Raw genomic sequence first — 227,340 nt, 5'->3', positions numbered from 1 at the left:
GGCAATTCCGCGCCATCGATACCAAGGCGCATATCTACCGCCGCCTGCCGGGCCGGTCGCAGAATATTCCCGAATCCATGCGCGAAAGGCGGGACAGCTCGGTCGTGGTGCCGCTCAACGGGCGGGGCCATGCGTTCGATCGCCGGCACGACCTGTCGGAACGCGTGCGGCGGTCGCTGCTCGAACGCTATGCCCCGGCGACGGTTGCGCTCCACGCCGATGGGCAGATCGCCTATTTCCAAGGCCCGGTGCGCCGCTTCATCGACCAGCCCGAAGGCGAGCCGCGCAACAATATCTACGACATGATACCCGGCGCGCTGCGCAGCCGCGTTCGCGAGGCGGTCGGCGCCGTCGCAAAGGGCGGCGAACCGTCCCATCGTCCGGTGCGGGTCCGCCTGCCCGACCGCGATGCCGAAGTCTGTGTCGAATGCGAGATGATGGAGGATGGTCAGGAGAAGCTCTTCCTCGTCAGCTTTATCGAAAGCGATCCGGTCGGCGCCCATGCGGACGAGGAGACGGAGGTTCAGCGCGAAACTTCGGACCGGTTCGAATATGAACTCGCCATCGTGCGCGAGGATCTCCAGACCACGGTGGAGGAGCTGGAAACCTCGAACGAGGAGCTGAAAGCCAGCAATGAGGAGGCGGTCGCCGCCAATGAGGAGCTGCAATCCACGAACGAGGAGCTGGAAACCAGCCGCGAGGAGCTTCAATCGCTCAACGAAGAGCTGATCACCGTCAACAATCAGCTCGAAGAGAAGATCGGCGAGGTCGAGAAGACCTCCGACGACATGCGCAATCTGCTCACCAGCACGCGCCTGCCCGTCTTGTTCCTCGACCCGGAATTCAGGATCAGCGGATTTACGCCCGCGATCCACGAAATCGTGGAATTGCGCGACAGCGACATCGGCCGCCCGGTCACCGAAATGGCCTTTCGCGTCTCGGACGAATGCCTCATCCCCGACATTCGCCGCACGCTGCGCGATCTCGCCCCGGTGCACGCCGAAATCGAAAGCCAGGACAACCGCACGTTCCAACGCCGGATACAGCCCTATCGCACGTCGAACGAACGCATTCACGGCGTGGTCGTCACCTTCAACGACATCACCGAACAGGCCGAGACGCAGGCCCAGTTGCAGCAGCGCGAACGCCAGCAGCGGATCATCGCCGAGCTGGGTCAGACCGCGCTCGCGGCGCGCGACCTTTCGGGCTTTTTCAACGAGATGTGCGCATCGCTGCGGTTTGCGATGGATTGCGACTATGCCAAGGTTCTGCGCCTCAACCGCGATACGGACCGGCTCGATCTCGTCGCGGGGGCGGGGTGGAAGGAAGGGCTGGTCGGCAATGCGTCGGTGGATACCGGCGTGGCGAGCCAGGGCGGCTATACGCTCAAGACCGAGAGCGCCGTGCTGGTCGCCGATTTCGCGCGCGAACGCCGGTTCGATCCGCCGCCGCTGCTCGTATCGCATGGCGTGACCTCGGGGATCAGCTGCCTCATCCAGGTGGGCGGCACGCCGTGGGGCGTGATCGGCCTGCACGACCGCGACGCGGACGTCTTCGACAATGTCGACCTGTCTATCCTGCAGGCCGCGGCCAATGTCGCGGGCGCCACCATCATGCAGATCGAGCGCGAAATGAACATGATGCGCGAACGGCTGATGCTGTCGCTCGCGATTCGCAGCGCCGACATGGGCGTGTGGAGCTACGATCCCCAGGATGGCGAGGCGGTGTGGGACGAAAGCCTGCGCGACATGATCGGCCGCGCCGATCAGAAGGAGCGCCCCACGGCGGATCAGTTCATCGCGATGATCGTGGAGGAGGACCGCGAGCGGGTGTCCGAAGCGCTGAACCGGACGATCGCGGAGGGTGCCCCCTTTGACGAGGAATTCAAGTTCAGGCGGCCGGACGGGCGCGTCATCTGGTTGTCGGGTCGGGGCGAACGGCTGATCGAGAACGGGCGCACGACCGTGCTGGGCGTGAATGCCGATATCACTGCGCGCAAGCAGAACGAGGAACAGAGCCGCTTCATCATGCGGGAGCTCGATCACCGGGTGAAGAATGTCCTCGCGATCATCCTGTCCATTGCGAAGATCACCGGGCGCGGCGCCGCGGATTTCGACAGCTTCCTGTCCGGCTTTGAAAAGCGGCTTCAGGCGATGGCCCGCACGCATAGCCTCCTGGCCGAGGCGCGCTGGCAGGGGGCCAATCTCAAATCGCTGATCGAGGATGAGCTTGCCCATTCGGCAAACCGGGAAAACGTGCGCATCGCCGGACCCCGCGTGGCGATTTCCGCGGTGGCGGCGCAGGCGTTTTCGATGGCACTGCACGAATTGTGTACCAATGCGCTCAAATACGGGTCGCTGTCCGTGCCCGACGGGGCGTTGAGCGTGGAATGGCATATCGAGGAGAAAGGCGACGATGGCGCGCGCCTGTTCTTCCGCTGGCAGGAAAGCAACGGGCCGCCGGTCAAGGCGCCCGACCATCGCGGTTTCGGCTCGACCGTGATCGAGCGCATCCTGCGGGCGCAGCTCAGCGCGGAACCGCAGATCCGTTACGAGGTCGAGGGATTGCGGCTGGAATGCACCATGCCGATGGACCGGCTCGTCGGGTCCGTTCCGGCGACGGCGGAGGCACGACGGCCAGCGCTGCCGCAGGCCGATCTGAGCCCGCTTCGCGGCAAGCATGTCATGGTGGTCGACGACGAATGGCTCGTCGCCGAGCAGCATGGGCAGACGCTCGTCAGCGCCGGTGCCAAGGTGGTCGGCCCGGTCCACAGCATCGCCGAGGCGCGCAAGATCCTCGCGAGCGGCGCGGAGCTCGATTTCGCGCTGCTCGATTACAATATCGGCGGGACGTCGATCGAACCGGTGCTGCGCGAATTGAAGGAGCGGGGCGTGCCGACCATGATCGTTTCGGGCTATGGCTCCGATCTCGAAATCGACCGGCACGATGACGCCATCACCTTTCTGGCAAAGCCTGTTTCGCCGGCGATCATGCTGAACCGGATTGCCGGCATGATGCGCGGCGAAGGGGCGGCAACACCCGGCGGGGGCGGGGAACGGGCATGACGACACGGCGCAATATCATCGGGATCGGGGGCAGCGCGGGCGGTTTGCCGGCGGTCATCGACCTGTTGAAACATTTCGAACCGGTCCGACCGGCGATCGTGCTGCTGGTCCTGCACCGGGTGAACGAAACCGGGCATCTGGTGGAGATATTGCGCCGTTCCACCAGCCTGCGCGTGTGCGAACCGCACGATGGCGAACCGCTGCGCGACAATTGCCTGTATATCGCGCCGCCCGATGAACATCTGCTGCTGGGCGAGGGGCATCTCCATTTGCGCCGCGGTCCGCGCGAAAACAATTTCCGCCCTGCGATCGACCCGATGTTCCGGTCGCTCGCCGTGCTCGCGGGCGCGCGGGCGACGGGGGTCATCCTGTCGGGCTATCTCGACGACGGGGCGGCGGGCGCGCGCGCGATCGTGGCGGCGGGCGGCCATGTCATGGTGCAGGACCCGGCGAGTGCGGCCTCCCCCGACATGCCCCACGCCGCGATCAGCGCCGTGGGCGAGCCGGAAAACATCGCGCCGCCAGCGGCGCTCGGCCGGGCGCTGTCGCGGGCGGTGGGCGCCGCGGCGGGGCCGGACGGCACGGTCAGCGAAGCGGTGAAACTGGAGCTTATGGTCGCAGGATTGGAGCGTGCGAGCATGACCACCGAGGATCGTTTGGGCGAATTGTCGCCCTATAACTGCCCGGACTGCAATGGCGTCCTGTGGCAGATCGAGGACGGGCCGCTGGTCCGGTTCCGCTGTCACACGGGGCACGCCTATTCGAGCGCGTCCCTCGATGCGCGGCAGGAGGAAATGCTGGAGCGCAGCCTCTACGATTCGCTGCGGTCGCTGCGCGAGAAGGCGCGGCTTTTGCGCGACATGGCGGGGCGCGATCCGGCCTCGGCCGACCGATTGTGCCGGCGCGCGGACGATTACGACCGCGATGGCGACCATGTCGAGGCGATGATCCTCGCGCGGCAGAAACGCGCGGCCTGACCCGGCTTTCGCCCGATCCCGACCCTGCCGCGGATCGGCCTCAGGCCAGGTTGATCTCGCGCAGACGCTGCATCAGGAAATCATGCGCGGTGATCGGCTCGTATTTTTCGGGGTGCTGGGCATCCACGCAGTTTTCGAGCGTGCGGATCGTGAAATCGGGCCTGAAATGCAGGAAGAACGGCATGGAATAGCGCGAGCGCCGCGCCGCGTCACCGACCGGGTTGCGCACCTGGTGAATGGTGGAGCGCAGGCGGTCGTTGGTGAGGCGCGAAAGCATGTCCCCGATATTCACGGCCAGCGCGCCCGGCGGCGGCGACACGGGAATCCATTCCTCGTCGCGCGACAAAAGCTCCAGCCCGGCCTCTTCCGCGCCCAGCAGCAGCGTGATCGTGTTGATGTCGCCATGCGGCGCGGCGCGCACCGCCCCCTCCGAATCGTCGATGGGCGGATAATGCAGCAGGCGCATGACCGAATTGCCATGCTCCACCGTCGCATCGAACCAGTCGGCAGGCAGGTCCAGATGCAGCGCGATCGCGCTCAATATCCGGCGCCCGGCGATTTCGAATGCGTCGTAAAGCGTTTCGAAAATGTCGCGAAACTCTTCGATTTCCGCCGGCCAGACATTGGCGGGCATGAATTCCTCGAGCGGATCGCCATCGGGCAACGTGCGCCCCACGTGCCAGAATTCCTTGAGATCGGTAATCGACGCGCCTTTCGCGCGCTCCGTCCGGAACGGGGTGTAGCCGCGCGCCCCGCCGCCGCCTTCGATGAAATAGGCGCGCTTCGTATCCTCCGGCAGGGCGAAGAAGGCGCGGCTCGCCTCCTCGGCGCGGGTGATGAGCGCCTGATCGATGCCGTGGTCGGTGACGATGGCGAACCCGTATTGGGCGAAACTCTGCCCCAGCTTCTGCGCAAGCTGCTCCGCCGGTTCGTTGAGCGAGGCGGTGGCGATGGTCGAAAGATCGTTCATGACAAAACCCGTCAGTATGGAAGGAGCAGCCCGGCCAGTGCCGCGCTCATCAGATTGGCCAGCGAGCCCGCCGCCAGCGCCCGCAGGCCGAGCCGCGCGATCACCGGACGCTGGTTCGGGGCGAGCCCGCCCGTCACCGCCATCTGGATCGCGATGGAGGAGAAATTGGCAAAGCCGCACAGCGAGAAGGTGACGATGGCGCGGCTGCGTTCCGACAGCGCCGCCGGTCCCAGATTGCCGAGGTCGATGAAGGCGACGAATTCGTTCAATACGATCTTCGTCCCGAACAGACCGCCGGCGATGCGCGCCTCGTCCCACGGAATGCCGAGGAGATACATGAACGGGGCAAAGACATAGCCGATGATGCGCTGAAAACTAAGCCCCTCAAGCCCGACGAGATCGCCAAGGCTGCTCAATATCCCGTTGGCCAGCGCGACGAGCGCCACGAAGGCGAGGACCATCGCACCGACCGCCACGGCAAGCTTCACGCCCGTCTGCGCACCCTGTGCCGCGGCCATGATGACATTGGCGGGCTTTTCCTCGTCATGGGCGGCCTCGGCGATTTCGGCATCGCGCAGGCTGCGATCCTCGGGCAGGAGCGCGGCGGGGCCTTCGCCGCTGACCCTGTTGGCGGGAAGGTCGGGATAGCCCTCCGCCGCGGCCGATGCGACGCGTTCGTCGGGCATGATGATCTTGGCCATGAGGATACCGCCCGGCGCCGACATGAACGCCGCGGCGAGCAGGAAGGGGAGATACTCCTCCCCCAGCAAACCGGCATAGGCGGCGAGGATCGTGCCCGCCACGCCCGCCATGCCCACGCACATCAGCGTGAAGATCCGGCTCGGCGCGAGCGCGGCGAGATAGGGCCGCACCACCAGCGGACTTTCCGATTGCCCGACGAAGATATTGGCCGCAGCGCCGAGCGCCTCGACCCGGCTGACGCCCGTGATCCACGCGATGGCGCCCCCGACCCAGCGGATCACGACCTGCATGATCCCGAGATAATAGAGGATCGAGACCAGCGAGGCGAAGAAGATGATGACCGTCAGCGCCGCGATGGCAAAGCTGTTGCCGCCGATCGCGGGGTCGGCGAGCGGGCCGAAGATGAATGCCGTACCCTCGCCTGCATAGGCGAGCAGTTGCGACACGCCGCGCGACATGCCCGCGATGACCGCCGCGCCCCATGTCGTGCGCAGGACGAGCACCGCCATCAACGCCTGCAACGCAAAGGCGGCGGCGGTGATGCGAAGGCTGATGCCGCGCCGGTCGGTCGACAGCGCAAAGGCCAGGAGCAGGATGGCGGCAATGCCGGCAAGATTGATGAGCACGGAGCCTGTCGTTTCCATTCAACGCGGGGTGAGGACAACCGGCCTTAGCCGCGTTTCCCCCCGCCGAAAAGGCCAAGTGCGCGGGCGGCGGCGCATCTTGCATGCGGCGGGCGGAGGGATAGGGCATATCCGCCGGCGCGGCCCGGTGATAAGGCACGGCGATGACGGACCATCATGACAATTTCGAAAACGCGGCGCGGGACGGGGATCTGGGCGCGATCGCGCGTGCGGACCTTGCGATTGCCGACGCGGCGGAACCTTTGGCCGATCTCTGGCCGATCCGCGCGCTGGCCAAGGCGAGCGAGCTGGCCGATCAACCGCCGCTCGTCGCCGCGTCGCTGGCCGTGACGGTGGCGGGAATCGCCGCGCGCGACACGCGGCTCGCCCGGGCGGGGCTGCGGATGGTGGCGTCCCATGCGCTCGCCACGGGGCTGAAGACCGTGGCGAAGAACAATGTCGACCGCACCCGCCCGCGCAAGGTCGACGAGGATGGCGAACATGACGCGAAGCCGGGGCATAGCAAGGACGGCGATTACCGCTCGTTCCCATCCGGCCATACGGCGGGGGCGATTGCGGTGGCGCGTGCCGTGACCCGCGAATATCCGAACGGGGCAGGCGCCGCCTATACCGCGCCATCGCCCCCGCCATCGAGGCCGAAGGGCGCCACCGTGCGCCGCGACCCGACCAGCGTGGCGGCCATCGCCTCGCGCGCGCGGATGGCGCGGATCGCACCGTGCCCGCCGCGCCATTGGCCGGTGCCGCCCGATTCGGGGCGCATGGCAAACCGTTCGAGGATGACGGGGTAGCGCACCTCCAGGATTTCGGGATCGGTGATGCGCGTGTTGGTCATGTGGGTGTGGACGCAATCGGCGCCGTTAAAGCCCGGCCCCGCACCCGCCCCGCCGCAGATCGTTTCGTAATATTGGACCCTGTCATTGCCGAACAGGAAATTGTTCATCGTCCCTTGCGAACAGGCCGCCTTGCCCAGCGCGCCGAGCAGCGCATTGCACGCCGCCTGGCTGACCTCGGTATTGCCGGCCACGACGGCGGCCCCCGGTTCGGGCGACAGGAAGGAGCCGTGCGGGATCACGATGTCGAGCGGGCGCAGGCATCCTTCATTCAGCGGAAGATCGCCGCCGGCAAGACAGCGGAATGCATAGAGCACGACCGCCTGCGTCACCGCGCGCGGGGCGTTCATATTGCCCGCATGCTGCGCGCCGGTGCCGGTGAAATCCACGCGGGCGCCCCGCGTTTCGGCATCGATCTCGACCGAGACGCACAGCTTCGCGCCATCGTCCATCACATATTCGAAACGTCCGCCGTCGAGCCCGGCGATCACGCGGCGGATATGCTCCTCCCCATTGGCGATCGCAAAGCCCATATAGGCGGAGAGCACGTCCCAGCCATAGCGTTCGGCAAGGGCCGCAATCTCGCCGACGCCTGCATTATTGGCGGCGAGCTGCGCGCGGATGTCGGCGATATTGGTATCGGGATCGCGTGCCGGCCACTCCGCCCCGCAGAGCAGGTCGCGGAACGCATCCTCGCGAAATTCATCGCCCCGCACGATCAGGAAATTGTCGATCAGCACGCCTTCCTCGGCGATGCGGGCGGAATCGGGCGGGGTGGATCCGGGCGTCGTTCCGCCAATATCGGCATGGTGCCCGCGATTGGCGACAAAGCCCCGCAGCGTCGTCCCGTCACCATCGAACACCGGCGTCACCACGGTCACGTCGGGAAGATGGGTGCCGCCGTTGAACGGATCGTTGAGCACGATGCTGTCGCCGGGGCAAAGATCGTCGCCCCGCGCGCGCAGCACGCTCCGCACGCTTTCGCCCATGGCGCCCAGATGCACCGGCACATGCGGCGCATTGGCGATGAGCGCGCCCGTCGCATCGAACAGGGCGCAGGAGAAATCGAGCCGCTCCTTGATATTCACGCTGGTCGAGGTGTTGCGCAGGACCGCGCCCATCTGCTCCGGCACGCTGGTAAACAGGTTGTTGAACAGTTCCAGCATGACCGGATCGGCCCGGTCGGTCCGGGGCCGCGCGCGCTCCACCGGCACGGCGCGTGTCATCAAGATCTCGCCGCCGGGCAGCACGTCGGCTTGCCAGCCGGGTTCGACCATGGTGGTGGACGTGTTTTCGCGGATCAGCGCCGGCCCCGTCATGCGGTGGCCGGGGGTGAGGTGATCGCGGTCGTGCACCGATGCGCGGTGCATGGCGCCATCGGTGAAGATCTCGACCGCGCCCACCGGTTCGGGCCGGTGCGATCCCGTGCCCGTTTCACTCGGCGCCCGTGCCGGGCGGGGCAGGTCGGGGCCGGGCACCTTGCCCTCCACCATGAGGTCGGCGGCGACGATCGTGCGTTCGGGCGTGCAGAAACCGAAGCGCGCACGGTGCAGCCTTTCGAACTGCGCCTGCATCGCCTCGCGGCCCGCCATCGCCACGGGCAGGCCGGTATCGCTGCCCTCGTATCGGAGGCGCAGCGTGCGCGTGACCGTCACCGCATCGTCATGGCCCAGCTCGCCGTGGATCTCATGCTCCAGCCGGTCGGCGGCGGCGTCGATCTCGCCGCGCCTGTCGTCCGAGAACGGGATTTCGAGCGTGGTTTCGCGCGCCGCCGTCCGATCGGCCAGCCCGATGCCATAGGCCGACAGGACGCCCGCGAACGGGTGGATCAGGATACGCTCCATGCCCAGTGCGTCCGCCACCATGCAGGCGTGCTGCCCGCCCGCGCCGCCAAAGCAGTTCATGGTGAATTCGGTGGCGTCGTGCCCGCGTTCGAGCGCGACCCGCTTGATCGTGGCCGCCATATTGGCCGCCGCGATGCGCAGGAACCCTTCGGCGACCTCGTGCGCGGTGCGGCCATCGGCGATGTCCTCGCGCAAAGCCTCGAACTTTGCGGCCGCGGCAGCAATGTCGAGCGGTTCGTCGCCGTCGGGGCCGAAGATCGCCGGGAAATATTCGGGCCGCAACTTGCCGCACATTGCATTGGCGTCGGTGATGGTGAGCGGACCGCCCCGGCGATAGCAGGCCGGGCCGGGGTTCGCGCCCGCGCTGTCCGGACCCACGGTAAAGCGCGCCCCGTCATAGGCGAGGATGGAGCCGCCGCCCGCCGCGATGGTTTCGATGTCCATCATCGGCACGCGCATCGCGACGCCCGCGATCTCGGTATCGTAGGCGCGCTCGAATTCGCCGGCGTAAAGCGCCACGTCGGTCGATGTGCCGCCCATGTCGAAGCCGATGATGCGGTCCTCGCCAATGGCGGCGGCGGTGCGGACCGCGCCCACGACCCCGCCCGCCGGGCCGGACAGGATCGCATCCTTGCCATGAAAATCCGCCGCGGCCGCCGTGCCCCCGTCCGACCGCATGAAGGCGAGCGGCGTATCGCCAAGCTCGCTCTCCACCCGGCCGACGTAATCGCGCAGCACGGGCGACAGATACGCATCGACGACGCTGGTCTGTCCCCGCGCGACAAGCCCGATCAGGGCGGATACAGCATGGCTCGCCGACACCTGCGCAAAGCCTGCCTCCGCGGCGAGCGCGGCGATGCGGCGTTCGGTTTCGGGATATTTCCACGCATGGGCGAGCACGATGGCCACCGCCTCCAGCCCTTCTTCCCGGTGATGGGCGAGCCTTTGCCGCAAGGCGTCCTCGTCAAGCCGGGAGAGCGGTGCGCCGTCGGCATCGACGCGGCCCGCCACCTCCTCCACCGCTTCGTAAAGCGCGGCCGGTTTTTCGATGGCCAGCGCGAAGAGGTCGGGCCGGGCCTGATGCCCGATGCGCAGGAGATCGCCGAACCCTTCGTCGAGGATAAGCAGCGTGCGCGCGCCCTTGCGTTCGAGCAGGGCATTGGTCGCCACCGTCGTGCCCATGCGCACCGCATCGATCCGCTCGACCGGCAATGCCGCATCGAAGGGGAGGCCGAGAATCTTGCGAATGCCGGCGGTGGCGGCGTCGCGATAATGCTCCGGATTTTCGCTCAGCACCTTTGTCGTGTGCAGCGCGCCATCGGGATCGCGCGCGGCGATATCCGTGAACGTGCCGCCCCGGTCGATCCAGAATTGCCATTGGGCCATGGTGAAAACCTCGTGAGTTGAACGGCGTCGTTTTGTTGAAGGGGGCGCGGAGAGGCGGGATGCGGTCCTATCCCGCGCGGATGGCGAGCGCCTCCCGGTCGAGGATCGCGATTTCGCGCCGGGACGGAATGGCGATCAAACCCTCGTTCTTCATGCGGGTGAACTGGCGGCTGACCGTCTCGATGGTGAGGCCGAGCACGTCGGCGATCTGTTGCCGGGAGAGGGGAAGCGCGATCGTGACCGGCCCGGCGCCCGGGCCATCGTCGCCGGGTTCGGGCGCAATCCGCTCTGCCGTCTCGATCAAAAAGCTCGCCAGCTTCTGCTCCGCGTTCATGCGGCCCAGCAGCGTCATCCAGCGGCGCGTGCGGTCAAGCTCGGTCAGCGTGCGTTCGAGCAGCCTGTGCTCCAGCCGGGGATGGTCCCGCGCGAAACGGTCGAAATCCGCGCGCTGAAACACGCAGACCTGCACGGGGGTGAGCGCCTCCACGTCATAGGGCGTGCTCTGCCCGAAAGGCCGGCCCAGGAAATCGGACGCATAGGCAAGGCCGAGGATCTGCTCCTTGCCCTCCGCCGTCTGCGTCGACAGTTTCAGCACGCCGTCGATCACGTTCGCGACGAGGACCGCATCGTCGCCTTCCCACAACAGCGCCTCTCCCACAGCGAGCGTGCGCTGCCGCCCGATGGTGTTGAGCAGGCGGATCTCCTCATCGTCGAGATCGGCGCAGATCGCCCGGTTGCGCACCGAGCATGCCGCGCAGAAATTGTTCGGGCGACCGGAAATTATCGTGTCCATGCACGGCGAATAGGGATCGCGGACGCCGAGGCCAAGGAAAGATCGCCGCGACGGCGGATCACGATGGTCCCGCGATGTCGAGCCGCAGCGCGCGATCCCCCGTTTCCACGACCGCGGCGTCGATGAGGAAAACCTCGCGCAGGCGGCTGGCCGAAACCGTGGCTTGCGGGCTGCCATCGGCGACGAGGCATCCCTCGCTCATCCACAGCAGCCGGTCGGCATAGCGCAGTGCAAGGTCGAGATCGTGCACCACGGTGAGCACTGCCCGCCCCGCGCGCGCCATGTCGCGGAACAGCTGCATCGTCTGATGCTGATGCCGCGGGTCGAGCGCGGCGACAGGTTCGTCCGCGACGATGAGCGGGGTTTCCGCCGCGAGCGCACGGGCGAGGTGGGCCCGCGCCAGCTCCCCGCCCGAAAGCGTGTCGGCGGCGCGCTCCTCGAACCCTTGGAGATGGCAGGCGGCGAGCGCCCGCGCCACCGCGGCCCGGTCCTCCTGCGACAAGCGCCCCGGCGCCGCGCCAAAGGCGAACCGGCCCAGTGCCACGATATCGCCCACAGGCTGCGGCCAGACCAGCGGGCGGGCCTGCGGGAGATAGGCGATGCGGCGCGCGCGCGCCATTGGCGACAGCTTTGCGACCGGTGTGCCGTCGATGGTCGCCTCCCCGCCATCTGGCTTGAGCAGGCCGAGCGCGAGGCGCAGCAGCGTCGATTTTCCCGAACCGTTCGGCCCGATCAGCACGCTGAGCGTTCCGGGCTCCAGTGCGAAGCTCGCATCCTTCACCAGCGGCCTGTCGCCTGCGAGATAGCGCAGCCCATCTGCCCGAAGGAGCGTCATGCCAGCCGCCTGCGCGCCGCGATCCACACGAACACCGGCGCGCCAAAAAGCGATGCGACCACGCCCAGCTTCAGCTCCGCATCGGTGGGAAGCACGCGCACGCCAATATCCGCAATCACCAGCATCACCGCGCCGAGCAGCGCCGACGGCACGAGCAATCGCGCCGGATCATAGCGCAGGAACGGCCGCACGAGATGCGGCGCAACGATCCCGACGAACCCGATCGCGCCTGCCAGCGCCACCGCCGCCCCGGTGGCCAGCCCCGCGCCCAGAATCACGCACAGGCGTTGCCGCCCGAGGTCGAGACCGAGCCCCTCTGCCGCCTCGTCCCCCAATGCGAGCGCGGCCAGGCCCCGGCGCGACACCATCAATATGGCCGCACCGAGAGCCATGAACGGCGCGGCAAAGGCAAGGTCGGCAAGGCTGCGGTTGTCGACCGTGCCCAGCATCCAGTTCACCATGTCGGCAAGGCTGAACGGATTGGGCGCGAGATTCATCAACAATGCCATGACCGCCGCCGAAAAGCTGGACAATCCGACCCCGATGAGGATGAGCGTCACGACCGAACGCGTGACGATTGCCGCCGCCGCCACGACCATCGTCGCGAGCAGCGCGCCCCCCACCGCCGCGAGCGGCAGGACGAGCGGCCCCGCCGTCGCTAGCCCGAAATACAGCACGAAGGTCGCGAAAAGCGCCGCCGTCGCCGACACGCCGAGAATGCCCGGCTCGGCCAGCGGATTGCGCAGCAGCCCCTGCAGCGCGGCGCCGCTCATGCCGAGCGCCGCACCGACCATCGCGGCGGCCAGCGCGCGCGGCAACCGGATCTGCCACACCACCAGCCTGTCGCCCGCCGGACCTTGCCCGGCAAGCGCTGCGAGCACGCGCGAAAGTGGTAGGTCCACCGATCCCAGCAGCAGCGAAAGCAGCAACGCGCCCGCCAGCATGATCGCGAGAACGCCCGAAACGCGGCTCATCGCGGTGCCCTTTCGGCGCGGGCCAGCGCCTCGACCGCGTCGATCAGGAACCAGCCGCCACACGACGTCCATGCCCCGTCGAGCGGGACCACCGGCAATTCGCGCAATTGCGCCTGCGCGACCGGGTGGCGCGCCGCGCTCCAGCTGTCGACATGGTTCGTCGCGCTTTCGAAAAACGCCGCCGCGATGAGATCGGGGCGGTCATAGGCGAGCCGTTCGAGCGGGATCGGGTTCCAGCCGGGCCGATCCTGAAAATTCGAAAGCCCCGCGGCCCGCATCATTTCGTGGACCAGCGTGCCTTCGCCCGCGGTCACGCCCGCCGGGGTCATGTAAAGCGTGGCTTGGTCCGGTCCGCCCTGCTCCGCCACAGCCGCGAACCGCCGGTCCATCGCGGCGGCCACGGCGCGCGCGTCCTGTCCGTTGCCGAGGGCGCCGCCAATCCGCACGACCTCCTCCCGCACATCGGCGAGCGTTTCGGGAAAGCCGATCTGCACCACCGGCACGCCGGCCGTTTCCATGAAGGCCCCGACCGCCGGCCCGCCGCCATAGGACCGCACGACGAGATCGGGCCGCAACGCCAGCACGTCCGCCGTGCGCGGCCGCACCGTGGGAATGCCCGCGGCTTCGTGTCGCATATAGGAAAACCGTTCCCCGGCATCGGGCGAAAGCGCGAGTATGTCGTCCCGCTCCGCAAAGCGCAGGACATATTGATCGGCGCAATAATCGAGGCTGACGATCCGCCGGGGCGCCTCCGCATGCGCCACCGGGGCTTGCGCGTGCCGCTCCGCCGGGGCGCAGGCGAACAGCGGCAGGGCGAGCAATGACGCGCAAATGGCGCGAAACGCGATCATCGGCGACACCGCATGTTGGCGCAGGCCGCGTTCACGGTCAGGCGATCGCCGCGGCGTGCCGCAAAGGCGCCCGCGGGCAAGCGGGCGGCGACATGGCGGTACGCGGTACGGATGGGACGGGTGCGGTGCATGGCGAGCGTTCAAATCCCCGCCATGCGACGGTTCCGGCACCCGCATGGCCTGACATCGACATATGGCCATGCCGGCGATCCATGGGCGAATCACCGGCACCGAAAAACCGGCCTGGCTGTCGCTTCTGCGGAAAAGACGCTTTTCCTGTCCCGATGGCTGAACCCGGCCCCGGACGAACGACGCGACGGCAGGTTTCCTGGCTTGCCGATCATCGCCTGTGGGAACCGCCTTCCCGGCGTTCTGCCCCGAAAGGCAGGCGGCCAGTGACATGTGGTTCCAGGCTCCCGGCATACAGTTGCGGGCACAGCGCCGGCATCGAACCGGCTTCCCTCTTAGCTCCGGACGCTTTCACGTCCGCAGCACCGTCTTGCCGCGGCCATGCGGCGCGCGGGCGGCCATGTCAACGCGATTTGCGGGAATTGAAGATGGTAAGGAGACACCGGGAAAATGGTGCCCGAGGGCGGGATCGAACCACCGACACTACGATTTTCAGTCGTATGCTCTACCAACTGAGCTACTCGGGCATCGCCGTCGTGACAGCGTCACCGCGTTCGCGACCGGTCCGAAGAACCATCCGCGACGGGAGCGCCGCCTATGGCCAAAGCTGGCCTGCGTGTCCAGCCCCAATCGCATGGTTTTTTATGCGCGCTCTAACCATCCTCGTCGGGATCGTGCACCGGCACGTCGGCCGGCGGGCCGGGAATGGCGTAACCATCGCCGAGCCAGTTCGCGAGGTCGCGGTCCCGGCAGCGCGATGAACAGAACGGCGCATGGTCCGCATGGCGCGGCTTGGCGCAGATCGGGCATTTGCGGAGAGTCGTCATGCTTCCACCGCTTGGGCGAAACCGGCCTCGGGCGCAAGGGCAGGATCGGTCGTGATCCGCGTCGTGCGGCCCGTCCGGCGTGAAAGCTCGGCGATTCGCTCCTCCGACAGATGCGGGGCAAGGGCAGGATGGGCAGCGATCAAGATGGGGCCCGCGCCCGCGACCCGCTCCGCGCGGCGGAGCAACTGGCGCGCGGCGGCGGCCATGCGGCGATGGGCCACGCGGTGCAGGATCGACGGGCCGACGCTGCGCGAAACGATCTGTACGAAGCCGAAGCCGTTCATCGCCGTGCGTTCGTGCGCGAACCCGGCAAGGGCATGGGCCAGCGCGTCATCGACCGCGCGGCGGTCCGCCTTGTCCGGCAGGGTAGGAAAGTCGATACCGACCGATCCGCCCATGTCGAATCGGCGCAGCGCCGCCGCGATGGCCGGCACGGCGGCGAGCGATAAAGCGCGCGGCGGCAGGGTGCCGTCGATGTCGATCAAGGTCATGGCAGGCGTCGGGGACAGGACGATCGCTCCGCCGGTGAAATCGAGGCGCCGCTCGAACGCCTCGGCCATCAACGCGTCCCATTCGCCGCCGGGAAAGCTTCGCACGCGCACCGGATCGTGCCCTTCTTCGCGCAGCATGTCGAACAATGTCGGTGCGCTGCGCAAAGCGGCGTCGGTCGGGCGGGCCTGCGCGCGTTTCACGCGGCCCGGCTCGCCAATCGCGGCGCGCGTGATGTCAGCGTGATCTCGGCTCCCTCGCTCGCGTCGCGTGGCAGGCGCGATACCAGCACCTCGGTCCCGTCGGCGAGCCGCGCCGTCCCCCGCGCAGCGCCTGCGTGCCGCGCCACCAGCCGGGCCGCGACGACCGCGCCCGCCGCCAGCTCGCCCGGCCAGCGGATGCGCGCAGCGACAATGGCGTCATTCTCGATACAGGCCGCGCGTTCCTCCGCGATGCCGTCCTCGACGAGCCAGTCAGCCAATGGCGAAGCCTGCGGATTTCAGCAATGCGCGCGTTTCATAAAGGGGGAGGCCGACCACGCCCGAATGGCTGCCCCGGATCCACTGGACCAGCGCCTCGGCCATGCCCTGCAGCGCGTAGCCGCCGGCCTTTCCGTCCCATTCGCCGCTGGCGATATAGGCGGCGATTTCCTCGTGGGAGAGCACCTTGAAACGCACGATCGTCTCACTCAACCGTTCGCGGATCGTGCCGTCGGGCGCGCGCAGGGCAATGGCGGAAAGGACGCTGTGCCGGCGTCCGGACATGAGCGTGAGACAGGCGCGCGCGGTATCCGCATCCTCCGACTTGGGCAGGATGCGGCGACCCAGCGCAACGACCGTGTCGCCGGCCAGCACATGACCGGTATCGTCGCGGACGGCTTCGGCCTTTTCGCGGGCCATGCGGCGGGCATAGGCGCGTGGAAGCTCGCCATCGCAGGGCGTTTCGTCGATGTCGGCGGGCGCGATGCGGGCCGGCGCGAGGCCCAGGCGCGACAGCAGTTCGGCCCGGCGCGGGCTGGCCGAGGCGAGGATCAGTTCGGGCGCGGACATCGGTTCAGGCGCGGATACGGAACAGGTGCGCGCGGAGCGGCTCAGCTCGGCCCCGGACCGCCACGACCCGGCATGAAGCGATAGGTGATGCGGCCCTTCGTCAGGTCATAGGGCGTCAGTTCGACGAGAACCTCGTCACCGACGAGAACGCGAATCCGGTTCTTGCGCATCTTGCCCGCGGTGTGGCCGAGAATCTCGTGATCGTTCTCAAGCTTCACCCGGAACATTGCATTGGGCAGCAGTTCGACGACCGTGCCACGCATTTCGAGGAGTTCTTCTTTGGCCATGTGCGGGCTTCGTGCGCCCTTCCTTTCCGCTGCTGTTCGATGAATTCGTTCGTCCGGCCGAAACCGGAACGATGCGCGCCCATAGCGTCGCCGCGCCGAAATGGGAAGCGCCATGGGCAAATTCAAGCGATTACGCCCGTTTGGTCGTGCCGTGCCGCACTGCGACAAATTAATACCACCCGTGACTATCTCACGCAGGGGCGGTCTTCTATCGCAGGCCCATGATCATTCGTCCGACCTTCGGCGCGAGCGCGGCCATCGCCGTCATCGCATGCAGCAGCCCCGCCTTGGCACAGAACGGCAGCGATGCGCAGCCGGGCGGAGACGGCGTTGAGGGCGAGCCCGTCACGCTGGACGAAATCGTCGTCATCGCCCCGCGCCTTCGCGGTTCGGTCGATGCGCCGCAAGCGCCGGTGGCCGTGCTCGACGAGGAGGAGATCGCCGGTTTCGGCGCCGGCTCCATCGCCGAGCTGGTCGAGCAGCTCGCCACGCAGGTCGGATCGGGAAGCGGACGCGGCGGCGGCAGGCCGGTCTTTCTCCTCAACGGACAGCGCGTGTCGAGCTATCGCGAATTGTTCAACTATCCGCCCGAGGCGATCGCGCGGGTCGAGGTGTTGCCGGAGGAAGTCGCGCTGCGCTTCGGCTATCCCGCGACGCAGCGGGTCGTGAACTTCATCCTGAAGGACAATTTTTCGGCCCTGACCGCAGAGGTCGAATATGGCCAGCCGACAGATGGCGGCTATGCGACCAACGAACAGGAGGTCAGCCTCGCGCAGATCAACGGACGGAACAGGCTCAATATCGCGCTCGAACTCGAAGACAGCAGCGGGCTCACCGAGGCGGAGCGGGGCGTATCCTCCGCGCCTGCGCCCGTGTTCGGCGATGATGCGAACCCGGCCCGGTTCCGCAGCCTCGTTGCCGATACGCGCGATTTCGCGCTCAACGGCAACTGGTCCACCGGTCTGGGCGAGGATGGCGGCGGCGGTTCGCTTTCGTTCAACGGGGCGATCACGCGGTCGGACAGCGTGGCGCTCGCCGGGCTGGACACGGTGACGCTCACCGCGCCGGACGGGGCGAGCGCCTATCGCGCGCTTTATTCCGCGGCGCTGGGCTATGGCGCGCGGGTCCGCGACGTGCAGAGCAATGGTTTCGAACTCGGCACTGCGTTCAGCACGCGCCTTGGCGACTGGGACCTGACCGCGACGGGCAAGTGGACCCATTCGGAAAACCGCACGCGCAGCGATGTCGGCGCCGATACGGGCGCGCTCGCCGCCGCGGCCCTGGCCGGGGACGTGGCGATCGGTGCGCCGGTCGGCGATCTTTTGGCCACCGGGCTGATCCGCCCCGGCGGCAGCGAGCTGTCCCGCACCAATGGCGAGAATGCGACCAGTCTCGTGACCCTCGTCGGCCGCCCCGCCGAACTGCCGGGCGGGGAAATGACCATGACGCTGACCGCCGGTTACGACTGGCAGAATGTCGTGGGGCGCAACACGCGCAACCCGGCCAGCGCATCCGACCTGACGCGGGGCGATGCCAATGCGGGCGTGACGCTCGGCATTCCGATCACCAGCCGGCGGACAGGCTTCCTCGACGCGGTGGGCGACATCACGCTCGACCTGTCGGGCGGGGCGCGCCATCTCTCCGACTTCGGCATGCTCTATTCGGGGAGCGCCGGCGTCAACTGGGGCGTGACGGAGCGGCTGGGCCTCAATGCGAGCTTCAACTATCGGGAGGCGGCGCCCTCGCTGTCGCAGCTCGGCGCGCCGCGGATCGTGACCGTGGGGGCGACGGTGTTCGATTTCGCGAGCGGGCAGACGGTGCTGGCCAACCTGATTTCGGGCGGCAATCCCGACCTCGTCGCCGAGCGGCAGGGCGACTGGAAATTCGGGGCGAATTACGACCTCCCTTTCCTCGACCGGTCGCGCGTCATCGCCGAATATTTCGACGAGACGAGCAAAAACGTGTCCAGCGCCTTTCCCATACTCACCCCCGCGACCGAGGCGGCATTTCCCGGCCGCGTCATTCGCGATGGCGCGGGCAATCTCGTCGCCATAGACCAGCGCCCCGTGACCTTTGCCGAGCAGAACGGGCGCCGCCTCCGCCTGGGCTTCGACCTGTCCGACCGGATCGCCGCGCGCGATCAGGACGGCGCGCAAAAGGGCGGGCGCGGCGGCGGGCCGGGGTTCGGCCGGAACGAAGGTGGCGGACGCTGGCAGCTGGGGTTCTACCACACGATCCGGTTTCAGCAGGACGTGCTGGTCTCCGACAACGGGCCAAGGCTGGACCTGCTCGACGGGGCGGCGCTTTCGGGCAATCCGACCGCGCGGCACCAGTTCGAGATGAACGGCGGCCTTTTCTACGAAGGGATCGGCCTGCGGCTTTCGGGCGATTACGTGGGCAAAAGCGCGATCGACGGCACGCTCACGGGGCGGGACACCACGCTGACCTTCGATCCGATCATCCGGTTCGATGCGCGGATCTTCGTCGATCTGGGGCAGCAGGACAGCCTTGTCGAAAAATGGGGCTTCCTCGACAACAGCCGGGTTTCGCTGCGCATCGACAATATCTTCGATGCACAGCAACGCGTGACCGATGCGACCGGCGCGGTGCCGGTCAATTACCTGCCCGATTTCCTCGATCCCGCCGGCACGTTTTTCGAGATCGATTTCCGCAAGCAATTCTGAACGCGCAATGGGAGGCGCGAGGGCGGTTCCATTCCGGCTCTTGCGCCCCTATCTCCTCCGCCATGGCCAAGACCCCCGCCGCCCCGCCTGCAAACGCATCGTCGGACCGCTTTCTCGAGGAGAAGGCGACCCATACCGTGCGCGGGTCGGGTGGCGGCACCGACATCGCCGCCGGCGTCGCCGCCATCCGCGAGGTGCAGCGCACGTTGAAGCCCAAGCCCGGCGTGTATCGCATGCTCGATGCGAAGGGCGAGGTGCTCTATGTCGGCAAGGCCCGCGCGCTGAAAAACCGGGTCGCCAATTATACGCAGGTCGAACGATTGTCGAACCGCCTGCGCCGCATGGTCAGCCAGACCCGCGGCATGGAGATCGTCACCACCAATTCGGAGGCCGAGGCGCTCCTGCTCGAGGCGCAACTGATCAAGCGGTTTCGCCCGCCCTACAATGTGTTGCTGCGCGACGACAAAAGCTTTCCGTTCATCCTGCTGCGCAGCGATCACGATTTTCCGCGCATCATGAAACATCGCGGCGCACGCCGGGCGAAGGGCAGCTATTACGGCCCGTTTGCCAGCGCCGGATCGGTCAACACCACGATCAACGCGCTGCAGAAACTGTTCCTGCTGCGGTCCTGCACCGACAGCTTTTTTTCCCGGCGCGACCGGCCCTGCCTGCTCTATCAGATCAAGCGATGTTCCGCGCCCTGCGTCGGGCGCATCGATGCGGAGGGTTACGACGCGCTCATCCGGCAGGCGAAGGATTTCCTCGGCGGGAAATCGGGCGCGGTGCAAAAGGAGATCGAGGCCGACATGGCGCGCGCCGCCGCCGATCTCGATTTCGAACGGGCCGCCATGCTGCGCGACCGTCTGCGCGCCGCGACCTTTATCCAGGGCAGCCAGGCCATCAATGCGAATGGGGTCGGCGATGCGGACGTGTTCGCCATGGCGGTGAAGGGCGGGCAGACCGGGATACAGGCGTTCTTCATCCGCGGGGGGCAGAACTGGGGCCATCGCGCGTTCTTTCCCCGGCACGACGGCGACATGGATGCCGAAGCGGTGATGGCCGCCTTCCTCGCGCAGTTTTACGAGGAGGTGCCGCCCGCGCCCATCGTGCTGATCGATCGGGAGCTGGAGGAGCGCGAATTGCTGGAGGATGCGCTGTCCGAACTCGCCGAACGGCGGGTCAGCATATCCGTGCCGCAGCGCGGGGACCGTCGCCGCCTGCTCGAACAGGCGTCGCGCAATGCGACCGAGGCGCTGGACCGGCGCCTCGCCGAAACCAGCACGCAGGCCCGGATCATGCGCGAAACGGCCGAGTTCCTCGAACTGGCCGAGGTGCCCTCGCGCATCGAGATCTACGACAACAGCCATATTCAGGGCGCGAACGCAGTCGGCGCGATGGTCGTCGCCGGGCCGGAAGGGTTCCTCAAAAACCAGTATCGCAAGTTCAACATCAAGAGCGCGCAGACCAACGACGATTTCGGCATGATGCGCGAGGTGATGAACCGCCGCTTCGCCCGCGCGCTCAAGGACGATCCCGACCGCGAAACGCTGGGCAAGCAGGATGCGGCATGGCCCGATCTCGTGCTGGTCGATGGCGGCAAGGGCCAGTTGTCGAGCGTGATGGACACGCTGGAGGAGCTGGGCATCGAGGACGTCGCCGTCGTCGGCATCGCCAAGGGACCGCATCACGGGCGCGAGGGGCGCGAGGTGTTTCATTTCCCCGACGGGCGGGAAAAGATGCTGCCGACCAATTCGCCGGTGCTGTTCTATCTTCAGCGTCTGCGCGACGAGGTGCACCGTTTCGCGATCGGCGCCCACCGCGCCAAACGCAGCCGCGCGATCAGCGCCAGCCCGCTCGACGAAATTCCAGGCATCGGCCCGGCGCGCAAACGGGCGCTGCTGCTCCATTTCGGGACGGCGGGAAAGGTGCGGGCCGCATCGCTCGACGATCTCGCGCGGGTGCCCGGCGTTTCGGAGCAGGTCGCGCGCACCATCTATGATTTCTATCACCCCGGCGGGTGAGCGGGCGCTGGATTTGTCCCGGCCCATACCCTAGACCCCGGATCGGCAAACAGGAGAACGACCCATGAGCAGCCTCGTCGGACCGGATGAAGACAATCCGCTCGGCAAGCCCGATGTCCCGGACGAGGTGCAGGACGCGATCCGCACGCTGATCCGCTGGACCGGCGACGATCCGGAGCGCGAGGGTTTGCTCGACACGCCGAAACGGGTCGCGCGCGCCTGGCTCGAATATTGCCAGGGATACAGGGAGGATCCGTCGATCCACCTGTCCCGCATATTCGAGGAGGTGGGCGGCTATGACGAGGTCGTCCTGCTCCGCGACATCCCGTTTCAGTCGCATTGCGAACACCACATGGCGCCGATCATCGGCAAGGCGCATATCGCCTATCTCCCGCGCGATCATGTCGTCGGCATTTCCAAGCTCGCCCGCGTGCTGCACGGGTTTGCCCGCCGGTTGCAGATCCAGGAACGGCTCACCGCCGAGGTCGCCGAATGCATTTGGGACCATCTGAAACCGCATGGCGTCGCCGTGGTGATCGAGGCGAGCCATGCCTGCATGACCGCGCGGGGGGTGCGCACGCCGGGCGTCGGCATGACCACGAGCCGCATGATGGGCGTGTTCCGCGACGACGATCGCAGCCGCAAGGAAGTCTTGTCACTGATGGGGTATTGATGAGCGAGCATCCCGAAAATTCCGATTTCTTCCGCAAGGTGCTGAGCCACTGCAGCACCGCGGTCACTGTTATCACCGCGCCCGGCGCCGCCGATGGCGACGGCCCCGTCGGCATGACCGTGGGCTCGTTCCTGTCGGTGTCGCTCGATCCGCCGCTGGTCGCGTTCCTCCCTGCTACGAGCAGCAGCACGTGGCCGCGGATCCGCGACGCGGGCAAGTTCTGCGCCAACGTGCTCACGCAGGATCAGATGGATCTGTGCACCCGGTTCACCCGGCCCGTGGCCGACCGTTTCGCCGGGGTCGGCTATCGCATGTCGGACAATGGCTCGCCCATTCTCGACGATTGCCTGGCCTTCGTCGATTGCGACATCGAGGCGGTGCACCCCGCCGGCGACCACGTGTTCGTGGTGGGGCGGGTGCGCGAACTCGCGCTGGAAAAGGAAAGCGAGCCGTTGCTCTTCTTTCAGGGGCGCTACCGCGCGCTTCTCCCGCTGGGCGAGGGGTAGGCGCGTTGACCGGCTTGCCATAATCTGTCGCCTCACATAGCGAAAGCTGCGCGATGCCGACGGGGCGAGAGGCGGAAGGGGGATCAGTGAAGAAGGCGGATGACACCGACTATCCGGTAACCGGGCGATTTCTGCAGGGCAGGCTGCGTCACGCCATGTCACGGCACGAGGCGGACGCGACCGAGGCGATGTTCGATACTGTCGAGCGTTTCGACGATGGCCATGTGCTGTCCCGGCGCGGAGAGCTGGTGAACAGGTCGACGATCCTCGTAGACGGCTATGTCATTCGGGCCGTCGTCGAACGGGACCGCCGCCATATCGTCGGGATCCAGGTGCCCGGCGACTTCATCGACCTGCATGGTTATGCGCTCAAGCGGCTGGACCACGATCTCGTCGCGGTGGGGCCGGTGCGCGTGTCCTTCGTCGACCATGAACGGCTCAACCACACGTTGCGCGGCGATCTGCATCTGACGCGGCTGATGTGGTTTTCGACGCTGCTCGATGCCTCGATCCACCGGGCGTGGATCATGAAGATGGAGCAATTGCCCGCCGATGGCCGGCTCGCCCATCTCCTGTCCGAGATATGGGAGCGGCTGCGGCTGGTCGGGCTGGGCGATGCGCAGGGTTTCGACTTTCCCATGACGCAGATCGACCTTGCCGATGCGTGCGGCACGACCGCGATCCACATGAACCGCATGGTGCAGAAATTGCGTGCCGGCGGTGTCGTCGATATTCGCCGGGGGCGCGTGAACGTGCTCGATCATGCGCAGCTGCGCAGCATTGCGCGATACGATCCCGATTATCTCTATGGTCCGGGCGATCTCGCGGTTGGCGCCCATTTCGAGATAGCGGATTGATGCCGGGCGGATTTCCCACAAAGCGAAAGGCCACGCCATGAAACCCATTCCCGCGCTCCTGCTCACCGCGATGCTGTGTGCATGCGGCGCCGCCGACGACGACACGCCCCCGGTCGACAGCGAGGTCGTGGCGGACGGTGCGGACGATGGTGCGACCCTCCAGCCAAGCGACCAATCGCTGGCCGATCCGGCACCCGGTTCGGTCACCGCGCCTGCGGACGGCGTGCGTGGGTCGGGGGACGGCGCCCCCATGGCGATACCGGCATCGATGCGGGGCCGGTGGGGCATGACGCGCAACGATTGCGACGGACCCGCTTCGGTGGCCAAGGGTTTGCTGACTATCGAAACGAACAGGCTGACCTTTTACGAATCGGTGGGCACGTTGGCCGATGTGAGGGAACGGTCGGACGATTATCTGCGCGCCGAATTTGCGTTCGAGGGCGAAGGCATGGAATGGCGCCGGGACATGACGCTCCTGCGCGAGGGGGACACGTTGCTGCGCCGCGAATCCGGGCCCGATGCCATGCGCGGGCAGCAAAGATATATGCGTTGCGCGTGAACCGCGCGGCCCGCGATGCGTAGGTAAGGAAACACCCGTCCCGCCGCGCGGCGAAGGCGGCGGCCACAAGAATGATCGACCGCGCCTTCGCGGCTGAAGAGGAAACGAGACACGATGGAAGACCAGTTTTCACTGACCGGCGACCAGATCGCCATTCAGGAGATGGCGCAGCGCTTCACCGCCGACAATATCACGCCCCATGCCGGCGAATGGGACGAGAACGCGATCTTCCCCCGCGATACGATCAAGGCGGCGGCAGAGCTGGGCTTCGGGTCGATCTACGTGTCGGAGGAATCGGGCGGGATCGGGCTCGGCCGGCTTGAGGCTGCGCTCATCATGGAGGCGATGGCCCATGGCTGCCCCTCGACCAGCGCGTTCATCTCGATCCACAACATGGCCGCCTGGATGATCGACCGTTTCGGCGGCGAGGCGGTGAAATCGAAATATCTGCCCGACCTCATCGGCATGGACCGGCTGGCGAGCTATTGCCTGACCGAACCGTCTTCGGGTTCCGACGCGGCGGCGTTGAAGACGAAGGCCGTGGACAAGGGCGACCATTACGAGGTCACCGGATCCAAGCAGTTCATTTCGGGCGGCGGCGAGAATGAAATCTACGTCGTGATGGTCCGCACCGGCGCCGACGGACCGAAGGGCATTTCGTGCCTCGTCATCGAAAAGGACATGGACGGCGTGTCCTTCGGCGCGAACGAGAAGAAGCTGGGGTGGAAGAACCAGCCCACCGCGCAGGTCATCTTCGACAATGTAAAGGTGCCCAAGGAAAACCGCGTCGGCGACGAGGGGCAGGGTTTCTCCATCGCGATGACCGGGCTTGACGGCGGGCGGCTCAATATCGGGGCGTGCTCGCTCGGCGGGGCGCAGCGCGCACTGGACGAGGCGATCGCCTATACCAAGGACCGGACGCAGTTCGGCAAGGCCATCGCCGATTTCCAGAACACGCAATTCACCATCGCGGAAATGGCCGCAGAGCTGGAGGCGGCGCGCGCGCTGCTTTACCTCGCCGCGGTGAAGGTCACGAACGAGGCGCCGGACAAGACGCGCTTTGCCGCGATGGCGAAGATGATCGCGACCGAAACCGGATCGCGCGTCGTCGACCATGCACTGCAACTGCATGGCGGCTACGGCTATCTCAAGGATTACCCGATCGAGAAACTGTGGCGCGACCTTCGCGTTCATTCCATTCTCGAAGGCACGAACCAGATCATGCGCATGATCGTGGGCCGCGATCTCCTGCGCGATTGATAGACAAGCGAAGGCTGCACATGACCGACGACGTACATATTCACGCGCACGGGGCGGCGGGGCATATCTCGCTCAACCGGCCCAAGGCGATCCATGCGCTCACCCTCGACATGTGCGAGGCGATGACGGAGGCGCTGCGCGGCTGGGCCGGGGACGATGCGATCCGGGCCGTGCTGCTCGACCATGCCGAAGGGCGGGGTTTCTGCGCGGGCGGCGACGTGACCCTGCTGCGCCGATCGGCGATGGAGGATGCGGGCGTGCGCGGGCGCGAATTCTTCGCCCTCGAATACAGGCTCAACCATCTGATGTTCACCTATGACAAGCCGATCGCGGCATTCATGGACGGCATCACCATGGGCGGCGGCGTCGGCATCGCGCAGCCGTGCCGGTACCGCGTGGCGACCGAGAACACGAAATTCGCCATGCCGGAAACGGGCATCGGCCTTATCTGCGACGTGGGCGGCGGGTGGTATCTGCCGCGCCTGCCGGGGCGCGTGGGGCAGTTCATCGGGTTGACCGGGGCGCGGCTCGACGGGGCGGAATGCGTGTGGGCGGGCATTGCCACCCATTACATCCCGTCCGAAAAGCTCGCCGAGGTGAAGGCCCGCATCATTGCCGAGCCGGGCGACATCGCCGCCATCCTGGATGAGGCAAGCGAAACCCCGCCCGAGGCCCGCATCGCGGCCAATCGGGAGGCGATCGACCGGCTCTTCGCCTCCGACGATCTGGAAACGATCCTCGCCGCGCTGGAGGCCGACGATAGCGACTGGGCGGCAAAGGAGCTGAAGACCCTTCGCACGAAAAGCCCGACAAGCTGCAAGGCGGTGCTGCGCCAGTTGCAGCTCGGCGCCGAGGCGGAGGATTTCGCCGCGAACATGGCGATGGAATATCGCGCCGCCGGGCGCATCATCACCCGTCCCGATTTTGCAGAGGGCGTGCGGGCCCTGCTCGTGGACAAGGACAACGATCCCCAATGGCAACCGGCCACGGCCGACGCAGTGCGCGAGGATGACATCGACGCGCTGTTCGCAGCCCTGGACGGGGAAGAGGAATGGAGACCGCTATGAGCTACGAAACGATTACCGTCGAACAGAAGGGCGCGGTCACGCTGATGACGCTGAACCGGCCCAAGGCATTGAATGCCCTCAATTCCCAGGTTCTGGAGGATCTGATCGCCGCGTTTGCGGAGTATGAGGAGGACGATAGCCAGCGCTGCGCCGTTCTCACCGGCAGCGGGGAGAAGGCGTTTGCCGCCGGCGCCGACATCAAGGAGATGGTCGACAAGTCGAGCGCGCAATTCTTTACCGAGGATTTCTTCGCCGGCTGGACCAGCCGCCTTGTCAAAGCGGTGCGCAAGCCGTGGATCGCCGCGGTCAACGGGTTCGCGCTCGGCGGCGGGTGCGAGCTTGCCATGATGGCCGATTTCATCATCGCCAGCGACACCGCGATGTTCGGACAGCCGGAGATCAAGCTCGGCGTGGCGCCGGGCATGGGCGGGTCGCAGCGGCTCACCCGCGCGGTCGGCAAGGCGAAGGCGATGGACATGTGCCTGACCGGGCGCAACATGAATGCCGAGGAAGCGGAGCGCAGCGGGCTGGTATCCCGTGTGGTGCCCGCCGCCGAGCTCATGGACGAGGCGATGAAGGCGGCCGAGGCGATCGCCGGCATGGCGCCGCTCGCCGCGATGGTGAACAAGGAAATGGTCGACGCGGCGTTTGAAACCACGCTCGATCAGGGATTGCTGTTCGAGCGGCGCGCGTTTCAGATTCTGACCGCGACCGAGGACAAGAAAGAGGGCATGCAGGCGTTTGTCGAAAAGCGCGCAGCCCAGTGGAAGGGACGCTGACATGAAGATCGCATTTATCGGCCTTGGCAACATGGGCAGCGGCATGGCCGCAAATCTGGTGAAGAACGGCCATGAGGTCGCCGCATTCGACCTGTCGGCGGAGGCGCTGGAGACCGCGCAGGCCAAAGGCATCGCCACCTATGGCACCGTGCGCGAAGCGGTGGAGGGCGTCGATGCGGTCGTGTCCATGCTGCCCAACGGCGACATCGTCAAAAGCGTCTATACAGGGTCGGTCATCGGCCATGCGCCGCGCAGCGCCGTGCTCATCGATTGTTCGACCATCGACGTCGAAACCTGCCGCACCGTCATCGCCAAGGCGACCGAGGCGGGGCACGACATGGTCGACGCGCCGGTGTCCGGCGGGATCGCCGCGGCCAATGGCGGCACGCTGACCTTCATGGTGGGCGGCACGCAGGAGGCCTGCGAACGCGCACGCCCCGTGCTCGAGGCGATGGGCAAGGCGGTCATCCGCGCGGGCGATGCTGGCGCCGGACAGGCCGCGAAAATCTGCAACAACATGCTGCTCGGCATTCAGATGATCGGCACGTGCGAAGCGTTCAAGCTGGCCGAAAGGCTGGGCCTCGATGCGCAGAATTTCTACGACATCGCGTCGGTGTCATCGGGGCAATGCTGGTCCATGACGAGCTATTGCCCGGTGCCCGGCGTCGGCCCGCAAAGCCCGTCGGACAATGATTACGATGGCGGCTTTGCCACCAATCTCATGCTGAAGGACCTGCGCCTTGCCATGGCGGCGGCGAAATCGGCCGAAAGCGCGACCCCGATGGGCGAGCGGGCCAAGGAACTGTTCGAGGATCACGACGCCGACGGAAACGGCGGCAAGGATTTCTCCTCGATCATCCGCCGCCTCTGATCCGCGGCAGGGCGGGGCGGCGGGGCGTATCGCGCGCGTTCTGCGCCGCGCGCTCCGCCCGCCGTTCCCGCTTTTTCGCGGCGAGTTCCTGCTTGTGTCCAAAGCTCACATGGCTGTCGGCGAGCACGGCGCCGCGATGGCCGATGGGGCGGTCCGGCCCCTCGGTCGAATCCTGGATCGTCTGCCGCTCCGCTTCTGCATTGAGCAGCGCGCCGATCAATATGCCGTAGGCCGACAGGAACAGCCACATCAGGAACACGACGATCGCCGATAGCGAGCCATAGGTGGCGTTATAATCCGACACATAGGCGACATAGGCGGAAAAGGCGAAGGACACGCCGATCCACAATATCGTCGCCAATACCGCCCCGGGCGCGAGCCAGCGCCATTTCGCCGGGCGCCGGTCGGGCCCGAACCGCATGATCATGGCAAACCCGATACTGCCGAGCGCGACCGCCGCACCATAGGTCAGCAGCTTGATGAAAAACCCCGTCCACGGCCCGAAGAACACCGTGGTCTGCCGCGCGAGCCAGGTCAGCGCCGCCCCGCTCACCACCCCGATCAGCGCGATGCCGATCGCCGCCAGCGTCAGCACCGCCGCCCGCAGCGTCAGCCGCAATATATTGCGCGTTTCCGGTTCCTCGTTAATGACGTTCAATGCGCGGATGAGCCCGCTTGCCGCCCGCATTCCGCCATAGATCGCGAAGAACAGCGCGATGACGAGCGCGAATCCCGCGACTTCGCTGCTGGTATTGACCACGCCAAGGAGCTGATCCTCGATCAGGCGCGCGGCATCGGACGGCACCACCTCGACCACGGTGCGCATCTGTTTCTCGACGAGATCGACATTGCCGACGAGGCCATAGATCATGACCGTGGCGGCGATGAGCGGCGTGATGGCGAGAAAGGTAAAGAACGCGACCCCGCCCGCCAGCAGGCCGAGGTTGTGAAAACCGACCATCACATAGACGCGTTTCAACACCGCCAGCCATCCCGAAAACGGGATGTGATGCGGCCAGGTCGCGACCGCGCCGGGGTCCCCGTTTTCGATCGTTTCGCCCGCATCGGGCGCGTCTGTGTCCTTTTCGCTATTGTTTTCCATGGCATCGACGGGCAGACGGTTGGGATACGAGGTTTCGGCGTTCGGGGTTTCGGCGAATGGTGGTTCGGTCGGCGTGCGATCGATCATCCGTTGCGGACCTCTTTATTTTGACGCTGCGGGAATTGCGGTTGCACATGACAGGAACGCATATCGGTCGATTTGGCAAGCATGTCCTTGCCAGCGCGTCTTTTCTGGCGATGGCGCAGGTCGGTGCCGCCGCGGCACAGGATGCCGAGGTGCCTTACGATCGTGCCGGGCCGCAGGCGGCGGATAACACCGAGGCCGACCCTCTCCCCGTGCCCGCGCCGCCCGCCGATGTAACCCTGCCCGAGGTCGAAACGATCATCTCGGACGAGGAATTTGCAGAATCCATTCCCGACCTCGATGCCGAAAGCGACCCCGCGCTCGACATGCCGCTGGAATCCATTGCGGAGTTCGAACGCCGCCTTGCCGAGGAGCAGGCCGATGCGGAACCCGAAATGGGCGCGGACGCTCCGCTTGGCGATCCGGCGCTGGCCGATGGCGACGCGGTGGAGGAGATCGGCGATGCGCCCGTGCGCGATGCGGAGCTGACCGCGCCGCTCCCGCCCATTTCCGCGTTCGAGGTGGAGCCGGTGGAATTTGCCGAGGGCGAGGAAGATACCGAGGTGACCGAGGTTTCGTATGAAATCGCGCTCAACGGGATCGACGAAATCGACGCGGAAACGGATGTGAACATCCGCGACATGTTCAACGATCTGTCCGCCCTGCGGTCGGACGATCGCACCGCGAACAATGTCGCGCAGGTGTCCGCCCGGCTGACCGAGGACAGCGTCCTGATCGAGCGTATCCTCGCCTCCGAAGGGTGGTTCGGCGCCAGTGTCGAGACGCGCATCGACCGCGCCGACGTCGCCGATGGTCAGCCGCTGACCGCCGTGATCGACGTCACGCCCGGACAGCGTTACGAATTTGCCGACATCGTCATCGATGCCGAGCCCACGACGCCGCCCGATCTCATCCGCGAAAACCTGCCCCTTTCCATCGGCGAGCCTATCGTCGCCACGCGGGTGCAGGGGGCGGAGGCGAACGTGGCCGTGGCACTTCCGCACAATGGCTATCCGTTCGCCGCCGTCGGCCAGCGCGACATATTGCTCGACGCCGAAACGGGGGGCGGGGTCTATACCCTGCCGGTCGATACCGGGCCGCGCGCGGTGTTCGGCGGGATCGAGACGACGGGCGATCTTGCCTTCGATGCGGAGCACGTCGCCGTGCTCGCCCGCTTCGAGCGGGGCGAGCTTTACGATAGCGACATGGTCGACGACCTGCGTCAGGCGCTCGTCGCGACGGGCTTGTTCAACACCGTCACGGTCGAGCCGCAGCGCACCGGCGAGGATGCCGGCACGGTCGAGGGCGGCCCCGCGGAATACGCCACCGTGCTGGTCGAGCAGGACGCCGGACCGCCGCGCACCATCGCCGGCAGCGCCGGTTACGGCACCGGGCAGGGCGCGCGGGTCGAGGCGACATGGACGCATCGCAATCTGTTCCCGCCCGAAGGCGCATTGATCGCCCGCGCCATCGCCGGCACGCAGGAGCAGGGCGCGGGCGTGACGTTCCGCCGGTCCAATGCCGGCCGCCGCGACCGCACCTTCGAAATCGCCGCCGAGGCCTTGCGCAGCGATTTCGACGCGTTCGAGGCGCTCACCGGCCGGCTCGCCGCGCGGGTGAATTACGATTCCACCTCCATCTGGCAGAAACCGCTGACCTATGCCTATGGCGTGCAGCTGCTCGGCACGATCGAGGAGGATTACGATTTCGACCTCGGCGAGGTGCGGCGCCGCACCTTCGGCATCGCCGGGCTGACCGGGCAGGTCGGGCTGGACAGCACGAAGAGCCTGCTCGACCCGACGAGCGGGTTTCGCGTCACCGCGCTCATCGAACCCGAAGCCTCGGTGCAGGATTCCTTCGACACCTACGTACGCGCCCGTCTCGCGGCGAGCGCCTATTACCCGGCGACCGATTCCATCGTGCTTGCGGCGCGGGTGGCGGCCGGCACAATTCAGGGGATCGACCGCTTCGACCTCGCGCCGTCGCGCCGGTTCTACGCCGGGGGCGGCGGTTCGGTGCGCGGGTTCGGGTTCCATGAACTCGGGCCCAAGGTCGAGGTGCCCAACCCGAATTTCGACCCCGAGGATCCGGACGAAACCGCCAATCCGTTCCGCTTCCGGCCGCTCGGCGGGCTCAGTTTCAACGAGCTCGCGGTCGAGGCGCGCTACCGGTTCGGCAATTTCGGCGTCGTCGGCTTCGTCGATGCGGGGCAGGTCTACCTCGACAGCGTGCCCGATTTTTCGGGCCTTCGTTACGGCGTCGGTCTCGGCGGGCGGTTCTATACCAATTTCGGGCCGCTCCGGCTCGACGTGGCGATGCCCATCGACAAGCAGCCGGGTGAAAGCTCGGTCGCGGTCTATGTTTCAATCGGGCAGGCGTTCTGATGGCGGATATGCGGGACGGGGAAGAGCAGCCGGTGACGGACGAAACCGCCGAAGAAGTGCGCGGCGACGACACCATGGTGGAGAGCGGCGAGGACACCCGCACGCATCGCCGCTGGCCCGTCCGCGTCGCGAAGGGCGTTGCGATCGTCCTCGTCGGTATTGCCGTGCTGGTCGCGCTGGTGATCTTCGGCCTCAATACGCAGCCGGGCCGGCGGTTCGTCGCCGAGCAGATCGCCGGGCTCGAATTCGAAAACGGCATGGAAATCGACATCGGCCGCATCGACGGTTCGCTCTATGGCGCGATGGTGCTGCACGATTTCACCGTGTCGGACCCGCGCGGGGTGTTCCTGTCCTCGCCCGAATTGCGCGTCGACTGGCGCCCGTTCGCCTTCGTGAACAACCATGTCGACGTGCGCAGCGCCACGGCGGAGCGGATCACGCTCGCGCGTCTGCCCCAGTTCAACGAGACGGAAAGCGAGGGCCCGCTGCTTCCCGATCTCGACATCGATATTGGCGTCCTGCGCGTGGATCGGTTCGTCGTCGGCGAGGCCGTCACGGGGGAGCGGCGCGTGCTGTCCCTCGGCGGCGAGGCGCATATCGCCGACGGGCGCGCGCTGGTCGCTCTCGACGCGCGGACGATCGGCGGGGCGGATGCGACGGGCGGCGACCGGCTTGCGCTCACACTCGACGCGGTGCCGGAGGAAAACCGGCTCGACATCGATGTGAAGCTGCTCGCGCCGCAGGGCGGGGTGGTCACCACGCTCGCCGGGCTGGATCAGCCGGTTGCGCTCGACCTATCGGGCCGGGGCGACTGGGCGCGGTGGAACGGCCGGCTTGCCGCCAATCTGGGCGGCTCGGAATTTGCACGGCTCGCTATCCTGGCGCGTGACGGCACCTTTACCGTGCGCGGGCCGACGCGCGTGGCGCGCCTGTTCGAAGGGCAGACGGCGGCCTTGCTCGGCCCCGTGACCACCATCGACATGACCGGCGCGCTGAACGAACGCAGCGCGAATCTTATCGGCACGATCGAAAGCGACGCGCTGCGCGTGGGTGCGGACGGCATCATCGATCTTTCCGACAACAGTTTCGACGACATGAAGATCACGCTGGCGCTCACCCGCCCGTCGGTGCTCGCCGAAAATCTGAGCGGGTCGGGCGTGCGCGGCAACCTCACGCTCGACGGCGCGTTCGCGGCGCCGACGGTCCAATATGCGCTCGCAGCCGACCGGATCGCGATGGCGGACATGGCGCTCGTCAATTTCGCGGCCGAGGGCGCGGCGCGGGTCGATCCCGACCGGATCCTCATCCCGGTGCAGGCGCGCGCATCGCGCATTACCGGGCTCGACACGGTGGCGGGCGGCACGCTCGCGGATGTGCGGCTCGCGGGTGATATTGCGATTCAGGGTCCGCGCATCCTGTCCGACAACATGCGGATACAGTCGGACCGGATCGATGCGAATGTCATCCTGCTCGCCGACATGTCGACCGGGCTTTATACCGGCGCGATCGACGGGCGGATCGACAATTACCGTGTGGAAAGCGTCGGTATCTTCGACATCACGACCGATGTCGATCTGCGGACCGAGGCGGGCGGCTACGCACTCGCCGGGCGGGTCAGCGTGCGTTCGCGCAGGCTTGAAAACGAAAGCGTGCGCGACTTCCTCGGCGGCAATGCGCTGGCGTCCGCCAATGTGCGCTATGCCCCCGATGGCACCATCAATTTCACCAATCTGAGGCTCGAGGCCCCGCTCGTCCGCATTACCGGCGGCAGCGGGCGTTACAGCACCGACGGGCGCATTGCGTTCAATGCCGACGCGATCACCGATGCCTATGGCCGCGTCGGCGTGCGCGTCGCGGGCACCATCACCGATCCGCAGGCGACGATCACCGCCGAAAACCCCAATTTCGGGATCGGCCTTGCCAATCTGAATGCCGAGATTCGCGGGACCGGCAATGGCACGGGCTACCGGCTCGACCTCACCGGCGACACCGATTACGGCGCGCTGACCGCGGATGTCACGCTGGGGCTAGGCGATGCGACGACGGTGCAGATCAACAGCGCCAATCTCGGCGGGATCGATTTTACAGGCTCGCTGCGTCAGACTTCGGCGGGGCCGTTTGCCGGGCGGCTGCTCGCCAACGGGCGCGGGCTGACGGGCGTGGTCCGCCTCGATGCCGAGGGGCGGTATCAGGAAGCGTTGTTCAACCTGCGCGCGAACGATACCACGCTCGAGGGGCCGGCCAATCTCGCCATCGGTTCGGCGAAGATCGACGGTCGCGTCGTGCTCTACGATCAGCCTTACGTGGTCGCCGCGGCGCAGCTGGCGCGCGTGCGGTACGGTTCGTTCGACATCAATGCCGCGCGCGCCACCGTCGATTATCGCGGCGGCACGGGCAAGGCGAAGCTGCTGGCCGAAGGGACCAGCGGCGTGCCGTTCCGCGTCGCGCTCAACGCCGACATGACGCCGCAATTGTGGCGCGCGGCGGTCAAGGGCCGGGTGCGCGGTATCGATTTCGCCACGGTCAATCCCGCCCGCATCGTGCCCGGAAACGGCAGCTATGAACTCATGCCCACGCGCATCGATTTCGGGAGCGGCAATCTCCGCCTCGCCGGCACTTACGGTGACGGGATCAAGGTGCAGAGCCGGCTCGATTCGCTCGACATGGCTATCGTCAACGCCTTCGTTCCGGGCCTTGGCCTCGGCGGCAACGCGACCGGCAGCCTCGATTTCGCGCAGGCCGGGCCGAATGCCTTCCCCCGCGCCGATGCCCGCCTGTCGATCGACGATTTCACCCGCACCACTGCCGCCTCGGTGAGCCAGCCGGTCGACATCAATTTCGTCGGCAAGCTGCTCACCAACGGGGGCGAGGCGCGCGCCGTCATGCGGCGCCGCGGCACCGTCATCGGGCGCATGGTCGCCTCGCTCAACCCACTCCCGCCCGGCGCGGGGCCGTGGACGCAGCGCCTGCTCATGGCGCCGCTGTCGGGCGGCATTCGGTATAACGGGCCGGCCGATACGCTGTTCTCCTTCGCCGGACAGCCGGATCAGCGGCTTTCCGGCCCCATCGGCGTCGCGGCGGATTTTTCGGGCCGGGTGTCGGACCCCGATCTTGCCGGGATCATCCGGGCCAAATCGCTGACCTATGAAAACCTGACCTATGGGACGCGGCTCACCAACATGGCGTTGCAGGGGCGTTTCGACGGGAGCGAACTCAGGATCGAGCGCATGACCGCCACGGCGGGCGACGGTTCGGTGGAGGCGAGCGGCTATGTCAGTCTCGCCGCCGACAGCGGCTATCCCATGGACGTGTCGGTCACGCTCGACGATGCGCGGCTCGCGCGCAGCGACATGATCCGCGCATCGGCAACCGGGCAATTGCGACTCTCGAAGAGTGCGGGACAGACCGCGCTTTTGTCGGGGCAATTGCTGCTCCCCGAAACGCGCTATCAGATCATCCGCCAGGGCGCCGCCGAGGTGCCCGAACTGACCGGCGTGCGGTTCAAGCCGCCGCGCGGACCGGTGCGCATCACCGGCGACGAGGAGCCGGAGACGCAGCCGGGCATCTTCGATCAGCTGCGGCTCGACATCGATCTCAACGCGCCGGAGCGGCTCTATGTCTCGGGCATGGGGCTGGAATCCGAATGGGACGCCGATCTCACCATCGGCGGGACCAGCACCGCGCCGCGGCTTTCGGGCGAAGTGTCGCTCATCCGGGGCACGCTGGGCTTTGCCGGGCGTTCGTTCGAGCTGGTCGAGGGGCGGATCGGGTTTACCGGCGGGTCCACCATCGATCCGGTGCTCAATCTCGTGGCGAGCGAGGAGATCGAGGATGTGACCGTGCGCGTGAATGTCGCGGGCCGGGCCATGGATCCGCAGATTTCCTTCGCCTCGACGCCGGGCCTGCCGCAGGACGAAATCGTGTCGCGCATCCTGTTCGGAAGCTCGATCGGCAATCTCTCCACGATCCAGGCGGTGCAGCTTGCTGCATCGCTCAATTCGCTGCGCGGGTCGGGGGGCGGGCTGAACCCGCTCGGCACGCTGCGTTCGGCGACGGGGGTCGACCGGCTGCGGATTCTCGGCGCGGATGAGGCGAGCGGGCGCGGCACCGCGCTCGCGGCGGGGCAGTATATTACCGACGATATCTATGTCGAGCTGATCACCGATGCGCGCGGGTTCACCGCGACGCAGCTCGAAATCAGCCTGACCCCGGCGCTCTCGATCCTGAGCCAGGCGGGCGGGTCGGGCCGCACCGATGCCAGCATCCGCTATCGCAAGAATTACTGATGCGGGCGGTGCGGGTCTGTGCCTTCGTCGCGCTGCTCCTGCTGGCCGGGTGCCAGCAGGAGCCGGATTTCGACACCCGCTACGAGGAGGCGGAGGCGCATATTCGCAAGCAGGCGCGGGAGATCGATGCCGAGCTGGCCGCGAACCGCAAATTGCGCAGCGAAACCGACGCCGCCGCGCAGGAGGAGCCGCCCGCGGGCGAGCCGTGACGCGGCCGCGCGATTGTCGAAACGGACCGCTTCAAGCGCCGCCGTTCACGCGCCGCATCACCGCGTCGAGCCGGGCGAGCACCGCCGGGTCGCGGCAAGCCGGATCGGTGATGAGCGCCCTGTCCAGCACCGTGTCGATGGGCGATGGCGCCCGCGTCGGGGGAAGCGCGCGGACGAATGCGTCGACCGCCCCGCGCGCAATCTCGGCATTTTCGGCCATGCGCGCGATGACGGCGTCCACCTCGACCGCCTCTGTCTCCTCACGCCAGCAATCGTAATCCGTGACCATCCCGATGAGCGCATAGGGCAGCTCCGCCTCGCGTGCGAGCCGGGCCTCCGGCAGGGCGGTCATGCCGATGACATCGGCGCCCCATGCGCGATACATGTGGCTTTCCGCGCGGGTGGAAAATTGCGGCCCCTCCATCGCCAGATAGGTGCCGCCCTCGGTCACCGCGGCGCCCGCGTCGCGCACCGCGGCCCCGGCCATGGCGGAAAGGCGCGGGCAGACCGGATCGGCCATCGACACATGCGCGACCATCCCCGTCCCGAAAAAGCTGGACGGGCGGCCCGCGGTGCGGTCGATGAACTGATCCACCACCACGAACCGGCCGGGGGCCAGTTCCTCGCGCAGCGAACCGATCGCGCTGATCGCCAGAATGTCGGTGCAGCCTGCGCGTTTGAGCGCGTCGATATTGGCGCGGGCGTTGAGCGCGCCGGGCGCCACCACATGGCCCCGCCCGTGGCGCGGCAGGAAGACAAGCTCGACCCCGTGCGATGATCCGGTCAGCACCGCATCGGAAGGGCGCCCCCACGGCGTTGCGATCTCGATCCATTCAGCATTCCTCAATCCGGGCATCGCGTATAGACCCGAACCGCCGATGATGCCGATGCGCCATTGTGTCGTGTTGCGTATCGTCACGCCCTGTCCCGTTTGTTAAGGAGCGCCCATGCGACGACTCTCGATGAAAACCGCGCTGTTGTTCGCCACGCTGGCGACGCTGTCCACCCCTGCATGGGCCGCCGCGCCGATCGAGGGGCGCTACGTCACCGAAAACGGGCGTGCGGTCGTGGCCGTGAAAACGTGCGGCAAGGCCATGTGCGGCAAGGTGGACAAGATCCTGCGCCCGAAGAAGGGCGTGCCCGCGCGCGACATCAACAATGACGATCCCGCGCTTCGGAGCCGGCCTATTCTGGGCCTGCCGATCCTCATGGGTCTGACCGCGGATGACGACGTGTGGCGCGGCGACATCTACAATCCCGAGGACGGCAACGAATATCGCGCGGTCGTGAGCCGCATGGCGAATGGCTCGCTCAAGGTGCAGGGCTGCCTCGCCTTCATCTGCAAGACGCAGGTGTGGAAACCCGCGTCCTGAGCCTCAGGTGACCGCGCCGCGCTTGCGGAAACGGGCCTCGCGCCATGTGCCGGTCGCGATGACCTCGGCAATGGTGTCGGCGGCGCGGACAATGTCCTCGAACCCGGTATAGAGCGGGGTCAGGCCGAAACGCGCGATGTCCGGCGTGCGGAAATCGCCGATGACGCCGCGCGCAATCGCCGCCTGCACGATGGGGAAGGCATCCTCGTGCAGAAATGAGATGTGGCTCCCGCGCCGCTCCGCCTCGCGCGAGGAGGCGAGGGTAAGGGCGGGGCATTTCTCCGCCATGCGCGCCGCAAACGCATCGAACAGGGCCGCCGATTTCGCGAAAAGCGCGTCCATGTCCGCCTCCAGCATGAGATCGACCCCGCTTTCGAGCGCCGCCATGCTGAGCATCGGGGGCGTGCCGGCCTGCCACCGTCCCATGCCCGGCGCGGGTTCGTAGGCGTCGGCAAAGTCGAAGGGCGCCTTGTGGCCGAGCCACCCCTGCAACGGATTGTGGAGCCGGTCCTGCCATTCGCGCGCGACATGGACGAAGGCCGGTGCCCCTGGCCCCCCGTTCAGGAACTTGTACCCGCATCCCACCGCGAGCATCGTCCCGCACCCCGACGAATCGACCGGAACCGCCCCCGCGCTATGGCTCAGATCCCAGACGATGTGCGTGCCCGCCGTCTGCGCGCGGGCGTTCATCGCGGCCATGTCGTATCGCGCGGCGCTCCGGTAATGCACATGGGGAAGGATGACCGCGGCGGTATGTGCCCCCATCGCATCGGCGAGATCGTCGGGTGACGCGGTCACGAGCGTCAGCCCGAGGAGGTCCGCCACCCCGGCTGCGATATGCAGGTCGGTCGGGAAATTGGCCGCCTCGGCAAGGATTTCCCTGCGGCCCGGATTTGCCCGTGCCGCCGCGGTCAGCAGCTTGAAAATATTGACCGAGGTGGAATCGGCCACCATCACCTCGTCCTCCGCCGAGCCGATCAGCGCCGCGATCTTTGCGCCGATGCGGCGGGGCGCGTCGATCCAGCCATGATCGTTCCACGCGGCGATGAGGTCGCGGCCCCATTGCCGGTCGACCATGTCCGCGACCCGGTCCCGCGTCGCACGCGGCAGCGGCCCGAGCGAATTGCCGTCGAGATAGACGATGCCCGGCGGAAGATCGAAGCGTGCGCGAAACGCACGCAGCGGATCGGCGGCGTCGCGTTGCCGCGCTTCGTCGATGGTCATGGTCATGGCGCGATGTCCCCGGGTTTCAGCGCATCAAATATCGCCTCGCACGCCGCCCCCCACGCCGCCGTGCCCGGCGTGATCAGTTCGACATGCCCCTCGTCCGGGACGGTGACGCAGGTCACCTCTGCGCCTGCCGCATCGGCCTTCGCGGCATAGGCCGCGGCGAAGGACGGCGGTGCGATATGATCCTTGCCCGTGTTGATGAGCACCTGATGCGTAGCGAAGGGCATCATGTCGGCGGGCGAGCAATCGGCGAACATGTCCGCCGCATCGCGAACGTCCGCGCCAAGCAGCGCATCGACCGCCTCCGTCCCGCAGGTATTGCCGGGCGCAACCCGCGCCGCGCGCAAATCGGGCGGCCCGCCTGCGCAAATGGCGGTGTCGAACCGCAGCGGATCGGGATGAAACAGCGGACCGCCGCGCGCGATCACGTGCCGCGCCGCCAGCCACAGCGCCAGATGCCCGCCCGCCGAATGGCCGAACACCGTGCGCGCCGCCGTATCGATGCCCAGCGCAGCACCCCGTTCGCGCAGCATGTTGGCCCCGCGCGCGACATCGCGAAACGTGCCGGGATAACCGCCACCGGAGCGGTCCACGCCCCGATATTCGAGGTTCCACACCGCGATCCCGCGCCCGCGCAGGTCGTCGGCGATGTAATTCATGATGCCCGCCCGCGCGACATCTGTCTGCCAGCATCCGCCATGCACCATCACCACGACCGGATGGCCCGCCGCGCTTCGGGGTCGTGCGCGCGGAAGCCAGACATCGACATGCTGCAACCTGTCGCGGCCATAGGCGATGCGCCGGTCGGGGAGCGGGCGGGGGCGGTGAAGCAGGTCGGGCCATTCCATGCCCGGCATGTGCGCGATGGCGGGCCGCATGCACAAGCGCAAAACCCGTACGACTGTCGTTTTGCGCAACCGCGATTGTCGTTTTGGGGTTTGAAACTTGCCCGCGAATGCGCGATGGGAGGGGCGGTTGCACGATGTCTGCAGCCGGGAATGCGCGGCCCTGATCGTGCGAAGGCACCGGCCTGATGGCCATGCGCGCCCCGATGCGCCCCGAATTTGCCCACGCGAATCGCCGGTGTCAGGAAAGAGCGAACCCATGTTCGACAATTTCGATGCGCTGGTGCTGGCCCGGATCCAATTCGCCTTCACCGTGAGCTTCCATTTCATTTTCCCCGCCTTTTCCATCGGGCTGGCGAGCTTTCTGGCAGTGCTCGAAGGGTTGTGGCTTAAAACCGGGAAATCGCTTTATCTCGACCTGTTCAAATACTGGCTGAAGATCTTTGCCATCGCGTTTGCCATGGGCGTCGTGTCCGGCATCGTGATGTCGTATCAGTTCGGGACCAACTGGTCGGTCTATTCCGACAGGGCGGGGCCCGTGATCGGGCCGTTGATGGCGTATGAGGTGCTGACCGCCTTTTTCCTGGAGGCGGGCTTTCTCGGCGTGATGCTCTTCGGGATGGAGCGGGTGGGGCGCAAGCTGCATTTCGCGGCCACATGCATGGTGGCGTTCGGCACGTTCATCTCCGCGTTCTGGATCCTGTCGGTCAACAGCTGGATGCAGACGCCGACCGGGTTCGAAATGGGCGCCAACGGGCAATTCCTGCCGGGCGCAAGCTGGTGGGACATCGTGTTCAATCCCTCCTTCCCCTACCGCCTCGTGCACACGGTGATCGCGGCCTATCTCACCACCGCCTTCGTCGTGGGCGGGGTGGGGGCGTGGCACCTGCTCAAGGACCGCGCCAACGCCCATGCGCGCAAGATGTTTTCAATGGCGATGTGGATGGCCGCGCTCGTCGCGCCGGTGCAGATCTTTGCCGGCGACATGCACGGGCTCAACACCATGGAGCATCAGCCGCAGAAGGTGATGGCGATGGAGGGGCATTACGAAAGCCATCCGGACGGCGCGCCGCTCTACATCTTCGGCATCCCCGATGACGAGACGCAGACGCTCGATTATGCGATCGGCATTCCCAAACTGTCCTCGCTCATCCTCAAGCACAGCCTCGATGCGCCGCTGGCCGGGCTGGACACCATTCCCGACGATGAACAACCGCCGGTCGCAATCGTGTTCTGGTCGTTTCGCATCATGGTGGGCATCGGTTTCGCGATGCTGGGCCTCGGGCTGTGGAGCCTTTTCGCGCGCTATCGCAAGCGACTTTACGACTGGAAACCGTTGCACCGGGCGGCGCTCGTCATGGCGCCGTCGGGGTTCGTGGCGGTCATCGCCGGCTGGGTCACGACGGAGGTGGGGCGGCAGCCCTATGTCATCTACAATCTGATGCGCACGTCGGAGGCGGCGAGCCCGCTCGACGCGCCGGCGGTGGCGACTTCGCTGCTGGCCTTCGTCATCGTCTATCTCACCGTGTTTTCCGCAGGGGCGTGGTATATCCTGCACCTGATGAAGGACGCGCCGCATGCCCACGAAGAGGGGGTCAAGCGCGGCGACGACGGCCCGATCCGAAGTGCCGGGTTCACCCCCGGCCCGACGCAGGACCCCACCGGCGAAGGCCATGGCGAGGCGATCGCCGACCAGCCCCGCCACCCGCAGGGAGACGGCGAATGAGCGTGAATTTCGACCTGACCGTCATCTGGGCGTTCATCATCGCTTTTGCCGTGTTCGCCTATGTCGTGATGGACGGTTTCGATCTCGGCATCGGGGTGCTCTTTCCAAGCTTTTCTCCCGGTGTGGAGCGCGATCAGGCGATGAATTCCATCGCGCCGGTGTGGGACGGGAACGAAACCTGGCTCGTGCTCGGCGGGGGCGGCTTGTTCGCGGCCTTTCCGCTCGCCTATGCCGTGGTGTTGCCCGCGACCTATCCATTGGTCATTGCGATGCTGCTGGGGCTGGTGTTCCGGGGGGTGGCGTTCGAATATCGCTGGCGCGATCCGAAACATCGGCCGTTCTGGGACTGGGCCTTTTGTGCAGGCTCGCTCATCGCCGCCTTTGCACAGGGGATGACGCTCGGCGCGCTGCTTCAGGGGATCGAGGTGTCGGGCCGCGAATATGCCGGAAGCTGGTTCGACTGGTTCACGCCCTATACGCTGCTCTGCGGGATCGGCGTGGTGGCGGGCTATGCCATGCTCGGCGCGTGCTGGCTCGTGTGGAAGACGGAGGGCAAGTGCCAGGACCACGCCTATCGGCTGGCGCGGTGGGGCACGATCCTGACGCTCGGCCTGATGGCGGTGATCAGCCTCTATAACCTCATCCTGCGGCCCGAATATCGCGAACGCTGGCTCGACACGCCGGCGCTGTTCTTCACGAGCCAGGTGCCGCTGCTCACGCTCATCATCGCAGGCTTCCTGTTCCGCGCGCTGTTCAAGCGCAAGGAGGCGACGCCGTTCTGGCTCGGCATCGCGCTGTTCCTGCTGGGCATGGCGGGGCTGGGCGTGACGATGTGGCCGGATATCGTGCCGGGCAGCATCGACATATGGGAGGCCGCGGCCCCCGAACGCAGCCAGGTCTTCATGCTGATCGGCGTGGCGATCACGATGCCGCTGATCCTGATCTACACCGGCTGGGCATACTGGGTGTTTCGCGGGAAGGTCGGGCACGAGGGCTATCACTGATGCGGCCGGGAGAGGCGTCCGAACGCCGGCCCTTGTGGCAGAGGCTGGCCTGGATGGCGGCGATCTGGGCGGGGAGCGTGGCGGTGCTCGGCGTGGTGGCGATGATCCTGCGCGCGTGGATCGGGGCGTGACGCAGTGATCTCGACGGGCCGCTTTCGTCGGTGCGGCATCAAGAAAAAGGGCCGGCGGATCGCTCCGCCGGCCCTTTCGCCGTTTCAGTCGATCCGTGGATCAGGCGAAGATCACCTGCTCCGCGGTCAGTTCGACATTGTTGGCAAAGGTCACGGTCGCATCGGTGACGCTGTCGCCGTCGATGTCGATTTCCACGAGCCCTTCGCTGAAGGTCAGTGCGCCCGCATCGAGGCCGAGAGCCGAGAGGTCGAGCATGTCTTCCTCGAGGCTGAAATCGAGGATCGTGTCATTGCCGTCGCCGACCACGAAAATATCGGCCCCGAGACCGCCTTCGAGCACGTCGTCGCCGCCAAGACCGGTCAGCACGTTGTCGACATCGTTGCCGCGCAGGAAGTCACGCTCGCTCGACCCGATGGCGTTCTCGATGATGGTGCCATAGGCGATCGAGAGATTGTCATAGGCCGTCGCGAACACGCCATCGACGCCGGTGTCGGATTCGATCAGGCTTTCGTAATACGGCTTGTAGACCGCCTTGTACGCCGCGACATTGGCATCGGTGATGTCGCGCAGCGTGCTGCCATTGATGTCCTCGATCACGTCGCGGCGGGCATTGATGACATCCGCATCGGGAATGTCGGCCGCACCGGCGCTGAACGAACCGGGGGTGAGGTCGATGAAGACGCCCGCGCCCGCGCCCGACATGTCGATCGTATCGTTGCCGCCGGCATCGTAGATCGACAGATAGGGGAACAGGTTCTGCGAGAAGTCATAGACCGCATTGCGCGCCGTCGAATTCCAGCCATAGACCGTATCGTCGGCCCGCGTAGTCATGTCCGCGCCATACTTGTCCTGAATGGTCAGGATGTCGTGGACGAGCGGCGTCTGCGGATTGTTGTAATACAGCGTGCTCCAGTCGACGTTGTACTGGTTGATCGAGGTCGCCTCCATGCCCCAGTAGGACATGAGCGTGTACTGCTCGGAATCCTGGGCATATTCGGCCTGCGCGGCATAGGTGGTCGCGCCCGCGCCATTATACGCGCCGGGGTGGCTCAGCCCGATGGCATGGCCGAGTTCGTGGATCAGCGTCGTCGCGCCATAGCCGCCGAAACCGAGCCAGGCATTGGTCCAGTTCACTTCGGGATCGGCCACGAACACGTCGCCCAGATATTTCTGGCCGCCCTGCTCGCTCGGGTAATAGGCGTAGGCCTGTGCCGGATCGGTGGAATTGGCGAACTGAATATCGGCGCCGCGGCCGTTCGATTCCACGAAGCTGGGTGCGATGAGGTCGTCCCAGAGCTCAATCGATTCGCGTGCCTCGTCCCGCTGCTCGGGCGAGAAGGCGGCGAGGCCTTCGCCGGCGGTGAAGCCGTATTTCTTGTTGTTGTAGATGCCGATCAGGTCCTGCCCTTCCTTGAGGAAGGTGTAGGTGATCGTGTTGTTGGCAGTCACTTTCTGTGCCCGGCCGCTGTCGATCTGGTCGATCACCTGATCGAGATCGGCGACCGTCTTGCCGCGCCAGCCGGCCCCGACATAGGGATCGAGGCTGAAATCGACGGGATCGATGTCGTGATCCTCATGATCGAGCGGCGTGATTTCGGACGTGTAATATTTGCTCATGAACCCTCCAAACATGGAAGGCCGGAATAACGATAATCGCGCGACCCGTGCGCCCTTATCTTCCCAGCCCGGATTCGTAGCCTATGCAACTACTTAGCCAAGCGCAAGCGCGTGTTAACGTTTTGACGGACCATACGCGGCCTCGATTGGCGTTTGGTTCCCGGAAAAGCGCATTTTTTTTTCGCGCGGCTCGTCGCGGGGCCGGCATGCACCCAACGTCTCGCCCGGCCCGCCGGGAGGGGCCGCGGGAACGAACCGCGCTTTCGAGGCCTCTAATCCCGATGCCCTCTTCATCTCTCCGCCGCCGCCGGCCCGACAGGCGCCGCGTCGCGACCGTCGTCGTCGTTGCGTTGCTCCATATCGCGGCGATCTTCGCGCTTCTGCGTGCGTTCGACATCGACGTCGTACCCGACACGCTGCGTTCGGTGGCGTCCTTTGCCGTGCCGCTCGACACGCCGGAACCGGCGCCCGAACCCGAACCCGAACCGACCATGGCCGCGCCAGAACCCGACGGTGCCGCCGCGCCCGAGGCGGCGGAGGCGACGCCCCGTGAAGTCGCCGCGCCAAAGCCGCGCGTGGAAAGGCCAGCGCCGCCCGCGCCCCCCGCGGCGGCAAAGGGCAATGAGAACCGCTCCGGCGCAGGAGAGGCGGGTCCGGGCAGCGGCGGAGGCGGCATCGGCACGGGGAGCGGCGGTTCCGGCACGGGACCCGGCGGGGGCGGCGCCGCGATCCGCGGGGCGGAAAAGATCGCCGGCGAAATCACCGCGCGTGATTTCCCCCGCAACAGCGCGCCCGACCGCAATGGCGCCTTCGTCATCGTGTATTTCACCGTAGGCACCGACGGCCGCGCCCGCGATTGCTCCGTGCGCAGCAGCAGCGGCAATGCCGAGGTCGATCGCATCACCTGCAGGCTGGTGGTGGAACGGTTCCGCTATCGTCCCGCGATCGGGGCGAATGGCGACCCGGTGGCGGAGCGCACGGGCTGGAAACAATGGTGGTGGCAGTAAGCGCGGCGGCGCGTGGCGACGGCGGGTTATCTCGCAACCGCACAAAATCTTCGCGCTTTGCGAAAAAAGGGCGTAGGATGTTGGTGGTGGACGCTTTTTCGACTCGTCTCGACCGGTGCGAGGGGGCAAACTGGCCCGTATTCGGACCGATGTTCGCAATCGCGGGAACCACTCGCAAGGCACTGGATTAACGAGGTTAACGCTTTATTTAAAGGTTCGCGCCGATGACCGAAAATCCCGTTGTATCCGACGTGGTTTCCCTGTTCCAGAAGGAGCGCAAGAGCGCCGATCCCGCGAACGAGGGTAGCGATCCGGTGTACAGGCGGGTCGCACTCATCGGAACCTACACCCCGCGCCAATGCGGGATCGCGACCTTTACCGGCGACATCGTCGAACAGCTCGCCCGGTTCCACCCGGAAATTGCACTCGACATCTATGCCATGGACGATCCGGCGCAGGGTCTTTCCTATGACGACGTGGCCGGCACGATCGCGGCGCACGATGCCGCGTCCTACGCCCGGGCGGCGCGGCGTATCAACGAAAGCGGCGTCGATGCCGTCTGGCTGCAACACGAATATGGCATTTTCGGCGGCACGTCGGGCGAGATGGTCCTCGACCTCGTCGACCGGCTGGCCGCGCCGCTGGTGCTTACCCTGCATACGGTGCTGGCCGACCCGTCGGAACGGCAGCGCGAAATTCTCGATCACCTGCTGAACCGGGCGAGCCGGGTGATGGTGATGTCGCGCCATTCGGCCAATCTTCTCGCCGAACGCTATGGCGTGGGGGCCGACCGTGTCGCGGTGATCGAACATGGCGCACCCGACCGCCCGTTTGGCCGGCAGGCCGAGTTCAAGGCGCGCATGGGCCTCGAAGGCCGCCGTGTGCTGACCAGCTTCGGCCTGCTCGGGCCGGGCAAGGGGCTGGAGAACGTGATCGAGGCGTTGCCGGCCATCGTCGCGCGCCATCCCGAAACGATCTATCGCATCGTCGGCGCGACGCATCCCAATCTCGTCGCGCAGGAGGGCGAGAGCTATCGCGACGGGCTGAAGGCGCTGGCCGAGAGGCTGGGCGTGACGGATCACGTGGTGTGGGACAATCGCTTCGTCGATACCGATGAGCTGCTCGATCAGCTGGAAAGCTGCGACATCTACATCACCGCCTATCCCAATATGCAGCAATCGACCTCCGGCACGCTCAGCTATGCCGTCGCGCTGGGCAAGGCGGTGGTGTCGACGCCCTATCTCCACGCCCGCGAATTGCTGAGCGATGGCGTGGGCGAGTTCGTGGCGCCGGGCGACAGCGAGGGTATCGCCCGCGCCGTCAACGGCCTGCTCGACGAGCCCGAACGGCTGGAGGCGATGCAACGGCGCGCCTATGCCCGCGGGCGCAAGACGATCTGGCCGCGCTTTGCCGATGCGACGGCCAGCCTGCTCAACCGCGTGGTCGCGCGGCAGGCGGCGACGCCCGTGCCGCTGCTCGCGATGCCGGGCATGTCGGGCTTTACCGCGATGTGCGACGACACCGGCATGTATCAGCACGCGATCGGAAGGGTGCCCGACCGGCGCCACGGATATTGCGTGGACGACAATGCCCGCGCGCTGATGCTCGTCAACGTGGCCGAGGCGATGGGCGACGACGAAGCGGCGCGCATGGCGTCGGGCTTTGCCTCCTTCATTCAGCAGGCGTGGAACCCCGATCGCCGCCGTTTCCGCAATTTCATGGGTTTCGACCGCCGCTGGTGCGAGGAGGAGGGGTCGGACGACAGCAATGGCCGCTCGCTCTGGGCGCTTGGTCAGACGTGCGCGCGGGGCCGGGACGAGGATTTGCGCTGGTGGGCGAAAACCCTTTTTGACGAGGCCTTGCCCGCCGTGGCCGAACTCGATTCGCCGCGCACGGTGGCGTTCACCATGCTGGGCGCGGCCGGGCGGCTTGCGCAGGAGCCGGACCGTGAACAGGCGCGCGCCGTGCTTGAAAACGGCGGGGCGTTCCTGTGCCGCTTGATCGCGGCGGCGCGGCGGCCCGACTGGGCCTGGTTCGAGGCGGTGGTGGGCTACGACAATCCGCGCCTGTCGCAGGCATTGATCGAGGCGGGACGCATTTGCGGGCGCGACGAATGGCTGGAGGCCGGGCTGTCCAGCCTCGCCTGGATCAATGAGCAGCAACGCTCCGCGACCGGCAATTTCCGCCCCGTCGGTTCGGACAGTTTCAACCTTGCCCACGAAATCCTGCCCTTCGATCAACAACCGCTCGAGGCGCTTGCCGCGATCGAGGCGGCGGCGGCGGCCTTTGCCGTCACGGGCGAGGCGCGCTGGTTCGAGCATGCGCGGATCGCCTATTGCTGGTTTTTCGGCGGCAATGATCGCGGGGTTCATCTGGCTGACATCAGGACCGGGCATTGCCGCGATGGAATCACGCCGCGCGGCGCGAATCGCAATTGCGGAGCGGAGTCGATACTGGCATTCCAGTTGTCCTATTATGCGATGACGGCTCTTGCGCGTTCGCAGCCGGGCAATTCGACGGGAGATCTTTTTGAGAACCAGCGACTATCCGGAAAGTCCACTAAACATATCCGATAAGCGGCTTCATGCCGATCCGTCGCGCGTTGTTCTAAGGCCGTTTCACCTGGGCTGGCAGGCCCGCACCGCCGATGGCAATCGCGCCATGCGGCTGGTGGAAGATATCGCGAACCTGTCCGACGCGGCGGTCGCGACCGAATACAAGCGCGTGCTGACCGATTTTAGCGAACGCCACTGGCAGACGGAGGCGGTGTTCGAGGAGCGTTATCGCGAGGTGGAGGACGTGCTCGGCCTCGACGCCGCGCGTTTCGGCGACATGCGGCGCAAGCTCATCGGCAGCTATTTCTGCCACGAATATACCTATGCGGCGGCGGCGTTGATGAACCCGTCGATCGTGCCCCATCCCGATCAGTCCGGGCTGGACGAGGACAGCTGCCGTTTCGTCCTGTCGCTCCGCGCGGTGGGGGAGGGGCACATCAGCTCCATCGCCTTTCGCGAAGGGATCATGGACCGCGACGGCGAATTCACGCTCTGGCCGCAGGGCGCCTTTGCCACCGCGGTCGACAGCGGCGAGGCCGAGGTTGCCGGCGATGGCGCGGTCACCGTGTTCCGCAACCCGGACAGCAATCTGTCGCATACCGTCATCTTCCCCATTACCGAACAGCAATCGGGCGGGCTCGAGGATCTGCGCCTGGTGCGTTTCGACCATGGCGGCGGGGATTACGAATGGATCGGCACCTATACCGCCTATAGCGGGCATGCGATCCGTTCCGAATTGCTGCGCACCCGCGATTTCCGCAGCTTCACGCTCGAACCGATCGAAGGGGCCGCGGGGCGTAACAAGGGCATGGCGCTCTTCCCGCAGAAGATCGACGGACGCTATGCGATGGTCGGGCGGCAGGACGGCAAGAACCTGTTCCTGCTCCGCTCCGACAGGATCGACCGGTGGGACGACGAAGGCGTGCTGCTCATGGGGCCGAAATATCCGTGGGAGTTCATTCAGATCGGCAATTGCGGCAGCCCGGTGCTGACCGAACATGGCTGGTTGCTCTTTACCCACGGGGTCGGCGCGATGCGCAAATATTCGCTGGGCTGTGCCTTGCTCGACCTGGACGACCCGTCGAAGGTCCTCGCACGCAGCAAGGCGCCCGTATTGACGGCGGAAGACGACGACCGGTCGGGTTACGTGCCGAATGTCGTCTATACCTGCGGCGTGATGAAAATGGGGGAGCAAATCCTGATCCCCTATGGCATTTCGGACAGCGCGGTCGGTTTCGCGACGAGCACGGTCGATGGGTTGCTGCAGATGATGGAATGACCGAAGGCCGCGGGGGGCGGCTTTCGTGGTGATGGGGTAATGTGAAGGGTTTTGTGATGGCGTCGATAATTCCGGTAATCTTGTGCGGCGGGAGCGGGACGAGGCTGTGGCCCCGTTCGCGCGCGGTTCGGCCCAAGCCGTTCCTGCCACTGATCGGCGGGACGCCGCTGTTTCGTGAAACGCTCGACCGTTGCGGCGACGAAACCTGTTTCGGTGCGCCGGTCGTGGTTGCGGGCGCGGCGCATGTCGCGCTGGTGGAGGAGCAGCTGGACGGGCGGGGCACGCTCATCGTGGAGCCGGCGGCGAAGAACACCGCTGCGGCCATCGCGCTCGTCGCGTGCCGCCTCGATGAGGACGCGATCATGCTCGTCTGTCCGAGCGATCATCACATCGGCGATCCCGCGGCCTTTGCGCAAGCCGCGACGAAGGCCGGCGAGCTCGCGCGCGAAGGCTGGCTCGTGGCGTTCGGCATCGCCGCCACCGCGCCCGAAACCGGCTTCGGCTATATCAAGCAGGGCGCGCCGATCGACGAGGCCGGCTATCGCATCGAGCGTTTCGTGGAAAAGCCCGATCGCGACACGGCGGAGGCGTTCCTGGCCGATGGCGGCTATGCGTGGAACGGCGGCATTTTCGCTTTCCGTGCCGGCACGTTCATGGACGAACTCGCCAGCCACCGGCCCGAGCTTGCCGATGCGGTGCGCAAATCGGTTGCCGAGGGGCGCGAGGAGGAAGCGCGCTTCTACCCCGATGCGGGCGCGTTTTCGGTGATCGAGGGGGAGTCGGTCGATTACGCGGTGATGGAAAACACGCGCTCCGCCGCGATGGTGCCCGCCGACATGCGCTGGTCCGACATCGGCAACTGGCAAGCCCTGCACGAGGCGCGGGGCGGCGACGGTGACGGAAACATGGCGCACGGCGATGTCGAGCTGGTCGATTGCCGCCGCGTCATGGTGGACAGCGACGGGCCGCGCGTGTCGGTCATCGGGCTGGAGGATGTGATCGTGGTGGTCGACGGCAATGACGTGATGATCACGACGGCCGCCGGTGCGCAAAAGGTCGGCAAGCTGTCCGGGGCAGTCAACCAGTGACGGTGCTGTCCACCCGCACGGTCGAAAAGCCCTGGGGCCGGGACCGGCTGCCGGCGCCGTTCGTGGCGCCGGTGGGCACGCGGATCGGCGAAATCTGGTTCGAACCGCCCGAAACGCTAGATCAGCTGCTCGTCAAATATATCTTCACCAGCGAGAAACTGTCGATTCAAAACCACCCCAGCGACGCCCAGACCGAGGCGAAGGGGCAGGGCCGTCAGGGCAAGGAGGAATGCTGGTACGTGATCGACGCCGAGCCGGGCGCGGCGCTCGGCATCGGCTTTTCCGAGGATGTCGATGCGGAGACGATGCGCGCGGCGGCCGAGGACGGCAGTATCGAGGATATGCTGGTCTGGCACGCGGTGCGGGCGGGCGATTTCTTCTACATCCCTGCCAATACCGTGCATGCCATCGGTGCGGGCGTCAGCCTGATCGAGGTGCAGCAGAACAGCGACATCACCTACCGCCTCTATGACTACGGGCGCCCGCGCGAGCTGCATCTCGACGAGGGGATCGCGGTCGCCAGCGGTACGCCGCACGATCCGCATCTGCGCTTTCACGTGCCTGCGCGCGGGACGCAGCGGCTGGTCGAAGGGCCGTTTTTCGTGCTCGACCGCCTCGACGGACAGCCGGACGCGGAACTGCGCGCGCAATATACGGGGCCGCTGCTCGTCATCCCGCGCGAGGGGGCGGTGACCGTCGATGGTGAAGAGGTGGCGCCGGGGGGCTGTGCGCTGGCGAACGGGATCGATGCGGTGCGGTTCGCAGACGACGGGCTTTGCCTGGTGACGCGGCCATGCTGAAACCCGCGCGCGATGGATATAGCGACGCTGCGATGGCGCAGCGATGATCGCACAGACCATTCAGCTCGCCCTTGCGCCGGTGTTCGTGCTGGTCGCGATCGGCAACATGCTCAACATGCTGGCCGGGCGGTTGGGGCGCGTGGTCGACCGGGCCCGCACGGTGCAGGCACTCCACGCCGCGACCGAAGGGTCGGAGCACGATCAGGTCGTGCGCGAGATCCGCATTCTCGACCGGCGGATCAACCTCATCAACCGGGCGATGTTGCTCCTCGTGCTCAGCGCGCTGTCCATCGGGCTTACCGTGGTGTCGATCTTCATGACGGCGGTGTGGCACGCGCGCTACGACTGGCTCGACGCGCTGTTCTTCTTCATCGCGCTGGCGCTCTTGATGTGGGCGCTCGGGCTGTTCCTCACCGAAACGCGGCTCGCGTCGGCGTCGCTGCGCATTCCGCAGGAATTGCTGGAGTGGGAGCGCCGCCTCTAGCTCAGCAGCTTGCGGCCCTTTTCCTCCAGCGCGCCCTTTACCATCGGCTCGACGAAGGACAGCGCGAGCGGCAGGTCGATCTCGAACGTGACCTGCGTATCCTCGACATCGACATGGCCGTTGAGCTCCTGCCCCATGGCGCGGATGACCATCATCATGCGGTCCTCCCCCTGCCAGTAGGTTTCGATGTCGGCCATGCCGCCCGGAACGAAACCCGCCATGTCGTCCTTCTTCGCGTCAAGACGGCTGCGCACTTCGGCACGGGAAAGCGAATGGGGGACGGCAACGCGCATGGGTTCAATTCCTTGTTCGGTCGGTCGGGTCGGTTGCCGACGGAAGCGCGGTGCCGCGTGCGCCCGCATCCGTCAAGGGCACACCATTGTCCGCGCCCAGTGCGGTCGCCGATGCATCGGGCAGGGCGGCGACATCCTGACCATAGCGGTAGTCGAGAAATTTCGTGCGAATGGCGAGATCGTCGATCGCTCCCTCGGCGAGTTGCCGGGTCACGCTGTCGATCTCGGCGCTGATCCGCGAAAGGCCGTCGGTGACCTGCTGCGCCGGCGTGGTGCCGCCGTCGCGTGCATCCTGCCTGAGATGCGGGGGTATCGCGGTATAGCTCGACACCATTTCCGGCAGATGCTCGGTGACGAGCTTGCGCACCTCGCGCATGGCGGGCGTGTTTTCATCGAGGCCCTCCATCTGCACGCCCAGCCCGTCAAGCTGCGCCCCGATGGTGTCGAGGATGGGCACCGCCGGGGCGGGCAGGGCGGCCCGCTTCCCCTCGAGCCACAGCTCCGTCCGCGCGACCGTCTGCCGCAGATCGCCGCGCGACAAGGTTTCGCGGCGCGGCATGTCCATCTTCGGGAACTTCCACAAGACGGCCATGACGACGATGATGACCAGCACGGTGAGGAACAGCCCCTCGAACCCCAGCGCGCCCACGAACAGCCCGAACCCCATCGCCGCGATGACGATGGCGAACACCGCGACGAATATCCGCGTCAGCCGCGATTTGGCGTGTTTCGCCTTCAGCCGGGCCGAACCCTCGCCGATCGAACGCCGGCGCCCGCCCGCGCGATTGTCGGCGAGGCTTTGCCGCGCGCCGGACATGATCCGGTCGGCCTCGTGCGTGCTGTCGGCCATCAGCCCTCGATGCTCAGCGGGGAGGCGGCGCTCTCGACCTGCGCCTGCGAGGCGCCCTCGGCCCGCGCGATATAGCCGCGCGATTTTTCCACCTCGTCGGACAGCGTGTCGACGGTCTGTTTCATGCTGTCCAATGCCTTCAGCTTGAACGTGTCGATATTGTCCATCGTGTCGTAGATATTCTGAAACGCGCGTTGCAGGGTTTCGAGCGGGATCGTGCTCGACGCGGCCTGCTCGTGGATCTTGCCGGTCTGTTCGCGCAGGAGCGTGCCCGTGCTGTCGATGAGGCCCGCGGTCGTTTCGTTCAATGCGGTGATCTGGCCGAGCACGAGACGCTGATTCGTCATGGCCTGCGCGACGGTGACGGCGGTGCGCAGCGCGGCGACGGTGGTCGTGCTGGCCCGGTCGACCCCCTTCACCAGCTCGACATTGTTCTTCTTCACAAGGTCGAGCGCGAGATAGCCCTGCACCGACACCGCCATCTGGGTGAGCAGATCCTGCGTGCGCTGCCGCGTGTAGAACAGCGCCGTTTCGCGGATTGCCTTCGCCTTGGCGGGATCGGAAATGTCGAGATCGTTCGCCGCCTCCTCCAGCCGGGCGTCGAGCGTCCTCGAAATATGGATCATCTGCTCCAGATCGCCCATCGCGGCCCACAGCTTCTGCCGCTCCACATCGATGGCGGCATTGTCCATCAGCAATTCGTCCTTGCCCGATGCGAGCCGGCCCAGGATCGCCTGAATATGCCCCTGGGACGAGGTATAGCTGTCGAAATAGTTCTTCAGCTTGTTGCCGAAGGGGATGATGCCCAGAATCTTGCGCGGACCCGACAGCTTGCCCTGCCGGCCGGGGTCAAGCTCCTCCACCGTGCGGCGCAATTCGGCAAGGTCGTTGCCGACGCCCGTATCCTTGTCCATGGCGCGGACCGGCCGGTCGAGGAAGCGGTTCGATTGCCCCGCCGCCGCGGCGATTTCCTTGCGGCCCATATTGGTGAGCTGGTCGACCTTCTTGCCGAATTCGGGCGAATTGGCGTCCTCGGCGATGAGGCCGGACACGAAATCGTCGACCTTTTCATCGAGCTTCGATTTCTTCTCCTCCGATACAGGGACCAGCCCGGCCGCCTTTTCCGGCTTCACCTCGGGAACGGGCGCAGGCGCCTCCAGCGTCAGCTCGTCGGCGGTGGCGGTCTTGGTGTCGGCCATGGTCATCCTGTCGGCTTGGGCGCGCCGCGCCCGGTTTCGGCTTACTGTATTAGCGGTGTAAGACACATGATTCAAGCGAAACGCGGCGTCGGCAATGCGCGCCGCATCGTTCGCTTTGGGTTCATGTCGCGCGGGGCTATGCCAGTCGTCTCCTCAATTGATCGGATATGACCCATCATGATTCGCAAGACCGTAATGATCGCCGCGCTGGGCGCACTCGCCTTTGGCCTGACGGCGTGCAACACCATCAAGGGCGCGGGCCGCGATATTCAGTCCGTCGGCCAGGCCGGCAACGACGCCATCTGACGCGCTTTACGAAAGCTGGAGCGGATCAGCGATATTCGTTCCAGCTTTTCGTGAGCATGACGGCGCAATTGATGATCCCGACCAGCGAATAGGTCTGCGGATAATTGCCCCATAGCTCAAGCGTGTTCGGCTCGATATCCTCGCTCAGCATGCCGGCCCCGGTGCGGCGCGCCAGCATCGTCTCGAACAAGGTGCGCGCCTCGTCCTTGCGCCCGGTCAGGTGCAGCGCCTCGATCAGCCAGAAGGTGCACACGTTGAACGCGGTGTGCGGCAGGCCGAAATCGTCCTGCGTGTCGTAGCGCAGCATGTTGTCGCCCCGGCGCAGCGCCTTTTCCAGCACGGCGAGCGTGGAATGGAACTTCTCGTCATCCTTGGAGATGAACCGGAGGTCGAGCAGTTGCAGCAGGCTTGCGTCGCGCTCGTCCCCGTCGAAGGTGGCGGCGATGGCGCCTGTTTCCGCGTTCCAGCTGCGGGCCATGATTTCGTCCCGCATGGTCGCGGCGTGACCCATCCAGTATTGCTCCCGCTCATCGAGGCCGAGCTGCTGCGCCGCGTGGGCGAGCCTGTCCGCCGCGGCCCAGCACATCGCCGCGGAATAGGTGTGGATATGCTTGGAATTGCGCAATTCCCACAATCCCGCATCGGGCGTGTTCCACACCTTCAGCGCGCGTTCCCCCACCCGTTCGAGCGAGGCGAAATCCTCCGCCCCCGAAATGCGCAGCAGGCGATTGTCGGCAAAGGCCTGCGCCGATGACAGCACGATCTGCCCGTAGGCGTCGTGCTGAATCTGCCGCCAGGCATCGTTGCCGACCCGCACCGGGCCCATCCCGCGATAGCCGGCGAGATGCTCCGCCTCCCATTCCAGCAGTTCGGCATTGCCGCGTACGTCATAGAGCGGCTGAATATGCCCGCCCTGCGCGCTGTCGACGATATTGCGCAGATAGCCGAGATAGCTTTCCAGCACGTCGAGCGCGCCGATGCGGTTCAATGCCTGCACCGTGTAATAGGCATCGCGGATCCAGCAATAGCGATAGTCCCAGTTGCGGCCGCTATTCGCATGTTCAGGGATGGATGTCGTCATCGCCGCGACGATGGCGCCCGTGTCCTCGTGCTGACACAGCTTGAGGCCGATGGCCGCGCGAATGACCGCGTCCTGCCATTCAAAGGGGATGGCAAGCCCGCGGACCCAGTGGCGCCACTCGTCCGCTGTGCGGGCCAGCATGTCGCCGATCCCGCTCGACAGCGAGGTGGAGAAGCTTTCGTCCGGGCCGAAGAAGAAATGCATCTGCTTTTCAAGGCGGAACGGCGTTTCCTGTTGCACCAGCCCGACCGGCGCGTCGGTGGTCATCCGCATCGCCATGGCCGGGTGGCGATAGGTGATGTGGCTCGACCCGAAACTGCGCTCCGGCTGTTTCGCGCCCCATTCGCTCGCGGGGCGGAGCGCCATGCGCATGCGCGGGCTGCCCGCCGTGGGGCGCACGATCCGCACGAAGGCGACCGGACGATACATGCGGCCCTTGTCCCGAAAGCGGGGACAGAAATCGAGCACTTCCATCGCATTGCCGCCATCGTCGGCAAACTCGGTCTTCAGGATCGGCGTGTTGCGGATATAGGATTGCCGCACCACCCGGCCGCCTTCGAGCGCGATCTTCCAGAACCCTTTTGCCGCCGCGGGATCGTCCTGCGTATCGACGAGCGAGGAGAAGATCGGATCGCCGTCGATCCGGGGCAGGCAGGCCCAGGCAAACGTGCCGAAACGATCGACCAGTGCCGAAGCCTGGCAATTGCCGATCGGCCAAAGTTCGAGATCCGCTTCGGCGGAGGGGAAGGCGGCGTTCTGATTCGTCTGGGTCATTACCCTCTGCAATAAGGGCCGTGCCCGCGATGTGAAGCCGCCGGGGCAAATTTATCGCATTGCAGCATGCCGGGCCGGGATCAGAACGGCAGCGCGCCGTGCCCTGTATCCTCCTCGGTCTCGGCGCGTTCCACCGCCGCACCCGCGGTCAGGCCGTGCACCACCGCCGAAAGCAGGATGGCCAGCGACACGATCGCCCATAGCTCGCCCTCGTTGTCGAACTCGATATGCGCGGCGGCATAGCCCAGATAGTAGATCGAACCGATCCCGCGCACGCCATAGGCCGCGACCACGAGCCGGTCGCGCCCCTTCATCCCCGTGCCGAGCAGGGCCAGCATGCCCGCCGCCGGACGGATGACGAAGATGAGCGCAGCCGCAATGAGCGCGGTGGTCCAGCTCAGCTCCCCCACGAGTACCGGGAAAAGCCCGCCCACCAGCACGAGGAGAATGGCGGTCAGGCCATGCTCGATCGATTCGTTGAACGCATGCAGCCGTCCATGAAACTCGTGGTCCTGCTCCACCCGGCGCAGGGTCGCACCGGCGGCGAAACACGCGATGAAGCCATACCCCTCGACCAGCTCGGTAATGCCATAGGAAAAAAGCACGCCCGCAAGCGCAAGCACCGCCGAACCCGTCTTCGCCAGCGGATTGTTCCGCGGCATCGCGAAGAGGAACCGCGACAGCAGCCAGCCGACCGCAACCCCGCCGATGGCGCCCACCGCGATGCGATAGACCACGTCGAGCGCCAGCCATTGCAGCCATTCGCCAGCAGACGGAATGCCCGTCGCACCGAGCAGCAGCCCGAGATAAACGAACGGAAAGGCCAGCCCGTCATTCAGCCCGGCCTCGGCGGTCAGCGCAAAGCGCACCGGATGTTCGCCGCCTTCGGTGGGCGGGCCGACCTGAATATCGCCGGCGAGCACCGGGTCCGTCGGCGCCAGCACCGCGCCCAGCAGGACCGCGCCCGCCACGGTCAGCCCCGCCGCCGCCCAGCCGAGCAGCGCAATCGCCGCGATGGTGAGCGGCATGGCAATGGCAAGCAGCCGGATCGTCGGTTTCCACCGCTCCAGATTGGTCACGCAGTCGATCTTTATCCCCGCACCGAACAGCGCGATGATGACCGCCATCTCGCTCGTCAATTCCCAGAAGCGCGGCGATGTGCGCGGGTCGACGACATCGGGCAATCCGGGGATGAGCGCAAATCCCGCCATGCCCAGCCCGATCAGGAGCGCCGATGCGGCCGGTTCCCGATTGGAGAAATAGCGCGGCAGCCAATAGGCGAGGATAATTGCCGCCCCGGCCGTCGCCAGCGTGACGTGATAGGGGTCGAGCCCGTAAAATGCCTTGTCATCCATCTGTGTATCGGAACGTCGCAACCGCGTTTTTGTGCCGGTCGGGTGCGCGCGGATGGACACGGGCCGTGCGCCCGCGATAAATGCCCGTCAATTCGCGCGCCATATCCCGTGCGCGGCAACGGAGATTCGAGTGGTCGATCAATCCGACGCGATCGAAAAATCGCGCGAAAGTTTTCAGGGCGTGCTGCTGTCTTGGCGGCTGTGGTGGCGCCATTCCGTGGTCGCCTCGGTCGATCAGGGCGCGGTGATCGAGGAACGGCGCGAAGAGGCGATCATGTCCGCGCGCTATTTGTTCATGCTGGCCATGTCGGCGGGCATTGCGGTGCTCGGCCTGTTGCTGTCGTCGCCGGCGGTGGTCATCGGCGCGATGCTGCTTTCGCCGCTCATGGGGCCGATCATCGGGCTGGGCTTCGCGTTGTCGACGGGGGATTACAACTGGCTGCGCAAGGCTTTGCGCGCGCTCATCATCGGGTCGGTGCTGTCGATTGCGTTTTGCGGGCTGATCGTGGTGCTCTCGCCGTTGCAGACGGTGACCCCCGAAATCGCCAGCCGCACGCGGCCCAACCTGTTCGACCTGCTCGTGGCGCTGTTTTCCGCCATGGCCGGCGCCTATGCGATGATCCGCGGGCGGGCGGGCACGATCGTCGGCGTCGCCATCGCGACGGCGTTGATGCCGCCGCTGGCCGTGGTGGGATTCGGGCTGGCGACGTGGAACTGGACCGTGTTTTCGGGCGCGCTGCTGCTCTATGTGACGAACCTTGTCACCATTGCGCTGACCGCGATGATCATGGCGCGGCTTTACGGGTTTCGCGCGAACCTGTCGGAGAACAAGACCCGGCTCCAGGATTTCATCGTCGTCGCCGCGTTCATCGCGCTCGTCATCCCGCTCGCCCTGTCGCTGCGTCAGATCGCGTGGGAGGCCAATTCGCAGCGGCTCGTCAACGGAGCGATCCTCGATGCGTTTCCCGATGCGGCGCGCGTGTCCCAGATCGACATCGATTTCAAGTCCGACCCCATCCGCATCACCGCGACCGTGCTCACCCCGGAGATCGAGAACGGGGCGGAGGAACGCTCGATCCGCCGGCTCAACCGCCTGCTCGAAGCGCCGGTCACCTTGCAGCTCGACCAGTTCCGCGTCGGCACCAGCGCCACCGCGGCGGAGGAGGCGCAGATCGCCGCCGCCAATGCACAGGAGCGGGCTGCGAGCGACCGCACGGTGCAGGACCTGACCGAGCGCATGGCCCTCATCGCGGGGGTTTCGGGGGACGACGTGCTGATCGACCGGGACCGCCGCCGCGCCACGGTCCGTGCGCGCCCGCTCGACGGGGCGACGCTGTCCGCCTATCGGCAGCTCGAACGGCGCATCGCGCAAAGCGTGCCCGAATGGCGGATCGAGCTGATCCCGCCGGCCCGCGCGCTACCGGAGGTGGCTTTTGAGGACGGGGCGCCGACGGATGCGGGCCGCGAGGCGATCGCGCTCATCGGCTGGGCGGGGCAAAGGATCGACGCGCCGATCGCGCTATCGGGGGGCGAGGACAATATCGCCGCCGTGCGGGAGCGGCTGTCGCCGGCGGTGCGCGTCGTCGAACGGACGGGCGGGGGCGCGAATGTCACGGCGACATGGGCGCCCGTCGATACGGTGATCGCGGAAGAGACGGAGACACCGCCGGCCGCGTAACGCCGCCGTGGTGACGGTGCCCTCATGACCGGGGGGAACGCCGCGGTTCCGGCGTTCCCTCGGTCATCCTGCGCTCAGGCCGCGATGGCGTAGGGTTCGATCTCGCCTTCGAGGTAGAGCTTCTTCGCCTTCGCCCGGCTGAGCTTGCCGCTGCTCGTACGCGGCAGGCTTTTCGGCGGTACGAGTTCCACGACGCAGTTCATGCCGGTGATGGAGCGCACCTTGTCGCGGATCGTATCGCGCAGGCGCACGCGCTCATCGGGATCCGACACGCGGCAATGGACCAGCACGGCGGGCGCTTCCTCGCCATCCTTCGTCTCGACCGAGAAGGCGGCGATGTCGCCCTGGTGGAAGCCGGGCAATTGCTCGACCGCCCATTCGATATCCTGCGGCCAGTGGTTCTTGCCGTTGATGATGATCATGTCCTTCGCGCGGCCCACGATGAACAGATAGCCGTCCGCCATGTACCCCATGTCGCCGGTGTCGAGCCAGCCATCGACGAGACAGGCGGCGGTCGCCTCCTCGTCGCGGAAATAGCTGTGCATGACCGACGGGCCGCGGCACCATACCTTGCCGATGACGTGGTCGCGCTGCGGCTTGCCATCCTCGCCGCGGATTTCGACATCCATGTCGCGCACGGGCTTGCCGCAATTGACAATGGCGCGATACCGGGCCGGGCGCGACAGGTCGCGCGGGCTGCCTGAAAGCCGTTCCTCTTCGACGAGTTCCACCCGGATGCCTTCGCCCGGCGGCATGATGGTGACGGCGAGCGTGGCTTCGGCAAGGCCGTAGCTGGGGTTGAACGCCTGCGCCCGGAAACCGGCATCGGCAAAGGCGTTGACGAAATTCTGCATCACGTCGGGCCGGATCATGTCCGCGCCATTGCCCGCCACGCGCCAGCGCGACAGGTCGAACCGGTCGGCGACCGAAGACTGGCTCGAAATGCGGCGGGCGCAGATGTCGTATCCGAAAGTCGGCGAATAGGAGAGCGTCGTGCCGGCATTCCGGCTGATGAGGTCGAGCCAGGCAAGCGGACGGCGGGCGAAATCCTCGGTCTTGAGGTAATCGCCCGACACCTGGTTCGCGATGAGCGAGAGGAAACAGCCGACCAGCCCCATGTCGTGATACCACGGCAGCCAGCTGATGCAGCGGTCGCCGTCGGTCACCTGCATGCCATGCGAATGGCCGGCCAGATTGTTGAGCAGCGCCCGGTGCGTCACCGCGACGCCGTGCGGGAAACGGGTCGATCCGCTCGAATATTGCAGATAGCAGATATCGTCCGGGTCGAGCGTGGGAAGCGGCCCTTCGATCACGTCGCGCGTCGCAAAATCGGACCAGGCGATGCCGCGCACGCCCTGCCGCGCGCAGGCGGCCTCGGTCATCTGCGCGATTTCGGCGGGGTAGAAGAGGACGAGCGGGTCGCTGCTCGACAATTGGACGGCGAGCTGGTCGATATAGCTGTCCTTGCCGCCAAAGCTCGTCGGGAGCGGCAGCGGCACCGGCCACGCGCCCGCATAGATCGCGCCGCAGAACAGCGCGGCGAATTCCGCCCCGGTTTCGGCAATCAGCGCGACCCGGTCGCCCGGCTTCACACCGTCGGCGACGAGCCTGTGCGCCATGGACAGCGCATCGCGTCGCAGTTCGGAAAACGGATAGGGCCGCAGCAAACGCCCGCGCGCATCGTGGAAATTGAGCCCCCGAACCCCTTGCGCGGCATAGTCGATCGCATCGGCGAAGGTCGCGAAATCCGCAAGACGACGCGGCAGCGCATCGTCGTTCGGCGTGGGCGACAATTCGGAAGTTTCACGGGTCCCGGCCCCGGCGTTGTGCGTCATGACGCTGTAGCTTTTCCCGTCCAGTATGTTCTTCATCATCCGGCCTTAGCCTATCGACCGCTGAACGCCGTATGAAACCGGCATCCGTGTCGTCCTCTCCCACCGGTCCTGCACGCGGTTTGCCCGAAATTCGCTTGCCGGGCAAATAATTGCAGCGACCGGCGTTCCCATTCCAGCGGCAGTGTGGCACGATTATGGCACGATGAAAGACGAAAGCGCCCGTTATCCACGCCAGCGCCAACGCGCAAGAGTACCGAGGCCGCCAAGCCCGCTCACCAATCAGCGACTGAACGAAATGGCGCTGGCCTATGTCGCGCGTTTCGCGACGACGGCGCGCAAGCTGCACGATTACTGTCGCCGCAAATTGCGCGAGCGTGGCCTTGCCGAGGGGGAGGAGACGCCGGACATCGACGCGCTGGTCGCGAAATTCGTCGCCAACGGATGGGTCAATGACGAGGAATTCGCGCGCGCCAAATCGGGGAGCCTGCTGCGCCGCGGATATGGCGGGCGGCGGGTGAATGCCGCGCTCGACGCCGCGGGCGTGGCCGCGGGTGACCGCGCGGGGATCGCCCCCGGCGAGGCGCGTGCCGCCGCGCTGCGCATGGCGGAAAAGAAACATTTCGGCCCCTTCGCCCGCGACGGCGTGCCGCCTGCGGACCGGGCGGTGCGCGAAAAACAGGTCGCCGCCATGCTGCGTGCCGGGCATTCGCTGGACAGCGCGCGCAATCTGGTCGATGCGAGCGACATGGATTCGGCGCGCGACTGGGCCAGCGCGCTCGACGATGGCGTGGATGGCCCGGTGCACAGTTTCGAGGATTGACGAATGCGCAAAGGTTTCGCTCTTTTCGCCGGTTTTGCGCTGACGCTCGGCGCCTGCTCCGCCCCCGGCGACGCGCAGACCGAGCGCAGCGCCGCGACGCAGCAAAACGCGGTCCATGCCGAATCGGGGCTGCCGCTCGTTCCCCTCACCATTGAATCGGGCGGGCGGACGCATCGTTTCACCGTCGAATATGCGGCGAGCGACGAAAATCAGCGCAAGGGCCTGATGTTCCGCACCGAACTCGGCCCTGATGAAGGTATGTTGTTCCCGAATGCGACGCCGCAGCAGCGCAGCTTCTGGATGAAGAATACGGTCATTCCGCTCGACCTTGTCTTCATCGCGCCCGACCGGACGATCGAATCCATTGCCGCAGATGCGGTGCCCTATTCGCTCGACCCGATCCCTTCGCAAGGGGCGGTCGTGGGCGTCCTCGAACTGGCCGGGGGGCGCGCGGCGGAACTGGGCCTTTCGCCGGGCGACGCGATCGACTGGCGCGCACCGGGGCAATAGCGCTGTTTCATGGGGCGCGATGGCGTGTTGCGCGCCGCGTCACATGCCGCTAATCGGACAGGCACGATGAGCATTCTTTCCAAGATCTTCACCTGGTGGGACGGCGCCACCATCGGCACGCTGTTCGATAGCTGGAAACACGGCGAACAGGTCGGCACCGATGCGCAGGGCAATCGCTATTTCCGCGCGAAAAAGCCCGATGCCCGCGGACGCGAACGCCGCTGGGTCATCTACGAAGGCGCCAATGACGCGAGCCGGGTGCCGTCCGAATGGCACGGCTGGCTGCACGGCAGCTTCGACGGCGTGCCCGAAAGCCATCTTCCGCCGTCGCGCATCTGGGAGGTGGATTACACCCCCAACCGGACCGGCACGCTGGACGCATACCGCCCCAAGGGCGCGCTGGAGCAGGGCGGCGTGCGCGCCAAGGCGACCGGCGATTACGAAGCATGGTCGCCCGACCAGTGATTCGCCGCCCGGTCCGGCTCGCATGGCTGTGGCTCGGCTGCGCGGGGCTTGCGCTGTCGGCTTGCGACGGCGCGGATGTCCCCGGCAACGACGCCGGGACCGAGACGGCCGAACCTGCGCCATCGCCCACCCCGCCGCAGTCCTCGACCGACGAGAACGAGATGATCTCCGCCGATGATGGCGACATGGCGGCGGATCTCGACCTGCCGGGCGGGACGCCGATGGCGGAACGCGTCGCGACGATCGGCCTGCTCAACAAGCGCAACAATATCACGCGCGACATCACGCTGTCGCCGGGGGAGCAGGAGCGGGTCGACGATGTCGTCATCCGCCTGCGCGCATGCGAACGCACCGCCCCGTGGGAGGCGCAGCCGGAAACCGGCGCCTTCGTCCAATTCCTGACCAAGACGCCCGAAAGCGACGACGACAATCCGCGTTTCCGCCGCGTCTTTTCGGGCTGGCTGTTCAAGAACAGCCCGTCACTGAACGTGGTCGAACATCCGATCTACGATGTCTGGGTCAAGGATTGCGCAATGTCCTTCCCCGGCGAGGAAGAGCCGGAAACGAGCGAGGAATAACCCTCCGGCAACGGGATGTGATCGTCGCCGGCGCGCGATGCCTGTCGCACCAGTTCCAGATATTGCGATTGGGGGAGCGGCACCGCCACCATGCTTTCCAGATGGCTCGTCATGAACTGGCAATCGAGCAATTCGAGGCCCGCGGCCCGCATCGCCGCGACGAGCCAGCACAGCGCGACCTTCGAAGCATCGGACACGCGGCTGAACATCGATTCGCCGCAGAACACCCGGTCGAACGCCACGCCGTAAAGCCCGCCGACCAGCCGCCCGTCCTGCCAGCATTCGAAGGAATGGGCGTGTCCCTGGCGATGGAGCAGGCGGTAGCTCGCCGCGATCCGGTGGCTGATCCAGCTTTCGCCGTCTTCGTTGTCGGGGTCCGGTCGTGGCGCGGCGCATGCATCGACCACGTCGGCAAACGCCGCATTGCAGGTCACGCGGAACCGTTCGCGCCGCAACGTCCGCGCGAGCGAGCGCGACACGTGCAGCCCGTTCAGCGGGATGATCGCCCTTTCGCGCGGTTCGATCCACATGATTTCGGGATCGTCACGCGCATCCGCCATGGGAAAGACCCCGCTGCGATAGGCGAGGAGCAGCAATTGCGGGTCGATGATCCCGGTGTGTTCGGAGGTGAGCGTTCGGGTCATGGCCTGCGATAATGACGCATGGCCGCGCACGTGTCACCCGTCGGGGCGGCATGGTCATGATTTTCGGGCACTGAACGCTTGTCAGCCCGGCGGTAAGGCGATAGAGGAGCCACCACCTGCAGGAGTGTAGCTCAGTTGGTAGAGCATCGGTCTCCAAAACCGAGGGCCGCGGGTTCGAATCCTGCCACTCCTGCCAGTTTCCCTTTCATCGCCGGATTGTGCCTGACCAGGGGCCGCGATTGCGTCCTGCGCCGCCTGCCGCATCGGATGATGCTGCCCGAGCTGCGCGTGTCCGCCGGCGGCGGGGGGCATCGCTTTTCCTGACGGCTTGCATCGACGAGGGCGCGGCGCGGTTGCAGCCGATTGTCGCGGGCGCCGATCAGTAGGGCCCAACCCATCACGACAGGAACGCGAATGGACGCACCTGTACCGTCGATACGCCGCGTTCCGACGTGTTTCTTCGCCGCCGAGAGAACGAGGCGCGGCCCGGCGCCGTCAATCTCAACTGCATGAGATTCATCGGCGACGGCGTCGAGGACAAGCTGGCTTACCGACAAGCGGCGGAAGACAATGTGGCGCGCGACCGGCTCGCCAACATACTGATCGACCGTTCAAACGCCATTTGTCAGTCCGAGCTCGCTCTCCTGATGCAGAATCAGGCCGAGGTCGGCGGATGGCTCGGTATCGCGACGACCGGGCTTGCCACGGCATCGACCGTCGTGACCGGCGATCTTGCGAAATCGATCCTTTCGGGCGGCGCGGCGTTCACCAGCGGCTCCGCCGACCAGATTTCGTCCTTTGCGTACAAGGACACACTGATCGAGGTTATCAACACCGCCATTCGGGAAAAGCGCGCGCTCGCACTCGAAACGATCGTCGCCAAGTTCGGGCGGACAAACGCCCGATATACCACCACATGATCCGCGACGTGAATCAGTATCACCAGCTCTGTTCATTCGAGGCCGGGCTTAGCCTCGTGTTAACGGCGGTGGGCAAGGCCGATGCGCTGCAACGCGAGCGCGACGATTTGCGCATCCCGACGGTGCTCGCGCAGATGCAGATGCAGCCTGCCCAGGAGGGGGAAAGCGAAAAGCCGGCGATCCGTGACAAGATGGAAGCGCTGCGCAGCGCGTGGATCGAATCCCAGACCGGCGTATCCCTGCCCGTCGATCCGGTGCAGCAGGACGACGAGACCAACGAAAACGGGCCGCGCCGGATTATCCCCGCCGCGGCCCGCATCTCGCATCGTCCGTATCGCGATCAATCGTCGCGCGGATCGATGTGGTGGTCCTTGCCCGCCGTGCGATTGCCGCGGGCCAGCGCGAAGACCACGCCCGACAGCGCGGCCAGCGCGATGAGGTTAGGCAACGCCATCGCCGCATTGGAAATATCGCCCAGCCGCCAGACGAGCTGCGACGGCTGCGTCGCGCCGACATAGATGCCGATGCACCAGATCACGCGCCAGATGATGTGCAGGATCTTCTCGCCGCCCGCGCTCGCACCCGGAATGCGGTCGTAGATGAAGGTGATCGCCCGCTCGCCATAATAGCTCCACGTCAGGAGCGTCGTGAACACGAACAGGATCAGCGCCACCGATGCGATCAGCGTGCCGAGCGGAATGCCCCCGATCGCATAGGGAAACGCCGCGGCGAATGCCCCGGAGGTGGTGACGAAGCCCGAAAGCTGCGTCGTGCCGAGGTCGGATTGCCACACGTGGCGAACCTGTTCGACCGTGCCGTCGGCCAGCGTATGGGTGAAATTCCCCTCCACGGTCAGGATCACGAGCGCCGTCATCGTGCAAATCACGATGGTGTCGATGAACGTGCCGAGCATTGCCATGCGGCCCTGCTGCTCCGGATCGTCGGTCTGCGCGACGGCATGGGCGATGGGGGTCGAACCCTGGCCGCTTTCGTTCGAGAACAGCCCGCGCGCGACGCCGGCGCGAATGGCGATGATGATCGCCGCGCCGGCAAAGCCGCCCGATGCCGATTGCGTGTTGAACGCGCCGGCAAAGATGCGCCCGAAGGTTTCGGGAAGGTCGGTGAAATTGAGGATCAGCGCGACGAGCGCCATCGCGATATAGGCCGCCGCCATGAACGGCACGACCTTTTCGGCAATGGAGCCGATCGACTTGATCCCGCCGATGATGACGACGAACACCGCAACCGCGACGATGATCCCGCCGAGCCAGCGTTCGATGCCGAACAATTCGTTGAGGCCGCTTGCCACCTCGTTCGACTGGATCGAATTGCCGGTCACCAGCGCGGAAAACAGCGTGCCGAGGCAGAACAGGATCGCCAGCCACGTCCATTTGGGGCCGAGCCCCTGCGTGATATAGGTCATCGGACCGCCGCGCCACGTGCCGTCCGGTGTCTTTTCGCGGTAGCGGATGGCGAGCGACCCTTCGGCAAAGCCCAGCGCCATGCCGACGAGCGCGGTGATCCACATCCAGAACACCGCCCCCGGCCCGCCGAGCGCGATGGCCGTGGCCACGCCCGCGAGGTTGCCGGTACCGACCTGCCCTGACAATGCGGTGGACAATGCGGCGAACGGGCTGATCTCGCCCGCGCCGGCGGTCTTGCGCCCGCGGAACAGGCCGGTGATCGCGCTGCCCAGCTTCACGATGGGGTAGAAGCGCAGGCCGATCATGATCCACAGGCCGATGCCGAGCAGGACGATCACCATCGGCGGGATCGGACTGACCTCGACCCCGTCCCAGCTGCCGCCCCAGATGAAGTCGGAAATATTGGTGACCCGGTCGATCAGTGCGGTGGAGGGCGGTGCTGCGCTCATAATTGTCCCTTGACCCCTGTTTGTAACGATTGGTTGCAAGTGCTATCGGTTGGCATGCGCGAAGGGAAGCACGCATTGCAATTTTTGCACCGATGCGGCCCGCGGAACGATCGCGCGCGATCCGTCGGGCGGTAAAGCGCGCGCGGCGCACCCCTTGCGTTCGGGCCAAGGGCCGGTTATGGGGCAACACGTTTTTCCGACATGGGAATAGATCGCCTCTCCCCGACCATGCGGCCGGGGCGGCGATGAACCCTTGGCGAGAACCCGGCAATTTCAACCGCGCGAGGAACACGCAAATGGCGAAGACCAGCCCCGGCGAATTCATCCGGCAGGTACGGGCCGAAGGGTCCAAGGTCGTCTGGCCGACCCGGCAGGAAACCGTCACCACGGCGATCTTCGTCGGGATCATGATGCTGATCCTGTCGGTGTTCTTCCTGGGCATCGATTCGCTGTTCGGCGCGGTGGTGCGCTGGCTGCTGACGCTGGCCTGACGCGCGACACGGTTAATGACAGGATTTTTTGATGGCTCGCTGGTATATCATCCACGCCTATTCGGGTTTCGAGAACAAGGTGAAGGAATCGATCCTCGCCGAGGCGGAACGGACAGGTCTCGACCAGCTGGTCGAGGCGGTCGAGGTTCCGACCGAAACCGTGACCGAGGTCAAGCGCGGCAAGAAGGTGCAGACCGAGCGCAAGTTCATGCCCGGCTATGTCCTCGCCAAGCTGGCGATGAACGACGATGTCTACCACCTCGTCAAGAACACGCCCAAGGTCACCGGCTTTCTCGGCACCAACAACAAGCCGCAGGCCATCAGCGAGAAGGAAGCCGCTCGTTATTTCGGCCAGCGCGACGAAATGGCCGCCGCGCCCAAGCGCGAGATCGACGTCGATTACGAGATCGGCGATTCGGTCAAGGTGCTCGACGGCCCGTTCGCGAGCTTCAACGGCGTGGTCGAGGAACTCGATTTCGACAAGAACAAGGTCAAGGTCAGCGTGTCCATCTTCGGCCGCGCGACGCCTGTGGAACTCGACTTCGAACAGGTCGAGCTTTCCAAGTAAGGGATTTCCCGTCCGGGTTGAAAACCGGCGCGGGAAAGAATGCGGGAGGAAGGCGCTCGTCTTCTGTCTGACCGCTTAACATGACGGCGTCCCGTGGGCGCCCGACAGTGTGAAAAAGGAGTGGCCCCATGGCCAAGAAAATTACCGGTTACATCAAGTTGCAGGTGCCCGCCGGCGCCGCCAACCCGTCGCCCCCGATCGGCCCGGCGCTGGGTCAGCGCGGCGTGAACATCATGGAATTCTGCAAGGCGTTCAATGCCGCCACGCAGGACATGGAAAAGGCGATGCCGATCCCCACGATCATCACCGTCTATGCCGACCGTTCGTTCACCTTCACGACGAAGACGCCGCCCGCGTCCTTCCTCCTGAAGAAGGCTGCGAAGCTGAAGTCGGGTTCGAAGGAGCCGGGCAAGGTTTCGGCCGGAACCATCAAGCGCAGCGAGCTGTCCGCCATCGCCGAACAGAAGATGGCCGATCTCAACGCGAACGACATCGACCAGGCAACCAAGATCATCGAAGGCAGCGCGCGTTCGATGGGTCTCGAAGTGGTGGAGGGCTGAACCCATGGCCAAGCTGACCAAGAAGCAGAAGATGCTCAACGAAAAGCTGGACGCTGAAAAGCTGTACGGCGTGGACGAGGCGCTGCAGACGCTGCGCGATGTGAAGACGACGAAGTTCGACGAGACCATCGAGGTCGCGATGAACCTGGGCGTCGATCCGCGTCACGCCGACCAGATGGTGCGCGGCATGGTGTCGCTGCCCTCCGGCACGGGCAAGGACGTGAAGGTCGCGGTTTTCGCGCGCGGCGACAATGCCGACAAGGCGACCGCCGCCGGGGCCGACAAGGTCGGTGCCGAGGACCTCATGGAAGACATGCAGGCCGGCAATCTCGACTATGACCGCGTGATCGCGACCCCGGACATGATGGGCGTCGTCGGCCGCCTCGGCAAGCTGCTCGGCCCCAAGGGGCTGATGCCGAACCCGAAGCTCGGCACCGTGACCCCGCACGTGGAACAGGCCATCAAGGACGCCAAGGGCGGCCAAGTCGAATTCCGCGTCGAAAAGGCCGGCATCATCCACTCCGGCATCGGCAAGATGTCCTTCACCGACGAACAGCTGAAGGCGAATTTCGACGCTCTGGTGAGCGCGATCGTCAAGGCGAAGCCGTCGGGCGCGAAGGGCAAGTATGTCCGCAAGGTCGCCATGTCCTCGTCGATGGGCCCGGGCCTGAAGATCGACACGGCGGAGGTCGAGGGCGCCTGATCGCTCCTGCGACAATGCCTGAATGAACGGGGCCGGCGGAACGCGTTTCCGCCGGCCTTTTTCGTGCGTGCCGGGGTGGCGACGGGGCCCGTTCGGGAAAGAAGCGGCGCCACACTCGTTGATCAAGCACAACGACACAAACGAAGGATATATCCATGCCGACCGTCTGGCTTATCGTCGTGATCGGGGGGCCGCTGCTTTTGCTGCTGGCGCTTCTGTATTCACGCACGAAGAATCGAAAGAACGAAACCGCCGCGCAGGAACATCGCGCCGACGCGGGCGCGGCCGCGCTGCGCGAGGATATCGAGCACGATCGCGAAATCCGGGAAGAGGACCGCTGAGCGGGTTTCAGATACCGCCGGGCGTGAAATCGTAGCCGAGCTCGCCCAGCCCCTCGCATAGCGTATCCATGCAGCTGGCGAGATCGTCCGCGTCGGTGGAGCGGATCACGAAATTCGCACCGACGCGCCCTTCGCGAAAGAACGGATAGCTTCCGATCTGGCAGTTTTTGTGGGCCTTCTCGACCTCGCGCAGGAGGACCGCGACCTCGCTTTCCGGGATCCAGCCGCCGACTGTCTCAGAGATGAGCGGCGCGCCCCCTTCGAGCGTGCCGGTCAGCGCGTCGAGCATGCCTGCGGTGATATGCGGGACGCCTGCCATCATGAACACGTTGCCGACCCGGATTCCGGGCGCGCCGGACCGTTCGTTCGGAATGAGATCGGCGCCTTGCGGCACGCGCGCCATGCGCAGGCGGCCTTCGTTCAGACCGCCCTTGTTCGCGTAATAGCGTTCCAGCGTCGCGCGGGCTTCGGGATGAATCACCACGTCCACGCCCAATGCGCGGGCCACCGCATCGACCGAAATATCATCGTGGGTGGGGCCGATGCCGCCGGTGGTGAACAGGTAATCGTTGCGCGCGCGCAGCGTGTTCACCGCCTCGACGATGGCATCCATGGTGTCGGCGACCACGCGCACCTCGGCAAGGCGAATGCCCTGCACCTGAAGCCAGCTGGCCACCTGTGCGATATTCTTGTCATGCGTGCGTCCGGACAGGATTTCATCGCCGATGACGATGAGCGCGGCGGTATAGATGCGATCGGTGCTGGCCATGCGGGGGTGATGCCCGCCGCCCCCGTCGCCGTCAAACCAATATCGTCGACTGACGCGGCGGGAACCCGCCCTGCGCCGCGCTGGGTCGTTTGCGCGCGATTATTCGGGGATGAAACCGAACAGATCGTGCGCGTCGGCATCCTCGACACTGGCCATGGCAATATCGCCGGGCACCAGCGCGGGCGACACGTTGCGCAGATAGACGTGGCCGTCGATGTCGGGCGCGTCGGACTGGCTGCGCGCGGTGGCGCCGATGTCGCCGTCCTCGTCCGGTTCGCCGATCTCGTCGATGATGACGGGGAGGGTGCGACCGATCTTCGCCTGCAATTTGGCGGCGCTGATCCGCTCGGTCACTTCCATCAACCGGGCGTAGCGTTCTTCCTTCACCGCTTCGGGCACCGCGCCGGGAAGCGTGTTGGCCTCCGCCCCCTCAACCGGTTCGAAGCGGAAACCGCCGACGCGGTCGAGCTGCGCTTCCTCCAGCCAGTCGAGCAAATAGCGGAAATCATCCTCCGTCTCGCCGGGAAAGCCGACGACGAAGCTGCTGCGCACGGTGATGTCGGGACAGATTTCGCGCCACTTGGCGAGGCGGGAAAGCACCTTCGCCTCGTTCGCGGGGCGCTTCATGGCTTTCAGCACAGACGGGCTGGCATGCTGGAACGGGATGTCGAGATAGGGCGTCACCAGCCCTTCGGCCATGAGCGGGATGACCTGGTCGACATGCGGATAGGGGTAGACGTAATGCAGCCGCACCCACGACGCCATGTCGTCGCCCGTGCGCAGCTGGCCCAGTTCGCGGGCGAGGTCGGTCATGTGGGTGCGCACGGTTTCGCCGTGCCACTGGCGTTCCTCGTGGCGGACGTCCACGCCATAGGCCGAGGTGTCCTGGCTGATGACGAGCAATTCCTTCGTGCCCGCGGCGACGAGCTTTTCCGCCTCGCGCAGGACGGCATCGATCCGGCGGCTGCTGAGCTTTCCGCGCAGCGACGGAATGATGCAGAAGGCGCAGGAATGATTGCACCCTTCCGAAATCTTCAGATAGGAATAATGCCGCGGGGTCAGCTTGATATCGGGCTGCGGCACGAGATCCACGAACGGACCGCGCGCGGCGGGCGCGGCATCGTGCACCGCGCTCACGACCTGCTCATACTGATGCGCGCCGGTCACCGCGAGGATGTCGGGAAAGCGCGCACGGATGGCCTCGGCCTCGTTGCCCATGCAGCCCGTCACGATGACGCGGCCGTTTTCGGCCATCGCCTCGCCGATCGCCTCCAGGCTTTCCTCCTTCGCCGAATCGAGAAAGCCGCAGGTGTTGACCAGCACCACGTCCGCGCCCGCATAATCGGGCGACATGGCATAGCCATCGGCGCGCAGCTTGGTCAGGATGCGTTCGGAATCGACCAGCGCCTTGGGGCAGCCGAGGCTGACCATGCCGATTTTCGGGGCGGCGTCGATCCGGGTGGGGTGGTTCATGGTTTCAGTCATTGCGCCGCGCCTCTACACCCAAGCGCGCGCTGATGCCAGCCGTCGCACCGCCCAAGGGGTACGCGATCGTTTCGTCGCAGCGCAGGAACGCAAAAGCGCCGCGAACTTAATATGTGTTGTCCTGTGGTCTAGCGCGGCGGGATGCGGTAACACGTCACGCGCAGAAGGCGGGAGATTGAATGGGTCCGGTAGATTGGTTCGCGGTGTTTCTGGCCGCTCTGGCCGTGATGGCGGTCGCGGCGGGATGGTACCGGGTCTTCGCACGCCCGCTGGTGCGGCGGGCCGGGCCGGGCGGGCTGGAACTGCGGCGCAGGCCGTTCGTCACCGTGCTCGGCACTTTCGTGCTGGTGCTCGTTTCCGCATCCATGCTCGGCCATATGTTCGCGCGGATCGACCCTGCGAAATGGTGGCTCTACCCGATGATGAGCGGCGGGGTCGCGATCGCCTTCGTCATTCCCGCGCTTTGGACCAATTACCTCCATCAACGCAATCCGCGGCCCATCGCGTTCATCGACGCGGGGTTCTGGTTCCTCGCCTATCTCGCGATGGGGCTGGTGTTCTGGCTGCGAAGCTAGGGGATTACAGGATGCCCGGCCCCTGGTCGGGCGTGGGTTTGATGACGACGATCATGTCGCCCATCTGCACCGATTCGGCCTCCGGCTGCCAATAGCCATAGGCTTCGCCCGCGCGGTAGAGGCGCACGCCGATGCTCCCCGATCCCAGATTGCGCAGCGGCTTGCCCACGTCCTCCTGCCGGGCGGCGCGTTCCACCAGCTGTACGCGCCCCTGCACCGAGGCGAGATCGGCCAGATAATCCGCGACATGCATCCCGCTGGCCGACCCGGCGAGCAGCAAGCCTGTAAACCGCACGGGGTTCAGCACGTTGGTGGCGCCTGCCTGCCGGGCGAGCAATTCGTTGTCGCCGGCCCGCACCACGACCGTGATCGGCACGTCGGGCGCCAGATGCCGCACGGTCAGCACGATGAGGATGGACGCATCGTCGCGCCCGGCGGACACGAGCACGGTGGATGCCTGGTTGATCCGCACGTCCTGCAGCGATTCGTCGCGGGTCGCATCGGCGTTTATCACGTTGCAGCCCATCTGTTCGGCGAGTTTCAGCCGTTCCTCGTCTGGGTCCATGACCACGATGCAATCGGGATCGGTGCCCCGCGCGATCAGCTCGCGCACGCTTTCCGAACCCGACACGCCAAAGCCCAAGACCACGACATGGTTGGTCAGCCGGTCCTGAATTCGGGCCATACGCCATTTCTCCCAGCTTCGCTTGATGATGAAATTATACGCCGTGCCGACGAAGATGAAGAGCACGGCAAAGCGGATCGGCGTCACGATCACCGCCTCGACCAGGCGGGCGCGGTCGGACACCGGGGCGATATCGCCGAACCCCGTCGTCGTGATGGAGATCATGGTGAAATAGACGACGTCGAGGAAACTGACCTCGCCATCGACATTGTCCACCAGCCCGTTGCGGTCCCACCAGTGGATCATGACCACGGCAAAGACGAGGAACACCGCCGCGAACACCCGAATGCCCGCATCCGCCCACACCGGTACCTTCACCCTGCGGCGAAGCGGCTGGTGGATCTTGGGCCGGTCGGGGCGGGCAGGGGGCATCATCGGATCAGCTGTCGCCCCGATACCGTTCGTGCAGCCGTTCGAGCGATGGATAATGCGTCAGGTCGAGCTGCAACGGGGTGACGGCGATGAAACCATCCTCCCCCGCCTCCAGATCGGTTTCGTGTCCCGGCGTATGCTCCACCGATTCCAGCCCGAACCAGAAATAGGGAAAGCCGCGCGGATCGACGCTTTCGACGAGCGTGCCACGGCTGTAATCGTGGAACCCCTGCCGCACGACGCGAATGCCCTCCACCTCGTCGGCGGGACGCGCGGGAAAGTTCACGTTGACCAGCGTGCGTTCGGAAAACTCCATGTCGAGCAACGGTCGCAGCGCGCGCGCGCCCCATTGTTCCGCCGCGTCGAACGATACATCGCCGCCTTTCCCCTTGGCATAGATCTGCGACAGCGCGATGGAGCGGATGCCGGCGAGCGTGCCCTCGATCGCGGCGGAGACGGTGCCGGAATAGGTGATGTCGTCGCCCTGATTGGCGCCGCGATTGACGCCGGACAGGATGAGATCGGGTTTTTCCGGCATCACCTTGCGCAGCGCCATCGTCACCGAATCGGTGGGCGTGCCGCTGACCGAAAAGCGGCGCTCGTCATGCTGGCGCAGGCGCACCGGGCGGTTGAGCGTGAGCGAATGGCCCGCGCCCGACTGTTCCTCCGCAGGGGCGACGATCCAGATATCGTCCGACAATTGCCGCGCGATGCGTTCCAGCACGCCAAGCCCCGGCGCATGAATACCATCGTCATTGGTAAGCAATATGCGCATCAGCCCATCACCTCCAGCTTCACCATGCCGCCGGTATACGGGTGCAGCGCGTCGGGCAGAATGACCGAGCCGTCCTCCTGCTGTCCGTTTTCGAGGATCGCCACCAGCGTGCGCCCGACCGCGAGGCCCGACCCGTTCAACGTGTGGACGAATTCCGTTTTCTTCGCGCCGTCGGGGCGGAAACGGGCGTTCATCCGGCGGGCCTGATACGCGCCGCAATTGCTGATCGAGGAAATCTCGCGATAGGCGTTCTGTCCCGGCAGCCAGACCTCCAGATCGTAGGTCTTGCGCGCGGTGGCGCCCATGTCGCCCGCACACAGCAACATCTTGCGATAGGGCAGGTCGAGCGCGCGGAGCACCGCTTCTGCCGCCTGCGTCATGGCCTCGTGCATGGCGTCCGATGCATCGGGCGCGGTGATCGCGACGAGCTCCACCTTGTCGAACTGGTGCTGCCGGATGAGGCCGCGCGTGTCGCGCCCGGCCGAACCTGCCTCCGACCGGAAACAGGGGGTGAGCGCGGTCATGCGGATGGGCAGGGCATCCACCTCCACGATACGGTCGCGCACCGCATTGGTCAGCGATACCTCCGCCGTCGGGATGAGCCAGCGGCCATCGGTGGTCTGGAACAAATCCTCTGAAAATTTGGGGAGCTGGCCCGTGCCGAACACGGCCTCGTCCCGGACGAGCAGCGGCGGCGCGCATTCGGTGAAGCCCGCGGCGGTCTGCATGTCGAGCATGAAGGCACCCAATGCCCGGTTCAGCCGCGCCATCTGTCCGCGCATGAAGGTGAAACGCGCGCCGGCGATGTCCGCGCCGGTTTCGAAATCCATGCCCAGCGCGGGCGCGAAATCGGCGTGTTCGCGCGGGGTGAAGGCGAATTCGCGCGGGGTGCCGTGGCGCGAAAGCTCGACATTGTCGCTTTCGTCCTGACCGGCGGGGACATCGTCGGCGGGCAGGTTGGGGAGCGCTGCAAGCATGGCGGCCTGCTGCTCGTTCAGCGCCCGCTCCTCCGCCTCCATCTGCGGCAGCGATTGCTTGAGCGCGGCAACCTCCGCCTTCAGCCGGTCGGCGGTTTCGGTGTCGCCCTGTCCCATCGCCTTGCCGATGGCCTTGGATGCCTCGTTGCGGCGGCTTTGACCGTCCTGCATCGCGGTGGTCACCTTGCGCCGTTCCTCGTCGAGCGCGAGGATCTGCGCGGCGGCAGGACCGGCACCGCGGCGGGCGAGGGCGGCGTCGAATTGTTCAGGATTATCCCGGATCAGGCGAATGTCGTGCATGCGGGCCGCTATGGCCCGCGTGCGCGCCGCTTGTCCAGTGGACTTGTGCCCAGCCGGGCCCGCCCGCGGCGGCGAGGCGTCAGCGCACAGGCCGCATCGTGCTGCGCGCGATCTTCCCGACGAGCGGCATCATGCCGGGATAGCTCGCCCTGTTATAGACCGAGGCGGCCTCCAGCTCGCGTGCCATGCGGGCATGCGCGCGGCCGAGGTTGTGATAGGGCACGCTCGGCAGGAGATGATGCAGCGCGTGGTAACGCAGGCCCACCGGCGCCCACAGCGGGGCGAGCGCACTTGGCGGCGGGACATTCACCGAATCGAGATATTGCGCGGTCACCGACAGCGCCTCGCCCTCGTTCTCCCACAGATGCGCGACCAGCGTGCGCAGCTGGTTGAGCACGCTGATTCCCGAATGCACGGCGATGAAGCAGGCGAGCGGCACCCACCCGAACACGAACACGCTCCCGATGAGTGCCCAGGCCCACAGGCAGGCGCCAATTTCGAGCGCGATCCAGCGGCGCCGCAGTGTGTCCGCCGGCGCGCGGCGGCGATAGGCGGGATTGATCGCAAGCGACGAAAACCGTTCGCGCACGAAACGCCGCACCGGCGGGAAAAGCGCGGCCAAGGGCGCCAACATGCCGAACCGCAGGATCAGCCCGACCGGAAGCAGCAGCGCCATCACCACGAACAGCGGCAAGGTCCACGGTTTCATCAGCGCGAGCGGCAGATATTCGGGATCCTCCGCCGTGCCGTAACGGGTACGGGCGTGATGCTGCGTATGCACCTCTTCGTACATGAAGGACGGCACCATCAAAGGCACGCCGACGAGCGCGTTCCATGCGAGGCGGAAACCGGGCACGGAATCCTCCTTCATATGGCTGAGCTCGTGAATGAAGCTGACCGCGCGATAAAGGGAAAGCATGGCGACAAGGCCGAGCAGCACCCGCGCCGCAACGCCGTCCACCACCATCGTAGCGAGCAGCGCACCATAGCCCAGAAGTGCGGAACCCAGCATGTCGGCCCAGTAGATGCGCGCATCGTGCCGCGCCAGATCGCGTGCCAGTGTCGCGGCGAGCCGCAGCATGTCGCGATCGTCGGCGACGACCGGGCGCACCCGCACGGGGGCCGCCGCGCCGTGATCCGTCACGTCACCATGCGGTACGTCGCGCACCAGGTTTTTCGACAGTTCCATTATCCATACGTCCCATCGCGAATATCATCGCCGCCGCAAGAGATGGCGACACCGGGGCCATCCGCAAGGGTCGTGCGAATGGGGCCGGCACGATGTCCCATATCGAAACCGGCCCTTATCCGCGATGAACGATGCGCGCATCGCGTGCTTTTCCGGTCACATCAGATGCGTTCGGGATACACCGGAACGATATCGACCGGAATCGCATCCATCGTGCCGATTACCCGACGCGCCGGTTCGTCCAGCCGGGCCCAGCGGTCGAAGAAGGCCTTCGTCCCCGCATAATCGCCGCGCGCCTGCAGCATGAGCTGATCGTGGAGGAGATCGCGCAAACCCGCCTCCATCGCGGCGTCGTCGATGACGAAGCGCCCCGATGCGGGATCGAAGGCAAAGGCGCCCTTGTCCTTGAGATAGCCATATTGGAGCGCCGCGCCCTTGCCGTGCGCCTCCTGCACGCCAAAGCGCACCGAACGGAAGATCCCGGCCATGTAGGTCGCGAAAAGCTGCGATTTTTCCGCCGCCGGCAATTCGCCCCGCTCCATCATGTAGAGGAGGTTCCACACGCCCATGACGTCGGCCTTCGCCTCCTCCAGCGCGGAATATTGATCGCGCAATTCCTCGTTCACCGTGGTCTGGCGGCCATCCACGGTGATCGTGCCCGGCCCGAGGCTGTGCGACAATTCGTGGAACAACGTCGACAGCTGCATATATTTGCGCGCGACCATCCCGGCCTGCTGCGGCATGAGCACGAGCGGCGCCATCGGCGACAGGATGCGATCGTATTTCGCGCCCAGCACGTTGGACAGGATCACCTTCTTCGCGCCCTTTGCCTCGCGCACACGCTCGTCATTGGGCAGGTTGAAGGCGATGGTCTGCACGCCCGGCACGTTGTCGCCGCCGCCGTGAATCTGTTCGGCGACCGCGATGGGGCTTTCGAAACCGCGGCTGAAATTCTTGTAGCGATCCTCGATCGGCAGGTTCGCTTCCATGTCGCGCAGATAGCCCTTGTACCGGTCGAGCGCGGCGGATTCCTCCGGGTCTTTCAGCGTGACGAAGCTTTCGAACGCGGTCTTCGTGCCGTACAGCCGGTCGGTATAGACCTCGTACGGCCCGATCGCGACCTCGATCGGCGTGCCGGAAAGATCCATCCAGGCCAACTCGCTCTCGAAATAATCGTCGGTGCGGAACGCCTCCGCACGCAGGGCGAGGAAGCGTTTGAGGCTGGCGTTGCTCGTCCGCGCGGATGCCTGTTCGAGCAGGCGCGCCGCCGGTTCAAGCCATTCGCGATACGCCACCGAATAGGGCCCCGCGACGAGTCGGTCGCCCTCGCGCCGCACGACGGTATAGGGGCTGCGCAGCGCATCGGCCTGATCCGGGTGGGCCGCGACATAGGCGTCGAATTCGGCGCGCGTCATGTCGGCGGGATAGAAGCCGGCACCCTCGGGCATCGGCGCGCCGCCGAAGAACGGGTGCAATTCCTCGATCGCGTCATATTGCCCGAAATTGCGGTCGAACATTTCGAGCAGGAGATCGCGGTCGGGCCGGTCGCTGGCCGCGATGGCGGCGCGCACGGCGGGATTGTTCGGATCGCGCTGCCGCAGGTAAATCTCGTCCATGAGGTCCGACGCCTGGATGAGGAGGTTCACGACGTCGCGTTCCTCCGCATTCAAAAACGCCGTCTCGGGCGCCATGTCGATCACCGCCAGCTTGCCGAGCTGCGTATCGAGGGCATATCCGTCGGAGGCCGGCGCGACCGGGGCGATCGGCGCGGTGGCGGGGGAGGGGGCGGTGTGCCCCGCGCAGGCGGCGGTGGCAAGCAACAGGGGGACGAGCGCGAGACGCATCGGATTGTTTCCTTTCATCGGCGATCCTCTCGAATGAAACCTTTTCGCCGCCTTAGCCCGAAGCGGCTCCGCTGTCATCATTGCCGGAGGGCGCGCCCGCTCCCGCCGGCACGATGCCCGCGCCGCGCAGGAAGAAATCGACCCGTTCGTCGAGGTCGAGCGCGCCGCTGGCGAAATGGGGCCCGCCGGTAATCGCCTCGATCTGGAATTCGTGAAAGACGATGCTGAAAAACACGCGGGCGAGCAGCGCGGGCGGCGCGGCAAGCGATTGCCCGCCCGCCTCGACCTCGCTGAAAAGCTGCGAGAGCCGCGTCCGCAACTTGCTCAGGATAGCCTCGTGGAACGCCTGACCGAATTTGGGGTCGTCGATGCTGCGCGCGATCACGATGCGCCATATCGCCATGGTCGCGGGGTCCAGCATGTGGGCGGACAGCTGCTGCGCCAGCAGGCGAAGCTTCTCATCCAGCGCGAGATCGAGCGCGGCGACCGAGACCACGATCTGCTCGCCGGAATTGGGCGCACGAAGCACCACCGCGGCGAGCAGCCCGTCCTTGTTCCCGAACAGCTTGTACAAGGTGGTGAGCGACCCGCCGGCCTGTTTGACCACGTCGGACAGCGCGGTCGCCTCGAAGCCCTTTTCGATGAAGAGCGCGTGGGCCGCTTTGATAAAGGCGTCGTGACGGGCGTGTAGCCGCCCATCGACGGCGCCCGGCTCGCACCCTGTCGGACAAAGTTCGTCGTTCACCGTACAGCCCCCATTGCCTTCTTCTTATGTAATGCCTATTACATATCTCGCATTTGCACAATAGCTGGGCATAATCCTTGAAAATCAAATCCTTTCTCGTCGCCGCCGTCGTGGCCCTTTCCGGTTGTGGAACCGAGTCGCCGCCGGAGCCTCAGGCGATCCCTGTCGAAACGCTGATTGTCGAGGCGCAGGCCGTGCCCAACATCGTCGAATTGCCGGGGCGTGTCGAATCCATGCGCACCGCGGAGGTCCGGGCCCGCGTGACCGGCATCGTGCAGAGTCGCCTTTACGAGGAAGGCACCGACGTGCGCGAAGGGCAGCCGCTCTTCCGGATCGACCCGGCCGAATTGCGCGCCAGCTACAATCAGACAGATGCCGCGTTGCAGCGCGCCCGCGCGACCGCGGCCAATGCCCGCGCCGTCGTCGAGCGGTATCGCCCGCTGGTCGAAGAAAACGCCATCAGCCGTCAGGAATACGACGCCGCACTCGCCGCATCGCGCGAGGCGGCCGCCAATGTCGCACAGATCGAGGCACAGCTTCAGGCGGCCTCGCTCCAACTGGGCTATACCACCGTGCGCGCCCCGATTTCGGGCCGGGCGAGCAGCGCCCAGGTCACCGAAGGCGCGCTCGTCAGCCAGGCGGAGGGCACGTTGATGACCCGTATCGAACAGGTCAGCCCGGTCTATGTGACATTCTCGCAATCGGTCTCGGAATTGCAGACGGTCCGCCGCCGCGTCGCCTCGGGCGAGCTTGACTTTGCCGATGACGAGCAGATCGAAGTTTACCTGACCCTGCCCGACGGGACGGAATATGGCGTGCCCGGGCTTGTCGACTTTCTCGACTTCTCGGTCGATGCGGAAACCGGCACGGTCGCGCTGCGTGCGCGCTTCGCCAATCCCGACCGGCTGTTGCAGCCCGGCGAATTCGTGCGCGGGCGGTTCCGGGTCGGCGATCTCAACAATGCGATCGCGGTGCCGCAATCGGTCGTGAACATCGGCGAGACGGGGGGCAGCGTGCTGCTCGTATCGCCGGACGATACGGTGATGGCGCGGCCTGTGGAGCTGGGCGAGATGGTCGACGGCAAATGGATCGTGACTTCCGGTCTGGAGCCGGGCGACGAGGTCATTACCAATAATTTGCAAAAGCTGCGTCCCGGCATGCCCGTTGCGCCCACCCCGAAAAATGCGCCCGCGCGACGACCGGCGCCCGCTTCCGCCGCGACGCGCACCGATGCCCCCGGCGAACGCAGCGGGGCGGCCGCCGCCCGGCCCCGGGCCCAGGCGGAGTAAGCGCCAGTGCCACGCTTTTTCATCGACAGGCCCGTCTTCGCATGGGTCGTATCGCTTTTCATCCTGCTTGCGGGGTTCATCGCCCTGCGCGCCCTCCCGATCGAGCAATATCCGTCGGTCGCTCCGCCATCGCTTTCCATTTCGGTGGTCTATCCCGGTGCCGATGCGCAAACGCTCGAGGAAAACGTCACCCAGGTCATCGAACAGCAGATGAACGGGGTCGAAGGCTTCCTCTACATGGCGTCGAGCAGCTCCTCCAACGGTTCGGCCAGCATCACGCTCACCTTCGAATCGGGCACTGATATCGATATCGCGCAGACGGAAGTGCAGAACCGGCTTTCCACGGTCGAGGCCCGTCTTCCCGAAGCCGTGCGCCGGCAGGGCATCACCGTGCGTCAGGCCAATTCCGGCTTTCTGATGATCCTCGCGCTGACCTCGAAATCGGGTGAGACGGATAGTGTCGAGCTTGGCAATATCGCCTCGGTCCGGGTAGTGGACGAATTGCGCCGCGTCGAAGGGGTGGGCGATGTGCAGCTGTTCGGTTCGCCCTATGCCATGCGCGTCTGGCTCGATCCCGACAAGCTGGCATCCTACGGCATCGCGCCGAGCCAGGTCGTCGCCGCCATTTCGGAACAGAACAGCCAGGCCGCGGGCGGCTCCATCGGCGCCGCGCCGGTGATGGAGGGGCAGCAGATCACCGCCAATATCCGCACGCAGGGCCGCTTTACCAAGGTTGAGGAGTTCGAGAACATCATCCTGCGCTCCACCACGGGGGCCGCGGCGGTCCGGCTTCGCGACGTAGCGCGCGTGGAACTGGGCGCGCAGACCTATACCCGCAATGCCGAACTCAACGGACAGCCGATGGCCGGCATGGCGGTGCAGCTTGCCACGGGGGCGAACGCGCTCGCCACGGCGGAGGGCGTGCGCGAACGCATGGAGCAGATCGGGCAGAACCTTCCCGACGATGTCGAATGGTCGATCCCCTATGACACGACGCCGTTCGTCGCGCTTTCGGTCGAGGAGGTCGTCAAGACCTTGATCGAGGCGATGATCCTCGTCTTCCTCGTGATGTTCCTGTTTCTTCAGAACTGGCGTGCGACGATGATCCCGACGCTGGTCGTGCCGATCGCGCTGGCGGGCGCGTGCGCCGGGTTGCTGATGTTCGGCTTCTCGATCAACGTGCTGACCCTGTTCGGGATGGTGCTGGCCATCGGTATCCTGGTCGACGACGCCATCGTCGTGATCGAGAATGTCGAACGCATCATGCACGAGGAAGGGCTCGGCCCGATCCCCGCCACGCGCAAGGCGATGGACCAGATTACCGGCGCCATCATCGGCATCACGCTGGTGCTTGTCGCGGTGTTCGTGCCGATGGCGTTCTTCCCCGGATCGACGGGTGGAATCTATCGGCAATTCGCCGTCACGCTCGCGATCTCGATCTTCTTTTCCGCCGTGATGGCGCTCGTCCTGACCCCGGCTTTGTGCGCGCATTTCCTCAAACCGGGGCGCGGCGGGGCGGCGAGGGATGCGGCGGACGAACCGCAGGACGCGCCGGCCGGCTGGCGCGGACGGGTTCGCCGGGTCACGGCCCGTTCGGGCAGGGTGCTCGAACGGTTCAACCACTGGTTCGACAGGACCACGCGCCGCTATACCCGCGCCAATGACCGTATCCTGTCGCGGCCCATGCGGGCGCTGGCCGTGTTCGGCGCCCTGGTCGTGGTGACGGCGTTCCTGTTCACGCGCATTCCGGGCGGCTTTCTCCCGACGGAGGATCAAGGCTATCTCATCACCGTGGTGCAGGCGCCTGCCGGCAGCACGGCGGAGCGGACCGATGCCGCGGTCGAACGGATCCAGGATTTCTGGGCACAGCAGGAGGAGGTTCGCGACGTCGTCACGATCCACGGTTTCAGCTTTTTCGGCCAGGGTGAGAACAATGCGATGATGTTCGCCGTGTTCAAGGACTGGAGCGAGCGGGGCGGCGGCGAACATTCGGCCGGCGCCATTGCCGAACGGCTGGGCGGGTTCCTGATGACCATCGACGATGCGCTGGCCTTTCCGGTGCAGCCGCCGCCGATCAGCGCGCTCGGCAATGCGAGCGGCTTTTCCATGAAGCTGGAGGATCGCGCCGGGCTTGGCCGGGACGTGCTGACCTCCGCGCGGGACCAATTGCTTGCCGCCGCGTCGCAAAGCCCGGTGATCAGCAATCTTCGGCCCGAGGATCAGCAACCCGCCCCGCAGGTCGCGCTCGACATCGACCGGCTGCAGGTCCGCGCGCTCGGTCTTTCGATGAGCGATGTGAACAATGCCCTCGCGACCAATTTCGGCTCCGCCTATGTCAACGACTTCAACCGGCAGGGCCGCGTGCTGCAGGTGCTCGCGCAGGCCGATGGGGAGAGCCGTCGTTCGCCCGAGGATATTCTGGCGCTCCGCATCCCCAATGCGCAGGGCGACCTCGTGCCTTTCAGCGCCTTTGCCGATGCGGAATGGACCGCTGCGCCGCCCGCGCTGGCCCGCTACAACGGCTATCCGGCGATGACGCTTTCGGGCGAGGCGGCCGAAGGCTATGCCTCGGGCGCCGCGCTGACGGAGATGGAGCGGCTGGCACAGGAATTGCCCGAGGGCATCGGGTACGAATGGACCGGCCTCTCGTTCGAGGAACAGCAGGCATCGGGGCAGATCGGCCTGTTGCTCGGGCTTTCCGCGCTGATCGTGTTCCTGCTGCTGGCCGCGCTTTACGAAAGCTGGGCGGTGCCGGTGTCGGTGCTGCTGATCGTGCCGATGGGTATTCTGGGCGCGGTGATCTTCACCTGGTTGCGCGGGTATAGCGCCGACATCTATTTCAATGTCGGCCTCATCACCATTATCGGCCTTGCGGCAAAGAACGCGATCCTCATCGTCGAATTCGCGATCGAGGAGGAAGAGGCGGGCAAATCGCCGCTGGACGCGGTGAAGGCCGCGGCGCGGTTGCGCCTGCGCCCTATCATCATGACCTCGCTCGCGTTCATTTTGGGCATGGTGCCGCTGGTGCTGTCCACAGGGGCCGGCGCGGCCAGCCGGCAGGCGGTCGGCACGGGCGTCATGGGCGGGATGATCTTCGCCACCGCGCTCGGCATTTTCCTGATCCCTGTGCTTTACCTGCTCGTGCGGCAATACCTCAGCCGGAAGAAACCCGTCGGTGCCGGGCCGCACGATGCCATGGCAGCGGAGGAACGCGCATGAAAAAGCTTCTGATCGCCGGACTTTTGGCGAGCGCGCTTTCGGGCTGCGTCAATCTCGCGCCCGAACATGTCCGGCCCGAACCGCCCGTGCCCGCAGGCTACGACCATGCCTATCGCCCCGACGGGACGGTCGTGGCCTCGCGGTTGGGGTGGCGCGAATATCTCACCGATCCGCGGCTCCAGATGCTCATCGCGAGCGCGCTTGAAAACAATCGCGATCTCGTCGCCGCGACGGCACGAATTGAGCAGGCGCGCGCACGCTACCGGATCGAGAATGCGGACCGTCTGCCGCAGGTCGTCGCCACCGGCTCGGCCACGCGCACGCGCACCCCGTTGCAGACGCAGCCGGTCGGTGCGGGCACACCGGCCTCCGGCTCCGTCACGTTCAATCGTTACGACATCGGCATCGGGGCGAGCGCGTTCGAGCTCGATTTCTGGGGCCGCGTCGCCAATCAGAGCGAAGCGGCACGCGCGCGTTACCTGTCCACCATCGCGGCGCAGCGTTCGTTCTATCTCTCGCTCATCGCCGATGTCGCGACCCGCTATTTCGAGCTGATCGAAAGCGGGGAGCAGGTCGCGCTCGCCGAACAGACGGTGGAAAGCCGGGCCGAAGGCTTGCGCATCGCGGCGCTGCGGCTCGATGCGGGGGTGACATCCGGCCTTCCGTACCGGCAGGCGGAAAGCCTGTTGACCTCGGCGCAGCAGCAGCTCGTCGCGGAGAAGCTGAACGCCGCGCAATTGCGCAATCTGTTGCAGGTGCTGGTGGGCGGGCGCCTGCCGCCATCGCTTCCCGAGGGGTTGTCGCTGGACGAGCAGGCGGCACCGGTGCGCATCGATGCCGGCTTACCGTCGGATCTGCTGCTGGCCCGGCCCGACATCGTCGCGGCGGAGGAAACGCTGCGCGCGGCGCGGGCCGATATCGGGGCCGCACGGGCCGCGTTCTTCCCCAGCATATCGCTCACCGGGACGGCGGGGCTCGCCTCTGCCGACATTGGCGACTTGTTCGATACGGGCAATGCGCTCACCTGGACGTTCGGCCCGTCGATCAACCTGCCGATCTTCGACAACGGACAGCGCGATGCCAATCTCGCGCTTGCCCGCGCGACGGAGGCGGAGCTGCTCGCCAATTACGACCGCACGGTGCAGACCGCGTTCCGCGAGGTTTCGGACGGGCTCGCCGGGCGCCGCTATCTGGCCGAGCAGGTCGAGACGTTGCAGCGCGGCGTCGCGGCACAGCAGCGGATCGCGCGCATCGCCCGGCTGAGGTATCGCGAAGGGGTGGCCGATTATCTCGAAGTGCTGGACGCGGAGCGCAGCCTGTTTTCGGCGCAGCAGCAATTGCTGTCCACGCGGCGCGCGCTTTATCAGAACGACGTGAATTTGTTCGTCGCTCTGGGCGGTGGGTTCGGCGAGGCGGAAACGCCCGCGCCCTGAACCGGTGAAGGGGCGCGTTTGCCGCGTTCCCCTTTCGCCAAGACTTCAGCCAGCCGCGATCCGCGCATTGCGCCTGTCGATCAGCGCCCCGATCCGCGACAGCGACGCCAGCGCCATGAACAGCGGTTCGAGGTGCCCGTCGATGTGAAGCCCGCCAAGCCCCGCCCCGTCGAGCAGGCGCAGGCGCTCCTCGTTAATGGCGTGATAGCCGTCCAGCCGCTGCACGCTGCCATCGGCGAAGGTGATGTCGAGCGTGAACGGTTCGAGCAGGTCGTGCCGCCGCAGCGCATCGAAGAACCCCGACGAATCGCGATAGCCCGCGTCGAGCGCGGCCAGTTTTTCGCGCACCGAATCCAGGAACGGGGTCGCCGCGCCATCGTCGTCGAACACGCGCACGCCCTGCGCCTCGTCCGCGCCGACGATGCGGGGATGGGCGGAGTCGACCTGCAACTCGTCGCGATTATCGCCATCGCCCGACCGTCCGATCAGGAACGGCTGCACATCCAGGGCGAGCGGCTTGTACGATGCGTCCCATTCGCCGTTTTCGACGAACAGGTTTTCCCCGGCCTCGAATCCGAACAGCGCGATCGCATCGAAACTGTCGCGTTCCACGTCGAGGCGGAAGAGAATGGGGAAGCAATCCTGCACCCGGCGAAACTCGCTCGGCACGGCGAGACAGGCCATGATGCCATCGCCAAGATCGTCGGACACGCCGGTCCGCACGCGAAGATCGCGATGAGTCACAGGGTCGAGGGGGGAGGGGCTGGTCATGTCGGGCTTTCTCGCATCTGTTGGTCCCGCGATGCCGGTGTCCGGCGGGCGCGGGAAAGGGGCGGTCGAACAGCGAACGGACGCGGCGGCCATTCGTGCCCGAACCGGGGAGCGCCCCTGCGTAAAGCATATCCGCCCCCGCTTCGTCAGCGGTGAATTCGTGCAACGGCGAAATAATCCCGTTGCCCCCGTCGAAGCGCTAAAGAAACAGCGCGCGAACCCGGGCGGTTCGCGCGCTGTCGTGCAACGGTGGGGGCATCCTCTCCCAAGGATACGCCTCATGCGGTGGGGGTTTTCGCCCTCTTATCCCGCGCGGCCGAGCCGGTGCAGCAAATTGGCGTATTTCTGCGATTCCGCCGGATCCTCGCAATTGCGGGCATAGGCGGCAACCGCGGTTTTCAGTAAGGGAAAATCGGAGTTCGAGAAAATCGCACGGGGGCGTTCGGCGGTCTTGATGTCGTCGCTCATGATGGTCTCTCCTTCGCTGTGCCTTATGCGGCGAATTGGTTCATGGTGTTATTGGCGCCGCCGGCCTTCAACGCGGCCTCGCCCGCGAAATAGTCCTTGTGATCGTCGCCGATGTCGCTGCCCGACATGTTCTGATGCTTCACACAGGCGATACCCTCGCGGATTTCCTTGCGCTGCACCCCCTTCACATAGCCGAGCATCCCTGCCTCGCCGAAATATTCGCGCGCCAGATTGTCGGTCGACAAGGCCGCGGTGTGATAGGTCGGCAAGGTGATCAGGTGATGGAAAATGCCGGCCCGCGCCGCCGCGTCGCGTTGGAACGTGCGGATCTTCTCGTCCGCTTCGGCGGCAAGCTCGGTCGCGTCGTAATCCGCGCTCATCAACCGGGCGCGGTCGTATTGCGCGACATCGCGGCCGTCGGCCTCCCACGCATCGAACACCTGCTGACGGAAGTTCAGCGTCCAGTTGAAGCTGGGCGAATTGTTGTAGACCAGCTTTGCATCGGGCACGACCTCGCGGATGCGGTCGACCATGCCGGCGATCTGTTCGACATGCGGCTTCTCCGTCTCGATCCAGAGCAGGTCGGCGCCGTTCTGAAGGCTGGTGATGCAGTCGAGCACGACGCGGTCCTCCCCCGATCCGGCGCGGAACTGATACAGGTTCGACGGCAGGCGGCGCGGGCGCAGCAGCTTTCCATCGCGGCTGAGGAAGACGTCCCCGTTGCGGATGCTGGCGGGATCGACCTCCTCGCAATCGAGGAAGCTGTTGTACTGATCGCCCAGATCGCCTTCCTCCCGCGTATAGGCGATCTGCTTCGTCAGCCCGGCGCCCAGCGAATCGGTGCGCGCGACGATGATCCCGTCATCCACGCCCATTTCGAGGAACGCGTAACGGATCGCGCGGATCTTCTGCAAAAAATCCTCGTGCGGGACGGTAACCTTGCCGTCCTGGTGGCCGCACTGCTTCTCGTCCGAAACCTGGTTCTCGATCTGCAGCGCGCAGACGCCCGCCTCGATCATCTGCTTGGCAAGGAGATAGGTCGCCTCCGCATTGCCGAAGCCTGCGTCGATGTCGGCGATGATGGGCACGACGTGGCTTTCGTAATTGTCGATGGCATGTTCGAGCCGCTTCGCCTCGACCGTGTCGCCGCCCTCGCGCGCGGTGTCGAGATCGCGAAACATCATGCCGAGCTCGCGCGCATCGGCCTGCTTCAGGAAGGTGTAGATCTCCTCGATCAGCGCGGGAACGGTCGTCTTTTCATGCATCGACTGATCCGGAAGCGGGCCGAATTCGCTGCGCAAGGCGGCGACCATCCAGCCGGAAAGGTAGAGGTAGCGCCCCTTCATGCTGCCGAAATGCTTCTTGATGCTGATCATCTTCTGTTGCGCGATGAACCCGTGCCAGCAGCCCAGCGACTGCGTATATTGCGACGGGTCGGCATCGTAGGCGGCCATGTCGCGGCGCATGACGGCGGCGGTATGCCGTGCAATGTCCAGCCCGGTGCGGAATCGGTTCTGCAGGCGCATGCGGGCCGCGCTCTGCGCATCGATGGCGGTCCACGGCGCGCCATTGCCGGCGATCGTGTCCTGCAAACCGGCGATTGTGTTCTGATAGCCCATGATCGATTCCTCGGTAAATCCTGTGTCTGTCCAGGGTGATGCCTGCATGCGAGCGACGGCGACATCGGGTGCGGTGTCACCATGTCAAACTTTACAAATGCTCCCTGTATTGTTGTAAGGTTGTGGACAGAGCGCATCGCCATCGCCGCCGGGGAGAACCATCGTGACACGCAAGGCATTGTTCATGGGCCCGCGCCTCAAACGGGTGCGGCGCGACATGGGGCTGACGCAGGCGAACATGGCCGCGGATCTGGAGATCAGCGCATCCTATGTCGCGTTGATGGAACGCAATCAGCGGCCGGTCACGGCGGAACTGCTGCTCCGCCTGGCCGCGACGTACAAGATCGACATCGCCAGCCTCGCCGACGACGGGAGCGAGGAATTGGGCAAGCGGCTCAAGGGTATCATGCGTGAGCCGATGTTCGCCGATATCGACCTGCCCGCGCTCGACATGGCGGATATCGCCACGAGCTATCCCGGCTTTGCCGAGGCGTTCCTGCGGCTCCACACCGCGTTCAGCGAGGAACAGATGACGCTTGCGCAGCGGCAGGCGCACGGGGCGGGCGAAGCGCTGCCCGACCCGGTGGGAGAGGCGCGCGCGTTTCTCGCCGCGCGGCGCAACTGCTTTCCCCTGCTGGACGAGGCGGCGGAGGCAGCGGCGCGCGAAATGGGCAAGGGCGCGCCCGACCTCGCCGCGCTGGTGGACAGGCTCGACAAAAGGCACGGGCGCAAGGTGCGTTTCATCGACCCTGCGGTCATGCTGGGCGCGCTGCGCTGGCACGACAGGCATCGCGAACAGGTGCTGATTTCCGACAGGCTGAACGGGTCGGGCCGGCGCTATCAACTCGCGCTGCAACTCGCTTTGCTGGAGGCGCGGCCCGCGATTTCCGCGCAATTGTCCGAGGGACGCTTTACCGGCGACAATGCGCAGCGCATGGCACGGCGCGCGCTGGCCAATTACTGGGCCGCGGCGGTGCTGATGCCGTATCGCGCGTTCTTACGGGCGGCGCGCGAACATCTGCACGACATCGAGGTTCTCTCCCGCCTGTTCGGATGCAGCTTTGAACAAATCGCCCACCGCCTGACCACCATGGGCCGCAGCGGGGAGGAAGGCGTGCCGTTCTTCTTCCTGCGCGTGGACGAGGCGGGAAATGTGTCGAAACGGCTCGACGGGGCGGGGTTCCCGTTTGCGCGCACGGGCGGATCGTGCCCGCTGTGGAACGTGCATTCGGCCTTTCGCACGCCGGGGCAGGTGGTGACGCAATCGCTCGAACTTCCCGATGGGCAGCGGTTCTTTTCCATCGCGCGAACTGTCGAGGCGGGGGGCGGGGCGCATGATGCGCCGCGTGCGGTCCGGGCCGTGGCGCTTGCCTGCGCGGCGGAACACGCCGATCGGCTGGTCTATGCGCGCGGGCCGAACATCGCACCGACGCCCATTGGCGTTGCCTGTCACCTGTGCCACCGGCCGCATTGCATCGCCCGCGCCGCGCCGCCGATCGGCCGCGAAATGCGCCCCGATGAAAATCGCGAGACCGGCGTACCCTTCGCCTTCGCAACCGATTGAATGGCGTTCAGACGAGGTCGATCTTCGCGCTGCGCCGGCGGAAAAGCCGGAAACTCTCGCTGATGAGCACGAGCAGGAGCCCCGTCGCGCCCAGGAGAAAAAGCGCCGCGCCGAGCGGTTGCGCCGTGCCGTTATAGGCCGCGCCGATAAGTCCGCCCAAGAGCGCGCCGCCGCCCACCCGGATCGACGTTTGGAGCGACGACGCAGAGCCCGCGATCCGCGCGAAAGGCTGCAATGCGATGGAGCTGAAATTCGCGCCGAGAAACCCGATCAGCGCCATGTTCACCATCATGAACGGCAGGAACAGCGCCAGCGAATCGGGATAGAACGTCGCCGCCGCCCATTGCCCGCCGCCCGACGCCACGAAGATCAGCAGCGCGACATGGCTCACCGGGCGGGCGCCGAAACGTTCGACGATGCGCGAATTGATGAAATTGGTCGCCGCCATCGACACCGCGAGCAGCCCGAAGATCAACGGGAAACGCCGCCCCTGCTCGAAATGCCCGCCAATGAGCTGCTCGCTCATGTTGATGAAGCCATACAGCCCGCCGAACACCAGCATCGCGCCGAACACATAACCCAGCGCATCGCGATTGGTGAGCACGAGGCGGAAATTATGCGCGATACGGCGCGGCTGCAATTGTTGCCTGTCTTCGGGCGCGAGCGTTTCGGACAGGCGCAGCCCGGTCCACACGAACATCATGCCAGACAATCCCGCCAGAAGTCCGAAGATCCAGCGCCAGTCGGCGATGAGCAGGATCCCCTGCCCGACCGTGGGGGCCAGGATCGGCACGATCATGAACACCATCGCGATGAGCGATACGGTGCGCGCCATGCGGTCGCCTTCGAACCGGTCGCGCACGACCGCATTGGCCACCACGCCGCCCGCCGACGACACCACCCCGTGGAAGAAACGCAAGATCAGCATCACGCCGAAATCCTGCGCCAGCACGCAGGCGAAGCTCAGCGCGCAATAGCACGCGATCCCGCCCAGAAGAACGGGTTTGCGCCCAAACCGATCGGCGAGAAAGCCGAACGCCAGCGATCCGATACCCATGCCCAGAAGATAGGTCGACACGACGAGCTGCCGGTCATTGGGGTCACTCGTCCCCAGATCCGACGCGATCTCGCCGAGCGCGGGCAGCATCGTATCGATGCCCAGCGCCTGCAGCGCCATCATCATCGCCAGCATCGCGACGAATTCGACATCGCCCAGGACGATCGGTTTTTTCTTGGAAAGGGTCACACCCTGCCTTTGCGCCGGTTTGATCCCTTCGCACAAGCCCCATTATCGCTTTGCCATCGGTCCGTTTTTGCAAGCGCGAGCCGCTCCGATTAAAACGGGACATGACCGCGGACCGCGACGATATTCCCGATTCGCCGGATGCGCAGGACGACAGCGAGGCGGCCGGCCTGCGCAAGATCATCCATATCGACATGGACGCCTTCTTTGCCAGCGTGGAGCAGCGCGATCATCCCGAATTGCGGGGGCGCCCTGTCGCCGTCGGCGGGTCGAGCGGGCGCGGCGTGGTCGCGGCGGCCAGTTACGAGGCGCGCCGGTTCGGCGTGCGGTCCGCCATGCCGTCCGTCACGGCGCAGCGGCTGTGCCCCGATCTCATCTTCTGCAAGTCGCGCTTCGACGTCTACCGCGAGGTGTCGCGGCAGATTCGCGCGGTGTTCCACGACTATACCCCGCTGGTCGAGCCGCTGTCGCTCGACGAGGCGTATCTCGACGTGACGCAGGACCGCCATGCCCTGGGCAGCGCGACCCGCATTGCGCAGGCGATCCGCCGCCGCATCGCCGAGGAGACCCAGCTCACCGCGAGCGCGGGCGTGTCCTATAACAAGTTCCTCGCGAAGCTCGCGTCGGATCAGAACAAGCCCAACGGCATCTGCGTCATCCGGCCGGGGGAGGGGGCGGCCTTCGTCGCGCAATTGCCGGTGACGCGCTTTCACGGGATCGGGCCGGTGGGCGCGAAGAAGATGGCGCGCCTCGGCATCGTGACCGGCGCCGATCTTGCGGCAAAGGACCTTCCGTTCCTGCGCGCGAATTTCGGCAGTTTCGCCGATTATCTCTACCGTGCGGCGCGCGGGATCGACCTTCGGCAGGTGCGCGCCCACCGCACGCGCAAATCGGTCGGCGGCGAACGCACCTTTCACGAGGACCTGTTCGCCCCGCGCGAACTGGCCGAGGCGATGGACCGGATCGTCGACATCGTCTGGGACCGGATCACCCATAACAAGGCGCGGGGGCGAACGGTGACGATCAAGCTGAAATACAATGATTTCAGGCTGCAAAGCCGCGCCCGCTCGCTCGCTCGCCCGGTCGCGGACAAGGCGGAGTTCGCGAAAATCGGCCACGCGCTGCTTGACGAGCTGCTGCCCTTGCCGCGGCCGATCCGGCTCATGGGGCTGACGTTGTCGAAGCTCGAAGGGGTCGCGCCGAAGAAAAAGGGCGACGCGCGCGCGCAGCTCGACCTGCTTTAGCCTGCCGCCCGTTCGATATAGGCGCGCGCCCATTGCGGCACGCTGGCCGGAAGCGCGGCCGGGTCAGTCCAGCGAACCTCGCGGATCTCGCGTCCGTCGGCCCGCGCCTCCCCGCTGGTCTGGGCGGCGAGGATCGTCACATTGTTCGTCGCGCCGTGAAGGTTGAAACAATCGGTCCCCACCTCCCGCATGTTTTTGGCGCGCAGGCCGGTTTCCTCGGCAAGTTCGCGCATGCCGGCCTCCATCGGTTCCTCGCCGCGCCGGCATCCTCCTGTGGGAAGATGCCATTCGTCGCGCATGCGATAGGAATGACGCACGAGCAGCACGCGCCCCCTATCGTCGAACGCGGCGATGGCCACGCCGCGCAAGGTCGGCTTGCGCAGCCGCCACCAGCATCGCCGGGCCTGTTCGGCGACGCGCAGTACCGCCCGGTGCACCCCCGCCGGCAACAGCCCGATCAGCGGCACATCAGGCAAAGCATGTCACCGAGGCGCGCGCATTCTGCAACAATCGCGCGATGGGAAGGTCGTTCTCGCCCTTTGCCGCCGCCTCGAAAACCGTGCGCTTCTCCTCCCCGCGAATGACGAAGACGAGATGTTCGGCGGTGAGAAATTTCGGCAGGGTCAGCGTGACCCGGTCGAAAGGCGCTTCGGGCGGCAGCGGATCCGGGGTGAGCCGGCGCACGGTTCGGGAATCGTCGATGCGCGGGTCGGTGTTGGGAAAGAGCGAGGCGACATGTCCGTCACCGCCCATGCCAAGCCAGGCGAGCGCGAAATGCGGCGGCGTGCTATCCTCGGCCAATGGCATGATCTTCGCATCCGTCTGCGACAGCACCTCGCGCAGGCGGCCGAAATTGCTTGCCTCGTGATCGGGGTCCACCATGCGGTCGTCCCCCGGCCAGAACGCCAGTCGCGCCCAGTCGAGATCCTTGCCCGCCATCGCGGCGAGGATGGGAAACGGGGTCGATCCGCCCGGCACGGTCACAGCCACCTCTCCCTCACGCTGCATCAGGTCGGCACAGAGCGTCTCCACCATCCAGTCGGCGATGGCCTCGTCGCTCCAGTCGTGGTGATAGGTGATTTCGGTCAGCATGCTTCGTCCTTCCATCGTTGCAAACGCGAAATGGTCATCACGGCCCCGCTTCGCAAGCCGGGCGGCGGGCTTGTATGCGCGGCAGGGACGGGGCAGTCAGGGGCCATGCACGATTCCGATATCTTCGTGACCGCCGCGATGGTCGCGGTATTCGCCCTCGTCCATCTGTTCATCGGGCGGTTGAAATTCCTGTCCGCTGCCCCGCGCAGCCGGTGGCTTTCCTTTTCGGGCGGGATCGCGGTGTCCTATGTGTTCCTGCATGTTTTGCCCGATCTTGGCGTCCACGAACGGGCCTTTGCCACCGCGCTGGGCATGGGGGATTCGCTGGCGGAAAGCCTGGTCTATTCGCTGGCGCTGGTCGGGCTTGCGGCGTTTTACGGGCTGGAACGCGCGGTGAAACGGTCGCGCGCCCGCTCGCGCAAGGCGGGCGAGGGCGACAGGATCGAGGATCACCTCGAATGGGTGCACGTGGGAAGCTATGCGCTGCTCAACCTGCTCATCGGCTATCTGCTGATGCACCGGGAGGAATACGGCACGTGGTCGCTGCTCCTCTATTTCGTGGCGATGAGCCTGCATTTCATGACGAGCGATTTCGGCATGCGGGAGGATCATACCGCCGCCTATGACGCGCGGGGACGCTGGGTCATTTCGGCCGCCGTGGTTGCCGGCTGGCTGATCGGGCTGATCGTCACATTGCCGGCGGTGGTGGTGGGCTTTCTGTTCGCGTTCCTCGCCGGCGGCATCACCTTGAACGTGCTGAAGGAAGAGCTTCCCGAGGATCGCGAAAGCCGGTTCCTGCCCTTTCTCGGCGGCGCGGGAATCTATGCCGCGTTGATGCTGGGCGAGCGGGCGATGGTCTAGGCGATTTCGGCGCGATAGGGGTTCGCCGGGCCGACGGATGTCGCCTTGCTCACACCCCAGATCGCCAGCGACGCCGCGATAAAGCCGGGAATGATCTCGTACACCCCTTCGCCGCCTGCGAAGCTCGCATTCCAGCCCAGCGCGATCCATGCGATGACCACCGCCGCACCGGTGACCAGCCCGGTCACCGCGCCCGCGCCCGTCATGCGCTTCCACGTGAGCGAGAGGACGATAAGCGGGCCGAACGCCGCGCCGAAGCCGGCCCATGCGTTGGACACGAGGCCGAGCACCTCGCTATCGGGATCGCGCGCGATCAGGATCGCGGCCAGCGCCACGAGCAACACGCATACGCGCCCCACGTTCACCGTTTCGCGCTCGCTCGCGTTCTTGCGCAGGAAAAGCCGGTAGAAATCCTCGGTCAGCGAGCTGGACGAAACCAGCAATTGCGAGCTGATGGTCGACATGATCGCGGCGAGCAGCGCGGCCAGCAGGAACCCGGTGATGAGCGGGTGGAACAAGGTATCGGCCAGCATGATGAAGATCGTTTCGGGATCCTCCAGCGGAATGCCGTTACGCTGTGCATAGGCGCGGCCCGCAAGCCCGACGCCCAGCGCCCCGATCAGCGACACGAACATCCAGCTCATGCCGATATTGCGCGCGGTGGCGACCGCCGCGACGCTGCGCACTGCCATGAAGCGCACGATGATATGCGGCTGCCCGAAATAGCCCAGACCCCAGGTGATTGCCGACAGAAACCCGATGATGGACAGCCCGTTCGTCAGGCTGAGAAATTCGGGGTCGATGGCGCGCAGCGTATCGCCCACCGCCGATGGCCCGCCATCGCCCCTCATCACCACGATCGGCATCAGGATCAGCGCGACCACCATGATGCAGCCCTGCACGAAATCGGTCAGCGACACGGCCAGGAACCCGCCGACCATCGTATAGGCCAGCACGACCCCGGCGGTGAGCCAGATGCCGAACATGTAATCACTCATCCCCACATCGCCGAACAGCCCGGCAAAGCTGGTCACGAACAGCTTGCCCCCGCCGACAAGACCGGCCGCGGTATAGACGGTGAAGAACAATACGATGATGATCGCGGATACGACCCGCAAGGCAATCGCCTTGTCCGGAAAGCGATTGGCGAGAAATTCGGGGATCGTCAGCGCATTGCCATATTCCACGGTCTGCGCGCGAAGTCGCGGCGCCACGATGATCCAGTTGGCAAACGCCCCGACGAACAGGCCGATGCCGATCCACGCCTCCACCAGCCCGGCGGCGTAAAGCGCGCCCGGCAGGCCGAGCAGCAGCCAGCCCGACATGTCCGACGCCCCCGCCGAAAGGGCGGCAACGGCCGGATGCAGGTCGCGCCCGCCCAGCAGATAGCCTTCCGAAGACTCCGTGGATTTACGCCAGGCGTAGAGGCCGATGGCGATCATCAGGATGAAATACAGGGCGAGTGAAATCAGTGTTCCGGTCTGCATGGGCCTTGTTCATACAAATTCGGAACCAAATGTCACGTTTTGTAAATGCGGGCGCCGGGCGTCATGAAAAAGGGCGGCCCCGTGTTCGGAACCGCCCTTCGTTCGTTGTCGCACTGCCGGTAAAGGCGTCAGGCCTCGACCTTGCGGCTCGCCTTCTTGCGCTCGTTCGGGTCGAGGATCGCCTTGCGCAGGCGGATGGTTTCGGGGGTGACCTCCACCATCTCGTCATTGTCGATATAGGCGATCGCCTGTTCCAATGTCATCGCGCGCGGCGGGGTCAGGCGGATGGCGTCATCCTTGCCGGTCGAACGGAAGTTCGTCAGCTGCTTCGACTTCATCGGGTTGACCTCGAGATCCTGCGGTTTCGCATTTTCCCCGATGATCATGCCTTCGTAGATCTTCTGCTGCGGCACGATGAACAGTTCGCCGCGCTCTTCCAATGCGTTGAGCGCATATCCGACCGCCTCGCCCGTGCCGTTGGAGATCAGCACGCCATTGGCACGCCCTTCGATCGGGCCCTTGTACGGGCCGTATTTCTCGAACAGGCGGTTCATGATGCCGGTGCCGCGCGTGTCGGACAGGAATTCGCCGTGATAGCCGATGAGCCCGCGCGACGGGGCGGAGAAGGTGATGCGCGTCTTGCCGCCGCCGCTGGGCCGCATGTCGGTCATCTCACCCTTGCGCGCCGCCATCTTCTCGACGACCGTGCCGGAGTGTTCCTCGTCCACGTCGATGACGACGGTTTCATACGGTTCGGTGCGGTTGCCGTCCTCGTCCTTGTCGAACAGGACGCGCGGGCGGCTGATGCCGAGTTCGAAACCTTCGCGGCGCATCGTCTCGATCAGGACGCCCAATTGCAATTCGCCGCGGCCCGCCACTTCGAAGCTGTCCTTGTCCGCGGATTCGGTGACGCGAATGGCGACGTTCGATTCCGCCTCGCGGTTCAAACGGTCGCGGATCAGGCGGCTCGTGACCTTGCTGCCCTCGCGGCCCGCCATCGGCGAATCGTTCACGGCAAAGCGCATGGACAGCGTCGGCGGGTCGATCGGCTGCGCCTGCAGCGGTTCGGTGACCGACGGGTCGCAGATGGTGTTGGCCACCGTCGCCTCGGTCAGGCCGGCCAGCGAAATGATGTCGCCGGCGCGCGCTTCCTCGACGGGCACGCGTTCGAGCCCGTGGAACGCCATCAGCTTCGACGCGCGGCCGGTTTCGATGACGTTGCCATCTGCATCGAGTGCGTGGATCGGCGCGTTCATCTTCACCGTACCGCTGAACACCAGACCGGTCAGGATACGGCCGAGGAAATTGTCGCGGTCGAGCAGCGTCACGAGGAACTTGAACGGGCCGTTGGGGTCCGCCGACGGGGCGGGGACGTGATCGACGATCTTCTCGAACAGCGGGGTCAGGTCACCCTCGCGCGCGTCGATGTCGTCGCTGGCATAGCCGTTGCGGCCGGAAGCGTAGAGCACGGGGAAATCGAGCTGCTCGTCATTCGCGTCGAGCGAGACGAACAGGTCGAACACCTCGTCCAGCACTTCGTCCGGGCGGCCGTCGGGACGGTCGATCTTGTTGACGACCACGATCGGCTTCAGCCCGAGCGCCAGCGCCTTGCCGGTCACGAACTTGGTCTGCGGCATCGCGCCTTCGGAGCTGTCGACGAGCAGGATCACGCCGTCGACCATCGACAGGATGCGCTCCACCTCGCCGCCGAAATCGGCGTGGCCGGGGGTATCGACGATGTTGATGCGGGTGCCGTTCCATTCGACGCTGGTGCATTTCGCGAGAATCGTGATCCCGCGTTCCTTTTCCAGGTCGTTGGAATCCATTGCGCGTTCGTCGACGCGCTGATTGTCGCGGAACGTGCCGGACTGACGGAACAGCTGGTCAACGAGCGTGGTCTTGCCATGGTCGACGTGTGCGATGATCGCGATATTACGCTGCTTTTGAGCGGACATACTGAAAGGGCCTTCGATCGGGCGAACAGGAAATGCGGGAACGCTTCGCGGGTTGTCGCATAGTCGTGACCCGACGCGCGTGGCGCCCCTACATGTTGTGGTGCGATGCAGCAAGGGGGGAATACGTATCGGGTGATGTGATGATTATGCAACAAACAGGGGTAGCCCCGCATTTTGTCACGGCGTTTCGGTTGCTTGCGCACGGTTGTGCCTGTAGTTTACCTATAGGAGAACCAGGCCGGCCGGCTCGATGCTGTCGGATAGAATGACTGGCCCTGTTGAGAGGATAAAATCGCATGACATCGATTCGTACCGAGCGTTCGCGCCGCCGTAATGCCCTGCTTATCGGTACCGGCATGGCCGCCGCCCTTGGTGTTGCAGCCCCCGCCGCCGCCCAGGACGCCGCCGCGCAGAACGCCACCGAGAGCGAGATTCAATACGCGCAGCCCGCCGAAGCCTACGACGAGACCGAGCCGACGCGCGGCAACGCCATCATCGTCACCGCGACCAAGCGGGAGCAGACGCTTCAGGATGTGCCCGTTGCCGTGACCGTCACCGATGAAAACACCATCGAGCGTGCCGAGATTCGCGACCTGCGCGATCTGACCAGCGTGCAGCCCTCGCTCCGCGTGACGCAGTTGCAGTCGAGCGCGAACACCAATTTCATCATTCGCGGGTTCGGCAACGGTGCCAACAACGCCGGTATCGAACCGTCGGTCGGCGTGTTCGTCGATGGCGTCTACCGCTCCCGCTCCGCCGCGCAGATCGGCGATCTCCCCGATCTTCAGCGGATCGAGGTGCTGCACGGTCCGCAATCGACGCTGTTCGGCAAGAATGCGAGCGCGGGCGTCATCTCCATCGTCACGGCCGAGCCGCAGTTCACCTTCGGCGGCCAGGTCGAGGCATCCTACGGCAATTTCGACAGCAAGGTCGCAAAGGCGCTGCTGACCGCGCCGCTCACCGATAATATTGCGGCGTCCATCGCCGGCGGCATCAACAAGCGCGACGGATATATCGACGATCTGGGCGCGGGCGGACGCACCAACGAACGTGATCGCTGGTTCACGCGCGGACAATTGTTGTTCGAACCGAGCAGCCTGCTCAAGGTTCGCATCATCGGCGATTACAGCAATATCGACGAGGATTGCTGCGGCGTGGTCACGCTTCGCCGCGGGCCCACGGCGGGGATCGTCGATGCGCTGGGCGGCAATACCACCGATCCGAACGATCCGTTCGCCGATGTCGTCTACAACAATTTCGCATCGTCGAACGACATCGACAATTACGGCGTGTCCGGCCATGTCGAATTCGGCTTCGGCCCTTTCTCTCTGACCTCCATCACCGCCTATCGCGGCACCAACGTGCTCACCAATCAGGATTCCGATTTCACGAGCGCGGACCTGCTCGGCCGCAATTCGCAGGATTTGAAGATCCGCACCTTCACGCAGGAGTTCCGCGCCACGGCACAGCTGGCCGAATCGGTCGACCTGCTGCTCGGTGCGTTCTACTTCAACGAGGATATCGAGCAGGACGCGCAGCTTCTCTACGGCTCGCAGTTCCGCCCCTATGCCAATGCCATCATTCAGACGCAGACCGGCGGTGCCTTCGATGTCGGCGGGCTTGAGCAGACCATTGGCGCGCTGACCGGGCGTCCCGGTGCCTTCGATGGGCAGTTCTTCGCCAATGGGCAGGGCCTGATCGAGGCCTATGCGCTGCAGAACGATTCGATTTCGTTGTTCGGTCAGGTGGATGTGTATGTCACCGACCGGCTCACCCTGACGGGCGGTCTGAACTATACGAAGGACAAGAAGGACTTCCAGACCAATGTCACCTCCACCGACGTGTTTGCGGGCGTCGATCTGGTGCAGGTCGGCAGCACCGCCATCTATCAGCAGGCCTTGTCGACCACGATCGGCAATGCGCTGATGCTGGGCCGTCCGGCATCGCAGGCCGAGATCCAGGCCTTTGCCGGCGGCAACCCCGCCGCGTTTCAGCAGATCAATGCAGGATCGCAGGCCTTTGCACAGGCAAACGCCGCCAATCCTGATGTCAATCCGCTGCTCGCATTGCAGGCGCTGCAATTCTCGCGCCCGTTCCTCAACGTGCCGAACGCGGTGGAGCCGGGCGAGACCGACGCGGACAACCTCACCTACACGCTGCGCGCCGCCTATGACGTGACGGACGATCTCAACGTCTATGTCTCCTACGCAACGGGGTTCAAGGCGCCATCGGTCAACCTGTCGCGCGACAGCCGCCCCTTGCCGGGCAATCGCGCCGCGCTTCAGCAGGCAGGCCTTTTGCAGGTCAACCAGACCTTCGGCAGCCGTTTCGCGGACGAGGAAGAATCCGAAGTCTACGAACTCGGCATCAAGGGCGATTTCGGTCCCGCCGCCTTCAGCTTCGCCGCGTTCAAGCAGACGATCACCGGGTTCCAGTCGAACATCTTTACCGGCACCGGCTTCTTCCTCGGCAATGCGGGCGAGCAGGAGGTCATCGGCTTCGAATTCGACGGCACCGTCCGCCCGGTCGAGCCTTTGTCGCTGCGCATGGCGGTCACCTATCTCGATCCCGAGTACAAGGATTTCCAGCAATCGGCGTTCGGCGATATCTCGGGAACGACGCCGGCGGGCATTCCGTCGATCTCCGCCACCTGGGCGGCGGATTACGTGCATGAGCTGGCAAGCGGCGATGCCGTGATCCTGCACGGCGACTATAATTACCAGTCGCGCACGCAGATCGTGGAGGGCCTGCCCGGCTTCAATTCGCAGGGGATCGATGCCGCCCTTGCCGCCGCGCGCCCGTTCACGCGGCAGGTGGACGAACTCGCCGCGTCGGTCACCTATGCGATGCGGAGCGGGCTTGAACTTACGGCATGGGGGCGCAACCTGCTCGACGACCGTTACCTGCAATCGATCTTCGATTCGCCGGTGCAGCAGTTCGGCATTTCAGGCTACCCCAACCAGCCGCGGACCTATGGCGTGACGGCGCGGTACAAGTTCTGAGCGTCGGGACATCGTAACGGGGGGGGGTCGTCCAGCGGCCCCCTTTTCGCATGTTCGGCGCCGGGGCTGGCAAAGCGGGCACCGGATGTTACAGTTTCATCCGGACGACCCGATCCGGGGCGCCAAGGGGGGACTTCACCATGTATTACATGCTGCTGCCGTATCGGCGCTATTTCGAATTCGACGGGCGTTCGCGGCGCCGGGAATACTGGATGTTCCTGTTGTTTCAGCTCATCGCCAATGTCGTGCTGCTCGCCATCATGCTGATCGGGGCCGCCACGTTCGAGGCGGGCATGGGCGCGACGCCCGGCCCGTTCGCATGGCTGGCGATCATCGGCTGGTTCGTGTTTGCGGCCATATCCTTCGTGCCGTCGATCGCGGTGCAGGTCCGCCGCTTTCACGATCAGGGCAAGACCGGCCTGCTCGTCCTGCTCAACCTGATCCCGTTCGGCAGTCTGGTCGTGCTGGTAATGATGCTGTTCGAGGGGACGCGCGGCCCCAACCATTACGGACCGGACCCGAAGGCCGGGTGGACGGGCCGGAATTAAAGGCTGCGCAGCGCGCGGGCCGGGCGAGCCCGCAGGACCGGGAGCGAGGCGAGCGTCGCCGTGATCACCACCACCGCCGCCCCGCCGAGCAGCACGGCGGCCACGACGGCCCAGTCGGGGTCGAAGGTGAATTCGAACATTTCGACCATCACATACCACCCGGCCCCAAGGCCGAGCGCCAGCGCCACCACCGACAGAAGCGCGGCCAGCACCGCATAACGCAGAATAAGCGCGCCCAGCAATTGCCGCCGGCTCGCGCCCAGCACGCGCAGCACGATCGTATCATAGGTTTCCCGCGCGCGGGCCGCCGCGATCGCGCCCAGCAACACCGCCATCCCCGCCAGCACCGCCACCGCCGCCGCGCCGAGCACGGCCGCCGCCACGCTGCGCAGCAGGTCGCGCGCCTGCGCCAGCACCCGGCCGAGTTCGATCGCCGAGCTTGACGGATAGGCCGCGACCATCGCGCCGAGCAGATCGCCGCGCCGCCCGCTATCCGCGCCCGGCGGCAGGATGATCGAGGCCGCGTAATTATGCGGCGCGTCGTCGATGGCACCCGGCGAAAAAACCAGCGCGTGATTGAACCCGAAATCGTCCCACTCAATGGCGCGGAACGATGCGATGGTCGCCTCCCGCTCGATGCCGAGCAAACCGATTGCCAGCCTGTCCCCGATGGAAAGGTCGAGCGCACGGGCCAGTTCCTCGTCCACGGAAACCAGCGCGGGGCCGTCGTAACTGGCGGGCCACCATTCGCCCGCCGTCACTCGGTTGCCGACGGGCAGGCGCGCGGAATAGGTCAGGCCGCGTTCGCCGCGCAGCGCCCATGCGCCCTCGGGAATATTCTCCATGTCCGCCACGCGCGTCATCGCGCCCGCCGGGCCATAGGCGAGAATGGCCCCGCGCAGGGCCGGAACCGTGCGCACCTCGGCGCCGGGAACATGGCGCGTCACCAGCCGCGTAAACCCCGCGACATCGTCCTGCGGCACGTCGAGCACGAAATAATCGGGCGCACGGTCGGGCACGGTGCCTGCGATATAACGGTCGAGCGCCGTCTGGATAAAGGCGATGGCAGCAAAGGCGGACAGGCCAAAGCCCAGCGCCGTCACCAGCGCCACCGTCGGCGACCCCGGCCGGTCGAGCGCTCCGATCCCGAGCCGCAGCGACAGCGCAGCCCCGCGCCGCCCCGTGCCGCCCGCAATCCGCCCGGCGATTCGCCGGACCCCGATCCCGATCAGCGCCAGCAACCCCAGCACCGCCGCCGCCGCACCAAGGAAACCTGCCGTCAGCCACGGCTCGTAACTCGTCCACAAGGCAAGCGCCGCGATGGCGACAAGGCCAAGCCCGACCGGCAGGGCCGCATCCCGCCACATATGCGCGGGCGGGGCGACACGCGCGCGCAACAACGCCATCGCCGTCACCCGCCGCGCAGCGATCAGCGGCGGCGCGGAGAATACCAGCGCGACCAGCAAGGCAAACGCCGCCGCCCGCGCCAGCGCGGCGCCATCGAATACATACCCGGAGGACACCGGCAACAGATCGCGCAGCAAGGACGCAAGTGCCGGCACGATCGACACGCCGACCAGCAGACCCGCCGAAATGCCGGCCAGCGCCGCCGCCATCACTTGCAACACATGGATCCGCAGCACATCGCTGCTATCCGCGCCGAGCACTTTCATCGTGGCGATGGTCCCGCGCCGGCTTTCCAGCCAGGAGGATACCGCGCCCGCAATTCCGATCCCCGCGATCACCAGCGCCGCCAGCCCGACGAGGCTGAGAAACTGTCCCATATTGGCGAGCAGGCGATCGGCCCCGGGGGAGGCGCGTTCCCGCGTGCGAGTGGACCATCCCGCTTCGGGAAAGCGCGTCTCGAACGCCTCGACCGCGTCGGCGGGATCGACGTCGGCGGGCAGGGCGACGCGATATTTGCTGCGCACCGCGCTGCCATAGGCGGCGAGGCCGGTGCGCGAGAGTGTTTGATCTGAGATCAGCACCGCGGGGCCAAGGGCGAACCCTTCGGAAAGGCGGTCCGGCTCGTTCGCGATGACGCCGCCCACGCGCACGTCGCGTTCGCCCAGCCGGATCGTGTCGCCGACCCCGATGCCCAGCCGGTCCAGCGCGCCTTGTCCCGCCCATGCGCTGCCGTCGGGCGGCGCGCGCGCGGTGCGCCCGTCGGCAAGCGTCAACGTACCGTAAAGCGGCCATGACGCGTCGACGGATTTCAGCTGTATCGGCACGGTGCGCGTGCCTGCCGCGGCCATGGCCTGCACCCGGCGCCCGCCCGACACGGCCCCCATGGCACGCATGGCGGTCAACTCCTCGGCGCTGGCTTCGCGTGCATAGACCGCGAATTCGACATCGCCGCCGAGGATTTCCTGCCCGCGGTCGGACAGTTCGGCGCGGATCGCCCCTTCGAGCGTGCCGATCGCCGCTAATGCCCCCGCGCCGAGGAAGAGACACACGATGAGCAGTCGCAAACCCTTGAATCGCCAGGAAAAATCCCGCCGCGCAAGCCGCAGCGCCACGCCCCATCGCGATGATTGCGCGGTTCCCCGTACCGTCATGTCAGCGCAGCGTATCGCGCGCGATGCGCCCGTCGGCGAGTTCCAGCACGCGCTCGCATTTCTGCGCGAGTGCCGGGTCATGAGTGATAAGGAAAAGCGTCGCGCCCGTTTCCTGCGTCCGGTCGAACAGCAGGCGGATCACGCTTTCGCCGGTCGCGCTGTCGAGATTGCCCGTCGGTTCGTCGGCGAAGATGAGCGGCGGTCGCGGGGCGAGTGCGCGGGCGATGGCGACACGTTGCTGCTCTCCTCCCGAAAGCTGCGCGGGATAATGCGCCAGTCTGTGGCCCAGGCCCACGGCTTCAAGCTCCGCCTCCGCAACCGGCCAGGGGTCGGCATGTCCGGCGAGTTCGAGCGGCGTCGCCACGTTTTCGCGCGCCGTCATCGTCGGCAAGAGGTGGAACGCCTGCAACACGATGCCGATCCGGCCCCGGCGCGCACGGGCGAGCGCATCCTCGTCCATGACGCCGCCGTCGTCGCTCGCGAAATATTCGCCCGCGACGCGCAACGTGCCGCCGCTCGCACGTTCAAGGCCGGAGAGCACCGCCATCAGCGAACTCTTCCCCGAACCCGACGGGCCGAGCAGCGCCACCGTTTGCCCCGCCGGCACGGTAAGATCGATACCGTTCAATATGTCGACCGCGCCATCGCCACGGCCCAGCGTGAGCATGAGCCGCTCTGCGAGAATGGCGGCATCGGGTTCGGACTTGTTGGTTTTGTTCATGTTTTCCACATAGTCACATGGCATAAGCAGGTCGCGAATGAAACGACGGGATTGAACGAATGCACAAATGGTTGATTTTGGCCGCTTTGTCCGGGCTTGCCGCATGCAGCGACGGGGAAACTGCGCCAAATGCCATTCCGCAGGACACCGCGATCCCGGCCGCCGCGCAACGCGAAACGCCCGATGGCGCGCTTCCCGCGGTTCCGAACGGGCGCGAAATACAGGTGCTCGCATTCGGCGATAGCCTGCTGGCGGGTTATAATCTGCCACGCAGCGATGCCTATCCGGCGCAGCTGGAGGCCGCGCTGCGCGCGCGCGGGATCGATGCTCGGGTGATCAATGCGGGCGTTTCGGGGGACACCACCGCCGCCGGCTTGCAACGGCTGGATTTCGTGCTCGACGGGCTGGAGCAGAAGCCTGCGCTGGCGATTGTCGAGTTTGGCGGCAATGATCTGCTGCGGGGATTGTCGCCCAGCCTGGCGCGCGACAATCTCGATGCGATGCTCGCCCGTTTTGCCGAGGAGGACATACCCGTCGTCATCATGGGGATCGAGGCGCCGCCGAGCGCGGGCTCCGAATATCGCCGTCAATTCAACGCAATCTATCCCGAACTTGCCGAAAAATACGATGCGGCGCTCGTTCCCATGTTCATTGCGCCCCTGATCGAGGATCGCACGCTGGTGCAGGCGGATCAGATTCACCCCACTCGCAACGGCGTCGCCGCGATGGTATCATTGACAATCGATACGATCGCGCCGGTGGTGCAAAAGGCCGCCGTCGCCGAGTAAGGCTGCGCCAAAACCGGTTGGCCGCATCGGAACCGTCCTGCGTCGGGGCGGCGGTGGGATTGGTGCGGGCATCGCGTATCGGACAGGGGGCGGTTCGCGATTAATCCGGTTGTGGACTTTCTATGGCTTCCGGTTTCGGACCAATACTGATTATTTGGATAGGATATGTTTTGATTTGACGGACCTGCATTCAGATTTCTCGTCGGCACCTGTCGCCGCGGAAAGTTTGCAGGGCATGGGGTTTGAATGCCTTATCTGAACAAAGACGCGGGTTCGCGCGATGATGGGCGTATCGGCTCGAACAACGGAGGTACCCGGTTGGACGATACCGAACTTATTGCTCCGGCGCTTTACGTCATCAAGTCCAGGGCGGCGCGGCGACATTATTTCCCGGACGGATTTTTCCGACCGATGACCTTCGACTTGATTCTGGATCTTTTCGTTCACCGGGCGCGCGGCGAAACCGTTTTCGTCAAACAGATCATCGCGACGAGCGGCCTGCCGCAGACGAGCGCGCTGCGCCAGATCGACCGGCTCGAGGCGTTCGAACTCGTCAGCCGTGCCCCGTATGATGACGATCATCGCATGATCGTGCTCGACCTTACGGAGGCGGGCTGGGCGACGATGCGCAAATTCCTGCAATCGATTACCATCGATGCCGAAATCGCGGACGATGTCGTGATCTGATCGCCGGGTTTTCAGCCCGGTGCGAGCAGGGCGCCCTTTTCCACTTCCCACACCGCCGCCATTTGCCGAATCGCGGTAAAGGGGTCGCGCTCCGTCCCCGTCATCCAGACTTGCGCCCCGCTCCTCTCCAGCCGCTCGAACAGCGCTTCCCTCCGCACCGGATCGAGATGGGCCGCCACCTCGTCGAGCAGCAGGACGAGAGGCCGCGATCCGGCGGCAAGCTCCGCATGAGCAAGGATGATCGCGATGAGCAGCGCCTTCTGCTCGCCTGTCGAACATTCGGATGCCGCGCGTCCCGTCGCCGCCATGGTCACGCGCAAATCGTCGCGATGCGGCCCCGATAGCGTGCGGCCCGCCGCCCGGTCCGCGCCCCGCCCCTCGCGCCACAGGCGGGCAAGCGCGGCCGGGTCCGCCGGCGATTGCGGCGCGATGGCAAGGCCGGGGCGCGCAAAAGGCGCATCGGGCAATTGCGCGAGCATGTCGGACAGCATGCCCACCAGTTCCGACCGCCCGGCACAGACCGCAGCACCCGCATCGGCCATTTCGCGTTCGAGCGCGTCGAGCCAGGCGGGGTCGGGGCGATTTTCACGCGAAAGCAGGCGATTGCGTTCGCGCAAGGCCCGGTCGTAACGCGAGGATTCGGCGGCATGTTCGGGATGCACGGCCAGCGCCATCCGGTCGAGAAAGCGGCGCCTCGGCCCTGCGCTGTCGGTAAACAGACGATCCATCGCCGGGGTCAGCCACGATACGCTCAACCATTCGGACAGCCGCGCCGCAGGGAGCGGCGCGCCGCTCGCCTGCACCAGCCGACGCCCCGGACGGTCGGGCCGCACCGCCGTGCCCAGCCGGACCGGGGTCTGCCCGCTCACCAGATCGGCGCCGATGGCAAAACCCTGGGCGGCATTGTCGTCCCGCGCCATTTCCGACAACTGCGCACGCCGCAGTCCCCGGCCCGGCGCAAAGAGCGACAACGCCTCCAGCAGGTTGGTCTTGCCCGCGCCATTCGCCCCGATCAACAGGTTGAACCGCCGTGCCCCGTCGAGCCTGCTGGCTTCGTGATTGCGGAAATTCGCAAGTTGTATCCGGTCGAGCGCCATGGCGCCGGAGTAGGGGGCAAGCGCGGTGCTGGCCACGACAAAATTCCGCCCCATAATCTGGCGTCAGATCCCAATTCTCGGCATTGCGCCCTTTTGTTCCCGCGGCGCCATTTTCATAAACCGTTCAGAAACCGCGTTTTTTCAAACTGGCACGCTCCCTGCAATACAGTTGGCACGGTCGTCACCGGGACGGCCGAACCAACCAAACGAAGGGATTTACGACCATGAACATCGCCACCATCCGCTCGCGTCTTACCGCCGGTGCCGCCGCTTTCGCGCTTTCGCTCGCCCTGATCGGCGTGACCGTCGCGCCGCAGTCGAACACCGGTTCCACCGTCGCGACCTCGGGGATGCTGGCGTGAGCCGGCTCCCCCATTCCGACGATCGTCCGCCGCGGCGTTTCCACCTCGACAAGCCCAACGGCAAGCTGATGGGCGTTTCGGCGGGCATGGCCGATTATTTCGACGTCGATGTCACGATAATCCGGATCGGCTGGGTGCTGGGCACTTTGCTGGGGCTGGGATCGTTGATCCTCATCTATATCATGATCGGCCTGATTGCCGATTGATGCGCTGGCATTTGCCAGACGGGAAAACCGCGCTATTGGCGAATGCCGACGCGCCCTTAGCTCAGCTGGATAGAGCACGAGACTTCTAATCTTGAGGCCGGTGGTTCGAATCCACCAGGGCGCGCCATATTTTCCTATTTCTTGTAACAGGCCCGCGTCATGTCCTTTTCCGATATCGGCGATACCATCGCTGGCTGGGGCATGGAGTTTTCGGCGTACAAGGCATGGATCGAGGCGGCCTTGCCGTTCCATGACGATGCGCTGCATGTCGCCGTGGGTGTGGTGCTTCAACTGATCGGTGCGTTCGTCCTGCGGTCGAGCGTTGCGCGCTGGCGGCCATGGCTGTTCGCGTTCGTGCTGGAATTGCTGAACGAGGCGAACGATCTCATGTTCAATGGCTGGGACAGGCCGGGGGCAACGGGCACATCCGCGATGGATATTGCGCTGACCATGGCGTTGCCGACCTTGCTGTTGATGGTGGCGCGACGGGCGCCGCGGTTGTTGGCCGGGCGCTGAACCGGCGAAGCGGGCCTATTGCGCGAACCAGATGACATGGCGCGGCCCCTTGCCGTTGCTGCGCGCGCGCACGATCGTTTCCTCGACCGCGAAGCTGGTGGCCCGCAACCGCCGGACGAAACCCGCGTCCGGCGCCGCCGACCATATGGCGAGCACGCCGCCGGGGCGAAGCGCGGCGCGGGCCGCCTGCAACCCGGCGCGCGTATAAAGCCGGTCGTTCCCCTCGCGCACCAGCCCGTCCGGCCCGTTGTCGACATCGAGGAGGATCGCATCATAGGTCGCACGCCCCCGCGCGATCACCGCCCCCACGTCATCCTGCACCACGGTCACGCGGGGATCGTCCAGCCCGCCCGCGGTGAGCGCCGCCATCGGCCCGCGCGCCCATGCGATGATTTCGGGGACAAGCTCGGCCACCGTAATCTGTGCCTTTTCGTTCAGCGCCGCCAATGCCGCGCGAAGGGTGAAGCCCATGCCATAGCCGCCGATGAGGAGATGCGGGTTCACCCGATTGGCGATACGCGCAATGCTCATCACCGCGAGCGCCTCTTCCGAACCGCTCATCCTGCTGTTCATGAGCTCGTTCCGGTCGAGCTGCATCATGAAATCGTCGCCGCGACGATAGAGGCGCAATTCCTCGCCCCCCGGCACTTGCGCACGGCCCAGCGGTTCGAGCGGTTTCATGTCATGGCTCCTGTTGCGTGTCTGTTCCGAGGCCACGCCCGCGCGCGCCGGATTTGCCGCGCCATGCACCCGAAAGCCGACATGCGGCAAATTTATTTTTGCAAATTTATAACCTCTTCGGAATCGTGAAAAACGACGGATTTGCGGCGAATTGAGCATATCGAGCGACCAACCGTCGAACCGGTCGCGGCCAACGTGCGGGAACCGCGATGCATACTGGCGGATTGTCCTGGCAAATAGCGAATGAAAAACAAGGAACCGTGCCATGTTCAAACCCAGTTTTCGTAGCAGTGCTCCGGACAAATGGACACAGCCGCGCCCGTTCACCGACCCGTCGCTTCGTTTTGCGAAATTCGGCGCAATTCAGCCGATGGAAGAGCCAGGATTTTGGGAGCGTCTGTTCCGCACCTATTGATCGGACAACGCTTTCACCAAAGAAAACGGCCGGCGCCCCAATGGGGAACCGGCCGTTTTTCATGACACGGCGAAAGGGGGTTACGGCACGAGCGCGCGCAGCTTTGCCCCGTCGATCAGCTTGAAATTCTGCGTCCCGGCGCCATTGTCGCCGTCCTGCACCACGAACAGACCGTCCGTGAACGCAGGCCCGAAGCTGCCCGTGTGGAAGGCGATGCCGTCGGTCTCGCTCGTCCCGTCGATCCCGTTGCCGTCCACCACGCGAAACCGCGTGAGATAGGCCATGTCGGGCAGGCGGAACAGCGCATAGGCATTGTCGCCCTGGCTCGACGCGATGAGGAAACCTGCATCGGCTCCCTCCGCCGCGATGGTCAGCCCTTCGACATCGGGGACCATGGCCATGCCGTCGGCCTCGGCGACCAGCGTGCCCGATGGCGCGCCCTGCGAAAGGTCGAAGCGCCAGATGCCTGCGTCCTCTTCCCCGACATAGAGCATGCCGGTGCGTGGATCGACGACGCAGCCTTCGGGCTGGCTCGGCACGCGCATCTCGCGCATAGATCCGAGCGTCGGCGCATTTGGAGTGCCGGTAAGCGCCGCCTCCACGATCAACCCGTCCTTGGTATTGAGATAGGCGCGCGCCAGTTCGCCGGCGGCCCGGCCCGGCCCCATGCAGAAACCATACCCTTCGCCCACGCCCACCGGCATGCGCGCCACCGGCGTCAGCGTGCCCGTATCTTTGTCGAGCGTGTAGAGCGCGATATGCGGTTGCAACGGATCTTCGCGGTCGCTCGCCCCGACGAGCACGGCGCCCCCGACCTCGACGATGTCGACATTGTTCACGCCCGCCTTGGCCGCGAAGCTTTTGACCGCCCCATCGAGGCCGTAGACATACAGCCCCGCTTTCTTGTCCGTCGCCACGATCAGGCTGCGGGCGGGGTCGGCGGCATTGCGCCAGATCGCCGGATCGTCGGCGGCATCCTCGCCCGTCGTGCCGACGGACTGCGTTTCAACATCGGCGGTGATCTGTTGCGTCGGCCATGGCGACATGGCGGGAACGCTCGCGCAGCCGGACATCAGCGCCGCGGCGGTCAGGATGAATGGATAGCGCATCAGAAAGTGAACCTCGCACCGAATTTCATGGTCCAGTCATACTCCTCATATTGCAGCAGGCGGCGTGCACCGCCCAAATTTTGATAGGCGAAGAAATCGGCATCGTTCGCGTTCACCCATTCCCAGTACAGCTGCAACTGCCGGGTGAGGCGGTAGCGCGCGCTCGCGTCGATCTGGAACAGATCGTCGACATAGCGGTCCTCCTCCGCCTCGCTGCCGAGCTCGTCGAGATATTTGTCGCGGAACGTGCCGGTAACCCGCAGGCTGAGCGGCCCCTTTTCATAGCCGAGCACGGCGTTGAACGTGTGTTTCGACGCGGCGGGAAGCGGTATCTCGCGCCCGTCGTCCAGCGTCCCTTCGGCATCGGTATAGGTGTAGTTCGCCTGCACCAGCAATCCGTCGAGCGGGGCGGGCAGGAAGGCAAGCGCGCTGGCAAAGCCGAACTCGGCCCCGAACACAGTCGCCGACCGGCCATTGACGGGAACGACCGCCTCGGTGAAATCGATACCGGAATAGGGGCTGTCTTCCTCGTTGAGCTGTCGGTCGACGATGAAGTTCTTCACGTCCTTGTAGAACACATTGGCCGTGATCGCGCCATTGCCGGTGAAATAATATTCCGCCGCCGCGTCGAGGTTCCACGCCTTGTACGGGCGCAGTCCGGGATTGCCGAATTCGCCCTCGCGTTCGTTGTCGTCGTTCTCCTCCACGATGAAGCGCGGGGCGAGATCGGCGAGATTGGGCCGGACCAGGCTTTTGTAACCCGCCGCGCGAAACACCAGATTGCGCACCGGTTCATACCGCATGTTCACGCTCGGTAACCAGTCGGTGTAATCGCGCTCGAACCGGTTGGGGGTGATGACCACGATGTCGTCTTCGAGCACCTCGCCATCATATTCGGCGCCTTCCTCGATCAGCTCTGTCAGATTGGCGGAGATGTCGTTACGCGTGTGTTCCATGCGCACGCCGGCGATGATGCGCCATGTCTCGCTGTCCCAGCGGCCGAGCGCGTATCCGGCGTAGATATCCTCCTTGTTGACGTAATCCTCGACCGCGGAATCGAAGGTGCTGTCGATCTCCTGCAATTCGAAGTCGCCGAAATTGTCGAAGAAATAGCGGGTTGGCGCGGTGAAATCGGCAACCGGGTCGATGCCTTGCAGGCGATAGGTGCTGCGCCCCAGAACATCGGCCAGCGTGTATTCGCCGGTCGCATCCTCGTAGAACTGCACGTTGAAATCGTAGCTCTTCTCGCGCCAGCGTGCCTTCGCGCCCGCCTGCACCGTGAAATCGCCACTGGCCAGCGCGAAGGTGCGGCCGATGTCGGCCCACACGGCGAACTCCTCGTCCTGCGATGCGGACAGGCGCGTGACCTCCACATCGTTGAGCGCGTATTGCGCAGGGTCCACGAACAGATCCGCACGGGAATCGACGGTGAAGGTCGGGATGCGCGGATTGGTGAGGTCGAAGACGAGGCCAAAATTGTCGCCGTCGCCTTCGGTCGCAAAATCGCGGTCGAAGGTGGTGGGGTCGATGCTGTCGTTCTCACGCTCGGTCGAGCGGGCGTAGCTGCCCGCATATTCGAAGCGCCAGTCGCCCGCATTGGTTTCGCCGCCCAGCACGAGCGAGCGGATCTTCTGGCTTTCGGCACGATCCTTGATGTCGCGCTCGACCTGAATTTCGGCATCGTCGCTCGCGGTGAAGCCCAGCGCATTGCCGCCGCCGAACGACACCGTGTCGAAATCGCCGAGGTCGAAGGTCAGCCGGCGGCGGAATTCATGGTCGTCGAACTGGCTATACAGGCCGCGCAGGTAAAGCTCGGTCGTATCGCTTGCGCGCCAGTCGAAGGACAGCGACGCACTCAGCCGTTCGCGCTCCACGTCGTAATCGCGGTACTGGATTTCCTCGAACAGGGCATTGCCGTCATCGTCCAGTTTCCAGTCCTCGGCCTCAACATTGTCGGTCTCGAACTTGCGCTTGTAGTAGGACACGCCGCCCGCGATGCCGAAGTCGTCCGACAGCTTCGTCGAAAAGTCGAAGCCCAGTTTCGGCGTCAGCGTATCGGCAAGCCGGTTGTAGCTACCCTCGACCCGCGCGGTGTAAAGGTCGCGCTTGCGGTCGAACGCGCTGACCGTGTTGATCTCGATGCTGGCGCCGATGGTGTCCGCGTCCATGTCCGGGGTCAGCGATTTCTTCACCTCGATCGATTCGATCTGATCGCTCGAAATTACGTCCAGCGCGACAGAGCGCGTATCGCTTTCGGGCGCAGGAATGCGCGCGCCATTGATCGAGCTGCTGTTGAGATTGGGGCTGAGCCCGCGCACGGAGACGAAGCGGCCTTCGCCCTGATCGTTGAGGATGTTGAGACCGGGCAGGCGGCGCAGCGATTCGGCGACGTTCTGATCCGGGAATTGCCCGATGGCATCGCGGGTGAGGACCGAGCTTACCCCGTCGCCTTCACGCTTGCGCGAAAGGGCGCTGGCCTGATTGGCGAGCTGTCCGATGACGAGGATGTTCTGCTCCGACCCGCCGAGGGTGAAGATCGGGCGGACGGTGCCGGTTTCGGGCACGGTAACACTCTGCGTTTCCGGCTCCGCGCCGACATAGCGCACCTCTACCGTATAGGTGCCGCCCGGCACGTCGACAAAGCGAAACGCCCCGTCGCGCATCGTCGATGCGACCCGGTCGAGTTCGAGGATACGCACCTGCGCCGATTGCAGCGCGCGCGTGCCAGTATCGTCGACGACGCTGCCCTCGATCGTGCCGGCCCATGCGGCGGGCGCGACCAGGATCGCGGCGGCGGCGGTGCCGATTGCGAGTGTTTTGCGGATGGATGATGACATGAACGGGTCCCCCTCGATTGCGTTGGGGACGCCCTTAGGCATGCATTAATACAGCAATGCGTCGATGCCGTGATGAAACGGTGAAACATGCCGCCGCATGGTCATCGTTCTGCAACACGGGGGCGCAATGCGGTAGAGGCGGGCGCTCAGATCGCGCGAAACCGCAAGCGTTCTGCGGAATAGCCAAGGCCGGGTGGCACGGCGATGTATCGTACACCGTCCGTTTCGCTGATCACCGGGCGAACGATGCGCGGCGGAATCGTGCGCGCATGCGTGGCAATCGCGGCATAATCGGCAAAGGGTGCGATCCGTTCCAGATTGCGGATCGTGGGATGCACCAGCGCGATGTCGCCGCGTTCATGTTGCGCAAGGAGTGTATCCGCCGTGGCCCAAAGCAGGCTGTCGCTCTCGGTGCCGTCGGCGCTCACCGCGACTGCGCCGGTGCCGATGTCGGCGAGGAAGAAGCGGGTGTCGAACATGCGGCTGGTTCCATCGGGCGGGCACCAGCGCGCGAACGGGGTGAGCGCATCGCGATCGAGGATCCAGCCTTCGCCGCGCAGCAAAGCGCCAAAGTCCCCGGTTTCAAAGAGACGCGCCCGCGCGCGTATCGCATCGGCCCGCGTCACCGGCTGCGCCAGCCCGACGAGCAGGCCCGTTTCCTCCAGCGTCTCGCGGATCGCGGCGACCTGCGCCGCGGCCCAGCCCGCGGGCATGCCGGGCAGCATGTCCTGCGCCAGCGCGGCGTCGCCGGGGTCGATCCGCCCGCCCGGAAACACCATGGCTCCGCCGGCAAAGCGCAATTTGCGCGCCCGCTTCACCATCAATATTTCAAAGGCATCACCCTGCCGCCGAAACACCATGAGCGTGGCGGCCGGTATCGCAGCCTCGGGCGCCGGTTCGTCGGGAAGAGCTGCCGTCCATTCGCGAGGCGAACCGCTCATCGTCTGCGAAAAACCCCGGTGCGCGGACGCGGCGATCTCGCAGGTGCGACGATCGCCGCGGCCTGCATCAATCCGCCTTCGCGACCTGCTTTTCGGCCATCAGCGTGCCAAGTTCGCCGGCCTCGAACATTTCCATCATGATGTCGCTGCCGCCGACGAATTCGCCTTTTACGTAAAGCTGCGGGATCGTCGGCCAGTCGGAGTAGGATTTGATCCCCTGCCGGATTTCCATGTCCTGCAACACGTCGACGCTGCCGTATTTCACGCCGAGATGGTCGAGAATGGCGACCGCCCGGCTGGAAAAACCGCATTGCGGAAACAGGGGCGTGCCCTTCATGAACAGGACGACGTCATCCCCCTTGACGATTTCTTCGATGCGGGTGTTCGTGTCAGACATTATCGATGCGTTCCGTTATTGCTATGAATCCGTTGCCGGAACTCAATTGGGAACCGCGGTCGTCAGTTGCAAGGCGTGGAGCACGCCGCCCATCTTTCCATCGAGCGCGGAATACACCGCCTTGTGCTGCTGCACCCGGCTCTTGCCGGCAAAGCTGGGGCTGACGACGTGGGCGGCATAATGGTCGCCGTCGCCGGCGAGATCGCGAATGGTGACCTCCGCATCGGGAATCGCCTCGCGGATCATGGTTTCGATTTCGTCGGCCTGCATCGGCATAAGCTTCGTCCTTCGTGAATGGGTTTACGCTTCGCCGATAAGCTGGCGGCGCGCCTCGACCGCTTTTTTCTCGAGCGCGACGCGCACCGCCGCCTCGTCAATGTCGCAACCGGCCGATACCAGGTCGCCGAACACCTTGCGGATCACGTCCTCGTCGCCCGCTTCCTCGAAATCGGCCTGCACGACCGCCTTGGCGTAGGATTCGGTTTCGGCGTCCGACAATTCCATCTTCTCCGCCGCCCATATGCCGAGCAGGCGATTGCGCCGCGCGGTGACGCGGAACATGTTCATCTCGTCCTGCGCGCTCTTGGCTTCCTCGGCCCGGCGGCGGTCATTGAAATCGGTCATGTGAGGCACCTTTTGGATAAAGGCGGCGGTCAGGCCGCGCGCGGTCCGGAAAGAAAGGAAAGCTGCGATGCAGCGCGGGTTTCATAGGCCGAGATCGCATCGCCGCGTTCCATCGTCAGCCCGATTTCGTCGAGCCCGTGGAGCAGGCAATTCTTGCGAAACGGGTCGACATCGAAATGGAAGCGGTCCTGCATCTCGGTGCCGACGGTCTGATTTTCGAGGTCGACGAACAATTCGCTTTCCTCCGCCACGGCGAGCAGACGGTCGACCTGTTCCTGCGGCAATTCGACGGCGAGGATCCCGTTCTTGAACGCATTGCCCGAAAATATGTCGGAGAAGCTCGGCGCGATCACCACGCGGACGCCCATGTCGAGCAGCGCCCAGGCCGCGTGTTCCCGGCTCGATCCGCATCCGAAATTGTCGCCCGCGATGAGAATCGGCGCGCCTGCGTAGCGCGGATCGTCGAACACATTGCCCGGCCGTGCCCGCACGGTTTCGAACGCCCCCTTGCCCAACCCTTCGCGCGAAACGGTTTTCAGCCAGTGCGCGGGGATGATGACGTCGGTGTCGACGTTCTTCGCGCCATAGGGGATGGCGCGGCCGGCGATTTCGTTGATCGGTTCCATGAGCCTCAGCCTACCCGAGGCGCGCCCTGCGCCTCAACCGAAATCGGCATCAATCGGTTTCCGGCGGGTTGGCACCCGGTGAGGGTTTCGCGTTTCGCGCCTGCGCCCGTTCGCGGCGCCGCGAGGCATAGAGCAGCGCGGCGGCCAATGCGGCCGATCCGATCGCGGCGCCCGCCATCGCCGCTTTGCCCGTCAGGCTGTTGTCGTCGCTCATTCCTCATCCTTTCCCATATCCGGTGTGGCGTGCCCGTGTGCGGTCCTATCTGCGGCAATGCGCGCCGAATGCAAGCATTCCGGATGCAGATAATCGCGAATCGCATTCCATTCGCGCGCCTTGTCGTCCCGCGTCACCCGGCAATAGGCAGGGCTGCTCGACGGGAGGGTGAGGAGGGCAGGGGCATCCCCGCGCAGCATCCGCCGTCCGATCCGCGCCGCGGTCCCGCCGTTGAACCCGATGAGCCGCAGCGCGGGAAGCGTGGCGGCAAGCGCGGCAAGCGGATTGCCCTCCACATCGCGCATTGCGCTGTCGAGGCTGCCCGAACGGCGCGCGGTCCGGGCGACGTCCCACAACCCGATGCCCGCGATGCGCAGCACCGCCAGCCGCGCATCATAGGACAGAGCATCGAGATCGACCCCGATCGCCCCACCGACGAGGTGCCAGAACTGATTGCGGGGATGCGCGTAATAACGCTGCGCACGCAGCGACGCCTCTCCCGGCAGGCTGCCGAGCAGGAGGACGCGGGTTTCCGGCGTCGTGACCGCGGCAAAGGACGATTTGCGCGGCCCGTCCGCCCGTTTCCCCGCCGCCACCGGCAATGCCGATGCGCTCAGGCCGGTTCGGATATTGCGACCGGCGCCAGGTCGCGCACATCGGTCAGCCGGCCGGTCACCGCCGCCGCCGCCGCCATCGCGGGGGAGAGCAGATGCGTGCGCGCGCCCGGACCCTGCCGCCCGACGAAATTGCGGTTGGAGGTCGAGGCGCAGCGTTCGCCCGCCGGCACCTTGTCCGGGTTCATGCCGAGGCAGGCCGAACAGCCCGGCTCCCGCCATTCCAGCCCGGCCTCGGTGAAAATGCGGTCGAGGCCTTCCGCCTCCGCCTGCTCCTTTACAAGGCCGGACCCGGGCACGACGATGGCCCAGGTCACGCTATCGGCCTTGCGCCTGCCCTTGAGCACGGCGGCAGCGGCGCGCAGATCCTCGATCCGGCTGTTGGTGCACGATCCGATGAACACGTTCTGCACCGTCACATCCGTCATCGCGGTGCCCGGCGTCAGGCCCATGTAATCGAGGCTGGCTTGCGCCGCGGCGCGTTTCGATGCGTCGGCAAAGCTGTCCGGATCGGGCACGGTGCCGTCGATGGGAACGGTATCCTCCGGGCTGGTGCCCCAAGTGACCGTGGGCGGAATGTCCGCGGCGTCGATATGGACGGATCGGTCGAACCGCGCGCCTTCGTCGCTCGGCAGCGTCTTCCACCATGCCAGCGCGCGGTCCCATTCCTCGCCCGCAGGGGCCATCGGACGGTTCTTGAGATAGCGGAACGTGGTCTCGTCGGGCGCGATGAGCCCGGCACGCGCACCGCCCTCGATCGCCATGTTGCACACGGTAAGGCGCGCCTCGACGCTCATATCCCGAAACACATTGCCGCGAAACTCGATGACATGGCCGGTGCCGCCGGCGGTTCCGATGGTGCCGATGATGTGCAGCACGACATCCTTCGCCGTGACGCCGGGGCCGAGCTGCCCCTCCACCACGACCTCCATCGTGCGCGATTGCTTGAGCAGCAATGTCTGCGTCGCGAGCACGTGCTCGACCTCGCTCGTCCCGATACCGAAGGCGAGCGCGCCCATTCCGCCATGCGCCGCCGTATGCGAATCGCCGCACACGATCGTGGCGCCGGGAAGGGAGAAGCCCTGCTCCGGCCCGACGACATGGACGATACCCTGTTCCCGGTCCGCATCGCCAATATAGCGTATGCCGAACGCGGGGGCATTGGCCTCCAGCGCGGCAAGCTGCGTCGCGCTCGCCGGGTCGGCGATGGGGATGCGGCTGCCGTCGGCGGTCCGGCGCGCGGTCGTGGGCAGGTTGTGGTCCGGCACCGCGAGGGTGAGATCGGGGCGGCGCACGCTGCGCCCGGTGCTGCGCAACGCTTCGAACGCCTGCGGGCTGGTAACCTCGTGGACGAGGTGGCGGTCGATATAGATCAGGCAGGTGCCATCGTCGCGGCGTTCCACGACATGGGCGTCCCAGATCTTTTCGTACATCGTGCGGGGTTTGCTTGCCATAATGTTGCAGCCATTGGCGCGTTGCTGCGCGAAATGCAAGGTCGCGTAAGTCCTGCAAAAGTCACTGGCGGTTCATCCGCGTGTGTAATAATATGGCGCGATATGACTTTGGTTCACAAAATCCTCATCGTGCTGGCCAGCGCCATTGCGATGGAATTCGTCGCGTGGTTCGCACACCGGTACATCATGCACGGGTTCGGCTGGGGCTGGCACCGGGACCATCATCGCAAGCATGACGGATTTTTCGAGAAGAACGATCTTTACGCGCTGTTCGGCGCGGCGCTCTCGCTCGGTCTGTTCATCATCGGCGATCGCGCGATGGCGGGGCCGTTCTATTGGGAGGCCGGCACCTATATGGGGATGGGCGTGCTGCTTTACGGGATCGTCTATACGCTGATCCATGACGGGCTCGTCCATCAACGCTGGTTCCGCTATGTTCCGCGCCGCGGTTACATGAAGCGGCTGGTGCAGGCCCATCATCTGCACCATGCCACCCATTCGAGGGAGGGCGGCGTGAGCTTCGGTTTCGTGTTCGCCCGCGATCCGAACCGGCTGAAGCAGGATCTCATGCGGCAAAAGCGCGACAGCGAGGTGAAACTTCGCCGCGCGCAGGGTGCGCAATCGGCAAGCGAAAGCGGCGCCTTCGTCACCAGCCCGCCGCCGACCCGCGAACGGCGTTCGAGACGCCGTCGCCGCAGCGCGCGTTAATTCAATCCTGCGCCGCGATGCGTGTCGCGGTTTCGCGGATGAGCGCGATCATGTTCGGCACGCCCTGCGTCCGGTTCGACGACAGCTGATTTTTAAGGTCGAAGGGTTCGAGCGCGCCTTCCACATCGGTATCGCGCACCTCGTCCGCCGGGCGGTCCTGCACCGCGGCGAGCACCAGCGCGATGATACCCTTGGTGATGGCCGCGTTGGAATCGGCGAGGAAATGGAGCCGCCCGTCGTCCCTCTGCGTGGGGTAGACCCATACCGCGGCCGAGCATCCCTTGACCTGCGTGCTTTCGGTCTTGAGCGCGGGCGGCATCGGGTCCAGCTCCCGGCCCAGCTCGATGAGCAGGCGATAGCGTTCGTCCCCTTCGAGGAATTCATATTCCTCGCGAATGTCGTCAATGGTGCGCATGGCACCGGCTGCTAGCGCGATGCGGCGCCCATTACAATCGCCCTGCCGCCGCGCATGGTCAAAGGTCGACGCCCGCCGCGATCGCCTCCAGCCGGCGAATGCGTTCGCGCATCGCGGCAAGTTCGATCCGCGCGCCGGTGGGCGAGGTGTCCTGTTCGGTCTCGCCACGCTCCATCTCCCGGCGCTTGAGGTCGAGCCAGCCTTCCCACCCTTTCAAAAGTGCGCCAAGCGTCAGGCACAGCCCGATCAACGCGCAAATGGCGACTGGCAGATATTCGAATGCCATATCTATCGCTCCTCCTGATGGACCGGGGGTCAGACCTCGAGCCGGTCGCGCAGCTTCTCGATCTCTTCGGCAAGGCCGACGCTCTGCCTATCGTCGGTGGCGATGCGTTCGAGCACGTGGATGCGCTCCTTCAACTCGGCGATCTCGGCACGCAGCCGGTCCTCGTCCCCGCGATCCAGCCGGACGGGATTGCCATCCTCATCGGTGGCATAGCCTGCGCTCGCATTGTGTTTCGCGCGCATGACCTGCGCAATGGATACGATCGCGACGATCAGCACGATGGCGGCCCAGAAGCTCATTGCATCTTCTCCTGTTCAGGGGCGCGCCCGTTGTCGACGGAGCGTAGGGCGTCGATCTCGTGACTGAGCCCGTATCCCGTGTCGGTCACGATCCGTTCCACATTGGCGAGCCGGTCCTTCACCGAACCCAGCTCGGCGCGAAGGGCGGCGTTTTCCTGCGTCACCAGCTTTACCCGTTCCTCCGCCTGCGCGTCGTGCTTCGGGTAAACCGACTTGCCCCAGCTGTTTTCGAGCGGGTAGCCGTGCCGCACGCGGATGAAGGTGTTGACGACCCACGCGGCGGCAAAGGATACCGCGGCGATTCCGGCGACGGCGGGTGTGATGATGTCCTCCATCGTTCAGACCTCGTGCCGGGGATTGGTAACCTTGGGATCGAGCCGCGCATCGCTGTCCTCGTGACGGAGCGCCTCGATCTGGTCGGAGAGGCGATAGCCGCTGTCGGTGACGATCCGTTCGAGGACGCGGATCCGCTCCTCCAGCGCCTGGGTATGCTGCGCATATTGCGCGGCCTTCTCGGCGGTGGCGCCCACCTGCATCTCCGCCATCTTCGCCTGGTGACGGGTCCAGATCACGAGCGCGGCGACCAGAAACGGCGCCAGCGGTATCATGATGCCCAGAATTGCAACGATATCCATGATGTTTCCCCCTTCTTGCCCCCTGTGCCTTACCGCAGCCGCTCGATTTCGGCGGACAGTGCGCGGTTAGAGCTCACGTAATGTTCCTCGACGCGGGCGAGGCGGCGGTCGATGTCGCGGAACTTGCCCTTGACCTGGCGGGCCGATGCGGACGGCGATTTGCGCACGTCCTGCCAGAATTTCTCCTCCTGCCGGTCGTGATAGAGCTGCTCCGGTTTTTTCGGCGCGATGAACCCGGCGGCAAAATAGAGCAGCAGCGGCCAGCCCATGGTAAGCGTGAAGATGATGAAACCGAGGCGGATCCAGAAGGCGTCGATCCCGGCGTAATTGCCCATGCCGGAACACACGCCCATCAACTTGCCATTGGCCTTGTCGCGATAGAATCGGGTGCGGGGCGTGTTCATCGTGCATTCCTTTCCTTGATCAGCCGGTCCAGCTCGTCGAGCTTTGCATTGTCGGCATTGCGCGCGGCATCGAGGCGCGGGGCATCGAAATGTTCGCGGCGATATTCCGGGCTTTCGCTGGCGACGAGCCGTTCGACCGTCTCCATCCGATCATCCAGGCGGCGGGCAAGCTGATACAGTTCTTCCAGCATGTCCTCGTCATTGTCGGTCAGTTTCGGCGTGGTCTTCCACTTGGTGATGTAGTGGAACAGGAGCCACGGCAGGCCGAGGAATATCAACAATATGGCAAGCATGTCTTCCACGGATCAATCCCCCTTGTTGTCGTTGCCGCCCTTCATGGCGCGCTTCAGTTCCTCGAGTTCGGCATCGACATTGTCGTCGCCGCCCAAAGCCTCGATCTGTTCGGCGAGGCTGGTTTCGCGATTGCCGCCCCGGTCGTATTTCAGCGCATCGGCGCGCCCTTCGGCATAATCGACGCGGCGCTCCAGCTGATCGAAGCGGGCCATCGCCTCGTCCACCCTTTCGGTCGAGAGCAGCGTGCGCAGCTTCACCCGGTTTTCCGCGCTTTCCAGGCGGGCGGCGATCTGCGTCTGGCGGCTGCGTGCCTCGCGCAGGCGGCCCTGTAGTTTCAGGATGTCCTCCTCGCAGGCGCGCAGGCTGTCGTCGAGCACGGCGATCTCCTCGCGCAGTTTTCCGGCAAGGTCGGTGGCCTTCTTCTTCTCGGTCAGTGCGGCGCGGGCGAGATCCTCGCGGTCCTTCGACAGCGCGAGCTGTGCCTTCTCGCTCCAGTCGTCCTGAAGCCGTTCGAGCCGGCCGCAATGGCGCTGCATTTCCTTCTGATCGGCGATGGTGCGGGCGGCGCTGGCGCGCACCTCGACCAGCGTTTCCTCCATTTCCATGATGATCATGCGGATCATCTTGTTGGGATCGTCGGCCTTGTCGAGCAGATCGCTGAAATTGGCGGCGATGATGTCGCGGGTCCGGTTGAATATGCCCATCAAAGGTGCTCCATATTGCGAAATCTGGTCGTTGAAGCGGCGCGGGCCCTCGGCACCGCGCGGCTGACGGTCATTGCCGTTCGCCGGTTCGCCGGACCGTTCGCCCTGGGGGCGGCGCAGCCGGGCGACCTCGTTTTCAAAGCGCGAGGCCGCCGCATTGTCGCGCGATGCGCGCCGTTGCTGTGCCCGTTCGGCGTGGAGCCTGTCCGCCTCGCGGCGGCGCTCGTCCTTTTCGGGTTCGAGATCGAAAGGTTCGGTCATGCAAGATATCCGGCGGTGGCGGCGACGAAATGAAGCCCCTGCGAACTGGCCTGCATCTGCTGGCTCAGCGCAAAGACGTTGAGCGCCAGCATCGCGACCAGGCTGGCGGCGGCGGACCATCCTACCGGCGTGCTGCGAAAACGTTCAATCATCTTTCATTTCCTCACTGTGTTCGATGTGTGGCCCCATCATTGCAACCAGCGTGCCAGTTTCATTTTCGGGCGATAAAACAGGGGGTTGCAATTTTTTCGCTGCCGGGCGCCATGGTCCGTATTGCCCACACTTGGTGAAATATGCCAATGTTTGGGAATGGAGCGCGAAAGCCAGTTCGTCGGCCAGTCCTCGGCCATTCTCGATGCGGTCGAACGCGCCAGCCGCGCCGCCGCATTGTCGCGCCCCGTGCTGGTCGTGGGCGAACGCGGCACGGGCAAGGAGCTGATTGCCGAACGCCTGCACCGCCTGTCCGACAGGTGGGGTGAACCGCTGGTGGTGATGAATTGCGCGGCGTTGCCAGAAACATTGATCGAGGCGGAATTGTTCGGGCACGAGGCGGGCGCGTTCACCGGCGCCACCAAGGCGCGCGAGGGCCGGTTCGAGGAAGCGCACGGCGGCACGCTGTTCCTCGACGAGCTGGGCACGCTGTCGATGGCGGCGCAGGAGCGTTTGCTGCGCGCGGTCGAATATGGCGAGGTCACGCGCATCGGGTCCTCCCGCCCGCGCCGGGTCGATGTGCGCATCGTCGCCGCCACGAACGAAAACCTTCCCGCCATGGCACAGGCGCACCGGTTTCGTGCCGATCTGCTCGACCGGTTGAGTTTCGAGGTCATCACGCTTCCCCCCCTTCGCGCGCGGGAAGGCGATATCGTCGTGCTTGCCGATTTTTTCGGGCGGCGCATGGCGGCCGAATTGCACTGGGACGGATGGCCCGGGTTTCGCGAGGAGGTGCTCGACGCGCTGGAAGCGTATGAATGGCCCGGCAATGTGCGCGAATTGCGCAATGTGGTGGAACGCGCGGTCTATCACTGGGACGACAGGCGCGACGCGGTGGGCGAGATGATCTTCGACCCCTTCGATTCGCCCTGGGCGCCAAAGGGGGAGGGCGGTGCGCGTGATGATGCGAAAGAGGCCGCCGTGCCGGCAAAGGTGGTGGCCGAAACGCCGGTCTTCGATTTTGCGGGGGTGGACGATTTGCGCGGTGCGGTCGATGCGCATGAACGCGCCATCGTGGAGGCGGTGCTGGAGCGAAATCGCTGGAATCAGCGGCGTGCGGCGGACGCGCTCGGCCTGACCTATGATCAGCTGCGCCATTGTCTCAAGAAACATTCGCTGTCCCCGGCACAGCAGGCGTCCTAGACCAGCCCCGGCACGATCGGCACCGGGAGGGGGACGATGAAGATTTCGGCATTCATGGCGATCGCGATGGGAACGGCGTTGCTGCCGCATATCGTAAACGCCGCTCCGGCAAAGGCGCAGGAACGCACCATGGCCCCGCGCGGCGAGGAAGCGCGGGTCGCCGATGCCCGGTCCGCCGCATCGCGTGCGGAGATGATGGATGCTTTCGACCGGGCCGCAATGGTGGCGGAGGATGCATTTCGGTCCGCGGATCCTGACGCAAATGTCCCGGTCATCGTCGTTCCGGACGGTGAGGATGCATTTCGCGCCGTCGTCCTTTCGGACACGCCGGTTCCGCAGGCGGTCGTTACCCGGGCGGTCGCACGATACCGGGTCGGGGCGGGGCGGGCGCTGTCGGGCGGCATGGTCGAGGATCCGGCGGAACGTACGCTTTCCCCGGTGGAGCGCCGGTTGGCCTCTGCACGCGCCGCTGCGCTTGAAGAGCGGGAAATCAGGGGGCTGCCGCTGTGTTCCGAACGGCCGCCCCGCACCATCATCCTGTCGACCGGGGCGGATGGCACCGTCCCGGTCTACGTCATGAGTGCGCGCCGGGACGCGGGCGTGCTGCCGACAGGCGGACATTACCGCTTCGACATCGACGGGGCGGGCGCGGTTGCGCGATGGCGCGTGATGGCCGGCGGCTGCCGGGACGCGCGATGGGACGTGGACGATCCCGAACTGGACAAGCAGGTGTTCGTCCTCGCTCACACGCTCGACGATCATCCCAACGCGGTGCTGATGCTGCTCAGCCGGCGCCTGCCGTTCAGCATGGGGGTGGTCACGGGCGACGTGATCTGGCCCGTGATCGGCGGAGAGGTCACGACACCGGTGCCGATGATGGACGATCTTCTCCCAGCCGAAGAATGATGCGCGCCCCTTGCCTTTTACCGGCAGGCGGCGTAAACGCGATTCATCCCGACATTGTCATGGCAACGTCCGGGCCGAAGCCGAAAGGCTCCGGCGCGATGGCCGCTACGTGGCATGCGTTCGGGTTCTGGCGATTTTCCGGCCCCCTGGCCGACGAGAAGGAGCGACATTTGGCCGATCTGACCCGCGTGACCGAAATATGCGAAGCCGAAGCGAAAGGCTGCGGCTTCGAACTGGTGCGCGTGAAGCTGTTCGGATCGGACGATGAACGCACCTTGCAGGTTATGGCCGAAGATCCCGCCACCGGGCAGCTGGTGATCGAACAATGCATGGCGCTGTCCCGCCGTATTTCCGACGCCATCGACGCGCGCGAGGAAGCAGGCGACGATCTGATCGACGGTGCCTACCGGCTCGAGGTGAGCAGCCCCGGCATCGACCGGCCATTGACGCGCGAGAAGGATTATGCCGACTGGGCCGGGCATGAGGCGCGCATCACGCTGGACAAGAAGGCCGACGCGCCGGGCGGCAATCGCCGCACGTTCCACGGCGATCTCGCCGGGATCGAGGACGGCATGGTCACGATCGAGGATCGCAAGAACGGCCGGACCGTTCTGCCGTTCAAGGACATTCACGCGGCGAAGCTGGTCCTGACCGACCGGCTGATTGCCGCGACCGGCCCGCTGGACGCCAGCGGAGCCGACGAAATCGACGACGAAGAATTCGAAGAACAGGAAGACTGACCATGGCCAGTGCAATTTCCGCCAATCGCGCAGAGCTTCTCGCCATCGCCACCTCGGTCGCGAACGAGAAGATGATCGACAAGTCCATCGTGATCGAGGCGATGGAAGAGGCGATCCAGAAAAGCGCGCGCAACCGTTACGGCGCCGAGAACGACATCCGCGCAAAGCTCGACCCGCAGACCGGCGACCTGCGCCTGTGGCGCGTGGTCGAGGTCGTCGAGGAGGTTGAGGATTATTTCAAGCAGGTGAATGTCGAGCAGGCGCAGAAGCTTCAGGATGGCGCGAAGGTCGGCGATTTCATCGTCGATCCGCTGCCGCCGGTCGACCTTGGCCGGATCGACGCGCAATCGGCCAAGCAGGTGATCTTTCAAAAGGTCCGCGATGCCGAGCGCGAACGCCAGTATGACGAGTTCAAGGACCGCGCCGGCGAGATCATCACCGGCGTCATCAAGTCGGTCGAGTTCGGCCATGTCATCGTGAACCTCGGCCGGGCCGAGGGCATCATCCGCCGCGATCAGCAGATCCCGCGCGAAATGGCCCGCACCGGCGAGCGTATCCGCGCGCTGATTTCCAAGGTCGAGCGCAACAATCGCGGGCCGCAGATCTTCCTGTCGCGCGCACACCCCGATTTCATGCGCAAGCTGTTCGCGCAGGAAGTGCCCGAAATCTACGACGGCATCATCGAGATCAAGGCCGCCGCCCGCGACCCCGGCAGCCGCGCCAAGATCGGCGTGATCAGCCACGACAGCAGCATCGACCCCGTCGGCGCCTGCGTCGGCATGAAGGGCAGCCGCGTGCAGGCCGTCGTGCAGGAATTGCAAGGCGAAAAGATCGACATCATCCCGTGGAGCGAGGACACCGCGACCTTCATCGTCAACGCGTTGCAGCCCGCCACCGTGAGCCGCGTCGTCATCGACGAGGAAGAGGGCCGCATCGAGGTGGTCGTGCCCGACGATCAGCTTTCGCTGGCCATCGGTCGCCGCGGACAGAACGTGCGGCTGGCCAGCCAGCTCACCGACAGCCAGATCGACATCATGACCGAACAGGAATCGGGCGAGAAGCGGCAGAAGGAATTCGCCGAACGTTCCAAGGTGTTCGAGGAAGAGCTCGACGTCGATGAGACGCTTTCGCAGCTTCTGGTGGCCGAAGGCTTCACCGAGCTTGAGGAAGTCGCCTATGTCGAGCGCGACGAAATCGCCGCGATCGAGGGTTTCGACGAGGAACTCGCCGAGGAATTGCAATCGCGCGCGGTCGAGGCGCTCGAACGGCGCGAAGAGGTCTACCGGACGCAGCGCCGGGAGCTGGGCGTCGAGGACGATCTGGCCGAATTGCCGCATCTGACCGAGGAAATGCTCGTCGTGCTCGGCCGTGCCGGGATCCTGACGCTGGACGATCTGGCCGATCTCGCCACGGACGAACTCATCCAGAAGCGGCGTGCCGAACCGCGCCGCCGCGAAAACTCGCCCCCGCCACGCCGCACCTCGCAGCGCAGCGAGGACAGGGGCGGCGTGCTCGGCGCCTATGGTCTTTCGGAAGAGCAGGGCAACGAGATCATCATGGCCGCCCGCGCGCACTGGTTCGACGACGAGGAAGACGCTTCCACCGAACAGGCCGCCGACACGGCCGCATCAGAGGAGGCCGCCGATGCGGAATCCTCCCAATGAGCCGCCGCTAGGTTCCGACAGCTTCGACGTACAGGCGGGGAAGGGCGGCAAGCCCTCTCCGGCTGAGGCTGCGCCCGAACGCCGCTGCATCCTGACGGGGCGGGTCGCCTCGCGCGAAACCATGCTGCGTCTTGCGATTGCGCCCGATGGGACGGTCGTACCCGATCCGCGTGCGCAGGCGCCGGGTCGCGGCGCATGGATCGGCGTGTCGCGCCCCGCTCTTGAAGAGGCGATGGCGAAGGGCCATTTGATGGGGGCGCTGGCCCGTGGGTTCAAGGGGGCGGCGTTGACCGTGCCCGACGATCTGCCCGAACGGGCGGAGGCGGCCCTGACGCGCAGCTTTACCGACCGGCTCGGCCTCGAATGGCGGACCGGCAATCTGATTGCGGGTTCGGACCGTATCGCGGAAAAAGCGCGCGGTGGCCGCGTGCACTGGCTCGCCCATGCAAGCGATGCGGGCGAGGACGGTGCGCGCAAGCTCGACCAGGCATGGCGCGTGGGACAGGACGAGGAAGGGTCCGGCATGCGCGGCATACGCTTGCCACTGGACCGGGCGGCCCTCTCTGTGGCATTGGGCCGCGAGAATGCCGTTCATCTGGCGCTGACCGATCGCGCCGCGGCGGGGCGGGTGTCCGCTCTACTGGCGCGGCTGCTTCATTTCCTGGGTCGCGATCACGGGGTCGCACCACCTGGACCCGAACCGGCGGAGGCGGCGAGCTAGCGGCCTGCCGCGCACCCGCGACGCGGCGGGACATACGAGACACGAGCGTGCGCACGCTTTTCAAAACATGCGCGAGATGACGAGACGAATTATTCAAGGGCGTACTGACCAGATGAGCGAAGACGAAAAAACCACCCGCACCCGCAAGCCGCTTGGCCTCAAGCGGTCCGTGGAATCGGGCGAGGTGAAGCAGACCTTCAGCCATGGCCGCACCAACAAGGTCGCGGTCGAGGTGAAGCGCAAGCGCAAGATCCTGAAGCCCGGCGAAACGCCCGCCGAGGCTCCGAAGGCCGCGCCGACGCCCGACGCGGCGCCGGAGGCAAAGGCGCCGACACCTGCGCCCGCCCCTGCGCCGCGCCCGGCACCCGCCACGAAGAAACCGCCGGTGAGCCGGGAGACGCGTCAGGAGATGCAGGCCCGCCTGCTGCGCGAAGCCGAAGAGGCACGCCTCGCTTCGCTCGAGGAAGCGAACCGCCGCGAGCAACAGGAAAAGCAGAAGGCACTCGAGGAAGAAAAGCGCCGGGCGGAGGAAAACCGCAAGGCTGAGGAAGAGGCCGCGAAGAAGGCCGCCGAGGAGGCGAGCGCTCCAGAAGCCGCGCCGGAACCGGCCGAGGCGAAGGACGACGCGCCCGTCAAGGATGCAGCGGTCAAGAGCGATGCCGCCGAAACGGCGAGCGAGCCTGCGCCCGAAGCGACCGCCGCGCCCGAAGGGGACAAGGCCGACACCGCCACCAAGGCGCCCGCCCCGCGCAAGTTCACGCCCGTCAAGCGGCCCGAGATCAAGAAGCCGAAGGAAGAAAAGAAGCCCGCGCCTGCCCGCGAGACGCGTGGTGCCAATACCGGCGATCGCCGCAAGGGCGGCAAGCTGACCGTGAACAAGGCGCTGAACGAGGACGAAGGCGCCCGCGCCCGCAGCCTCGCCGCGCTGAAACGTGCGCGCGAAAAGGAACGCCGTTCGCAGAGCCGCGGCCCGTCGCAGCCGCGTGAGAAGCAGGTGCGCGACGTCGTCGTGCCCGAGGCGATCACGGTGCAGGAGCTCGGCGTTCGCATGGCCGAAAAGGGTGCGGACCTTGTAAAGGCGCTCTTCAACCTGGGCATGATGGTCACCGTCAATCAGACGATCGATCAGGACACGGCCGAGTTGCTGGTCGAGGAATTCGGCCACAACATCACCCGCGTGTCGGAAAGCGACGTGGACATCGACACCGCCGAGGATGTCGATCCCGAGGATACGCTGAAGCCGCGTGCGCCGGTCGTGACCATCATGGGCCATGTCGATCACGGCAAGACCAGCCTGCTCGACGCGCTGCGCGGGACCGACGTGACCCGCGGCGAGGCGGGCGGCATCACGCAGCATATCGGCGCCTATCAGGTGAAGACGAAGAGCGGCGATGTCGTGACCTTCCTCGACACGCCGGGCCACGAAGCGTTCACCGAAATGCGGATGCGCGGCGCGAATGTCACCGATATCGTCATCCTGGTGGTGGCGGCCGATGACGGGCTGATGCCGCAGACGATCGAGGCGATCAATCATACCAAGGCCGCCGGCGTCCCGATGATCGTGGCGATCAACAAGATGGACAAGCCCGAGGCCAATCCGCAGAAGATTCGCGAACGCCTTCTCGAACACGAGATCATTGTCGAGGCGATGAGCGGTGATGTGCAGGATGTCGAGGTGTCGGCCAAGGAAGGCACCAATCTCGACAAGTTGCTCGATGCGATCGCGCTGCAGGCCGAATTGCTTGAGCTCAAGGCGCGGCCCGACCGCGACGCGGAGGCCACGGTGGTCGAGGCGAAGCTGGACAAGGGCAAGGGGCCGCTGGCCACCGTCCTCGTCAGCCGCGGCACGTTGAAGCGCGGCGACACCTTCGTCGTCGGCAGCGAGAGCGGCAAGGTCCGCGCGCTGCACGACGACAAGGGGCGCCAGGTCAAGGAAGCCGGACCATCCATGCCGGTCGAGGTTTTGGGCCTCAGCGGTGTGCCGCGAGCCGGCGATACGCTGACCGTGGTTGAAAACGAGCAGCGCGCCCGCGAGGTTTCGGAATATCGCCGCGAGAAGGCCGCCGAGAAGCGCACCGCGGCGACGCCTGCCACGCTCGACAACATGTTTTCTGCGCTCAACAACGATGTCGTGGAATTCCCGGTCGTCATCAAGGCGGACGTGCAGGGTTCGGTCGAGGCGATCGCAACCGCGCTCACCCGCCTGTCCAACGATCTCATCAAGGTCCGCATCCTGCATCAGGGTGTCGGCGCCATTACCGAGAGCGACGTGACGCTGGCCTCGTCCAGCAGCGCGCCGATCATCGGCTTCAACGTCCGCCCGAACGCCAAGGCGCGTCAGCAGATCGAGAAGAACAAGGTCGAGCTGAAATATTACGACGTGATCTATCACCTGACCGAGGAGATCGCGAAGGAGATGGCGGGCGAGCTTGGTCCCGAGCGGATCGAGAATGTCGTCGGCCGCGCCGAGGTCAAGCAGGTGTTCCCCGCCGGCAAGCGGGACAAGGCGGCGGGTCTGCTCGTCACCGAAGGCACCATTCGCAAGGGGCTTTTCGCGCGTCTCACCCGCGACGACGTCATCGTTTCGGCCACGACGATTCAATCGCTGCGCCGGTTCAAGGACGACGTTGCCGAAGTGCGCGCCGGGCTCGAATGCGGTGTCGTGCTCGAGGATACGAACGACATCAAGGCGGGCGACATGCTCGAGGTGTTCGAGGTCGAGGAACGCGAACGCACGCTGTAAAAGGAGCGGGGCATGGCGCGCTACGTCGCATTTCTCGGCAGTGTGAATGTCGGCGGCAACCGGCTTTCCATGGCCGAGCTGCGGCACGAACTGGAGCGTGAGGAGTTCGACAATGTCGAGACCGTCGTGGCGAGCGGCAATGTGCTGCTCGACCATGACGATCGGCCCACGGACGGATTGGCGGAGAAGATCCGCTATATCCTGCTCGACCGGTTCGACATTGACGGGATGGTGGCGGTGCGTTCGCGAGACGAGCTTGCCGCCGCGATCGCCGAAAACCCGTTTGCCGCGGATGGCGAGGAGACGAAGGTGCACACCATGTTCCTCGCCGGGCAACCGGAGCCAGAGGCCTTTGCCGATCTCGTCGCCGCCTATGACGGGCGCGGGCCCGAACGGATCGCCCCCGGCACGCGCGCGGTCCATATTGATTGGTGCGAGGGTGTGGGGAAAAGACGTCTGACCGGGCCGTTCATCGAACGGCGGCTGGGGATGGGCGGCACGGCGCGGAACCTGCGCTCCATGCGCCGGGTTCTCGCCAAAATGGACGCTTAGGAATACAAAAGGGCGCCGCGCCTTCCACCATGGCGGGGCGAGCCCGGGAAAGACGCAAACAATTGGCACGCAACTCATCATCCGGCGAACAGCAATCGGTCCGCGTTCTCAAGGTAGGCGAACGGGTCCGGCACATCTTGTCCGAATTGCTCGCCCGCGGCGAGGCGCATGACGATACGCTTTCGGCCACGTCGGTCAGCGTGACCGAGGTGCGCATGTCGCCCGATCTCCGCCAGGCGAAAGTCTACGTGAAACCGCTGCTCGGCGCGGAGGAAGACGCGGTGGTGAAGGCCTTGCAGGTCAACACGGCCTTCTTCCAGAAGGAAGTCGCCAAACGGCTCGGCCTTAAATTCGCACCGAAACTGCAGTTTCGCGGCGATGAGACATTTGACGAGGCGGGCCGTATCGATCGCCTGCTCAACGATCCGCGCGTCCGCCGCGATCTCGGCGACGAATAGACCGCCCGAAGCCGCGGATGGCGAAGCTCTATTTCTACTACGCCAGCATGAACGCCGGCAAATCGACCACGCTGCTGCAGGCCGATTTCAACTATCGCGAGCGGGGCATGGCAACGATGCTGTGGACCGCGGCGGTGGACGACCGCGCCGCCGGCATGCCGATTGCCAGTCGCATCGGGCTGGCGGCGGATGCCCACCGTTTTGGCGCCGACACCGACCTTGGCGCCGATATACGTGAGTGCCATGCAAGAACCCCGCTCGCCTGCGTGCTGATCGACGAGGCGCAGTTCCTGACCAAGGCGCAGGTCTGGCAATTGGCGGATGTTGCGGATGCGGCGAATATTCCCGTGCTTTGCTACGGCCTGCGCACCGATTTTCAGGGGGAATTGTTTGCAGGATCCGCGGCGCTGCTCGGCATTGCGGATGCGCTGATCGAATTGAAGGCGGTGTGCCATTGCGGGCGCAAGGCATCGATGAACCTGCGCGTCGATGCGGGCGGGCGCGCGGTGCAAAGCGGCGCGCAGACCGAGATCGGCGGAAACGACCGCTATGTCGCGCTGTGCCGCCGGCATTTCAGCGCGGCCCTGCGCGGGGGCACGGCGGTGCCCACCGCCGAAGACATGCGATAATCGCCGTATCTGCGCTGGCCCTTTGGCGAAGGGGTCGCTACATGCCGTTTCATGCATTTTCTCGATCAGGCCAAGATCTACCTGCGCTCCGGCGCCGGCGGACCCGGAGCGGTCAGCTTCCGGCGCGAAAAATATATCGAATATGGCGGGCCTGACGGCGGCAATGGCGGGCGCGGCGGCGACATCGTGTTCGTCGCGGTCGCGGGCCTGAACACCCTCATCGATTTTCGCTATACCCAGCATTTCAAGGCGCAGCGCGGCATTCCCGGCATGGGCAAGGACCGCACCGGCGCCGCGGGCGAGGATCTCGTGATCGAGGTTCCCGTCGGCACGCAGATCCTGTCGGAGGACCGCGAGGAGGTCATCGCCGATTTCACCAAAGTGGGCGAGCGTGTCACCCTGCTCGAAGGCGGGATGGGGGGACGCGGCAATGCAAGCTACAAGAGCAGCACCAACCGTGCGCCACGGCAGCATCAGCCCGGCCTTCCCGGTGAGGAAATGTGGGTCTGGCTGCGGCTCAAACTGCTGGCCGATGTAGGGCTTGTCGGGCTTCCCAACGCGGGCAAGTCCACCTTCATCAACCAGCTATCCAATACCAAGGCCAAGGTCGGCGCCTATGCCTTTACCACGCTGCGCCCGCAGCTTGGCGTGGTGCGGCACAAGGGGCGCGAATTCGTGCTCGCCGATATTCCGGGCCTCATCGCCGGTGCGGCGCAGGGGGCGGGGATCGGCGACCGGTTCCTCGGCCATATCGAGCGGTGCCGCGTGCTCCTCCACCTCATCGACATCAACGGTTTCGGCGAGGGGCAGGAGCCGGGCGACGCACTGCGTATCGTGCAGGACGAGCTTGAGGAATATGGCGAAGGACTGGCGGACAAACCGCGCCTCGTCGTGCTCAACAAGATCGACCTTGCCGATGGCGAGCTGGTCGCCGGTTTTGCCGAGGAGCTGATGGCGGCGGGCGCGGACGAGGTGTTCGCGATTTCCGGCGCCACGGGCGAGGGCATTCCCGAATTGCTCGACGCCGTCCTGACCCACCTTCCCATCGAGACGCAGACCGAGACCGGCGGCGCCGCGATCGAGGACGATGCAGATACATCCACCGCGCCGGGCGCGACCGACCGTGACTGGTCGCCGCTCGATTGACTTTAAGTTAACACACCCATGCTCTAGGCACTCATTATGAACGTGACTCGCGACACCATCACCACGCTGGGCGATCTGGCCCGGTCCTCTTCATGCCCGCGCATCGTTTTCAAGGTGGGGTCCGCCCTGCTCGTCGATGCGGAGGGACAGCCGCGCCGCGAATGGCTCGCCGGGCTGGCCGACGAAATCGCCCATGCGCGCGCCCGCGGACAGGAAGTGATCGTCGTCAGCTCCGGCGCGACCGCACTGGGCGCCGCGCGGCTGGGCTTTGACAAGGGTGGGCGCGGCAGCCTCCCCGATGCGCAGGCGTCCGCCGCCGTGGGGCAGATCGAGCTGGGCGGTATCTGGTCCGAAGTGCTGGGCCGGCATGATCTGATCGCCGCGCAATTGCTCGTCACGCTGGAGGATCTGGAGGACCGCCGCCGTTACCTCAACGCCGCCGCCGCGATCGCCCGCCTGCTGGAGGCCGGCGTCGTGCCCGTGGTGAACGAAAACGATTCGGTCGCGACGGCAAAGCTGCGTTTCGGCGACAATGACCGGCTCGCCGCGCGCGTGGCGCAGGCCGCCGATGCCGATGCGGTGGTGCTGCTTTCCGACGTGGACGGCCTGTTCGACCGCAATCCCAAGGATCCGAAGGCAAAGCGCGTGCCCGTGGTGCGCGGCGTCACCGATGAATTGCACGCCATGGCCGACGGCGGCAGCGCCTCGGGCCTGGGCACCGGCGGCATGACGACCAAGCTGAAAGCCGCCGAAATCGCGGAGCGGGCCGGCATCGCGCTCGTCATTGCAAACGGGTTTCACGACCATCCCGTCCGCCGCGCTTTGGAGGAAGGGATCGGCACGCTGTTCCTGCCCCGGCGCAGCGACGGCGCGCGCAAGGCCTATATCGGCGGGCGCATGCAGATGAAGGGCGAGCTTATCGTCGATGCGGGCGCGGCCATTGCGTTGCAGGCGGGCGGAAGCCTTCTCGCCAAGGGCATCACGGCGGTATCGGGCGAATTCGACAAGGGCGACCCCGTCATGATCCGCGACGATCGCGACCGCGACATCGCCAAGGGCCTGACCGAATATGACGCGGAGGAATGCCGCCTCATCCTCGGTAGCCATTCGAGCGATCAGGCCAGCCTGCTCGGCTATGAGCCGAAATCGGCGGTCGTGCATCGCGACCAGATGGTTCTGCTTTGACCCTCGCCACCCGGTAGGACGGCGATGCGGATCGCCATCACCGGGGCGACGGGCTTTGTCGGGTCCACGCTGCTCGATCTCGCATCGGGGGAGGGGCATTCCGTCGCGGCGCTGACCCGGCGGGAACAGGCACCCCGCGTGCGGGTCGACTGGGTTCGCGGCGATCTTGCGGACCGGTCGGCCTTGCGCGGGCTATGCGCCGGGGCCGATGCGGTGATTCATGTCGCCGGGGTGGTCAATGCGCCCGATGCGGCGGGCTTTCACGCCGGAAATGTCGAGGGGACGCGCCATGTCCTCGGCGCCGCGCGGGACGAAAGGGTTGTGCGGTTCGTCCACGTGTCTTCCCTCGCCGCGCGTGAACCGTCGCTCTCTCTCTACGGCCAATCGAAATACGCGGCAGAAGCGCTTGTCACCGCGGGTGAGCCTGGCTGGTCTGTCGTGCGGCCGCCCGCCGTATACGGACCGCGCGACACGGAAATGTTCGAATTGTTCAAGGCGGCGAAGACGGGCATCGTCCCCTTGCCGCCGCCGGGGCGAGCCTCGATGATCCATGTGGCGGATCTGTCGCGCCTGCTCCTGACCCTTGCGGAGGACGGGACGCAGCATGGCGCCGTGTTCGAACCCGATGACGGGCGCGAAAACGGGTGGAGCCATGCGGATATGGCGCGGGCGATCGGCGCGGCGATCGGGCGCCGGGTGCGGCCCGTCCATGTACCGGCGGCATTGCTGCGGCTCGCGGCATGGGGCGACCGGATGATGCGCGGAGCAGGGGCGAAGCTCACGCCGGACAGGGTGGGCTACATGACGCATCCCGACTGGACCGCGCGGGCGGAATGCATGCCGCCGCCTACGCTATGGCAGGCGCAGATCGACACGCGCGAAGGGCTGTCCGAAACCGCGCGCTGGTACCGGGCGCAAGGCTGGCTTTGACCGCCCGCGCCGTCAAGCCTTAGAATGCAGGCTCGAAACCCGGTGGCAATTCGTCGCCGTCGGCGCCCGGCACCGCATGGATGCCGCATTCGGTCTTGTCCCATCCGCGCCAACGGCCCGACCGCGGATCCTCGCCCGGTGCGACCTTGCTCGTACAGGGAGAGCAGCCGATGGAGGGATAGCCCTGCTCGACCAACGGGTGGCGAGGCAGATCGTGCCTGGTCATATAGGCCTCGATATCGTCCTTGGACCACCCGATGATCGGGTTCACCTTCAAACGCCCCGCCGTGTCGGAGGTGTCCACCTCGAATACGGGCAGATCGGCGCGCGTTTCGGACTGAAACGCCTTGCGACCGGTGATCGACGCATCATACTCGGCCAGCGCCTCGGCCAGCGGCAACACCTTGCGGATTTCGCAGCAGCCGTCGGGATCGTAGGACCAGCGCAGCCCGGTATCGTCCCTGGCCGCAAGCGCGCCCGCATCGGGGTAGAGATTGACCAGTCCCGACAGACCAAGCGCATCGACCAGCGTATCGCGATAGGCAAGCGTTTCGGGAAAATGCTTCCCCGTTTCCAGAAACAGCACTGGCGTCTCGGCATCCACCTCGGCCACGAGATGCAGCAGCGCTGCGCTCTCCGCGCCAAAGCTCGACACCATGGCAACGCGCCCCGCCACGCCATCCTTCAACACGGCGCGCAGGATATCCTGCGCCGATGCGCCCGAATATCGCGCATTCAGCGCGGCGGCGTCCGCCTCGGTAAAGCGGGGCGCAGTGTCGATCCGGTCACGGCGGCGGGCAGCATCAGCCATCAACGGCCCCGTCCTTCCGCCCATGGCGCAGCGCCCAGATCGGCGTGCGGCCATCGACCGTTTCCTGATACACATCGTTCCAGCGGTTGAGCGCGGTCTCCGCATCCTCAGGGTTCAGAGGCGCATCAGGTTCGAACGCGTCAAAACCGCAACGACGCATATAGGCGATCTGATCGACCAGCACGTCGCCGACCGCGCGGATCTCCCCGTCATAGCCCGCCTCACGCAGGATACGCGCCGCGGAATAGCCGCGCCCGTCGCCGAACGCCGGGAAGTTCACCTCGACCCGTGCGATGCGGTCGATATGCGGGATCAGCTCGCGCGCATCCTCGCCCGGTTCGATGCGGACGGCGGTGGCGTTGGTCTGCCCGGCGAATGCCTCGACCGTGACGGCGGGTTCGGCGGTGCCTTCATCCTCGCGAAGGCGCAACACATTGCCGGTATCCGGGCCGGTATCCGGGCCGGTATCCGGCCCGCGCCCTTCGCTTTCCATCTGCGTCTGCTCAACCATAAAGCGCTTCCTTGAACGGGGTCATGCCGATGCGGCGATAGGTGTCGAGGAAACGTTCGCCGTCCTCGCGCTGTGCCAGATAGACATCGGTGGTGGTCTCGATCGCGTCGACGATGCCGTCCTCGTCGAAACCGGGGCCGGTGATCTTGGCAAGCGAGGTATCCGCCGCCTCGCTCCCGCCGAGCAGGAGCTGATAATTCTCCGTCCCTTTGCGATCGACGCCCAGAATGCCGATATGGCCCGCGTGGTGGTGGCCGCAGGCATTGATGCAGCCCGAAATCTTGAGCTTCAGCTCGCCCAGCGTGTCGCCCTTGCCGTTTTCGGCAAAGCGGGTCGCGATCTTCTGCGCGAGCGGGATCGAACGCGCATTGGCAAGGCTGCAATAATCGAGGCCGGGACACGCGATGATGTCGCCGATCTGATCGAGATTGGGTGTGGCGAGGCCAGCAGCGTCCAGCTCCTTGAACAGATCGTAGAGCCGACCCTTTTCGACATGCGGCAGGACGATGTTCTGCGTATGGGTCACGCGGCATTCGTCAAAGCTGTAGCGCGTGGCAAGGTCGGCCATCACCTGCATCTGCTCGGTGCTGGCATCGCCGGGGATGCCGCCGACGGGTTTGAGGCTGATGACCGCGGCGACATAGCCGGGCGCCTTGTGCGCAACCGTGTTGCGGTCGGCCCAGAGCGCGAAATCGGGATCGTTGCGGTCGATGTCGTCAGGCAGGTCGCTCTTGAACGCAGGGTCGGCGAAATAGCCGCGAATGCGTTCCAGCTCGGCGAAGGGCGGTTCGATCCCTTCGCCTTTCAGATGGGCGAACTCTTCCTCGACCTGCCGCGCATATTCGTCCTTGCCCATTTCATGGACGAGGATCTTGATCCGCGCCTTGTACTTGTTGTCGCGGCGGCCATGACGGTTGTAGACGCGCAGCGCCGCCTCGCAATAGGTGACCATCTCGTCGAGCGGGACGAAATCGCGGATGAGCGGCGCAACCATCGGCGTGCGGCCCATGCCCCCGCCGACATAGAAGGCACAGCCAAGCTCGCCCGCGTCGTTCTTCACGATCTGAATGCCGATGTCGTGCAGGCGCATGGCCGCACGGTCGGTGTCCGACGCGATGACGGCAATCTTGAACTTGCGCGGCAGATAGCTGAATTCCGGGTGGAAGCTCGACCATTGGCGCAGCAATTCGGCATAGGGGCGCGGGTCCGTCACCTCGTCCGCGGCGGCGCCGGCGAAATGGTCCGAACTGATGTTGCGGATGCAATTGCCGCTGGTCTGGATGGCGTGCATTTCCACCGTCGCCAGATCGGCGAGAATGTCGGGCGCATCCTCCAGCTTGATCCAGTTATACTGAACATTCTGGCGCGTGGTGAAATGGCCGTAACCGCGGTCATATTTTTCCGCGATCGTCGCGAGCATGCGCATCTGCTCGCCATTCAACGTGCCATAGGGCACCGCCACGCGCAGCATGTAGGCGTGCAATTGCAGATACAGCCCGTTCATCAGCCGCAATGGCTTGAACTGATCCTCGGTCAGTTCGCCGGATAGGCGGCGGCGCGTCTGATCGCGAAATTCCGCGACGCGCGTGTCCACCATCTGCTGATCGTAAGTGTCGTATTGGTACATTTCAAACCACCCAGTCTGCGGCATTGGCGTCATCGGGGCGCCGGGTCAGGTCCATGCGGACCGTGGGGCCGAGCGCGCGAACGCGATCCTTGATATGGGCGGGGCGGATACCGTCACCGGTCCGCTCCGCATCGATGGCATAGGGCACGTTGACGCGGCGCTCCGCCTCTTCGCGCGCGGCGATTTCATCGGCGCGATCGCCGACATCGACCGATGCGTCCACGTCGCGGACCCATTCCGCACCGTCCCACCACACGACATCGCCGGTTTTCAGATCGTTGCCCGTCAATATCTTCATCATGCCATTCCCGTTGCCATCGCGACCAGCGGCACGTCCGCATGGTCCCGCGTTACCTCTCCGATCACGATCAGCGCGGGGCTGCGGACCTTTTCATCCTCGACCATGCCGGGCAATCCGGCCAGCGATCCGCGCAACACGCGCATGTCGGCGCGCGCTGCGTTTTCGATGACCGCCACCGGCATTTCCGGAGACAATCCGTCCGCCATCAGCTTTTCCGCAATCTGCGGCGCGGTCTTTACGCCCATGTAGATGACGAGCGTGCGGCCCACGCCGGCCAGCCCGGTCCAGTCCTGCTCGCTCAATCCCTTGCACTGTCCGGCGACGAAGCTGACGATGCTGGCATGGTCGCGGTGGGTGAGGGGGATCGCGGCGGCGGCGCCGGCTGCGTTGGCGGCGCTGATTCCCGGCACGATTTCGACGGGCACGCCGGCGGCGTGGCAGGCCTCCGCCTCCTCGCCCCCGCGCCCGAAGACGAAGGGGTCGCCCCCCTTCAACCGCACCACGTCCCGGCCGGCGAGCGCCTCGCGCACGAGCAGGGCGCAAATCTCGTCCTGCGGTACCGAATGGTAGGCGCGGCGCTTCGCGACCGAGATCAGCCGCGCATCGCGGTGCGCCATGGCGAGGATGGAAGGATCGACCAGCCCGTCATGCACGACGATGCGCGCCGCCATCAACAGGCGCGCGGCCCGCAGGGTCAGCAATTCGGGATCGCCCGGTCCGGCACCCACGAGATAGACCCGCCCAGGGTTTGCGTTTTCGCTCATGCTCGGCAAAATGGGCGCAGCCGGCGAGGAACGCCAGCCAGAACTGTTTGGCGGGGGGCTAGCTGCGCTTTATACAGGGGGCTCGCCCGCGTTTTTCGTGTCCTGTGCGCGCTGCTCCATGCGTTGCGACAGCGCGGCGATGATCTGTTCGAACTGTTCGTTGTTGCGCAGGTTGATGTCGCGCTGGGGAAAGGGAATTTCCACGCCGGCATCCTGAAACAGATACCACAGCTTTTTCAGCACTTCGGATTTCACATTGCCGACGCCTTCCTCCGGATCGCGGATCCAGCAATGGATGATGAAATCGACCGAACTGTCGCCATATCCCGACAGCCACACCGACGGCGCGGGCATCTGCAACACGCGTTTCGAACTTTTCGCGGCCTCAAGCATCAATTCCTCGGCCAGTGCGATATCGCAGCTGTAGGAGATGCCGACGGGAATCTGAAACCGCACGTTCCGGCTGGAATAGGACCAGTTCTCGACCTGGTTGATCATCAGGTTTTCGTTCGGGATCAGATATTCGCGTTCGTCGCGGGTGGTCACCGACACGGCGCGAATGCCGATCCTGCGAATCTGGCCAAAGCTTTCATTGCCGGCCTGATCGGCGACGGCGATCACGTCGCCCGGCTTGATCGACCGGTCCATGAGCAGGATCATCCCCGCGATCAGATTGCCGAAGGTTTTCTGAAGCCCGAAACCGATGGCAAGACCGAACGCGCCCGAAAACACGGCCAGCGCGGTAAGATCGATGCCGAGGATATCGACCCCGATCAAAATCGCCATCGCCCAAACGCCCAAAGTGATGAGCTTTTCGGCGAGCAGCGTCTGCGTCGGGCTCAACCGGTTGAGCTTGCCCACCGCGCTCGACCCCAGACGGCTGCCGAGCCGGGCGAGCACGAACACGCCGACAATCACGATCGCCACGAGCAGCACGGTCCATAGCGAGAACCGCGTATCGCCCACCGTAAAGCCGACCGCGTCGAGCTGTCCGATTATCTCCCCAATCGTCAGGTTCTGGCTCGCGACGGCCTCGCGGATTTCGTCGGCGCCGCTGACGGCGTCGGGCGCTTCGGTCGTGGGGGTGGGAGACGGCATGATGAGCGGTTCGCCGCCGACCGCCTGGCTCGCGGTGTCGGCGGCGCGGCTGACGGCGGTGGCCGTTTCCATGACGGTTTCACTGGCCGCATCGGTATCGGCGGGCATGTCCGTCGGCGTGGGAATAGGGGTGGGAACCGCGAGCGGGTTGCCGGACATCAATCGTTCTCCATCGCGGCAAAACCATCCGCAAGATCGGCGATGAGGTCGTCTGTATCCTCAAGCCCGATCGACAGCCGGATCGCCATCGTATCGCCCGTGTCCATCCCGGCAGGCGGCCACGGACGGACGGAGCGGTTCGCGCGCGGATCCACCGGGAGAGCGAGGCTTTCATACCCGCCCCAGCTATAGCCGATGCCGAACAGGGACAGCGCGTCGATGAAACGGGCACGCGCGGCGGCGACCCGGCCTTTGAGGATAAAGCTGAACAGACCGCAGCCGCCGGTAAAGTCGCGCGACCACACATCGTGGCCCGGCGCGCCCTCCATCATCGGGCACAGCACGGCGGCAACCTCGTCCCGCGCGGACAGCCATTGCGCGATGCGCAGGGCCGAGGCCGCCTGCTGCCGCAGCCTGAGGTCCAGCGTGCGAAGCCCGCGCAGCGCCAGCGCCGCATCGTCGGGCGACACCACATGGCCCAGGGCCTGCGCCGTGCGGCGAATGCGGGGGTAGAGGCGTTCGTTCGCCGTCACCGACCCCATCATGAGGTCGGAATGCCCGCCGACATGTTTGGTAAGGGCAAGGATCGACCCGTCGCACCCGTGCGGCAGGGCGGCGAACCCGGTCGGCCCCGCCCATGTGTTGTCGATCAGCACGACCGCACCGTGATCATGCGCGATTTGGGCGAGCGCGGGCACATCGCATATCTCCATCGTCAGGCTGCCCGGATTTTCGAGCAATACGGCCGCAACCCCTTCGCTGCACGCCTCGGCAAAGGCGGCGTGATCCAATGGGTCGAAGAATTGCGTCGTGACGCCGAATGTCTTCAACAGCCCCAGCCCCAGATTCCGGCTGGGATCATAGGCATTGTCGGTGATGAGCAGCCTGTCGCCCGGCCGCAGTACGGCAAGCAGCGCGCCCGCGATCGCCGCCACGCCGGACGGATACAGCATGGTGCCCGTCGCCCCCGGCTCCAGCGCGGTCAACGCCTCGGCCAACGCCCATTGCGTCGGCCCGCCGCGCCGTCCGTAGAAGAACCGGCCATCCTCGTTCGTCTTCGGCCCGGCGGCGAGCGCGGCGCTATTTTCGTAAAGATGCGTGCTCGCGCGCCAGACGGGCGGATTGACGACCCCGCCGGCAAGCCCCGGCACGCTGGTATAGGCGGATCGCCGCCCGGCCTCCACGAGCCGGGTCGCGGTCTTGTAATCGGTATCCTTTGCCAAGATCAGGCCAGCCCCTGCGCCTTGGGCGTGTCGGGACTGCTGCCCCATTCCGCCCAGCTTCCGTCGTAAAGCGCGACGTCCTTCGTGCCGAGCAGTTCCAGCACGAAGGACAGCACCGCCGCCGTCACGCCAGAGCCGCAGCTCGTCACGAACGGTTTTTCGAGATTCAGCCCGGCGGCCTGGAATACGCCCTGGATTTCGGTCATGTCCTTCATTCGCCCGTCGCCTTCGAAGAGCATGGCGATGGGCACGTTTTTCGCCCGCGGAATATGGCCCGATGCGACGCCCTCGCGCGGTTCGGGATCTTGCCCTGTGAACCGGGCGGCGCTGCGCGCATCGACCACCTGCGCGGCACGGCTGTCGAGATTGTCGAGCATGCTCTGCTTGTCACGCAGCATCGTTTCATCGAGCCGGGCCATGAAATCGCCGGATGCGCATGCTTTCGCCGCACCCCGCTCGATCGTGCGGCCCTGCATGTTCCAGCGATGCAGCCCCCCGTCGAGCACGGCGACACGCCCATGCCCGAACAGGCGCATGAGGAACCAGCCGCGCATCGCGGAATGAAGCGGGGAATTGTCATAAAGCACGACGCGCGTATCCGCCGAAATGCCCAGTGCGCGCATCGCGCGTTCGAATTGCTGTGCCGGCGGTATCGTGTTGTCGAGTTCGGCATCATGGTCGGACAGCGCGGAAAGGTCCATGAACCCCGCGCCCGGAATGTGCAGCGCCTCGAACTCCGTCGCAGCGTCCCGCCCGGTGCCGCCCATGTGGTAGCTCGCGTCGAGCACGCGAAGATCGTCCTCGCCCAGCCGTTCGGCCAGCCATTCGGTCGTAATCAGCATGTCCATGCGTTCTGCTCCTTTGGAGGCCGCCGGATGCGGCCCTTTCCGGAACAGGTTACAGGGCGCAACCCCCTGCTGTCCATTGGCATGGCGGCACGTGGGCACCGTTCGGCGTGCGGGAGGGCTTGAGCATCGGCGCGGCCCGGTGCAAAGGGCGGGACATGGCCGACACATCGAACGATCAATCGCAAAACGCTCCGCTGCATCTGGGACAGAGCAGTGCGCTCCCCACCTCGCCGGAGGACGCCGTGCTCGACTACGTGCCCAATCCGCGGACGGGCGCGCTTTACATGGTGCGCTTTGCCGCGCCGGAATTCACCTCGCTGTGCCCCGTCACGTCACAGCCCGATTTCGCGCATCTCGTCATCGATTACGCGCCGGGCGATACCATCGTGGAATCGAAATCGCTCAAGCTTTTCCTGGCATCGTTCCGCAACCATTGCGGATTTCACGAGGATGTCACCGTCGGCATCGGACAGCGCCTCTTCGACGAGATGAAGCCTGTTTGGCTGCGCATCGGCGGATACTGGTATCCGCGCGGGGGCATCCCCATCGACGTGTTCTGGCAGAGCGGGCCGGTGCCCGGTGGGCTGTGGGCACCGGATCAGGGCGTCGCATCCTATCGCGGGCGGGGATAGGCGCGGGCCGAAACGACCCGCCGCCGCCCCATCATCCCGGTTTTCCCAGCATTGCCGCGCAGGCAGCGCCGCACGATCGCGCCCCGTCGACGGAGCAGTTCGCGGCAAAAGGCGATGAACCCTGCATCGAACCGCGATTTCAATTCGCGTAAACCTTAAACCTTGGTCCGCGCCCGCACCATGACGCCGATGCAAAGCGGATCGGGATGCATCAACGCGTCATAACCGAAATTCGCCACCAGCCTGCCCAGCGTCGTATCCCCGACCATAAGCGCGACGGTAAAAGTGCCTTTGACGAGAATCCCGCCAAACGCGCGCCCCTCCCGCCTCCGCATGGAGATGTAGCGGCGGCGGATCGTGGGTCATCGTGGCGGAGAGCAGATCGTCAGTCTCCGTAACAGTGCGGCGAATGTCGTATTCGATGCGGTCGCCGATCGGCGATGGGCCGAACGCGCGACCCGCGATCAACCATCCCCCTTCTCGATCCGGGCCAGCACGGCCTCCACCTGCACCTGCGCGCCTTCGCTGGCCGACAATTGCGCGACCGTCCCGTCGAACGGCGCGGTCAGGGCATGCTCCATCTTCATCGCCTCCAGCACCAATAGCCTTTGCCCGGCGGTGACGGCATCGCCTTCGGCCACATCCACGGACAACACCTTGCCCGGCATCGGCGCCAGGATCGCCCCGTCGCCTGCCGCCGCCGCGCCGGTGCCGCGAATGGCAGTATCGAAGGCATAGGCGGTCCCTGCGTTGAAGAGCACGACGCGCCCCGCATCGCGATAGCCCGACACCACCGCATCGGCCCCGATATCGTCGGCGAAGTCGAAATCGTCATCTTCCTCGCCCACCCACACGGTTTCGTCATCGGCATGGGCAAGGTCGACGGCGCGCACGTCGCCCTTGAACGACAGCGTGACCTCGCGCCGGGGTGCCCGGTTCAGCCGGAAACCCGGCAGCATCGCCCCATCGTCTGTATCCTCCGCCGCGATGCGCGCCGCCACCAGCCAGTCGGCATCGTCCGGCTCGCCCGCGGGGATCAGCGCATCGCCCCGGTTGGCGATGAAGCCGGTGTCGAGATCGGCCTCGCGAAAATCCGCATCGTTCAGCGCGCGAACCAGGAACCCGGCATTGGTGCGCACCGGGAACACCTCCGTCTGCGACAGGGCGAGGGCGAGCGCGTCGATCGCCTCCTCCCGCGTGTCGCCGTGGCACACGACCTTGGCCACCATCGGGTCATAGAACGGCGACACCTCGCCCCCTTCCTCGACCCCGGTTTCGATCCGGTCCGCCTCGCCAAACCACAAATGCTCCAGCCGCCCCGTGCTGGGCAGAAAGCCGGTGGCGGGATCCTCGGCATAGAGCCGCGCCTCGATCGCATGGCCGTCGATGGACAGGTCCTCCTGACGCAGCGGGATCTTCTCGCCAGCCGCGACGCGCAATTGCCATTCGACGAGATCGACGCCGGTGATTTCCTCGGTCACCGGGTGTTCGACCTGAAGCCTGGTGTTCATTTCCATGAAGAAGATGCGATCGGCGCGCAGGCCCTCGCTCGTATCGGCGATGAATTCGATCGTGCCGGCGCCCTCGTAATCGACGGCCTTGGCCGCGCGGACGGCGGCGGCGCAGATTTCGGCGCGCGTATCCTCGTCCATGCCGGGGGCGGGCGCTTCCTCGATCACCTTTTGATGGCGGCGTTGAAGCGAACAGTCACGCTCGAACAGATGGACGACATTGCCGTGCGAATCGCCGAACACCTGCACCTCGATATGGCGCGGCGCGGTCATCCATTTTTCGAGCAGAACCTCGTCATTGGAAAAGCTGGCGCTGGCCTCGCGGCGGCAGGATTGCAGGGCGGCGTCGAAATCGGCCGCATCGTCGACCTTGCGCATGCCCTTGCCGCCGCCGCCCGCGACCGCCTTGATCAATACGGGGTAGCCGATCTTGTCCGCTTCTGCCTTCAACCGTTCGGGCATCTGATCCGCGCCGTCGTATCCGGGCGTCACCGGCACGCCGGCATCGCGCATCAGCTTCTTGGCCGCATCCTTCAGCCCCATGGCGTCGATGCTGGACGGTTTGGGCCCGACCCAGATCAGCCCCGCATCGATGACCGCCTGCGCAAAGCCGGCGTTTTCGGACAGGAAGCCATAGCCGGGATGGATCGCCTCAGCGCCGGTATCCTTTGCCGCGGCGATGATCCGTTCGCCGACAAGATAGCTTTCATTGGCCGGCGACGGGCCGATATGCACGGCCTCGTCCGCCATGCGCACGTGGAGCGCGTTCGCATCGGCATCGGAATAGACCGCGACGGTGCGGATACCCATGGCGCGGGCGGTGCGGATGATCCGGCATGCGATTTCGCCGCGATTGGCGATGAGAAGGGATTTCATCATAAGGCTCACATCCTGAACACGCCAAAGGGCGCACGGTCGGGGATCGGGGCTTCGAGGCTGGCGGACAGCGACAGCGCGATGACCTCGCGCGTTTGCGCAGGATCGATCACCCCGTCGTCCCACAATCGCGCCGTCGCGTAATAGGGGCTGCCCTCGGTTTCGTATTTTTCACGGATCGGGGCCTTGAACGCCTCGGCCTCCTCCTCGCTCCACTTGTCGGCGTCGCGGTGCACGGTCGCGAGCACGCTTGCCGCCTGTTCGCCGCCCATCACGCTGATGCGGGCATTGGGCCAGGTGAACATGAAGCGGGGCTGATACGCCCGGCCGCACATGCCGTAATTCCCGGCACCGAAACTGCCGCCGATGACGATGGTGATCTTCGGCACCTGTGCACATGCGACCGCGGTGACGAGTTTCGCGCCATGCTTGGCGATGCCTTCCGCCTCGTATTTCCCGCCGACCATGAAGCCTGAGATATTCTGCAGGAACAGGAGCGGGACGCGCCGCTGACACGCGAGTTCGATGAAATGCGCGCCTTTCTGTGCGCTTTCGCTGAACAATACGCCATTGTTGGCGAGGATCGCGACCGGCATGCCCATGACATGCGCGAACCCGCAGACCAGCGTATTGCCGTAGAGCGGCTTGAACTCGTGAAACTCGCTCCCGTCGACGAGCCGGGCGATCACCTCGTGCACGTCATAGGGCGCGCGCACGTCGTCGGGGATCAGGGCGTAGAGATCCTCGGCATCGAATTTGGGTTCGCGGGGTTCCTGAAAGGCCAGCGGGGCGGGATTGTTGATACCCAGATGGCTGACGATGTCGCGCACGATGGTCAGCGCATGTTCGTCGTTTTCGGCCAAATGATCGGCCACGCCCGACTTGCGCGTGTGCAGATCGCCGCCGCCCAGATCCTCGGCGCTGATTTCCTCGCCCGTGGCGGCCTTTACCAATGGCGGCCCGGCGAGGAAGATCGTGCCCTGTTCGCGCACGATGACCGTTTCGTCGGACATTGCGGGGACATAGGCCCCGCCGGCGGTGCAGCTTCCCATGACGCAGGCGATCTGCGGGATGCCCATGCCGCTCATCTGCGCCTGGTTATAGAAGATGCGCCCGAAATGGTCGCGGTCGGGAAACACCTCCGCCTGATAGGGCAGGTTGGCACCGCCGCTATCGACAAGGTAAATGCACGGCAGCCTGTTTTCGCGGGCGATTTCCTGCGCGCGAAGGTGCTTTTTCACCGTCATCGGGTAATAGCTGCCGCCCTTTACCGTGGGGTCGTTGGCGGCGATCATCACCCACCGGCCCGAAACCTGCCCGACGCCCGCGATGATGCCCGCGCCCGACACGTCGCCTTCGTACATGCCATGCGCGGCCAGTTGCCCGATTTCGAGGAAGGGCGAGCCGGGATCGAGCAACCGTTCCACCCGGTCCCGGGCCAGCAGCTTGCCGCGGCCCACGTGCCGTTCGCGGTGCTTCTCGCTCCCGCCCAGCGCGGCGGTGGCCACGTGGTCGCGCAATTGTTCGGCCAGCTTGCGATTATGGGCGGCGCGTTGCCGCGCCTCCGGGCTCGCCATGTCCAGATTGGAGGTCAGAACCGGTCCACTCATGATTTCATCAACTCCCGCCCTATCAACATGCGTCGGATTTCATTGGTGCCCGCCCCGATGTCGAGCAATTTCGCATCGCGCAGGAAACGTTCGACGGGCCAATCCTTGGTATAGCCTGCGCCGCCCATCGCCTGCACCGCCTCGTTCGCGACGCGGAACGCATTCTCGCTCGACAACAGGATCGCGCCCGCCGCGTCGAACCGCGTGGTGCGCCCCTCGTCGCACGCCTTTGCCACGGCATAGACATAGGCCCGCGCCGATTGCAGCGCGACATACATGTCGGCAATCTTCGCCTGCATCAGCTGAAACTCGCCGATGGGCTTGCCGAACTGCTGACGCTCGCGAAGATAGGGGAGCACCACGTCGAGGCAGGCCTGCATGATGCCGAGCTGAATGCCCGACAATACGACACGCTCGTAATCGAGGCCGCTCATCAACACCTTCACGCCCTCGCCGATGCCGCCCATGACGTTGTCGTCCGGCACGAAGCAATCGTCGAACACCAGCTCTGCCGTGGGCGATCCGCGCATGCCCATCTTGTCGATCTTCTGACCGATGGAGAACCCTTTGAAATCCTTCTCGATCAGGAATGCGGTGATGCCCTTCGCCCCTGCGTCCATGTCCGTCTTGGCATAGACGACGAGCGTGTCGGCATAAGGCGCGTTGGTGATCCAGAACTTGTTGCCGTTGAGGGTCCAGCCCCCCTCGGCCCTCTCCGCCTTCAGCTTCATCGACACCACGTCGGAGCCTGCGTTGGTCTCGCTCATCGCGAGGGAGCCGACGTGCTCTCCGCTGACCAGCTTCGGCAGGAATTTCGCCTTTTGCGCGTCATTTCCCCAACGCGCGATCTGATTGACGCAGAGGTTGGAATGCGCGCCATAGGACAGACCGACCGAGGCGGAGGCCCGGCTCACCTCCTCGCACGCGATGACATGGTGAAGATAGCCGAGGCCCAGCCCGCCGAATTCCTCCGGCACGGTCATGCCGTGAAGGCCCAGTTCGCCCATCTGCGGCCAGAGCGCGCGGGGGAAGCTGTCCTCCGCGTCGATCTTCGCGGCGAGCGGTTCGATCTGTTCACGGGCGAAGCGTTGCACCGTGTCGCGGATCATCCGCGCATTTTCATCTATGTCGAATTCGAATTGCGGAGCCATCGTCTTCCTCTCGGATCTCGTTTGAATGCGTTCTAATCCGATCGGGCGGGGGGATGCAATTGATACGGCCTTATCGATACGATAGGTGTCGTCTATGATCGAACGCTATCTCGTGCGCTATTTCCTCGCCGTGGTCGAACAGGGCACGTTTTCGGCGGCCGCCGCCTCCGCTCAGGTGTCGCAGCCTACGCTGTCCTCCGGCATTGCCAAGCTGGAACGTCTGCTCGGCACGGTTCTGTTCGAGCGGAACAATCGCCGGGTCGAGCTGACGACGGCGGGCACACGTTTCATGCATCATGCCCGGTTGATCGAGCGGGAATTCGCCGCGGCCGAACGGGGCGCGGCGGACGATGCCCCGTCAAAGCTCATCCGCATCGGCATCGCCTCGACACTTCCGGCGGCGCTGACCGGGCGGGCGGTGGCCGCCGCGCTTCGGGCACAGGATGCCATCCGGATCGAGGTCGCGCATGGCCGCATGCGCGATTTGATGCAGAGCCTGCGGCGCGGGCGGCTCGATCTCGTCGCGGGGCCGGTGCCGGACGATGCGCTGTGCCTGCGCACATTGTTCGAGGAGCCGTATCGCCTCGCCATGCGGGAGGATCATCCGCTCGCGGACCGCGCGACGCTGACGGCGGACGAGCTGGTGCGCGAACCGATGATCGTGCGCCGCTGGTGCGAGGCGCTGCCGGAAACGAGCCGCTTTTTCACGCAGGCCGGCATCCGCCCCTTCATGGCGTCGCGCACGACGAACGACGAAACCGCCGCCGCGCTGGTGCGGGCGGGGCTGGGCATGACGGTGGTGCCGGCGTGCCACGCGGCGGCGGGGCTTCGGCTGGTCCCGCTCGACGGATTCGCGATGCGGCGGCGCATCGGCCTCGTGGCGGAGCAGGAGACGATGGGACGTGTGGCGGGCTCCGCCGCGGTGCGGGCATTGGGCGATGTGCTGGCGGTGCCGAATGCGGGGCTTGACGATGCACGCGGTGCCGGACCTGGCGCGGCGGAGGGCGGTTCGGATGCTGACGCGCGGCGGGAATGCGGCTAGGGGCTTTGCCATGACCGATGCTCTCCTCCCGACCGTCCCTGCCGCTGCCCCGGCGCCTCATACGCCGCCCGTCCGCGTCGCCGCGCTCTACCGCTTTGCCCGGTTCGAGGATTGCGAAACATTGCGCGCGCCGCTGCTCGCCCTGTGCCGGGCAGGGGGCATTCGCGGCACGCTGCTCCTCGCACCGGAGGGGATCAACGGAACCATCGCCGGAACCGACGCGGGGATCGAGGCGGTGCTGCGCCATATTCGCAGCCTGCCCGATTGCGACGCGCTCGACGTCAAATATTCCGCCGCGGCCGCCATGCCGTTCCACCGGATGAAGGTGCGGATCAAGCGCGAGATCGTCACCATGGGACAGGCGGACATCGACCCGCGCGCGAGCGTGGGCACCTATGTCGAGCCGGAGGACTGGAACGCATTGATCCGCGACCCCGACACGATCGTGATCGACACGCGCAACGATTACGAGGTTCGCATCGGCACGTTCGAGGGTGCGATTGACCCGAAAACCACGAGTTTCCGGGATTTTCCCGATTGGTTCCGGCAGGAGCGCGCGCGCCTTCTGGGCGAGGGGAAGGCGCCGAGGGTGGCGATGTTCTGCACCGGGGGCATCCGCTGCGAAAAGTCGACCGCGTTCCTGAAAAGCGAAGGGGTCGAGGACGTCCACCATCTCAAGGGCGGCATCCTGCGCTATCTCGAAACGATTCCGGCGGCGCAGAGCCTTTGGCAGGGCGAATGCTTCGTCTTCGATCAGCGCGTCGCGGTGGGGCACGGGCTATCCTTGGGGACCCATGCGCTATGCCATGCCTGCCGGGAGCCGGTCGCCCCGGCGGACATGCGTTCCCCCCTGTTCGAGGAAGGGGTGTCGTGCCCCGCATGCCACGCCGCGCGGACCGAGGCGCAGAAAGCATCGGCGCGGGAACGCCACCGTCAGGAAACACTCGCCGCAGCCCAGGGGCGCGCTCACGTTGGCGCAAGCATGGAGGAGGCTGACCGATGAATATGCATGGCGGCGAAACCGGACTTCCGGTGCTCTACAGCTTTCGGCGGTGCCCCTATGCGATGCGGGCGCGGCTGGCGCTGATGGTGACGGGAACACGCTGTGAATTGCGGGAGGTGAAGCTGAGTGCGAAGCCCGATGCGCTGCTCGCCGCGTCGGCGAAGGGAACCGTGCCGGTGATGGTCCTGGCCAACGGCACGGTCGTCGATGAAAGCATCGACATCATGCGCACCGCATTGGGAAGTCACGATCCCGAAGGATGGCTCGACCGTGACGATCCCGCCCTGATCGCGGCGAATGACGGCGATTTCAAACATGATCTCGACCGTTACAAATATCCCGAACGGCACGGCTCCGATCCGCTGACGCATCGCGCGGCGGGATTGCGATTTCTAAGCGAGCTCGACGCGCGCTTGTCGCACGCTGCGCAGCTTTGCGGGGATACGCGCGGCATCGTGGATGCGGCGATATTTCCCTTCGTCCGGCAATTTGCCGCGGTGGACCGCGAATGGTTCGCCGCCGCCCCGGTGCCGCATGTGCGCAAATGGCTCGACGGTCATCTGCAATCGCCGCTGTTCGCCGCGATCATGACAAAGCGCAAACCATGGGCACCGGGCGACCCGCCGGCCATTTTCGGGCCGGAGCCCGGCAAGGCCGTCACCGGCGCGGCCTAGCGCGCATCCCCGCTCCGTCCCAGCGTGTGCGCCCATTCGCGCAGATCCGCGCTCATCCTTGCCAGTTCGCCTTCATCCTCGAACACGGAATGTCCGGCCGCATAGAGGCGGGTCGTGCGCCGGTCGCGCGCGATGCCCGCGTGATCCAGAGCGAAGATGCCGGCATAGGTCGGCGTCGTGATGTCGTACAGCCCGCCCGCGGTGAAGATCGCCATGTCGGGACGCCGTTCGAGCGCCTCGGCAATCAGAGGGGCGAAACGGCGGCTGCGGTAACTCTCATTCTCGCCCCAGTCCCACTTGAAATTGATGCCGAGATTGAGGCTGCGATACGCACTGGGCAAACGATATTCCAGCTCTTCGGCGAGATAGCTTTCGAGGGTTGCCGAGGTCGAGGTCCCCAATGTCATCGAAGGGTCGTCGAAGGGCGGCTGAAAATTGGAATCGGCGATGGGGCGCGTGACCCGCGCGTCGAGCTGCCCCGTACGCAGGCCCCGGTCGGCCAGCAGGCTCAACATGAACGTCGTCTTGTCGATACGCAAATCGGATGCCAGCAATTTAGCGGCGGGAATGCCGATCAACCTTGCCATCCGCTCCGCCACCGCCGCGCGGGCGGGCGCGTCCATCACCTGCCACCGGATCAGCGCCTTCGCATACTCGCCCTGCGCGAAATCGAGCGCGCTGTTGTAGCGATCCACGACGCTTTGCCCATCGCGGCGCGAAGGGTGGTGATACCAGTTCACCGCCGCCAGCGTGGGCAGCATCGCCATGTCCGAAATCACCGGTGCCGCCGTATCGCCGAGCGACATGGACAAAAGCGCCACGCCATCAGGCAACGGCAGTTCCGCTTCGGCCGCGCTGTGCAACATGGCGGCGGCGCGGGCGGTGCCGTAGCTTTCTCCGACCAAGGCGAAGGGGGAGCCGGTGCGTCCGTTGTCGACGCGCCATTGCTGCACCACCTGCGCCACGGCGGCGGCGTCGCCGTCCACCGAAAACAGGCTGCTGGCATCCACGCCGGCGACCGGCATGCTTGCCCCGGTCCCGGGCGGGTCGATAAAGACGAGATCGGCCGTGTCGAGCAGGCTGTGCGGGTTGTTGACGAGGGTTGCGCCGGCATCCCCGTCGCGGACCACGCGCGGACCGAACGCCTGCATATGCAGGGGAGACGACGACGCGCCCGGCCCGCCGTTGAAAAAGAAAAGCACCGGGCGCGTGCCGGGATCGCCGGCATTCTTCGCGACATAGGCGTAGGTTACGACCACCGCCGCCACCTCGCCCGCCGCATTCGCCACCGGCGTTTCGGTCACGATCGCGTCATAGGCGACGGGCCGGTTCGCGAAGCGTCCCCGATGGCCGGTGGTGATGACATGGGCGCTCGGTTCCGGGCGTTCGACCATCGGTTCCATCGCGCGGAGGAAGGCGGGCGGCATAGGCCTGTCGGATTGCTGCGCCGCGGCGGGGAGGGCGGGCACCATTCCGGCCATAAGCGCCACCGGCGCGAACCGCAGCATCGTGTGCAGCATTTTCATCGTGCAACCTTTCGTGTCCGGCGCACTTCGCGCCTCGAGGCAGTCATGTCGTGGGTGCGTCATAGCGTGGGAAGAGCATCGAGCAGCCGTTCGATGTCGTCCGGACCATTGAAGAAGGACGGACAGATCCGGAACCGGTTGCGCGATAATGTTATGCGCACCCCCGCCCGTTCCAGTGGTTCCGAAAGCCGTTCTCGCGCCCCTTCGAGAACGCAGGTGACAAGCGGGGTCCGGCTGTCCCGGGGGGTGACGACATCGTATCCCATCGCCGGCAAGGCGTCGTGCAGACGGCGCAGCAGCGGCAAGCGCCGTGCCGTCATGTTCGAAACCCCCTGTTGCAGCAGGATCGGCAGCGACGCGTCGAGCTGCGCCAGCACGGCGTGAGAGCGCGTGCCCATGGCGAAAAGCCCCTCCGCATCGTCGCGCGGCGCCATGTCGGCAACCGTTTCGCCCGGCGGATCATAGGGGTAAACATGGCTTCTGAACTTCGCCAGCTGATAATAGCCAAAGCGGGATCGCCGCAATCGCGGGATCAGATCGCCCCGCACGTAAAGGAAACCGAGCCCGAAATCCCCCATCAGCCATTTGTAGCTGGCCGTGGCGGCGAAATCGACGCCGCTGCGATGCAGGTCGAGCGGCACCGTGCCGGCGGCATGGATGATGTCGGCATAGACTTTCGCCCCGCGCGCATGGGCGATTTGCGTGACGGCGGCGAGATCCTGCTCGAACCCGTTATACGTCGATACCTGCGACAGGCTGACCAGGCGCGTATCGGCCGTGATCGCCTTTTCGTAGGCGGCGGGATCGATGCGACCGTTTTCGGGGCGCAGCCAGACCACGTCCATCCCGCGCTTCGCCAGCTCTTCATAAAGCCAGAACGAACCGAAGAAATGCAGCGTATCGGTCACGATCCGCCCGCCGACGCTCGGAATGTCGAGCGCGTCGATCACCAGTTGCTCGCCCGCCGTGGTGCTTTGCACGAAGGCCAGCTCATCGCTCGACGCGTTCACCAGCGTGGCGAATGCTGCCTTGACCCGCGCCTCCACCGCGCTGGTCGGCCAGTGTTCGCCGCGCGCCCGCATGTCGTGATAGGCACGCACCGATGCCTGCGCCGCCAGCGGCACCGGGTGCATCGTCCCGCTGTCGAGATAGACATCGGTTCGCGGGGAGAACAGCGCCGCGGGCGAACCGGGCGCGGCGTCACCCGCCCCGTCGCGAATGCCGGGGTCGCGGCAAGGGGCAGCACCGCCGGCGCCGCGGCCATCATGCGCCGCCGCGTCAGGGGCACAGCGTCACCAAATCGTTTCGCATTCATGGGGCCATATTATGCGGTTTCGGCTGATATTTTATGCATTGATGGGGCAATCCGCGTCAGGATTTTGCAAAAACGGCCTTCGCAGTGGATGAAAAGACGCGAAGAATTGCCTTGGATGCGGCATTCTTGGCGATGACAGCGTTGGCATGACAGGTGCTTTTTATGAAGAACACGACCCTATTCGCGGTGCTGGCGATCGTGCCGGTCCTTTCATCCTGCACATCGTTCGGCGGCGAGGGGACGCAGATCTCGCGCAGCGTCGGCGCCTGTGCCGCCGATGCGGTGCATTCGCGGCATTCGGTGGTGACGACGGACGGGCGGTTGAATTACGACGCATGCGCCGGAACGCTGACCGTGCGGGGGCCGGGGGGGGACGCGATGGCGGATCTCTTCTACACCGCCTATTTCGCCGATCGGGGCGCGAACGGGGAGGGCGGCGAACGTCCGTTGGCCTTCGTGTGGAACGGCGGGCCGGGGGCGGATTCGCGCCTCCTCCATTTTTCCGCGATGGGTCCGCGCATCGTTGAAGACGGCGTGTTGATCGACAACCCCGATACGCCGCTGCGTTCCGCCGATCTCGTCTTCCTCGATCCCGCGGGCACGGGCTTCAGCCGCGCCTCGTCGCAAGAGGCGGCCAATGCGCTTTATGGAACGGTTGGCGATATAGACGCGACCGCGCGTTTCATCGCGCAGTTTCGCCGGACCTATGCGCAGGAGAACGCGCCCCTCTACCTGATCGGGGAGAGTTTCGGCACATGGCGCGCATCGGGCACGGCGGAGGCGCTGGCCGATGCGGGTACGAAGGTGGCGGGTATCGGACTGATTTCGGGCGGGATACCATTGGGGGAGGAGCCGGACCAGGCGCTATCGCGCGCATTGTCCCTGCCGAACAGGACGGCGGCGGCGCTGATGCTGAACCGGCTTGACCCGGAATTGCAGGCGCAGGGGCAGGCGGCGGTGGACGCGGCCGCAGACTGGGCGCGCACGGTGTGGTATCCGGCGCTCGCCGACCCGTCCTCGCTCAGCGCGGAGCAGCGGATGCAGGTCGCCGCCGATCTCGCGCGCTATCATGGGATGGAGCTATCGCAGATCGATACCGAAACGCTGTGGGTGTCGCCGCGCGATTTTCGCAGCGGTCTGATCCCGTCACGCATGCTGGATGTGTTTGACATGCGCCGGGTGCGGCAGGGGCAAGGCGCCTTTATAGCCGGGGATGACGCGGACGACAATGCGATCATCGCGTATTATCGCAACGGCTTGCACTATCGCGCCGGGACCTACGCCGGGATCGAGGCGCCCGCCATTCCGGTGGGCGAGGGGTGGCAATATGACCAATCGCCGATCACCGAACGATCGCTGGCCCGCGCGATGGCCGGCGAAGGCCCGCCAAGCCCGTCGCAGCCGTGGACCCTTCGCGCGATGCAGAAAATGCCAGCCATGCGCACCCATGTTGCCGCGGGATTGTACGATTCGCTCAATTCCTGCCTCGCGAATGAGGCGCGCGTCTCCACCCTGCCGCCCGGGGTCAGGGATCGCATCGCGCTTCACTGCTATCCCGGCGGACACATGATGTACGACACGCCTGCGATACGTAAGGTATTCAATGCGAACCTTGAAAGCTTCCTCACCGATGCGCCGTAATGGTCCGATGCATCCAGAATAACCACGATTCTCCGAAATCAAGAAAATATTATGCGAAACGGACCGGGCAGGACGTCTGTTTGAGAAGAATTTCCCCGGTGCGTGCGTGTATCCATAAGCCTTGGAGCCGGGGGTGCCCTGGGGTGCGAGGGTTCCGGGGATTTCGACGAACAATCTGAAGGCAAGGGGGTTATCATGGCCATTTCCACTCATCGAACGTTTCGCGGCCCTGCGCGCAGGCGCCTGCTCGCAGGATCGGCGAGCGCTGCGCTGCTGGCCTGGTCGGCGCCCGTTCTTGCCCAGGATGATACCGCCATCGCGCAGGACGGCGTGGTCGAAAGCGAGGCGATCGTGGTCACCGGTTCGCGCATCCGGCGGGACCCGTCGGCCGAAAGCGCGCCGCGTACCGTCGTCGAAGAAGGCGTGGTCGAGGATCGCGGCTTTACCTCCGCCGCAGAGGCCCTCAATCAGCTTACCGCCAATACGCCGCAGCTGAACCAGGCGGACAACAGCGGCGAAAGCAGCGGTTCGGGGCAGCAATTTCCCAATCTCTTCGGGCTTGGTACCGGACGCACGCTGACGCTGGTGAACGGAAGGCGCATGGTGACGACATCGTCGGGGCTGGGCGATGCGCAGGTCGATGCGAACATCATCCCGCTCGGCCTGCTGGACCGGGTCGAGGTCGTGCAGGGCGGCGGCGCGGCGGTCTATGGCTCCGACGCGATCGCCGGCGTCGTCAATTACGTGCTGAAGGACGAGTTCGAGGGCATCGAGCTTGACGGACAGACCGGCATTTCATCGCGCGGCGATTACCACACCTACAGCCTGCGCGGCACCGCGGGCACCAATTTCGCCGATGGGCGGGGCAATGTGGCGGTGGACCTCGGTTACGCGAAAAGCCCGATCCTGCAATTTGGCGACCGGCCTCTGTCGGCGCTGGGCCGGTTGACCGTCACCAATCCGCTCGACACCGGGCCCAACGACGGCATCCCCTCGGTCCGCGAATTGCTGAATGCGGCATTCTGGCCGTTCAACGCCAATGGCGTCCTGTTCAACACGCCCGCCCCGTTCACCACATCATTGGTGCAGGCAGATGGCGTGCCGTTGCAATTCGCGCCCGACGGCAGTTTGCAGGCATTCGACCCCGGCAACGACGTGGGCATTCCCTTCGCCAGCGGCGGCGACGGGTTCAGCTATACCGATCTTGTCGGGCTGCGCACCGGGGTGGAACGGATTACGGGCAATCTGATCGCGCGATACGACATCTCCGATACCGTGACGGTCCGTGCCGAGGGGCTTTATGCCCGCACCGAAGGCGATGAAATCCCGCAGGGGCAGAGCCGCTCCATCCTCAATTTCGGAACCTATGCGGGGCCGGTCCAATTTAACATCGCCAATCCGTTCCTGTCGGACGAGGCGCGCGCCACGTTGTCCGCGGCAAAGCCCGGTTTTGCGCAAGGGGCGCCGATCTTCCTGTCCAAATATTTCTTCGACCTTACCCCATCGAATACGCAGACGAACAAGGCCGAAACCTACCGCGGCGTGCTGGGCGTGGAGGGGGATTTTTCTGCCGGGTGGCGCGATTTCTACTGGTCCGTGTCGGGCAGCTACGCCCGGGTCGACGGGGCGCAGCGCCGCTGGGACGTGGACAATGCGAAATATGCCAATGCGATCGACGCGGTGACCTCGGGCGGCGACATCGTATGCGCCATCAATGCCGACGACGACCCGTCGAACGATGATCCCGCCTGCGCGCCGATCAACCCGTTCGGCAACGGCAATGTCAGCGCCGCGGCACAGCAATATGTCAGCGTGCGCGCCGGGCTCGACTACACGAACGAGCAGGTCGATCTGCTTGCCACGCTGGGCGGCGATCTGTTCGAATTGCCGGGCGGCACCGCGCAATTCTCGCTCGCGTATGAACATCGCGACGAAAGCGTGGATTTCATCCCGCTGGAGGCGAACCGGCTCGGCCTGTTCGGGGGCGGCACGATGGAGCAGGCGCAATCGGGCGGCTATAATACCGATGAAATTTCCGGCGAACTGCTGATCCCGATCGTCGATTATGGCATGGGCGTGCCGCTGATCGAGATGCTGGAGCTCAGTGCGGCGGGGCGCTATGTCGACAATTCGATCGCGGGCAAGGAAGAGGTATGGGATCTCGGCCTGCGCTGGCGGCCGGTGGACGGGGTGACCCTGCGCGCGTCGCGCAGCCGCAATTTCCGTGCGCCGACGCTGACGCAGCTGTTCGCGCCGACGAGCGTGACCCTGGATTCGGCGGGCCGCGATCCGTGCGATGCCGATCGTATCAATAATGGCCCGAACCCCGATGTGCGCTACGCCAATTGCCTGGCCCTGTTCGAGGCGAACCCAGGCTTTGGCGTGGATGCCGACGGGGCGAATGCAGGCGACAGCGCGGCCGAACGGCTGGCCGGGTTCCAGAGCCCGACCGAGAATTTCTCGCGTGCCGACATCACCACCGGCGGCAATCCCGATCTGCGGAACGAAGTTTCGGACACGCTGACCTACGGCATCGTGGTGCAACCGGCCTTCATCCCCGGCCTGACGATCAGTGCCGACCGGATCGAGATCGATCTGGAGGATGGGCTGTCACCCTTTACCACGGCCGATTTCGCGGCGGCCTGCTATGACAATGTCGATCCCGACCCGGCGGTCTGCGATGCGTTCACCCGCCTCGCCAGTCCGGACGGGTTGAGCCCGGGCGGCACGATTCTGACGGGCACGACGACGACCTTCAACGCGGGCATCGTCAAATATCGGGGCGAGGTCTATGCGATCGATTACAGCTTCGCGCCCGGCGATGGCGCCTATGGCCGGTTCCATGTCGGGGCGAATGCGACGCACAACACGCTGGCCACGACATCGGTGACGGGCGAAACCTTCGTGCGGACCGACGGCACGATCCAGCGGCCCGAATGGCAGGGGCGCTTCAATCTCGACTGGGCCGATGGTCCGGTGCGGGTGAGTTATCAGGCGTTCTATCTCGACGATGCGAAAGCCGCGCCCGACGCCACGATCGAGAACAATCCGAACCCGTTCATCGACAGCAATCTGACGCACAGCATTTCGGCGCAGCTCGATGCAGGCGCGATGACGTTCCGCTTCGGCGTCGACAATTTCACCGACGAGGAACCGTCCTACCCCCAGATATCCTATGGCGACATCCTGGGGCGTCGGTTCTGGGTTGGCGCGAAAATCCGCATGTGACCGGCCCCGTTCGCCCGCTGCGAAAGCCCGGTCAGAAGGATAGACATGGCAACCCCGTTTTTACACAACGCCCCGGCGTCTTATTCGCAATGGGTGCGGCGCATGATTTCGCGCCTGCGTCCCCCGCAAAGCCTGCTCGTCGGGTTGTTCGAAAGCAGCGTCCCTGAACCTGTGGAATTGCTGTCGCGCATGGTCGGCGCCGGTTTCGGGGAAGAAATCACCTCGCGCTATCAAAGTGCGTTCGTGGGCGGCAATCCCTATGTCACCGCCGCATTGGCGCGCGATTATGAGGTCGACGAAAACGCCATCGTCACCACCACCGGTGCGACGGGGGCGCTGTCGCTGGTGTATCGCGCGTTGATGAAGCCGGGCGAACGCGTCCTGATCGAAAACCCCGGTTTCGACCTGTTCGCCATCCTGGCCGAGACGCAAGGGTTTGGCGTGGACCGTTTCGAACGCGTCGGCCCGCGTTTCGCCGTCGATCCCGACCGGGTGGAGGCGGCGCTGCGCCCCGAAACGCGCGTTATCGTCGTGTCGAACCTGCACAACCCGTCGGGCTTCGAACTGGGCGAGGATGAGCTGCGCGCACTGGCCGCATTGGCCGAACGGCGCGACCTGACCGTGATCGTGGACGAGGTCTATCTGCCCTATGCCGGGGTGGATGCCGCGGCGGCGGCGACGAAAAGGATTTCGCCTCGACTGATCTCCATCAACAGCCTGACGAAGATCTATGGGCTGAGCTCGCTTCGCTGCGGATGGATCATCGGCGATCCGGAGGTGATGAACCCGATCCGCGCGCTCAGTGACGAGATCGAGTTTTCGATTTCGAAGCTGTCGCATGCGGTGGCGGCGCTCGTGCTCGAAAAACCCGAAGCGATGCGGGAGCGCACCGACGCGATCATCGCGCGGGCACGGCCGATCATCGAATCCTATCATCATATCTGGCAAGGCGAAGGGCTGGTCGACAGCGTGCTGCCGGAACATGGATGCATCGTGTTTCCCCGGCTGATCGGCATCGAAGATACGCGGGCCTTTTCCGAATGGTTGGCGCAACGCGGCGGCGTGGTTGTCGCGCCCGGCGAATATTTCGGATCGCCCGGGCATATCCGCATCGGTTTCGGGATCGAGGCGGCGCGGCTGGATTATGGATTGCAGGCATTGACGGACGGGATGACAAAATTTCGCGATATCGAATCTTCCCGCAAACATACGGCGATCGGCGCATGATCCGCGCGAGTTTGCGAATGGCTTTCGGGCTGACGCTCGCGCTTTGCGCATCGGTCGTGCCGGTTGCGGCACAGGGCGACTATCGGGTGGAAAGCACGGTGATCCCTGTCACGGATGACGAACCCGTCAGCGTCGGTGCCATATCCTATGTCGACAAGACGGCCGCGGACCGTCCCGTGCTGTTCGCGTTCAACGGCGGGCCGGGGGCATCGGCGGCCTATCTTCATATTGGCGTTCTCGGCCCCTGGCGTGCCGATGTTCCGGCCGATCCCGCGCAGGCTTTGCCTTCTGCGGCAAGATTGGCGCCGAACGATGGCGGCGTGCTCGGCAATGTGGATGTCGTGTTTCTCGACCCGCCGGGAACCGGTCTGTCCGACCGCGGGGCGAATCCGGCGGCATTGAATACCGTCGCGGCCGATGCATCCGCCATGGCAGAGGCGGTCGTTCGCTGGCTTTCCATGCATGATCGCGCTGCGGCGCCGGTCTATATCCTGGGTGAAAGCTATGGCACGATCCGCGCGGCGGCCATGCTCGATGCTTTTGCCGGAATGGAAGAAGCGCCGGATATCCGCGGCGTCATCCTTTTGGGGCAGGCGTTGAACATGATCGAAACGTCGCAGCGTCCCGACAATATCGTCAGCCATGCCGTATCGTTGCCGACGATGGCGGCGATCGCCTGTTACCACGGGCGCGTCGCACCGGCATGCGATCCACGGGCTGCGGCCCGCGCGGCGATGGAGTTCGCGGCCGATCGTTATCTCCGGGCATTGTTTGCCGGTACGCGCCTTCCCATAGAGGAGCGGCGCGATGTTGCGGCACAGCTGTCCGCGCTGACCGGTGTGGCGGCGGATTACTTTCTGGACCACGACCTCGCCATTTCCAAGGAAGCGTTTCGCGTCGAATTGATGCGGGCCGACGGCATGGTCACGGGCCGCTATGACGCACGCTATACCGCGCCGCTGTCCGATGATGCGAGCGACATTGTCGGGCCGGACGCATGCTCGGCCGTCTCCGCGCTTTATCAGGATGCGATGCGCGAATATCTGACGCGTTTTCAGATCGTGGACGATCCCGCCGCCTACGCCATTCATTCCCAGCCCGAGGGGGCGTGGGCTTATGGCGGAGCAGATTCGCCCTTTGCCGACTGGCCGTTCATGGAAAGCGTCGAACGGGCCGCCGAAGAAAACCGCTGCCTGCGCCTGTTCGTCGGTACAGGATTGTTCGATTTGACGACGACGGTCGGGGCGGCGGATTACCTGCTCGCCCGCTCGATCCTCGCGCCGGAGCGGTCCACGGCACGCGTGTACGAAGGCGGGCACATGTTCTATTCCAATCCTGCGGCGCGGTCGGAATTCCTTGCCGATCTGCGCGGGTTTCTTGCTCAGGACAAATGCGCGTGAGACACGACGGCTTGCGCAAGGGCATCGGCCTTTGGGGCGTGGTGTCGCTCGGACTGGGCACGGCGGTCGGGGTCTCGATCTTTTCCGGCATCGCGCCGGCCGCCGCGCTGGCGGGACCGGCCATGCTGATTTCGGTCATGGTGGCGGCGCTGCCCATGTATCTTATCGCGGTCAGCTATGCTTTTCTCGGCTCGGCCGATCCGGTGTCGGGGGCGTCCTTCGTGTGGCCTTCGCGCTATCTGCATCCGGCGCTGGGCTTTTTCATCGCGTGGATGCGGATCGTCGCGAACATGGGCGCGATGGTCGTGCTGGCGCTGGTGCTGACGCGCTATATCGCGATGGTGGTGCCGGTTCCGGTCAAGCCGGCGATGTTCGTGGTGCTGTTGCTGGCCTTGATCGCGAATCTGTTCGGGGTGCGCACCGCCGCGCGCAGCCAGACGGTGATGATCGGGCTGCTCGTGCTTTTGTTCACAGGGTTCGTCGTGTGGGGCGCGGGCGCGGTCGAAGCGGTGCGGTTCGACCCGCTCTTTCCCGAGGGTGTTTCGGGCATGCTCGCGGCCGCGCCGCTGCTCATGGGGCTGTTCTTCGGGATCGAGGCGGCCACCGAAGCGGGCGCGGAGGTCGCCGAAAGCCGGCGCAGCATTCCGCTCGGCATTGCGCTGTCGATCGGTTCGGCGACGCTGCTCTATCTGGCCGTGGCGTTCGTGGCGCTCGGCGTGATGGGCAGTCCGGCGCTCGGCGCGAGCGAGGCGCCCATACTCGATGCGGCGCAGGTGTTCATGGGGCCGGCGGCGGTGCCGGTCATCGTCCTCGCCGCCGTGGTTGCCATCGGGACCAGCCTCAACGCGATCTTCACCCTGTTCAGCCGCAGCCTGATGGCGATGGGGCAGGCAGGCGTCCTGCCCCGCGCGCTCGGCCGGGTGCATCCGCGCTGGCACGTGCCGCATTGCGCGTTGTTCGCGGTGTTCGCGCTGGGTTGTTTGGGGTTGCTGCTGCCGATGGAACTGACGTTCCTGTTCCTGGCGGTGAACATTCCCAATCTGGTAAAATACGGCAGCATCTGTCTCGCCGCGGCAAAGGTCGCAACCCATCGTCCCGAATTGTACGAACAGGCGGCATTCCGCCCGTCGCGCGGCAAGGTCGTCGCATTTGGCCGGGCGGGGGCAATCTGTGCCGCCGCGCTGATTTTTACGGGGCTGGAGGCGGATTGGCGCCCCTACGTGCTGCTGGTCGCATGGGGGGCGATTGGCGCTGCCTATTACTGGTTGCGCCCGGTGCGCCGCTCGGCCCGGCTATAGCGCGAATTCGTCGTGCGCGGCGTGGGGCCGGGGCGCGGCGATCGCGCGTGCCGTTTGGGGCGGAAGCGTCACATCCGGCGCGGCGGCGAACGGTTCGACCCCCAATTCGCGCCAGATTTCGGCGGGATAGTAGATCGTCCCGTCCTTCACCACCATGGCCATCCGGTGCAATGCGGTCATATCGTCGAGCGGGTTGGCGTCGAGCAGCACGAAATCGGCCCGCTTCCCCTTGGCGATGGAACCGTACTGCTGATCCCTACCCATATAGGTTGCGGGGCCGAGCGTGCCCATGCGCAGCACCTCGGCAGGCGGGATACCTGCATCCTCGTAAATCTGAAGTTCGCGATGGACGGACAGGCCGGTCCCGTCGTCGGTGCCGGGTAAAAGCGTGATGCCGCGCCGGTGCAATTCGGCAAGCGTGCGGCGAATGGCATCGAACCCGCCGCGATAGGCGGCATCGTCCTGCGGCGAGGCGATCTTCGCAATCCCCTGCCGCCGTCGCCGTTGCAGCGCAATCGGCAGATGATCGAAATAGCTCGCGACCGCCGGGCTGATCTCGCCATCCCTGCTCAACATCAACAGTTCGAGCGTGACGGCCGTGGGGTCGAGCGCGATGTGGCGCGCCTCCATCGCGCGCAACGTCTCCTCCACCCGTGGGAGGGACAGATCGAGCCCCGCGGTCCGCTTCATCGCGGTCAGGCGCAGCAGCGTGCGCGTATCCTCATCCGGTTGTAGCACCCAGCCCAGCATCAGCTGATTGATATGGGTAATCTCGTCATAGCCGGCCGCGATCATCGCATCGGCATCGGTAAAGGCGGGAATGTGGCCGGTAACCCCCAGCCCGAGCCGCTTTGCCTCCGCCGCGATGGCGGGAACCCAGGCGGGGTTCATGGAATTATAGATCTTCACCTGCCAGTAATCGCGCGCCGCGTACCAGCGCACCGCGTCGATGGCGTCCTGCTCGCTATCGGCGATGAACCCGTTGCGCGACGAATATTCGCTGCGCCCTTCCAGAAAACCGTTGCGCACGATGCGCGGGCCGATCACCTCGCCCGCGTCGATGCGGTCGGTGAGGTCGAGCAGGAACGCATTGTCATTGCCCATGTCGCGCACCGTCGTCACCCCCGACGCGATGTAGAGCAGGGCCGATTGCTGCGACACATGCGCGTGCATGTCGTGAAGGCCGGGCATGGCGATCCGACCCGCGCCGTCGATCGTGACTTCGCCCGGCGTGGCGGGACTGTCCAACGGTTCGATGGCGGCGATGCGTTGCCCGTAGACGAGGACCGAGGCAGGCTCGCCGACGCGGCCCGTTTCCGGGTCGAAGATACGCACATTTCGCACCCGCACCGCTGCATCGTGACGATGCGACAATTTTTTGGCGAGATCGGCAAAACGTTGCGCCCCGCGCCGGGTGGCAATCTGCGCGATATCATCGGCCAGCGCTTCGTATCCTTCGCGCACGACCACGGTTCCGGTCGAAAGACGGGCGAACATCGCATCGTCCGCATCCAGCAGAATGGTGTCGGGCGAAAGCCCGATGCCGTTGATCGACACCGCGCGATATTCGACCCCGTTCAGTGTGACGGGCGCGTCCTCGCTCAACGTCAACCGGCCGCCGGGCAGGGCGGGGATCGCGTGGTCCGCATCGGCCAGCAGCGCACGCGCATAGATACCGAGCGACCAGGGGCTGCCTTCCTGCGCGATATAGAGGGCCGGTTCCCGCGTCGTGGCGGTGTCGCTGCCGGTGCTGTCCGTCCATGTCGCGGTCCATCCCGCGCCGTCGTTTTCGCGTGCGAAACGCTCCGCAATCGCGTTTTCGAACGTGGATGTACCATCCAGCCGCCAGCGCAGCGGAAGGCCGTCCTTATCCAGCGTGACCTCCTCTTCCATCGTGGGGCCGCGGCCGTTGTTCTTCACATCATGGATGATCCGCGCCGTCGGGCCGTCGATTTCGACCAGCACGCGGCCCACGTTTTCGCCATTGGCGATGACGCTATACGATTGCGTGTCCGCCGCCGCGTCGTGCGGGAAGGCCAGCATCGCGCCGGACAGAAACAGGGCGGTGTGCAGACGGCGGAATTTCAATGTGCGATCCTCTCGATCAGATAGGCGGCGGCAGCAAGATCCTGCACCGCATGGCCGAGCGATTTGTAGGCGGTGATGTCCTCGTCCGATTGCCGGCCCGGCGCCGTACCCGACAGCACTTCGCCGATTTCGGCGACGATATGCGCGTCGCTCACCGCACCTGCGGCTTTCGCGACGAGAAATTCGGCCGCCGCGTCGAGAGCGGAGGTGCGGCTGTCGGCGATGAAACGGCTGCGCACGACGAGCGGGGTATCGACCTCGACCGGTCCGGGCCCGCTCGATCCCACGATATTGACATGGCAACCGGGGCGCAGCCATTCGCCGCGCAAGATCGGTTCGCGCGCGCCGGTCAGCGTGCAGATCACGTCGGCGCGTGCCGCCCCCTCCGGCAGATCGTCAATCGCCTCGATCGGCAATTCATCGGCATATCGCCGCGCGATGGCGCTCGCCTTGTCCGCATCGCGGCCCCATATGGCGATGCGCTCGAACGGACGAACGCCCCGCAATGCCGCCAGATGGCTGTGCGCCTGCCCCCCGGTGCCCAGGATCAGCAGCCGGCGCGCGTCGACGCGCGCCAGTGCATCGGTTGCGACCGCAGTGGCGGCGGCGGTGCGGATATGGGTCACTTCTTCGGCATCGACGATCGCGACCGGCATGCCGTGTTCGGGTTCGAACATTGCGATGATCCCGCGATGTCGCCGCGTGCCGGGATTGTCGGGGTCGGCAAAGACGCTGATCATCTTGGCCCCGAACATCGCGTCGTCGCCCAATGCGCCGGGCATCTGCGCGAAGGTCCGGCCCTGTCTCATCGGGATCATGGTGCGCAGCAATTGGCGGGTGCGTCCGTTCGAAAGCGCGATCATCGCGTCGCGGATCGCCGCCATGCATCCGGGGTAGTCGAGATGGGCGGCCACCGCCTTGCTGTCGATGATGGTCAGCTCACGCTTGTCCATGGGAAGCTCCTCACACAGATGTCGGCACTCGTAAACTAATCAAAGTTGATATTGCAGTCTTGCGTTGTGGGCCGGATACATTCGATAAGATGCATAGATTATCTTTATCAGACCCGATGGGAGCATATGTTGCCCGCCGAACTCGACCGCCTCGACCTTAAGATTCTGGATCGCCTGCAAATCGACGCAGGAGAATCGTCCAGCGAAATCGCCGACCATGTCGGGCTTTCGCAATCGCCGTGCTGGCGCCGGATACAGCGATTGAAGGCCGACGGTTTCGTCAAGCGGCAGGTCGCCATTCTCGACCGTGAGAAATTCGGCGAAAGCATGTATATTTTCGCGCAGCTCAAGATGTCGCGCCTGTCCGACGATGCGCGCGAACGGTTCGTCAATGCGATACAGGATATCGACGAAATCACCGAGGCGTATACGCTGTTCGGCGATATGGACGTCATGTTGAAGGTGCTGGCGCCCAATATTGCGTGGTATCAGAATTTCACGTTTCGCCGCTTGCTGCGCTTGCCGGGGGTGGAGGATGTGCGTTCGACCGCAACATTGTCCGAACTGAAGAACACTCACCGCCTCCCGCTTCCCGAATTGTGATGGCGTTGCGTAACCCGATCATGGGCGGCGCGGTGATGCGTGCAGGCGGCGCCATTCTGGCCGCACTGGCACTCTTTTCGCCGACATGGGCGAGCTCGCGCGACACCGGCACGCTTGCCATCGCACTGACCCCGGCGGATGGCGACGGTGATGGCATCGTCGATCGCATGGATGTCGCGATCACGATCGCCGACCCGCCGGATGCATTCACGATGAAGACGCTGGCCAACAACGTGCCGACCGCCGCGTCGGACATGACGGCGCCTGTATTCACCCGGGCCGATGCGCCCGTCGCCGCGCGGGTCGAGACAAGGCAGGAGGACGCATCGAACGCGGTGCGCCTATGGCATGTCGCCAACGGGCAGCAGGCGCCGTTGTCGATTGCCTATCGCGTGACGCTCGACCCGGACCGGGCCGCGCTCGCGCTTCCCCAATACGAGCTGCGCACGGGTACAGAGGGATTCTCCGGCGCGGCACTGTCTTTCCTGATCCTGCCTGACGACGATATTGCGCGCGACGTCACGATTGCATGGCATCTGGGCGCGATGGAACCCTCCGCACGCGCGCTCAGCAGTCTTGGCATCGGCGATGTGCGATCCGCGCGTCCCTTGCGTCCTGTGGAAATCGGTTCGACCTATGTGATGGCCGGCACGCCAAAAATGGTCGACAACGGTGCGTTTTTCGCCGCGTGGCAGGGCGATATGGCCTTTGCCGGCGAAGGACTGATGGAATGGGCGGGGCAGCTTCATCGCTATTACGGCGAATTCTTTCGCCACGCACCCGACAGTTTCGGCGTGTTCGGGCGTACCAACCCGCTGAACCCCGGAAGCGGGATCGGCCTTACCGACAGTTTCGCCTTCACCTTCGATGAGAGCAGCACGCAGGCCGACCTCAAGGGGTTGCTCGCGCATGAAATGCTGCATGCTTTCGTCCGCTCGCTCGGCGATACGATGGATGCGGCGCATGGGCTGTCATCGGCATGGTTCGGCGAAGGGCTTGCCGTATATTATCAACGGGCGCTGCCCTGGCGGGCCGGGCTGATCGACGATGCGGCGTTTCTCGACGATCTGAACGCGACGGCGGGGCGTTATTATACCAATGCGCTGATCGCGACGCCGAACGATGCGATCGCCGATGGTTTCTGGCGCGATACGCGGGTGCGCGTCCTGCCCTATGACCGCGGATCGCTTTATTTCGCGAAGCTGGATGCCGACATTCGCGCAGCATCCGCGAACGCGCGCAACCTCGACGGTCTGGTCCGCGCGATGCTGGCCGAACGCCGTGCGGGCGGCCGATGGATCAGGCCCTTTTCGAACGTTTGTTGCGCGCCGATTTGGGCGAGGAGGGCGTCGACGGATTTCGCGACATGTTGAACGGCGCGGTCGTCGTGCCGCCGTCGGACGCGTTCGGCCCGTGCTTTACCCGGACGGTCGCGGAGCTGCGCCGGTTCGATCTCGGCTTCGACCCGGCTGTGCTGGTGTCGCAGGATCGGATCGTGCGCGGATTGAAACAGGGGTCTGAGGCCGAACGCGCCGGTCTGCGCAATGGCGACCGCATCATGAACCGTTTCCCGCAGGATGCGATGCAGGCGGATCAGAGCGCGACGCTGACCCTGCGTATAGAGCGCGGCGGACGGGAACGGGAAATCACCTATCTGCCGCGCGGCGTGGCCGTGCCCGCCTATCAATGGGCGGCGCGGCCATGCGGGGCCGGCAAGCGCTGAACCCTCCCGCGCTGTCCGATAGGGCACCCTGACGCCGGCGCATTGCCCGCAACGCTATATACGTCATCATCGCATCGCATTAGGGGCGCTTTCGCACGGCGGGCGTGATTCGCGCGTCGGGGCACCCGGCATGGCTGGCGGCGAAGGAGATCTGCGATGCGACAATTCGAACCCGTTCGCGCCGTCGGCAGCCTGCTGATCGCGGTGGCGCTCCTGATGCTGGGCAACGGGTTTGTCGGCACGTTGCTGTCGATCCGGCTGGAGGCGGCGGGGGTGTCCGCGCCGTTCATCGCATTGTTGACGACGGCCTATTTCGCCGGGCTGACGGCGGGCTCGTTCCGCATGGGCGGGCTGGTCGCGCGGGTCGGGCATATTCGCGCCTTCGGTGCGGTGGTGTCGCTGCTTTCGGCGAGCACGCTGACCTATGCGATCTTTCCGCATCTGGTGCTCTGGATCGTGCTGCGCTTTATCGACGGGCTTTGCATCGCGGGCGTGTATCTGTGCATCGAAAGCTGGCTCAACCGGCGCGCGACGGTCGAAACGCGGGGCACGATCCTCGCCGCCTACATGATCGCGCTCTATTCCGGACAGGCCGCGGGGCAGTTCTTCGTCAATCTCGAAGGGTCGCCGATGCTGCCCTTCGTGGTGTCTTCGGTGCTGGTGTCGCTTGCCGTCATCCCCGTCGCGCTGACCCGCATCGCGAGCCCCGATATCGAGGCGCAGAGCCATATCGCGCTGCCCGCATTGTTCCGGGCATCGCCGCTCGGCCTGGTAGGCGTGGGGGCGACGGGGCTGGCGCTGGGCGCGTTTTACGGCCTGGCCGCCGTCGCGGGGCGGCAATCGGGCCTCGCCATCGGCAACATCACCTTTTTCATCAGCGCGGTGATCGCCGGCGGGGTCGCGCTGCAATATCCGATGGGTCATCTTTCCGACCGGTTCGATCGCCGGCTCGTGATCCTGGCCGCGACGGTTGGCGGTGCGCTGGCGGCGGTCGCGCTCGCGGTGGCGGGCGCGGCGGTGTGGGCGATGGCGCTGGCGGGTGCGGTGCTGGGCGGGATGGTGTTCGCGCTCTACCCGCTTTGTGTCGCGCATACCAATGACCGCCTCACCGAGGAGGAGCAGTTGAGCGCGAGCGGCGGGCTCATCCTCGTCTATTCGGCGGGGGCGGCGGCGGGGCCGATCACGGGCTCGCTCGCCATGCAGCTCATCGGGCCGGCGGGGCTCTATCTGTTCATTGCCGGGGTCATCGGCGGGGCGATGGTGTTCGCCATCTGGCGCATCTTCCGCAGCGAGGCCGTCCCCAACGATCAGCAGCAGCCGTATCAGATCCTGCCGCGCACCTCCCCCATGTCCGCCGCGCTGGAGCCGTTTTCCGAGGAAAGCGAGTTTATCGAGGAGTAAGCGCCGCCTTGAGATCGTCGAGCCAGGGTTCGAACGGTTTCCAGGCATCGACGCCCGTGCGATTGATCGGGCGGCGCACCTGTTCCGAACTCGCCGTACGCACCGCGCGGTCGGTGCGGTGGAAATCGAGGCACGCCCGATCGAACGGCAGGCCGCAATGGTCGAGCATGCGGCGCACCTGCCCCTCCAGATCGTCGAGCACGTCCTCGTGCTGCACGCGCAGGACGCGGCCCGGCAGCACCGCGTCCCAATGCGCCATCAGATCGACGTAGTCGCGGTAATAGCGCCCGATTTCCTTAAGGCCGTAGGTGAATTCCTGCCCTTCGGCAAAAAGCTGCTTGAACCCGGAAAAGCAGCAATCCATCGGCGCCCGGCGCGCATCGATGATCCTGGCATTGGGCAGGATGAGATGGATCAGCCCGATATGCCGGAAATTGTTCGGCATCTTGTCGATGAAGAACGGCGCGCGCTGCCGGTGGATACGCGTGTTCTCGATATAGTCATGGCCGAACTTGGCGAATTGTTCATCGCTCAACTCATGCAGGATTTCGGGATAGCGCGATTGCCCGGCCCGCCGCCCGCGCAACCGGTGGGCGAGCGCGAGGATGTCGGGCAGTTCCATCGTCCCGTCCACCATCGGGTGCGAGGCGAGAATCTGCTCCAGCAGAGTCGAACCCGCGCGCGGCAGGCCGACGATGAAGATCGGATCGGGCGCGGGGTCGCCGCTGCCGTCGTGCGCTGCGAAAAGTTCGGGCGTGCACGCGGCTTTTTGACGGTTCAGCTCCTCGCTCATCCGGTCCGCGTCATAGCGTGTCTGTCGGCGTTTGAGGTCGTTGCCGGCGGCGTAATGGGCAAAGGCGGTGTCGTAATCCTTTGCGTCCTCCGCCGCCTTCGCCATCGCGAATTCGAGGTGGACCCGGTCCATGAACGCCAGATCGCCGCGACGTAGCAGCGCGGCCATCTTCGCCCGGTCGGCATCGTCGAAACGCCAGGTCTTGAGATTGGCGAGCGCATACCACGCATCGCCATGCGCGGGCGCGGCGGCGATCGCGGCGCGATAGGACGCGACCGCATCCTCCTGCCGCCCCCGGGTTTTCAGCGCATGACCACGCGAGGTCAGCGTGGCGGGATCGTCCGGAAGGCGGGCCAGCACGGCATCGAACAGGTCGAAGGCCTGCTCGTAATCGCCGGTCTGCATCGCCTCGATCGCAAGGTGCGATTGAAACAGCGGGTTGTCGGGATCGGTGCGGTAAAGCGCCTCGGCCTCCTCCCGTGCGCGGGCGAACTTCTGCCGCTTGCGCAAAGCGGCGATATAATCGAGCCGCAATTGCACGTTGTCCGGCGCAAAGGCGACCGCGCTTTCGAGCAGGAATTCCGCATCGTCGACAATGCCCAGACGGCTGCCGATCTCGGCAAGCAGGCGCATCGCCTCCACGTCGCGGGGATGGCGGCGCAGGTAATGGCGGCAGATTTCCTCGGCCCGCAACAGGCGTCCTTCGTGCAGATGGTGACCCACCGCGATCAGCTCGCGGGGCAGGGCGCGCAGCCGCTCCGCCTGCGCCATGGCCTGTGCCGCCTCGCCCGGTTTTCCGGCAGCGGTCAGCAATTCGCCCTGCGCTCGCCATGCCGCGTCAAGATAGGGGTTGAACCTGCAGGCCCGGCGATAGGCATCGAGCGCGCGTTCCGCCTCCGCCTGCGCGCGGGCGAGGTGGCCCTGCTCCTGCCAGCCGCGGCCATATTCGGGCGATGCGGCGTGCAGCCGGGCGAGGTAATCCTCCGCGCTCGCATAATCGCGCAGATAGCGCGCGGCGACCGCGGCGATATAGAGCGCATCGGCATTCTCGCTCGCGTCGAGCAACGTGCGCGCAAGCGTCAGCCCATCGGCAAAACGCCCCTCGCGCAGCGCGTCCTGCGCCTGTTTCATCGTGTCTTTATCGTCGGTCATCGCCTGCATCCCGTGCCACCGCTCGTGCCCGAATGCAAAGCGGCGGGGCAAGCCGAAGCCGCCCCGCCGCCCTTGCATCCCTCAGGACCGCGCCATCCTCAATAATCGAAGGACACGCGCAGGCCCACCGTCAATGGCCGGTTCGTCGTGATCCGGGCCCGATCGTAGTAGAAATTGCCCGCGATCTCGGCCCGCGTATCGGTGAGGTTCTCCCCGAACAATTCGGCCGACCACGTCCCGTTCGTCACGCCTGCCGTCGCCCCGAACGTCGCATAGCTGTCGAGTTCCAGCCGGTTGATCAGGATGATGTCGGTGTATTTCGACGCCGAATAGGTCATCTGCGGCATGACATGGGCGGTCAGCTCGCTGTTGAGATCCCATTCGTAACGCGCGCGCAGATTGCCCTGAAAACCGGGGGCGTAGGCAAGCGGTTCGCCTGCCTGCACGTCGTCGGTCGGGGTCAGCACCTCGGTAATCTCGGTATCGAGGAAGGAGAACGCGCCCGCCACGGTCAGCCCCGGCACCGCATAGGGCGCATAGGTCAGATCGCCTTCGACACCCCAGATCTCCGCATTCGCCGCATTGTCGGAGAAGAACAGATTGGTGATGCTGGGGTCGAAGATCGTCGTCTGCAACCGGCTGATGTCGACGTAATACGCGCTGCCGTTGAAGCGCAGCTCGCGGTTCAGAAGCTCCATCTTCCAGCCGATCTCGTAATTCTGCACCTCGTCGGTGTCGAGCTCGAACGGCACGGTGAACCCGTTCGGACCCTGCGTGCCGCCGGGACGGTTGAGCAGGCCGGGGCGGAACCCTTCGGAATAGGTGGCGTAGAACAGCAGATCCTCGGTCGGCGTGTAGGTCAGCGTCCCCTTGAAGATCGTGCCCTTCGCGCGCGCTTCGTCCGGCGCGGTGAGGGCGTTGAACACCTGCTGCGCCTGCGTGGCGGACAGTCCGGCAGCCATGATGTCCTCGACGCTGTCGCCGACATTGAACGTCTGCCGCAGGTCTTCGCTGCAGCTGCCGATAAAGGTATATTGCCCGTCCCCGTCGTAAAGGTCGGACAGGTTGGTGCCGAACGCGTTTTCATCGACCCCGCTGCTGTTGCAGAAGGACGAGTTCGCCGTGCCCGCAAAGCCGACCGACACGTCATAGTAACGCGCGCCGCCGGTGATGGTCAGCACGTCGGGAATGATGTCGAACGACGCCTCGCCGAACAGGCCGAACTGTTCATCCGTGCGCTTCACATCGTTGCGGAAGATCACGCCATAGGGGAACGGACCGGCATCCGACTGATACGCGCCGGGGAAGGGGAAATTGTCGGGGAACGACCCGCCGAACAGGTCGATCATCTCGCTGCCGGGATAGGTGTAGTCGTTGCGCTCCTTGAGCGTGAGATCGGAGTAGAATACGCCCGCCGTGCCGCGCAGGCGGTCTTCCTGCGGCGTGCTGACGCGGAATTCCTGCGTGAAGGTCTTGGCCGAGGTGTCGGAGGTGACATACAGGTTGGGCGCCTGGCACGTGCCCGACGGCGCGTTCGCGCCGGGGTAGGACACCGAACCGTCGCAGATGTAGTAGGGCAGATACTGCCCGGCGAACAGGTAATCGGTGTAATCGATGCGCTGCTCGGTCTCGCGGTCGGTGTAGGCACCGGTATAGACGATGTCGAGCATGGCGAGACGGCCTTCGACCGTCCATGCGGTGTTGGAGAAATCGTCCTCCAGCCGGTCGTCCTCGAACCGCTGAATCTCCAGATCGTCGAGATCGAGTTCGGGATCGGCGAAGAACACGCCGTCCGATTCCACGCTCTGCCGCGTATGCGCGACGGTCAGGCGCCAGTCGGGCGTGAATTCATAGAGCGCGCTGGCCCGGAAACCGGCATATTGCGTGTCGTTGAAGTTTTCCTCGACCAGGCCGTCATTGTTGGCGTCGATGAAATTCACGTCCGACAGATCGGCCCCGGCCTGGAAACCGCCGCGCTGTTCGCTGACGGGTACGCCATTGTCGCGCGGGGTGCCGGCGGCGCGGAAACGGGCGCTGTCGCGCGCCGAACGCGTTCCCGCGACATTGTCGATATAGCCGCCCTGATCGTCGAGATAGACGACGCCGCGCAATGCCAGCCGGTCGGTCACCGGCACGTTCAACATCGCCTCCGCCTTGTAGCTGGTCTCGCCACCCTTGGTGAAGGAGGTTTCCGCGCTGAACCCTGCGTCAAAGCCCGACAGGCGCGGCTTGTTGGTGATGAGGCGCACGACGCCCGCCTGCGAACTTGCGCCGAACAGCGTGCCCTGCGGCCCGGACAACACCTCGATCCGTTCAAGATCGGCGGCATACACGTCGAGATTGCGGCCCGGCTGCGACAAGGGCTGCTCGTCGAGATAGAGCGACACGTTGGGGGCAAGCCCGGCAACGCCCGCGGTGGTGAGGTTGGGCGTGGTGGAGGCAAGGCCGCGAATGTAGATCGTGCTCTGCCCCGGCCCGCTGCCGCCCGCCGTCACATTGGGAAGCTGCGCGAGGTAATCGTCGAAGGTCGCAACGCCCAGGTTTTCCAGCTCTTCGGAGCCGATGGCGTTCACCGATACGGCGACGTCCTGCAGGCTTTCGGACTGCTTCGTTGCGGTGACGATGATCTCCGTCACGCCGCCTTGACGCGGTGCCTTCGGCTTGGCGCTGGCGGCGGGCACGGGCGGATTGGGTGTCGGCGTGGTCACGTCCTGTGCGATGGCCGGCACCGCCAGCACAATCGCCATCGCACCAGCGGACACGCCGCTGCTCAGCTTGAACATATTTTCTTCCCCGTTTTTTGCGGTCTGCGGCGCGAACGGCCACAGCGTTCAGAATCGATCGCGAGGGACAAGGCGCAGCATTGCGCAGGTGGTCCGCACTCGCGATGGCGGTGGGCTAGGGAAGGTTCCGGAGGATGACCACCCGTCGCACCATAACATTTGCCATGTCTTCGATGGCTGTTGCAAAATCGACACACACCGCCTATCCGCGGCGTCACACCGGACCTATACAAACGAAGAAGCGCGTGAATTTACGCATTGCGCTTACGAACCATCCCTTTTTCGATAGAGGGTCGGTTCGCATCGCGTGTCCGGATCCGGACCGAACAGTTGGAAAGACAGGTTTTATGGCAGGAACAGGCACGGCGGATACGAATCCCGCCACTTTCAAACCAACGGTCTTCTTTGGCGCGATCGCGGCCATTTCCTTGCTGATCGCGGCGGCGGTGCTGGATCCCGACGATGCGGCGGACCGGTTCAACGCGGTGCAGGCGTGGGCGACGACCAATTTCGGCTGGCTGCTCGTGCTCACCGTGAACGTGATGCTCATCACCTGCGGCTATCTCGCGTTCACGCGGCGCGGCAATGTCCGGCTTGGCGGGGTGAAGGCAAAGCCGCAATATTCGCTGCCGAGCTGGTTCGCCATGCTGTTCAGCGCAGGCATGGGCATCGGCCTCCTGTTCTATGGCGTGGCCGAGCCCGTGCTTCATTTTTCCGCCCCGCCGTTGAGCGCGTTTTCCGATCCCGATGCGGCACTGGTGCGCGGGCTGGCCGGCAATGCACAGCATGCGATGGGCCTGACCTTTCTGCACTGGGGCCTGCATGCGTGGGGCATTTATGCGATCATCGGCCTGTCGCTCGCCTATATCTGCTACAATCGCGAGCTGACGCTCAGCATCGGGTCCTTCCTGAAGGAAGCGTTTCCGCGCATGCCGACCTTCCTCGTCGATCTGATCGACGTGCTGGCCATCACGGCGACGGTGTGCGGCGTTGCCGCCTCGCTCGGTTTCGGGGCGTCGCAGATCAACGCGGGGCTCGCCCTGCTCGCCGGCTTGCCGGAAACGGGGCTGGTAAAGGCAATTCTCATCGCGGTGATCACCGCGCTTGCCACGATCTCGGTCGCGATGGGCCTCGACAAGGGGATCCGCATCCTGTCGGAGGTGAACATGGCGCTCGCGGTCGGGCTGGCGCTGTTCGTGCTGATTGCCGGGCCGACGGTCTTCCTGCTCGACGGGTTCGTGCAAAATATCGGCTATTACCTGCAACAATTCGTCTATCTCTCGACCTGGACCGAAACCTATACGGACGGCGAATGGCAGGGCAGCTGGACGATCTTCTACTACGCCTGGTGGATCAGCTGGTCGCCGTTCGTCGGCATCTTCATCGCGCGCATTTCCTATGGCCGCACGATCCGCGAATTCATTCTCGGCGTGCTGCTGGTGCCGACGCTGTTCACCTTTGCCTGGATGACGATTTTCGGCGACAGCGCGCTTTATATCGAGCTGTTCGGCGCCGGCGGCTTGTCGGAAGCGGTCGCGGCCAGCATGCCTGATGCATTGTTCGCCTTCCTCAGCCACTATCCGCTGGCGCAGGTCGCATCCGGACTTGCCATCGTGATCGTCGCGACATTCTTCGTGACCTCGGCCGATTCGGGCGCGCTGGTGACGGCGATGATCGCATCGGGCGGGCATCAGGAGGCCGGGTTTACCCCGCGCGTGACATGGGCGGTGGCGATCGGCGTGCTGGCCGGTGCCCTGTTGTGGAGCGGCGGGCTGGGCGCGTTGCAGACCGCGGCCATCGTGACCGGCCTGCCCTTTGCGCTGGTGCTGCTGGCGATGACCTATGGCCTGCTCAGGATGCTGGCCGAGCGGCGCGTATTCGACACCGGGCGCAGGCTCGACGACGACGACTGATCGCCGCATATCCCTCCCGCACATGAAAAAGGGCCCCCGCCACGATGGCAGGGGCCCTTTTTTCTTGAAGCAGGCAGACGGTGTTAAAGAACCGCGAGCTCGCGATTGGACAGCGTGCCGCCATATTGCTTCTGAAGCCGGACCTTGCGCTCCAGATCGTCGAGGATCGCGCCCGAGAAATTGACCTCGCTCATATCCTCGATGAAGTTCAGGCCCCCCGGCGTATCGACATTGATCTCCATCATCTTGTCGCCTGCGATGTCGAGGCCGGTGAGATACATGCCGTCGTCGATGAGTTTGGGTCCCACGATTTCCGCAATGCGCAGCGCGGCATCTGGCGGGGTCACCATTTCCACCCCGCCGCCGGCCGAGATGTTGGAGCGGTGATCCTCCGTCTGGCTGAAGCGGTGGAGGCAGGCGTAGGTATCGTCGACCTTGAGCGGACGCCCATTGAGCGTGATCATGCGCAGGTCGCCCTCGCTCGCGGCGGGGAGATATTCCTGCACGATGGCATAGCCGTCGCGGATCACCGCCTCGACGATCTGGTTGAGGTTCTGCCGGTTTTCCTCGTTGATGATGAAGACGCCCTGGCCGCCCGAGCCTTGCAGCGGCTTGATCACGCCCTTGTTGTCATGCGCGTCGAGGAAACGTTCGATTTCCGACGGTTCGCGGGTGATGGTGGTCTCGGGGCGGATTTCCTCGGGAAAATTCTGGAAATAGGTCTTGTTGACCGCGTCGGTCAGATGTTTCGGATCGTTCAATACGATGGTATTGTTGAGCGAGGCGAGCTGCGCGAACAGGAGGCTGGACGATGGTGCCCAGTCACGCTTGCCCATTTCCACCGCCGGGTCGCCGCGCAGCATGAGGATGTCCCAGTCCTTGAGCACGATGCGCCGCCGGTCGGGTTCGCCGCCGTGCAGATAGGCGAGATATTCGCTGTCGGTATCGAATTGCGCGTTCTTGCTCACATGCGCCATCGCGCAGATGCCGTCGGCCCAGTCGTAAATGAAATTGCCCAGCCCGACGAAGGCGACCTGATGCCCGCGCGCGATGGCTTTGCGGGCGAGGCGGATGGTGGTGTAATTGTCCTGCTCGGTCATCAGATCGTTGACGACAAAGGCGATGCGAATGGTCTCGCTCATGTTTCGGGTCTTTCCTGGTAAAGGGATTCCAGCGACAGGTTTCGCACCCGTGCCAGTCGTTCGATTGCGGGGGGATCGGTCACATAGGTCGGCAGGATCGCGGGACGGCGCACGATGCCTTCGTCCAGCAGATGTTCGAGCGTGGGCAATTGCTTCAACGCGAACTTGCCGAGGAACAGGATTTCGAAGTCGCCGCCATGGCGGAGATGGGCCAGCAATTCGGCCAGCCCCTTGAGATAAAGCGCATCCTTCGTCAGCCCGCCGCCGCGTTTCGCGCGCACGGCAGTGTCGAAGGCCATTTCATTGCCGATGGCGTGTTCTTCGGTCAGGCAGGCGTAGATGTTCGGGCCGCTCTCCTCCTTCACCGCCATATGGGCGGCGACCACCCGCGCGGCGAGCAGGCGCAGCCGCGCCGCGGGCAGATATCCGGCGAGATATTCGGCGAGGACGGCGATCCCCTCCTGCAACTCGTCATAATCGGCGAGCCCGCCCGCCAGCGTGAGCAGCGGTTGCATCCGCCCGTTGTGCCGGGTCACGACATGGGTGCCGACCTCGTGTTGGATGAGCGGGGCGACGCGGGCATGATGCGTGCGATAATCGAACGCGATGTGAAAATTGCCCATCGAGGTGTAGAGCGAGGTTCCCGGCGTTTCATCGACGATGACCCGGCATTCGAAGCTTTCGTCCGCGGCCTTGTATCGCGCGACCTCGGCCTCGGCGGCGTCGCGGACATGTTCGGCATCGACGTCGGAATTGTCGCGCGGGATCACCGGGACGTCGGCGAGAATGCGCTTTGCCGTGTCGAGCAATTGTTCGTCGACATGGCCGAACAGGTCGATGCTGGCCATGATGAAGCCGTCGCAATCGCGCATCCGGACAAGCTCGATCTGCCGGTCGAGTTCGCGCTGCTTTTCAAGGAGCAGTGCCTGCACGCGCGGGTTCGCGATGTCCCGCACGGGGAGGTCGAACAGCTCCTTACGAAAACCGGGTGCATCGTCGACGAGCCCTTCGCCATAGGTGCTGTCCGGCATGGTGCGAAAGCCGGACGCCTGGAATTCCACCGCGATATCATCGATATTCACAGGCGTCAGCCGGGTCAGCCAGTCGATCCGCATGTCCATTTTGGCGAGCCGCTTGTCGACCTCGATCGCGGCATCGCAAAGGGCGGCGGCCCGTCTTTCTTTCACTTCGCTATGGGTCATTTCGCGGGCGCGGGCATTTGCGAGAGGTGACGGCGGGCGTTTTCCACCGCGGCGAGGAACCCTGCGCGCAGGTCCTGCATCGCGAGGATGTCGGCGCTCTGCCCCCATTCGTCCATGAACACCTTCTTGAATTCCAGCGTCATGATACAGGCCGCATCGCCATATTCGGCATGCATGGTTTCGGGGAAATTGCCCCCGTCCTCCCACCGGACATTGACCGCGACATGCGGCTCCCGCCCGCGCAGGGGCGCGGCGCGGAGCGTTTTGACGAACGCGTCGAGGAGGCCGCCGTACACATCCTTGTTCATCGTGGTCGCGCCGATGTCGATGTCGGGATTGTCCGCAGGGCTCGCCGGTTCGCCGTCCGGCCCGTCGCGCCGGTGATTATAGCTGTGGAGGTCGAGGATGAGGATACGCCCGTGTTCGGCGATCATCGCCTCGATCCGGGCGCGGATCGTGGCGTAGAATTCGGCGTGAAGGGCGAGCGAAGCGTCCTTCTCCGCCTGCGGCATGTCCGGGTTCCAGACCTTCAGGCCCCAGGTGTCGTCGGGGTCGGTCGTCACCGCCATGTCGGCGGAGCGGTTGAGATCGAATTCGAACCGCGAACGGTTGGCGCGAAACAGTGTGTCGCCCGCCGACAGGAAGAAATCGGTGAGCGGATCCTCCTCGCGCAGGCGGTCGACCTCGCCCAGTTCGAGCCAGGGTTGCAGCGATTTGCGGATGGTGTGCCCGGCGTGGATCGCGGTGATCATGACCGGGCCGGACTGCACGATCATGTCCCATGGGGCATTATCCTGCGCATCGTGGTCAGGCGCGGTGGAGTCGGCGGTTGTATTCTGCATGGTATTCCGAACGCGGACGGCGCGCGTTCTGTTCCAAGACAGATCGGTGACATCCGCCCCGGCCGCGCGAATCGCGGCCGGGGCAGGTGATGCTTTGCCCTAGTGGACGTAGGCCTTGGGAAGCTGGCTTTCATCGAGATTGCGATAGCGTTCGCGCAGCCGCGTCTGATGATTGTCGAGCGGTTGTTCCACCCCGTCGATGAACACCCGCACCGGGGCCGAGGAGATTTCGAGCGGATCGCCATCCCACAGCACCGCATCGCCATGCGCGCCGGGCGCGAGCACGCCGGAGCGGCCCCCCTGTCCCGAAATCTGCGCAGGGATCGAGGTGATCGCCGCGAACGCCTCGCCCCAGCTCAGCCCCGTGGCCCCGTCGAGCCGGGACAGCCCGACCAGATTGCCCGCATACTGCGGGGCGTAACGCGGCTGCTCCATGTCCATGAATGGGCCGATCGCGACGGTCACCCCGGCATCGACCATGCGGCCGATATTGCTCTGCGTGGAGGCCAGCTGCTCGAACCGTTCGGGCAGGTCGAGCAATGCCGCCGCGATCACCGGCACGCCGGCGGCGGCGATCCGTTCGGCGACCATCCACCCTTCGGCTGCGCCGACGAGCACGAGATCGAGCGCGGCGAACTCCTCTTTCAATGCGAGCCCGGCGAGAATGTCCGCGGCCCGGTCTACCTGCACGTAAAGCGGCTGCGTCCCGTTCACCACCGGCACCAACGCGGCGGCATCGAACCGGCTCAACTCCACGTCGGTGCCGCGATCGGTCGCATCGTCGGCCAGCCGCGGATCAAGCGGGAGATCGTCGCCGGTGCGCACGTTTTCGGGGCGAAGCTCGCCCCCGCGAATGCCCGACCGTTCGCCGAAATCGCGCGCCTCGCGCAGGGCGTTGCGCAGCAGGGCATGGGCCGCCACCCGGCTTCCGCCTGCGAGCCTGCCGCCGGTTTCGCCGATGGCAACCATCTGAAACGCGCGGGGCCGGGTCACGACATCGCGATCCGCGCCAAGGTCGATGATCGCGCCTTGCCCTGCAAAGATCGACCCCGAAGGATAGCCGATCACAGATGCACGGGTGACGCCGCCGGCGCGGCTGCTCATGATATGCTGATTCATCGGATTGATCGCGACCGAGAAATCGAGTGCGGCAGAAAACGGCGAGCGCCCGGCGGAGCGGTCATTGCTTTCATCGACCGCCGCCACGTCCCACAGGCCAAGATCGGTAAGCGGGGAAAACAGGCCCGGCGTCACCCACATGCCGGTGCCGTCGATCACGCGAATATCGGCGGGGACGGCCACGTTCGGCCCGGCGGCGACGACCTGTCCGCCGCGCACGACGACGCTGGCATTGGGAATTGGGTCGCGCACTTCGCCGGTGGCAAGCGTCGCATTGGTGATGGCGAAATCCTGCGCCACCGCCGGGGCAACGATCGCGGCGGAGGCGACCAGCGCCAGAAACGCGCTTTTCAGACGGCTCATTTGAAATCTCCCTCGCCGGGTTGTCCCAGCTCGAAATCGCTCACCGGACGGCGGGCGGGGTCGCGCGCATCGTACATCAGCGCGCCGTCGATCCACACCTTTTCAGGGCGGGAATAGACGGAGAGCGGGTCGCCGTTCCACAAGACGACATCGGCCATCTTGCCGCTTTCCAGGCTGCCGGTCATGGCGTCGATGCCCATCGCCTTTGCCGGGTTGAGCGTGAGCCAGCGGATCACCTCGGCATCCGAAATATCGATGCCCATGCGGCGGCCGTCTGCCTGCGCCTTGGCGGCTTCCTGGTTCAGGCGCTGAATGCCGTTCTGATCGTCCGAATGGATGACGACGCAGGCGCCTGCGTTCTGAAGCAAGGCGGCGTTTTCGGGGATGCCGTCATACGCTTCCATCTTGAAGCCCCACCAATCGGCCCAGATTGCGCTGCACACGTCGTTTTCGCGCAGCAGATCGCCGATCTTGTAGCTTTCGACCGCGTGGTGAAACGCCGAAACCCTGTAGCCGAACTCCTTCGCCATATCCATGACGAGCGCCATTTCGTCGGCGCGATAGCAATGGTTGTGGATGAGGATATCGCCGTCGAGCACGCCGGCCAGCGTTTCCTTGCCCAGATCGCGGTCCTTCCGGTCGCCGGCGGCGTATTCCTGCGCCTCGATCCAGGTTTGCCGGTTCACCGCGAAATTGCCCATCCGGGTCGAGGGGATGCGGCCACGGCTGCCATAGACACGCTTCGGATTTTCGCCGCACGCCATTTTCAGGCCATAGGGCGCGCCGGGGAATTTCATCCCCTGCACCGTGCGCGACGGCACGTTTTTCAGCGTCACCGAACGCCCGCCCATCAGGTTCGCCGAACCGGGAAGAATCTGCAACGCCGTCACCCCGCCATTGGCCAGCGCGCGGGAAAAGCCCGGATCCTGCGGCCACACCGAATGTTCGGCCCACACATTGGGCGTGGTCGGCGCGGTCGCCTCGTTCCCGTCGGAATGCGCATCGACGGAAGGGGAGGGATAGTCGCCGAGATGCGAATGGATGTCGATAATGCCCGGCGTCACGAATTTGCCGGTCCCGTCGATCCGGGTATAGCCGGCGGGCACGGCAAGGCCGGCATCGCCGATGCCGACGATCTCGCCATTTTCGAAAAGCACGGTTCCGTTCTCGATCCGGCCGCCCGCGCCATCGAACACGGTCGCCCCGACGAGAGCGGTCGGCATACCGGGATAGGGACGATAGGTGGAGGCATAGGGCACCTCGCCATTCGCGCTCGCGCCGCGCGGTGTTTCGCCGCCTGTGGTGGCACAGGCCGACACGGCGCCCGCCATCGCGATCGCGGCCAGCGACGCGCCGGCCCGTTTCATGGAATCGAAGATGTTCATGACATGCAAGGCAATGCCCTTTCCCCATTGTGGCGCAGCGGCGCTGTTCGGGCCGCGGCGCGCAAGCAAGTCCTTTGCCGGACGGGCGTAGTGTCCCGCATGCGCCGCCACAGTCAAGCGGCGGTGCGCGGGTTCTGAACAGCATGCTGCATGCGCGGCGTTTACCGTTTATAAACCTTCTTTATCCACATATGCGGCGATGCGCGCGAATGTTCGACCCTCGCTCCTGCCAAAGGAAAGCGCCGCGCAAGGCCGGGCCGGGAACGACCGCGTGAGCCGCGCGCTTTTGCCCCCGCTGCGCTTCGCGTCCGGGCGTGCCGGGCTTCGCCGGATCCTCGCGCCGGCTGATTACCATGCCCTCGGCCGGTGGGCGGGCGGACGGGTCTGCCTGCTGCTTGCGGCGACGATCCCTGTATTCACCGTGTTTTCGGATCGGGCCGGACCCTGGGTCATGGGGGCATGGTTCGCAATCATCTGCGCATTGTCGGCGGCACTGATCCGGATGGAACGGGGGTTTGTGCAGCAAGTGCATATCGTGCCACCCGCGCCGGATCGGCACCAGCATTGCGGCACGATCGGACTTGCCGCGCTGGCGTTCGCGCTGCCGACCGCGCTTTTCCCTGGCACCGCGATGGCGGGGCCGGGGCCGCATTTCGCGGCGATGCAGGTTTTGCTGTGTATCTATGTCGTGGCATTGGCGAGGGCGGCGCGCACCGCGCTGCTTTTCGCCGCGATCTTCGGCATCGGCGGGGCGGCCGGACTGCTCGTCGGCGGCGGGCTGGAATGGGGGGCGGGCGCCGCGGCGGCACAGCTTTGCACTGCGGCGCTTGCGGCGGCGGGGGCAGTTATCGCGGGCCGGCTCGTCACCGCTCTGGATACGGCGCGGGCGGGCGCGCGGGAAAGGGAGGAGACGCTTTCGCTCCTGCTCCGCGAGGCCGAGGATGACCGCGCGGAATGGCTTTGGCAGATCGACGGTGCGCGGCGGATGCGCCACGTATCGCCCCGCTTCGCCCAAACGCTCGGTATCGATGCGCTGGCGGCCGAAGGGCTGCCCCTGATCCAGGCGATTGCGGGTGAGGGGTGGGAAACCGGCGCGCTGCCCGCGTCGCTGCGCGATCTTGCCGAATGCTTGAAAGAGCGGAAGCCGTTTTCGAACATGATCGTCCGCGTGCATGTGAATGGGGCGGCGCGATGGTGGGCATTGTCGGGCACGCCGCTATGTGACGAAGGCGGCAGGTTCGCGGGGTTTCGCGGGGTCGGGTCGGACGTCACCGAACGCACTGACAATGCGCAGAAGGTCGCCCGGCTTGCCCGCTATGATCAGCTGACCGGCCTGCCCAACCGCATGATGCTGAACGAAGGCCTGCGCCGCGCGATGAGCGGCGCGGCATCGCCGCACGGGCGTTGCGCGTTCCTCATCATCGACCTCGACCGGTTCAAGACGGTCAACGATACGCTCGGCCATGGCATCGGCGACGGACTGCTGAGGCAGATGGCACAGCGCCTGCGCGCGATAATGGGTACAGGCGACATGTGCGGGCGGATGGACGGCGACGAATTCGGCATCGTCATGACCGGCGACGTCAGCGCGGAGGCGGTGCAGACGATGGCCGCCACCATTATCGAGCGATTGTCCCGGCCCTACGATATCGACCGGCATGCGGTGCATATCGGCCTGCGGATCGGATCGGCGACCTATTCGGGGGGCGGGGATACGGAGCAGTCGCTCATGCGGCGTGCCGATCTCGCGCTCGAACGCGCTAAGGAGGCGGGCGGGGGCATCCATCTCGCTTACGAGCCGGGCATGCAGGCCGAGGCGGACAAGCGCCGCGCGCTGGAGCATGCCTTGAACCAGGCGATCGAAAATGCGGAACTCGACCTGCAGTTTCAGCCGGTCGTGGATACGCAAAGCGAGAGCATCGTCGGGTTCGAGGCGTTGCTGCGCTGGAACAGTGCGGCGCATGGGCGCATCGGGCCCGATGTCTTCATCCCCATTGCGGAGCGTACCGGCGCGATCGTGCCGATCGGCGAATGGGTGTTGAACCGCGCCTGTGAAGAGGCGGCGAAATGGCCTGCGCATGTGCGGCTTGCCGTCAATGTCTCTCCCGAGCAGCTGCTCAATGAAAATTTCACGCCGGCCCTTTCCCATGCGCTCGACAGGACTGGGCTTGCGCCCGCGCGGCTGGAACTGGAGATGACGGAGAGCGTGTTCCTGCGCGACGGGGCGGCGGTACAGGCGACCTTCCGCCGGATCGAGGCGATGGGATGCACCATCGCGCTCGACGATTTCGGGACGGGCTATTCCTCGCTCGGCTATCTGCGCACGCATCGTTTCTCGACCATCAAGATCGACCGCAGCTTCGTGCAGGGCGCGACGAAGAACAGCGCGGAGAGCGTGGCCATATTGCGCGCCGTGGTCGCCCTGGCCGATGCGCTCGACATGACGACGACGGCCGAAGGCGTCGAAAACGACAGCGAGCTTGAAAATATCCGCCGTCTCGGCTGCACCCGGATTCAGGGGTTTCTTTTCGGAAGCCCGATGGATGCGCGCGAGGCGCTTGCCCTGTTCGGCGCGCAGGCCGTCACCTGAAGCCCCGCGCCGCGGCGGTTACGCGACGCTCAATCCGTCCATAACCCCTTCGAACAGGGCGCGGCCATCGGTGCCGCCATGCACCGGGTCCACGCTGCGTTCTGGATGCGGCATCATGCCCAGCACGTTGCCACCCGCGTTCAGCACGCCGGCAATGTCGCGCGCCGAACCGTTGCAGTTTTCGGCATATCGGAAGGCGACGCGGCCATCCCCCTCGATCCGGTCGAGCGTGTCTTCGTCCGCGAAATAATTGCCGTCGTGATGGGCGACCGGAATCGTGATGCGCGCGCCCGTTTCATAGCGCGCGGTAAACAGCGATGTGCCATTTTCCACGATCAGCGGCACCTCGCGGCAGATGAAGGAAATGCCCGCATTGCGCATCAGCGCGCCCGGCAGAAGCCCCGTTTCGGTCAGCACCTGAAACCCGTTGCACACGCCCAGCACCGGAACGCCGCGACCCGCCGCATCCGCAACCGCGCGCATGATGGGGCTTCGCGCCGCCATCGCACCCGAACGCAGGTAGTCGCCATAGGAAAACCCGCCCGGCACCGCGATGAAATCGAGTCCGTCCGGCAAGGTGGCATCGCCGTGCCAGATGCGCGTCGGTGCGCGGCCCGTGATCGTTTCGATGGCCACGGCCATGTCCCGGTCGCAATTGGAGCCGGGGAAGGTGATGACGCCTGCGGTAAAGCCCATTACGCCTTCTCTATCGTGTAATTCTCGATGACCATGTTGGCGAGCAGCTTGCGGCACATCTCGTCCAGTTGCGCGTCGCTGGTATCATCCGCGACGTCGAGCGCGATGAGGCGCCCGGCGCGCACGTCGTTGACGCCGGCAAAGCCCAGCCCTTCGAGTGCGTGGTGGATGGCGCGGCCCTGCGGGTCGAGCACGCCCGGTTTCAGGCTGACGTGGACATTTACCTTCATGGCGGGCCTTTCGCGAATGGGCTTTGTAACTGGCCCGCCGGTAATGCGACCGGCGGGGAAGGGCAAGTGGGCGCTATTTCTTGCCGCGCAGCTTGCGGTGGTGCGAAAGGTCGGCGACCTCGCTCGGCCCGTCTTCCTGCAACACGCCGAGCCGGCGGGCGACTTCCTGATAGGCATCTTCCTCGCCGCCCATGTCGCGGCGGAACCGGTCCTTGTCGAGCTTTTCCCCGGTGGTCATGTCCCACAGGCGGCACCCGTCCGGGCTGATTTCATCGGCGAGGATCACGCGCGCATAATCCCCGTCCCAGAGCCGCCCGAACTCCAGCTTGAAATCGACGAGCCGGATGCCGACCGCGGCGAACATGCCGACGAGGAAATCGTTCACCCGGATCGCCATGCTGGAGATGTCCTGCATCTCCTCGTTCGAGGCCCAGCCGAAGCAGGCGATGTGTTCCTCCGCGATCAGCGGATCGCCCAGCGCATCGTCCTTGTAATAATATTCGAGCAGGGTGTGCGGCAGCGGTTCGCCTTCCTCCAGACCCAGCCGTTTGGAGATCGAGCCGGCCGCGACATTGCGCACGACGACCTCGATCGGGATGATCTCGCACTGCCGCACGAGCTGTTCGCGCATGTTCAGCCGGCGGATGAAATGCGTCGGGATGCCGATATGCGTCAGGCGGGTGAACACGAACTCGCTGATGCGGTTGTTGATGACGCCCTTGCCGTTGATGGTGCCGCGTTTCTGCGCGTTGAAGGCAGTGGCATCGTCCTTGAAATACTGAATGATGGTGCCCGGTTCCGGGCCTTCATACAGGATCTTGGCCTTGCCTTCGTAGATCTGGCGACGTCGCGACATTGCAGTTCCTTGGTCAATCGTCGGTTTCGGCATGCAGGTCCACCGATTCGGCGGCGGCGCACCCTGCCGGGGCGAAGGTCTGCCCCTTATGGCAATTGCGGCGTTCGCGCAACGAAGCGCGCCTATCGCCCGTCGTCATGCGGCGCGGCGGCCTGCATCGCGTTCATCTCGTCCTTCGCCTTGTCGATGAGCGGGCCGAGCGTCGCGCGTTGCACCAGCACCGAAAACAGCACGGCGGCGAATGTCGCGGCGAGCAGCAGGTCCCGGATCGGCCCGGCCGGCAGGGTCAGCACGAGCGCGATGGAAATGCCCCCGCGCAATCCGCCCCAGATGAGCACGCGGCGGGCCGCAGGCTGATTCGTGCCGCGCCGCAGCCGCACGGCCAGCAGCGAAGCGCGCACCGCGATGGCGCGGGCGAGAAGGGCGATGGGGATCGCCGCCATCCCGACCCAAAGCTGATTCCAGGCCGGCACGATGGCGATCACCTCCAGCCCGATAAGCAGGAACAGCGCGGAATTGAGCAATTCGTCGATCACCTCCCAGAACTTGATGAGATAATCGCGGGTCGTGTCGCTCATCGCGTGAAGCGTCCCCTGATTACCGATGAGCAGCCCGGCGACCGCCATCGCCAGCGGGCCGGAGATATGAAGACGCGTGCACAGCGCATAGCCGCCCATGACGACGGCCAGGCTGATCAGCACCTCGATCGGGTAATCGTCCATCGACCGCATCGCATAAAACGCCGCCGTTCCGGCGATGAGGCCGACGAGGATGCCGCCGCCCGCCTCGATCGCGAAGAGGCGCGCACCCTCCGCCACCGAAAAATCCGCACCCGACACCGCCGCGCCCAGCAAGATGGTGAAGACGACGATGCCAACACCATCGTTGAACAGGCTTTCGCCCGTGACCGTCGCCTGCAACAAGGGTGGCACCTTCATCTGCTTCATGATGCCGAGCACGGAAACAGGATCGGTCGGTGCGATCAACGCGCCGAACACGAAGCACCAGATCATCGGCAATCCCATGCCGAGCAGCATGACGAAGCCATAAAGCGCCAGCCCGACAAGCACGGTCGAAAGCACCACGCCAATGGTCGAGAGCAGCAACACCGGCAGCCATTCGCGCCGCAACGCGCCAAGATCGACGTGAAGCGCCCCGGCAAAGAGCAGGAAGCTCAGCATTCCTTCGAGCAGCGTGTCGGAAAAATTCATCCGGACGAGCATGTCCGCGACCCAGTCGTCCATCGCGAGGCCGGGCGCGATCGCGTTGGAGATCAGCAGCAGTACCGACACCGCCGCCCCCATCACGGTCAGCCCGATCACATTGGGCAGCCGCAGGACATGATAGTTCACCCAGCCCAGAACGGCGGCGGCCACCGTGACGATGGCGGCGAGGTCGAAAGCGGAAAGCGGCGCGGCGGAATGGTTCATCCCTGCGTGTCTAGGGTCAAAACAGCCTCGCGCAAAGCCGGCGTGTAAAAAGCGCCGCGCCGCGCTCGCTTATCCGGGCATGGCCGCGGGCGGACCCACCGGTTTTGCGAGCCGCAGCACAAGCCAGCCGCCGATCGCCGCGATGACCGACCCGCCCAGCACGCCGAGCCGGACCATGTTCTGATCCGTCGGATCGGCAAAGGCGAGGCCGCCGATGAACAGGCTCATGGTAAAGCCGATCCCGCACAGGAGCGACAGCCCGTAGACATGCAGCCACCCCGCATTTTTGGGCAAGGGCGCGAGCCCCGACCGCACCGCGGCGAAGATGGCACCGAAAATGCCGATCTGTTTCCCGACGACGAGGCCCAGCGCGATGCCCAGCGGCAGCGGCGTGAGAACCGCCGCCGCCGACATGCCGCCAAGCGCCACGCCCGCGTTGAAAAAGCCGAACAGCGGGATGATGCCGAATGCCACCCATGGATGGAGCCCGTGTTCGAGCCGGTGCAGCGGGGCGTGCCCCTCCGCATTGCCCGGCCCCGCGAGCGGCACGGTGAGCGCGACCGCCACACCCGCAAGCGTCGCGTGAATGCCCGACAACAGCACTGCCGCCCAAACGCCCAGCCCGACGATGGCATAGACCCACAGATTGCGGACCCCCATCCGGTTGCACACGATGAGCAGCGCCAGCCCCGCAAGACCCGCGCCCAGCCATGGCAGCGACAGATCCGCCGTATAGAACAAAGCGATGATCATCACCGCGACGAGATCGTCGATCACTGCGATCGCGGTCAACAACACCTTGAGCGAAGTGGGCGCCCGCGAGCCCAGCAGCGCGAGAATGCCGAGTGCAAAGGCGATGTCGGTCGCCGCCGGAATGGCCCAGCCGCGCGCGAGCGCAGGATCGCCGCCCGCCACCAGCATGTAGATGATCGCCGGCACCGCCACCCCGGCGCCCGCGGCCAGCGCGGGCAGGATGCGGCTCGCCCCCGTGGACAGTTGCCCTTCGATGAACTCGCGCTTGATCTCCAGCCCGACGAGCAGGAAGAACAGCGCCATCAACCCGTCATTGATCCAGTAATCCACGGTCAACGGGCCGAGATAGGTCGCCTTTATCGCGAAATATCCGGTGCCGAGCGCCGTATTGGCGACCAGCATGGCGGCGGCGGCGGCCCCCATGAGGAGAATGCCGCCGGCCGCCTCGACCTGCATGAATTCGCGCAGGGTCTGGATGATACTGCGTGGGTGGAGCCGCTTTGCCATAAATGTCCTGCTTGTCTGCCTTCCTGCCATGCATGGCAGGAAGGAGCCGCAGGGCCAAGGCGCAAGCTAGATCGAGAAACGAATTGCAACACGGATGTCGCGGCCGGGCATGGGCACGAAATCCTTGGTCAGGCTGGCATGGCGGCGCGCGGTCACGTCGAACAGGTTGTTGGCCGACACGATCAATTGCGTATCGTTGGTATCGCCGAACGGGTGCCATCCCGCCGACAGGTTGACGAGCGTGTAATCGTCGGTGGGCGTCTCGAACCCGGCGACGTCGTCCTGTGCAAAGGCATGCTCGACCTCCGCCCGCATCGAGAACGGACCGGCCTCCGCCTCGATCCCCGGCAGGATGCGCAGCGGCGGAATGCGCGGCAGCGGCGTGCCGTCCGCCAATTGCGCGTCGATGTAATCGAACACGAGATCGCCGCGCAGCGTGAACCCGTCGCGCACCACGAAGGGCGCCGCGATCTGCCCCTCCAGCCCGAGCCAGCGCGCATCCCCCTGCGCATAGGCGAACAGGGGCAGGCCGTCGATCTCCCGCCCGGTGTCGCTCGCATAGATGAAATCGTCGAACCATTGGCCATAGGCCGCGAAATGAACATGGGCAGGGCCGATATCGCCATCGATCCACCCTTCGAGACCCCATGCGCTCTCCGTCCCGAAATCGGTATTGCCGAGTTCGTAGGATTGAGTCGCGATATGCGCGCCGTTGGAGAATAGCTCCTCCGAACTCGGGGCACGTTCGGCGCGCGATCCCGTGATACCCGCACGCAGACCACGCGACAGGCGGCGCGACACCGTCGCCGCGCCCGACACCGCGTCGAAATCCCGGTCCACCGCCATCGTCTCCTCGCTTTCCAGCGCGGTCATCACCGCGTTGGAGGATACGCTGCTGCGTTCGTACCGGGCGGCGAGGTCCAGCTCCCACGGGGCGAAATCGAATTCCTGGAGCGTGAAGATGCCGAACTGGTCGCTTCGGCTGGCAGGGACGAAGGCTTCGGCGCCAATCGCGTCGAAATCGCGCGTATAAGCTTGCGCGCCGGTCACGCCGCTCCACCGTCCGCGCTGTGCCTGCACGAGGTCGAGCCGCCCTTCGAACGCCTGGCTGAAAAACCGGGTGCCGACTTCGGCGCCTTCGAATTCGGTATGCTCGTAATCGGCGTATCCGGCGCGGACGCGAATACGGTCGAGCATGCCGCCGCCTGTATCGACCTCGGCCCGGACGTCGCCGCGCCACTGCCGCAGGTCGATGCTCACGCCGTCCCCGCCATGGCCGTGTTCCTCGTGATCATGGTCGTGATCGTGTTCATCGTCGTGATCTTCCCCGGCCTCTTCCTCCCCATGGGCATGTTCCGCGCCGGGACGTTCGGGGACGCCATAACGGCTGTCGAACAATCCGACCGAGAAGCCGAGCGAACCGGTGTCGGTGATGACGGACAGCCCGCCGCCCAGCGTGTATTGCCGGCTCGCGCTATCGGGCACGCGGCCCCGGCGATTGGCGAGTTCGAGCGCTTCTTCCGCTTCGTCCAGACGGCCTTCTGCGCGCTCCTCGGCGGCGATGGCGGTCTGCTCCGCGCGGAGGCGGGGGCCGAGGACATAGCCGCCGGCCTCGAAATCGTCCGTTTCGCCATAGCTGCCATCGACGTGCAGCACGATCCGCTCCGACAGGGCCAGATCCGCCGCCGCGCCGCCGCGCCGCTCGTCCGCATTGGTGCCGAGCGTGCCGGTCGCCTGAAGATCGAAGCCGCCGGTCGGCATGCGGCGCGGGATGCGACGGTCCACCACATTGACCGCGCCGCCGATCGCCTGGCTGCCGTAGAGCAACACGGCGGGACCGCGCAGAACCTCGATCCGCTCAGCGGTGAGCGGGTCGATCGCCACGCCGTGATCGGCGGAATTGGCCGACAGGTCGAGTGCGCCCAGCCCATCGGTCAGCACCGCGACACGCGAGCCGGTAAAGCCGCGCAGCACGGGCCGGGAGGCACCCGGCGCGAAGGATGTGGCCGAAACGCCGGGCTGCCGCGCGAGCACGTCGCCGACCTGACCGCTCATGTTCCGCAGCAGCTCGGCATCCTCCACCACCGATTGCGCCGACAGCACGTCGAGCGTGCGCAACCCGTCGACCGACACGATGATCTCCATGTCGTAATCATCGGCGGACGTGTCCGCGGGCGGCGGCATTTGCGCCGCTTCCTGCGCCAGAACCGGGGTGGACAGGGCAAGGAGCGAGGCAGCGGCAAGAAAGCGCGGGGTGCGCGAAATAGGCATGAGAATCGAAAATCCCTCTACGGAAGCGATGAATTGCATGGTGTAATGTTGTATCATTACGATCGTGCGCAAATCTTCGCAAGCCCCGCAAGCAGGTTCGCAAAGATTTTCGGAAGGGATCAGACGGAAGGAACCGGGCGTCAGCGACGGCCCGGGGGCATCAGGCGACCCACGGCCCCTGTATTGCGAGCGTCATCGCAGGGCTGTACGCATTGACGAACAGGGTCTTGCCATCAGGCGAAAAACAGGCGCCCGCAGGCTCCGTCTGTATGCGCAGCCGCCCCAAGGCATAGGGCCGCCCGTCCGGCGTAATCCCGCGCAGATGATTGTCGACCACCTCGGTATAGGCATCCTCGCACACGATGAGATGGCCGTTCGGCGCCACGGTGAGATTGTCGCCATAGTTGAACTGCTTGATATCGCTCGATTCGAAGAACAGCTGCAGCCGGTCGCTGCGCGGGTCGAGGCGGAAGATCTGCCCCAGCTTCTTCGCCCCGCCGGAGGTGCAGCAGAAGAACATCTCGCCATCGCCCATGTGGATGCCTTCGCCCCGCGCGAACACGGTCGCGCCAAGCGCCGCGCCGCGGGTGCGCAGATCGTCCTCGGGCGCCTCCACATTGTCGAGATCGATCCAGCGGACGCGCCATTCGCTGCCCGGCGGCATTAGCGTTTCGGTCCAGTTGCGGCTGTCCTGCGGCCCGGACATCAGCGCCAGCGCCTGCAGCCGCCCGCCCTCCGCAAGCCGCCCCTGCGTCGTGGGCGTGAAGCGATAGAGCAGCGAATCGTCGCGGTCCTCGGTCAGGTAAACCATGCCCGTGGCCGGATCGACGATCGCCGCCTCGTGATTGAAGCGTCCCATCGCGGTCAGCGGGACCGGATCGACCAGCCCTTCATGCGCGGCGGGCACCTCGAAGACATAGCCGTGATCGCGCGACAGCACCCGGCCGCCCGAACCCTCGCCCGCGCGGGACGTGTTTTCCTCGCACGTCAGCCAGCTTCCCCAGGGGGTCGTGCCGCCCGCGCAATTGCGGATCGTCCCGGCGAGCGAGCGATATTGCCGCTCCACCCGCAACGTTTCGGGGTCGAGCACCAGTGTCGTCGTCCCGCCCGCCAGCGCGGCGCCGCCGATATGGTCGTAATGGCTGGCAAAATCGCCGGCGGCATCGTGCTGCGGCTGAAGCTCGTGATTGCGGACGAGTGCGATCCGCCCGTCGGCGAGCAGGAAGCTGCCCATGCCATCGGCGCGGTCGGGCACGCGGGCGCCGTCGTCCATCGCATCGCCCAGCCGGGAAATGACACGGTAGGAAAACCCCTCCGGAAGATCCATCAACCCGGCCGGATCGGGCACGAGTGGCCCATAAAGCTGTGCCGCCGGCGCCGGGTTCAACCCGGTGCGCCCGGCCATGCACCCGGTGGCGAGCAGCGCGCCGAACGCGCCCGAGGTGTTGCGCAAAAAGCCGCGCCGATTGACCGAACCCATCATGATAACCCTTGAAACCATTTTCCGCGCCCGCCTTAGCCGCTCTCGATGACAGCGCCAAGACACCCCGCGACTGCCTCCGGTGGACAGGTTCCGCCGATCATGGCCGGGCGCGCCATCGGGGGCGGTGATCGGATGAACGAATTTGGAACCCGATGCTCTCTCATGCGCTTAGCGGGCAAGAAGCGGGAGCCATCTAACGTGAAGACCAAGCTTATCATCAACGGACAGGATCGCGACCTCGACGCCGATCCGCGTGTCACCCTGCTCGACGCGCTGCGCAATCATCTCGGGCTTCCCGGCGCGAAGAAAGGGTGCGACCATGGGCAGTGCGGGGCATGCACCGTGATCGTGAACGGCCGGCGGGTGAACAGCTGCCTGACGCTGGCGTGCATGCACGACGGCGATGCCGTCACCACGATCGAGGGGATCGGCATGGCCGACGATCTCGATCCGCTGCAACAGGCGTTCGTGCGGCACGACGGCTATCAATGCGGCTATTGCACGCCGGGGCAGATCTGCTCCGCACGCGCCATGCTGGACGAGGCGGAGGCCGGCTGGCCCAGCTTCGTCAGCGAGGAGATGGATGGCGCCATCGACCTATCCCAATTGTCGGACGAGGAAATTTCGGAACGGATGAGCGGCAATATCTGCCGCTGCTCCGCCTATTCCAACATCGTCGATGCCATTCGCGAAATCGCGCACGAAAAGCAGGGAGCATCGGCATGAGGCCGTTCGAATTCCAACGCTGCGACACCGTCACCGATGCGCGGCAGGCGGGTGCCGATGGGTCGCGCTTCATCGCGGGGGGCACCAATCTGCTCGACCTCATGAAGCTGCAGATCGAGACGCCGGACGATCTCGCCGACATCAACCGCATCGGGCTCGACACGATTGACGAGACGGACGAGGGCGGTCTGCGCATCGGCGCGCTGGTCCGCAATTCCGACTGCGCCGCGGATGCCCGCATCCTGCGCGATTATCCCGTGCTGGCCCGTGCGATCCTTGCAGGGGCCAGCGGCCAGTTGCGCAACCGCGCGACCACCGGCGGCAACCTGTGTCAGCGCACGCGGTGCAGCTATTTCTACGACACCGCGATGCCCTGCAACAAGCGCGAGCCGGGCACCGGTTGCGGCGCACGTGGCGGGCAGAACCGCAACATGGCCGTTCTGGGCACGAGCGAGCATTGCATCGCGACCTATCCCGGCGACATGGCGGTGGCGATGTATGCGTTGGGCGCGACGGTGGAGATACAGGCCGCCGACGGGGGCACGCGCCTCCTGCCCGTGCGGCAGTTTCATCGCCTGCCGGGTGACGCGCCGGAACGCGACAACGAACTCGACGAAGGGGAGCTCATCACCGCCGTCCTCCTGCCGAAACCGGTGGGCGGAAAGCAGGGTTATCGCAAGGCGCGGGACCGGGCGTCCTACGCCTTTGCGCTGGTGTCGCTCGCCTCGGTGATCGAGGTTGCGGACGGCAAGATCGCCCGTGCTGATCTGGCGTTCGGCTCGCTCGGCACGCGGCCATGGCACGATCCGCGGGTGGAACAGCTGCTCGTCGGAGAGGCGCCGTCGAAGGCGCTGTTCGAAAAAGCCGCCGACACCCTGCTCGCCGAGGCGAAAGGCTTTGGCGGCAATGATTTCAAGATACCGCTCGCCCGCCGCATGCTGATCGCGACGCTCGCCGATGCGACGGGACTCAACGCCGCAGGAGAACCGGCATGACCGAGACCAGAACGATGGACCGGCCCGACCGCCGCAATATCCTCGACGAGGCGGCGCAGGGCGTCATCGGCACGCCGATGGACCGCCCCGATGGAAAGCTGAAGGTCAGCGGCACCGCGACCTATGCCCATGAATACAACCTGCCCGGAACGGCGTATGGCGTGCTGGTGCGCGCGACAACGTCTTCGGGCCGGCTCGCCCATGTGAACGAAACGTCGGTGGCGGATATCGACGGCATTCTGGGCGTATATTCGGATGAGCGTTTCCTGCGCAATCCGGCGCAGGGCGGCGCGAACGAGGCACCGGTACAGGGCACCGACATCGATTATTTCGGGCAGGCGGTCGCGCTGGTCGTCGCAGAGACGTTCGAGGCGGCCCGCGATGGCGCGACCCGGATTCAGCTCCGGCTCGACGCGGACGACGACGGCGTTTTCGACCCCGCATCGTCCCCGCCCGAAGCGCAACCGGACGAGGCGGTCGATCAGGGCGATCTTTCCGCCGCGATGGCGGAGGCCGCGCACAGCATCGACGTGACCTATACCACGCCCGGCCACAACAGCGCGGCGATGGAGCCGCATTGCTCCGTCGCGGAATGGCAGGACGGGAACCTGATCCTGCGCGGCAGTTACCAGATGCTGAAATATAACCGGAACGAGATTGCCGACGCGCTCGGCATCGACCCGGCCAAGGTGCGCATCCTGTCGCCTTATGTCGGTGGCGGCTTCGGGTCGAAGCTGGGCATCGCGCCGGAGGCGGTCGCCGCCGCCATCGCGGCAAAGGCGCTGAACCGCCCCGTATGCGTCGCATTGACGCGGCAGCAGGTGTTCGAAAACGTCATGCGCCGTTCGGAATCGAAGCAGCGCGTGCGTCTCGCCGCCGACAAGGACGGCAAGCTGTCGGGCCTCGGCCACGAGGCATGGGTGTCGAACCTGCCTGAGGAAAGCTTTGCCGAGCCGGTACTGCAGGCGACGCATTTCCTGTATGGCGGGGACAATCGCAAGCTCGATCTCTACCTCCACCGCGTCAATCGCATCTGTGCCGGGTCCGTCCGCGCGCCGGGGGAGGCGATCGGCATGCAGATACTCGAAAACGCGATGGACGAGCTTGCCCACGAGGCGGGCATCGATCCGGTCGAACTGCGCATTCGCAACATCCCGGACATGCACCCGGAAAAGGACATCCCCTATACCTCGCGCAAGATGGAAGAGGCGCTGCGTACAGGGGCCGACGCGTTCGGATGGGACAAGCGGCCCGAGAAACCCGCAACACGGCGCGAAGGCGAGTGGCTCGTCGGCATGGGCATGGCGACCGCGGCCCGCGTCAACATGTTGCAGGCATCGGAGGCGCGCGTCACGTTGAAGGCCGACGGGACCGCGATTGTCGAAACCGACATGACCGACATCGGGACCGGCACCTATTCCATCCTGACGCAGATCGCGGCGGAGATGCTAGGCCTGCCGAGCGAGCGGGTCACGACCATCCTCGGCGATACGGACCTTCCGCCCGCGGCCGGTTCGGGCGGGTCGTGGGGCGCGGCATCGTCCGGGTCCTCCGTCTTCGTCGCGTGCGAGGAAATCCGCGAAAGGATCGCCGAACGGCTGGATTGCAAACCCGACGCGCTTACGCTCAAGGACGGGCAGGCGATTTGCGGCAACCGGTCGACACCGCTCGCCGAACTGCTCGACAGCGACATCTGCGTCGAGGGCCGCATCGAAAGCGGGAAGCTGGCCGAAAAGGTGCAGAGTGCGACCTATGGCGCGCATTTCGCGGAGGTCGCGGTCAATGCGGTCACCGGCGAAACCCGCGTGCGCCGCATGCTCGGCGTGTTCGGTTGCGGGCGCATCCTCAATGAAAAGACCGCGCGTTCGCAATGCATCGGCGGGATGACATGGGGCTTGGGGATCGCGCTGCACGAAGATCTGATGTTCGATCTTCGCGACGGGCATCTGACCAATCGGGATCTGGCCGAATATCATGTGCCGGTGAACCTCGACGTGCCGCAGCAGGACGTGATCTTCATCGACGAGCGCGACGGCGAATCGAGCCCGATCCAGGCGAAGGGCATTGGCGAGCTTGGCATTTGCGGCGCGGCGGCGGCGATCACCAATGCGATCTTCAACGCAACCGGCGTGCGCGTGCGCGATTATCCCGCCACGCTAGACAAGATCATCGCCGAAATGGCTTAATCTTCCGTCCGCTCGGGGTCGGCGGCGTACAGATCCGCGGGGGTGTCGATATCGAGCGCCTCCGCGGCCGATAGGGGCAGGGTGACGATCGCGTGTGCGGGATCGCGCAGCAGGTTGCGCGCGCCCGTATCGCCCTCCGCCCCGGAAAGCTGCGCGAACCAGTCGCGCCCAAAAATCGCCGGCGGGCCGGGGGGCATGTCGTCCGGCCGCGCCGCGACCAGCGCGTCCCCGCGATCGCGCCCAGCGCGGAGCAGCGCGGCGATCGTTTCGTGCGAGATGCGCGGCATGTCGGCCAGCGTGACGAGCAGGAACCGCGCGTCGTTATCGGCGGCATATCGCGCGGCGAGGGCAAGCGAATGACCCATCCCGCGTTCCGGCGCCGTGTTGCGGATGACAGCCACATCGGCCCTGTCCCACCTGTCTGCCCGCGCGGGGTTCAGCACCACGGCACGCCCCGCAAAGGGAAGGCTGTCGAGCGCGGCCATGCTGGCGTCCAGCACGCGCGTCCCCATGATCGGCGCCGACAGCTTGTCCCCGCCGAAGCGCCGCGACAATCCCGCGGCCAACGTCACGGCAACGACCTGTTCGGGCGCAATCACGCCGGACCTGCGCGTTTCTCGATTCGTTCGTATTCGGCGACGATCTCGGCAAGCACCGACAGCGCGAGCACCGCCGGGTCGCGCGCCTGTGCGATGAGGCCGACCGGCCCGTGCATGCGCGCCATCGCGCCGGGTTCGAGTTCGCAACTTTCAAGGAACAGCGCGCGTTCCTCCCGCGCGGCGCGCCCACCCTGCGCCCCGACATAGAACGCCGGACCGCGCAGTGCCCATGGCAGGATCGCGCGTTCCCATTCGTGATCGTGGAACAGCACCACGACCGCCGTCCACGGATCGAGCGGCAGCTGAGGCGCCTGACCAAGCGAAAGGCCCGTGCCGTCCTCCCCATGCGGGCGGAGTGCGACCGTGGCCGCGCCGAAGGTTGCTGCCTGCCGCTCGAACGCGGAAAGCTCCGGCCCGGTGCCGACCGCGACGATCCGCAATTCGGGGATATAGTCGCGCGCGCCCTTGTCGCAGGGAAGAGTGATCCGTGCCGTCCGTCTTTCATTCAGCCGTGCGACGGCGCGGGACAGCAGCGCACGGTCGGGCGCGGGATCGACGCAGATGGCGATCCGCGATCCGCACGGCAGGCGCAGATCCATCGCATCGCCCGCCCCCCCGAAATGCAGCACCCGCGCCGGCCCGCCCTGCCGCGCCGCATCGACGAGCGCGGCCTCCAGGCATCCGTCCGCCATGCTGCCGACGACGCTGCCATCGGACTTCACGCAAAGCTGCGCACCGAGGCGGCGCGAAAAGCTGCCGTCGATCTCGACAATGGTGCATAGCGCGCCCCCGTCGGCGGCGGCACGCAGGGCGGCGGTGTCGTTATGCGGAAATTCGGGAACGGAAATGGGGCAATCTCGCTCAAGCTGCAGGGCCGGGTTGGCGTATGACGGGCCAACCGGCGCGGGTACAAATCGTTTCCCGATCCGCATAGCGACAGGAGCACAAGGACACCATGACCGATCAGTATACACCGCCCGAAGTGTGGACATGGGAAAAGGAAAACGGCGGCACGTTCGGCGCGGTCAATCGCCCAACGGCGGGCGCGCGGACCGAACGCGACCTGCCGACAGGCGACCACCCGTTTCAGCTTTATTCCCAAGGCACCCCCAACGGGCAGAAGGTGACGATCATGTTCGAGGAACTGCTCGCCGCCGGGATGGAGGCCGAATATGACGCATGGCCGATCCGCATCATGGAAGGTGACCAGTTTTCCAGCGGTTTCGTCGACATCAATCCCAATTCGAAGATTCCCGCGCTTCTCGACCGCAGCGGGGCCGAACCGTTCCGCATTTTCGAATCGGGTGCGATCCTCATGCATCTGGCCGAAAAATTCGGGATGTTCCTGCCCAGCGAGACGAAAGCGCGGGCAGAGACATTGTCCTGGCTGTTCTGGCAAATGGGCAGCGCGCCTTATCTTGGCGGCGGGTTCGGCCATTTCTACGCCTATGCGCCGGTAAAGATCGAATATGCCATCGACCGTTTCGCGATGGAGGCGAAGCGCCAGCTCGACGTGTTGAACCGCAATCTCGCCACCCGCGAATATCTGGCGGGCGACGACTATTCGATTGCCGATATCGCGACATGGCCGTGGTATGGCGCGCTGGTCATGGGGAAGGCGTATGACGCGGGCACGTTCCTTCAGGTCGAGGAATACGAGCATGTGCGCCGCTGGGCCAGGATGATCGGCGAGCGCAAGGCGGTGCGCCGCGGCCGGCTCGTCAATGATGTGAGCGACCGCGTCGGCGGCATCGCGGAACGGCACGATGCCGCCGATCTCGACGCACTCGATACCTAGGCGTCGATATGGGTGAGCGGGCAAGATGGCTTTGCTACGCTCCGCTCTACCCATGATGATGACGGCGTCGTCCGCACGATGACGGAGTGACCGGAACCTTACGGGTCCGGCCACCCCTTCTACGCTCATTTCGCATGAGAGCGATAATCGGTGCGGTAACGCTGGCCATCCATGCGGGCATTCGCCGGCGAATTGGGCGTGACATGCCCATCATTCGCAAAACCCTCTCGACGCGAACGGTGCGATTGACGACAAGGTTGCAAAGCACAAGAGGCGAGGGGACTTTCGACACATGCTGAGCTGGATCGGGCTGATCGGCGGTCTGGCGCTGCTGATCTGGATGACGGTGCGGGGTATCGACATTCTGATCGCGGGGCCGGTCGCCGCCTTTGTCGTGGCGGTGACGGCGGGGCTGCCGCTGCTGCCGCCGCTCGCCGGTTCATTGCCAGGCGGGGGGGCAGCGCCCGATTTCGCCAGCAGCTACATGGCCGGATTTGCGAGCTTTCTTGCCGACTGGTTCTTCATGTTCCTGCTGGGCGCGATATTCGGGGAGGTGATGGCCGCATCCGGGGCGGCCACATCGGTGGCGCGGGCGATCACGCGGCGGCTCGGCAGCCGTTATGCGCTGGCCGCGACGGTGCTGGCCTGCGCCGTGCTGACCTATGGCGGGGTCAGCGTGTTCATCGTCGCCTTCGCGGTTTACGGCCTTGCCGTCGAATTGTTTCGGGAGGCGGACCTGCCGCGCCGCTTTATTCCTGGCGCGCTGGCGTTCGGGTCGGTAACGTTCACGATGACGAGCGCCGGATCGCCTGAGATTCAGAATCTCATCCCCATGCCCTTCCTCGGCACCGATGCCTATGCCGGGTGGCAGGTCAGTATTGTCGTCGCCGCGTTCATGGCCGCACTCGGCTATGCGTGGATCGCGCGGATGGTGCGGCATGCCGTCGCCGGTGGCGAGCGTTTCGCCGCCCGCGCGACCGATGCGGATTTCGCCGTGGATACGCGGCTGCCGTCACCGTTGCTGGCGATGCTGCCGCTTGTGGGCGTGCTCGGCATGTTTTTGTCGACGCAGGATTTGGGCAAATGGGCACTGGTCGCCGCGCTTTTGACAGGGGTGGCGCTCGCCTGCATGGTGGGATGGGCGCAGCGGGGGCAGTTTCCCGCCGTATTCTCCCGCGGGGCGACCGGTGCGGTCGTGGCGATCACCAACACTTGCGCCGTTGTCGGGTTCGGCTCGGTCGCGAAACTGTCGCCCGCCTTTGCCGATGCGCTCGCCGCGGTGCAGGATATTCCGGGGAGCCCGCTCATCGGGGCGGCGGTCGCGGTGACCGTGATCGCCGGCCTTACCGGGAGCGCGTCCGGCGGACAGACGATTGCCCTGCCTCTCATCGCGCCGCATTACCTCGATGCGGGGGCGGACCCGGCGGAATTGCACCGGACCGTGGCAATTGCGTCGGGCGCGCTCGATAGCCTGCCACACAATGGCTATGTCGTGACGACGATCCGCGCGGTGTGCGGCGAAACCCATGCCAGCGCCTATACCGCGGTGGGGGCGACCACGGTGGTGGTGCCGGTGCTCGGCACGATACTGGCGCTCGCGCTCTTTACCGCGTTCTGACCCTCGTGATCCGGGGCCGCGTCACATGGGAAGCGTCACAGGCGGGGAAGCGTCACAGGCGGGGAAGCGTCACAGGCGTGGAAGCGTCACAGGCGGGGAAGCGTCACAGGCGGGGAAGCGTCACAGGCGGGGCAGGGTGACCCCGCGCTGCCCCATATATTTGCCCGCGCGGTCGGCATAGCTGATCTCGCACGGCTCGTTCCCCTGAAGGAAGAGGAACTGGCACGCGCCCTCGTTCGCGTAGATCTTGGCCGGAAGCGGCGTGGTGTTCGAAAACTCGAGCGTGACATGCCCCTCCCAGCCGGGTTCGAGCGGGGTCACGTTCACGATGATTCCGCACCGCGCATAGGTCGATTTGCCGAGACAGATGACCAGCACGTCCTTCGGCACGCGGAAATATTCGACCGTGCGGGCCAGGGCAAAGCTGTTGGGCGGGATGACGCACACGTCCGTCTTGCGGTCGACGAAGCTGTTGGCGGCGAAATCCTTGGGGTCGACCACGGCGGAATCGACATTGGTGAAGATCTTGAATTCATCCGCCACCCGCGCGTCATAGCCATAGGACGACAGGCCGTAGGATATGCACCCGTCGCGGCGCTGCGCCTCGGTGAAGGGTTCGATCATCGCATGGCTTTGCGCCTGTTCGCGTATCCAGCGGTCCGATTGTATCGCCATCCGGTATCCCTCCTGCCTCTGCCCGTATTCGCGACCGCCTGCGATGCCGCATCATCGCGCGCGGTGCAATCCGTTTGGCTATCGCGCCACAATCCAGCGCAGCGGAACATCCACCGGCCCCGTTTCACGCGCATCGTTCGCGGTCCAGTAATCCCAGGCCCGCCTGCCATATTCCGGCATCATCCAGTTGCGCGTCAGCCATAACGGCCGCTGCGACCGCGCGGCAAAGCCGTATTGCGCCTCGAATGCCGCATCGGGGGCGAGGATCGCGCGCTTGCCTGCGTGCATCTCGATCTGGTTGAGGAAGGTGACGAGTTCCGCCTCCAGCGCGGCATCGCGCACGCGCGGTGTGCACGCCTCGCCATTGCCGCGCAGCACGACGGCGGGAGGCAACAGCACCGATGCGCGCGGCACCAGCGTCATGAAATTCGCCGATTGCGCGTCGGCGCTGCGGCAGGGGTCGAAGATGTGCACCGCGCCGACCGAAAGCCCCGCGGCGAGCGCCCGCTCCATCTCGCCCGAGGCGGCGGGATTGCGACCGTCGGCGCCGATGCTCGCGGTAATATAGGCGAAGCGCGCGCCCAGCGTCGGGAGCGCCTCCATGCGAATGTCGCGCTCCTACTCGCCAAGCCAGACGCCCTGCAACGGATATTCCGACAGGTCCGGAGCCCAGTGCGATGCCCGCCACCATGCCGCCGCCCCGCCGATCAGCGCCAGCGCGAGGGCGGCAAGCACGACCGTGCGCCAGATGCGCCGGGATTTTCGCCGGGCCATGCGCGCCTCAACCGCGAATGTGCAACACGCAGATCAGCGTGAAGAGACGGCGCGCGGTGGCGAAATCGGTTTCCACCTTGCCCTCTAGCCGTTCGACCAGCAATTCCGCCGCGCGGTTGTGGACGCCGCGCCGCGCCATGTCGATGGTTTCGATTTCCTGCGCGCTGGCCTTTCGGATCGCCTGGTAATAGCTGTCGCAAATGGCGAAATAATCGCGGATCGGACGGCGAAACCGGGCCAGCCCGATAAGCAGCGTTTCGAGCAATGTTTCCGATTCGTCCGAAATTTCGATCGACAGGCGCCCGTCCACCACGGCCAGATTCAACCTGTACGGGCCGACATGCCCGTTGCCGAAGGCGCGCAGCGGTTTGAAGCTGTTTTCCTCGATCAGGTCGAAGATCGCGATCCTGCGTTCCTGCTCGATATCGGGGTTGCGCCACAATATCGTCGCTTCGTCCAGGGTGACGTCGATGATGCGGGGGTCGGCCATTATGACACAGCCATTGCAAATGCAGCGATGCGGCACAAGCGCTGGTGTCGCTACTCCACCGTCTTTCCAATATCGGCGAGGTCGGCGGGCGTGTTGATATTGGCCGGCGGGCAGGGGGCATCGACCATGCGCGCGCCCGACAATTGCGCGAAATGGACAAAACTGTTCCGCCCCGGCCCGGTCAGCAAGCGTTCGAGCACCGGCAGCGTCGTAACGGGCCAAAGCCCCACGACCGGCTGCGACGAAAAGCATGCCGGCCCGGGCGAGAGCAGCGCCGGCGTGTCGGCGGGCAATCCCACGCTGTCCACCCCGCACGCCAGCACCGCGCCATAACCGCCATCGCGCGCATGGCGCAGCGCCCCCGCCAACCCGCCGAGCGGGCCCATGTCGGCCGCCGGCCAGTCGGCGACCGTGGTGGCGGGCGCCTCGACACGGCCCGCCACCACGACATCGCCGCACCACGCCCGCAATTGCCGCACCGCCCGGTCAATCAGTGTTTCGCCATCGAGCAGGGCCAGCGCCTTATCGCTGCCGAAACGGCGCGATTGCCCGCCGGCCAGCACGCATCCCATCAACATGTCCGCCATCATTCGCCTTTCCCCGCCCAATCGCCCGAATGCGGCGCAATAGACCGCCGGTCCCGGTGTTCGTTGTTGACGGATGCCATGTCATCGGGTCAATCCCCTCGCATTGCATCGATGCTTTCACCCGACGCGAAAGGCGCAAGGCTCCTTCCATGTGGCAGCTCTACCAATTCCCCCTGTGCCCCTTCAGCCGCAAGCTGCGCCTGTTGATGAGCGAGAAGAACATCGCCTTCACGCTGGAGCGGGAGAACCCGTGGGACACGCGTGAGGCGTTCTATCTCATGAACCCGACCGGGCGCACCCCCGTCGTACGGCATAGCGAGAAGGGCATCGTGCTTGTCGACAGCAAGGCGATCGCCGAATATTTCGAGGAAACGGTCGACAAGAACCCGATGATCAACGGCACCGCGACCGGGCGGGCGGAAATTCGCAGGCTGGTCGCGCTGTTCGATGAAAATTTCTATGGCGACGTGGTCGCGCCGTTGACGATGGAGCGGATGACGAAGCGCATCGTGTTGAAGGAGGCGCCGGATTCGCGGATCCTGCGCGCCGCGATGCGGCTATGCGACGAACATCTCGATTACGTCGACTACCTGATCGACAACCGCCCCTGGCTGGCCGGGCCGACGATGAGCCTCGCCGATCTTGCCGCCGCGGCGCAAATTTCTGTGGCGGACTACCTCGGCGGGATCAACTGGTCCGGGCACGAACAGGCCCGCAGCTGGTATTCCGTGTTCAAGAGCAGGCCGAGCTTTCAGCCGCTCCTGTCCGACCGGATGGAGGGGGTCCACCCGCCGCGCCATTATTCCGACGTCAATGCCTGAACGCGATTCCGGCCTGAGCGCGATCCCGGCTTCAACGCGATGCCGTTCGGCCCTGCAATTCAGCTGTCTGTTTCGGTAAAGCGCCCGTGCTTGCGAAAGCGCGTCATCCAGCGGTCGAGGTAAAGCGTCATCGGGCGCGGCGTGACGCCGAGCGCGTCCAGTCCCGGCTTATCGCCGCTCGCCACATTTCCCTGCGCGAGCATGGCATACTGGTCCGCATTGATCGGCCCGCCCGGTAGCGCGCCCATCACCTTCGCCATTGTCCTCCCCACCGCGTCGGGCAGCGGCAAAAAGGTCGGATCGCGCCCTTGCGCCTGCGCGATGCGGCGATTGATTTCCAGCATGCTCAACCGTTCCGGCCCGGCGATTTCGTAGATCTTTCCGCCATGTGCATCGCTGCCCTGCAACGCGGCCAGCACGGCGGCGGCGGCATCGTCGACGTAAAGCGGCTGCAACTCCGCTTCGGGCGCGAACACGGGGAGGGCCGGGAATTTCGAGATCAGCCCGCCGAACATGTTGAGGAATTCATCATCGCCGCCAAACAGGATCGAGGGGCGCAGGATCGTCGCATCGGGAAAGGCTTCGAGGACGGTGCGTTCGCCCACGCCCTTGCTGTGCTGATACGGGATCTGCGAATTTTCATCCGCACCGATCGCCGAAACATGCACGAACGCCATGACGCCGGCCTCTCGCGCGATCTGCGCGACGCGGCCCGCACCTTCGCCCTGGATCGCGTTGAGATCGCCTTCGAACGCACCGACGAGATTGACCACCGCATCGGCGCCGGACACCGCGGCGCGGACGCTGTCGGCATTGGTGATGTTGCACCGGGCGAACTGAATCTGCCCCAGATTCGCCAGCGGCTTGAGCGAATGGCTGCGTTCCGGATTGCGGCTCGCAATGCGAAGGCGCGCACCGGCTGACAGAAGATCCTGCGCGACATGGGTCCCGAAAAACCCGCTTCCGCCGATCAGCGTGACGAGCTTCCCCGAAAGCCGCGCCGGGTCTTTCGCCCCGGCATATCGCGTATCCGCAAAATTGGAGGACGCCATGCCCCACCCTTTCTCTGTCGATCGTTTGCCGCCCGCTGCGATACTAGGGGCGCTCAATTGCGGCCTGCTTTGGCACAGCGCGCGCCGGTTGGGCAAGCAGGCTGTGCAGACGGGTGGATACAGGGGGCGGAAAAATTTTTGAAGTTTTGCGGCACGATTGCGTTGACACCGCGACCCGCCCCCGATAGTGGCCCCCTCCTACCCGCAAGACAGCGCTTTGGCTGATGACTTGCACCCGTGCCCAGATGGCGGAATTGGTAGACGCACCAGCTTCAGGTGCTGGCGCTCGCAAGGGCGTGGAGGTTCGAGTCCTCTTCTGGGCACCATTTGTTCTTCTCACGTTCTCCCAAATAATCTATAAAACCCGCAGAAATCCTAGGGATTTGGCCCTTGGATCGTTCCGGATCGTCCCGCCTGTTCTCGGGGGTTCCAGACACTTTTGTGGGCCTTTTGAGGCCGTTTCGCAAAGGCCCAGATGAAAAGGCCCCCACATGCCGCTGACAGATACTCGCCTCCGCGCACTCAAGCCCAAAGATAGGCCGTACAAGGTAACCGATGAGCGCGGCCTATATGTTGAGGTCACGCCGACCGGCAGCAAGCTTTGGCGATTCCGATACCGGATCGGCGGTGCGCAAAAGAAGCTCTGCATCGGCAGCTATCCCGAAATCAGCCTCAAGCAAGCGCGAGACGTGGCCTACGAGGCACGACGAACTGTTGCTTCTGGCGGCGACCCGGCCTTTGAGAAGCGGAAGCGGAAAATCCGCGCCGAGTTCCTTTCTGCACAGACGTTCGAGGCAGTCGCACGTGAGTATATCGAACAGATGATGGTCCAGAATGGCCGTGCCGATGGCACGATCGTCAAGGCCAATTATTTCCTCGACAAGCTTGCGCCTGCCATCGGGAACAGACCCATCAACGAGATCGAGCCGTTCGAAGTCCTGGCTCCTCTCAAACGACTGGAAGCCACTGGCAAGCACGAGACTGCGAAGAAATGCCGCTCGTTCGCAGGCCGCGTGTTTCGCTACGGTGTTGCTACTACCCGCTGCAAATCCGATCCGACCAGTATGCTGAAGGGTGCTCTCGTAACGCCGAGAGCCACGCATTATGCAGCCATCCTTGAGCCCACCGAGTTAGGCGGGCTGCTGCGCGCAATCGACGACTTCACTGGCTACATGGTGACGAAGTTAGCTTTGCAGATCGCGCCGCATGTGTTCGTGCGCCCCGGCGAACTCCGGCACGCCGAATGGCATGAGATCGACCTTGTCGATGGGGTCTGGAAAATTCCTGCCGGTAAAATGAAAGCGCGTCGAGCGCATGCTGTCCCGCTTTCCAAGCAGGTTAGAGGCTATCTTACTGATCTGGCCGAGATGCTCGGCCGCGAAGGTTATGTCTTCCCGTCTGCGCGCAGCTCCAAGCGTCCTATGAGTGAAAACACGCTCAATGCGGCATTCCGTCGCATGGGATATTCGAAGGAAGAAGTCACCGCGCACGGACTCCGGGCGACAGCATCGACATTCCTGAACGAGTCGGGACTCTGGAATCCGGATGCGATCGAGCGCGCCCTGGCACATGGCGACAGCAATGTCGTGCGTGGCATCTACCATCGCGGCAAACATTGGGACGAGCGGGTGCGCATGGCTCAATGGTGGAGCGACTACCTTGATGAGCTCCGGACAGGAGGAAAGGTCATCGTGGGAAAGTTTGCGAAGGGTTGATAGGAAGAAGGAATTTTTTCTCAGCCAATGCAGGACCGAAGGCTCAGGATTAGCCCTATCAGGGACACTGACGCGAGCAAGGCGAACTCAATTCTGATGCCCCAGACTTTAAGCCAATTCCGCATCGTGCTGAGCCTCAGCTCGTAGGGCTTTGGCAGCTAAGCTGATCGAAGCGCTCAGCAACAGTCTTCCACGTTGCTATGCCTGCTTCGTCCCCTTCGTTGGATAGCCGCTCGATTTGCTGCGCGATATACGCGGGTCCCTCTTTGCCATGGTTCTTTTCGACCCAGAGCGCGACCGCCCACAATTCCTGGTCGCGGTTCAGCACCATGGTTCACGTCTCCCGGTCCAGGTTCGCGCCAAGCCTTCGCTGACCAGCTGATCGCCAAGCGAGCGGCCGCCGCGCGTAACAACCCGCAATTTGCGACCGTACTGATCCTCATCTCTGTTCCCGATGGTCCTCAGTTCAAAGGGCCCGGCATTCAGCAACTCGACAAGGCGGTGCGTCGCACGCATGCCGAGTTGGTACTCATAGTCGCAACGAGGCTCGCTGATCTCGGGAGTGTCGATGTCGGCAATGCGGATCTTCACGCCATCAAGCCAGAAAGTATCTCCATCCACGACGCATGTGCGCCGGATCGATCCGCAGATGTCGAATTGTCGGGAGCTCGCTTGCTGGAATAAAGCCTGCGGCTGCTGATCGTCGTTAGCAAGATTGGCATCATGGACTGGCCAGGTGAATGCCAGCATCCCTCCAGCAAATACAATCGCGAATGCTCCCAAACCCAATGCGATCTCCTTTCTCAGCTTCCGGCGCTTTTGTGCCTTCAACGCCTTGCGAAAGTCGAACGGCTCACCGGGGGTCTCACTCACTAGCGTTGTCCGTCTTCATTCCGGCACATGATTTCAGACAATAGCCGGAAATCAGGTAGTTTCGTCAATTGTACGTACCAATTGCTTGCCAACGTCCCAACACAGTCCGGACATATTGCGGCGTTTCACCATTTTTCGGAATGCCGCGTGATCGGGAGACGGCACCAGGGCCCGCATTGTAAGCAGCCAAGGCCAGGTGGACCGCGTCGAACCGGTCCAACATGTCGCGAAGGTACCTGGCGCCACCGTCGATCGATGCAAGAGGGTCATGACGGTTCCGGACGCCCAGTTCTCGCGCCGTGGCTGGCATAAGCTGAGCCAGCCCGGCAGCACCAGCTGGACTCACAGCCATCGGATTGAAGCGGGACTCAGCCCAGATAAGAGCACGAAGCAGGTTGGTCGGAAGCCCGTAACGGCGTTCAGCCTCGGCTATCGCCGCTATATACAGGCCTTCCCGGTAGGATACGTCTGCTGGCCCGGCCGGGTAGATTGCAGGAAGATATTGTCTAGCCGGCTGCTGGTCCGTCTTCGGCGGAACGATCGCGTGCTCGAACAGGGTGAAATCCTGGGCGCGGACTTGCTGAGAGGAGGTCGCGATCATCCCCAGGCAGGCGACCGCTATCGCGGTCCGACAATTGAGAGAGGTCATCTCGAGTGGTGCTCCATTGATTCGAATCACAATGGAACATAAAAAGAACATGTGCCTGTAGGAAATCGGGAATTGGATTTTGGGGCTGCCGACCAAGCAAAAAGCGACATCGGGAGGTGCGCTGGCCGGGATTCGCGCAGGCTGATCGCGAAGCAGCGCCGACTGTGGCGGCATCTGAGCGAAGCGTGCCGTGATACGCGCAAATGCGGCCGGAATTTGCGCGAATCACTGAAGGAAGCCGATTCGCTCCTTCCTCTATGTTCTCTTAATGTTCTTTTCGTTTTCCTACAGGCTTCCTTCGCGGTTAGCCGATGAGTCGATCACATCTTGAGATAAGGATTCGTCGATGACCGACATGACGCTCTTTGCCGAACAACAGGTTCGCGCCGACCTCGCGCGGCTGCTTTTGGCCGCTGTCGAAGGCAGCGGTCGTGCACGCTGCGACATCGCACGCGACGCGCAGATCCACAAGGATGCCTTGCGCCGCGTCCTTGCCGGCGAACGCTCGGCCAGCCTCGGTGAAGCCTTGCGTATTCTCGCGGCGTGCGGCGTCGCTCCGCATGCGCACCTGCTGCTGTTCCTCGTCAGTAGCGGCGATCACGCGATTGCGTGGCTGCAATCGGACCTCGCGCAGTTCTTCGAGGACTTTTCCGGCGAACTGCCTTCAGCACTCGAACGAGTCCTCGGCAATCAGGTTCATGACGTGAAGCCGCGTTGGGCCAAGGGTACGGCGCACCGTGTCGCCCGCCTGCTTTCCGATCACATCGATGAGCTCGAACGCAAGGACGCGCTGCTTGGCGATGTCTTCGCCGGTGCCGAAGGAGGCCATCGTGGGTGAAGAGATCGACAAAGGAGCGACGGAGTCTCGCAGGGTGACGCGGCTAATTCGCTTGCCCGAAGTGCAGCACCGCGTCGGGCTTGGCCGTTCGACGATCTATCGCTGGATGAGTGAAGGCAAGTTTCCGAAGCCGGTGCAACTCGGTGGTTATGCGGTCGCATGGGCGGAAGACGAGGTACAGGCCTGGATAGCGACGCGGCTGAAATGAAGGCGAACAGTCCATTCATGGACGATCTGGATCTGAATCTCGGAATTGCAGAAGCGGACGGGGCTTGGGGTCCTGCGCAGGAATCTTCGCAGACGGGTCGAGACCCGGATAATCCTTATCGAAGCCGACCCCATGTTTTCGCGTGGATTAGGGCAAGGGATCCTGTCCGGACCACCATGGTTGCAGGCAGTTATCGCAACAGGCGCCGTCACGTCACAATCGTCTTAAGCTCGATGCTTGCTTGCTACTGGCTTGCGGGGAAGCTGGCCTGTCCGGAGCGCACGTTCAACTATGGATCGTAGCGAAGAAGTCGCAACGCATTGAACACGACGAGAAGCGTCGATCCTTCATGCATTACGACAGCGGGCCCGATCCCAAGGCCGAATATGGTCGCGGGAACCAGCAGAGCGACCACGCCCAGGCTGACATAGACGTTCTGGCGGATGATGCTGCGCGATTTGCGAGACAGGCCGACAGCAAAGGGCAGATGGCGCAGATCATCCGCCATCAAAGCGACGTCCGCCGTTTCAAGCGCGACGTCGGATCCGGCGGCGCCCATGGCGATGCCGACTGTGGCGCGCGCCATGGCGGGCGCATCATTCACTCCGTCGCCGACCATGGCGACCTTTGCTTCCCGGCTGAGCGCCTCGATAGTCGCGACCTTGTCTTCGGGCATGAGGTCGCCGCGCGCCTCGTCCAGCCCCACCTCGGCGGCGATAGCCTCGGCAACCTTGGCGTGGTCGCCCGAGATCATGAGCATCCGTTCAATGCCAAGCTTGCGCAGTTCCGTCAGCGTCTCCTGCGCGCCGTCGCGCGGCGTATCCATCATCCCGATTACGCCGAGATCGCGTCCGCCGTAGCGCACGGCCATCGTCGTGCGCCCCTCATCGCGCAGCTTCTCTATGGCGTCGGCTGACGGTGTGCCGAGTGGTTCGAGCCCATCCGCGCCGAACATCTCCGCCTTTCCGATCCATGCCGTCTTACCTTCGAGCATGGCTTTCACGCCGCGTCCGGTCAGGCTTTCCAGGCCCTCGGCTTTCCGATCCGCTGGTGCGTCCAGACGCGCCTTGCCATCCCTAACGACCGCTTGCGCCAGCGGATGGTCGCTCAGCGCCTCGACCGCCACGGCGACTTGCAGCAACTCACGTTCATCAATGCCCGGGGCCGGGATCACATCGGTTATCCGCGGCTCACCTTCGGTGAGCGTGCCGGTCTTGTCGAAGGCGATGGCCTTCAGCGTGCCGAGATCTTCCAGCGCTGCACCGCCTTTCACCAGCACGCCGCCACGTGCCGCGCGGGCAACGCCGGACAGCACGGCACTGGGCGTGGCGATTGCCAGGGCACAGGGACTGGCCGCGACCAGCACGGCCATGGCACGATAGAAACTCTCGCTGAAAGGCTCGTCAATCACCAGCGGCGCACAGAGCAACAGCGCGGCCAGCAGTAGCACGAGAGGAACAAATATGCGTTCGAACTTGTCGGTCATACGCTGGGTGGGCGAGCGTTCGGTTTCCGCTGCAGCCACCAGCGCGGCAACCTTGCTGAGCGTGCTTTCGTTCGATTTACGCGTTACCTCGATTTCCAGCGCGCCGCTGCCATTGATGGTCCCGGCAAAGGCGCGCGAGACGGCATCGACGGCGCCGGCAGCCGTGCGCGCTGCGGCACGATCCTCAACCGGACGTTTGTCGACCGGAATGCTCTCGCCTGTCACGGGTGCCTGATTGATGGCAGATTGACCCTTGATGATGAAACCATCGGCAGGCAGGCGCTCGTTGGGACGGACCAGCACGACGTCGCCGACGACAAGTTCCTCGACCGCGACATCGACCGGCGATCCGTCGCGCAGCACGGTCGCGCGTTCGGGTGCAAGTTCGGCCAGCGCGTCGATCGCGCGCTTCGCGCGGCCCATGGCGAAACTTTCCAGCGCATGACCCAGGCTGAACAGGAACAGCAGCAGTGCGCCTTCCGCGAACTCGCCCAGGATCGCCGCCCCCGCCGCCGCGACGAGCATAAGCGAATCGATCTTGAACTGGCGCGCCAGCGCATTCCCGATAGCTTCGCGCAGCGTGAACAGTCCGCCGAAAAAGTAGGCGGCCACATACCCTGCCAGAGGCAACCAGTGCGGCGCGGTGGGCACCAGCTTTTCCACCGCAAACCCCACGGCCAGTGTGATCCCGGAAAGGAGTGCGAAGGCCAGCTCTATGGGGAGTCCGAAAAGCTTGGCAGTTCCATGCGCGTGATCGTGATTCTCAGCCATATATTCAGATCTCCCTTGTGGAATATTCGCGGCGTTCGTCGCGAGTCAGGTTGAGGCGGAGCATCGCTCGCCATTTTTCACGCCATCCGACATCTTGATCGTTCTCGCGCAGCACCAGCCGGGCAATGGCGGGAAGGACGAAGAGCGTGAGCGCGGTCGCGGTGATCAATCCGCCGATCACGACCGTAGCCAACGGACGCTGCACTTCCGCGCCAGTGCCGCTCGCAAGGGCCATAGGCACGAAGCCGAGCGAGGCCACCAACGCTGTCATCAGCACCGGCCGCAGCCTCGCCAGTGCGCCATCGGAGATCGCCTCATCGAGAGGCATTCCCTTGTCGAGGCGCTGGCGTATCGCGGTCATCATCACGAGACCGTTCAATACCGCGACGCCCGATAGGGCGATGAAACCCACTGCGGCGGACACCGAGAACGGCATCCCCCGTAAAGCAAGCGCGAAAACCCCGCCTGCCAGTGCCATCGGGATCGCGCTGAAGACCGCGAGTGCCGGAACCCATCCGCCGAGCGCCATGAACAGGAGCAGCAATACCAGCGCGAAGCAGACAGGAACGACGAGGGCGAGCCTCGCCTGCGCGGCCTGGAGGTTCTGGTATTGCCCGCCCCATTCGATGAAGGATGCGGCCGGCAGTTCGACGCTTTCGGAGACGCCTGCCTGGGCCTCCTCGACGAACGACCCGAGGTCGCGTTCGCGCACGTTCGCCGACACGATCACCAGTCGGCGACCCTGCTCCCGGCGAACCTCGGCGAGACCATCGACCACCTGGAAATCCGCCAGCGTGCGAAGCGGAACCGTGACCCCGCTTTCGAGGACTATGGGCAGAGCGCCGAGCTGATCGAAATCGTCCCGGGTCGCATCCTCGAGCCGCACGACGACATCGAAACGGCGGTCACCCTCGAATACCAGTCCCGCCGGGCGACCACCCAGCGCGATGGCCACTGATTGGGCGACCTCCTCCACGGTCAGACCGTAGCGGGCGATCGTCGGGCGATCGAAGGCGATGTCCAGCGTAGGAAAGCCAGTGACCTGCTGGACCTTGACGTCGGCAGCACCCTCGACGCCGCGCAGCACCCCGGCCACTTCTCCGGCTGACCGGGTCAGCGCGGTAAGGTCGTCTCCGTAGAGCTTGACCGCCACGTCGCCGCGAACACCCGCAATCAGCTCGTTGAAGCGCAGTTCGATGGGTTGGCTGAACTCGTAGAGGTTGCCCACCAGACCGCTGAGCGACTCCTCCATCTGTGCAACGAGTTCGTCCTTCGACAGGTCGGGATCGGGCCACTCCTCGCGCGGCTTCAGGATCACGTAGGCGTCGGACGCGTTCGGCGGCATCGGATCGCTCGCAACCTCGGCCGTGCCGGTGCGCGAGAAAACCAGCTCGACTTGCGGGAAGGTCTCGAGCCTGTCCTCCACCTGTCTCTGCATGGCGAGCGATCGCTCGAGCGAGGTTGACGGTATCCGCAGCGACTGCACAGCGATGTCGCGTTCATCGAGCTGCGGTGTGAACTCGCTGCCGAGGAAGGTGAACACGAAAGCCGCTACGGCGAAGAGCCCGGCGCCCGCACCGATCACCGGCCAGGGACGTGCGATGGCGCGGCGCACCGCCGGGCCATAGCGTTCCTTCGCCATCCGAACGGGCTTGACCTCCTTCTCGGTCAGCTTGCGATTGAGAAGCACCGCGATCATCGCCGGCACGAAGGTCAGCGACAGCACGAAGGCGGAGGCGAGTGCCAGCATGACCGTGATGGCCATGGGCGAGAACGTCTTGCCCTCGACCCCCGTGAAGGTGAGCAGCGGCGCATAGACCAAGAGGATGATCGCCTGGCCGTAGACGGTCGGCTTGATCATCTCCTGGGCAGCCAGCCGTGTCTCCGTCAGCCGTTCGCCGAGGCTGAGCAATCGACCTTCGCGGTGCTGCCTGGCGGCGAGCCGCGCGACGCTGTTCTCGACGATGATAACTGCGCCATCGACGATTAGGCCGAAGTCCAGTGCCACGAGGCTCATCAGGTTGCCCGAGACACCAAGCCTGTTCATTCCCACCGCTGCCATCAGCATAGATATCGGAATGACCAATGCGGCGATGATCGCTGCCCGGATATTGCCGAGCATCAGGAACAGGACGGCGATCACCAGAAGCGCGCCCTCGACGAGGTTCTTCTCGACTGTGGCGATGGTCGCATCGACCAGCGACGAGCGGTTGTAGACGATCTCGGCGACGACACCGGCAGGGAGCGAGGCGCGAACTTCTTCCAGTCGCTCGGCCGAGGCGGCAGCCACGGTGCGGCTGTTCTCGCCGCTGCGCATCAGGACCGTGCCAACCACCGCTTCCTCGCCATTGAGCGAGGCAGCACCGGTTCTGAGGTCGCCGCCGATGCGCACCGACGCTACATCCCCGATCCGGATCGGAACGCCCTCGCGGGTCGCGACCACTGCCTGTTCGATGTCCTGTGTGCCCCCAAGCCGCGCATCGACGCGGACGAGCAAAGCCTCTCCGGCACGATCGACAAAGTTGGCGCCTTCGGCGAGGTTCGCCGCTTCCAAAGCATTGATCAGGGAGTCGAACGACAGGCCGTAGCCGGTGAGACGGGCAGGATCGGGCTGGACGAGGAACTGCTTCTCATAGCCGCCGATCGAATCCACCCCGGCAACGCCGTCAATGGAGCGCATGAGCGGAGCCACGACCCAGTCCTGCACCGTGCGAAGATAGGCTGCCTTGGCGACCTCGGTGTCGAGGCGATCACCGCTTTCGGTGATGAAGCTCCCGTCCGACTGCCAGCCTGTCCGACTACCCTTCGGCGCATCGCGACCTCCCGGATACTCGTATTCGATCGTATACATGAGCACTTCGCCCAGGCCCGTCGAGATCGGTCCCATCGTGGGCTCTGCTCCTTCCGGCAGCGAGGCTCCGATCGGGGCCAGCCGTTCGTTCACTTGTTGCCGTGCGAAGTAGATGTCGGTGCCTTCTTCGAAGATCGCAGTGACCTGGCTGAAGCCGTTACGCGAGATCGAGCGGGTCATCTCCAACCCCTCGATCCCGGCAAGCCCGGTCTCGATAGGGAAGGTCACCTGCGTCTCCACCTGCGAGGGAGAGAGCGCAGACGCGCTGGTGTTGATCTGCACCTGCGTGTTGGTGATGTCCGGCACCGCATCGATCGGAAGGCGCAAAAGGTTCATGGCGCCGTAGATGGCTGCGAAAACGGTGAGGACGATGACCGCCCAGCGGAACCGCACAGCGATGTCGAGGATGGCCCCGATCAAACCGTGGCGATGGCTGGCCGTATCGGTGTGGGTATCCACGGCGGGCTCGTTCTGAGTCTCAGTGACCATGGGTCGCGCCCTCCTTCCCGAGTTCGGCCTTGATCAGGAAGGCATTGGCGACAGCTATCTGCCATCCCTCCTGAAGGCCCGAAAGGATCGTCACGTTGCCAGCGGACCGTGTCCCGAGCTCCACGTCGCGAGCCTGGAAGCCGGTCTTCGTCCGGACGAAGACCACGTCGCGTCCTTCCACCACCTGGACAGCGTCTTCCGGCACCGCGATGCGGTCGCGGTCGATTTCGCCCGAAGGCCTGATGCGTGCCTGAAGGAAGGCACCCGGCTGAAGCCCCGGCACGCCGCGTGATAACGACAGGACCGCGGTCGCACTGCGGCTCTCCGGATCGAGCGAAGGCGTGACCGAACGCACCCGGGCCCCGATTTCCCGACCGTCGCCGACCACCAGGACGGCCTCGTCACCAGGTTGGATGCGAGAGGCTTCGGCGGAAGGCAGCGCCACCTCGATCTGGAGCCCGTTGGGGTCGACCACGCGGTAGAGTTCCTCGCCGGCATTTACGAAGGCACCCAGCACGATCGGTGCCGCGGTGATCCTGCCAGCCAGGGGAGAGGTGACTGCCAGCGAACGCCCGTCGCCGCTGACGCCAGCAGCCGCTACCGCGGCCTGCGCCCGCTGAAGTTCAGAACGGGCTACGCTGAGATTGGCCTGCGCGCCTTCCAGATCCTGGCGGGCCGTGACATTCTCCTCGAACAAACGCCGTTCGCGTTCGTAGGAGGAGGACAGCTCGGTCACTCGGGCCCGTGCCGCGCTGAGTTGCGAGGCAAGCGCGGCGGCATCCGCGCTCTCGATGCGCGCTACGGTCTCGCCGCTTGCAACGTAGTCGCCCAGCGTCTTGCCCACCGAGCGGACGACACCCGAAGCGCGGGCGTCGATGCGGGCGGTGGAAGTGGGGTTCGCCGCGACAGTCGCCGGAAAGACAAGCTCGACAGCGGCTCCAGACCGGACGGTGGCCAGCTCTATCCCGGCCTCGCTGATCTGCTCTTCGCTAAGGGTGATCACCCCTTCGGGTGTCTCGGCCGCCGTTTCCTCCTGTGTATGCTCGTCGACCTCGGATGTTGGCCAGAATATCAGCGCCATAGCGCCAACCGCGAACACGATACCGATGAGGATCGCCAGCTTTTTGCGTGTCATTGATGTATCTTTCATTGTGCGGCCAGCCCGATCAGTTCGGCTGCGGCCAGGCCCCTCTGCTCGCGGGCGGCGATGAGCGCCTCGCGGATCGTGTCACGTGCCTCTGCGGCCGCGAGAACTTCGATCAGGGGAAAACGTCCGTTGCGATATCCGATGCGAACGAGGCGCAATGCCTCCTCCGCCTGCGGGAGCGATGTCTGCGACAGGGTTTCGACGCGCGCTTCCGCACCAAGATACCTTGCCCGGGCCGTGGCGACCGCCTGCTCGTAATCCGCGCGAACTACAGCCTCGCGAGCGTTCGCTGCACGCAACCGAGCCTCGGCAGCGGCGATGTTACCCGAGTTCCGGTCGCGAAAAGGAAGGGGGATCGATACGCCGACGAGGAAGGCATTGTCGCCGCTTTCCCCGAAGCGCCGCACTCCCGCAGAGACTGTCGGATCGGGAATACGCAAACTTCGCTGCCGCTCGACTTCCGCCGCAGCAGCCGTGCTCTCGGCACGCGCAACCCTATAGGTGAGGCTTTCCTGCGCCTCGGACATAAGCGATGCGGGCGGAAGGATATCCGGAAATTGCGCCGGAACGAGAGGCGCTTCATCGCCGGCCCACAAAGCGGCAAGCGCAGTCCGAGCCGCCAGGCTCTCCGCCTCTGCCTCAACCAGGCTAGCGCGCGCTTCGGCAAGGGCCGCATCCGCCCTCAATGCGCGCAAAGGCGGTTCACGGCCGACCTCAACAAGGACACCAGCAATGCGAGCCAGTTCCTCGTTACGCGCCACGACATCTTCGGCAAGTTCGACCCGAGCAGCCGCTGCAGCAGCTGCGAGATATCGTTCGCGCACCAGCTGTCCCAGTTCGATCGTGGTAAGGTCGGCCCTGAGAAATGCCAGTTCGGCCTGGGCTTCGGCCGCCCCGATCCGCGTGGATCGCTTGCCGCCGAGTTCGAGACGCTGGCCGACGGAGAGCGTATATTCGGTAGACTGGAGGCCCGAGAATGCGCCGCTGCCGGCGACGTTCTCGACGTCGAACGAGATTTCGGGGTTCGGGCTCAGACGAGCCTGATCGATAAGCGCGACCGCCGTGTCGGTTTCAGCGCGGGGCCCCACGAGGCGGGGGTTGGTGATGGCGGTGTCGGCCTCAGCGGCGACCCCGCTGAGCTCAAGGGCGTCGTCGAGCGTGACGACACGCGGGTCCTGCGCGCTGGCAGGTCCCGTGGACAGGGCGAGTATCAGCCCCCAGACGGGGGCTGCTCGCCACGATATGGCGAACATGGATGGGTATTCCTCTGCTGACGTTCAGTTCGGCGTCGGAAAACAGGTCCGACGCGCGGCGAACGTCAGGCGCGAGGAGGAGGCGTTGCCAGTTCGGTCAGATTGGACGCGAACGAGGGCTGGTCGCCAGCGCGCAGGCCGCTCATGACCGAGCCCAAGGCAAAGGCGTCAGGCGACCGCCCGACGGCCTGCGAAGCATGATGGCAATGGCCATGCGCACATGCGCCGTGCTTCTCCGGGCCACGGTCATCATCGCTGGGCTCGTCGTGCTGCTCGAGTTGGGATGCTACCGGAGGCTCTCCCGCGCATTCGGCCGCTTCCGCCACCGGAGCCCACAGGACACCGAATGCAGTGCACAGCGTGATCAGCTGCAGCAAGAAGGAGCGGGCGAAGAGCCGGGTCATCGCGTGTCCGATACCAGCGCGAACTCCACTACGGAAGAATTATTTTGAACGAGGAAATGTGATGTCATCACAAAGCGGTAGTCCTCTCTGGCGCGTGTCTTTTTCACCCATCATTTCGATTTGTTGGTAGACCTAGCACACGTCTGATCTCCGGCTCTATTTCCATCCGGGCGAATGCACTTACGTTCGAACGACCACTGTTTCCGGTTGGAAGTCTTCCGGTGATGTTGCCTATGGGGGCAAGGAAAAGCCGGAATATCTGACCGACAAGTTCGCGCAAATCACGCGTCCTCCACGCAAGCTCCAGCATACGCCAATGCGAGACGCAGTGCGGTCCCAAGCGATTTTGGGCAACCACGTGGGCCCGCTCGAGATGGTGCCAGGCTTCCTCGAAATTCTGCTCGTCCGAAGCCTTCGCTGCGCGTCGGTATTCTTCTGCGAGGAATTTATCCCTGCTGATAATGGTATTGCTATTCATGGGCCAGTTCCCGGCGTGCCTGTGCGAATACTTCGATGCCATGGGACAAACGGCCAATGCGCAAGGCACCGTGACAGCTATCGACGATGAGGCCGGAACGATCACAATTGATCACGGCCCGGTCGAAGCGGTCGACTGGCCTGTCATGACCATGGCGTTCGAGGCTGATGAAAGTGAGCGGATGAAGGTCAAGGTGGGCGACGAAGTCGCCTTCGGCTTTCGCATGTCGGATGCAGGGAGCGAGATTACTTCGATCGAGAAGAGATAAGCATGTGCAAAAAGGGGCGTCCCTTACTTTGGCACCATCTTCGCGATCAGTCGTCTCAGACTTGAACCGGTTGACGTTGGGGCCGTTGTCGGTTGGCATAACGGGGGGCTATTCTGAGCCAACCCGGTCATCGGGACATCAAAACCAGAACCGGACCCCAACCACATAGTTGGTCACGCTCGGATCTTCGCCCGCTAGGCGAGTATAATCCGCGCTTTGGCCAACTTTCCACTCCTGTTCGATTCCGACATAGGGAGCGAATTCACGGGCGAATTCGTAGCGCAGCCGCAGCCCCAATTCGACCGAATCGAGACCGGCTCCGACACCCAGTTCGGGAATGTCCTGCGCGGACAGGTTCACCTCAGCGCGCGGTTGCAGGATAAGGCGCTGCGTTATGCGCTGGTCCAGTTCGGCTTCGACACGTGCCGTCAGATCGCCCTTGGTCGACAGGAAAGCGGCCGCATCGACCTCGAACATATAGGGCGCCAGACCCTGCACGCCGAGGACGGCGTGGGTCCGTTCGGGGCCCGTCAGATCCTGCCGTACGCCGGCTTGCAGGTCCCACCATGGGCCGATCGCGTGGCTCCAAAGTCCCTGTATCTCAGCGGATTCGGGGCTCTCGCCGAAGGTGCCTTCGCCCTCGCTCTTAAACCAGAACTTGTCGAGGTCGCCGCCGAAATAGCCCTGTACATCCCATAGGTATCCATCGCCGCCTTCTCTTGCGCGATATTCGGCGCGGTCGCCCTGGAACCAGAACACGTTCATCCCTCCGTTCTCGGCGCGCAGAGCATCGCGCGAGGCGCCCATCGCTTCGGCGCCCCAGATCGCATCGGCGGCGCGGGCCGGTCCCGATCCCGCCGCAGCCGGAGGCGGCCCTTGTGGGATGGGGGTCATGTCCATAGTGCCATGGTCCATGGCTCCGTGGTCCATCGTCTGATGGTCCATCGGCGCTTGGCCGGGCGATTGCATCCTTTCATGGCCCATCGCCGCGTGGTCCATGCTTTCCATATTGGAATGTTCCATCTTCGGCATCTCGCTATGATCCATCGCCGAATGGTCCATGGCAGAATGGTCCATTCCTTCCATTTGAGCGTGGTCCATCTGCGAATGATCGATGCCAGAATGGCCCTCGTGCCGATCGGCGGAGACTGGTTCTCCCGGTGGCGGCGCAGGCTCACAAGCTCCTTCAGGCACCGGGTGGCCCATGGCGCGATGGCGTGCGGCTTCCTTCTCGCATTCGGTCTGGGCTGGCGATTGCGCGCTAGGCATCGCGTGACCCGAATGGTCCTGTGCGATTGCGGGGGTTGCGGCGCTCGCGAGGAGCATGGTGACGATCAGGCGCATCAGTCTTCTCCCACCCGTTTCACATCGGGCGCCGAAGGCGGCTTGGCGACGGTCACGATCTGGAACATGCCCGAATGCATGTGGTAGAGCAGGTGGCAGTGAAAGGCCCAATCGCCCTGTTCGTCGGCGGTGAGGTCGAAGGTGGCGCTGCCGCCGGGCTGCACGATCACCGTGTGCTTCTGCGGCTGCCGGTCGGCAGGCGCGCCGTTGACCAGTTCGAAGAAATGGCCGTGCAGATGGATCGGATGGGCCATCATCGTATCGTTGACGAGCTTCACACGGGCACGTTCGTTATAGGCGAAGCGGATGGGGTCGTCGCTGACGGCGGTAAACTTCTTGCCGTCGAACGACCACATGTAGCGCTCCATGTTGCCGGTCAGATGGATCTCCATCTGACGTGTCGGGCGGCGCAGATCGTCGTTCGGCTCGAGCGCCACAAGATCCTTGTAGGTGAGAACCTTGTGGGGAACGTTGTCCAGGCCGAGGCCCGGATCGCCCATGCGATCGACCGGGTTCATCGACACCATGTCGATGCCGGGGCCGACCTTCACACTGGGCGGCAGCAGGGACGTGTCGCGCATGTTCATGCCGCTCATATCCCTTCCCGACATCGGCTCGGCAGTTGCACCTTGTGATGGCATGTCATGGCCCATGGCCGAATGGTCCATTCCGGCCATGTCGCCACCGCCATGATCCATTCCGCCCGACCCGTGGTTCATACCCATGTCCGCCATGGTCAAGAGCGGCGGGTCGCGTAAGGGTGGTACACTTGCCCGCGCGCCAGGGCGGGAGGCCAGGGTCGCGACGGCCATACCCGATCGATCCATGCTCTCAGCGACGATCGTGCGGGCTTCGCCGGTTGGCTCGATGATGACGTCGTAAGTCTCCGCCGTGCCGATCTGGAACTCCTCGACCTCGACCGGGCGCACGTTCTGGCCGTCGGCACCGACCACCCAGAACTTCACCCCGGGAATGCGGACGTTGAAGAAGGTCATCGCGCTGCCGTTGATGACGCGCAGCCGTACCCGCTCGCCAGGGTTGAACAGGAACTCGAGACCTTCTTGCGGTCCGCGCCCGTTGGCGAGGTAGGTGTAGGTCGATCCCGTCACGTCCAGAATGTCGGTCGCCATCATGCGCATGCGCGCCCACATCCGCCGGTCATCGCCCGAAATCGGATAGTCGTCGGTCCAGGTGTTCTGCTGGTAATTGAAGTAGCCTTCGCCCTTCTTCAGCTTGTCTATGATCGTATGGGGGTGAAGAGGCGTAAAGTCGCTCAGGAGTAGAACATAGTCGCGGTCCGCTTGCACGGGGTCCGCCCCGGCGGGTTCGACCACGATCGGGCCGTAATGTCCGGCCTGTTCCTGCAGTCCCGAATGGCTGTGCCACCAATACGTGCCACTCTGTCGCAGCGCAGGGATGTCGTAGACGAAGGTTTCGCCTGGCCTGATTCCGGGGAAGCTGACACCGGGAACGCCGTCGAACTGGAACGGCAGCAGCAGTCCGTGCCAGTGGATCGAGCTGTCCTCGTCGAGCGTATTGGTAACGGCGATGCGGACCGGGTCGCCCTCGCGCAGGCGCACCAGCGGGCCCGGCACGCTACCGTTCACGGCAACCGCGTGTCCGCGGCGGCCCTGCACGACGCGCGGGCCTTCGCCGATTGTCAGGGCAATGTCGCGGCCTGACACCGCGTCGAAGCCAGGGCGGATCGATCCACCGCCGTGCAGATCGGCACCGCGTGCCCAGGCGGGCAAGGCCAGTGCACCTGCGCCAAGCGCTCCTGCTCCAATCAGTCTTCGACGGGAAACCAGCAATTGAGACATAGGTCTTGCAACTCCTTCTGCCCTTGTCATATATACCCCCCAAGAGTATTGCAAGATACCCCGCAGGGTATTCCCCGCAGATGGAGCGTTAAACGTGTCAGCAACCGATGGTTCCCGTATCGTAAATCGTCTTCGCAGGATCGAGGGACAGGTGCGCGGCGTGGCGCAGATGATCGAGGATGATCGTTACTGCATCGACGTCCTGAACCAGGTCCAGGCGATCAAGGCTGCTCTCGGCCGCGCCGAGAGCGAAATCTTAAAGCGCCATGCGGCTTGCTGCGTGGCTGAAGCGATCGCCAGTGGTGACGCAGATGAACAGAAGCAGAAGTTCGGCGAACTGGTTGACCTTTTCGAGAAGGCCAAGCGGTGAACTTCGTTCTGCGCCTTTTGGCCAGCCTGGCTCTTCTTCTCTCTGCGACGATTGCGTTCGCGCATGGCGACGAGAAGCACAGGGAGGCGAAACGTCCTGCTGCAACCACAGCGGTCGCTGCTCAGCCCGCTCACGATATGGAAGCGATGGGTCGCGCCGCAGTTACCGAAGAAACCACGCAAGGCCATGATGCCGAGCAGGTGGAGCGCGGTGGCATCGCTGGTGCCTTGAAAAGCCTGCATCCGGCAACCGTCCACTTTCCCATAGCGCTCTTGCTGATGGCAGCACTTACCGAGCTGTTCGTGATGGCGCGCCGCACTCCCGAACGCGAAGCTGCCGTGAAGATCATGATCTACGGCGGCGCTGCGGGAGCTGTTGTGGCAGCGCTGTTCGGATGGATACATACCGGACTGTGGTTCGGCGGTGATACCGTCATGCAGCTTCACCGGTGGAACGGGATGTTGATCGCAGCCCTCAACTCGGTGGCAGCGTGGATCGCGTTTCAAAATCCGCAGTCTCGCCTTGCTTTTCGCCTCATGCTTTTCCCGATTGCAGCGCTGCTGATCGCTCAGGGTTACATGGGCGGCGAACTCGCTCACGGCCTCAATCACCTCAAACTCTGAAGGAGCCTGCAATGCGATTCAATTCTCACGCACTCGCCGGAAAGTCGTTGCTTGCGTCAGCGCTCTTGCTTCCGCTGGCAGCTTGCAGTGATGCCGGCGCTCCGGTGGAAGAGAAAACTCCGGCAGCTCATTCAATTAGCGCCACGCCGGCTCCGGTTGCTTCCGAGCCGGTCACCGAACTGGTCGCTGAGCCCACAGATGACACGCCAGTCGCCGCATCGGTTCCGCAGCCTGCAACCACCAGCGCGCCCGCGCCTTCCGCTCGCAAGGCTGCGCCGGCACCCGTCGCAACTCCCACGCCGACTGCAGCCGCTGATCCGCATGCCGACCACGACATGTCCACCATGTCCGACGAAGAAATGAAAGCAATGGGACACAACTGATGAGCCAACACAGAAATCTGACCCGTCGCCCGCTTCTCCCCATACTTGGCACGATGTTGCTCGCAGCCTGTACGGGCGCGGCGCAGGCAGCCAGCTTCACCATGTATCGCGATCCCAGCTGCGGATGCTGCGAAGCCTGGGCCACGCACATGCGGCAGCGCGACCGGCATGAAGTCGCCACATTCGATCACCCCGACATGGCGTCTGTAAAGACGCAGAACGGCGTGCCCGATGACCTTCGTTCGTGTCATACCATGATCGCGGATCGCTACGTCATCGAGGGCCACGTACCCGCCGCCGAAGTCGAGCGTCTGCTCGCGGAAAGACCCGACTGGGTCGAAGGGCTCGCGGTCGCCGGTATGCCGCTCGGGTCGCCCGGCATGGAAGCGGGGGGCAAAGTGCAACCCTATCAGGTCATAGCGTTCGGCAACGGTCGCCGCGAGGTGTTCGCGTCCTATCCCTGATTTTCAGTCATACGTACCTGCGAAGCAGAGGAGCCAATCTATGAGCTGTTGCGACACCCACCACGCAGGCAAAGGCCAAGGTGAAGCTACCGCCATCGACCCGGTCTGCGGCATGAGCGTGACGATCGAGGGTGCTACGCATATCGCCGAGCACGACGGCGCGACGCACTACTTCTGTTCGGTGCGGTGCAAGGACAAGTTCGTCAGCGATCCGGAACATTATCTATCCGGAGCGCATCTCAAGCAGGTCGAGGACGTTCCGGAAGGGACGATTTACACCTGTCCCATGCATCCCGAGATCCGGCAGGTAGGACCGGGAAGCTGCCCCATCTGCGGAATGGCTCTGGAGCCTGAGACGGTCAGCCTCGAGGATGGACCCGATCCCGAACTCGTCGACATGACGCGCCGGTTCTGGGTCAGCGCGCTCTTCACCATGCCGTTGTTCGTTTATGCGATGAGCGACATGGTGCCCTGGATCAGCTTCGACCGGCTGATCGAACCGGCACGCGCGCAATGGGCGCAGCTGGCGCTCGCCACACCAGTGGTTCTGTGGGGCGGGTGGCCGTTTTTCGTGCGGGCGTGGCAGTCGCTCAGGACCCGCAACCTCAACATGTTTACGCTGATCGGCTTCGGCGTGGCGATCGCGTTTCTGTTCAGTCTCATCGCGACGCTCCTGCCCGGCATATTCCCACCCGCGTTCCGCGATCACTCAGGCCGAGTCGGCGTCTATTACGAGGCGGCGGCTGTCATTACGACTCTGGTGCTGCTGGGCCAGGTGCTCGAACTCAGGGCGCGGGGCTCTACCTCGAGCGCGCTGCGTGCACTGCTCGAACTTGCGCCGCCGACCGCGCTCAAGATCTTCGGCAGCGGAGGTGAGCGCGAAGTGTCGCTCGACCAATTGGCAAGCGGTGACCTGCTCCGCGTCCGCCCCGGTGACAAGGTGCCGGTCGATGGCGAAGTGACCGAAGGTGCGAGCGCGATCGACGAGTCAATGATCAGCGGTGAGCCATTGCCCGTGTCCAAGAAGGCCGGCGACCAGGTTATCGGCGGAACGGTAAACCAGACGGGCGGCTTCGTTATGCGAGCGGGCGCGGTTGGCAAGGACACGATGCTGTCCAAGATCGTCCAGATGGTCGCCGAAGCTCAGCGCAGCCGCGCACCGATTCAGCGTCTGGCCGATCAGGTCGCGGCCTGGTTCGTGCCTTCGGTGGTCGTGATCGCGGTCGTTACCTTTATCGTCTGGGCGGTCTGGGGGCCATTCCCCGCGCTTGCCTATGCGCTGGTCAACGCGATCGCCGTTCTCATCATTGCCTGCCCATGCGCGCTCGGCCTCGCAACGCCGATGTCGATCATGACCGGGACCGGCAAGGGCGCCCAGCACGGCATCCTCATTCGCAACGCCGAGGCACTTGAGACGCTCGAAAAGATCGACACGCTGGTAGTCGACAAGACGGGCACTCTCACCATGGGGAAGCCTGATCTCGTCGCCGTCACTCCCCGAGTGGGCCTGGACGAGGCCGGGTTCCTTTCCGCCGTCGCCGCGGTCGAAGCGGGGAGCGAGCATCCGCTCGCCCATGCAATAGTTGAAGGCGCCAAGGCGCGAGGCGTGGCGTTCGAGGCAGCGTCTGATTTGTCGTCGACTACCGGCGAGGGTGTCGAGGCGCGCGTAGGCCCGCGCAAGGTCGCCATTGGCAACGAGAAACTGATGCGGCGGCTCGGTATCGATGATGCGGAATGGCTCGCGTCCGGAGAAGCCGGACGCTCTCAAGGCCAGACCGTGATGTTCGTGGCCATCGATGGCGCACCGGCAGGGCTGATCGCGGTCGCCGATCCGATCAAGCCGACCAGCGCTGCGGCCATTCGGGCGCTGCACGAGCGCGGGATCGAAGTGGTCATGCTGACCGGCGATAGCCGCGCCACCGCCGAAGCCGTGGCCCGCCAACTCGGCATCGATGAGGTCGAGGCAAACGTCTCGCCCGAGGACAAGCATCGCAAGGTCGAGGCGCTCAAGGCCTCCGGTAAGCGTGTCGCAATGGCAGGGGACGGCATCAACGACGCGCCAGCGCTGGCGGCTGCGGATGTCGGCATTGCAATGGGAACCGGCACCGATGTCGCAATCGAAAGCGCCGGTGTCACGCTGGTCCGCGGCGACCTGACCGGTGCGCTCCAGGCTATCGTGCTGTCGCGCGCCACCATGCGCAATATTCGCCAAAACCTCGTATTCGCGTTCGGTTACAATGCGCTCGGCATACCGGTGGCGGCGGGCGTGCTGTTTCCCGCCTTTGGCCTTCTTCTCAATCCGATGATCGCTGCCGCGGCCATGAGCCTCTCGTCGGTGTCGGTCATCGCCAATGCCCTGCGTCTTCGTGGGCTCAAACTTCCAACCTTGAGCGAAGGTCGGCCATGATCCCGGCAACGGCAATCGGGATTTCACTCTTTATTGCGTCACTGATCTTGCACCTGGCCATGCTGAGACTTGCGAAGAAGCTTTCACCGCCGGGGCTTGCGCCGACCGGTTTGCGGCTGACGGGCGGATCATTGCTCGTTCTCATCAGCCACATGATGGTAGCCGTTGTTTTCGCGGCCGGTTTTGCATGGGCCACCTCGCTCGGTCTTGGCGGGTTCGCCAAGGAACCGGCCATGTCGCGCATGGATTACTATTACTTCGCCCTGATCACCGTGACGACAGTGGGCCTGGGCGACATCTATCCAACCGATCACCTTAGGGTGATTGCGGGCATCGCGTCGCTAACGGGCTTCATCCTGATCAGCTGCACAGCCCAGTACGTATACAAGACGATGAGCCAACAGGAGGATTGAATGGCCGACAACCAGAACGCGGATCACCAAGAGCATGGTGGTGGAGGCAACTACTGGCGCTTCATGGCGATGGTGGCGACTTCGACCGCGATCATGTTCGGCCTGATGTATCTAAATACGTACGAGCTCGATCACGCGTTCTGGAGCGAGACGCGCTTCTGGATGACGTTCGTCATGGGCGGCATGATGATGATCGTCATGCTCCTCTTCATGTGGGGCATGTACAAGGACAAGACCAAGAACTTCATCATCCTGGGCGTAGGCGCGCTGGTCTTTGCCGTTGCACTTTGGCTGGTCCGCAGCCAGGCGACCGTCAACGACGAAGAATACATGTCGGCCATGATCCCTCACCATTCGATCGCAATCATGACGAGTGCGCGGGCTGAGATCACCGATCCACGTGTTCGCAAGCTGGCGGACTCGATTATCGAGGCTCAGGTCAAAGAGATTGCAGAGATGAAGTTGCTGATCGAAGATATCGAACGGAACGGTGAGATGGGCGACGGTGAGCCACTCCCCGCGCGGACGACCGATCTCACACCAGAGCTATTGCAGGAAGCCGAACAGGCGGTCGAGCGTCCTATCAGCCCGGAGGTGCGCGACGAGGTTACGATGGGCGAATAGAGGCTCCCGGCGGATTTATCCCGCAATTCACGGAAATGTGAATTTGCGGGATAAAAACGTGCTCGGATGGCTCTGCGGAGAGGGTTTGCGGATCGTTTTTGCGAACCCCCATCGACGATGCCAAAGCTAGAAAATGGCGAAATCTAAGTCCTGAAAAAGGTATCGAACCAATGCATTAGACGGCTTTTGAGGGCCTTTTGAGGGCTTTTTGGAGTCGGCCGAATTCCTATCTATCTGATAAAATGTAGAAAACTAGTTCGAATTTGATGCCCAAAAAATACCGCAATGTTCTTACAAATAATTGACCTGTAACAGGACTTTGGACCCGCTCGCCGTTGAGGTTCCCTGCCCGGCCCGCATAAAAATCCAAGACAACTTTCTGGACGTCAGGAATGGGGCCTATTCCGTTGAAGAAGTCGCTGCTGGAGCGGTCGGACAGCGACGGCTGATGGCGGACGAGCTGGCAAGGGTGGGAGCGGACGTTCTTCCGGACCACCATAACGGCATCGATTGCACTGGTACGGGCTTTGCGACCGGCGCTTCCCGCCCTCACGTGAAATGTCACCGGCCGGACTGGATTAATGCTGCAGCTTTCCGCAAGACCTTCGGCGCTCGATCCCGGTTTCGTCTTGAATGAACTGCAGTCGTTTGCCGATACGCCTACGTTCGACTCGTTGGTGAAGGACCTTGCCCCTGGCCAGATGCAGGAAGGCCCTGCGACCCGGTCGACCCGGGTGGTCGTCGGCCGGGTCACAAGGATCGCCTGTGTCTGCCGCAGCAGGCCAGCCGCGCGAAAGCTGCCTACCCGGCAGCGACAATGCACTGGTTCGAGCGCAGCGGACACTCCCCTATGTGGGATCGGCCAGATTAAGCGATCCGCGTCATTCTCGATGCCACGGATCGCTAGGACTCTGAATGATGCTCCGGTAAGCTGGTTAGCCCGTCCTATTCATGAGGCTACCGCTTCGTGTTGTTCGGACGGCGATGTGGCGGTGCCTGATTGATCAAGGCGCACGCC

General features: G+C 65.1%; 211 protein-coding genes, 4 tRNA genes, 2 pseudogenes and 1 riboswitch (1 of these 218 only partly in view). Of the genes and pseudogenes, 101 read left to right on the top strand and 116 right to left on the bottom strand.

What is annotated here, in order from left to right:
• Window positions 1-3,065, top strand: the 3' portion of a protein-coding gene (locus K4G67_RS03175) for a chemotaxis protein CheB (protein WP_239804937.1). The gene continues 1,363 nt to the left of window position 1, outside the view; the window shows 3,065 of its 4,428 coding nt (coding positions 1,364-4,428); its start codon lies off the left edge, out of view; its stop codon occupies window positions 3,063-3,065.
• Window positions 3,062-4,042 carry a chemotaxis protein CheB gene (locus tag K4G67_RS03170; protein WP_239804936.1) on the top strand — a complete coding sequence of 327 codons (981 nt, stop codon included), beginning with the start codon at window positions 3,062-3,064 and terminating at the stop codon, window positions 4,040-4,042. The genes K4G67_RS03175 and K4G67_RS03170 overlap by 4 nt, the downstream gene beginning before the upstream one ends.
• A gap of 40 nt (window positions 4,043-4,082) precedes the next feature.
• Here K4G67_RS03170 and K4G67_RS03165 read toward each other — a convergent pair whose 3' ends face one another.
• Complete coding sequence (locus K4G67_RS03165) at window positions 4,083-5,012, bottom strand: isopenicillin N synthase family dioxygenase (RefSeq protein WP_239804935.1); 930 nt, start codon at window positions 5,010-5,012, stop codon at window positions 4,083-4,085.
• A gap of 11 nt (window positions 5,013-5,023) precedes the next feature.
• Complete coding sequence (locus K4G67_RS03160; protein WP_239804934.1) at window positions 5,024-6,358, bottom strand: NupC/NupG family nucleoside CNT transporter; 1,335 nt, start codon at window positions 6,356-6,358, stop codon at window positions 5,024-5,026.
• 143 nt (window positions 6,359-6,501) lie between these two features.
• Between K4G67_RS03160 and K4G67_RS17645 the strand changes: the two are divergent.
• A pseudogene (locus K4G67_RS17645) lies at window positions 6,502-6,918 on the top strand (phosphatase PAP2 family protein); the annotation flags it as partial.
• Between the two features lie 44 nt (window positions 6,919-6,962).
• Here the strand turns inward: K4G67_RS17645 and K4G67_RS03150 are convergent.
• The 11 genes from K4G67_RS03150 to infA all read right to left on the bottom strand — a co-directional run bounded on the left by K4G67_RS03150 (window position 6,963) and on the right by infA (window position 16,652).
• Window positions 6,963-10,418, bottom strand: coding sequence for a hydantoinase B/oxoprolinase family protein (locus K4G67_RS03150; RefSeq protein WP_239804933.1), 3,456 nt, complete (start codon window positions 10,416-10,418; stop codon window positions 6,963-6,965).
• Window positions 10,419-10,485: 67 nt separating this feature from the next.
• A complete protein-coding gene (locus tag K4G67_RS03145) occupies window positions 10,486-11,211 on the bottom strand; it encodes a Crp/Fnr family transcriptional regulator (protein WP_239804932.1) in 726 nt (241 codons plus the stop codon).
• Window positions 11,212-11,269: 58 nt separating this feature from the next.
• Window positions 11,270-12,046: an ABC transporter ATP-binding protein gene (locus K4G67_RS03140; protein WP_239804931.1), complete on the bottom strand. Its 777-nt coding sequence runs from the start codon at window positions 12,044-12,046 to the stop codon at window positions 11,270-11,272.
• Window positions 12,043-13,020, bottom strand: a complete 978-nt coding sequence (locus K4G67_RS03135; RefSeq protein WP_239804930.1) for a FecCD family ABC transporter permease — start codon at window positions 13,018-13,020, stop codon at window positions 12,043-12,045. Before K4G67_RS03135 ends, K4G67_RS03140 begins: the two co-directional genes overlap by 4 nt.
• On the bottom strand, window positions 13,017-13,871 hold the full coding sequence (locus K4G67_RS03130) for an ABC transporter substrate-binding protein (protein WP_239805092.1): 855 nt from the start codon (window positions 13,869-13,871) through the stop codon (window positions 13,017-13,019). The genes K4G67_RS03135 and K4G67_RS03130 overlap by 4 nt, the downstream gene beginning before the upstream one ends.
• 301 nt (window positions 13,872-14,172) lie before the next feature.
• A riboswitch (cobalamin riboswitch) is annotated at window positions 14,173-14,385 on the bottom strand.
• 66 nt (window positions 14,386-14,451) lie between these two features.
• A tRNA-Phe gene (locus tag K4G67_RS03125) sits at window positions 14,452-14,527 on the bottom strand.
• A gap of 126 nt (window positions 14,528-14,653) precedes the next feature.
• Window positions 14,654-14,827 carry a DNA gyrase inhibitor YacG gene (gene yacG, locus K4G67_RS03120; protein ID WP_239804929.1) on the bottom strand — a complete coding sequence of 58 codons (174 nt, stop codon included), beginning with the start codon at window positions 14,825-14,827 and terminating at the stop codon, window positions 14,654-14,656.
• Window positions 14,824-15,519 (bottom strand): ribonuclease E/G, encoded by a 696-nt coding sequence (locus K4G67_RS03115; RefSeq protein WP_338026385.1) that lies wholly within the window; start codon window positions 15,517-15,519, stop codon window positions 14,824-14,826. Before K4G67_RS03115 ends, yacG begins: the two co-directional genes overlap by 4 nt.
• Window positions 15,516-15,797 carry a hypothetical protein gene (locus K4G67_RS17640; protein WP_338026384.1) on the bottom strand — a complete coding sequence of 94 codons (282 nt, stop codon included), beginning with the start codon at window positions 15,795-15,797 and terminating at the stop codon, window positions 15,516-15,518. Before K4G67_RS17640 ends, K4G67_RS03115 begins: the two co-directional genes overlap by 4 nt.
• Window positions 15,790-16,365, bottom strand: coding sequence for a Maf family protein (locus K4G67_RS03110; protein WP_239804928.1), 576 nt, complete (start codon window positions 16,363-16,365; stop codon window positions 15,790-15,792). The genes K4G67_RS17640 and K4G67_RS03110 overlap by 8 nt, the downstream gene beginning before the upstream one ends.
• Window positions 16,366-16,406: 41 nt before the next feature.
• Window positions 16,407-16,652, bottom strand: a complete 246-nt coding sequence (gene infA / locus K4G67_RS03105; protein WP_202083068.1) for a translation initiation factor IF-1 — start codon at window positions 16,650-16,652, stop codon at window positions 16,407-16,409.
• Between the two features lie 221 nt (window positions 16,653-16,873).
• On the opposite strand from infA, the gene K4G67_RS03100 reads away from it, so the two are divergent.
• The 10 genes from K4G67_RS03100 to mmsB all read left to right on the top strand — a co-directional run bounded on the left by K4G67_RS03100 (window position 16,874) and on the right by mmsB (window position 27,929).
• Entirely contained in the window at window positions 16,874-19,336 is a 2,463-nt protein-coding gene (locus K4G67_RS03100; protein WP_239804927.1) for a TonB-dependent receptor, read from the top strand.
• A gap of 62 nt (window positions 19,337-19,398) precedes the next feature.
• Window positions 19,399-21,357, top strand: a complete 1,959-nt coding sequence (gene uvrC / locus K4G67_RS03095) for an excinuclease ABC subunit UvrC (RefSeq protein WP_239804926.1) — start codon at window positions 19,399-19,401, stop codon at window positions 21,355-21,357.
• A gap of 64 nt (window positions 21,358-21,421) precedes the next feature.
• Window positions 21,422-22,030: a GTP cyclohydrolase I FolE gene (gene folE / locus K4G67_RS03090; protein WP_202083073.1), complete on the top strand. Its 609-nt coding sequence runs from the start codon at window positions 21,422-21,424 to the stop codon at window positions 22,028-22,030.
• On the top strand, window positions 22,030-22,536 hold the full coding sequence (locus tag K4G67_RS03085) for a flavin reductase family protein (RefSeq protein ID WP_239804925.1): 507 nt from the start codon (window positions 22,030-22,032) through the stop codon (window positions 22,534-22,536). Before folE ends, K4G67_RS03085 begins: the two co-directional genes overlap by 1 nt.
• A gap of 86 nt (window positions 22,537-22,622) precedes the next feature.
• The gene (locus K4G67_RS03080; protein WP_239804924.1) at window positions 22,623-23,393 is read left to right on the top strand and encodes a Crp/Fnr family transcriptional regulator; all 771 of its coding nucleotides are present in this window, start codon (window positions 22,623-22,625) and stop codon (window positions 23,391-23,393) included.
• Window positions 23,394-23,430: 37 nt separating this feature from the next.
• The gene (locus K4G67_RS03075) at window positions 23,431-23,952 is read left to right on the top strand and encodes a hypothetical protein (protein WP_239804923.1); all 522 of its coding nucleotides are present in this window, start codon (window positions 23,431-23,433) and stop codon (window positions 23,950-23,952) included.
• Between the two features lie 114 nt (window positions 23,953-24,066).
• Window positions 24,067-25,212 carry an acyl-CoA dehydrogenase family protein gene (locus K4G67_RS03070; protein ID WP_239804922.1) on the top strand — a complete coding sequence of 382 codons (1,146 nt, stop codon included), beginning with the start codon at window positions 24,067-24,069 and terminating at the stop codon, window positions 25,210-25,212.
• 20 nt (window positions 25,213-25,232) lie between these two features.
• The gene (locus K4G67_RS03065; protein ID WP_239804921.1) at window positions 25,233-26,279 is read left to right on the top strand and encodes an enoyl-CoA hydratase/isomerase family protein; all 1,047 of its coding nucleotides are present in this window, start codon (window positions 25,233-25,235) and stop codon (window positions 26,277-26,279) included.
• Window positions 26,276-27,058: an enoyl-CoA hydratase-related protein gene (locus K4G67_RS03060; RefSeq protein WP_239804920.1), complete on the top strand. Its 783-nt coding sequence runs from the start codon at window positions 26,276-26,278 to the stop codon at window positions 27,056-27,058. Before K4G67_RS03065 ends, K4G67_RS03060 begins: the two co-directional genes overlap by 4 nt.
• Before the next feature lies 1 nt (window position 27,059).
• Window positions 27,060-27,929 (top strand): 3-hydroxyisobutyrate dehydrogenase, encoded by an 870-nt coding sequence (mmsB, locus tag K4G67_RS03055; protein ID WP_239804919.1) that lies wholly within the window; start codon window positions 27,060-27,062, stop codon window positions 27,927-27,929.
• On the opposite strand, the gene K4G67_RS03050 is transcribed toward mmsB, so the two are convergent.
• Window positions 27,913-29,118, bottom strand: a complete 1,206-nt coding sequence (locus tag K4G67_RS03050; protein ID WP_239804918.1) for a YihY/virulence factor BrkB family protein — start codon at window positions 29,116-29,118, stop codon at window positions 27,913-27,915. The genes mmsB and K4G67_RS03050 overlap by 17 nt on opposite strands.
• A 47-nt stretch (window positions 29,119-29,165) precedes the next feature.
• Here K4G67_RS03050 and K4G67_RS03045 point away from each other — a divergent pair, with 47 nt between their 5' ends.
• The 3 genes from K4G67_RS03045 to K4G67_RS03035 are packed head-to-tail and all read left to right on the top strand — an operon-like array spanning window position 29,166 to window position 35,994.
• Entirely contained in the window at window positions 29,166-31,499 is a 2,334-nt protein-coding gene (locus tag K4G67_RS03045; RefSeq protein WP_239804917.1) for an autotransporter assembly complex protein TamA, read from the top strand.
• A complete protein-coding gene (locus K4G67_RS03040) occupies window positions 31,499-35,785 on the top strand; it encodes a translocation/assembly module TamB domain-containing protein (protein ID WP_239804916.1) in 4,287 nt (1,428 codons plus the stop codon). Before K4G67_RS03045 ends, K4G67_RS03040 begins: the two co-directional genes overlap by 1 nt.
• Window positions 35,785-35,994 (top strand): hypothetical protein, encoded by a 210-nt coding sequence (locus tag K4G67_RS03035; RefSeq protein WP_239804915.1) that lies wholly within the window; start codon window positions 35,785-35,787, stop codon window positions 35,992-35,994. Before K4G67_RS03040 ends, K4G67_RS03035 begins: the two co-directional genes overlap by 1 nt.
• Window positions 35,995-36,025: 31 nt before the next feature.
• Here the strand turns inward: K4G67_RS03035 and mtnP are convergent, their stop codons facing one another.
• A complete protein-coding gene (gene mtnP / locus K4G67_RS03030; protein ID WP_338026383.1) occupies window positions 36,026-36,913 on the bottom strand; it encodes an S-methyl-5'-thioadenosine phosphorylase in 888 nt (295 codons plus the stop codon).
• A 28-nt stretch (window positions 36,914-36,941) separates the two neighbouring features.
• On the opposite strand from mtnP, the gene K4G67_RS03025 reads away from it, so the two are divergent.
• Complete coding sequence (locus K4G67_RS03025) at window positions 36,942-37,367, top strand: DUF2147 domain-containing protein (protein ID WP_239804914.1); 426 nt, start codon at window positions 36,942-36,944, stop codon at window positions 37,365-37,367.
• Between the two features lie 3 nt (window positions 37,368-37,370).
• Here the strand turns inward: K4G67_RS03025 and K4G67_RS03020 are convergent, their stop codons facing one another.
• Together K4G67_RS03020 and K4G67_RS03015 are read right to left on the bottom strand one after the other, a co-directional pair.
• Complete coding sequence (locus tag K4G67_RS03020; protein ID WP_476695954.1) at window positions 37,371-38,597, bottom strand: kynureninase; 1,227 nt, start codon at window positions 38,595-38,597, stop codon at window positions 37,371-37,373.
• Window positions 38,594-39,445 carry an alpha/beta hydrolase family protein gene (locus K4G67_RS03015; protein WP_239804913.1) on the bottom strand — a complete coding sequence of 284 codons (852 nt, stop codon included), beginning with the start codon at window positions 39,443-39,445 and terminating at the stop codon, window positions 38,594-38,596. Before K4G67_RS03015 ends, K4G67_RS03020 begins: the two co-directional genes overlap by 4 nt.
• Before the next feature lie 256 nt (window positions 39,446-39,701).
• On the opposite strand from K4G67_RS03015, the gene K4G67_RS03010 reads away from it, so the two are divergent.
• From K4G67_RS03010 to K4G67_RS03000, 3 genes are read left to right on the top strand one after another with little or no spacing between them, the layout of a single operon-like run.
• Entirely contained in the window at window positions 39,702-41,168 is a 1,467-nt protein-coding gene (locus K4G67_RS03010) for a cytochrome ubiquinol oxidase subunit I (RefSeq protein WP_239804912.1), read from the top strand.
• Window positions 41,165-42,172 carry a cytochrome d ubiquinol oxidase subunit II gene (gene cydB, locus K4G67_RS03005; protein WP_275588713.1) on the top strand — a complete coding sequence of 336 codons (1,008 nt, stop codon included), beginning with the start codon at window positions 41,165-41,167 and terminating at the stop codon, window positions 42,170-42,172. Before K4G67_RS03010 ends, cydB begins: the two co-directional genes overlap by 4 nt.
• On the top strand, window positions 42,172-42,303 hold the full coding sequence (locus tag K4G67_RS03000; protein ID WP_239804911.1) for a DUF2474 domain-containing protein: 132 nt from the start codon (window positions 42,172-42,174) through the stop codon (window positions 42,301-42,303). The genes cydB and K4G67_RS03000 overlap by 1 nt, the downstream gene beginning before the upstream one ends.
• Before the next feature lie 100 nt (window positions 42,304-42,403).
• Here the strand turns inward: K4G67_RS03000 and K4G67_RS02995 are convergent, their stop codons facing one another.
• Window positions 42,404-43,921 carry a M10 family metallopeptidase C-terminal domain-containing protein gene (locus tag K4G67_RS02995; RefSeq protein WP_239804910.1) on the bottom strand — a complete coding sequence of 506 codons (1,518 nt, stop codon included), beginning with the start codon at window positions 43,919-43,921 and terminating at the stop codon, window positions 42,404-42,406.
• A 281-nt stretch (window positions 43,922-44,202) separates the two neighbouring features.
• On the opposite strand from K4G67_RS02995, the gene K4G67_RS02990 reads away from it, so the two are divergent.
• The 6 genes from K4G67_RS02990 (at window position 44,203) to K4G67_RS02965 (ending at window position 51,134) form a co-directional block, all read left to right on the top strand.
• A complete protein-coding gene (locus K4G67_RS02990; RefSeq protein ID WP_239804909.1) occupies window positions 44,203-44,928 on the top strand; it encodes an energy transducer TonB in 726 nt (241 codons plus the stop codon).
• A 224-nt stretch (window positions 44,929-45,152) separates the two neighbouring features.
• On the top strand, window positions 45,153-47,504 hold the full coding sequence (locus K4G67_RS02985; RefSeq protein ID WP_239804908.1) for a glycosyltransferase family 4 protein: 2,352 nt from the start codon (window positions 45,153-45,155) through the stop codon (window positions 47,502-47,504).
• A gap of 85 nt (window positions 47,505-47,589) precedes the next feature.
• Window positions 47,590-48,762 carry a glycoside hydrolase family 130 protein gene (locus K4G67_RS02980; protein WP_338026382.1) on the top strand — a complete coding sequence of 391 codons (1,173 nt, stop codon included), beginning with the start codon at window positions 47,590-47,592 and terminating at the stop codon, window positions 48,760-48,762.
• Window positions 48,763-48,818: 56 nt separating this feature from the next.
• The gene (locus K4G67_RS02975) at window positions 48,819-49,850 is read left to right on the top strand and encodes a mannose-1-phosphate guanylyltransferase (protein WP_239804906.1); all 1,032 of its coding nucleotides are present in this window, start codon (window positions 48,819-48,821) and stop codon (window positions 49,848-49,850) included.
• On the top strand, window positions 49,847-50,650 hold the full coding sequence (locus K4G67_RS02970; protein ID WP_239804905.1) for a class I mannose-6-phosphate isomerase: 804 nt from the start codon (window positions 49,847-49,849) through the stop codon (window positions 50,648-50,650). The genes K4G67_RS02975 and K4G67_RS02970 overlap by 4 nt, the downstream gene beginning before the upstream one ends.
• A 43-nt stretch (window positions 50,651-50,693) precedes the next feature.
• Window positions 50,694-51,134, top strand: coding sequence for a DUF2721 domain-containing protein (locus tag K4G67_RS02965; protein WP_239804904.1), 441 nt, complete (start codon window positions 50,694-50,696; stop codon window positions 51,132-51,134).
• Here K4G67_RS02965 and K4G67_RS02960 read toward each other — a convergent pair.
• The 3 genes from K4G67_RS02960 to K4G67_RS02950 are packed head-to-tail and all read right to left on the bottom strand — an operon-like array spanning window position 51,131 to window position 53,476.
• Window positions 51,131-51,427 (bottom strand): polyhydroxyalkanoic acid system family protein, encoded by a 297-nt coding sequence (locus tag K4G67_RS02960; RefSeq protein ID WP_239804903.1) that lies wholly within the window; start codon window positions 51,425-51,427, stop codon window positions 51,131-51,133. The genes K4G67_RS02965 and K4G67_RS02960 overlap by 4 nt on opposite strands.
• Window positions 51,428-51,431: 4 nt before the next feature.
• The gene (locus tag K4G67_RS02955) at window positions 51,432-52,277 is read right to left on the bottom strand and encodes a hypothetical protein (RefSeq protein ID WP_239804902.1); all 846 of its coding nucleotides are present in this window, start codon (window positions 52,275-52,277) and stop codon (window positions 51,432-51,434) included.
• Window positions 52,277-53,476, bottom strand: a complete 1,200-nt coding sequence (locus K4G67_RS02950) for a toxic anion resistance protein (RefSeq protein WP_239804901.1) — start codon at window positions 53,474-53,476, stop codon at window positions 52,277-52,279. The genes K4G67_RS02955 and K4G67_RS02950 overlap by 1 nt, the downstream gene beginning before the upstream one ends.
• A 195-nt stretch (window positions 53,477-53,671) precedes the next feature.
• Between K4G67_RS02950 and K4G67_RS02945 the strand changes: the two genes are divergently transcribed.
• The gene (locus tag K4G67_RS02945) at window positions 53,672-53,782 is read left to right on the top strand and encodes an entericidin A/B family lipoprotein (RefSeq protein WP_420829981.1); all 111 of its coding nucleotides are present in this window, start codon (window positions 53,672-53,674) and stop codon (window positions 53,780-53,782) included.
• Window positions 53,783-53,807: 25 nt separating this feature from the next.
• Here the strand turns inward: K4G67_RS02945 and K4G67_RS02940 are convergent, their stop codons facing one another.
• Both K4G67_RS02940 and K4G67_RS02935 read right to left on the bottom strand, forming a co-directional pair.
• Entirely contained in the window at window positions 53,808-55,637 is a 1,830-nt protein-coding gene (locus K4G67_RS02940; protein ID WP_239804899.1) for a glycoside hydrolase family 15 protein, read from the bottom strand.
• An 80-nt stretch (window positions 55,638-55,717) separates the two neighbouring features.
• Window positions 55,718-56,992, bottom strand: a complete 1,275-nt coding sequence (locus tag K4G67_RS02935; protein WP_239804898.1) for a cation:proton antiporter — start codon at window positions 56,990-56,992, stop codon at window positions 55,718-55,720.
• Window positions 56,993-57,122: 130 nt separating this feature from the next.
• Here K4G67_RS02935 and K4G67_RS02930 point away from each other — a divergent pair, with 130 nt between their 5' ends.
• Window positions 57,123-58,670 (top strand): TIGR00341 family protein, encoded by a 1,548-nt coding sequence (locus K4G67_RS02930; protein WP_239804897.1) that lies wholly within the window; start codon window positions 57,123-57,125, stop codon window positions 58,668-58,670.
• A 74-nt stretch (window positions 58,671-58,744) separates the two neighbouring features.
• On the opposite strand, the gene K4G67_RS02925 is transcribed toward K4G67_RS02930, so the two are convergent.
• A complete protein-coding gene (locus K4G67_RS02925; RefSeq protein ID WP_239805089.1) occupies window positions 58,745-60,505 on the bottom strand; it encodes a fatty acyl-AMP ligase in 1,761 nt (586 codons plus the stop codon).
• A gap of 202 nt (window positions 60,506-60,707) precedes the next feature.
• Here K4G67_RS02925 and K4G67_RS02920 point away from each other — a divergent pair, with 202 nt between their 5' ends.
• The 4 genes from K4G67_RS02920 to K4G67_RS02905 all read left to right on the top strand — a co-directional run bounded on the left by K4G67_RS02920 (window position 60,708) and on the right by K4G67_RS02905 (window position 62,878).
• Complete coding sequence (locus K4G67_RS02920) at window positions 60,708-61,325, top strand: regulatory protein RecX (protein ID WP_239804896.1); 618 nt, start codon at window positions 60,708-60,710, stop codon at window positions 61,323-61,325.
• A 3-nt stretch (window positions 61,326-61,328) separates the two neighbouring features.
• Window positions 61,329-61,835, top strand: coding sequence for a DUF192 domain-containing protein (locus K4G67_RS02915; RefSeq protein ID WP_239804895.1), 507 nt, complete (start codon window positions 61,329-61,331; stop codon window positions 61,833-61,835).
• Between the two features lie 66 nt (window positions 61,836-61,901).
• Complete coding sequence (locus K4G67_RS02910; protein ID WP_202083127.1) at window positions 61,902-62,300, top strand: NADH:ubiquinone oxidoreductase subunit NDUFA12; 399 nt, start codon at window positions 61,902-61,904, stop codon at window positions 62,298-62,300.
• A complete protein-coding gene (locus tag K4G67_RS02905) occupies window positions 62,282-62,878 on the top strand; it encodes a DUF2155 domain-containing protein (protein WP_239804894.1) in 597 nt (198 codons plus the stop codon). The genes K4G67_RS02910 and K4G67_RS02905 overlap by 19 nt, the downstream gene beginning before the upstream one ends.
• Here the strand turns inward: K4G67_RS02905 and aat are convergent.
• Window positions 62,806-63,522, bottom strand: a complete 717-nt coding sequence (aat, locus tag K4G67_RS02900) for a leucyl/phenylalanyl-tRNA--protein transferase (RefSeq protein WP_239804893.1) — start codon at window positions 63,520-63,522, stop codon at window positions 62,806-62,808. The two genes, K4G67_RS02905 and aat, sit on opposite strands and share 73 nt — an antisense overlap.
• Window positions 63,523-63,642: 120 nt before the next feature.
• Here aat and K4G67_RS02895 point away from each other — a divergent pair.
• Both K4G67_RS02895 and K4G67_RS02890 read left to right on the top strand, forming a co-directional pair.
• Window positions 63,643-63,718 (top strand) — tRNA-Trp (locus K4G67_RS02895).
• A 313-nt stretch (window positions 63,719-64,031) separates the two neighbouring features.
• The gene (locus K4G67_RS02890; RefSeq protein ID WP_239804892.1) at window positions 64,032-64,442 is read left to right on the top strand and encodes a hypothetical protein; all 411 of its coding nucleotides are present in this window, start codon (window positions 64,032-64,034) and stop codon (window positions 64,440-64,442) included.
• Between the two features lie 59 nt (window positions 64,443-64,501).
• On the opposite strand, the gene K4G67_RS02885 is transcribed toward K4G67_RS02890, so the two are convergent.
• Complete coding sequence (locus K4G67_RS02885) at window positions 64,502-64,768, bottom strand: hypothetical protein (protein WP_239804891.1); 267 nt, start codon at window positions 64,766-64,768, stop codon at window positions 64,502-64,504.
• Window positions 64,769-64,782: 14 nt separating this feature from the next.
• Window positions 64,783-66,315: an alanine/glycine:cation symporter family protein gene (locus tag K4G67_RS02880; protein WP_239804890.1), complete on the bottom strand. Its 1,533-nt coding sequence runs from the start codon at window positions 66,313-66,315 to the stop codon at window positions 64,783-64,785.
• A gap of 296 nt (window positions 66,316-66,611) precedes the next feature.
• On the opposite strand from K4G67_RS02880, the gene secE reads away from it, so the two are divergent.
• From secE to K4G67_RS02855, 5 genes are all read left to right on the top strand, one after another.
• Entirely contained in the window at window positions 66,612-66,806 is a 195-nt protein-coding gene (gene secE, locus K4G67_RS02875) for a preprotein translocase subunit SecE (protein WP_202083137.1), read from the top strand.
• 31 nt (window positions 66,807-66,837) lie between these two features.
• The gene (gene nusG / locus K4G67_RS02870) at window positions 66,838-67,374 is read left to right on the top strand and encodes a transcription termination/antitermination protein NusG (RefSeq protein WP_202083138.1); all 537 of its coding nucleotides are present in this window, start codon (window positions 66,838-66,840) and stop codon (window positions 67,372-67,374) included.
• Window positions 67,375-67,502: 128 nt separating this feature from the next.
• Window positions 67,503-67,934 (top strand): 50S ribosomal protein L11, encoded by a 432-nt coding sequence (gene rplK, locus K4G67_RS02865; protein WP_202083140.1) that lies wholly within the window; start codon window positions 67,503-67,505, stop codon window positions 67,932-67,934.
• Between the two features lie 4 nt (window positions 67,935-67,938).
• Entirely contained in the window at window positions 67,939-68,637 is a 699-nt protein-coding gene (gene rplA / locus K4G67_RS02860; protein ID WP_239804889.1) for a 50S ribosomal protein L1, read from the top strand.
• A gap of 155 nt (window positions 68,638-68,792) precedes the next feature.
• Window positions 68,793-68,978, top strand: a complete 186-nt coding sequence (locus tag K4G67_RS02855) for a hypothetical protein (protein WP_239804888.1) — start codon at window positions 68,793-68,795, stop codon at window positions 68,976-68,978.
• A 7-nt stretch (window positions 68,979-68,985) separates the two neighbouring features.
• Here K4G67_RS02855 and K4G67_RS02850 read toward each other — a convergent pair whose 3' ends face one another.
• Together K4G67_RS02850 and rimO are read right to left on the bottom strand one after the other, a co-directional pair.
• Complete coding sequence (locus tag K4G67_RS02850; protein WP_239804887.1) at window positions 68,986-69,747, bottom strand: competence/damage-inducible protein A; 762 nt, start codon at window positions 69,745-69,747, stop codon at window positions 68,986-68,988.
• Window positions 69,748-69,846: 99 nt separating this feature from the next.
• Window positions 69,847-71,232: a 30S ribosomal protein S12 methylthiotransferase RimO gene (gene rimO / locus K4G67_RS02845; protein WP_239804886.1), complete on the bottom strand. Its 1,386-nt coding sequence runs from the start codon at window positions 71,230-71,232 to the stop codon at window positions 69,847-69,849.
• Between the two features lie 179 nt (window positions 71,233-71,411).
• Between rimO and K4G67_RS02840 the strand changes: the two genes are divergently transcribed.
• A complete protein-coding gene (locus tag K4G67_RS02840; RefSeq protein WP_202083148.1) occupies window positions 71,412-71,807 on the top strand; it encodes a DUF1761 domain-containing protein in 396 nt (131 codons plus the stop codon).
• Window positions 71,808-71,811: 4 nt separating this feature from the next.
• Here the strand turns inward: K4G67_RS02840 and K4G67_RS02835 are convergent, their stop codons facing one another.
• The 6 genes from K4G67_RS02835 to K4G67_RS17635 all read right to left on the bottom strand — a co-directional run bounded on the left by K4G67_RS02835 (window position 71,812) and on the right by K4G67_RS17635 (window position 78,694).
• Window positions 71,812-72,867 (bottom strand): potassium channel family protein, encoded by a 1,056-nt coding sequence (locus K4G67_RS02835; RefSeq protein WP_420829980.1) that lies wholly within the window; start codon window positions 72,865-72,867, stop codon window positions 71,812-71,814.
• A gap of 4 nt (window positions 72,868-72,871) precedes the next feature.
• The gene (gene surE, locus K4G67_RS02830; protein ID WP_239804885.1) at window positions 72,872-73,639 is read right to left on the bottom strand and encodes a 5'/3'-nucleotidase SurE; all 768 of its coding nucleotides are present in this window, start codon (window positions 73,637-73,639) and stop codon (window positions 72,872-72,874) included.
• Complete coding sequence (gene serS, locus K4G67_RS02825) at window positions 73,639-74,916, bottom strand: serine--tRNA ligase (RefSeq protein ID WP_239804884.1); 1,278 nt, start codon at window positions 74,914-74,916, stop codon at window positions 73,639-73,641. The genes surE and serS overlap by 1 nt, the downstream gene beginning before the upstream one ends.
• A gap of 79 nt (window positions 74,917-74,995) precedes the next feature.
• Entirely contained in the window at window positions 74,996-76,105 is a 1,110-nt protein-coding gene (locus K4G67_RS02820) for a fatty acid desaturase family protein (RefSeq protein ID WP_420829979.1), read from the bottom strand.
• Between the two features lie 161 nt (window positions 76,106-76,266).
• Window positions 76,267-77,967: a dipeptidyl-peptidase 3 family protein gene (locus K4G67_RS02815; RefSeq protein ID WP_239804883.1), complete on the bottom strand. Its 1,701-nt coding sequence runs from the start codon at window positions 77,965-77,967 to the stop codon at window positions 76,267-76,269.
• Between the two features lie 34 nt (window positions 77,968-78,001).
• The gene (locus K4G67_RS17635; protein WP_239804882.1) at window positions 78,002-78,694 is read right to left on the bottom strand and encodes a TetR/AcrR family transcriptional regulator; all 693 of its coding nucleotides are present in this window, start codon (window positions 78,692-78,694) and stop codon (window positions 78,002-78,004) included.
• A gap of 77 nt (window positions 78,695-78,771) precedes the next feature.
• Between K4G67_RS17635 and K4G67_RS02805 the strand changes: the two genes are divergently transcribed.
• From K4G67_RS02805 to K4G67_RS02795, 3 genes are read left to right on the top strand one after another with little or no spacing between them, the layout of a single operon-like run.
• Window positions 78,772-79,983, top strand: a complete 1,212-nt coding sequence (locus K4G67_RS02805; protein WP_239804881.1) for an efflux RND transporter periplasmic adaptor subunit — start codon at window positions 78,772-78,774, stop codon at window positions 79,981-79,983.
• Window positions 79,984-79,989: 6 nt separating this feature from the next.
• The gene (locus K4G67_RS02800; RefSeq protein WP_239804880.1) at window positions 79,990-83,202 is read left to right on the top strand and encodes a multidrug efflux RND transporter permease subunit; all 3,213 of its coding nucleotides are present in this window, start codon (window positions 79,990-79,992) and stop codon (window positions 83,200-83,202) included.
• On the top strand, window positions 83,199-84,635 hold the full coding sequence (locus K4G67_RS02795) for an efflux transporter outer membrane subunit (protein WP_239804879.1): 1,437 nt from the start codon (window positions 83,199-83,201) through the stop codon (window positions 84,633-84,635). The genes K4G67_RS02800 and K4G67_RS02795 overlap by 4 nt, the downstream gene beginning before the upstream one ends.
• Before the next feature lie 45 nt (window positions 84,636-84,680).
• Here K4G67_RS02795 and K4G67_RS02790 read toward each other — a convergent pair whose 3' ends face one another.
• The 3 genes from K4G67_RS02790 to K4G67_RS02780 form a co-directional block, all read right to left on the bottom strand.
• Window positions 84,681-85,406, bottom strand: a complete 726-nt coding sequence (locus K4G67_RS02790) for a SapC family protein (RefSeq protein WP_239804878.1) — start codon at window positions 85,404-85,406, stop codon at window positions 84,681-84,683.
• 303 nt (window positions 85,407-85,709) lie between these two features.
• The gene (locus K4G67_RS02785; RefSeq protein ID WP_239804877.1) at window positions 85,710-85,874 is read right to left on the bottom strand and encodes a hypothetical protein; all 165 of its coding nucleotides are present in this window, start codon (window positions 85,872-85,874) and stop codon (window positions 85,710-85,712) included.
• 23 nt (window positions 85,875-85,897) lie between these two features.
• Window positions 85,898-87,493 carry an isocitrate lyase gene (locus tag K4G67_RS02780; protein ID WP_239805086.1) on the bottom strand — a complete coding sequence of 532 codons (1,596 nt, stop codon included), beginning with the start codon at window positions 87,491-87,493 and terminating at the stop codon, window positions 85,898-85,900.
• 184 nt (window positions 87,494-87,677) lie between these two features.
• Between K4G67_RS02780 and K4G67_RS02775 the strand changes: the two genes are divergently transcribed.
• The gene (locus K4G67_RS02775) at window positions 87,678-89,057 is read left to right on the top strand and encodes a helix-turn-helix domain-containing protein (RefSeq protein ID WP_239805085.1); all 1,380 of its coding nucleotides are present in this window, start codon (window positions 87,678-87,680) and stop codon (window positions 89,055-89,057) included.
• 7 nt (window positions 89,058-89,064) lie between these two features.
• Here the strand turns inward: K4G67_RS02775 and K4G67_RS02770 are convergent, their stop codons facing one another.
• On the bottom strand, window positions 89,065-90,303 hold the full coding sequence (locus K4G67_RS02770; protein WP_239804876.1) for a multidrug effflux MFS transporter: 1,239 nt from the start codon (window positions 90,301-90,303) through the stop codon (window positions 89,065-89,067).
• 101 nt (window positions 90,304-90,404) lie between these two features.
• Between K4G67_RS02770 and dinB the strand changes: the two genes are divergently transcribed.
• Window positions 90,405-91,544 carry a DNA polymerase IV gene (gene dinB, locus K4G67_RS02765; RefSeq protein ID WP_239804875.1) on the top strand — a complete coding sequence of 380 codons (1,140 nt, stop codon included), beginning with the start codon at window positions 90,405-90,407 and terminating at the stop codon, window positions 91,542-91,544.
• On the opposite strand, the gene K4G67_RS02760 is transcribed toward dinB, so the two are convergent.
• Complete coding sequence (locus tag K4G67_RS02760; RefSeq protein WP_239805084.1) at window positions 91,541-92,011, bottom strand: NUDIX domain-containing protein; 471 nt, start codon at window positions 92,009-92,011, stop codon at window positions 91,541-91,543. The genes dinB and K4G67_RS02760 overlap by 4 nt on opposite strands.
• 1 nt (window position 92,012) lies before the next feature.
• Complete coding sequence (locus K4G67_RS02755) at window positions 92,013-92,651, bottom strand: 6-phosphogluconolactonase (RefSeq protein ID WP_239804874.1); 639 nt, start codon at window positions 92,649-92,651, stop codon at window positions 92,013-92,015.
• Between the two features lie 15 nt (window positions 92,652-92,666).
• On the opposite strand from K4G67_RS02755, the gene K4G67_RS02750 reads away from it, so the two are divergent.
• Window positions 92,667-93,497: a hypothetical protein gene (locus K4G67_RS02750; protein WP_239804873.1), complete on the top strand. Its 831-nt coding sequence runs from the start codon at window positions 92,667-92,669 to the stop codon at window positions 93,495-93,497.
• On the opposite strand, the gene putP is transcribed toward K4G67_RS02750, so the two are convergent.
• Together putP and typA are read right to left on the bottom strand one after the other, a co-directional pair.
• A complete protein-coding gene (gene putP, locus K4G67_RS02745; RefSeq protein WP_239804872.1) occupies window positions 93,494-94,984 on the bottom strand; it encodes a sodium/proline symporter PutP in 1,491 nt (496 codons plus the stop codon). The genes K4G67_RS02750 and putP overlap by 4 nt on opposite strands.
• A gap of 128 nt (window positions 94,985-95,112) precedes the next feature.
• Window positions 95,113-96,939, bottom strand: coding sequence for a translational GTPase TypA (typA, locus tag K4G67_RS02740; RefSeq protein ID WP_239804871.1), 1,827 nt, complete (start codon window positions 96,937-96,939; stop codon window positions 95,113-95,115).
• Between the two features lie 296 nt (window positions 96,940-97,235).
• On the opposite strand from typA, the gene K4G67_RS02735 reads away from it, so the two are divergent.
• Together K4G67_RS02735 and K4G67_RS02730 are read left to right on the top strand one after the other, a co-directional pair.
• On the top strand, window positions 97,236-99,941 hold the full coding sequence (locus tag K4G67_RS02735; protein ID WP_239804870.1) for a TonB-dependent receptor: 2,706 nt from the start codon (window positions 97,236-97,238) through the stop codon (window positions 99,939-99,941).
• Window positions 99,942-100,081: 140 nt separating this feature from the next.
• The gene (locus K4G67_RS02730; RefSeq protein ID WP_239804869.1) at window positions 100,082-100,489 is read left to right on the top strand and encodes a DUF805 domain-containing protein; all 408 of its coding nucleotides are present in this window, start codon (window positions 100,082-100,084) and stop codon (window positions 100,487-100,489) included.
• On the opposite strand, the gene K4G67_RS02725 is transcribed toward K4G67_RS02730, so the two are convergent.
• Both K4G67_RS02725 and K4G67_RS02720 read right to left on the bottom strand, forming a co-directional pair.
• Window positions 100,486-103,047 carry an ABC transporter permease gene (locus tag K4G67_RS02725; RefSeq protein WP_239804868.1) on the bottom strand — a complete coding sequence of 854 codons (2,562 nt, stop codon included), beginning with the start codon at window positions 103,045-103,047 and terminating at the stop codon, window positions 100,486-100,488. The genes K4G67_RS02730 and K4G67_RS02725 overlap by 4 nt on opposite strands.
• Window position 103,048: 1 nt before the next feature.
• The gene (locus K4G67_RS02720; protein WP_239804867.1) at window positions 103,049-103,768 is read right to left on the bottom strand and encodes an ABC transporter ATP-binding protein; all 720 of its coding nucleotides are present in this window, start codon (window positions 103,766-103,768) and stop codon (window positions 103,049-103,051) included.
• Between the two features lie 59 nt (window positions 103,769-103,827).
• Here K4G67_RS02720 and K4G67_RS02715 point away from each other — a divergent pair, with 59 nt between their 5' ends.
• Both K4G67_RS02715 and K4G67_RS02710 read left to right on the top strand, forming a co-directional pair.
• On the top strand, window positions 103,828-104,556 hold the full coding sequence (locus tag K4G67_RS02715; RefSeq protein WP_239804866.1) for an arylesterase: 729 nt from the start codon (window positions 103,828-103,830) through the stop codon (window positions 104,554-104,556).
• A 246-nt stretch (window positions 104,557-104,802) separates the two neighbouring features.
• The gene (locus tag K4G67_RS02710) at window positions 104,803-105,243 is read left to right on the top strand and encodes a helix-turn-helix domain-containing protein (RefSeq protein ID WP_239804865.1); all 441 of its coding nucleotides are present in this window, start codon (window positions 104,803-104,805) and stop codon (window positions 105,241-105,243) included.
• Window positions 105,244-105,254: 11 nt separating this feature from the next.
• Here K4G67_RS02710 and recF read toward each other — a convergent pair whose 3' ends face one another.
• Window positions 105,255-106,340: a DNA replication/repair protein RecF gene (gene recF, locus K4G67_RS02705; RefSeq protein ID WP_239805083.1), complete on the bottom strand. Its 1,086-nt coding sequence runs from the start codon at window positions 106,338-106,340 to the stop codon at window positions 105,255-105,257.
• A gap of 224 nt (window positions 106,341-106,564) precedes the next feature.
• Here recF and K4G67_RS02700 point away from each other — a divergent pair, with 224 nt between their 5' ends.
• The 4 genes from K4G67_RS02700 (at window position 106,565) to K4G67_RS02685 (ending at window position 107,424) form a co-directional block, all read left to right on the top strand.
• Window positions 106,565-106,702 carry a hypothetical protein gene (locus K4G67_RS02700; protein ID WP_239804864.1) on the top strand — a complete coding sequence of 46 codons (138 nt, stop codon included), beginning with the start codon at window positions 106,565-106,567 and terminating at the stop codon, window positions 106,700-106,702.
• Window positions 106,699-106,908 (top strand): PspC domain-containing protein, encoded by a 210-nt coding sequence (locus K4G67_RS02695; RefSeq protein ID WP_239804863.1) that lies wholly within the window; start codon window positions 106,699-106,701, stop codon window positions 106,906-106,908. Before K4G67_RS02700 ends, K4G67_RS02695 begins: the two co-directional genes overlap by 4 nt.
• Before the next feature lie 50 nt (window positions 106,909-106,958).
• A tRNA-Arg gene (locus tag K4G67_RS02690) sits at window positions 106,959-107,035 on the top strand.
• A gap of 32 nt (window positions 107,036-107,067) precedes the next feature.
• Window positions 107,068-107,424, top strand: a complete 357-nt coding sequence (locus K4G67_RS02685; protein WP_239804862.1) for a hypothetical protein — start codon at window positions 107,068-107,070, stop codon at window positions 107,422-107,424.
• 15 nt (window positions 107,425-107,439) lie between these two features.
• Here K4G67_RS02685 and K4G67_RS02680 read toward each other — a convergent pair whose 3' ends face one another.
• Entirely contained in the window at window positions 107,440-108,105 is a 666-nt protein-coding gene (locus K4G67_RS02680; RefSeq protein ID WP_239804861.1) for a spermidine synthase, read from the bottom strand.
• Between the two features lie 265 nt (window positions 108,106-108,370).
• Between K4G67_RS02680 and K4G67_RS02675 the strand changes: the two genes are divergently transcribed.
• Window positions 108,371-108,520 (top strand): hypothetical protein, encoded by a 150-nt coding sequence (locus K4G67_RS02675; protein ID WP_239804860.1) that lies wholly within the window; start codon window positions 108,371-108,373, stop codon window positions 108,518-108,520.
• An 80-nt stretch (window positions 108,521-108,600) separates the two neighbouring features.
• Here the strand turns inward: K4G67_RS02675 and K4G67_RS02670 are convergent, their stop codons facing one another.
• The 10 genes from K4G67_RS02670 to leuC all read right to left on the bottom strand — a co-directional run bounded on the left by K4G67_RS02670 (window position 108,601) and on the right by leuC (window position 117,336).
• Entirely contained in the window at window positions 108,601-109,629 is a 1,029-nt protein-coding gene (locus K4G67_RS02670) for a phytase (protein ID WP_239804859.1), read from the bottom strand.
• Complete coding sequence (locus tag K4G67_RS02665; protein WP_239804858.1) at window positions 109,629-112,466, bottom strand: TonB-dependent receptor; 2,838 nt, start codon at window positions 112,464-112,466, stop codon at window positions 109,629-109,631. Before K4G67_RS02665 ends, K4G67_RS02670 begins: the two co-directional genes overlap by 1 nt.
• Window positions 112,467-112,612: 146 nt before the next feature.
• Window positions 112,613-113,407 carry an NUDIX hydrolase gene (locus K4G67_RS02660; protein ID WP_239804857.1) on the bottom strand — a complete coding sequence of 265 codons (795 nt, stop codon included), beginning with the start codon at window positions 113,405-113,407 and terminating at the stop codon, window positions 112,613-112,615.
• A 67-nt stretch (window positions 113,408-113,474) separates the two neighbouring features.
• Window positions 113,475-113,804: a Grx4 family monothiol glutaredoxin gene (gene grxD, locus K4G67_RS02655; RefSeq protein WP_239804856.1), complete on the bottom strand. Its 330-nt coding sequence runs from the start codon at window positions 113,802-113,804 to the stop codon at window positions 113,475-113,477.
• Between the two features lie 42 nt (window positions 113,805-113,846).
• Window positions 113,847-114,080: a BolA family protein gene (locus K4G67_RS02650; protein WP_202083197.1), complete on the bottom strand. Its 234-nt coding sequence runs from the start codon at window positions 114,078-114,080 to the stop codon at window positions 113,847-113,849.
• A 24-nt stretch (window positions 114,081-114,104) separates the two neighbouring features.
• Window positions 114,105-114,428, bottom strand: a complete 324-nt coding sequence (locus tag K4G67_RS02645) for a DUF1476 domain-containing protein (RefSeq protein WP_239804855.1) — start codon at window positions 114,426-114,428, stop codon at window positions 114,105-114,107.
• 29 nt (window positions 114,429-114,457) lie between these two features.
• A complete protein-coding gene (gene leuD / locus K4G67_RS02640; RefSeq protein ID WP_239804854.1) occupies window positions 114,458-115,054 on the bottom strand; it encodes a 3-isopropylmalate dehydratase small subunit in 597 nt (198 codons plus the stop codon).
• A 49-nt stretch (window positions 115,055-115,103) separates the two neighbouring features.
• Window positions 115,104-115,268, bottom strand: a complete 165-nt coding sequence (locus tag K4G67_RS02635; RefSeq protein ID WP_239804853.1) for an LPXTG cell wall anchor domain-containing protein — start codon at window positions 115,266-115,268, stop codon at window positions 115,104-115,106.
• Window positions 115,265-115,864, bottom strand: a complete 600-nt coding sequence (locus tag K4G67_RS02630) for a DNA-deoxyinosine glycosylase (protein ID WP_239804852.1) — start codon at window positions 115,862-115,864, stop codon at window positions 115,265-115,267. Before K4G67_RS02630 ends, K4G67_RS02635 begins: the two co-directional genes overlap by 4 nt.
• A gap of 17 nt (window positions 115,865-115,881) precedes the next feature.
• Window positions 115,882-117,336, bottom strand: a complete 1,455-nt coding sequence (gene leuC, locus K4G67_RS02625; protein ID WP_239804851.1) for a 3-isopropylmalate dehydratase large subunit — start codon at window positions 117,334-117,336, stop codon at window positions 115,882-115,884.
• Between the two features lie 102 nt (window positions 117,337-117,438).
• Between leuC and K4G67_RS02620 the strand changes: the two genes are divergently transcribed.
• Window positions 117,439-118,044, top strand: coding sequence for a sterol desaturase family protein (locus K4G67_RS02620; protein ID WP_338026381.1), 606 nt, complete (start codon window positions 117,439-117,441; stop codon window positions 118,042-118,044).
• A 1-nt stretch (window position 118,045) separates the two neighbouring features.
• On the opposite strand, the gene K4G67_RS02615 is transcribed toward K4G67_RS02620, so the two are convergent.
• The 10 genes from K4G67_RS02615 to K4G67_RS02570 are packed head-to-tail and all read right to left on the bottom strand — an operon-like array spanning window position 118,046 to window position 121,642.
• A complete protein-coding gene (locus K4G67_RS02615; protein ID WP_239804850.1) occupies window positions 118,046-118,459 on the bottom strand; it encodes a SufE family protein in 414 nt (137 codons plus the stop codon).
• A gap of 58 nt (window positions 118,460-118,517) precedes the next feature.
• On the bottom strand, window positions 118,518-118,745 hold the full coding sequence (locus K4G67_RS02610) for a hypothetical protein (protein ID WP_239804849.1): 228 nt from the start codon (window positions 118,743-118,745) through the stop codon (window positions 118,518-118,520).
• 29 nt (window positions 118,746-118,774) lie between these two features.
• Window positions 118,775-119,044, bottom strand: a complete 270-nt coding sequence (locus K4G67_RS02605) for a hypothetical protein (protein ID WP_239804848.1) — start codon at window positions 119,042-119,044, stop codon at window positions 118,775-118,777.
• Window positions 119,041-119,379 carry a hypothetical protein gene (locus K4G67_RS02600; RefSeq protein WP_239804847.1) on the bottom strand — a complete coding sequence of 113 codons (339 nt, stop codon included), beginning with the start codon at window positions 119,377-119,379 and terminating at the stop codon, window positions 119,041-119,043. Before K4G67_RS02600 ends, K4G67_RS02605 begins: the two co-directional genes overlap by 4 nt.
• 3 nt (window positions 119,380-119,382) lie before the next feature.
• Complete coding sequence (locus K4G67_RS02595) at window positions 119,383-119,679, bottom strand: hypothetical protein (RefSeq protein ID WP_239804846.1); 297 nt, start codon at window positions 119,677-119,679, stop codon at window positions 119,383-119,385.
• A 29-nt stretch (window positions 119,680-119,708) separates the two neighbouring features.
• Window positions 119,709-120,083, bottom strand: a complete 375-nt coding sequence (gene pspC, locus K4G67_RS02590) for an envelope stress response membrane protein PspC (protein WP_202083210.1) — start codon at window positions 120,081-120,083, stop codon at window positions 119,709-119,711.
• Entirely contained in the window at window positions 120,080-120,376 is a 297-nt protein-coding gene (gene pspB, locus K4G67_RS02585) for an envelope stress response membrane protein PspB (protein ID WP_275588724.1), read from the bottom strand. Before pspB ends, pspC begins: the two co-directional genes overlap by 4 nt.
• Before the next feature lie 12 nt (window positions 120,377-120,388).
• Window positions 120,389-121,342 carry a phage shock protein PspA gene (gene pspA / locus K4G67_RS02580; RefSeq protein ID WP_239804844.1) on the bottom strand — a complete coding sequence of 318 codons (954 nt, stop codon included), beginning with the start codon at window positions 121,340-121,342 and terminating at the stop codon, window positions 120,389-120,391.
• The gene (locus K4G67_RS02575) at window positions 121,339-121,494 is read right to left on the bottom strand and encodes a hypothetical protein (protein ID WP_239804843.1); all 156 of its coding nucleotides are present in this window, start codon (window positions 121,492-121,494) and stop codon (window positions 121,339-121,341) included. The genes pspA and K4G67_RS02575 overlap by 4 nt, the downstream gene beginning before the upstream one ends.
• Window positions 121,487-121,642 carry a hypothetical protein gene (locus K4G67_RS02570; RefSeq protein ID WP_239804842.1) on the bottom strand — a complete coding sequence of 52 codons (156 nt, stop codon included), beginning with the start codon at window positions 121,640-121,642 and terminating at the stop codon, window positions 121,487-121,489. The genes K4G67_RS02575 and K4G67_RS02570 overlap by 8 nt, the downstream gene beginning before the upstream one ends.
• A gap of 9 nt (window positions 121,643-121,651) precedes the next feature.
• On the opposite strand from K4G67_RS02570, the gene pspF reads away from it, so the two are divergent.
• The 12 genes from pspF to K4G67_RS02510 all read left to right on the top strand — a co-directional run bounded on the left by pspF (window position 121,652) and on the right by K4G67_RS02510 (window position 134,369).
• Window positions 121,652-122,695, top strand: coding sequence for a phage shock protein operon transcriptional activator (gene pspF / locus K4G67_RS02565; protein WP_239804841.1), 1,044 nt, complete (start codon window positions 121,652-121,654; stop codon window positions 122,693-122,695).
• A 36-nt stretch (window positions 122,696-122,731) separates the two neighbouring features.
• Window positions 122,732-123,601: a hypothetical protein gene (locus K4G67_RS02560; RefSeq protein WP_239804840.1), complete on the top strand. Its 870-nt coding sequence runs from the start codon at window positions 122,732-122,734 to the stop codon at window positions 123,599-123,601.
• A 170-nt stretch (window positions 123,602-123,771) separates the two neighbouring features.
• Window positions 123,772-124,341: a ribosome maturation protein RimP gene (gene rimP / locus K4G67_RS02555; RefSeq protein ID WP_239805082.1), complete on the top strand. Its 570-nt coding sequence runs from the start codon at window positions 123,772-123,774 to the stop codon at window positions 124,339-124,341.
• Window positions 124,342-124,343: 2 nt separating this feature from the next.
• The gene (gene nusA / locus K4G67_RS02550) at window positions 124,344-126,005 is read left to right on the top strand and encodes a transcription termination factor NusA (RefSeq protein WP_239804839.1); all 1,662 of its coding nucleotides are present in this window, start codon (window positions 124,344-124,346) and stop codon (window positions 126,003-126,005) included.
• Window positions 125,986-126,726: a DUF448 domain-containing protein gene (locus K4G67_RS02545; RefSeq protein ID WP_239804838.1), complete on the top strand. Its 741-nt coding sequence runs from the start codon at window positions 125,986-125,988 to the stop codon at window positions 126,724-126,726. Before nusA ends, K4G67_RS02545 begins: the two co-directional genes overlap by 20 nt.
• A gap of 112 nt (window positions 126,727-126,838) precedes the next feature.
• A complete protein-coding gene (gene infB, locus K4G67_RS02540) occupies window positions 126,839-129,469 on the top strand; it encodes a translation initiation factor IF-2 (RefSeq protein WP_239804837.1) in 2,631 nt (876 codons plus the stop codon).
• A gap of 12 nt (window positions 129,470-129,481) precedes the next feature.
• Complete coding sequence (locus K4G67_RS02535; protein ID WP_239804836.1) at window positions 129,482-130,021, top strand: DUF1697 domain-containing protein; 540 nt, start codon at window positions 129,482-129,484, stop codon at window positions 130,019-130,021.
• Window positions 130,022-130,050: 29 nt separating this feature from the next.
• On the top strand, window positions 130,051-130,479 hold the full coding sequence (gene rbfA, locus K4G67_RS02530; RefSeq protein ID WP_420829978.1) for a 30S ribosome-binding factor RbfA: 429 nt from the start codon (window positions 130,051-130,053) through the stop codon (window positions 130,477-130,479).
• A gap of 17 nt (window positions 130,480-130,496) precedes the next feature.
• Window positions 130,497-131,108 carry a thymidine kinase gene (locus K4G67_RS02525; protein WP_239804834.1) on the top strand — a complete coding sequence of 204 codons (612 nt, stop codon included), beginning with the start codon at window positions 130,497-130,499 and terminating at the stop codon, window positions 131,106-131,108.
• Between the two features lie 51 nt (window positions 131,109-131,159).
• The gene (gene obgE, locus K4G67_RS02520) at window positions 131,160-132,254 is read left to right on the top strand and encodes a GTPase ObgE (protein ID WP_239804833.1); all 1,095 of its coding nucleotides are present in this window, start codon (window positions 131,160-131,162) and stop codon (window positions 132,252-132,254) included.
• A 36-nt stretch (window positions 132,255-132,290) separates the two neighbouring features.
• Complete coding sequence (gene proB / locus K4G67_RS02515; protein WP_239804832.1) at window positions 132,291-133,439, top strand: glutamate 5-kinase; 1,149 nt, start codon at window positions 132,291-132,293, stop codon at window positions 133,437-133,439.
• 24 nt (window positions 133,440-133,463) lie between these two features.
• Window positions 133,464-134,369, top strand: coding sequence for an NAD-dependent epimerase/dehydratase family protein (locus K4G67_RS02510; protein ID WP_239804831.1), 906 nt, complete (start codon window positions 133,464-133,466; stop codon window positions 134,367-134,369).
• Between the two features lie 19 nt (window positions 134,370-134,388).
• Here the strand turns inward: K4G67_RS02510 and K4G67_RS02505 are convergent, their stop codons facing one another.
• The 8 genes from K4G67_RS02505 to sseA form a co-directional block, all read right to left on the bottom strand.
• Window positions 134,389-135,180 (bottom strand): phosphoadenylyl-sulfate reductase, encoded by a 792-nt coding sequence (locus tag K4G67_RS02505; RefSeq protein WP_239804830.1) that lies wholly within the window; start codon window positions 135,178-135,180, stop codon window positions 134,389-134,391.
• Window positions 135,173-135,691 carry a DUF934 domain-containing protein gene (locus K4G67_RS02500; RefSeq protein WP_239804829.1) on the bottom strand — a complete coding sequence of 173 codons (519 nt, stop codon included), beginning with the start codon at window positions 135,689-135,691 and terminating at the stop codon, window positions 135,173-135,175. Before K4G67_RS02500 ends, K4G67_RS02505 begins: the two co-directional genes overlap by 8 nt.
• Entirely contained in the window at window positions 135,684-137,318 is a 1,635-nt protein-coding gene (locus K4G67_RS02495; RefSeq protein WP_239804828.1) for a nitrite/sulfite reductase, read from the bottom strand. The genes K4G67_RS02500 and K4G67_RS02495 overlap by 8 nt, the downstream gene beginning before the upstream one ends.
• 1 nt (window position 137,319) lies before the next feature.
• A complete protein-coding gene (locus K4G67_RS02490) occupies window positions 137,320-137,616 on the bottom strand; it encodes a DUF2849 domain-containing protein (protein ID WP_239805081.1) in 297 nt (98 codons plus the stop codon).
• Complete coding sequence (gene cobA / locus K4G67_RS02485) at window positions 137,616-138,383, bottom strand: uroporphyrinogen-III C-methyltransferase (protein WP_239804827.1); 768 nt, start codon at window positions 138,381-138,383, stop codon at window positions 137,616-137,618. The genes K4G67_RS02490 and cobA overlap by 1 nt, the downstream gene beginning before the upstream one ends.
• Before the next feature lie 69 nt (window positions 138,384-138,452).
• Window positions 138,453-139,640, bottom strand: a complete 1,188-nt coding sequence (locus K4G67_RS02480) for a mechanosensitive ion channel family protein (protein WP_420829977.1) — start codon at window positions 139,638-139,640, stop codon at window positions 138,453-138,455.
• A complete protein-coding gene (metC, locus tag K4G67_RS02475; RefSeq protein ID WP_420829976.1) occupies window positions 139,640-140,911 on the bottom strand; it encodes a cystathionine beta-lyase in 1,272 nt (423 codons plus the stop codon). Before metC ends, K4G67_RS02480 begins: the two co-directional genes overlap by 1 nt.
• The gene (gene sseA, locus K4G67_RS02470) at window positions 140,866-141,711 is read right to left on the bottom strand and encodes a 3-mercaptopyruvate sulfurtransferase (RefSeq protein ID WP_239804825.1); all 846 of its coding nucleotides are present in this window, start codon (window positions 141,709-141,711) and stop codon (window positions 140,866-140,868) included. The genes metC and sseA overlap by 46 nt, the downstream gene beginning before the upstream one ends.
• 155 nt (window positions 141,712-141,866) lie before the next feature.
• Between sseA and queF the strand changes: the two genes are divergently transcribed.
• The gene (queF, locus tag K4G67_RS02465) at window positions 141,867-142,343 is read left to right on the top strand and encodes a preQ(1) synthase (protein WP_239804824.1); all 477 of its coding nucleotides are present in this window, start codon (window positions 141,867-141,869) and stop codon (window positions 142,341-142,343) included.
• Here queF and K4G67_RS02460 read toward each other — a convergent pair.
• The 4 genes and pseudogenes from K4G67_RS02460 to K4G67_RS02445 all read right to left on the bottom strand — a co-directional run bounded on the left by K4G67_RS02460 (window position 142,325) and on the right by K4G67_RS02445 (window position 147,491).
• A pseudogene (locus tag K4G67_RS02460) lies at window positions 142,325-142,808 on the bottom strand (MaoC/PaaZ C-terminal domain-containing protein). The gene queF and the pseudogene K4G67_RS02460 overlap by 19 nt on opposite strands.
• Entirely contained in the window at window positions 142,808-144,733 is a 1,926-nt protein-coding gene (locus K4G67_RS02455) for an acetyl/propionyl/methylcrotonyl-CoA carboxylase subunit alpha (RefSeq protein ID WP_239804823.1), read from the bottom strand. Before K4G67_RS02455 ends, K4G67_RS02460 begins: the two are co-directional and overlap by 1 nt.
• A gap of 5 nt (window positions 144,734-144,738) precedes the next feature.
• Window positions 144,739-146,340, bottom strand: a complete 1,602-nt coding sequence (locus tag K4G67_RS02450) for a carboxyl transferase domain-containing protein (RefSeq protein WP_239804822.1) — start codon at window positions 146,338-146,340, stop codon at window positions 144,739-144,741.
• On the bottom strand, window positions 146,337-147,491 hold the full coding sequence (locus tag K4G67_RS02445) for an isovaleryl-CoA dehydrogenase (RefSeq protein WP_239804821.1): 1,155 nt from the start codon (window positions 147,489-147,491) through the stop codon (window positions 146,337-146,339). The genes K4G67_RS02450 and K4G67_RS02445 overlap by 4 nt, the downstream gene beginning before the upstream one ends.
• 94 nt (window positions 147,492-147,585) lie before the next feature.
• Between K4G67_RS02445 and K4G67_RS02440 the strand changes: the two genes are divergently transcribed.
• From K4G67_RS02440 to K4G67_RS02430, 3 genes are read left to right on the top strand one after another with little or no spacing between them, the layout of a single operon-like run.
• Window positions 147,586-148,533 carry a LysR family transcriptional regulator gene (locus K4G67_RS02440; RefSeq protein WP_239804820.1) on the top strand — a complete coding sequence of 316 codons (948 nt, stop codon included), beginning with the start codon at window positions 147,586-147,588 and terminating at the stop codon, window positions 148,531-148,533.
• Window positions 148,534-148,543: 10 nt separating this feature from the next.
• A complete protein-coding gene (trhO, locus tag K4G67_RS02435; RefSeq protein WP_239804819.1) occupies window positions 148,544-149,536 on the top strand; it encodes an oxygen-dependent tRNA uridine(34) hydroxylase TrhO in 993 nt (330 codons plus the stop codon).
• Window positions 149,533-150,210: a glutathione S-transferase gene (locus tag K4G67_RS02430; RefSeq protein ID WP_239804818.1), complete on the top strand. Its 678-nt coding sequence runs from the start codon at window positions 149,533-149,535 to the stop codon at window positions 150,208-150,210. Before trhO ends, K4G67_RS02430 begins: the two co-directional genes overlap by 4 nt.
• On the opposite strand, the gene K4G67_RS02425 is transcribed toward K4G67_RS02430, so the two are convergent.
• Together K4G67_RS02425 and K4G67_RS02420 are read right to left on the bottom strand one after the other, a co-directional pair.
• Complete coding sequence (locus K4G67_RS02425; protein ID WP_239804817.1) at window positions 150,207-151,736, bottom strand: S10 family serine carboxypeptidase-like protein; 1,530 nt, start codon at window positions 151,734-151,736, stop codon at window positions 150,207-150,209. The two genes, K4G67_RS02430 and K4G67_RS02425, sit on opposite strands and share 4 nt — an antisense overlap.
• A 59-nt stretch (window positions 151,737-151,795) precedes the next feature.
• Complete coding sequence (locus K4G67_RS02420; protein ID WP_239804816.1) at window positions 151,796-152,869, bottom strand: aminotransferase class V-fold PLP-dependent enzyme; 1,074 nt, start codon at window positions 152,867-152,869, stop codon at window positions 151,796-151,798.
• A gap of 344 nt (window positions 152,870-153,213) precedes the next feature.
• On the opposite strand from K4G67_RS02420, the gene K4G67_RS02415 reads away from it, so the two are divergent.
• The 5 genes from K4G67_RS02415 to K4G67_RS02395 all read left to right on the top strand — a co-directional run bounded on the left by K4G67_RS02415 (window position 153,214) and on the right by K4G67_RS02395 (window position 161,845).
• A complete protein-coding gene (locus tag K4G67_RS02415) occupies window positions 153,214-154,692 on the top strand; it encodes a S10 family serine carboxypeptidase-like protein (RefSeq protein ID WP_239804815.1) in 1,479 nt (492 codons plus the stop codon).
• Window positions 154,693-154,887: 195 nt separating this feature from the next.
• Window positions 154,888-157,920 (top strand): TonB-dependent receptor domain-containing protein, encoded by a 3,033-nt coding sequence (locus tag K4G67_RS02410; RefSeq protein ID WP_239804814.1) that lies wholly within the window; start codon window positions 154,888-154,890, stop codon window positions 157,918-157,920.
• 102 nt (window positions 157,921-158,022) lie between these two features.
• Window positions 158,023-159,147, top strand: a complete 1,125-nt coding sequence (locus tag K4G67_RS02405; RefSeq protein ID WP_239804813.1) for a pyridoxal phosphate-dependent aminotransferase — start codon at window positions 158,023-158,025, stop codon at window positions 159,145-159,147.
• Window positions 159,144-160,547, top strand: coding sequence for a S10 family serine carboxypeptidase-like protein (locus K4G67_RS02400; RefSeq protein WP_239804812.1), 1,404 nt, complete (start codon window positions 159,144-159,146; stop codon window positions 160,545-160,547). Before K4G67_RS02405 ends, K4G67_RS02400 begins: the two co-directional genes overlap by 4 nt.
• Window positions 160,544-161,845: an APC family permease gene (locus K4G67_RS02395; protein WP_239804811.1), complete on the top strand. Its 1,302-nt coding sequence runs from the start codon at window positions 160,544-160,546 to the stop codon at window positions 161,843-161,845. The genes K4G67_RS02400 and K4G67_RS02395 overlap by 4 nt, the downstream gene beginning before the upstream one ends.
• Here K4G67_RS02395 and K4G67_RS02390 read toward each other — a convergent pair.
• Window positions 161,840-163,933, bottom strand: coding sequence for an amidohydrolase family protein (locus K4G67_RS02390; protein ID WP_239804810.1), 2,094 nt, complete (start codon window positions 163,931-163,933; stop codon window positions 161,840-161,842). The two genes, K4G67_RS02395 and K4G67_RS02390, sit on opposite strands and share 6 nt — an antisense overlap.
• Entirely contained in the window at window positions 163,930-164,886 is a 957-nt protein-coding gene (locus tag K4G67_RS02385; protein WP_239804809.1) for an ornithine cyclodeaminase family protein, read from the bottom strand. Before K4G67_RS02385 ends, K4G67_RS02390 begins: the two co-directional genes overlap by 4 nt.
• Before the next feature lie 126 nt (window positions 164,887-165,012).
• Between K4G67_RS02385 and K4G67_RS02380 the strand changes: the two genes are divergently transcribed.
• The 4 genes from K4G67_RS02380 to K4G67_RS02365 all read left to right on the top strand — a co-directional run bounded on the left by K4G67_RS02380 (window position 165,013) and on the right by K4G67_RS02365 (window position 168,613).
• Window positions 165,013-165,489, top strand: coding sequence for an Lrp/AsnC family transcriptional regulator (locus K4G67_RS02380; protein ID WP_239804808.1), 477 nt, complete (start codon window positions 165,013-165,015; stop codon window positions 165,487-165,489).
• A complete protein-coding gene (locus K4G67_RS02375) occupies window positions 165,489-166,862 on the top strand; it encodes a M61 family metallopeptidase (protein WP_239805079.1) in 1,374 nt (457 codons plus the stop codon). The genes K4G67_RS02380 and K4G67_RS02375 overlap by 1 nt, the downstream gene beginning before the upstream one ends.
• A complete protein-coding gene (locus K4G67_RS02370) occupies window positions 166,811-167,212 on the top strand; it encodes a PDZ domain-containing protein (protein WP_239804807.1) in 402 nt (133 codons plus the stop codon). The genes K4G67_RS02375 and K4G67_RS02370 overlap by 52 nt, the downstream gene beginning before the upstream one ends.
• A gap of 156 nt (window positions 167,213-167,368) precedes the next feature.
• Window positions 167,369-168,613 carry an MFS transporter gene (locus K4G67_RS02365; protein WP_239804806.1) on the top strand — a complete coding sequence of 415 codons (1,245 nt, stop codon included), beginning with the start codon at window positions 167,369-167,371 and terminating at the stop codon, window positions 168,611-168,613.
• Here the strand turns inward: K4G67_RS02365 and K4G67_RS02360 are convergent.
• Window positions 168,600-170,558, bottom strand: coding sequence for a tetratricopeptide repeat-containing sulfotransferase family protein (locus K4G67_RS02360; RefSeq protein ID WP_239804805.1), 1,959 nt, complete (start codon window positions 170,556-170,558; stop codon window positions 168,600-168,602). The genes K4G67_RS02365 and K4G67_RS02360 overlap by 14 nt on opposite strands.
• A gap of 98 nt (window positions 170,559-170,656) precedes the next feature.
• Entirely contained in the window at window positions 170,657-173,341 is a 2,685-nt protein-coding gene (locus K4G67_RS02355) for a TonB-dependent receptor (protein ID WP_239804804.1), read from the bottom strand.
• A gap of 347 nt (window positions 173,342-173,688) precedes the next feature.
• Between K4G67_RS02355 and K4G67_RS02350 the strand changes: the two genes are divergently transcribed.
• Window positions 173,689-175,254: a BCCT family transporter gene (locus tag K4G67_RS02350; RefSeq protein WP_239804803.1), complete on the top strand. Its 1,566-nt coding sequence runs from the start codon at window positions 173,689-173,691 to the stop codon at window positions 175,252-175,254.
• Window positions 175,255-175,337: 83 nt separating this feature from the next.
• Here K4G67_RS02350 and K4G67_RS02345 read toward each other — a convergent pair whose 3' ends face one another.
• The 5 genes from K4G67_RS02345 to K4G67_RS02325 all read right to left on the bottom strand — a co-directional run bounded on the left by K4G67_RS02345 (window position 175,338) and on the right by K4G67_RS02325 (window position 181,289).
• The gene (locus K4G67_RS02345; RefSeq protein ID WP_239804802.1) at window positions 175,338-176,396 is read right to left on the bottom strand and encodes an ATP-grasp domain-containing protein; all 1,059 of its coding nucleotides are present in this window, start codon (window positions 176,394-176,396) and stop codon (window positions 175,338-175,340) included.
• Window positions 176,393-177,598, bottom strand: a complete 1,206-nt coding sequence (locus K4G67_RS02340; protein WP_239804801.1) for a tyrosine/phenylalanine carboxypeptidase domain-containing protein — start codon at window positions 177,596-177,598, stop codon at window positions 176,393-176,395. The genes K4G67_RS02345 and K4G67_RS02340 overlap by 4 nt, the downstream gene beginning before the upstream one ends.
• Complete coding sequence (locus K4G67_RS02335; protein WP_239804800.1) at window positions 177,595-178,440, bottom strand: N-formylglutamate amidohydrolase; 846 nt, start codon at window positions 178,438-178,440, stop codon at window positions 177,595-177,597. Before K4G67_RS02335 ends, K4G67_RS02340 begins: the two co-directional genes overlap by 4 nt.
• 99 nt (window positions 178,441-178,539) lie before the next feature.
• The gene (locus tag K4G67_RS02330) at window positions 178,540-179,922 is read right to left on the bottom strand and encodes an amidohydrolase family protein (RefSeq protein ID WP_239804799.1); all 1,383 of its coding nucleotides are present in this window, start codon (window positions 179,920-179,922) and stop codon (window positions 178,540-178,542) included.
• On the bottom strand, window positions 179,919-181,289 hold the full coding sequence (locus K4G67_RS02325) for an amidohydrolase (protein ID WP_420829985.1): 1,371 nt from the start codon (window positions 181,287-181,289) through the stop codon (window positions 179,919-179,921). The genes K4G67_RS02330 and K4G67_RS02325 overlap by 4 nt, the downstream gene beginning before the upstream one ends.
• Window positions 181,290-181,578: 289 nt before the next feature.
• Here K4G67_RS02325 and K4G67_RS02320 point away from each other — a divergent pair, with 289 nt between their 5' ends.
• The gene (locus K4G67_RS02320; RefSeq protein WP_239804797.1) at window positions 181,579-183,897 is read left to right on the top strand and encodes a putative bifunctional diguanylate cyclase/phosphodiesterase; all 2,319 of its coding nucleotides are present in this window, start codon (window positions 181,579-181,581) and stop codon (window positions 183,895-183,897) included.
• Between the two features lie 18 nt (window positions 183,898-183,915).
• Here the strand turns inward: K4G67_RS02320 and purQ are convergent, their stop codons facing one another.
• The 7 genes from purQ to K4G67_RS02285 all read right to left on the bottom strand — a co-directional run bounded on the left by purQ (window position 183,916) and on the right by K4G67_RS02285 (window position 192,141).
• Complete coding sequence (gene purQ, locus K4G67_RS02315; RefSeq protein WP_239804796.1) at window positions 183,916-184,593, bottom strand: phosphoribosylformylglycinamidine synthase subunit PurQ; 678 nt, start codon at window positions 184,591-184,593, stop codon at window positions 183,916-183,918.
• A complete protein-coding gene (gene purS / locus K4G67_RS02310; RefSeq protein WP_202083285.1) occupies window positions 184,593-184,823 on the bottom strand; it encodes a phosphoribosylformylglycinamidine synthase subunit PurS in 231 nt (76 codons plus the stop codon). The genes purQ and purS overlap by 1 nt, the downstream gene beginning before the upstream one ends.
• A 73-nt stretch (window positions 184,824-184,896) precedes the next feature.
• Window positions 184,897-185,679 (bottom strand): phosphoribosylaminoimidazolesuccinocarboxamide synthase, encoded by a 783-nt coding sequence (gene purC / locus K4G67_RS02305; protein ID WP_202083287.1) that lies wholly within the window; start codon window positions 185,677-185,679, stop codon window positions 184,897-184,899.
• 122 nt (window positions 185,680-185,801) lie between these two features.
• On the bottom strand, window positions 185,802-187,109 hold the full coding sequence (locus K4G67_RS02300; RefSeq protein ID WP_239804795.1) for a cation:proton antiporter: 1,308 nt from the start codon (window positions 187,107-187,109) through the stop codon (window positions 185,802-185,804).
• Between the two features lie 69 nt (window positions 187,110-187,178).
• Window positions 187,179-188,369, bottom strand: a complete 1,191-nt coding sequence (gene nhaA, locus K4G67_RS02295) for a Na+/H+ antiporter NhaA (protein WP_239804794.1) — start codon at window positions 188,367-188,369, stop codon at window positions 187,179-187,181.
• Between the two features lie 66 nt (window positions 188,370-188,435).
• Window positions 188,436-190,640, bottom strand: coding sequence for a TonB-dependent receptor (locus K4G67_RS02290; RefSeq protein WP_239804793.1), 2,205 nt, complete (start codon window positions 190,638-190,640; stop codon window positions 188,436-188,438).
• A 160-nt stretch (window positions 190,641-190,800) separates the two neighbouring features.
• Window positions 190,801-192,141, bottom strand: coding sequence for an alkaline phosphatase PhoX (locus tag K4G67_RS02285; RefSeq protein WP_239804792.1), 1,341 nt, complete (start codon window positions 192,139-192,141; stop codon window positions 190,801-190,803).
• Between the two features lie 144 nt (window positions 192,142-192,285).
• Here K4G67_RS02285 and K4G67_RS02280 point away from each other — a divergent pair, with 144 nt between their 5' ends.
• From K4G67_RS02280 to K4G67_RS02270, 3 genes are read left to right on the top strand one after another with little or no spacing between them, the layout of a single operon-like run.
• Window positions 192,286-192,849 (top strand): 2Fe-2S iron-sulfur cluster-binding protein, encoded by a 564-nt coding sequence (locus tag K4G67_RS02280; protein ID WP_239804791.1) that lies wholly within the window; start codon window positions 192,286-192,288, stop codon window positions 192,847-192,849.
• Window positions 192,846-193,844, top strand: coding sequence for an FAD binding domain-containing protein (locus tag K4G67_RS02275; RefSeq protein WP_239804790.1), 999 nt, complete (start codon window positions 192,846-192,848; stop codon window positions 193,842-193,844). The genes K4G67_RS02280 and K4G67_RS02275 overlap by 4 nt, the downstream gene beginning before the upstream one ends.
• A complete protein-coding gene (locus tag K4G67_RS02270) occupies window positions 193,841-196,030 on the top strand; it encodes a xanthine dehydrogenase family protein molybdopterin-binding subunit (protein WP_239804789.1) in 2,190 nt (729 codons plus the stop codon). Before K4G67_RS02275 ends, K4G67_RS02270 begins: the two co-directional genes overlap by 4 nt.
• On the opposite strand, the gene K4G67_RS02265 is transcribed toward K4G67_RS02270, so the two are convergent.
• Both K4G67_RS02265 and K4G67_RS02260 read right to left on the bottom strand, forming a co-directional pair.
• Entirely contained in the window at window positions 196,027-196,629 is a 603-nt protein-coding gene (locus tag K4G67_RS02265) for a nucleotidyltransferase family protein (protein ID WP_239804788.1), read from the bottom strand. The two genes, K4G67_RS02270 and K4G67_RS02265, sit on opposite strands and share 4 nt — an antisense overlap.
• Window positions 196,626-197,561, bottom strand: coding sequence for an XdhC family protein (locus tag K4G67_RS02260; protein WP_239804787.1), 936 nt, complete (start codon window positions 197,559-197,561; stop codon window positions 196,626-196,628). Before K4G67_RS02260 ends, K4G67_RS02265 begins: the two co-directional genes overlap by 4 nt.
• A gap of 23 nt (window positions 197,562-197,584) precedes the next feature.
• Between K4G67_RS02260 and yghU the strand changes: the two genes are divergently transcribed.
• Window positions 197,585-198,427, top strand: coding sequence for a glutathione-dependent disulfide-bond oxidoreductase (gene yghU, locus K4G67_RS02255; RefSeq protein WP_239804786.1), 843 nt, complete (start codon window positions 197,585-197,587; stop codon window positions 198,425-198,427).
• Between the two features lie 292 nt (window positions 198,428-198,719).
• Window positions 198,720-200,045 (top strand): GntP family permease, encoded by a 1,326-nt coding sequence (locus K4G67_RS02250; protein ID WP_239804785.1) that lies wholly within the window; start codon window positions 198,720-198,722, stop codon window positions 200,043-200,045.
• A gap of 120 nt (window positions 200,046-200,165) precedes the next feature.
• Here K4G67_RS02250 and dcd read toward each other — a convergent pair whose 3' ends face one another.
• From dcd to mobA, 5 genes are all read right to left on the bottom strand, one after another.
• Window positions 200,166-200,720 carry a dCTP deaminase gene (gene dcd / locus K4G67_RS02245; protein ID WP_239804784.1) on the bottom strand — a complete coding sequence of 185 codons (555 nt, stop codon included), beginning with the start codon at window positions 200,718-200,720 and terminating at the stop codon, window positions 200,166-200,168.
• Window positions 200,721-200,798: 78 nt separating this feature from the next.
• A complete protein-coding gene (locus tag K4G67_RS02240; protein ID WP_239804783.1) occupies window positions 200,799-201,323 on the bottom strand; it encodes a glycoside hydrolase family 25 protein in 525 nt (174 codons plus the stop codon).
• Between the two features lie 15 nt (window positions 201,324-201,338).
• Window positions 201,339-201,494: a hypothetical protein gene (locus K4G67_RS02235; RefSeq protein ID WP_239804782.1), complete on the bottom strand. Its 156-nt coding sequence runs from the start codon at window positions 201,492-201,494 to the stop codon at window positions 201,339-201,341.
• Between the two features lie 7 nt (window positions 201,495-201,501).
• Window positions 201,502-201,984, bottom strand: coding sequence for a UPF0262 family protein (locus K4G67_RS02230; RefSeq protein WP_239804781.1), 483 nt, complete (start codon window positions 201,982-201,984; stop codon window positions 201,502-201,504).
• 50 nt (window positions 201,985-202,034) lie between these two features.
• Window positions 202,035-202,574: a molybdenum cofactor guanylyltransferase gene (mobA, locus tag K4G67_RS02225; protein WP_239804780.1), complete on the bottom strand. Its 540-nt coding sequence runs from the start codon at window positions 202,572-202,574 to the stop codon at window positions 202,035-202,037.
• Between the two features lie 146 nt (window positions 202,575-202,720).
• Between mobA and K4G67_RS02220 the strand changes: the two genes are divergently transcribed.
• Window positions 202,721-203,392, top strand: a complete 672-nt coding sequence (locus K4G67_RS02220) for a glutathione S-transferase family protein (protein ID WP_239804779.1) — start codon at window positions 202,721-202,723, stop codon at window positions 203,390-203,392.
• A gap of 59 nt (window positions 203,393-203,451) precedes the next feature.
• On the opposite strand, the gene K4G67_RS02215 is transcribed toward K4G67_RS02220, so the two are convergent.
• On the bottom strand, window positions 203,452-204,444 hold the full coding sequence (locus K4G67_RS02215; RefSeq protein ID WP_239804778.1) for a complex I NDUFA9 subunit family protein: 993 nt from the start codon (window positions 204,442-204,444) through the stop codon (window positions 203,452-203,454).
• Between the two features lie 239 nt (window positions 204,445-204,683).
• On the opposite strand from K4G67_RS02215, the gene K4G67_RS02210 reads away from it, so the two are divergent.
• Together K4G67_RS02210 and K4G67_RS02205 are read left to right on the top strand one after the other, a co-directional pair.
• Window positions 204,684-204,770 (top strand) — tRNA-Leu (locus K4G67_RS02210).
• 165 nt (window positions 204,771-204,935) lie between these two features.
• Window positions 204,936-206,159: a tyrosine-type recombinase/integrase gene (locus K4G67_RS02205; protein ID WP_239804777.1), complete on the top strand. Its 1,224-nt coding sequence runs from the start codon at window positions 204,936-204,938 to the stop codon at window positions 206,157-206,159.
• Window positions 206,160-206,295: 136 nt separating this feature from the next.
• Here K4G67_RS02205 and K4G67_RS02200 read toward each other — a convergent pair whose 3' ends face one another.
• The 3 genes from K4G67_RS02200 to K4G67_RS02190 all read right to left on the bottom strand — a co-directional run bounded on the left by K4G67_RS02200 (window position 206,296) and on the right by K4G67_RS02190 (window position 207,681).
• Entirely contained in the window at window positions 206,296-206,490 is a 195-nt protein-coding gene (locus tag K4G67_RS02200) for a DUF6961 family protein (protein ID WP_141457939.1), read from the bottom strand.
• Window positions 206,481-207,032 (bottom strand): thermonuclease family protein, encoded by a 552-nt coding sequence (locus tag K4G67_RS02195; protein ID WP_239804776.1) that lies wholly within the window; start codon window positions 207,030-207,032, stop codon window positions 206,481-206,483. Before K4G67_RS02195 ends, K4G67_RS02200 begins: the two co-directional genes overlap by 10 nt.
• Window positions 207,033-207,096: 64 nt before the next feature.
• Window positions 207,097-207,681, bottom strand: coding sequence for a lytic transglycosylase domain-containing protein (locus tag K4G67_RS02190; RefSeq protein WP_089217359.1), 585 nt, complete (start codon window positions 207,679-207,681; stop codon window positions 207,097-207,099).
• 346 nt (window positions 207,682-208,027) lie between these two features.
• On the opposite strand from K4G67_RS02190, the gene K4G67_RS02185 reads away from it, so the two are divergent.
• Window positions 208,028-208,519: a hypothetical protein gene (locus K4G67_RS02185; RefSeq protein ID WP_239804775.1), complete on the top strand. Its 492-nt coding sequence runs from the start codon at window positions 208,028-208,030 to the stop codon at window positions 208,517-208,519.
• Entirely contained in the window at window positions 208,512-208,727 is a 216-nt protein-coding gene (locus K4G67_RS02180) for a helix-turn-helix transcriptional regulator (RefSeq protein ID WP_221424214.1), read from the top strand. The genes K4G67_RS02185 and K4G67_RS02180 overlap by 8 nt, the downstream gene beginning before the upstream one ends.
• A gap of 289 nt (window positions 208,728-209,016) precedes the next feature.
• Here the strand turns inward: K4G67_RS02180 and K4G67_RS02175 are convergent, their stop codons facing one another.
• The 6 genes from K4G67_RS02175 to K4G67_RS02150 form a co-directional block, all read right to left on the bottom strand.
• A complete protein-coding gene (locus K4G67_RS02175; protein ID WP_239804774.1) occupies window positions 209,017-210,984 on the bottom strand; it encodes a heavy metal translocating P-type ATPase in 1,968 nt (655 codons plus the stop codon).
• A 4-nt stretch (window positions 210,985-210,988) separates the two neighbouring features.
• The gene (locus K4G67_RS02170) at window positions 210,989-214,255 is read right to left on the bottom strand and encodes an efflux RND transporter permease subunit (RefSeq protein WP_239804773.1); all 3,267 of its coding nucleotides are present in this window, start codon (window positions 214,253-214,255) and stop codon (window positions 210,989-210,991) included.
• A gap of 58 nt (window positions 214,256-214,313) precedes the next feature.
• On the bottom strand, window positions 214,314-215,459 hold the full coding sequence (locus tag K4G67_RS02165) for an efflux RND transporter periplasmic adaptor subunit (RefSeq protein ID WP_239804772.1): 1,146 nt from the start codon (window positions 215,457-215,459) through the stop codon (window positions 214,314-214,316).
• An 11-nt stretch (window positions 215,460-215,470) separates the two neighbouring features.
• A complete protein-coding gene (locus K4G67_RS02160; protein WP_239804771.1) occupies window positions 215,471-216,724 on the bottom strand; it encodes a TolC family protein in 1,254 nt (417 codons plus the stop codon).
• Between the two features lie 65 nt (window positions 216,725-216,789).
• Window positions 216,790-217,128, bottom strand: coding sequence for a hypothetical protein (locus K4G67_RS02155; RefSeq protein ID WP_239804770.1), 339 nt, complete (start codon window positions 217,126-217,128; stop codon window positions 216,790-216,792).
• Window positions 217,129-217,231: 103 nt separating this feature from the next.
• Window positions 217,232-217,606 carry a DUF3703 domain-containing protein gene (locus tag K4G67_RS02150; protein WP_239804769.1) on the bottom strand — a complete coding sequence of 125 codons (375 nt, stop codon included), beginning with the start codon at window positions 217,604-217,606 and terminating at the stop codon, window positions 217,232-217,234.
• Here K4G67_RS02150 and K4G67_RS02145 point away from each other — a divergent pair.
• Window positions 217,605-217,874, top strand: a complete 270-nt coding sequence (locus tag K4G67_RS02145; RefSeq protein WP_239804768.1) for a copper-binding protein — start codon at window positions 217,605-217,607, stop codon at window positions 217,872-217,874. The genes K4G67_RS02150 and K4G67_RS02145 overlap by 2 nt on opposite strands.
• Before the next feature lie 138 nt (window positions 217,875-218,012).
• Here the strand turns inward: K4G67_RS02145 and K4G67_RS02140 are convergent, their stop codons facing one another.
• Both K4G67_RS02140 and K4G67_RS02135 read right to left on the bottom strand, forming a co-directional pair.
• On the bottom strand, window positions 218,013-219,218 hold the full coding sequence (locus K4G67_RS02140; RefSeq protein ID WP_239804767.1) for a copper resistance protein B: 1,206 nt from the start codon (window positions 219,216-219,218) through the stop codon (window positions 218,013-218,015).
• Window positions 219,218-221,038, bottom strand: a complete 1,821-nt coding sequence (locus K4G67_RS02135; RefSeq protein ID WP_239804766.1) for a copper resistance system multicopper oxidase — start codon at window positions 221,036-221,038, stop codon at window positions 219,218-219,220. Before K4G67_RS02135 ends, K4G67_RS02140 begins: the two co-directional genes overlap by 1 nt.
• Window positions 221,039-221,132: 94 nt before the next feature.
• On the opposite strand from K4G67_RS02135, the gene K4G67_RS02130 reads away from it, so the two are divergent.
• Genes K4G67_RS02130 through K4G67_RS02100 form a run of 7 tightly spaced genes read left to right on the top strand, consistent with a single transcriptional unit; the run spans window position 221,133 to window position 226,322 of the window.
• Complete coding sequence (locus tag K4G67_RS02130; protein WP_221556736.1) at window positions 221,133-221,408, top strand: metal-sensitive transcriptional regulator; 276 nt, start codon at window positions 221,133-221,135, stop codon at window positions 221,406-221,408.
• Complete coding sequence (locus K4G67_RS02125; RefSeq protein WP_239804765.1) at window positions 221,405-222,031, top strand: DUF2231 domain-containing protein; 627 nt, start codon at window positions 221,405-221,407, stop codon at window positions 222,029-222,031. Before K4G67_RS02130 ends, K4G67_RS02125 begins: the two co-directional genes overlap by 4 nt.
• Before the next feature lie 11 nt (window positions 222,032-222,042).
• The gene (locus K4G67_RS02120) at window positions 222,043-222,414 is read left to right on the top strand and encodes a hypothetical protein (protein ID WP_221424223.1); all 372 of its coding nucleotides are present in this window, start codon (window positions 222,043-222,045) and stop codon (window positions 222,412-222,414) included.
• A complete protein-coding gene (locus K4G67_RS02115; protein WP_239804764.1) occupies window positions 222,414-222,878 on the top strand; it encodes a DUF411 domain-containing protein in 465 nt (154 codons plus the stop codon). The genes K4G67_RS02120 and K4G67_RS02115 overlap by 1 nt, the downstream gene beginning before the upstream one ends.
• A gap of 40 nt (window positions 222,879-222,918) precedes the next feature.
• Window positions 222,919-225,285, top strand: coding sequence for a heavy metal translocating P-type ATPase (locus K4G67_RS02110; protein WP_221424224.1), 2,367 nt, complete (start codon window positions 222,919-222,921; stop codon window positions 225,283-225,285).
• Complete coding sequence (locus tag K4G67_RS02105) at window positions 225,282-225,698, top strand: potassium channel family protein (RefSeq protein WP_221424225.1); 417 nt, start codon at window positions 225,282-225,284, stop codon at window positions 225,696-225,698. Before K4G67_RS02110 ends, K4G67_RS02105 begins: the two co-directional genes overlap by 4 nt.
• On the top strand, window positions 225,699-226,322 hold the full coding sequence (locus tag K4G67_RS02100; protein WP_239804763.1) for a DUF305 domain-containing protein: 624 nt from the start codon (window positions 225,699-225,701) through the stop codon (window positions 226,320-226,322).
• The last annotated feature ends 1,018 nt before the right edge of the window (window positions 226,323-227,340 follow it).

It is taken from the genome of Croceicoccus hydrothermalis (assembly GCF_022378335.1).
GTDB classification, from domain to species: Bacteria; Pseudomonadota; Alphaproteobacteria; order Sphingomonadales; family Sphingomonadaceae; genus Croceicoccus; species Croceicoccus hydrothermalis.
The sequence above is the reverse complement of the archived record's forward strand: the minus strand, read 5'-3'. Positions and strand labels throughout refer to the sequence as shown.

Bases quoted from the DNA above. Each gene is read 5' to 3' on its own strand.
- K4G67_RS03170 (WP_239804936.1), top strand. From the start codon at position 3,062: ATGACGACACGGCGCAATATCATCGGGATCGGGGGCAGCGCGGGCGGT.
- K4G67_RS03165 (WP_239804935.1), bottom strand. From the start codon at position 5,012: ATGAACGATCTTTCGACCATCGCCACCGCCTCGCTCAACGAACCGGCG.
- K4G67_RS03160 (WP_239804934.1), bottom strand. From the start codon at position 6,358: ATGGAAACGACAGGCTCCGTGCTCATCAATCTTGCCGGCATTGCCGCC.
- K4G67_RS03150 (WP_239804933.1), bottom strand. From the start codon at position 10,418: ATGGCCCAATGGCAATTCTGGATCGACCGGGGCGGCACGTTCACGGAT.
- K4G67_RS03145 (WP_239804932.1), bottom strand. From the start codon at position 11,211: ATGGACACGATAATTTCCGGTCGCCCGAACAATTTCTGCGCGGCATGC.
- K4G67_RS03140 (WP_239804931.1), bottom strand. From the start codon at position 12,046: ATGACGCTCCTTCGGGCAGATGGGCTGCGCTATCTCGCAGGCGACAGG.
- K4G67_RS03135 (WP_239804930.1), bottom strand. From the start codon at position 13,020: ATGAGCCGCGTTTCGGGCGTTCTCGCGATCATGCTGGCGGGCGCGTTG.
- K4G67_RS03130 (WP_239805092.1), bottom strand. From the start codon at position 13,871: ATGATCGCGTTTCGCGCCATTTGCGCGTCATTGCTCGCCCTGCCGCTG.
- yacG (WP_239804929.1), bottom strand. From the start codon at position 14,827: ATGACGACTCTCCGCAAATGCCCGATCTGCGCCAAGCCGCGCCATGCG.
- K4G67_RS03110 (WP_239804928.1), bottom strand. From the start codon at position 16,365: ATGTCCGCGCCCGAACTGATCCTCGCCTCGGCCAGCCCGCGCCGGGCC.
- infA (WP_202083068.1), bottom strand. From the start codon at position 16,652: ATGGCCAAAGAAGAACTCCTCGAAATGCGTGGCACGGTCGTCGAACTG.
- K4G67_RS03100 (WP_239804927.1), top strand. From the start codon at position 16,874: ATGATCATTCGTCCGACCTTCGGCGCGAGCGCGGCCATCGCCGTCATC.
- uvrC (WP_239804926.1), top strand. From the start codon at position 19,399: ATGGCCAAGACCCCCGCCGCCCCGCCTGCAAACGCATCGTCGGACCGC.
- folE (WP_202083073.1), top strand. From the start codon at position 21,422: ATGAGCAGCCTCGTCGGACCGGATGAAGACAATCCGCTCGGCAAGCCC.
- K4G67_RS03085 (WP_239804925.1), top strand. From the start codon at position 22,030: ATGAGCGAGCATCCCGAAAATTCCGATTTCTTCCGCAAGGTGCTGAGC.
- K4G67_RS03075 (WP_239804923.1), top strand. From the start codon at position 23,431: ATGAAACCCATTCCCGCGCTCCTGCTCACCGCGATGCTGTGTGCATGC.
- K4G67_RS03070 (WP_239804922.1), top strand. From the start codon at position 24,067: ATGGAAGACCAGTTTTCACTGACCGGCGACCAGATCGCCATTCAGGAG.
- K4G67_RS03065 (WP_239804921.1), top strand. From the start codon at position 25,233: ATGACCGACGACGTACATATTCACGCGCACGGGGCGGCGGGGCATATC.
- K4G67_RS03060 (WP_239804920.1), top strand. From the start codon at position 26,276: ATGAGCTACGAAACGATTACCGTCGAACAGAAGGGCGCGGTCACGCTG.
- mmsB (WP_239804919.1), top strand. From the start codon at position 27,060: ATGAAGATCGCATTTATCGGCCTTGGCAACATGGGCAGCGGCATGGCC.
- K4G67_RS03050 (WP_239804918.1), bottom strand. From the start codon at position 29,118: ATGATCGATCGCACGCCGACCGAACCACCATTCGCCGAAACCCCGAAC.
- K4G67_RS03045 (WP_239804917.1), top strand. From the start codon at position 29,166: ATGACAGGAACGCATATCGGTCGATTTGGCAAGCATGTCCTTGCCAGC.
- K4G67_RS03040 (WP_239804916.1), top strand. From the start codon at position 31,499: ATGGCGGATATGCGGGACGGGGAAGAGCAGCCGGTGACGGACGAAACC.
- K4G67_RS03035 (WP_239804915.1), top strand. From the start codon at position 35,785: ATGCGGGCGGTGCGGGTCTGTGCCTTCGTCGCGCTGCTCCTGCTGGCC.
- K4G67_RS03025 (WP_239804914.1), top strand. From the start codon at position 36,942: ATGCGACGACTCTCGATGAAAACCGCGCTGTTGTTCGCCACGCTGGCG.
- K4G67_RS03020 (WP_476695954.1), bottom strand. From the start codon at position 38,597: ATGACCATGACCATCGACGAAGCGCGGCAACGCGACGCCGCCGATCCG.
- K4G67_RS03015 (WP_239804913.1), bottom strand. From the start codon at position 39,445: ATGGAATGGCCCGACCTGCTTCACCGCCCCCGCCCGCTCCCCGACCGG.
- K4G67_RS03010 (WP_239804912.1), top strand. From the start codon at position 39,702: ATGTTCGACAATTTCGATGCGCTGGTGCTGGCCCGGATCCAATTCGCC.
- cydB (WP_275588713.1), top strand. From the start codon at position 41,165: ATGAGCGTGAATTTCGACCTGACCGTCATCTGGGCGTTCATCATCGCT.
- K4G67_RS03000 (WP_239804911.1), top strand. From the start codon at position 42,172: ATGCGGCCGGGAGAGGCGTCCGAACGCCGGCCCTTGTGGCAGAGGCTG.
- K4G67_RS02995 (WP_239804910.1), bottom strand. From the start codon at position 43,921: ATGAGCAAATATTACACGTCCGAAATCACGCCGCTCGATCATGAGGAT.
- K4G67_RS02990 (WP_239804909.1), top strand. From the start codon at position 44,203: ATGCCCTCTTCATCTCTCCGCCGCCGCCGGCCCGACAGGCGCCGCGTC.
- K4G67_RS02985 (WP_239804908.1), top strand. From the start codon at position 45,153: ATGACCGAAAATCCCGTTGTATCCGACGTGGTTTCCCTGTTCCAGAAG.
- K4G67_RS02980 (WP_338026382.1), top strand. From the start codon at position 47,590: ATGCGGCTGGTGGAAGATATCGCGAACCTGTCCGACGCGGCGGTCGCG.
- K4G67_RS02975 (WP_239804906.1), top strand. From the start codon at position 48,819: ATGGCGTCGATAATTCCGGTAATCTTGTGCGGCGGGAGCGGGACGAGG.
- K4G67_RS02965 (WP_239804904.1), top strand. From the start codon at position 50,694: ATGATCGCACAGACCATTCAGCTCGCCCTTGCGCCGGTGTTCGTGCTG.
- K4G67_RS02960 (WP_239804903.1), bottom strand. From the start codon at position 51,427: ATGCGCGTTGCCGTCCCCCATTCGCTTTCCCGTGCCGAAGTGCGCAGC.
- K4G67_RS02955 (WP_239804902.1), bottom strand. From the start codon at position 52,277: ATGGCCGACAGCACGCACGAGGCCGACCGGATCATGTCCGGCGCGCGG.
- K4G67_RS02950 (WP_239804901.1), bottom strand. From the start codon at position 53,476: ATGGCCGACACCAAGACCGCCACCGCCGACGAGCTGACGCTGGAGGCG.
- K4G67_RS02945 (WP_420829981.1), top strand. From the start codon at position 53,672: ATGATCGCCGCGCTGGGCGCACTCGCCTTTGGCCTGACGGCGTGCAAC.
- K4G67_RS02940 (WP_239804899.1), bottom strand. From the start codon at position 55,637: ATGACCCAGACGAATCAGAACGCCGCCTTCCCCTCCGCCGAAGCGGAT.
- K4G67_RS02935 (WP_239804898.1), bottom strand. From the start codon at position 56,992: ATGGATGACAAGGCATTTTACGGGCTCGACCCCTATCACGTCACGCTG.
- K4G67_RS02925 (WP_239805089.1), bottom strand. From the start codon at position 60,505: ATGACGCACAACGCCGGGGCCGGGACCCGTGAAACTTCCGAATTGTCG.
- K4G67_RS02920 (WP_239804896.1), top strand. From the start codon at position 60,708: ATGAAAGACGAAAGCGCCCGTTATCCACGCCAGCGCCAACGCGCAAGA.
- K4G67_RS02915 (WP_239804895.1), top strand. From the start codon at position 61,329: ATGCGCAAAGGTTTCGCTCTTTTCGCCGGTTTTGCGCTGACGCTCGGC.
- K4G67_RS02910 (WP_202083127.1), top strand. From the start codon at position 61,902: ATGAGCATTCTTTCCAAGATCTTCACCTGGTGGGACGGCGCCACCATC.
- K4G67_RS02905 (WP_239804894.1), top strand. From the start codon at position 62,282: ATGGTCGCCCGACCAGTGATTCGCCGCCCGGTCCGGCTCGCATGGCTG.
- aat (WP_239804893.1), bottom strand. From the start codon at position 63,522: ATGACCCGAACGCTCACCTCCGAACACACCGGGATCATCGACCCGCAA.
- K4G67_RS02890 (WP_239804892.1), top strand. From the start codon at position 64,032: ATGAGATTCATCGGCGACGGCGTCGAGGACAAGCTGGCTTACCGACAA.
- K4G67_RS02885 (WP_239804891.1), bottom strand. From the start codon at position 64,768: ATGCGAGATGCGGGCCGCGGCGGGGATAATCCGGCGCGGCCCGTTTTC.
- K4G67_RS02880 (WP_239804890.1), bottom strand. From the start codon at position 66,315: ATGAGCGCAGCACCGCCCTCCACCGCACTGATCGACCGGGTCACCAAT.
- secE (WP_202083137.1), top strand. From the start codon at position 66,612: ATGGCGAAGACCAGCCCCGGCGAATTCATCCGGCAGGTACGGGCCGAA.
- nusG (WP_202083138.1), top strand. From the start codon at position 66,838: ATGGCTCGCTGGTATATCATCCACGCCTATTCGGGTTTCGAGAACAAG.
- rplK (WP_202083140.1), top strand. From the start codon at position 67,503: ATGGCCAAGAAAATTACCGGTTACATCAAGTTGCAGGTGCCCGCCGGC.
- rplA (WP_239804889.1), top strand. From the start codon at position 67,939: ATGGCCAAGCTGACCAAGAAGCAGAAGATGCTCAACGAAAAGCTGGAC.
- K4G67_RS02855 (WP_239804888.1), top strand. From the start codon at position 68,793: ATGCCGACCGTCTGGCTTATCGTCGTGATCGGGGGGCCGCTGCTTTTG.
- K4G67_RS02850 (WP_239804887.1), bottom strand. From the start codon at position 69,747: ATGGCCAGCACCGATCGCATCTATACCGCCGCGCTCATCGTCATCGGC.
- rimO (WP_239804886.1), bottom strand. From the start codon at position 71,232: ATGACTGAAACCATGAACCACCCCACCCGGATCGACGCCGCCCCGAAA.
- K4G67_RS02840 (WP_202083148.1), top strand. From the start codon at position 71,412: ATGGGTCCGGTAGATTGGTTCGCGGTGTTTCTGGCCGCTCTGGCCGTG.
- K4G67_RS02835 (WP_420829980.1), bottom strand. From the start codon at position 72,867: ATGATGCCCCCTGCCCGCCCCGACCGGCCCAAGATCCACCAGCCGCTT.
- surE (WP_239804885.1), bottom strand. From the start codon at position 73,639: ATGCGCATATTGCTTACCAATGACGATGGTATTCATGCGCCGGGGCTT.
- serS (WP_239804884.1), bottom strand. From the start codon at position 74,916: ATGCACGACATTCGCCTGATCCGGGATAATCCTGAACAATTCGACGCC.
- K4G67_RS02820 (WP_420829979.1), bottom strand. From the start codon at position 76,105: ATGGAACTGTCGAAAAACCTGGTGCGCGACGTACCGCATGGTGACGTG.
- K4G67_RS02815 (WP_239804883.1), bottom strand. From the start codon at position 77,967: ATGAAAGGAAACAATCCGATGCGTCTCGCGCTCGTCCCCCTGTTGCTT.
- K4G67_RS02795 (WP_239804879.1), top strand. From the start codon at position 83,199: ATGAAAAAGCTTCTGATCGCCGGACTTTTGGCGAGCGCGCTTTCGGGC.
- K4G67_RS02790 (WP_239804878.1), bottom strand. From the start codon at position 85,406: ATGACCAGCCCCTCCCCCCTCGACCCTGTGACTCATCGCGATCTTCGC.
- K4G67_RS02785 (WP_239804877.1), bottom strand. From the start codon at position 85,874: ATGAGCGACGACATCAAGACCGCCGAACGCCCCCGTGCGATTTTCTCG.
- K4G67_RS02780 (WP_239805086.1), bottom strand. From the start codon at position 87,493: ATGGGCTATCAGAACACAATCGCCGGTTTGCAGGACACGATCGCCGGC.
- K4G67_RS02775 (WP_239805085.1), top strand. From the start codon at position 87,678: ATGGGCCCGCGCCTCAAACGGGTGCGGCGCGACATGGGGCTGACGCAG.
- dinB (WP_239804875.1), top strand. From the start codon at position 90,405: ATGACCGCGGACCGCGACGATATTCCCGATTCGCCGGATGCGCAGGAC.
- K4G67_RS02755 (WP_239804874.1), bottom strand. From the start codon at position 92,651: ATGGAAGGACGAAGCATGCTGACCGAAATCACCTATCACCACGACTGG.
- K4G67_RS02750 (WP_239804873.1), top strand. From the start codon at position 92,667: ATGGTCATCACGGCCCCGCTTCGCAAGCCGGGCGGCGGGCTTGTATGC.
- putP (WP_239804872.1), bottom strand. From the start codon at position 94,984: ATGCAGACCGGAACACTGATTTCACTCGCCCTGTATTTCATCCTGATG.
- typA (WP_239804871.1), bottom strand. From the start codon at position 96,939: ATGTCCGCTCAAAAGCAGCGTAATATCGCGATCATCGCACACGTCGAC.
- K4G67_RS02735 (WP_239804870.1), top strand. From the start codon at position 97,236: ATGACATCGATTCGTACCGAGCGTTCGCGCCGCCGTAATGCCCTGCTT.
- K4G67_RS02730 (WP_239804869.1), top strand. From the start codon at position 100,082: ATGTATTACATGCTGCTGCCGTATCGGCGCTATTTCGAATTCGACGGG.
- K4G67_RS02725 (WP_239804868.1), bottom strand. From the start codon at position 103,047: ATGACGGTACGGGGAACCGCGCAATCATCGCGATGGGGCGTGGCGCTG.
- K4G67_RS02720 (WP_239804867.1), bottom strand. From the start codon at position 103,768: ATGAACAAAACCAACAAGTCCGAACCCGATGCCGCCATTCTCGCAGAG.
- K4G67_RS02715 (WP_239804866.1), top strand. From the start codon at position 103,828: ATGCACAAATGGTTGATTTTGGCCGCTTTGTCCGGGCTTGCCGCATGC.
- K4G67_RS02710 (WP_239804865.1), top strand. From the start codon at position 104,803: ATGCCTTATCTGAACAAAGACGCGGGTTCGCGCGATGATGGGCGTATC.
- recF (WP_239805083.1), bottom strand. From the start codon at position 106,340: ATGGCGCTCGACCGGATACAACTTGCGAATTTCCGCAATCACGAAGCC.
- K4G67_RS02700 (WP_239804864.1), top strand. From the start codon at position 106,565: ATGAACATCGCCACCATCCGCTCGCGTCTTACCGCCGGTGCCGCCGCT.
- K4G67_RS02685 (WP_239804862.1), top strand. From the start codon at position 107,068: ATGTCCTTTTCCGATATCGGCGATACCATCGCTGGCTGGGGCATGGAG.
- K4G67_RS02680 (WP_239804861.1), bottom strand. From the start codon at position 108,105: ATGAAACCGCTCGAACCGCTGGGCCGTGCGCAAGTGCCGGGGGGCGAG.
- K4G67_RS02675 (WP_239804860.1), top strand. From the start codon at position 108,371: ATGTTCAAACCCAGTTTTCGTAGCAGTGCTCCGGACAAATGGACACAG.
- K4G67_RS02670 (WP_239804859.1), bottom strand. From the start codon at position 109,629: ATGCGCTATCCATTCATCCTGACCGCCGCGGCGCTGATGTCCGGCTGC.
- K4G67_RS02665 (WP_239804858.1), bottom strand. From the start codon at position 112,466: ATGTCATCATCCATCCGCAAAACACTCGCAATCGGCACCGCCGCCGCC.
- K4G67_RS02660 (WP_239804857.1), bottom strand. From the start codon at position 113,407: ATGAGCGGTTCGCCTCGCGAATGGACGGCAGCTCTTCCCGACGAACCG.
- grxD (WP_239804856.1), bottom strand. From the start codon at position 113,804: ATGTCTGACACGAACACCCGCATCGAAGAAATCGTCAAGGGGGATGAC.
- K4G67_RS02650 (WP_202083197.1), bottom strand. From the start codon at position 114,080: ATGCCGATGCAGGCCGACGAAATCGAAACCATGATCCGCGAGGCGATT.
- K4G67_RS02645 (WP_239804855.1), bottom strand. From the start codon at position 114,428: ATGACCGATTTCAATGACCGCCGCCGGGCCGAGGAAGCCAAGAGCGCG.
- leuD (WP_239804854.1), bottom strand. From the start codon at position 115,054: ATGGAACCGATCAACGAAATCGCCGGCCGCGCCATCCCCTATGGCGCG.
- K4G67_RS02635 (WP_239804853.1), bottom strand. From the start codon at position 115,268: ATGAGCGACGACAACAGCCTGACGGGCAAAGCGGCGATGGCGGGCGCC.
- leuC (WP_239804851.1), bottom strand. From the start codon at position 117,336: ATGGCAAGCAAACCCCGCACGATGTACGAAAAGATCTGGGACGCCCAT.
- K4G67_RS02620 (WP_338026381.1), top strand. From the start codon at position 117,439: ATGACTTTGGTTCACAAAATCCTCATCGTGCTGGCCAGCGCCATTGCG.
- K4G67_RS02615 (WP_239804850.1), bottom strand. From the start codon at position 118,459: ATGCGCACCATTGACGACATTCGCGAGGAATATGAATTCCTCGAAGGG.
- K4G67_RS02610 (WP_239804849.1), bottom strand. From the start codon at position 118,745: ATGGCATTCGAATATCTGCCAGTCGCCATTTGCGCGTTGATCGGGCTG.
- K4G67_RS02605 (WP_239804848.1), bottom strand. From the start codon at position 119,044: ATGAGCTTCTGGGCCGCCATCGTGCTGATCGTCGCGATCGTATCCATT.
- K4G67_RS02600 (WP_239804847.1), bottom strand. From the start codon at position 119,379: ATGGAGGACATCATCACACCCGCCGTCGCCGGAATCGCCGCGGTATCC.
- K4G67_RS02595 (WP_239804846.1), bottom strand. From the start codon at position 119,679: ATGGATATCGTTGCAATTCTGGGCATCATGATACCGCTGGCGCCGTTT.
- pspC (WP_202083210.1), bottom strand. From the start codon at position 120,083: ATGAACACGCCCCGCACCCGATTCTATCGCGACAAGGCCAATGGCAAG.
- pspB (WP_275588724.1), bottom strand. From the start codon at position 120,376: ATGCTTGCCATATTGTTGATATTCCTCGGCCTGCCGTGGCTCCTGTTC.
- pspA (WP_239804844.1), bottom strand. From the start codon at position 121,342: ATGACCGAACCTTTCGATCTCGAACCCGAAAAGGACGAGCGCCGCCGC.
- K4G67_RS02575 (WP_239804843.1), bottom strand. From the start codon at position 121,494: ATGATTGAACGTTTTCGCAGCACGCCGGTAGGATGGTCCGCCGCCGCC.
- pspF (WP_239804841.1), top strand. From the start codon at position 121,652: ATGGAGCGCGAAAGCCAGTTCGTCGGCCAGTCCTCGGCCATTCTCGAT.
- K4G67_RS02560 (WP_239804840.1), top strand. From the start codon at position 122,732: ATGAAGATTTCGGCATTCATGGCGATCGCGATGGGAACGGCGTTGCTG.
- nusA (WP_239804839.1), top strand. From the start codon at position 124,344: ATGGCCAGTGCAATTTCCGCCAATCGCGCAGAGCTTCTCGCCATCGCC.
- K4G67_RS02545 (WP_239804838.1), top strand. From the start codon at position 125,986: ATGCGGAATCCTCCCAATGAGCCGCCGCTAGGTTCCGACAGCTTCGAC.
- infB (WP_239804837.1), top strand. From the start codon at position 126,839: ATGAGCGAAGACGAAAAAACCACCCGCACCCGCAAGCCGCTTGGCCTC.
- K4G67_RS02535 (WP_239804836.1), top strand. From the start codon at position 129,482: ATGGCGCGCTACGTCGCATTTCTCGGCAGTGTGAATGTCGGCGGCAAC.
- rbfA (WP_420829978.1), top strand. From the start codon at position 130,051: ATGGCGGGGCGAGCCCGGGAAAGACGCAAACAATTGGCACGCAACTCA.
- K4G67_RS02525 (WP_239804834.1), top strand. From the start codon at position 130,497: ATGGCGAAGCTCTATTTCTACTACGCCAGCATGAACGCCGGCAAATCG.
- obgE (WP_239804833.1), top strand. From the start codon at position 131,160: ATGCATTTTCTCGATCAGGCCAAGATCTACCTGCGCTCCGGCGCCGGC.
- proB (WP_239804832.1), top strand. From the start codon at position 132,291: ATGAACGTGACTCGCGACACCATCACCACGCTGGGCGATCTGGCCCGG.
- K4G67_RS02510 (WP_239804831.1), top strand. From the start codon at position 133,464: ATGCGGATCGCCATCACCGGGGCGACGGGCTTTGTCGGGTCCACGCTG.
- K4G67_RS02505 (WP_239804830.1), bottom strand. From the start codon at position 135,180: ATGGCTGATGCTGCCCGCCGCCGTGACCGGATCGACACTGCGCCCCGC.
- K4G67_RS02500 (WP_239804829.1), bottom strand. From the start codon at position 135,691: ATGGTTGAGCAGACGCAGATGGAAAGCGAAGGGCGCGGGCCGGATACC.
- K4G67_RS02495 (WP_239804828.1), bottom strand. From the start codon at position 137,318: ATGTACCAATACGACACTTACGATCAGCAGATGGTGGACACGCGCGTC.
- K4G67_RS02490 (WP_239805081.1), bottom strand. From the start codon at position 137,616: ATGAAGATATTGACGGGCAACGATCTGAAAACCGGCGATGTCGTGTGG.
- cobA (WP_239804827.1), bottom strand. From the start codon at position 138,383: ATGAGCGAAAACGCAAACCCTGGGCGGGTCTATCTCGTGGGTGCCGGA.
- K4G67_RS02480 (WP_420829977.1), bottom strand. From the start codon at position 139,640: ATGTCCGGCAACCCGCTCGCGGTTCCCACCCCTATTCCCACGCCGACG.
- metC (WP_420829976.1), bottom strand. From the start codon at position 140,911: ATGGGGCAGCAGTCCCGACACGCCCAAGGCGCAGGGGCTGGCCTGATC.
- sseA (WP_239804825.1), bottom strand. From the start codon at position 141,711: ATGGACATGCTGATTACGACCGAATGGCTGGCCGAACGGCTGGGCGAG.
- queF (WP_239804824.1), top strand. From the start codon at position 141,867: ATGGCCGACACATCGAACGATCAATCGCAAAACGCTCCGCTGCATCTG.
- K4G67_RS02455 (WP_239804823.1), bottom strand. From the start codon at position 144,733: ATGATGAAATCCCTTCTCATCGCCAATCGCGGCGAAATCGCATGCCGG.
- K4G67_RS02450 (WP_239804822.1), bottom strand. From the start codon at position 146,340: ATGAGTGGACCGGTTCTGACCTCCAATCTGGACATGGCGAGCCCGGAG.
- K4G67_RS02445 (WP_239804821.1), bottom strand. From the start codon at position 147,491: ATGGCTCCGCAATTCGAATTCGACATAGATGAAAATGCGCGGATGATC.
- K4G67_RS02440 (WP_239804820.1), top strand. From the start codon at position 147,586: ATGATCGAACGCTATCTCGTGCGCTATTTCCTCGCCGTGGTCGAACAG.
- trhO (WP_239804819.1), top strand. From the start codon at position 148,544: ATGACCGATGCTCTCCTCCCGACCGTCCCTGCCGCTGCCCCGGCGCCT.
- K4G67_RS02430 (WP_239804818.1), top strand. From the start codon at position 149,533: ATGAATATGCATGGCGGCGAAACCGGACTTCCGGTGCTCTACAGCTTT.
- K4G67_RS02425 (WP_239804817.1), bottom strand. From the start codon at position 151,736: ATGAAAATGCTGCACACGATGCTGCGGTTCGCGCCGGTGGCGCTTATG.
- K4G67_RS02420 (WP_239804816.1), bottom strand. From the start codon at position 152,869: ATGCACCCGGTGCCGCTGGCGGCGCAGGCATCGGTGCGTGCCTATCAC.
- K4G67_RS02415 (WP_239804815.1), top strand. From the start codon at position 153,214: ATGAAGAACACGACCCTATTCGCGGTGCTGGCGATCGTGCCGGTCCTT.
- K4G67_RS02410 (WP_239804814.1), top strand. From the start codon at position 154,888: ATGGCCATTTCCACTCATCGAACGTTTCGCGGCCCTGCGCGCAGGCGC.
- K4G67_RS02405 (WP_239804813.1), top strand. From the start codon at position 158,023: ATGATTTCGCGCCTGCGTCCCCCGCAAAGCCTGCTCGTCGGGTTGTTC.
- K4G67_RS02400 (WP_239804812.1), top strand. From the start codon at position 159,144: ATGATCCGCGCGAGTTTGCGAATGGCTTTCGGGCTGACGCTCGCGCTT.
- K4G67_RS02385 (WP_239804809.1), bottom strand. From the start codon at position 164,886: ATGGACAAGCGTGAGCTGACCATCATCGACAGCAAGGCGGTGGCCGCC.
- K4G67_RS02380 (WP_239804808.1), top strand. From the start codon at position 165,013: ATGTTGCCCGCCGAACTCGACCGCCTCGACCTTAAGATTCTGGATCGC.
- K4G67_RS02375 (WP_239805079.1), top strand. From the start codon at position 165,489: ATGGCGTTGCGTAACCCGATCATGGGCGGCGCGGTGATGCGTGCAGGC.
- K4G67_RS02365 (WP_239804806.1), top strand. From the start codon at position 167,369: ATGCGACAATTCGAACCCGTTCGCGCCGTCGGCAGCCTGCTGATCGCG.
- K4G67_RS02360 (WP_239804805.1), bottom strand. From the start codon at position 170,558: ATGACCGACGATAAAGACACGATGAAACAGGCGCAGGACGCGCTGCGC.
- K4G67_RS02355 (WP_239804804.1), bottom strand. From the start codon at position 173,341: ATGTTCAAGCTGAGCAGCGGCGTGTCCGCTGGTGCGATGGCGATTGTG.
- K4G67_RS02350 (WP_239804803.1), top strand. From the start codon at position 173,689: ATGGCAGGAACAGGCACGGCGGATACGAATCCCGCCACTTTCAAACCA.
- K4G67_RS02345 (WP_239804802.1), bottom strand. From the start codon at position 176,396: ATGAGCGAGACCATTCGCATCGCCTTTGTCGTCAACGATCTGATGACC.
- K4G67_RS02340 (WP_239804801.1), bottom strand. From the start codon at position 177,598: ATGACCCATAGCGAAGTGAAAGAAAGACGGGCCGCCGCCCTTTGCGAT.
- K4G67_RS02335 (WP_239804800.1), bottom strand. From the start codon at position 178,440: ATGCAGAATACAACCGCCGACTCCACCGCGCCTGACCACGATGCGCAG.
- K4G67_RS02330 (WP_239804799.1), bottom strand. From the start codon at position 179,922: ATGAGCCGTCTGAAAAGCGCGTTTCTGGCGCTGGTCGCCTCCGCCGCG.
- K4G67_RS02325 (WP_420829985.1), bottom strand. From the start codon at position 181,289: ATGAAACGGGCCGGCGCGTCGCTGGCCGCGATCGCGATGGCGGGCGCC.
- purQ (WP_239804796.1), bottom strand. From the start codon at position 184,593: ATGGGCTTTACCGCAGGCGTCATCACCTTCCCCGGCTCCAATTGCGAC.
- purS (WP_202083285.1), bottom strand. From the start codon at position 184,823: ATGAAGGTAAATGTCCACGTCAGCCTGAAACCGGGCGTGCTCGACCCG.
- purC (WP_202083287.1), bottom strand. From the start codon at position 185,679: ATGTCGCGACGTCGCCAGATCTACGAAGGCAAGGCCAAGATCCTGTAT.
- K4G67_RS02300 (WP_239804795.1), bottom strand. From the start codon at position 187,109: ATGAACCATTCCGCCGCGCCGCTTTCCGCTTTCGACCTCGCCGCCATC.
- nhaA (WP_239804794.1), bottom strand. From the start codon at position 188,369: ATGGCAAAGCGGCTCCACCCACGCAGTATCATCCAGACCCTGCGCGAA.
- K4G67_RS02290 (WP_239804793.1), bottom strand. From the start codon at position 190,640: ATGCCTATTTCGCGCACCCCGCGCTTTCTTGCCGCTGCCTCGCTCCTT.
- K4G67_RS02285 (WP_239804792.1), bottom strand. From the start codon at position 192,141: ATGGTTTCAAGGGTTATCATGATGGGTTCGGTCAATCGGCGCGGCTTT.
- K4G67_RS02280 (WP_239804791.1), top strand. From the start codon at position 192,286: ATGCGCTTAGCGGGCAAGAAGCGGGAGCCATCTAACGTGAAGACCAAG.
- K4G67_RS02275 (WP_239804790.1), top strand. From the start codon at position 192,846: ATGAGGCCGTTCGAATTCCAACGCTGCGACACCGTCACCGATGCGCGG.
- K4G67_RS02270 (WP_239804789.1), top strand. From the start codon at position 193,841: ATGACCGAGACCAGAACGATGGACCGGCCCGACCGCCGCAATATCCTC.
- K4G67_RS02260 (WP_239804787.1), bottom strand. From the start codon at position 197,561: ATGCGGATCGGGAAACGATTTGTACCCGCGCCGGTTGGCCCGTCATAC.
- yghU (WP_239804786.1), top strand. From the start codon at position 197,585: ATGACCGATCAGTATACACCGCCCGAAGTGTGGACATGGGAAAAGGAA.
- K4G67_RS02250 (WP_239804785.1), top strand. From the start codon at position 198,720: ATGCTGAGCTGGATCGGGCTGATCGGCGGTCTGGCGCTGCTGATCTGG.
- dcd (WP_239804784.1), bottom strand. From the start codon at position 200,720: ATGGCGATACAATCGGACCGCTGGATACGCGAACAGGCGCAAAGCCAT.
- K4G67_RS02240 (WP_239804783.1), bottom strand. From the start codon at position 201,323: ATGGAGGCGCTCCCGACGCTGGGCGCGCGCTTCGCCTATATTACCGCG.
- K4G67_RS02235 (WP_239804782.1), bottom strand. From the start codon at position 201,494: ATGGCCCGGCGAAAATCCCGGCGCATCTGGCGCACGGTCGTGCTTGCC.
- K4G67_RS02230 (WP_239804781.1), bottom strand. From the start codon at position 201,984: ATGGCCGACCCCCGCATCATCGACGTCACCCTGGACGAAGCGACGATA.
- mobA (WP_239804780.1), bottom strand. From the start codon at position 202,574: ATGATGGCGGACATGTTGATGGGATGCGTGCTGGCCGGCGGGCAATCG.
- K4G67_RS02220 (WP_239804779.1), top strand. From the start codon at position 202,721: ATGTGGCAGCTCTACCAATTCCCCCTGTGCCCCTTCAGCCGCAAGCTG.
- K4G67_RS02215 (WP_239804778.1), bottom strand. From the start codon at position 204,444: ATGGCGTCCTCCAATTTTGCGGATACGCGATATGCCGGGGCGAAAGAC.
- K4G67_RS02205 (WP_239804777.1), top strand. From the start codon at position 204,936: ATGCCGCTGACAGATACTCGCCTCCGCGCACTCAAGCCCAAAGATAGG.
- K4G67_RS02200 (WP_141457939.1), bottom strand. From the start codon at position 206,490: ATGGTGCTGAACCGCGACCAGGAATTGTGGGCGGTCGCGCTCTGGGTC.
- K4G67_RS02190 (WP_089217359.1), bottom strand. From the start codon at position 207,681: ATGACCTCTCTCAATTGTCGGACCGCGATAGCGGTCGCCTGCCTGGGG.
- K4G67_RS02185 (WP_239804775.1), top strand. From the start codon at position 208,028: ATGACCGACATGACGCTCTTTGCCGAACAACAGGTTCGCGCCGACCTC.
- K4G67_RS02175 (WP_239804774.1), bottom strand. From the start codon at position 210,984: ATGGCTGAGAATCACGATCACGCGCATGGAACTGCCAAGCTTTTCGGA.
- K4G67_RS02165 (WP_239804772.1), bottom strand. From the start codon at position 215,459: ATGACACGCAAAAAGCTGGCGATCCTCATCGGTATCGTGTTCGCGGTT.
- K4G67_RS02160 (WP_239804771.1), bottom strand. From the start codon at position 216,724: ATGTTCGCCATATCGTGGCGAGCAGCCCCCGTCTGGGGGCTGATACTC.
- K4G67_RS02155 (WP_239804770.1), bottom strand. From the start codon at position 217,128: ATGACCCGGCTCTTCGCCCGCTCCTTCTTGCTGCAGCTGATCACGCTG.
- K4G67_RS02145 (WP_239804768.1), top strand. From the start codon at position 217,605: ATGGGCCAGTTCCCGGCGTGCCTGTGCGAATACTTCGATGCCATGGGA.
- K4G67_RS02150 (WP_239804769.1), bottom strand. From the start codon at position 217,606: ATGAATAGCAATACCATTATCAGCAGGGATAAATTCCTCGCAGAAGAA.
- K4G67_RS02140 (WP_239804767.1), bottom strand. From the start codon at position 219,218: ATGCGCCTGATCGTCACCATGCTCCTCGCGAGCGCCGCAACCCCCGCA.
- K4G67_RS02135 (WP_239804766.1), bottom strand. From the start codon at position 221,038: ATGTCTCAATTGCTGGTTTCCCGTCGAAGACTGATTGGAGCAGGAGCG.
- K4G67_RS02120 (WP_221424223.1), top strand. From the start codon at position 222,043: ATGCGATTCAATTCTCACGCACTCGCCGGAAAGTCGTTGCTTGCGTCA.
- K4G67_RS02115 (WP_239804764.1), top strand. From the start codon at position 222,414: ATGAGCCAACACAGAAATCTGACCCGTCGCCCGCTTCTCCCCATACTT.
- K4G67_RS02110 (WP_221424224.1), top strand. From the start codon at position 222,919: ATGAGCTGTTGCGACACCCACCACGCAGGCAAAGGCCAAGGTGAAGCT.
- K4G67_RS02105 (WP_221424225.1), top strand. From the start codon at position 225,282: ATGATCCCGGCAACGGCAATCGGGATTTCACTCTTTATTGCGTCACTG.
- K4G67_RS02100 (WP_239804763.1), top strand. From the start codon at position 225,699: ATGGCCGACAACCAGAACGCGGATCACCAAGAGCATGGTGGTGGAGGC.